The sequence below is a fragment of the Bradyrhizobium iriomotense genome, from assembly GCF_030160715.1.
Taxonomy (GTDB): domain Bacteria; phylum Pseudomonadota; class Alphaproteobacteria; order Rhizobiales; family Xanthobacteraceae; genus Bradyrhizobium; species Bradyrhizobium iriomotense.
On the sequence record NZ_BSOW01000002.1, the window covers coordinates 225,274 to 455,959 of the forward strand.

Sequence of the window (230,686 nt, forward strand, 5' to 3'; positions counted from 1 at the left end):
GAACTCGATGACCGCCTGGGCTCGGCTGATCGCCGCAGCCTGGGCCGCGTAGTTGCTGTTCTGGAGACGCACCGAGGCATCTGCCCACTCGACGACAATTCCGGCACGACGTCCGTCGGCGTGCTTCAAGGGCGTCGCCGCCAGATCGAAGATCCACCGGCCGATCCTGATCGTGGCGCGGTGCCGCGACTGGAGGCTCTCGAGCATTCGACGCTGATGGCTTGGGTTCTTGTGGAATACGTCGATGTTGGCGCCGATCAAGCCGGTGAGGTTGAATTGCGGCAGCTCCTTCCTGAGATCCGATTCGGCACTTCTCAGAAACTCGATCATCGCCTCGTTCATGTAGACGATGTTGAAACGCTCGTCCGCGACCATTACGTTTGCGCTGATCGCCTTGGCGGCCAGCAAGGCGAGTGCGTCATGGTTATGTTTCCGACCAAACATCAAAATTCCTCCGGAATAAGTCATAGATGTGTGTTGGGCGCGCACATGCGTACGCGCCTTGGTCATGAGCACTTTGAGCTTTCGGCTGACCGATCGCTAATACTGGTTAGGTGAACTGCGCGGAGTCCGCTTACTCGGACATGGACCCTTGATGCCGATCTCCGATCAACCCGGAGAGGACCTCCGACGGGTACATTTACTGACAAGCCCCAAAGATTAAATTAACAATGGGATCGAGAACGCGTAGCCAAACACCGAAGAACTACGCAGCTGATCACCGCGAAATTTCCGTCCACGTTGCTTACACTTCAGTGCGCAGCTTTCCTGCGTCCGCTCCACCACAGCGTCAGATTCCATGTCACGCAGGTTGCTAGCGCTAGCATGAGACCAACCGCCGATCCAAATTGCACGACCGCCACGTGCATCATCGCGATCGCCATGCCGAATCCGAGCAGACCCCAGGCGGAGTTGGCGAGCACGGCGGCGGTCGGCGGGCCGCCGATGCGCGGGTGCAGGATCACCATCATGCTGGTGAAGACGATCGGATAGAGCGCGATGATGCCGCTGATGCGCGGCCCGACCCAGCCTGAGGTCGACACCACGATGGCAACGAGAGTAGCGACCAGCGCCGCGCGAAACGGAATGTCATACCAGCGGCGCGTCACCAGCGGCATCTTCACATGGCGGTAGCGCGCAAGCAGCGGAATGCAGATGCCGAACGCGACCAGGTTGACGGCAAGGCCTGCGGTCAGCGACCAATCGAACTGGCGGATGATCGAAGCAAGCGCGATCCAGACCGCGACTGCCGCACCGCAACTGACGATCAGGTTGTGCCGCTGCGCCAGCACGACATAGGTGAGCCCGAGAAAGATCGTCGCGGCGTTGACGGGAAGGCTCGCCAGAGCACCCTGCGCGATGAAGGCGGCATCGTGATCGAGCGCGAGAAAGACGTAAGAGGGCCCCGCGGAAATCGGCAGCGTCGCAACCAGCGCCCCGATCACCGGACCCGAACGCTCGGTGATAATCGACGCGGTCACGACGAACGCCGCAGCGACCGCCATGCGCAGAATGAGGAAGAGGAGGAAGTGGAGTTCGGGGGGCATCCAATCCGTCGTCCCGGCGCAGGCCGGGACCCATAACCACGACTATTCGTTGGGAGCGAAAGTCGTCAGGCAGTAGTGCTTCAATCGATGGGACACGGCGTATGGGTCCCGGCTTTCGCCGGGACGACACCTACATCCGCTGCATCGACACCGAAACCTTCGGGCCGTTCTTGATGGTCTGGTAGACCACGCAATAGCGCTCCGTGAGCTTCAGCAGCAGATCGAGCTTGTCCTGCGGGGCGTCGGTGTCGACCTCGAAGCGCAGGCGGATCTCGGCGAAGCCGACTGGGGTCTCCTTGTCGACGCCGAGCGTGCCGCGGAAATCGAGATCGCCCTCGGCATAGACGTTGCCGGTCTTCAAGGGAACATCGATCGCGGTCGCGACCGATTTCAGCGTGACGCCGGCGCAGGCTACCAGCGCCTCGAGCAGCATGTCGCCGGAGCAGAGCTCGAGCCCGGAGCCGCCGGTCGCCGGATGCAGGCCCGCCACCGCGAGCGCGCGGCCGGTCTCGACCTTGCACGCGATGCCGTCGCTGTCGGTCGAACCCTTGGCCTTCAACGTGATCAGCGCAGCTTTCGGATCGGTCTTGTAGCGTTCCTTGATCGGGGCCTGCATCTGGCGGAGCTGTGCGGCGTCCATTGTGTTTTCTCCCGGGACGAAATCCGCCTGCCGATGTACCGGCTTGAGCCCCGATTGTCACCACCACATCGCCTGGCCGGGACCCTGGGTTGCGTCACGGTCAGGCACGTTGCGATCGAGCGAGCGGTCGAGCGAGGTCAGGACGTTGCGCTTGAAACTGTCGAACAGCGGCGAGTTGCGGTCACGCGGGCGTGCGAGATTGATCTCGATCTGATCGAACAGCCGGCCCGGCCGCGGCCGCATCACCAGCACGCGATCGGCCAGCACCACAGCCTCGTCGACGTCATGGGTCACCAGGATCAGCGTCGGGCGCGTATCGGCCCAGAGGTCGAGCAGATGATCCTGGAGATCCCTTCGGGTGAAGGCATCGAGCGCCGAAAACGGCTCGTCGAGCAAGAGCACTTCGGGCTGCGGCACCAGGGCACGCGCGATCGCGACGCGCTGCGCCTGCCCGCCCGAAAGCTCGCGCGGCCAGGCATCGGCCTTGTCGGCGAGTCCGACGCGCTCCAGCGCACGCGCGACCTTGCCGCGACGCTCGGCTGCGGGAAGATCCGCAAGGCCGAAGCCGATATTGTCGGCGACGCTGAGCCAGGGCAGCAGCCGAGGCTCCTGGAAGATGATGCCGATCTTGGCATGCGGCGACGATATCGCCTCATCATCGAGCGTCACCGTGCCCGAGCTGGCGCGATCGAGGCCGGCGATCGCGCGCAGCAGTGTGGACTTGCCGCAGCCGGAACCGCCGATGATGGCGACGATCTCGCCCTGCTTGATCGCGGCCGAGAAGCGCGCCAGCGCCTCGACGCCATTCGGATAGGTCTTGCTCACCCGTTCGAGCGCCAGCATCACGCCCCTCCCCGCTCGCGCCCGAAGGCATCCTGCCAGCGCAGCAGCGGCACTGTGGCGATCTCGATCAGCCAGTCGGTGAGCTTGCCCAGAATGGCGAAGATGACGATCGCGGCGACGATCTGCGCGGGCTTGCCGAGCTGCTGGCCATCGATCAGGAGATAGCCGAGGCCTTCGGAGGCGCCCATGAATTCGGCGGCAACGACGAACATCCAGCCAAGGCCAAGCCCGACACGCAGCGACACGACGTAGGCCGGGAGCACGGCGGGCAGCAAAATGCGGCGGATCATGGCCGGGCCGGACAGGCGGAAGATGCGGCCGACCTCGACGATCTTGCGATCGACCGAAAGAATCGCGCCCATCACGCCAAGATAGACCGGAAAGAACACGCCGACCGCGATCAGCGCGATCTTGGAGGTCTCGAAGATGCCGAGCCAGAGGATGAACAGCGGCACCCAGGCAATCGACGGAATCGCGCGCAAGGCCTGAATGGTCGGATCGAGCAGCCGGCGCGCCAGCGACCAGTAGCCGGCGATGGCCCCGAGCAGCGTGCCCGCGACGACGCCGAGCACGAAGCCGAGACCGACGCGATAGAGCGTTGCAGCGATGTGCCGTGTGAGTTCCCCCGATCGCGCAAGCTCCACGATGGTCGCGAAGACTCGCGAGGGCGGTGGCACCAACCGGCCGTTGGACCAGCCGAGCCAGACCGCGAGCTCCCAGCCAAGCGCGAGCGTCAGCGGCAGCGCGAGCCCGAGCAGCGGCCGCGCATAGCGGGACAAGCGCGAGGGAGCGCGCGACACAGGAGCATCCGCTTGTTCTGAGGATCGTCGCAGGACTGGCGCGTCAGAGATCATGGCCATAGCAAGCGCGTCTCGTGCGGGAATGCAAGGGCGAGAAACGTCCCCAGTCGTCATCCCGGGCTCGCTTCGCGCCCCGGGACGACGGCGGAGTTTGTTGCGCCGACGCGCCTCTTCCAATCTCAATTCGTCGGCAGCGGGACTTGATCGTCGATCAGGGCATCGAGCGTGGCCTTGACGTCGACCTTGGCGTCGACGACGCCGGCCTGCTGGAGCGCGAGGCCGGCGGCGAGGATCGACTCGCGCTGCGGGGCGCCGATGCGGCTGTGGGTCAGCTCGGTGCGCTCCTTGAGCTGCTTGTCGACCACGGCATCGGGCAGCTTCGTCACCGAAATGAAGGTCTTCTTGAGGTCGTCGTAATTCGCCAGCGAATATTTTCGCGCGTCCTCGTACACGGCGAGCACGCGGCGGACGATGTCCGGATAGTCCTTCAAGAACTGCTCGCGCACATTGAGGATGCCCCAGGTGTTGGCGTCGGCTTTGCGATAGAACAGCTTTGCGCCCTCCTCGACCTCGGCCTGCGCCATCATCGGATCGAGGCCCGCCCAGGCGTCGACGTCGCCGCGGATCAACGCGGTCTTGCCGTCGGCATGCTGGAGCAGCACCGGCGTGATGTCCTTCTCGGAGAGGCCGGCCCCGAGCAGCGCGCGCACCAGGAAGATGTGCGGATCGGTGCCGCGCGTCACCGCGACGCGCTTGCCCTTGAGATCGGCCACGTCAGCGATCTTGGAGTCCTTGGTCGTGACCAGCGCCGTCCATTCGGGTCGCGAATAGACGTAGATCGACTTGATCGGGTTGCCGTTGATCCTGGCGACCAACGCCGCCGAGCCCGCGGTCGAACCGAAATCGATCGAGCCGGCATTGAGGAATTCGAGCGCCTTGTTGGAGCCGGCCGACTGCACCCAGGTGATGCTGATGCCGTCCTTGGCGAATTCCTTCTCCAAAAGCCCCTTCTGCTTCAGGACCAGCGACACCGGATTGTAGGTCGCCCAGTCGATGCGAAGCTCCTTCAGTGGCTCGGCTGCGCGGCCCGCGCCAGGGGTCAGCGCGAGCGCCACAGCGCCCGCCAGCAGAATGCGTCGTGAAAATCTGGTCATGCCCGGCCTCCTATGAAAATTCATTGTTTTTCAATGAGTTATGCCTAGAGGTCAACGAGAAAATCCCTGTCTTGAAACCGCGCCGGCCGAGAACAAGTTTGCCGACAGCCAGCCTTTCCAAGCATGGAACGACTATTGCGAGCGAATGGCGGGTGACAGCGCCTGTCACCTCTTATATCCGGTGAAGCATGGACAGTGTCGCGACCCAGCACAAGCAGGAGATGGATGATCGCTTCGACAGCGCGCGGGTTACCGCCGCAGTCGATGCGCTTGCCACAAAGCATGAGGGGCGCGAGGACGCGTTCCGCACGGCGATGGCGCAACTGCTCAAGACCGAGCTGATCGCGGCGCGCGCGGAAGCACAGAAGATCCTGCTGAAAGACCGCCACGGCCGGCGCTGCGCCGAGCGGCTGTGCCATGTGCAGGACGAGATCATCCGCATCCTCTATTCGGCCGCGACCCGCCATCTCTACCGCTCGCCGATCCCGACCGGCGCCGAGCGCATGGCTGTCGTGGCGACCGGCGGTTATGGCCGCGGCCTGATGGCGCCGGAATCCGACATCGATCTCTTGTTCATCCTGCCCTACAAGCAGACCGCCTGGGGCGAGCAGGTTGCCGAAGCCATCCTCTATTGCCTCTGGGACATGGGCCTGAAGGTCGGTCATGCCACGCGCTCGGTTGATGAATCGATCCGGCAGGCGCGCGGCGACATGACCATCCGCACCGCGATTCTGGAGACGCGCTTCCTGACCGGCGACCAGCCGCTGTATGACGAGTTGGTTGCGCGGTTCGACAAGGAAGTGGTGCAGGGCACGGCATCCGAATTCGTCACCGCAAAGCTCGCCGAGCGCGAGGAGCGGCATCGCCGCGGCGGCCAGTCGCGTTATCTGGTCGAGCCCAACGTCAAGGACGGCAAGGGCGGCTTGCGCGACCTGCACACGCTGTTCTGGATCGCCAAATACGTCTATCGCGTGCGCGACACCGACGAGCTCGCCGAGCGCGGCGTGTTCGACGCGCAGGAGTACCGCACCTTCCGCCGCTGCGCCGACTTCCTCTGGTCGGTGCGCTGCAATCTGCATTTCTACTGCGGCCGCGCCGAGGAGCGTCTCTCCTTCGACCTCCAGCGCGAGATCGCGGTCCGCCTCGGCTATACCTCGCATCCCGGCATGCAGGACGTCGAGCGCTTCATGAAGCACTACTTCCTGGTCGCCAAGGAAGTCGGCAATCTCACCGCCATCCTGTGCGCGAAGCTGGAAGACCAGCAGGCCAAGCCCGCGCCGGTGCTGAGCCGAATGATGGCGCGCCTGCGGCCGAGCAGCGTGAAGCGGCGCGTGCCTGACAGCGACGACTTCATCGTCGACAACAACCGCATCAACCTGGCCGCACCCGACGTATTCAAGCACGACCCGGTCAATCTGATCCGCATCTTCCGCCTGGCGCAGAAGAACAACCTCGCCTTCCATCCCGACGCGATGCGCACGGTGACGCGCTCGCTCAACCTGATCAACGCGCAGCTCCGCGAGAATCCCGAAGCCAACCGGCTGTTCATGGAGATTTTGACCTCCAACGACGCCGAGACCGTGCTGCGGCGGATGAACGAGACCGGCGTGCTCGGTCATTTCATCCGCGCCTTCGGCAAGATCGTCTCGATGATGCAGTTCAACATGTATCATCACTACACCGTCGACGAGCACCTGATCCGCTGCATCGGCTTCCTCCAGGACATCGAGCGCGGCGGCATCGAGGAGTTCACGCTCGCCAGCGACCTGATGCGCAAGACGAGGCCCGAGCACCGGCCGGTGATCTATATCGCCACGCTCCTGCACGACATCGCCAAGGGCCGGCCCGAGGATCACTCCATCGCCGGCGCCAAGGTGGCGCGACGGCTCTGCCCGCGGCTCGGCTTCAGCCCGGCCGATACCGAGCTCGTGGCCTGGCTGATCGAGGAGCATCTGACCATGTCGACGGTCGCTCAGTCGCGCGACCTCTCCGACCGCAAGACGATCGAGAATTTTGCCGCCGTGGTGCAATCGGTCGAGCAGATGAAGCTGCTCACGATCCTGACCACCGCCGACATCCGCGGCGTCGGCCCCGGCGTATGGAACGGCTGGAAGGCGCAGCTCTTGCGCTCGCTCTATTACGAGACCGAGCCGGTGCTGACCGGCGGCTTCTCCGAAGTCGATCGGGGAAAGCGCCTTGCCGCAGCACAGGCCGAATTCCGCATCGCTTTCGCCGAATGGCCGAAGGAGGAGCTGGATGCCTATATCGGCCGGCACTATCCGGCCTACTGGCTCAAGGTCGAGCTGCCGCGCAAGATGCGCCACGCCCGCTTCGTGCGCGCGAGCGAGCAGGCAAACCACAAGCTCGCGATCAATGTCGGCTTCGACGAGGTGCGTGGCGTCACCGAGCTCACGATCTTCGCCGCCGACCATCCCTGGCTGCTGTCGATCATCGCGGGTGCCTGCGCCTCGGCCGGCGCCAACATCGTCGACGCCCAGATCTACACCACGACCGACGGCCGCGCGCTCGACACCATCTCGATCTCGCGCGAATACGACCGCGACGAAGACGAGGGCCGCCGCGCGACCCGCATCGGCGAGATGATCGAGGACGTGCTGGAAGGCAAGCTGCGGCTGCCCGAGGTGGTGGCGCGGCGCACCGTGCGCAGCAAGGCGCGGCCCTTCGTGATCGAGCCGGAAGTGATCATCAACAACCAGTGGTCCGACCGCTACACCGTGATCGAGGTTTCCGGCCTCGATCGCCCCGGCCTGCTCTACGAGTTGACCACCGCGATCTCAAAGCTGAACCTCAACATCGCCTCCGCGCATGTTGCGACCTTCGGCGAGCGAGCGCGCGACGTGTTCTACGTCACCGATCTCCTCGGCGCCCAGATCAACGCCCCGACGCGGCAGGCGGCGATCAAGAGCGCCTTGACGCATGTGATGGCGGGCGAGAAGACGGTTCAGCCGGCGGCGTGAGGCGCGCCGGAAGTCGCGCGCTACTTTCTCCACGCGTCATTCCGGGCTCGCCGCTGGCGCGGCGCCCCGGAATGACGAGTAGTGTAGGTCGCACGACCTTCGCTAAACCTCCACTCCCTCATGCCTGAGCAGCCAGCGCTTGCGCTCCAATCCGCCGCCGTATTTCACCAGCGAGCCGTTTGCGCCGATCAGGCGGTGACAGGGCAGCACCACGCTAATCGGATTGGAGCCGTTGGCATGGCCGACGGCGCGCACCGCCTTGGGCATGTCGAGCTTTGCCGCCAATGCGCCGTAGCTCTGCGTCGTGCCTATGGGAATCGTTGCGAGGGCCGTCCAGACCTTGCGTTGGAATGGCGTGCCGGCGACACGCCACTTGATGGTCGTGAGCCGGCCAAGATCGCCCTCGAAATAGCCAGATAGCGCCGACCGCATCTCGGCCGGCGCGCGCTGCGCGCGCAAATCGACCGCGCCATATTGCAGATGCAACAGCTCGCGCATGCGGCGCTCGTAGTCCTCCCAATCGAGCGCGCGCAGCGCACCATCGGTGTCGGTGACAAGCAAGGCGGTCCCGATCGGCGTCGTCAGGCGATCGAGGCCGAATGCTTCCGGGTTCTGCGTCGGCTTCACCATGGTTATCTCTGCCAAAAGCGGACCAGTGCACATTGTCGCGGCACCCCCGCAAACGCCACCCGAAAGCTGACCCGCCTTGCGCCCCGGCAGGGCTTCCTTCACAATTACCGACAGCGATGGCGGCCGCTCAAAACGAGCGGAAACAGACCATCGGCAGATAATTCCGTCAGGAGGAAGATTACCACATGAGCTATCGGTTATCCCATCTGGCCGCTACAGCGGCTTTCGCCCTCGCGCTCGCGGCTTCCCCCGCGCTCGCCCAGAAGAAATACGACACCGGCGCCACCGACACCGAGATCAAGATCGGCCAGACCGTGCCGTTCTCGGGCCCCTATTCCGTCTATGCCAATATCGGCAAGACCCAGGCCGCCTACTTCAAGATGATCAACGATCAGGGCGGCATCAACGGCCGCAAGATCAACCTGATCCAGTATGACGACGCCTACTCGCCGCCGAAGACGGTCGAGCAGGTGCGCAAGCTCGTCGAAGGCGACGAGGTGCTGTTCACGTTCCAGCTCATCGGCACCGCGGCAAATGCCGCCGTCCAGAAATATCTCAACGGCAAGAAAGTGCCGCAACTGCTCGCCTCTACCGGCGCCGCGCGCTTCAATGATCCGAAGAACTATCCCTGGACCATCGCCTATAATCCCAACTACGTGTCCGAGGGACGCATCTACGCAAAATACATTCTCGACAATTACCCCAACGCGAAGGTCGGAGTGCTCTTCCAAAACGACGACATGGGCCGGGACTATCTCGCCGGCCTGAAGAGCGGCCTCGGCGACAAGGCCGCCAGCATGATCGTCGGCGAGGTGTCCTACGAGGTCACCGATCCCACGGTCGATTCGCAGGTGGTCAAGCTGAAGTCGATGGGCGTTGAGGTCTTCTTTGATGCCTCGACACCGAAATTTGCGGCACAGGCGATCAAGAAGCTCGCCGACCTCGGCTGGACGCCGGTGCACATTCTCGACATCAATGCGAGCCCGATCTCGGCGACGCTGAAGCCTGCGGGCCTCGACATCTCCAAGGGCATCATCTCGACCCAATATGGCAAGGAGCCCGGCGATCCGCAGTGGAAGGACGATCCCGGCGTGAAGGCCTTCTTTGCCTTCATGGACAAGTATTTCCCGGAAGGCGACAAGCTCAACACCGTCAACACCTATGCCTATTCGGTGGCCGAGTTGCTGACGCAAGTGCTAAAGCAGTGCGGCGACGACCTGACGCGTGAGAACATCATGAAGCAGGTCGCCAACATCAAGGACTTCACCCCGAGCTTCGCGCTGCCCGGCATCAAGATCAACACCGGACCGAACGACTTCCGCGTCAACAAGCAGATGCAGATGATGAAGTTCAACGGCGAACGCTGGGAGCTGTTCGGACCGATCATGGAAGACACCGGACCGTCGGGTTAGGCTTCACAACCATTCAAGACGACAATCGGCGGCCGCAGGGCCGCCGATCTGCTTTTGGGAGCTACTCCGGCACCTCGCCAAAATTCTTCCCCACCGGCAGGACCGCGTGGCGGATCAGGCGGGAGTCTTCAACCGCCGCCTGGCGGTGCTTCACCGCTTCGCGATAGACGGGATCGCGAATCATCTCGACGAAGGCGGCGACGCTTGGATATTCGGCGATGAAGCAGTGGTCCCAGCGCTCCTCCTGCGGGCCGATCAGCATTATCTCGAACTTGCCCTGCCAGACGATGCGGCCGCCGAGGCGCGTGAACACCGGGCCGCTTTCGCGGCCATAGGCTGCGTAGGCTTGGGCGCCGGTCGCTTTCCGGCCGTCAGGATAGGCCGCCTCGTTGCGCAGGCGGACCAGGTTGAGCATGTGGATCGGGCCCGGACGGTCGTTCTCCCGGAATTGCGCGAAAACCTCCTTGGTCGGATCGATATGGCCCATGGGCGTTCCCTTTCGTTGATGTCCTAATCCTAGCTTTGCCGCTTCGCTGACGGAACCACCGGCACGCGTCCGCCGCACCTCCTAATCCCGCGTTAAGCTTTGCGTAACCGGGCCTTAAACAGCCACAGCTAGCGTGCGACGGGGCGGGCTGACGGGCGTTTTGTAGATGGCGTGGGGAAAGAAAAAGGGCGGGCGCAAGGAGCCGCTGTTTGGCTTGCCCGCAGCGCTGGCCGATTTGCGCCTGACGGCTGCCGATCGCATCCCCAATGCCTCCGATGACAAGCCGAAGAAAGCCAAGCCCAAGCGCAAAAGCGACGACGCCGACGAGGAGCCGCCGCGCGAAAGGAAAGCGCCCGTGAGCCGCAGCGGCACAAAGCGAAGGTCGAAATCGAAGATCGGCTTTGGCATCGGCCGCCTGGTCTATTGGGGCGCGGTGCTTGGCCTGTGGGGCGTGATCGCCGTGATCGGCGTCGTGATCTATGTCGGCGCCCACCTGCCGCCGATTCAATCGCTGGAAATTCCCAAGCGCCCGCCGACGATCCAGATCGTCGGCGTGGATGGCAGCGTGCTGGCGCAGCGCGGCGAGATGGCCGGCGCCAACGTGGCGCTGAGGGATCTGCCGCCGTATCTGCCGAAGGCCTTCATCGCCATCGAGGACCGCCGCTTCTATTCGCATTTCGGCATCGACCCGGTCGGCATCTTGCGCGCCGCCGTCACCAATGTTCTTCATCGCGGCGTCTCGCAGGGCGGCTCGACGCTGACGCAGCAGCTCGCCAAGAACCTGTTCCTGACGCAGGAGCGGACCATGCAGCGCAAGCTGCAGGAGGCCGAGCTTGCGATCTGGCTGGAGCGCAAGCACTCCAAGAACGAGATTCTGGAGCTCTACCTCAACCGCGTCTATTTCGGCTCCGGCGCCTACGGCGTCGAGGCCGCCGCGCAGAAATATTTCGGCAAGTCGGCCAGGAACGTGACGGTCGCGGAGGCCGCGATGCTCGCGGGTCTCGTCAAATCGCCCTCGCGCCTTGCGCCCAACCGCAATCCGGAAGGCGCCGAGCAGCGCGCGCAGGTCGTGCTCGCCGCGATGGCGGATGCCAAATTCATCACCGAGGCGCAGGCGCAGGCCTCGATCGGCCATCCCTCCTACAACGTGAAGCCGGCCGGCGCCGGCACCGTGAACTATGTCGCCGACTGGATCGGCGAAGTCCTGGACGATCTCGTCGGACAGATCGACCAGAGCATCACGGTCGAGACCACGATCGATCCAAAGCTCCAGAGCGTGGCGGAAGCCGCCATCATCGACGAGCTCGCCGCGAAAAGCGTGAAGTTCAACGTCAGCCAGGGCGCGCTGGTCGCCATGACGCCCGACGGCGCGGTGCGCGCTCTGGTCGGCGGGCGGAACTATTCCGACAGCCAGTACAACCGCGCGGTGACCGCAAGGCGTCAGCCGGGCTCCTCGTTCAAGCCGTTCGTCTACCTGACCGCGCTCGAGCAGGGGCTGACGCCCGACACCATCCGTCAGGACGCGCCGATCGAGGTCAAGGGCTGGAAGCCCGAGAACTACACCCATGAATATTTCGGGGCGGTGACGCTGACGCAGGCGCTCGCGATGTCGCTCAACACGGTCGCCATTCGCCTCGGCCTCGAGGTCGGGCCCAAGAACGTGGTGCGCACCGCGCACCGGCTCGGCATTTCCTCGAAGCTCGAGCCCAACGCCTCGATCGCGCTCGGCACCTCCGAAGTCTCGGTCGTCGAGCTGGTCGGCGCCTATGCACCGTTCGCCAATGGCGGCATCGCCGTGTCGCCGCATGTGGTGACGCGGATCAAGACGCTCGAGGGCAAGCTGCTCTACATGCGCCAGCCCGACGAGCGCAATCAGGTGATCGAGCCGCGCTATGTCGCGATGATGAACACGATGATGCGGGAGACGCTGATCTCCGGCACCGCCAAGAAGGCGGAGATCCCCGGCTGGATGGCGGCCGGCAAGACCGGCACCAGCCAGGATTACCGCGACGCCTGGTTCATCGGCTACACCGCCAACCTCGTCACCGCCGTCTGGCTCGGCAATGACGACAACTCGCCGACCAAGAAGGCGACCGGCGGCGGCCTGCCGGTGGAAGTCTGGTCGCGCTTCATGCGCACCGCGCACGACGGCGTTCCGGTCGCAAGCCTGCCGAATTCGCAAGTCGGCTGGAGCCTGTCGAACCTCGCGCAGGCGGCCTCGCAGGTCTCAGCACCGACACCGCCCGCTCCCGTCAACAGCAGCGGCACTCGCCCGCCCCCGACGCGCGCCAATGTGCGACCGGAGCCGGCCGCGGGGCTCGACGGCTGGCTGATGGACCGGCTGTTTGGCGGGAACAGGTAGCGACGGGGTCGGCTCATGTGGCCGCCCAAAACAAAAATGTCGAAAACAACCCCATGCAAAGGAGTCGGGGGCCGCCGGCGTGATGCAGGGTGGATTGTGCGAAACTATTGATAGGGCGGAGCAAATCAAGGGAATGGCGCAATCGTCGCGGCGTGCGGGGTGAATCGAGCAAAACGCGCAGACCTCGCCTCATTCTCAACCGTCATTGCCCGCAAAAGCGGGCAATCCAGTAGTCCAGAGACATCGAGATTCACAACGACTGCCGCGGCGTACTGGATCGCCCGCTTTCGCGGGCGATGACGGCGTCAAATGTAGCCGGCGGAGGCGACTAATCCTCGATCCCGTAGCGATGCAGGTCGTTGCCGTGCGTATCGAGCCACCTTTTCGCACGCTCGACCGACGGGCAGATCTTCGCGCAGACGCGCCAGAATCGCGGCGAGTGGTTCATCTCGACGAGATGGGCGACCTCGTGGGCTGCGAGATAGTCCAGCACGTAGGGCGGCGCGAGGATCAGGCGCCAGGAGAACGACAGCGAGCCGGCGGAGGTGCAGGAGCCCCAGCGGCTCGATTGATCGCGGATCGACAGTCGCTTGACGCGAACGCCGAGCTCGGCGGCATAGGCTTCCGCCGACCGCTGCAAATCGGCCCGCGCCTCGCGCTTGAGGAAGTCATGGACACGGCGATCGACATGATCGACGCCGCCGGCAACGCAGATGATGCGGTCGCCGCTATCGCGTGTCTCGGTCCAGACCGTGCCGCGCACGCCGGCGCGATGCACGATGCGATGGGGAACGCCGCGAAGCGGTATCACAGTGCCCGCCTGGAACGGCGCGGCCTTCGGCAAGCGGCCAAGACGCGCGGCAATCCATGCACCGTGACGCTGCGCGAAGTCTTTTGCCTCCGCGAGCGTGCCGCGCGGCGGCATGGTGAGGATCGCTTCGCGATCGCTCGGATGAATCCTGAGCGTATAGCGTCGCGCGCGACGGTGCCGGCGCAGCCGTATCGCGAAGAATTGCGACCCGTGGTGGATCACAAAGGTCTTGGGTTCGTGAGGCCGCCGATAAAGGAGCGCGCGAGTGGCCATGTCTGTCAGTCCGGGGAGCAGGAGTTCGCCCGGATTCTGCCATAACCGCCGCCAGGGAAAGCGCTCGGCGCAAAAACAAATCATTTGCCCAATATACAGGGGTTGGCAGCCCGGGAGCCCCTACAGACTGGGGTTGGAACCCGAATTTTTCGCCCCCGCTGGGCGCATGCTGGGGCCCCAAAATCTGAGGCCCCACTCACTCCTAGAAAGCTACCTAATTACCGCGAATCTGGCGGGAACCCGGGCCCGCCGGGAGGCCCTTGCGGGCGCGGGAAACCCGAAAAAGCGGCCTATTCGGCCGCCAACGCCAGTGAAGCCTTCGGATTCGCCGCCGAAATCATGAAATCGTGGATGCGCGGCACGATTTCCGACTTGAAGCGCGAGCCGTTGAACACACCGTAATGTCCGACGCCCTTCTGCACGTAATGCACGCGGCGATGCTCGGGGATCGAGCTGCACAAACCATGCGTCGCTTCGGTCTGACCGAGACCGGAGATGTCGTCGTTCTCGCCTTCCACCGTCATCAGCGCGACGCGCGTGATCTTGGTGGGATCGACCCGTGCGCCGCGATGGGTCATCTCGCCCTTCGGCAGCGCGTGCTTGACGAACACGGTGTCGACCGTTTGCAGGTAATACTCCGCGGTCAGGTCCATCACCGCGAGATATTCATCGTAGAAGTCGCGATGCTTGTCGGCGAGATCGCCGTCGCCCTTCACCAGATGGGCAAACAGCTGCTTGTGCGCATCCATGTGCCGGTCGAGATTCATGCTGATGAAGCCGTTGAGCTGCAAAAAGCCCGGATAGACGTCGCGCATCATGCCGGGATGCGGGAACGGCACCTTGGTAATGACGTGGTTGCGGAACCAGTCGATGCCGCGCTGTTCGGCGAGCTTGTTCACCGCGGTCGGATTGCGGCGGGTATCGATCGGCCCGCCCATCAACGTCATCGAGGTCGGCACGAACGGGTCGCGCCGCGCTTCCATGATCGAGACGGCCGCGACGACGGGCACGGAAGGCTGGCACACCGCCATCACATGGGTGTTGCCGCCGAGCACATGCAGCATCTCGATGACGTAGTCGATGTAATCGTCGAGATCGAAGCGGCCTTCGCTCAATGGGACCATGCGAGCATCGGCCCAATCGGTGATGTAGACCTCATGCGCGGGCAGCAGGGCCTCGACCGTGCCGCGCAGCAGCGTCGCATAATGGCCGGACATCGGCGCCACGATCAGCACGCGCGGCTGCGGGCTGCGCAGCGGACGGGTGAACTTGCGATCGAAATAGAGCAGCCGGCAAAACGGCTTTTCCCAGACCGGGCGAACCTCGACGGGAACGCGGATGCCGTTGACCTCGGTGTCGTCGATACCCCATTCCGGCTTGCCGTAGCGGCGCGTCGTGCGCTCGAACAATTCGCAGGCCGCGGCCAGCGACTTGCCCATGTCGGTGTGCGACCACGGATTCAGGGGATTCTGAAACAGGATCTTGGTGGCGTCGGTGACCGCGCGTGCCGGATTGAGAGAGGCGTGCGCCATCTCGTACATCCAGTACATCGGCGTCGTTAAGACCGGACTGCCTTCGGCCACCAGGGGCGGTGCGCCGCCAAACTCACCAATGGGCATTATCGTACATCCTCTCGCATCGCAGCATACTGCCGAATGCGTAATATTGCGTCAATGCGTGGTTCCGTACATGTACGGGCCCGCAGGCGCAAAAATGAGTCTAAATCCACGGGAAAGTGAAGTTATTCGCCGCTGGACAGCAGCGAGCCGTTCTTCTTGGCGCTGCGCAAAAGGGCAAGGAATGCCCAGAAAGATGCAGCCAGAAGACCCGCATTGATGACGAGCGCATCGAGCATCAGGTCGGCCCGGAAGCTGTGGTCGATCAGCAGCGCCCGCATCCCCTCGAACACGTAGGTCGGCGGCAGCGTCCAGGCCACGATCTGCAGCCAGCCGGGCAGCACGCTGACGGGATAGTAGATGCAGGCGAGCGGCATGATCGCGAACATCAAGGTCCAGACGATGCTTTCGGCCCCGAGCCCGTTCCGCAACACCAGGCCCGAGACGAAGATGCCAACCGCCCAGCTCGTGAAGATCAGATTGCAGAAGAAGGCGATCAGCGGCAGGCCGAGGCTGTAGAAATTGAAGTGAAACAGAAACAGCGCGAGCAGCGTCATCGGGATGACGCCGATCGCGAGCCGGATCAGGCTCATGACCATGAGCGCGAGCAGGAACTCGATCGGCTTGAGCGGGCTCATCATGAGGTTGCCGATGTTGCGCGCCCACATCTCCTCCAGAAACGAGATGGAGAAACCGAGCTGGCCCCGGAACAGGATGTCCCAGAGGATGACGGCGCCGATCAGCGTGCCGCCGGCCCGCGCGAAGAAATTGGCGTTTTGCGCGATATAGAGCTGAATGAAGCCCCAGGTGATGACCTGGAGCGCCGGCCAGTAGAGCAGCTCCAGAAGCCGCGGCCAGGACGACATCAGCAGGTACCAGTAGCGCAGGATCATCGCATTGATGCGATGCGCGGAGATGCCGCGGTGGAGAGAGAGCTCGGTCATAGCCGCACCGCGTAGCCCGGATGAGCGAAGCGACATCCGGGACTTTGCTTGGCGCGCTCCCGGGTATCGCTTCGCTCACCCGGGCTACAAACCCACCATAAGGGTTCGCTCATCGCACCACCTCCCGTGCCGCTCCGTTGCTGCGACCGCGCGCGACGTCCAGAAACACCTCCTCCAGCGTGGCGCGGTTGTAGCGGGCCATGATGGCGTCGGGCGTGTCGTCGTCCTCGATGCGGCCGCGCTTCATGATGATGACGCGGTCGCAGAGCCGCTCGACCTCGAGCATGTTGTGCGAGGCGAGCAGGATGGTGGCATTGTGCGCCTTGCGGTAGGCCTCCAGATGCGCCCGCACCCAGTCGGCCGTGTCGGGGTCGAGCGAGGCCGTCGGCTCGTCCAAAAGCAGCAGCTCGGGCTGGTTGATCAGCGCCTTCGCAAGTGCAACGCGGGTCTTCTGCCCGGCCGAGAGCTTGCCGTTGGCCCGGTCGAGGAATTCGTTGAGGTCGAGATCGCCGGCCAACTGCGCGATGCGAGCGGTGAGATCCTTCACCGCATAGAGCTTGCCGAAAATCGTCAGATTCTGCCGCACCGTGAGCCGCATCGGCATGTCGACATAGGGGCTTTCGAAATTCATCCGCCCGAGCACATCGGCACTCTCCTCGGGCATCCGATGCCCGAGCACCCGCACGCGGCCGGAGGTCGGCAGCACGAGGCCCATGATCATCGCGATCGTGGTGGTCTTGCCGGCGCCGTTGCCACCGAGCAGCCCGGTGATGCTGCCGCGCGCAATCGAAAAGGAGATGCCGTCCACCGCGCGGGTCTGCTTGTAGTCCTTGACGAGATGGTCAACCTCGATCGCCGCGGATGGGGTACGATCCGCGACAGTCAGCCGACTTGAAGCCTTGTCATTCTCGGTCATGTTCGGCGTTCTTCTGCTATTGCGGCGGCAAGCGCAAGACTTGTAACCAGTCGGAATGTGCGCCACCCGTGTTTGTGACTTGAGAAGGCAGTGCCCAATTGGCCGATATGAGTGAAATTGCCGCTTCCGAGTTTCGCCATTCGCAGCGCCATATCCGCCTGGACACGATCCTGCGGCTGCGCTGGCTTGCGGTGCTCGGCCAGCTCGCCGCCATCTTCATCGTGGCGCAGGGGCTGGAATTCAACGTTCCGATCATCCCCTGCATCACCATCATCGCGCTGTCGGCGGCGCTCAACCTCGCCCTGCAAATGGCGGTCAATCCGATGCAGCGGCTGGAGCCGGTCCAGGCGGCCGCGCTGCTGGCGCTCAACATCGTGGAACTGGCCGGCCTGTTGTTCTTCACCGGCGGATTGCAGAACCCGTTCTCATTCCTGTTCCTGGCCCCGGTCCTGATCTCCGCGACCGCGCTGCCGGCCCGGCTCACCTTCGGCCTCGGCCTTCTGGCCGTCGCCTGCGCCTCGATCCTGGTCTTCTTTCATCTGCCGCTGCCCTGGGACACGGACGATCCCCTGGTGCTGCCGCCGATCTATCTGGTCGGCGTCTGGCTCTCGATCGTGCTCGCGATCGGCGTCACCAGCCTCTACTCCTTCCAGGTGACGGAAGAGGCGCGCAAGCTCGCCGACGCGCTCGCCGCGACCGAGCTGGTGCTGACGCGCGAGCAGCATCTGACCCAGCTCGATGGGCTGGCGGCAGCGGCAGCGCATGAGCTCGGCACGCCGCTGGCCACCATCTTCCTGATCTCGCGCGAGCTGGAGAAGACGGTGAAGGACGTCAGCTTCGCCGCCGATCTGAAAACCCTGCGCGAGCAGACGCAGCGTTGCCGCGACATCCTGAGCAAGATCACCCAGCTCTCCTCCACCGGCGCACCGTTCGACCGCATGAAGCTGTCGGAGCTGATCGAGGAGGTGGTGGCGCCGCACCGCGATTTCGGTGTCGCCATCAAGGTGCGGATCGCGGTGGCGGCGACCATGGAACCGGTCGGCTCGCGCAATCCCGCAATCCTCTACGGTGTCGGCAATATCGTCGAAAATGCCGTCGATTTCGCTCACACCACCGTCGAGGTGAACGCCTGGTGGAATAATGACACCATCGAGATCCTGATCTCCGACGATGGTCCCGGCATTCCGCCCGATCTGTTGAACAGGATCGGCGAACCCTATCTGTCGCGGCGGCGCTCGCAGGACGACAGCGGAGGTGAGCGTCGCGGCCTGGGGCTCGGCGTGTTCATCGCGCGCACGCTGCTGGAGCGCACCGGCGCGAAGGTCTCGTTTACCAATCGGATGTTCCCGGATCACGGCGCAGTGGTGCAGATCGTCTGGCCGCGCGAGCGTTTTGAGGCTATCGAGACGGCCGAAGAAACCATAGGATAGGCCGCGACGTTGCGTCGCACTGCAGGGCCGATCGACTTTCGGCGATCTTGGCAGCGGCCGATTGCAACGCCATATGTTCCCGCGCTGGAGAGAGGACACAACCTTGAACGCCATCGCCGAACTGAATGAACAGGCCGACCGCTCGCTCTTGATCGTCGAGGACGACAAGCCGTTTCTCGAGCGGCTGTCGCGCGCCATGGAGACGCGCGGCTTCACGGTGACCTCTTGCGATACCGTCTCGGATGGATTGGCGCAGATCGGCAAGGCTGCGCCCGCTTTCGCGGTGGTCGACTTGCGGCTCGGCGACGGCAACGGCCTCGACGTGGTCTCGGCGCTGAAGAAGAAGCGCCCCGACGCGCGCGCCATCGTGCTCACCGGCTATGGCAACATCGCCACCGCCGTGACCGCGGTGAAGATGGGCGCCATCGACTATCTCTCGAAGCCGGCCGATGCCGATGACGTCGTCGCCGCATTGCTTTCGACCGGCACCGAAAAGTCCGAGCTGCCGGCAAACCCGATGTCGGCCGACCGCGTCCGCTGGGAGCACATCCAGCGCATCTACGAGATGTGCAATCGCAACGTCTCGGAAACCGCGCGCCGCCTCAACATGCACCGACGTACGCTGCAGCGAATTCTCGCCAAGCGCGCGCCGAGGTAACGGCCACGGCGCCTCAGCTCAATCATTGCATTCTGGGTCCCGGCTCTGCGCAGCAACGCTAACGCGTTGCGGCGCGTCCGGGACACGAGGCCTTCTTACTCCCAAAACTCCGCATGGCCCTGCGGATCGACCAGACGGTTGATCCGGAGCGCGGCGGCCATCGCAAAGCGCACCGTCATCTGCTTGCGGGTCGGGGCCGGCAGCTTGTGCTCGGGCGCCTCGCAGTGCAGATGCGCGCCATAGGCATCCGCGATGATCAGGCCAGTGCCTTCCGGAAAGATCTCGCAAGGCAGATCCTGCGTGAAGGCGAAGAACAGCCGGTCGCAATGGGCGCGGTATTCGTGCCATTTCTGGTCCGCGCGCAGATCCTCGACCGATGACTTGATCTCGACGATCCAGATTTCGCCGCGCTCGTTCAGCGCCACGAGATCGGCACGGCGGCCCGACGGCAGCGGCAATTCGCTGATGCAGGAGAAGCCGAGCGAGCGCAACAGCCGCGCCGTGCCGCGCGCGACCGCAAGCGCGGTCTCCGACTGACGGCCGTCGATCGGCGGCACGAGCACGATGTGGCGGGCGGTGTTGTCCATGGGATGAGTCTAACCGATTCCACTCTGCGCGCACACTGTTGGATGGAGGCGAGCCGCAGCCCATTCTCGACCGTCGTCCCCGCGAAGGCCGGGACCCATAACCACAGGGAGGAGCTTGGCGAAGACCCGTCGTTCGGTACTCCTACCGAGCGCAATCGATAGATTCCGCGGTATGGGTCCCGGCCCCCCGTGCGCAATTGCGCACTAAAGCATGATCCGGAAAAGTGTGAAGCGGTTTTCCGGAAAGATCATGCGCAAACAACAACCTAAAGCGCGATGACGATTCATTCTAATCTCATCGCGCTTTAGGCCGGGGCGACAGCGAGTGTGAGGTGGGAACCTCGCCTCTTCCCAACACTTATCAGGCAGCCGCCGGCGGAAGGAGCGAGGCTGCCCCGACATGATCGACGACCTCTGGTACAAGAACGGCGTCATCTACTGCCTCTCTGTTGCCACCTACATGGATGCCAACGGTGACGGCGTCGGCGACTTCAAGGGGTTGCTGCGGCGGCTCGATTATCTGCATGGTCTCGGCATTACCGCGATCTGGCTGATGCCGTTTCAGCCCTCGCCTCACCGCGATGACGGCTACGACATATCGGACTATTACGGCGTCGATCCACGCTATGGCACGCTCGGCGATTTCGTCGAGTTCACCCATGGCTGCAAGCAGCGCGGCATCCGTGTCATCATCGATCTCGTCGTCAACCACACCTCGGACCAGCATCCCTGGTTCAAGGACGCGCGCACCTCGAAGGAGGCGCACCATCGCGACTGGTATGTGTGGTCCGACAAAAAGCCCGCGAACGCCAGCAAGGGCGTCGTGTTTCCGGGCGTGCAGAAATCGACCTGGACGCGCGACAAGGAAGCCGGCGCCTGGTACTTCCACCGCTTCTACGATTTCCAGCCGGATCTCAACACCTCGAACCCGCGCGTTCAGGCGGAGCTCCTGAAGATCATGGGCTTCTGGATCCAGCTCGGCGTCTCCGGTTTCCGGATGGATGCCGTGCCGTTCGTGATCGGCACCAAGGGGTCGAAGGTCAAGACGCCGACGGAGCAGTACAACATGCTGCGCTCGTTCCGCGAATTCCTGCAATGGCGCGAGGGCGACGCGATCATCCTTGCGGAAGCCAATGTGCTGCCCAAGACAGACATGGAATATTTCGGCCGCGACGGCGACCGCATGCACATGATGTTCAACTTCCACGTCAACCAGCACCTGTTCTATGCGCTGGCCTCCGGCGACTCGCGCGCGCTCGCCAAGGCGCTGAAGGCGACCAAGCCGCGACCGGCCTCCGCCCAATGGGGCATGTTCCTGCGCAACCACGATGAGCTCGATCTCGGACGCCTGACGAAGGCCCAGCGCGACCTCGTCTTCAGATGCTTCGGCCCGGACAAGGACATGCAGCTCTACGACCGCGGCATCCGCCGGCGGCTCGCACCGATGCTCGGCGGCGACCGCCGAAGGCTCGAGCTCGTCTACAGCCTGATGTGCACGTTGCCGGGGACGCCGGTGATCCGCTATGGCGACGAGATCGCGATGGGCGACGACCTGTCGCTGCCCGAGCGCAATTGTGCGCGCACACCGATGCAATGGTCGACCGAGCCGCATGGCGGCTTCACCGACAGCAACAAGCCGGTCTCACCTGTCATCGACGAAGGACCGTATGGCTACGAGCACGTCAACGTCGCCAAGCAGCGGCGCGATCCGAACTCGATGCTGAACTGGACCGAGCGCATCATCCGCATGCGCAAGGAGGTCCCGGAAGTTGGCTGGGGCGACTTCGATGTCATCGCCGTGCAGGATCCCGCGGTCTTCATCATCCGCTATGACTGGCGCAACAATTCGGTGCTGTTCATCCACAATCTCGATGACAAGCCGCGCGAGATCGCGTTCTCGACGAAGCTGCCCGAAGGCCACGGAGGCCTCCTGATCAATCTCCTGGCGGAAGACCACAGCCGCGCCGACAAGCGCGGCCAGCACCGCGTCGTGCTCGAGCCCTATGGCTATCGCTGGTACCGCGTCGGCGGACTCGACTATCTCCTGAAGCGCAGCGATATCGACACCAAGGCGATGCGGAAGAATGCGGGCGGACGGTAGAAGGCTCCCCGACAACTTCTATCGCGCCGCTCCAATCACCACGCCTTCATTGCCGCGCAAATCCAGCACGCCTTCGAGTTCTTCGCCCTCGCGGTCGAGGAAGGTCGAGAGCAGGATCTCGCTGCCGAAGCGGATGGCGCTGGTGGTCACGGCGACGGGGTCGGGGCCGAGATTGAGCACCACGACCAGCGCGTCGTCGCCGGCCTGACGGCGATAGACCAGGAGGTCGCCTTGCGCGGCGATCGGATGATAGTCGCCGACGACCAGCGGCCGGTGCGCCTTCCGCAAGGCGATCAGGCGCTTGTAGAGATTGAGGATCGAGAATTTGTCGGCCTCGAGATTGACCACGTTCTCATGAACGTGGATCTCCGGCAGCGGCAGCCACGGCGCGACCTCCGAGAAGCCGGCGAAATTCGAGGAATCCCACTGCATCGGGGTGCGGCAGCCGTCGCGGCCGACGCCGATACCGGGCACATTCTTCTCGAAGGGATCTTGGACGTCCTCGGGCGCGATCAAGACCTGGTTCATTCCGATCTCGTCACCATAATAGAGCGTCGGCGTGCCGCGCAGCGTCAGCAGCAGCATCGCGGCGACGCGCGCCTGCTCCGGCCCGACGCGGCTCGCGACGCGCGGCCGGTCGTGATTGCCGAGCACCCAGTTCGGCCAGGCACCCCTCGGCAATGCCTTCTCGTAGTCCTCGATGATCTTCTCGATCGAGCGCGCGCTCCAGAAGGTCGAGAGCAGCGCGAAGTTGAACGGCATCTGCGCGCCGGTGAGATCGTTGCCGTAGTAGGCCATCAGACGATGCAGCGGCAGATAGATCTCGCCGATCAGCACGCGCGCGCGATACGCATCGGTGACGCGCCGCATCTCGGCGATGACGTCATGCACCTCCGCCTGATCGGTCGAGTATTGAGTCAGGATCTTTTCGTGCGGCGGACGCCCCTCGACGTAGTGCGGGTTCGGCGGGTTGTCGCGGAAATCCGCGTCCTTGATCAGGTGCCAGATGACGTCGACGCGAAAGCCGTCGACGCCCTTCTCCAGCCAGAACCGCATCACGTCATACATGGCCTCGCGGACTTCAGGATTGCGCCAGTTGAGATCCGGCTGCCGGTCGAGGAAGGCGTGGTAGAAATATTGACCCGTCGCCTCGTCATAGGCCCACGCACTGCCGCCGAATTCCGACAGCCAGTTGTTCGGCGGGCCGCCGTCGGGCGCGCCATCGCGCCAGATGAACCAGTCGCGCTTGGGATTGTCGCGCGAGGAGCGGCTGGCGATGAACCAGGGATGCTGGTCGGAGGTGTGGTTCGGCACGAGATCAAGGATCAGCTTCAACCCGCTCTCATGGGTGGCCTGCAACAGCGCATCGAAATCCTCCATGGTGCCGAACAGCGGATCGATGCCGGTGTAATCGGAGATGTCGTAGCCGAAATCGGCCATCGGCGAGCGGAAGACCGGCGACAGCCAGATGGCATCGACGCCGAGCGACTTCACGTAAGCCAGGCGCTTGAGGATGCCGGCGAGATCGCCGACTCCGTCGCCGTCGGTGTCCTGAAAGGAGCGCGGGTAGATCTGATAGAAGATGCCGTCGCGCCACCAGTTCTCGTCGTTCTCTGCCATGCCGGAATCGCCCCCCTGAAATCTGCCCCGCGCAAAGCAACGCGCCGGGAACATCCGGGTTCAGACCAACAGGCCATTGGGACGGCCTTGTGACGGCGGGACGACCGTTCCGCAGCGCCGGGGGCGCAATCTTTTGCTTGGCGGGCCGCCAAAAATCGGCATTGTGAGGCCATGACCGAGCAAACCGAACAATCAGAGGCGGCGAAAGCGGGCGCAATCATCGTTCCCGTGACGCTGTTCGAGCAGAATTGCACCATCATCTGGGACGAGCCCAGCAAGAGGGCCGTGGTGATCGATCCCGGCGGGGACGTTCCGAAAATCCTGGACGCGATCAAGCAGACCGGCGTCACCGTGGAGAAGATCTGGCTGACGCACGGCCACATCGATCACGTCGGCGGCGCCGCCGACCTGCGCGACGCACTGAAGGTGCCGATCGAAGGCCCGCACGTCGCCGACAAATTCCTGCTCGACAATGTGGTCGAGAGCGGCGCGCGCTTCGGCATGACCGGCGTGCGCAATTTCGCGCCGGACCGCTGGCTCGAGGAAGGCGACACCGTCTCGATCGGCGATCTCTCCTTCGACATCCTGCACTGCCCCGGCCACTCACCCGGCAGCGTCGTCTTCTTCAGCAAGGAGATGCGCTTTGCTCACGTCGGCGACGTCCTGTTCGCAGGTTCAGTCGGCCGCACCGACCTGCCCGGCGGCAGCCACGCGACGCTGATCAACTCGATCAAGACGAAGCTCCTGCCGCTCGGCGACGACGTCGGCTTCATCTGCGGCCATGGCGCGGGCTCGCGCATCGGCCATGAGCGGATGACCAATCCGTTCATCACCGGCGAGATGTAGGCACCCCTACTCGGCGGCGTCCGCAAGCGCCGCCGGCTCGCTCAAATGCCGCTCGCCCCAATCGCGGATCGCTGAAATCACGGGCACGAAACTCCTGCCCTTGCGGGTGAGGCGGTATTCGACCTTCGGCGGCACCACGCCAAAATCCCGACGGTCGATCAGGCCGCTCTCGGTGAGCGCCTTCAATTCGCGGCTGAGCACGCGCGGGGTGATCTCGGCGCTGCCGGCGGCTCCTCGCAGCAGGCCGCTCCTGATCTCGCCATAACGGCGCGGGCCGTCCTTCAGGTCCCAGACGATCCTGAGCTTGTACTTGCCGCTGATCATCTTCTGGAAGGCCGCGACCGGACAGCTCCGCAAGGCCGATTTTGCTTTCGCCATCTCGTCACCTCCCTTCGCATCGCGAGGATGAGGATAGGAGGGCCGCGAAAAAAGTCCATACTATCAATTTTGTCCATACTTGCAGGATTGCTCCCAAGGCGCACATGATGACGCACATGACGAAGGGAGCGTCTCATGAAGCACTTCATGATCAAGTATCAATTCAGGAACGGCACCACGGAGGCCTGGCACCAGGAGATCGGCCGCTTCATCAAGGCGATCAACGATGATCCGGAGCTGAAAGGGCGGATCGGCTATCGCTGCATGAAGAATCGCGACGACAACAGCTACTTCCACCTCGCCAGCGTCACCGACGATGCCGCGCAGAAGACGCTCCAATCGCGCGACTTCTTCAAGCATTATACGGAAATGACACGGAAGGTCGCCGGCGGCGAGGTCACGGTGACGCCGATCGAGCTGATCGACGCCACGGCGTAGCTCACTCGGAGTCGTCCTGGCGAAAGCCTGGACCCATTACCCCAGCGGGTGTTGTAGCGCGAGTTGGTAACAGCCAATCTTCGCCAAGCTACAGCCTGTGACTACTTCATCAGTCCCGCGGCCGTCAGCGCACGGGTGATGACGGCGCCGAGATCGAGACCGCGCTTGGCCTTCTTGCTGGGCTTGGCATTGGACTTGGCGTTGGACTTGGCCTTGAGCTTGGCATTGGGCTGCGGTTCGGCGACGGCCACCCGGATCGACCTCGCAAGATGCGGCGCAGGCGAAGGGGCTGGCGCGGCTTTCTCCGCCGGCGCGGAGCTGCGGATCCAGTCGGTCAGGCCGAAGAATTTTGCGATGTGGTACGACGAGGAGATGCCGGCCTCGATCAGGAAGGCGCCTTCCATGCCGTAGCGGTGATCGTTGTCGGCGACGCCGAGCGGCGTGCCGTGCGCCATGTCGGTGATGGCGAAAGACTCGACGAGCGTCTCGCCGTCCGCATTCCACCAGGCCTGGCGCGGATAGCCGTCGACGACGGTCTCCGCCATCGGCGTCAGCGGCAGGTCGTGCAGGTCGAGCCACTGCTTGACGATCTCGTCGGCATTGCCGGGATTGACGGTGCGATCGGCGCTGCCGTGCCAGACCGAAATCTTCGGCCAGGGGCCGCGATGGCCGGACGCCTTGCGCACGAGATCGCCGAGCTCGCGCGCGGGACGCTCGGGCGAATGAAACATGCCATCGAGCGCCTGGCGCAGGTTCGACGCCACGCCATAAGGCAGCCCCGCAATGACCGCGCCGGCTGAGAAGACCTCGGGATAGGTTGCGAGCATCACCGAGGTCATGCCGCCGCCGGCGGACAGGCCGGTGATGAAGATGCGGCGCGCATCGATGCCGTGCGTCGTGACCATGTGCGCGATCATCTCGCGGATCGAGCACGCCTCGCCGCTGTCGCGCGCGGTGTCTTCCGGACTGAACCAGTTGAAGCAGGTGTTGGCGTTGTTGACGCGCTGCTGCTCGGGCATCAACAGCGCGAAGCCGTAGTGCTTGGCAAGCGTCGACCATCCGGCGCCGAGATCGTAGGTCGCCGCGGTCTGGCCGCAGCCATGCAGCACGACGACGAGCGCGCGCGCCTGCTGCAATTGCGCCGGCACGAACGCGAACATGCGCAGGTTTCCGGGATTGGAGCCGAATCCGCTGACTTCCGCGAGCGGGCTGTGCTCGCCTGCGCCACGTGCCGTTTCGGCAAGGCGCAGAGCATTCAGCTTTGGCAGACGTCTTAAGAGATCGACATTCCTGGTTAACGACACCGACAGCTCCTGATGGGGCGACTTCCAACTTCACCCCAAAGCAAATAGTTGCTGCGGCGCAAAATAAAAAGTGTGTGTGCCGTTCAGTCACCCGGGAATCCACGGGGATTCCCCGAAATGCCTCAACTTCGAGCATGTGCGCGACGCATCCATGTCAGAAATGCGACGCAGATCGTGATTAACGTCGCAAACGAGGCGAGTGCGACGAAGAATGCTGCACGTGATGAGTGCATCGATTCGATGGCGAAATAGAGCGCGCCGATGGCGGCGACACCGGCTGCATTACCGATCTGTATGGTCGTGCCGTACATGCCGGATGCAGAGCCTGCGGCGACAGGATTGACCGTCGAGAGCACGGCGCCCGAGAGCGGCGCCATCACGAGGCCCTGGCCGTAGCCGAAGATGATCATGGTGAGCGCGAGCATCGGCGGCGTCGGCGCGTCGGTAGCGACGGCGAGAAACGCGAGCACGGCAAGGCCGGCGATCTGAAGCGCGCAGCCCTCGATCAGCACCTTGGTGCCGCGATGCCGCGCCCGCACGCCGCTGTGGCGTGACGCCACGACGAAGGCGAGCGCAAGCGGAACGAAGGCGCTGCTAGCCGCGAGCGGCGGGATCTTCAATCCGTTTTGCATGAACAGCGTCATGATCAGGTAGAAGGACAGATTGGCGAGAAAGAAAAACAACGCAGCGCCAAGTCCGCGCAGGAAAGCAGCATCCGACAACAGCGTCAGATCGATCAGCGGCATGCCGCCGCGCCGCGCCACAGCGTGCTCGAGGCGCAGGAAGGCCGCGAGTATAGCGACTCCGATGGCCATCACGCCCCACAGCCATGGTGCCCAGCCGGCATCGTGGCCGAACAGCAGCGGTCCGATCAGGCACAACAGGCCCGCGAACAGGACAAAGCTGCCGGCGACATCGAGCCGCGTGCCGGCGCGTCGCGGCACCGACGGCATGATGCGCACCGCGGCGACGATGATGACGAGGCCGAACGGCACGTTGACGAAGAACACCGAGCGCCAGCCGGCATGCGCAAGATCGATCGTCACGAGCAGTCCGCCGAGCATGAAGCCGGCCGCGCCCGCGAGCCCCAGCACGATGCCGTAGATGGCGAACGCGCGGCTGCGCGACTCGTCGGTGAACAGGACATGCAGCGTCGCCAGCACCTGCGGCACCATCAGCGCCGCGGTTGCGCCCTGCGCCAGCCGCGCGATGATCAGCTCGGGGCCGGATTGCGCGAGGGCGCACCACAGCGAGGTCAGCGTGAAGCCGGCAACACCGGCGAGGAACACGTTCTTCGTGCCATGGATGTCGCCGAGCCGGCCGCCCGCGACCACCAGCGTCGCATAGGCGATCAGGTAGATCGCAATGACGGATTCGATCTGCGCCGGTGTCGCACGCAGGTCGACCGCGATGGTGGGAATCGCGACGTTGACCACGAAGGCGTCGACGCCGAACATGAACTGCGCGGCCACCACGACCGACAGCACCCACCAGCGGCGGGTTGAATCCATCTGTTTTGTGACAATCTGATGCATCGGCACACGCGCTTTCAGAAATCTCGCAGCGCTTGATCGTTTCAGATCGGCGTCGTTCCGGACATTACCTCGGAGGTAGGATTGTCAACGCGGTGGCCTGATTGCTGAGCGGCATCTCCGTCCGCACACGGCCAATGCCGTCAATCACTCCGGCCAAGGTGCGCGAGCCGGCCAGCGATAGTGCTCGGCCAGCGCATCCAGCAGCGCGTCCACGACCGGCTCGCCGTCATTGCCGTTGGTCATGACCACCGCGCCCTGCCCCGTTCCCGGACATGCCACAAAGCCGCTGCGAAAGCCGAGATTGTTGCCCCGCTTCATCGCAATGCGACCGTTGCCCTCGCCCGCGAGCGCGACGCCAATGCCATAGCCGAGATCGTCGACGGAGGTGAGCATCGCCGTCACACCGCTTCCGCCGAACACGGTCTGCGCATCACCTCTGTGCGCGGCGATCATCGCGAGCACGATCCTGGCGAGATCGGACGGCTTCGACCAGAGGCCTGCGGCGGCATATTCCGGATAGACATGCCAGCCGCCCGCGATTTCGCGCCCTCCGTCATCATGAGCGAGAGCAAACGATGCCCGCTGCGCGTGACCCGGCGGCTGGAAGAAGCCGGAGCGATCCATTGCGAGTGGACGCAACACATACGCGCTGACGAGCTCCGCAAACGGCCGTCCCGTGGCATCCTCCATAGCGACCTGCGCGACCTGGCAGCCGCCGCCCGAATAGGCCTCGACTGTGCCGGGCGACGTTACGATCCGCACCGGCGGCGAATTCGCTGGCGGCACGCCGGCGAGAATTTGCACGGCATTGGGCAGCAGCGCATCGACCGGATAGCCAAGATAACCCGGAACGTTGCAGCCTGAGGTCATGCCGAACAGGCGCCGCAGCGTCACGGGATTCGACGTCATTGCAGGTATCTGCGGCAGTCGCCACCGCTTGAGATAGGTTCCAACATCGGCATCGAGCGCAACATGGCCGCGCGCCGAAAGCGCGATCGCCGTGATCGCCGCGACTGTCTTGGAGATCGAGGCCGCCTGGTAGCGCGTCTCCGGCCCGACCGCATCGCTGCGCGAGACGCTGCGCAGACCGCGCTGGCACAGGCTGACGCGGCCCTCCTCAATCAGTGCAACGCTGATCGAGGGCACGTTACGCCGTTCGCGTTCGCGATCGAACGCGGCTACGATGTCGGACAGCGCTCCGGACTCGGCGCCCTGGCCGCGGCTGGCAACGACGGCAATGGCGCCCGCGAGCACACCGCGGCGCGTCAACGCAAGACGCGCCGGCCGTTCCGGCGTCACTCCATCTTTCCGCATGCGCGACTCCCGATTCATGCCTGGATGCATCGATCGCGACGGCAAACGGCACAAATTCCACAGCGCGGACAGCGGTTGCATCCCGCGTCCCGCGCATTGCGGGTCTTTGGCCGGCGCACATTGAAAGCACTTTCCCGCTGGCCTAACAATGCGTCGCGACACAACGACATAAATCAAAGGAAACACCCATGGCGCGCCTGAAATTCGGAGCCTTTCTTGCCCCGCATCACCCGATCGGGGAGCATCCGATGCTCCAGTTCCGGCGCGACCTCGACCTCGTCGAGCAGCTCGATGCGCTCGGCTATGACGAGTTCTGGTGCGGCGAGCATCATTCCTCCGGCTGGGAGATGATCGCCTCGCCGGAGATGTTCCTGGCGGCGGCCGGCGAGCGCACCAAGCGCATCAAGCTCGGCACCGGCGTCGTCTCGCTGCCCTATCACCATCCCTTCAACGTCGCGCAGCGGATGGTGCAGCTCGACCACATGACCGGCGGGCGCGCGATCTTCGGCTCCGGCCCAGGCGCGCTCGCATCCGACGCGCATACGCTCGGCATCGATCCGATGACGCAGCGCGACCGCCAGGACGAGGCGATCGCCATCATCCGCCGTCTGTTCAACGGCGAGCGCGTCACCGCCAGGAGCGACTGGTTCACCATGAACGACGCCGCGCTCCAGCTCCTGCCGCTCCAGGAGGAGATGCCGTTCGTGGTGGCCTCGCAGATCTCGCCATCCGGCATGACCCTCGCCGGCAAATACGGCATCGGCATCATCTCGCTGGGCTCGATGACGACGCAGGGCCTGATGTCGCTGCGCCAGCAATGGGAATTCGCCGAGGACGCCGCGAAAAAGCACGGCACCAGGGTCAGCCGCGCCGACTGGCGCGTGCTGCTCACCTGGCACATCGCCGAGACCCGCGAGCAGGCGCGCCGCGAGGCCGGCGCCGGGCTGATGCGCTGGCACAACGAATATAATGTCGGCACGCTGCAACGGCCGGGCCTGACCGCGTTCGCCTCGCCCGACGAGGCCGTGGACAAGACCGCCTTCGTCGACGGCGCGGCCTCGACCATCGGCACGCCCGATGATCTCGTCAAGACCATCAAGAACGTGATGGAGGTCTCGGGCGGCGTCGGCGCCGTCATCGGCTTCGTGCACGACTGGGCCAATCCGGAAGCCACGCGCCGGAGCTGGGACATGGTCGCGCGCTATGTGGTGCCCGAGATCAACGGCTATATCGACGGGCTTCGCCGGTCGCAAAAATTCGTGACCGAGAACCGCGCGATCTTCGAGCGCGCGGGACAGGCGGTGATGGCCAAGATCATGGAGAACGAGAAGGCCGCCGAGGCCTTGAAGCAGACCGGCCCCGGCCGCGTCGCGATACCCGCCGTCAACGCGCCGGATTTGCAGAAGGAGGCAGCGAAGCGGCAGGCGTAAGGCCCGCATCGCGGGCATTTGCGCCGTCACACCAATTCCGTCCGCCTGTGCTATGCTACCCGAGGCGGCGTGGCGTAAGCCGGGCTGCGACGCGAGTCTGTTCGGTCAGCCAACCGGAGCAATCCTCATGTCGATGCAGAGTGTGGCCCCGCCTGCGATCAGCTGGACCCCGCCCAGGCGCAACGAGCTCAAGCATATTCCGGGCGACGAGGGCTGGCCAATCATCGGCAAGACGTTCCAGGTGCTGGCCGATCCCAAGGGCCACATCGAGGCGAGCGGCGCAAAATACGGCCCGGTCTATCGCACTCACTTTTTTGGCGAGACCAACGTGGTGCTGCTCGGGCCGGAGGCGAACGAGCTCGTGCTGTTTGACCAGCAGAAGCTGTTCTCCTCGACCCATGGCTGGAACAAGGTGCTCGGCCTGTTGTTTCCGCGCGGCCTGATGCTGCTCGATTTCGACGAGCACCGCCTGCACCGCAAGGCGCTGTCGGTCGCGTTCAAGTCCGGGCCGATGAAGTGCTATCTCGCCGATCTCGACAAGGGCATCGCGGCGCGGGTCGCGCAGTGGAAGGCGAAGCCTGGGGTCATGCAGCTTTACCCTGCGATGAAGCAGCTCACACTCGATCTCGCCGCAACCTCCTTCCTTGGCGCCGATATCGGACCGGAGGTCGACGAGATCAACCGTGCCTTCGCTGACATGGTGGCTGCCTCCGTGGCCCCGATCCGCCGTCCCCTGCCGGGCACGCAGATGGCGCGCGGCGTCAATGGGCGCAAGCGCATCGTCGCCTATTTCAGGGAGCAGATTCCGCTGCGCCGCGCGAAAGCAGGCGGCGAGGATCTGTTCTCGCAGCTCTGCCACGCCACCCATGAGGACGGCGCGCTGCTCTCCGAGCAGGACATCATCGACCACATGAGCTTCCTGATGATGGCCGCGCATGACACGCTGACCTCGTCGCTGACGTCCTTCATCGGCGAACTCGCGGCTCATCCGGACTGGCAGAGCAGGCTGCGCGACGAGGTTACGGCGCTCAAGCTGTCGGCCGACGCGCCGACGAGCTTTGACCATCTCGAAAAGATGCCGCTGTCCGAGATGGCGTTCAAGGAGGCGCTGCGGATCAGGCCGCCGGTGCCGTCGATGCCGCGCCGCGCGATGCGCGACTTCACGTTCAAGGGCTTTACGATTCCGGCCGGCACGGCGGTCGGCGTCAATCCGCTCTACACCCATCACATGAAGGATATCTGGCCGGAGCCGGATCATTTCGATCCCCTGCGCTTCACCGAGGAGGCGCAGCGCAACCGCCACCGCTTCGCCTGGATACCCTTCGGCGGCGGCGCGCATATGTGCCTCGGCCTGCACTTCGCCTACATGCAGGCGAAATGCTTTGCGCGGCACTTCGTGCAGAATCTCGAAGTGTCGCTGGAGCCCGGCTACAAGCCCAACTGGCAGATGTGGCCGATCCCGAAGCCGCGCGACGGACTGCGCGTGGTGGTGAAGGCGGTGTGAGATCGCCACATCCAGTCATTGCGAGCGAAGCGAAGCTATCCAGGCTCTTGCCGCGGAGACAGTCTGGATTGCTTCGTCGCTTCGCTCCTCGCAATGACGGAGAATGCGGAAGCCCTTATCCACCTCGCCTTCCGGTATACGCCGTCCCACGATCACAATTTTGGCGCCTTCGGCAACGAAGACTGCCCATGGGATGCTCCTGTTTTCGAATGATTTAAGGCCGATTGACCGGCACCGCGCGGCGCCGTCGTTCCAACGGCCAATATTCCCGCCCGCCAATGCCGAGGCAAGCTATGCTTGCGCAGGCGGCCTGTGCATCGCCTTCATTTGCAGCCCGCCTTCCGAGCTTGCTTTGCGGTTGAACGGCAGATGATGAAACTGGTCGACGAATTCCGGAAAGGCTGGCTTGGCATCTCGCCGCCTTCGCTGGCGCTCAGCGTCGGCTTCGCGACGATCTGTCTCATGCTCGCGACGCTGGTGCGCTGGGGCCTCGCCCAGGTGCGGCCGGACATCTTCTTCACGCCGTATTTTCCGGCCGTGTTCTTTGCCGCCGCGTTCGGCGGTTTGCGCATCGGCGTCGTCACGGCGCTGATCGGCGGCGTGCTCGGCGTCAGCCTGAATTTCGGCGACGTCCATGCCGACCGCGCGCGCTTCGTTCTGCTGGTACTGTACTGGGCCGTCAGCGCGCTCACGATCTGGGGCGTCGAGCATTATCGCTCACTGCTGATCGAGCAGCGGCGCATCTCCAAGCGCCTGATCGAGGAAGAGGAGTATCGCAAGCTCCTGGTCGACGAATTGCAGCACCGGCTCAAGAACAAGCTCTCCACCGTGCATGCGGTGCTGCATCAGGTGCTGCATGATCAGCCGCAGGTCTGGGCCCGTATCGATCCGCGGCTGCGCTCGCTGGCGGCAACCGACGACCTGATCGCGCGCGTCGACAACTCCGGCTGCGACATCCGCGACCTCCTGATCTCCGAGCTCGGCCCTTACGGCCATGTCCGCTTCACGCTGAACGGCGAGCGGCTGTTCCTGCCGGCCAAGCTCGCGGTCACGCTGTCACTGATGTTTCACGAGCTCGCCACCAATGCGAGCAAATACGGCGCCTTCTCCGCCCCGCGCGGCCTGTTGCAGGTGTCGTGGACCGTCTCCGACGACCGTCTCACCGTCACCTGGGACGAGACCGAGGGACCCAGCGTCGACAAGGTTTCGGCACCGGGCTTCGGCACCAAATTGTTGAAATCGGCGCTCATCGCCTTCGATGGCAAGACCGAGATCTCCTACCTGAAGAGCGGCGTTCATTGCATCATGCAATGCCGGATTCCCAAATCCTGACAGTCTGGCGGCAAAGCGAACGCAGTCCGCGCACATCCCTCGCAGTTTCGCACCTGCCGTTGACGCTCTGTTAATGACGATCGGCGCCGCGCGTGCCGGCGCAACAAGTTGTTGCGAACCACAACCGTATTTCTGCGTATCCCTTAACCAAAACTAAGAGGCACTTCTGCAAGATCGCTCCATTACAAAGCCGCGCCTGAACAACAAGATTCATGAATTCTATGAACCACAGCAAATACTCCGGCGCGACTGATGCCGAGCTCGGATTTCTCAAGGAAATCGTTAGAATGCTGCCTGCCAGCGTGACCGTGCAGGACGCGCACGGCGATCTCATTCTGGTTAACGATGCCGCCGCCCGCCATCTCGGCATGGATGGCAGCCGGCCGACGCCGGACCTGACCCAGCGACGGGAAGCCTGCCAGCAGGCGATGCAGGCCGGCCAGCCGGTGGTGGCCGAGGAATCCGTCCATGACGGTACCGCGCGCCAGGTGCTGCTCACCACCCATCGACCGGTCCGGCTTGAGGGGCGCGATCTCCTCATCTCCGCCTCCTCCGACATCACCGAGCAGAAGAATTTCGAGGACCAGCTGTTTCGCTCGGCCTATTTCGACGAGCTCACCGGCCTGCCCTCCCGGCGCGTGATCGAGCATTGCGTCAAGGGCATTTTGGCGCGCGATCGCAGCGACGAGCGTTTTGCACTCGCTTTTCTCGACATCGACAATTTCAAGCACATCAACGACTATTACGGCCATTCGGTCGGCGATGCGCTGCTGGTCGAGCTGTCGAAGCGGCTCGGCCGCGACCTGCGCGAGACCGACATGCTGTCGCGGATCTCGGGCGACGAATTCCTGCTGCTGCTCTCGCCGATCAAGAGCGAAGAGGAGGTCGCCGAATTCATCCAGGCGACGCTGAAGCGCCTCACCGCGCCCTTCTTCATCGACTCCTCCGAGATCTTCGCCTCGACCTCGGTCGGCGTCAGCCTCTATCCCGATCACGGCCGCTCCTTCGAGGTGCTGCGCCAGAATGCCGACATCGCGATGTACCGCAGCAAGAACAACGGCAAGGGCTCCGCTGCGTTCTTCGACTCCGGCATGGAGCGCGAGGCGCTCGCGCGCATGAAGATCGAGCAGTCGCTGCGGCTCGCCATCCTCGAGAAGCGCTTCTGCTGCGCTTTCCAGTCCAAGGTCGACATCAGGACCCAGGCCGTAAAGGGCATCGAGGCCTTGGTGCGCCTGCGCGACGATGAGGGCGTGATCCAGGCGCCGGGCTCGTTCATCAACCTCGCGGTCGAACTCGGGCTGATCGACGAGCTCACCCATCTCGTGCTGGCCGAGATCGTGCGGTCGATCGACCTCATCAACGACACCTTTGGCGCCGAAGCGAGCATCAGCATCAACGTCGCGGCCAAGCAGGCGGGAAACGCTGAATTCATGCGCTCGTTCGCGAAGGCGCTGGAAGAGACCGGCTTTCCGAACCGCTTCATGATCGAGGTGACCGAGGACGCCTTCGTCGCCACCAATCATTTCCAGTCCGAGATTCTGCCGATGTTCCGTAAGCTCGGCGTCGGCATTTCCATCGACGATTTCGGCATCGGCTTTTCCTCGCTCTCGGCACTCGCCGACATCACCGCCGACGAGATCAAGATCGACCGCTCCTTCATCACCGACATCCATAAGCGCCCGCGCAGCCAGGGCATCTTGCGCGCGATCGAATCCTTGAGCGAAGCGCTCGGCATGACGGTGATCGCCGAAGGCCTCGAATCCTATGAGGAGCTGGCGTACCTCCAGGCCGCGACCAAGATCCGCTATGCGCAGGGCTATTATTTCGCCCGGCCGATCTTCCTGGAGGAGCTGAAGCTCGCGACGCCCGCGGTCAGCGAAGCGCGCGTCAGCATCGCAAGCCGCCCGGCGCAGCAAAACCGACAGGGCTATTCACGCGCGGGCGGGTATCGGCGGTAGGGCTGGGAGGGCTGAGCAACAACCTCCATGTCGTCCTGGCGAAAGCCAGGACGACGGACTGGGGACAGGTCGAGCTACGCACCCCGTTTTCTCCCTTTGAAATTACTGGCCTTTTGCTAAGAAGCAGGCGAACGTCCGGGCTTGCCTCGCTTGGCAGCCACCGAGGTACGCCATGTCCGCTCCCTCCTCCGTCGTCAGCGATTCCGCCTATATTCGCGCCCGCGCCATGGAGACGTTGTTCGAGCGGCTGGAGCATCTGTGCGAGGGCGCCATTGCGATCGATCGCAGCGGGCGCGTGGTCTATGTCAACGAGAAATACGTCACCGCGATCGGCCTTTCGCATGAGTCCGAGGCGCTCGGCCGTCCCATCGAGGAGATCATTCCCAACAGCCTGATGCGGCGGGTCGTGGAGACCGGGGAACCGATCATCCTCGACATCATGGAGCTCGGCGGCCAGCAGCTCGTCGTCACCCGCATGCCGATCGAGGACGAGCGCGGCAATATCATCGGCGCCATCGGCTTCGTGCTCTATGACCGCCTCGAAGGCCTGAAGCCGCTGCTCACACGCGTCGCCCAGCTCGAGAGCGACCTGCGGCTGGCGCGGCGACAATTGTCGCACGCCCGTGGCGCACGCTTCACTTTTGCCGACTACGTCGGCGCGACGCCTGGCATCGCGCAGGCCAAGGAGCTGGCCGCGCGCGCCGCGCGGCAGAACGTCACCGTGCTGCTGACCGGCGAGACCGGAACGGGCAAGGAGATGCTGGCGCAGGCCATTCACAACGCCTCCTCCCGCGTCGAAAAACCGTTCGTCAGCGTCAACGTCGCGGCCATTCCCGACACGCTGATCGAGTCGGAATTCTTCGGCACGGCGCCGGGCGCCTATACCGGGGCCGACCGCAAGGGCCGTGAGGGAAAATTCCGCATCGCCGATGGCGGCACGCTGTTCCTCGACGAGATCGGCGAGATGCCGCTCCAGCTCCAGGCCAAGCTGCTCCGCGTGTTGCAGGAGCGCGAGATCGAGCCGCTCGGCTCCGACAAGGTCACCAAGATCGACGTGCGCGTGGTGGCCGCGACCAATGTCGATCTGCACAAGCGCGTCAGCGAGGGCGCTTTCCGTGCCGATCTCTATTACCGGCTCAACGTGCTTTCGATCGGCCTGCCCCCTTTGCGCGACTGTCTCGACGATCTGCCCGATATCTGCGCGCGGCTGCTCGAGGACATCAGCGCCACCGGCGACTACGTCAACGCCAGGATCACGCCGAGCGCGCTCGCCGCCCTTGCCCGCTACGACTGGCCCGGCAACGTCCGTGAGCTCCGCAATATCCTGGAGCGCGCGCTGATCCTGAGCGATTCAGGGCGGCTGACCGGCGAGGATTTTGCCCGCATTCTGCCCGTCGGCGCCGACACCAGGCCCGTAGCGCAGGTCCGGACTGGCGGCACCGTCGTTCCCTATGCCGAAGCCGAAGCCGAGTTCGAGAAGCACACGCTCGAGCAGGCGCTCGCCGCCAGCAACGGCCAGATCTCGGAAGCCGCCAAACTGCTCCAGATCTCGCGGGCGACCTTCTACAAGAAGCTCGCCAAATTCGGCCTCGCCTCGGGACCGGCCTCCGTCTGAGTTTCGAGACGGAGATTGTCCGGAGTCTCAGACTCCGGACACGACTCGCCACGCGACCTTCCTGGCGCGAATGCGCGAACTGCCGGGTTTTCAGCCACTTTGCTCATCTCCGCCGCATCTGGCGCGGAGCTTGCTTTTCGCTCTGCACAATGACGCGTGCTGCACATGCGCATTCGCAACCAGGGAGGACGCCAGATGAGTGGAGCGATCACCGTCAATCAGCTTCAAGCACGACAACCCTCGCACGTCACCGTCGCCACCGCGAGCCTGATCGGCACCGCGATCGAGTGGTACGACTTCTTCCTCTACGGCACTGCCGCCGCGCTGATCTTCAACAAGCTGTTCTTTCCGACCTTCGACCCCATGGTCGGCACGCTGCTGGCGTTTGCGACCTACGCGCTCGGCTTCATCGCGCGGCCGCTCGGCGGCGTCGTGTTCGGCCACTACGGCGACAAGATCGGCCGCAAGACCATGCTCTATCTGACGCTGCTGATCATGGGCGCCGCGACCGCGGCGATCGGCTTCCTGCCGACCTATGAGACCGCCGGCATCTGGGCCGCGATCCTGCTGGTCACCTGCCGCCTGATCCAGGGTTTTGGCCTGGGCGGCGAATGGGGCGGCGCGGTACTGATGGCAGTCGAACATGCGCCCGAGGACAAGAAAGGCTTTTACGGCAGCTGGCCGCAACTCGGGGCGCCGCTCGGCCTCGTGCTCGGCACGCTGGTGTTCTCGGTGGTGTCGTCGCTGCTGACCGACGCGCAGCTCTATGCCTGGGGCTGGCGCATCCCGTTCCTGTTCTCGATCGCGCTGGTGCTGGTCGGGCTGTGGATCCGCTTCACCATCGCGGAATCGCCGGAGTTCCAGAAGGTCAAGGACAGCAAGCAGGAAGTGCAGATGCCGATCGTCGAAGCGATCCGGATGTATCCGAAAAACATCCTGCTCGCGATGGGCGCGCGCTTTGCGGAGAACGGCTTCTTCTACATCTATGCCACCTTCGTGCTCGCCTTTGCGACGCAATCGCTCGGCATGAACAAGCAGGACATGCTGAACGGCGTGTTGATCGCGGCCGCGATCGAGACCTTCACGATCCCTGCGTTCGGCGCGCTCTCGGACCGCGTCGGGCGGCGGCCGATCTACATCTTCGGCGCGGTCTTTTCCGCGCTGATGTCGTTCCCACTGTTCATGCTGCTGTCGACCAAGAACCCGCACCTCGCCTGGATCGCGATTGCGCTGGGCCTCGCCGTCGGCCACGCCGCGATGTACGGCCCGCAGGCGAGCTTCCTGTCCGAGCTGTTCGGCACCAAGGTACGCTACAGCGGCGTGTCGCTCGGCTACAACCTCGCCTCGATCTTCGCCGGCGCGCTGTCGCCGCTGATCGCGACCGGCCTGATGACGGCCTATGCGCCGGCGACCTGGCCGATCTCGCTCTACATGATCGTGCTCGCGATCATCACCATCGTGTCGGTCTACTTCGCCACCGAAACACGCAAGATAGTTCAGGCCTGACCGGCGAGGGTCACGTCTCGCGCCGCGAGAAGCGGCCTGTTCCAGGGCCGCTCCTCGCGATAAGATCGACACCAAGCAACAACGGCATGCGGTCCAGGGATCGGGAGGAACGCCGTGAGCCAGCACCCAGCTTTGCCTTACCTGCGCAATTCCGAGAAGGGCAAGATCGTCACGGCGGCGGAGGCCGTCATGCTGATCCGCGACGGCGACACGGTCGCCACCGGCGGCTTCGTCGGCATCGGCTTTGCCGAGGAGATCGCGATTGCGCTCGAGGAGCTCTATCTCTCCAACGAGGGCGATGCGCCCTACACGCAAGGCAAGCCGCACAATCTGACGCTGGTCTATGCGGCGGGCCAGGGCGACGGTAAGCATCGCGGCCTCAACCATTTCGCGCATGAGGGCCTGGTCCGGCGCGTGATCGGCGGGCATTGGGGGCTTGCGCCCAAATTGCAGCAGCTCGCGATCGCCAACCAGATCGAGGCCTATAACCTGCCGCAGGGCGTGATCACGCATCTGTTCCGCGACATCGCGGCGCACCGGCCCGGCCACATCACCCGCGTCGGCATGGGCACCTTCGTCGATCCGCGCCATGGCGGCGGCAAGCTCAACGCGCGCACCACCGAGGACATGGTGGAGCTGATCACGATCGGCGGCGAGGAGTGCCTGCTCTACAGGACGTTTCCGATCCATGTCGGGATCATCCGCGCCACCACGGGCGATCCCGACGGCAACCTCACCATGGAGAAGGAGGCGCTGACGCTGGAAGCGCTCGCCATTGCCATGGCCGCGCATAATTCCGGCGGCATCGTCATCGCCCAGGTCGAGCGGGTCGCCGAGAGCGGCAGCCTCAATCCGCGCCAGGTCAAGATCCCCGGCATCCTCGTCGACTGCGTCGTGGTGGCGAGGCCTGAGCACCACTGGCAGACGTTTGGCACGCAATATAACCCGGCCTTCTCGAGCGAGATCCGGGTGCGTGCAGCCTCGCTCCCCACCATGGCGATGAGCGAGCGCAAGATCATCGCCCGCCGCGCCGCCTTCGAATTGAAGGCCAACAGCGTCGTCAATCTCGGCATCGGCATGCCCGAGGGCATCGCCTCGGTCGCCAATGAGGAGCGCATCATCGACCTCATCACGTTGACGGCGGAGCCCGGCGTGATCGGCGGCATCCCCGCCAGCGGCATCGACTTTGGCGCGGCGATCAACACGCAGGCGGTGATCGACCAGCCTTATCAGTTCGATTTCTACGACGGCGGCGGGCTCGATGCGGCCTTCCTCGGGCTTGCGCAGGTCGACCGCGCCGGCAACCTCAACGTCAGCAAGTTCGGGCCGAAGCTTGCGGGTGCCGGCGGCTTCATCAATATCAGCCAGAACGCCAAGGAGGTCGTGTTCGTCGGCACCTTCGGCGCGGGCAAGCAGACCATTGCGGTCAATGACGGCAAGCTGTCGATCGTCACGGACGCGAAGTCGCGCAAGTTCGTCGACCACGTCGAGCACGTCACCTTCAGCGGCGCCGTCTCGGCGGCGCGCGGGCAGCGCGTGCTCTATGTCACCGAGCGCTGCGTCTTCGTGCTGCGCCCCGACGGTCTCGAGCTCGTCGAGGTCGCGCCCGGCATCGACATCGAGCGCGACATCCTGCGCCTGATGGATTTCAAGCCGCTGATCCCGCGCGATCCCGCGCTGATGGATGCGCGCATCTTCCGCGACGATCTGATGGAGCTGCGCGAACGGCTTCTGACCATCCCGCTCGACCAGCGCTTCACGCTGGACGAGCAGCAGAACCTGTTCTTCGTCAATCTGGAACGCTATCCGCTGCGCAGCAAGGCCGATATCGACGCGATTGCGCGCATCGTCGAGGCCAGGCTCGCCCCGCACGGACAACGTGTCTATGCCATCGTCAACTACGACAACTTCTCGATCCTGCCCGAGCTGATGGACGATTATTCGGCCATGGTCCGCAGCCTCGTCGACCGCTTCTATTCCGGCGTGTCGCGCTACACGACATCAGGGTTCCTGCGCATCAAGCTCGGCGAAGCCCTGGAGAAGCGCGGCGTAGCGCCGCACATTTTCGAAAGCGCCGCCGAGGCGCAGTCGGATTGGCGGCAGGTCGAAGGGGCCGACGCGCTCGATGACGGCGCACGTCGCACGCGACAGGCTGAAAAATGATGCAGACCTTGCATGCGCGGCCTCAGGCGGAAGGTCGAATTGCAATGTTCGCTGCGCTGTGCAAATCGCTGTTGCCCAACAAAATGAATCAGGAGGGATCATCTTGCGTTTATCAGTCATCATAACAACAACCATTCTCGGCCTCGCCGCCGCCACTACCGCGCGCGCGGATGATCTCAAGATCGCGCTGATCTACGGCAAGACCGGCCCGCTGGAGGCCTATGCCAAGCAGACCGAGACCGGCCTGCAAATGGGTTTTGAATACGCCACCAAGGGCACCATGACGCTCGACGGTCGCAAGATCGTCATCATCACCAAGGACGACCAGGGCAAGCCGGATCTCGCGAAAGCCGCGCTCGCCGAAGCCTATCAGGACGACAAGGTCGATATCGCGATCGGCACGACGTCGTCGGCCGCGGCGCTCGCGATCCTGCCCGTTGCCGAAGAGAACAAGAAGATCTTGATCGTCGAGCCTGCGGTTGCGGATCAGATTACCGGCGAGAAGTGGAACCGCTACATCTTCCGCACCGCGCGCAACTCCTCGCAGGACGCGATCTCCAACGCCGTCGCGATCGGCAAGCAAGGCGTCACCGTTGCGACCCTGGCGCAGGATTACGCCTTCGGCCGCGACGGCGTCGCCGCCTTCAAGGAGGCGCTCGCCAAGACCGGCGCGACGTTAGCTGCGGAAGAATATGCTCCGACCAACACCACCGACTTCACCGCGGTCGGCCAGCGCCTGTTCGACGCGCTGAAGGACAAGCCCGGCCGCAAGGTGATCTGGGTGATCTGGGCCGGCGCCGGCAATCCGCTGGCCAAGCTCCAGGACATGGATCCGAAGCGCTACGGCATCGAGCTCTCGACCGGCGGCAACATCCTGCCGGCGCTCGCGGCCTACAAGGCGCTGCCCGGCATGGAAGGCGCGACCTATTATTACTATGACATTCCGAAGAACCCGGTGAACGACTGGCTGGTTGCCGAGCACCAGAAGCGCTTCAAGGCGCCGCCGGACTTCTTCACCGCCGGCGGTTTTGCCGCTGCGATGTCCGTCGTCGCCGCCGTCACCAAGGCGAAGTCGACCGACACCGAGAAGCTGATCACCGCGATGGAAGGCCTGGAGTTCGACACGCCGAAGGGCAAGATGGTGTTCCGGAAAGAAGACCATCAGGCGCTCCAGAGCATGTATCACTTCAAGGTCAAGGTCGATCCGAACGTCGCCTGGGCCATCCTCGAGCCGGTGCGCGAGCTGAAGATCGAGGACATGGACGTTCCGATCCGCAACAAGCGCTGACGCGGCCTGCACCTCTCCCGCTTGCGGGAGAGGCCGGGAGAGGGCTCTCACCTCTTAGGGGTTCTCGCCTGCGGAAACACCCTCTCCCCTACCCTCCCCCGCAAGCGGGGGAGGGAGCGCAGTGTAACCGCGGATACATTCTAACCTCATCAGACTCTCAATGACGCTGACCCTCGAAACCCGCGACCTCACCATCCGCTTCGGCGGCCATGTCGCGGTCAATAATGTGAGCTGCAGTTTCCGCCCGGGCGAGCTTACCGCCATCGTCGGACCGAACGGCGCCGGCAAGACCACCTATTTCAACCTGATCTCGGGCCAGCTGCGCGCCTCGAGCGGCAGCATATTGTTCGACGGCACCGACATCACCCAGCATTCCGCGCCGCTGCGCACGCGCGCGGGCCTCGGCCGCGCGTTCCAGCTCACCAACCTGTTTCCGAACCTGACGGTGGAGGAGAACGTCCGCCTCGCGGTGCAGGCGGCTGATGGCACGCATTACGACATGCTGCGGCCCTGGATGGTGCGGCGTGACCTGATCGCGCGCGCCGACAGCATCCTCGATCAGGTCGCGCTCGGCAGCCGCCGCGGCGTCACTGCCACCGCGCTGTCGCATGGCGACCAGCGCAAGCTCGAGGTCGCGCTGATGATCGCGCTGGAGCCGAAGGTCTTCATGTTCGACGAGCCGACCGCCGGCATGAGCATCGACGAGGTGCCCGTGGTGTTGAATCTCATCGCTCAGCTCAAGCAGGACAGAAGCAAGATCATCCTCCTGGTCGAGCACAAGATGGACGTGGTGCGCTCGCTCGCCGACCGCATCATCGTGCTGCATAACGGCCAGCTCGTCGCTGACGGCGCACCTGCCGACGTGATCGCCTCGCCGATCGTGCAGGAAGCCTATCTCGGCGTAGCACCGAAGAGTGCCGCATGACCGACCTTTTGAAACTGGCGGGCGTCCATACGCATATCGGGCGCTATCACATCCTCCAGGGCATCGACCTCGTGGTGCCGCAGGGGCAGACCACCATGCTGCTCGGCCGCAACGGCGCCGGCAAGACCACGACGCTGCGCACCATCATGGGCCTGTGGCAGGCCTCCAGCGGCGAGATCAGCCTCGCCGGCGAGCGGATCGAAAGCCGCGCCACGCCAGACATCGCCCGGCTCGGCGTCGGCTACGTGCCGGAGAGCATGGCAGTGTTCTCTGACCTCACGGTGAAAGAAAATCTCGTGCTGGCGGCGCGCGACGGCCCGCTCGACGACACCCAGCTCGACTGGATCTTTGGCTTCTTCCCCGCGCTGCGCCGCTTCTGGCTCTCGCGGGCCGGCAGCCTCTCGGGCGGACAAAAACAAATGTTGTCCATCACGCGCGCCATCATCGAGCCGCGCAAGCTCTTGCTGATCGACGAGCCGACCAAGGGGCTGGCGCCCGCCATCGTCATGGCGCTGATCGAGTGCCTGAAGGAGATCAAGCGCAAGGGCGCGACGATCCTCATGGTCGAGCAGAATTTCTTTGCCGCCCGCGAGCTCGGCGACAGCGTGCTGGTCATGGACAACGGCACCATCGTCCATCGCGGCGAGATGGCGGCGCTCGCCGCCGACGTGCCGCTGCAGGAGCGGCTGCTGGGGCTCAGCCTGGAGGCGCATCAGTGACCGACCTTGCCGCAACCGATCCGCTGCCGAAGCCGAAGCGCGACATCGCGCCGATCCTGCTGCCGATCGCGCTCGCACTCGCCATGATCCCCTTCGTCGGCTCGACCAGCTCCTGGCTGACGCTGACCGCCGCGAGCCTCGCCATGGGCATGATGATTTTCATCATGGCCTCAGGGCTCACGCTGGTGTTCGGCCTGATGGACGTGCTCAATTTCGGCCACGGCGCCTTCATCGCGGTCGGCGCCTATGTGGCGACGCTGATCCTGCTGCCGTTCGCGGCCGCGATGCAGGCGGATTCGCTTCTGATGAATCTTGCGGTGCTGGCGCCGGCCGCGCTGCTCTCGATGGCGGTGTCCGGTGCGCTCGGCCTCATCGTCGAGCGCGTCTTGATCCTTCCGGTCTACGGCCAGCACCTGAAGCAGATCTTGATGACGACCGGCGGCCTGATCGTCGCCGAGCAGACGCTTTATGCCGTGTGGGGCCCGCAGATCATCCCGCTGCCGCTGCCGACCTCGCTGCGCGGCTCGTTCATCATCGGCGACGTCGCGATCGCAAAGTACCGCCTGCTTGCGATGCTGGTCGGCCTCGTCGTGTTCGTCGCGATCCAGCTCGTGCTCAACCGCAGCAAGCTCGGGCTCCTGATCCGCGCCGGCGTCGAGAACCGCGAGATGGTGGAGGCGCTCGGCTATCGCATCCGTCGCCTGTTCCTCGGCGTATTCATGACGGGATCGGCGCTCGCCGGCCTCGGCGGCGTGATGTGGGCGCTCTATCGCGAGCAGGTCCACGCCTCCATGAGCGACGACCTCACCGTGCTGATCTTCATAGTCGTCATCATCGGCGGACTAGGCTCGATCGGCGGCTGCTTCATCGGCGCGCTTCTGGTCGCCATGGTCGCCAATTACGGCGGCTTCCTGGTGCCGAAGCTCGCCCTCGTCTCCAACATCCTGCTGATGGTCGCCGTTCTGATGTGGCGGCCGCGCGGCCTCTATGCGGTGACCAGCCGATGATGATCCTGTCGGGCGACCCGCCGCGGAGCCGCGTTCTCACCCTCATTCTCGTCGTCATCATCCTGGCGCTGGCGGCAACGCCCTATCTGTTTCCGGGCGCGAAAGCGATGAACGTCGCGGCCAAGATCTGCATCTTTGCCGCGCTGGTCGCCTCCTATGACCTCTTGCTCGGCTACACCGGCTCGGTGTCGTTCGCCCACACCATGTTCTACGGCATCGGCAGTTACGCGATCGCGATCGCGCTCTATTCGATGGGACCGAATTGGGGCGCGGTGGCAACCGGCATCGTCGTCGGCCTGCCGCTCGCGGCGCTGCTCGCGCTTGCGATCGGGCTGTTCTCGCTGCGGGTCGCAGCGATCTTCTTTGCCATGATCACGCTCGCAGTCGCCTCCGCCTTCCAGGTGCTGGCCTCGCAGCTCTCCTGGCTGACCGGCGGTGAGGACGGGCGGAGCTTTCAATTGCCGGAATTGCTGCGGCCCGGCACCGTGCTGATCCCGAAGAGCTTTGCGGGCTTCGAGTTCAACGGCCGCACCCTGACTTTCTACCTCGTCTTCGCGGCGTCGGCCCTGATGATCCTCGCACTGCTGCGTGTGGTGAACTCGCCGTTCGGCCGCGTGCTCCAGGCGATCCGCGAAAACCGCTTTCGCGCCGAGGCGCTCGGCTTCCGCACCGTCTTCCATCTTACCTATGCCAATTGCCTCGCGGCTCTTGTCGCCGCCAGCGCAGGCATTCTCAACGCTCTGTGGCTGCGTTACGCCGGGCCCGACACTTCGCTGAGCTTCTCGATCATGCTCGACATTCTCCTGATGGTCGTGATCGGCGGCATGGGCACGATCTACGGCGCAATCATCGGCGCGACCATCTTCATCCTTGCGCAAAACTATCTTCAGTCGCTGATGGGCGTTGCCTCGAAGGCGGCGGCGGAGGCCGGCCTGCCGCTGCTGCCGGGCCTGTTGCACCCGGATCGCTGGTTGCTGTGGCTCGGGCTGCTGTTCATTGCGAGCGCCTACTTCTTTCCGACCGGCGTGGTCGGCCGTCTGCGCAACGCCGGCACCAAGAAGGCGTGACGCCTTTCGCGTTAAGCGCGCATTAACGATGCGGCGCCCTCGCTTCATGTGCAACGCACAACCCTGAAGCGACGGAGCGTCATTCATCGCTTGCCGAAGCGGACTCCCCCTGCGGTAACGGATTAAAGCTTGGGTAACCGGCTTTCCTAAGGTTTGGGCCATTTGTGCATTGTATGCGTATTCCCCCAGGGAGGGGGAATACGCCGGATGTCGTCCACGATCACGAGGAGAATATCCGGGGCCGCGCAAGGCGGCTGGGACGCTGCCGTAAGGCGCGGTCCCGTGCTGTGGCTGACGCTGTGCGGCGCGCTGCTGGTGGCCGGCATCTTCGTCATCACCACCACGGTGATCGGCGACTTCCGCGAACGCGCGCTCGTCAACAACGAACGCGAGCTGGAAAACACCGTCCTGTTGCTGACCCGTCACTTCGATCAGCAGTTCGAGGATTCCGAGACCGTCGCAGCCGACCTGATCGCGCAGATGAACCTGCCGGAGGTCAGCTCGCCCGAGATGTTCCGCGAGCGCATGTCGAGCGATGAAGCCCATCGCATGCTCGCAAACAAGATCAGCGCCGTGAACTATCTCGGCGACATCGCGATCTATGACACCAGCGGCGACATCATCAACTGGTCGCGCAACGAACCGCTGCCGAAGCTCAACATCTCGTCGCGGGCCTATTTCCAGACCTTCAAATCCAATCCCCAGTCCGAGCCGGTGCTGCTGGAGACCGTGCGCAGCCTTCTCATCGGCAAGTGGACCACGGTGGTGGCACGCCGGCTGACGAGCCCGCAGGGCGAACTGCTCGGCATCATGGTGCGCCGGATCGATCCTGCGAGCTATCAGAAATATTTCTCCTCCGTCGCGCTCGGCAGCGGCGCGGCCATCTCGCTGTTCGACCGCAGCGGCACGATGCTGGCGCGCTACCCGCATGTCGAGGAGCTGATCGGAAAGAGCTACGCCAACGGGCCGTTGCTGCAGAAGATTGCGGCCAAGGGCGGCCGGCAGACGCTGCGGATCGAGAAGAGCCCGATCGACGGCCAGGGGCGGCTGGGTGCCGGTGCGCCGCTTGCACATTTCCCGATCATCGTCATCGCCACCAACACGGTGGAATCGGCGCTTGCCGATTGGCGCGAGCAAACCCGCTTCATGATCATCGCGGCCACGCTGGCGGCGACCATCATTGCGCTCACACTCTATCTCATCATTCGCCAGATCAGCCGCCAGAGCCGCGAGACGCAAGCGCGGATCGAGTCCGAAAGATTGCAGCTCGACACTGCCCTGAACAACATGTCGCAGGGCCTGCTCCTCTACGACGCCACGGGCCACATCGTCACTTGCAACCGGCGCTATGCCGACATGTTCGGCCTGTCCCACGACGTCATCAAACCCGGCTGTCACATCCATGAGGCGATGTATCATCGCAAGGAGCGCGGGACGTTCGACGGAGACGTCGAAGAATTCTGCACCGGCGTCATGAGGGTCGTCGCCGAAGGCAAGGTCTCGACAAGAATCCACGAGTTCTCGAACGGCCGCGCCTTCCAGGTCATCAACACTCCACTTGCGCAGGGCGGATGGGTCGCCACGATCGAGGAGATCACCGAGCGGCGCAACCTGGAGCACGAGCGCGACCGCAACTACACCTTCCTGCGCGAGATCATCGATCATATCCCCTCGCAGATCACGGTGAAGGACGCGCACACGCGGCAATATCTGCTGGTCAACCGGATCGCCGAAGAGGTGCTCGGAGAATCCGGTGGATCGATCGTCGGCAAGACCGTTTTCGACATTCTCCCGGAATCGGATGCCAAGATCGTCACGCGCGACGACGACCGTCTGCTGCGGTCACCCGACGAGCGCTTCGTGGAGGAGCAGGCCTGGAAAAAGCGCACCGACGGTCACCGCTATGTCATCTCCAAACGCATCGGCATTCGCGACAACGCCGGCGAGCCGCGCTACATCATCAACGTCATCGAGGACGTCACGGCGCGGCGGCAGGCCGACGAGAAGATCGCGCATATGGCGCATTACGACGCGCTGACCGATCTGCCGAACCGGGTGCTGTTCCGCGAGCAGATCGAGCGCGAGCTCGAGAAGATCGCGAACGGCGAGCAGTTCGCGCTGCTCTATATCGACGTCGACGAGTTCAAGGGCATCAACGATTCGCTCGGTCATCACGTCGGCGACGAGCTTTTGAAAGCGGTCGCGGCCCGCATCCGCAGCTGCCTCAAGCCGGATGACCTCATCGCGCGCCTTGGCGGCGACGAGTTCGCGGTGATCCAGACCAAGGTCGAGACCTCGGCCGACGTGCTGGCTTTCGTGACGCAGATCCACGAGGCGATCCGGCGGCCCTACCACTGTCTCGGCCATCAGCTCTCGACCGATGCCTCGATCGGCATCGCGCTGGCGCCGCAGGACGGCGCCGATCTCGACCAGCTCATCAAGAATGCCGACCTCGCGATGTACGGCGCCAAGGCCGAGGGACGCCGCACCTATCGCTTCTTCGTGCCGTCGATGGATGCGAGTGCCAAGGCGCGCCTGGCCATGGAGCAGGACCTGCGTCAGGCCATGGTCAATGGCGGCTTCGAGCTGCACTACCAGCCACTGGTCAATTTGCGAACCAGTGAGGTCTCCGGCTGCGAGGCGCTGTTGCGCTGGCGTCACCCCGAGCGCGGCATGGTATCGCCGGCCGAGTTCATTCCCGTGGCGGAAGACACCGGCCTGATCAACGAGCTCGGCGACTGGGTGTTGCGCACGGCCTGTAGCGAGGCCGCGAGCTGGCCCTCGCATGTACGGCTTGCCGTCAACGTCTCGCCGGTGCAGCTCAAATGCGAGACGCTGGCGCTGAAGATTGCCGGCGCGCTCGCCGCCTCCGGTCTCGATCCCTGCCGCCTCGAGCTCGAGATCACCGAGGCCGTGCTGATCCGCGACGACGAGGCTGCGCTTGCGATCCTGCATCAGCTCCGCTCGATCGGCGTGCGCATTGCGCTCGACGATTTCGGCACCGGCTATTCGTCGCTGAGCTATCTAAAGCGTTTCCCGTTCGACAAGATCAAGATCGACCGATGCTTCGTCGCCGACATCGCGGAGACCAGCGGCGCGCCGGTCATCGTGCAGGCAGTGGTCAACATCGCCAGCGCCAGCGACATGACGACCGTCGCCGAAGGCGTCGAGACCGAGGCGCAGCGCGAGATGCTGCGCAACCTCGGCTGCACGGAGATGCAGGGCTATCTGTTCAGCGCGCCGAAGGCCGCAAGCGAGGTGCGAAAACTGTTCGGCCCGAGCAGCCCACGCGTGGCGGCGGTGGCCTGAAGATGGCGAAGCCCGCTTCCCCCAAGCATTTCGACGTCGCGCATTCCTATGCCGTGCGACTGATGCAGCATCTTGTGGTCCCGACCTTCGTGATCGATCCCAAGCGCCGCGTCGTGATCTGGAACAGAGCCTGCGAGCGCCTCACCGGCGTTGCCGCCTCCGAAGTGATCGGCACGAGCAAGCACTGGCAGGCCTTCTACGAGAAGAAGCGCTATTGCCTGGCCGACCTCGTCGCACTCGATCTGCCCGAGCGGTTGCCGGAGCTCTATTCCGAATACGCCGCGCGCGGGCACAACGGGCTCGGCTTCGGCGCCGAGAACTGGTGCATGATGCCGAAGCTCGGCAACCAGCTTTATCTTGCGATCGACGCCGGCCCGATCCACGACGAGGCCGGCAATCTGATCGCGGTGGTCGAAACCCTGCGCGACCTGACTGACCAGAAGCGAGCCGAGATGGCGCTGAAGGAGCTCGCCAGCAAGGACGGGCTGACCGGGCTCTCCAACCGCCGTTCCTTCGACCAGATGCTGATGACCGAATGGTCGCGCGCACAGCTGACGCAGCTGCCGCTCTCGCTGCTGTTCGTCGACGTCGATCATTTCAAGCTGTTCAACGATTTGCACGGCCACCAGACCGGCGACGAATGCCTGCGCGCAGTCGCCAACGTCGTGCGCGCCCACGCCGCCCGCCCGCTGGACCTTGCGACCCGCTATGGCGGCGAGGAGTTCGCGATGATCCTGCCGGAGATGAATTGCGAGACCGCCTGCGCCCTCGCCGAGCAGATCCGCCGTGCGGTCATGGACTTGCGGATCGCCCATGGCGCGGAGGGCGCCGGCGACCACGTCACGCTCAGCGTCGGCGTCGCAAGCCACGTCCCCGGCGAGAGCGACAACCGTCCGGACCGGCTGCTTGGGGCGGCCGACCAGGCGCTCTACGCCGCCAAACGGCTCGGCCGCAACCGTGTCATCTCCGCCGAAACGATGCTGGCCGAATTCGCCCGCCTCGGGATTCGGGAGGTTCCGGCCCAGGCGGCCCGCAGGTCCGGCCGGGGCTGACAAGAATGCCGAGCGGAGGTTGCCCACCCCGCGCCAATCAGCTAAATGGAGCCTCGCTGCACCCGTAGCTCAGCTGGATAGAGCGTTGCCCTCCGAAGGCAAAGGTCACACGTTCGAATCGTGTCGGGTGCGCCAATCAGAACGTTCGCGCGACCTCGCAGGTCAGTCGCGACTTGGACCCCGTCAACGCTGGCATCCCTTGCGCGCGAGTTCGACGCGCCGATTCTTCGCCCGTCCCTCGTCGCTGTCGTTGGAAGCGACCGGCCGGCTCTTGCCATAGCCCTGCGTGCTCACCCGGGACGTTTCGGTGCCGTGCGCGACCAGCCATTGCATGACGGCCTGCGCGCGAGCGCCGGACAGCTTGAGATTGTAGTCGTCACTGCCGACATTGTCGGTGTGTCCCTGCAGCTCGACCGTCAGCTTTGGCTGGCCCTTGAGCGTGGTCAGCACGCGGTTGAGCAGCGGCTCGGACTCGTCCCGCAGGATCGCCTTGTTGAAATCGAAATGCACGCCGTAGAGCGGCACGTGGCAGTCCTTGTCGAGACGCGCGGCGAGGTCGTCCGCGCCGGCATCCGCCACGGCCACGCCGATTTCACCGGCGCCCATATGCATGGAGACCCAGATGTCCCGGCCCCCTTGCGTGTAATGCGCAAGCAGAATGCCGTCCGACTGATTGAGGCCCTGGCTTTCAAATAGAACCTGCCAGCCGGCTTTGGCGAGCGCTTCACGGTAGGCCGTAATGAATTGCAGCACCGACACGCTCGCAGGATACCCATACGTCTTGATGGCCTGTCCGGTCCCCGCCAGCACTCTTTCCTGATCCTTCTGCGGCACCGTGACATCAAGCGGCGACGGATCCTGGCTGGTCGCTTTGAGCGTCGTCCCCGGGAAGCGGGCAAGATAGGGAAAGTCGTCCTTGTCGCCGACCTTTTCCGGCGTGGCGCTGGGTGCCCGCAGGGTCAGCAAGACCTTCGCGCCGCCCACTTCGACGATATCGAGCTGCATCTCGTCGAAATCATTGGCGACATTGAACGTTACCCATACTTCCGTTCCGCCCTGGGCACGTTTCAGTGTCGCGCCATTTTCCCACTCGCGCACGATCTGCCAGCCACCCTTGAGCCAGTAGGGCTTGATCTCCTGCCACGTCTTGTTGCTGTCATCGGGCTTCGGCCGCGGAATCATGTGCAGAACGCTCTGGGTGTGCTTGCCCTGCTGCACGATCCGTTGATCGAAGCCTTCCGCATTCTTTTCGATCAGAAACTCCGCCTGGCCAAATTCTTCGACGTCGACATTACGATCCGAATTCTTGAACGTCACACTTGGCGGCAACTGAATGGACTCGGGAAGGCCTTTGAGCGCCCAAGCCGGCGTCGAAGCAACGAGAGCAAGGATGGCGACCGTCAAATGCAGCGGGAATTTCACGCGTAAGCCTTTCAAGTAGCGAATTTGAGTAGTGAATTTGGCGCCCGTCTCACGACGAGACATGCCGAAATGCAGACATGGCTAAACGACCAAGCGAGAAATCCGATGGCCGCAAGGTGCGAACGGTTCCACGCGTTCGTCCACGCGTCAAGAGGCTCGGAGATCGCCGATGTCCTGGAGTGGCGGCGACGCGACGCCCAAGCGGCCCAGGGTAAATCGGCAGCTTCGGCCGCTGGCGTTCGGGTACTGGACCGATAAAAAAGTTTGGCGCCGTTCTTTTCCGTTCACAGGCCGAAGCTTGGCAGTTCGCCGTCGCACGGGAAAATATCACCCTCCCAGGCGACGGCAATTTGCCTACCCGTTGCCCATCGAACTTCCCAAGACTTAGTCAGTGCTTGACTTAGTCAGTGCTTGCTCGGCTCGAACACTACGATCACGCCGGTCGGCTCCGGCTCGTGCGCCCGGAGGCTGGTCAGTTCGGGATCGCTCCAGTCGGCGAGACTGACGACTTCGCCGGTCCGGCTCCCCATCTCGGATGAATCGGTGGGCTCCAGCACCTTCAGCCCGCTCTCGTCGACGAAGAACGTGTGGTCTCCGAACAGGCTGTTGAGTTGAGGCACGGCCGGGTGTCCATCGGGAAGCACCTGGGCGCCCAACTGTTTCAGGGTTTCCTTGACCTGGATGGCGTTCAGCTTCATGAGCCGCTCCATTTTCTTGCTGATGCGGTGTTTCGGCTTGTCCATGGCGGTCGCCCATCGGCCTGTCCGCCCGGCTCAGACTCCCGAACAAGGCGCGCGGACAAATGTTCCTTCGCGATGCATTCGAAGAGGCACGGTTTCATACGCCGCGCTTACGGCGCGAGATTGCCGCACCATGTGCACGATTGGGACGATCCGCCGCGGGACCGCCACAGGCCGCTAGAGATCGAAATTGGTCGGCAGCATGACCACGTCGCGGATGGTCATGCCGCGTGGCCGCGTCAGCATGAACATCACCACATTAGCGACGTCGCTGGCCTCGAGCAGGCTTCCGGAGTCCCTCGCTTCCTGCAGCTTCTCCGCCGGCCAGTCCGCGAGCAGCGCGGTGATGACGGGACCGGGCGAAATCGACCCGACGCGGATGCCGTGCTTGAACACCTGGCGCCGTACCGTCTGCACGAAGCAGTTGATCGCCCATTTGGACGACGCATAGACCGGCTCCCACGGCGTCGGGAAATGCGCCGCCAGCGAGCTCGTGATGATGATGTCGCCGGCCCGGCGTTCGATCATGTGAGGGAGCACGTCGTGTACGTTCTTCATCACGACGTTGACGTTCAGGTTCAGCATCCGGTCGATTGCTCCGCTGTCGGCATCGACGAGGTCGCCGCCGACATACGTGCCCGCGTTGGCGTGGAGGATGTCGAGCTGGCCGGTCTGTTCCAGGACGCGCGGCAGCAGGGTGGCGCAATCCCTGGGGTCGAGCAGGTCGATGAGAAGAGCGATCGCTGCATCGCCATGCCTGTCGCAGATCGCCTTCAGCGCTGCGGCGTCGCGGTCGACCAGCACCACGCGCGCGCCTGCGGCCAGCATCGCCTCGGTGCTCGCCAATCCGATGCCAGACGCGGCCCCCGTCACGACGGCAACCTTGCCCTCCAGATCTCCTGCCATGGCCTTCCTCCTTCGGTTCATTGCTCCATTATTGGAACGATCATTTCTATTCTTCTCACTTCAGCGCGATCGAAGCCCGGCCCATCTAAGCGTCTCGTTTTCCATCAATCCAGCCACGATACGGGAACGACGTGGCACGAAGGAGTCTGTGATAGTGAAGCGCGACAAGAGCGTGACGTGGCGCCGCGAAGATGCCGCCAGCCTCGACCTCAGGGGAATGCAGGTCGCAGTCGTCGGCGGAACGGGCGGCATCGGCCGCGCCTTCAGCCGTTTCCTGGCGTCCCGCGGCGCAAGCGTCGTGGTGGTCGGGCAGACCTTTCGCGATTCCGCCATTCCGCAGATCAAGTTCGTCAAGGCGGACCTGAGCCTGATGAGCGAGGCCCAGCGCGTCGGCAGAGCATTGCCCGCCGAGACGCTCGATGCGGTGATCTTTACGACCGGTATCATGGCCGGACCCAAGCGCGAGGAGACTGCCGAGCATATCGAGCGCGACATGGCGATCAGCTACCTGAGCCGGCTGGTCATCCTTCGCGAGATCGCGCCGCGCCTGGGAATGGGCCGACCTGCGGCCAGGGTGAAGCCGCGCGTCTTCATCATGGGTTTCCCTGGCAACGGTCAAGCCGGCGACATCAGCGACCTGAACGCCGAAAAATCCTATGGCCGCTGGGCGGCGCATATGAACACGGTGGCGGGCAACGAGGCCCTCGTGCTCGCGGCGGCAAGGCGCTACCGGAATGCAGGCTTTTTCGGGCTCAATCCGGGCTTCATCAAGAGCGACATCCGGAGCAACCTGTTCGGTGGCAGGACGATGCTCTACCGTTTCATCGAATGCATGACGGGGCTGATGTCCGCCAGCGCGGAGGAGTATGTGGAGCGGGTCGCACCGCTGCTCGTCACGCCCGACATCGAAGGGCATAGCGGCGCCATGTTCGACCGCAAGGGTCAGGCGGTCCTGCCCTCACCGAAGCTGACGGAGAGTTCGTACGCGGACGCATTCATCGCGGCTTCGGAAGCCTTGGTGTCGAAGGCAGGCGTGCGGGTCGCCGCCTAAAGCGCGATGAGATTGGGATGAATCGTCATCGCGCTTCAGGTTATTGTTTGAGCATGATCTTTTCGGAAAACCGCTTCACACTTTTCCGGATCATGCTCTAAAGGCTTTCCCGCTGCGGTCGTCACTCCCCGCGGTTTTCCCCGGCCGACAGCGCGCAGATGCGCGAGAGGTGCGTAAAGGGCAAGCCCGTCTCCGTGGCCCAGGCGTTGAACTGCGCCTGCACCTTGGCGAGATCCCCCTTCGACTTCACCTCCTCGGCGATGTCGAGGCCGGCATCGCGCAGGCACGCGACGACGTCCTTGGAGGTGACGAAACCGTCCCAGCCGACGAAGCGCAGCAGCATCTGGCCGGTATTGCCCCCGAGCCTGCTGCCACGCTTGGTGAGGAGATCGAGCAAGCCGACCTCGTCCGAGGACGGCCATTTCGCCAGGAACTTGCCGAAGCTGCCGTGCTCCTTCGAGATCTCCTGCAGGAAGGCGGCGTTCTCGCGCACCGACAATATCTTCGCACCGTTGCGCACGATGCGGGCGTCGCGCATCAGGCCTTCCCAGTAGTCCTCAGGCTGAAAGCTCAGCTTGGCCGGCTGGAAGCGCAGAAAGGCCTGCTCAAAGCCGTCCCATTTCGAATCGATCACGCTCCAGGCAAAGCCGGCGCAAAATACCCGCTTCGTCATCTCCGCGAGGATGCGATCGTCAGGCAATTTGGCGAGCGCCTTTGCGTCGGGCTTCGCCGGCAGCAGCTTCTCCAACTGCTTCGGCCCGCCCTTGCGCTTCTCGGCCCGGGCACGAATGGTTTTGAACGAGGTCATGCGGTCACCTGCCATGAGGTTGCGTTACGACACCAGACTTCACTGGGAAGGTCCAGCCCGGAGGGACCGGACAGTTGCAGCCGGCAATGCGCCGCAACATGCTGTGACGACCTCCTGCCAATTTGCCGCGGCCGCAAACCGGCTCCGCTGGTCTGCTTCTTGCTTTCCTAAGCGGAGCAATTCCCGGCGCTTTCTCATTTTTCCATTATCTGACCTGACGGATTTTCAATGCGCTGCCTGGTCGTCGCCGACCTGCATTACTCGCTGCCGCAGCTCGACTGGCTCGTCAGCGCGGCACCGCAATTCGACCTCGTGATCTTCGCCGGCGATGCGCTGGACATCTCGTCGATGGTCGATTTCCGCGCGCAGATCGTGGTGGTGAAGAAATACCTCGCGATGCTGGTGCGCCAGACGCGCGTGATCCTGTGCTCGGGCAATCATGACCTCGATGAGCGCAGCGCCGAGGGCGAGAAGATCTCGCGCTGGATCGCCGACGTCCGCCAACTCGGCATTGCCTGCGACGGCGACAGCCTTGGGATCGGCGACACGCTGTTCACGGTCTGCCCGTGGTGGGACGGCCCGATGGTCAAGGCGCGCATCGCCGAACAGCTCCGCGAGGACGCCGCGCGGCGACCGCGGCGCTGGATCTGGGCGCATCACGCGCCGCCAGCGAATTCGCCGACGAGCTGGGGCGGCAAGCGCTTCTTCGGCGACGTCGATCTCGTGCAATGGATCACGCAATACCAGCCGGCGACGGTGATCTCGGGCCATGTGCACCAATCGCCCTTCATCACCGACGGCTCATGGTACGACCGGCTCGGCAGCACCTGGGTGTTCAATGCCGGGCTCCAGCACGGCCGGCCGCCGACCCACATCGTGCTCGATCTCGACGCGGACAAGGCGTTCTGGCTCGCGGCAGGCGAAGCGCAATGGATCGATCTCGATGCACCGCTGCAGCGACCCGCGGCGGCGATCGCCGAGCCGCCCGACTGGCTCACATTCTTGGATCGGATTGCCGATCCGAGCCTGGCGAAACCTCCTGCGGCGGCAGGTTGATCATGCTTTGCAGGACCTCGCCGACCATCGCCAGATGATTGCCCTGCCCCGCATATTGCCGCTTGAGATCGGCGAGATAGGTGTTGGCGACGTTGAGCCGCTGCGCCAGCTTGCGCGCCAGCATGAGCGTGATCGCCGGCTCCTGGATCAGGACTGATGCGGCATCCTCGAACTCGTAGATGACGGAATCGGCAGACGCACGCACCGTCGCCGTATGCGGCTGCTGCAGCAGAACCGACATCTCGCCGAACACGTCGCCGGGGTCAGTGATGGTCGCAACCACGGTGCCGCCCTTGATCACCTCGAGCTTGCCTTCCACCAGCACGTAGAGGTGCCCGGAGGCGCCGCCCTCGGTCAGGATCAGCGTACCGGCCGGTACCTGCCGCTGCGTTCCGCCACTGCAATAGTCCAGCACTGCGCGCATATCGAAAATCCCTGTCGCAGCCAGACTAGGCACCGGCGCGATCGGCGTCGAAGGGATAATAGCGGCGAAGCTGCTCAACTTTTCGGCATCGGCCACCATACCGCATCGCGTCAAAGGCTCGGCGCGGGCTCCAGCGGCAGGGATTGCAAGCCGCCGAAGCGGCGTTCGCGGCGATGGAAGGAAGCGAGCGCATCGGCAAGATCGGCGCTATCGAATTCGGGCCACATCCGCTCGGTGAAATGCAGCTCGGCATAGGCGCCTTCCCACAACAGGAAGTCGGACAGCCGCTTTTCGCCGGAGGTGCGGATGATCAGATCGACGTCGCGCAAACCGACCTCGCCGGTGACGAGCTGCGAGAAGGCCTCGCGGGTCAGGCTCGTCAGCGCGGCCGCCTTCGCGGCGGCGTTGAGGATGGCGTCGCGCGCCGAATAGTCGACGGCGATGCGCAAATGCAGCGCGTGGCCGTGGGCAGTCACGCGCTCGGCGCCGGCTATCGCCGCGGCAATGCCCTCGGGCAGGCGATCGCGGCGGCCGATCACGGAGAGCCGTACGCCGTTCTTGACGAGACTCTGCACCTCGTTGGCGAGATAGAAGCGGAGCAGCGTCATCAGCGCTGCGACCTCGGCCTTGGGCCGGCGCCAATTGTCGGTCGAGAACGCATAGAGCGTCAGCGTGCCTATCCCTTGCTTGGGTGCCGCTTCGACGATGCGCCTGATCGTCTCGACGCCGGCCTCGTGGCCGCGGACGCGCGACAGGCCGCGCCGTGTCGCCCATCTTCCGTTGCCGTCCATGATGATGCCGACGTGAAGCTTTTCGTTGGCTGGCGTGACGTCACTTTGCATTGCAAAGTCTCCGGTCAAAAAAAGGGGTGATCAGGTCGAGATGATGCCGAGGCGGCCGAGCGGTGGCGCCTCGCGGCCGGCGGCCTTGGCGGCATCGCGCACCAGGCGTTCGAGCACAGCGAGATAGTCCAGGAAGCGGCGGCGGCCAGCCTTGGTCAGCCGGCAGGTGGTGTGAGGACGGTTGCCCTCGTAGCCCTTGGTCACGTCGACGAGGCCGGCCTCCTGCAACACGGCGAGATGCCGGCTGAGATTGCCGTCGGTCAGGCCGCAAAGCTGCTTGAGATCGGCGAAGGCGAGTCCCTTCGGATGCGCCATCAGCGAGGTCAGCAGGCCCAGCCTCGCCTTCTCGTGGATGACGCGGTCGAGCCCTTCATAGGAGAAAGGCGCGCTTTCAATCTTCGACATCATGGTCTCCGGACGCAACATAGAGAATGACGGCCATCACCGACTGCCCGATCACGAAGGGCAGGCCCATGGTCCAGGGCGAGAGCGTGTGGGTCCGGCTCGCCAGCACGACGACCGCGAAGCCCGACACGAAATACCAGGCGCCCGCCAGCGCCACGCTGCGTGGCAGCGAGCGGACGGAGGCAAAAATGCCGAGCGACACCAGGATCTGCCACAGGCCCGGCAACAGCCAGAGCGTTTCGGCCGAGAACCTCCACAGCACCACCGCGAGCAGCACGCCGGCGACGCCGGCCGGCAAGAACTGCTCAACCGCCTGATAGATCATCGCATCGGCAAGACCGGAGTGATGGCGGCGCGAGCGTGCGCGCATCTCGATCCAGATCGTGACGCCTGCGAGTGCCGCCGCAACACCCCAGCCGAGGAAGAACGCGAGCGGATCAGTGGTCGGGTTATCGATGAGCAGATATTGCAGGATGGCGGTGAGCAGCGCGAGCGCGCCGGTTGCGACCATCGTCGCGGGACCATAGCCGCGAAAGGCGGTGCCGGCTGCGATCTGGCTGCGGATCGCCACGATATCCGCCAGCGCCTTGTCGAGATCGCGCATCTGCAACGTCGAACCTCGTTCCACCCTCGCATCCCATTTCGGGGCGCGTCGCTTACTTTGTGATGCAAAGTATACCGTATCGCAAAGTAAAAGCAAGGGCGCCGTCGTCCGACCGGGCGACGGCCGGCGCCGGACAACTGCCGGTTGCCTTCAACTCGATCCGACGGGTAAGATGCGCTCCGAAGCGTACCGGGGGCTTTACGATGTTGAAGTGGGCTGTCGCCTGCATCTTGCAGGTGTGTCTCGTCGGGCTTGCGCATGCCGCGGGGCCGTTCGGCACCATCAAGATCGGCAACTGGATCGGCGGCGCGTTCAGCAACGACCAGACCGGCGCCTTCTCGCATTGCGCGGCAACGGCGCCCTATGAGAATGGCGTCATCCTTGTCGTCGGTCAGAATACGAATGGCTCGTGGCTGCTGAGCTTCGCCAGTCCCGGCTACAAATTCAACAAGGGCGAGAACGCCGCGATCGACGTGATCTTCGACGGCCAGGAGCAGGCGCGCGTGTTTGCCACGGCCAATCAGCCCAACATGCTCACCTCGATCATGCCGCCGAATGTCGTGCGATCGTTTCAGAAGGCGAGCCTGATGGTGGCAACGGCCGGCCGCACCGTCTTGCAATTCCAGCTGACCTCAACGGCGCCCGTCATCGCGGCGATCAGCAATTGCATGACCAGGGTGAAAGCCGACGGGCTCGACAAGGCCGGCGATTTCGCCAAGGTCGCTGCAAAGCCGGCGGCCGCTGACAAGCCGGCGCCGCCTGCCGGCAAGCCCGGCAAGACGGCCAGCTTCAGCGGCACGGGCTTCGTGGTCAGCACCAGCGGGCACATCGTGACCAATCATCACGTGATTGACGGCTGCATCGGCGACATCAAGGGCAATCTCGCCGGCGAGGCGGCGATGGTGCTGCGCGTGGTCTCGCGCGATGCGATCAATGATCTCGCTCTGCTTCAGGCTCCGGCGACCACGACCTTCAAGGACTATGTCAGGATCCGCGACCGCTCGATCCGGTCGGGCGATTCGGTCGTTGCAATCGGATTTCCGTATCACGGCCTCCTGACCTCCGACTTCACGGTCACGACGGGCATCGTGAGCTCGCTGAGCGGTCTTCTCAACGACACAAGGCACCTCCAGATCAGTGCGGCGGTTCAACCGGGCAACAGCGGGGGCCCGCTGTTCGATACATCGGGCCAGGTGGTCGGTGTCGTCGTGGCGAAGCTCGATGCCAGAACTATGATCAAGGCGACCGGGACCATTCCCGAAAACATCAACTTCGCCATCAAGACCGGCGCGTTGCGCGATTTCCTCGACAATTCCGTGGTGCCCTACCAGACCGCCGAGCCGAAAGGCGAGCTCAAGACCACCGACATCGCCGGCAATGCCCGCGCCTATACGATGCTGATCTCTTGCACGGGGACAGAGCAGGTCGACGCGAAGCGGTAGGTGCTATGGAATGCACGTTTGCAACAAGCACGGCTGTCATTCGCCGCGAAGGCGGGGAATCCAGTACGCCGCGGCTTCTCCGTATCCGTCGCTGTCTCTGGAATACTGGATCGCCCGCCCCAGTGCGCAATTGCGCACAAGGCGGGCGATGACACCGAGAATGTGGATAGCAGCTGCCACAAGTATCAGTGCGGATCGGGCACGCCAATCACCTCAGTCGTGGCAACACCCTGCCTTCGCCGCATCGGGCTGGTACTGGTCGCGCAGGCGCACCCAGTCCATCGGATAGGGCAGGCCTTCCTCGTGACGGCCGAGCGGGGTGAGATCGAGATACTGGTAGGCCGCGTTCATCATGTCGAGACCGCGGGCAAAGCACGAATAGGTGTGGAAGACCGCCCCTGACTCGTCACGGAAGAACACGCTGATGCCGGGCAGCTCGGGGCCGTAAAACGGCGTGGTGCCGAAATTGTATTTCGGCTCGCCGTGGTCGATCTCGTCGCGCGTGAACGTCACGCCATAGTCATGGTTGAAGTCATTGCCGCCCGAGGAGACCCACTCGAACGTCCAGCCCATCCGCTTCTTGAACGCCTCGAGCTTTTCGACCGGCGCGAGCGAGATCGCGACCATGGTGGTGTCGCGCGCGGCCAGATGCGGCACCATGCGCTCGAAACCGTCGGCCCAGAACGAGCAGCTCTTGCAGGCCGCCTCCCAGTCGGGCGCGAACATCACGTGCTGCACGACGAGCTGCGGACGCCCCCTGAAGAGATCGGCGAGCGCGACCTTGCCGGCAGGTCCGTCGAACACATAGGTCTTGTCGAGCTTGACCCAGGGTAGCCGGCGGCGCTCCTCCGCAAGACGATCGCGCGCCTTGCTGAACTCCTTCTCATGCGCCAGGTGCGCCTTGCGGGCGGCGATCCACTCTTGGCGAGAAACGATCTGATGTTGCGGCATGATGAACTCCGTTGATCAGGCGACGAATTCGACCAGCTTGTCGAAGAACGAGCTCCAGCCGCGCTGGTGGTTGTCGCGCGCGGTTTCGTCGAAGAACTGGGTATGATGGAAGATCATCAGCGTGCCGCCGTTGTCGGGCTTGAACGAGATGGTGACGAGCGATTCGCGTTCCGGCGTCGAGTGCCAGGCCCAGGAGAACACCAGCCGCTCGTTCGGCACGACCTCGCGGTAGATCCCGCCGGCCTCGAAATATTCGCCGTCGTCGCGGACAAAGCTGATCCGGTAGCGGCCGCCGGTGCGGACGTCGAGGTCGGCCTGCACCGTCGCAGGCTTCATGCTCGGCGGCCCGAACCACTGTGCTAGCTGCTCGGCCTGCGTCCACGCGGCGTAGACTTTTTCCGGCCGCGCGCGGAAGCGGCGCGTGAGGGTGAGGCTTGGGCGCTCATCGGCGCGGGCGGCGGCCTGGTTGATGGCCATGGGTCGTCCTCCACAAAAGCGGCAAGGCGGTCGAGATTTTCGGACCAGAAGCGCGCGTAGCGATTGAGCCAGTTCATCGCCTGCTCCATCGGCTGCGCGGTGAGCCGGCAAGCGACCGTCCGCCCGGTCTTCTCCCGCACGATCAGGCCTGCATCCGACAGCACTTCGAGATGCTTCATGATCGCGGGCAGCGAGATCGCAAACGGCGCGGCCAGCTCGCTCACCGACAGGCTGTCCTCCTCGACGAGACGCGCCAGCAGCGCGCGCCGCGTCGGATCGGACAGCGCCGCAAAGGTTCGGTCCAACGTCTCGTCTTGATACTTAACCATATGGTTTACTATAGGCGAAAGCGCGAGGACGTCAAGCGGGACCGCGCACATGATCCTCCGCACGAGTACGTGATCGCCTAAAGCGCGATGAGATTAGGATGAATCGTCATCGCGCTTTAGGTTGTTGTTTGCGCATGATCTTTTCGGAAAACCGCTTCACACTTTTCCGGATCATGCTTTGGAAACCGGTTCTGGACCGCATATGAGAAGCCCCGCCTCGCGGCGGGGCTTCATCGGCGTCGTGCGCCAGCCGAGATCGCTAGTCGACCTTCAGGCCGGCGAACTCGACGACCTTCTTCCACTTGTCGGTCTCGGCCTTGATCATGTCGCCGAACGTGTCCGGCGTCTGCACGAGCGGCTCGCCGCCGAGTTCGACCAGACGCTTGGTCATGTCGGGCTCCTTCATGATCGTGTTGATCTCGCCGTTGAGCCTGGCGATGATCTCCTTCGGCGTGTTCTTCGGCGCGCCCATGCCGAACAGCGCGCTCGCCTCGTAATTCGGAACGGTTTCCGCGATCGCCTGCACGTCGGGCAGCTGCGAGGAGCGGTCGGCCGTGGTGACGCCGAGCGCGCGCAACGAACCGGAGCGAATGTGCTGGATGATCGAGGGCATGTTGTCGAAGATCACCTGCACCTGGCCGCCGAGCATGTCGGTGATCGCGGGCGCCGCGCCGCGATAGGGCACGTGCTGCATCTTGCAGCCGGTCATCGCCATGAACATCTCGCCGGACAGATGCACCGAGGTGCCGTTGCCCGAGGAGGCCATGTTCACCTTGCCGGGATTGGCCATCACATATTCGATGAACTCGGCGACGTTCTTCGCCGGCACGTCCTTGTTCACGGTCATCACGTTCGGCACGCGCTGGAACGAGGCGACCGGCGCGACGTCGCGCACGAAGTTGAACTTGAGATTGGCGTAGAGCGAGGCGTTGATGTAGTTGGCCGGATTGACCAGCAGCAGCGTGTAGCCGTCGGGCTCGGCATTGATCACCGACTCGGTGCCGATGTTGTTGCCGGCGCCGGGCTTGTTCTCGATCACGAATTGCTGGCCGAATTTTTCCGACAGCCGCTGGCCGATCAGCCGCGCCAGGATGTCGGTGGCGCCTCCCGGCGGATAGCCGACGACCCATTTCACCGGCCGCGCCGGATAGTCCGCTGCGAAGGCCTTTGACAGCGGCGCGGTTGCAAGCGGACTGGCGGCGAGCAAGCCCAGCGCAGTGCGGCGTGTGATCATCTGAAGTGTTCTCCCAGTTTGTTGTTCTTGAAGGCAGCGCGTTGTAACAAAGCCCGCCGGCAACGAGAAGTGCGCCAGCCGCATCGCGACGAAAGGATAAGGCATGTCCGTCAAGGTCCAGGCCCTCGACCACCTCGTCATCAACGTCGCCGACGTCGCACGCACCGCCGAGTGGTACCGCAAAATCCTCGGCATGGAAGTGAGGGTGTTCGACCCGGGCGGCGGCAAAGCGCCGCGGACCTCGCTGGTGTTCGGGCAGCAGAAGATCAACGTCCGGCCGCGCGATGCCGACAAGGTGGAGTGGTTCACCGCGGACCACCAGACTGCCGGCAGCGAGGATCTGTGCTTCCTCACCACGGCCCTGCCGGACGAGGTGGTGGCGCATCTGACGGCGCATGGCGTCGCGATCGAGGAAGGCCCGGTGGCCAAGCAGGGCGCCCGCGGCATGCTGCGCTCGGTCTATTGCCGCGATCCGGACGGCAGCCTGATCGAGATTTCGTCGTATGAGGACGGCAGCAGGTAGAATTCGTAGGGTGGGTTAGCCGACGACGTTGTGGCTGTCTCAACACGCGACGGCGGAAGGCGTAACCCACCATTCCGCGGGTGGGAGAAGCGGTGGGTTACGCTTCGCTAACCCACCCTGCGGCAGCGGAGAATGCTTCTTCAGAACGATCCCAGCGCGACCGGGCGGAAGGCCTGCACGAGCTGCTGGTCCAGCTTGCCGCCCATGCCCTCCAGCATCGAGAAGGCGCGGGAGTGCGTGAAGGGCATGCGGTAGGCGCGCTTCTCGACCAGCGCAGCGTAGATGTCGACGATCGTGGTCAGCCGAACGATGTCGCTGATCTGGTTCGACGAGAGCTTGTTCGGATAGCCGCTGCCGTCGAGAAATTCGTGGTGATGCAGCACGACATCGAGCATTTCCGGCGGGAAGCCGCCTTGCGCCGCGAGTGCCTCATAACCGCGACGCGGATGCTGGCGAACCTCGTCCATCTCTTCGTCGGTGAGCTTGCCGGGCTTGTCCAGAAGCTGTGTCGGCACGAAGGCCTTGCCGACGTCGTGCAGCAAAGCGGCGCGGGTCAGGCGGCGCTGGTCGTCCTCGCGCATGCCGAGATGCTGCGCGAAGGAAACCGCAAAGCCGGTGACGAACAGGCAGTGGCGATAGCTGCCGACATGGTGGCAGCCGACGGTGGTGAGCCACTCGCGCAGCGAGGAATGCTTGATGGCCTTGAGGATCTTGCTCTCGGCCGCGACGACGTCGTCGAAGGTCAGGGGCACGCCGAGCGGCAGCTTCTCGAACATCTTCGCCAGCACCGCATGCGCCGCCTCGACACCGCGGTTCAGCGTCTTGCCGCGATCGGAGGCGTCATAGGTGGTGGTGTCCGGAAACGCGGCGCGGATGCGCTGCAGAATCGCCTCGGGCTGCAGCGGCCGCGAGATCGTGTCGGTGGCGCCCAGCGCCCAGGCCTGCATGGTGCCGTGGTGAAGCGCATCCGCCAGCACGAACAGACGCGGCATCGAGCGATAGGCATCGCCGCGCAGCTTGTTGCGCACCCGCTGCACGCTCTCGGACGAGCGCAGGTTGATGTCGACGACGATGCCGGAGAGATCGCGCGCCGGCTGCTCGGGGATCTCCTGGGTCGAGACGGTGGAGACCTCGCCGACCGACTGGAGGATGTCGGCAAGCTCGCTGCTCTGGTCGCTGCGGTCGGAGGCCAGCAGGAGCCTGCGTTTGGCGGCGGGTTTGGCTGAGGCGGTCATGGCTTCCCCAAGAGGCACTGACAGAGCAACTGACAAGAGCACTACGCTCGATTGCACCATCCTAGCTGCAATCAGGTTCTCCGGCCCTTAATGCGCGTGCTGAACGGGAACCTGCGGGGTTGGTTAAAATTCGAGGGATTTTGCCGAGTACCGGCGGGTCGGGAAGTTTCGCCACACTTACCGCTGTCGTCACCCGCGAAAGCGGGTGATCCAGTATTCCAGAGACAGCGCGAGGATACGGAGAGGCCGCAGCGTACTGGATGCCCCGCCTTCGCGGGGCATGACAGCGAATATGTGGCCGCGGTGTACCGCCTCGCGCAACAATACGCGCAAGCAAAAAAATCCGCCGGAGGTTGCCCTCCGGCGGATCGTCTCGATCGCAATCTGCGGCCGGCCTTACGCCTTCATGTTCGCCTTCACGGCTTCCGCCGTGATGGGCAACGCGCGGACGCGGGCGCCCGAGGCGTTGAAGATGGCGTTGCCGATCGCCGGGGCGACCACCGTCACCGCGGGCTCGCCGACACCGGTCGCCTTCTCGCCATTGGCTATCACGGCGACCGCGACCTCCGGCATCTGGCTCATGCGCAGGGGCGTGTAGCTGTCGAAGTTGGTCTGCTCGATGCCACCGTCCTTCAGCGTCGCCTTCTCGTACATCGCAAGCGACAGGCCCCACAGCGCCGCACCCTCGACCTGGGCGCGGATGTTGTCGGGATGCACCTGCGTGCCGACGTCGGTCGCGACCGTGAGCTTCTTCACGGTCACCTCGCCCGAGGGCGCGACGGCGACGTGCGCGACGCACGCCGTCCAGCTTGCCGTGGCGCGCTCCTGCGACGACACGCAGGCCACGCCCATGCCTTCACCCTTCGGCAGCTTCTTGGTGCCGTAGCCGGCAAGGCCCATCGCGGCGAGCAGCGTGTTGCGCAGCCGCTGCGCGCCGCCGTCGTTCTTGCCCGCGCCGTCGAGCAGCGAGATGCGGAGCTGGGCCGGATCCTTGCCCGTCGCAGCCGCGATCTCGTCGATCATGCTTTCGACGGCCCAGAAGGTCCAACCCGGCGCCACCGAGCGGAGCTGACCGGACGGGGTGGCGTTGTGCGCCATCTCGTTCTTGATCGCCCGCACGTAGTGGTTCGGCACCGTGTAGAAGAAGTCCGACCCGTTCACCGTGAAGGAATCGAGCGGTCCCTTCTTGTCGACCGAGGGCGACAGGAAGTCCGGGATTCCCCATCGCTGGGTCGGCCACGCCGAGACCACGTCGTGGCTGATCGCGACGAGCTTGCCGTCGCCGTCCACGCCGGCTTTCACTTTCTGGTAGGTGAGCGGACGCGAGAAATCCATCGTCATGTCGTTCTCGCGCGAGTAGATCACCTTGACCGGCTTGCCCACGGCCTTGGCCGCCTGCACCGCCGGCACCATCATGTCGGCATCGAGCCTGCGGCCGAAGCCGCCGCCGAGCCACAACTGATGCATGACCACGAACTTCGGATCGATCCCGGCGGCACCGGCGGCGATCGCGCCGGAGCGCGTCGCGAACTGGTTGCCGGAATAGATGTGCAGGATGTCGCCCTTGAACTCCGCGGTGGCGTTCATCGGCTCCATCGGCGCGTGGATGTTGATGTTGGTGGTGTATTCCGCCTCCAGCACCTTGGCCGCCGAGCCGAACGCCGCATTCGGATCGCCGTCCTTGACGAAATACTGGCCGGAATCGTCAAGGCCCTGGAGACGCTTGGCTTCATCGAGCAGCGACTGGCTCGACAGCTTTGCGTTCGGACCGCCATCATAGCTGATCTTCAGCGCATCGGCGGCCTTGCGCGCATTGGCGTAGGTGTTGGCGACGGCGACGACCCAGCCCGAGGTGGTCTGCGTCTTGTCGTCGATGGTGACGGCCTTGATGAAGCCCGGCACCTTCTTGGCATCGCTGTCGTCGACCGATTTCACCGTGGCGCCGAAGCGCACCGGCGGAGTCACCACCTTGCCGTAGGCCATGCCCGGCAGCATCACGTCGATGCCATACTTGGCCGTGCCGTTGGTCTTGGAGGGGATGTCGAGCTGCGGCACCGACACGCCGATCATGGTGTACTGATCCGGCGTCTTCAGCGTGATCGCCTTGAGCTCATCGGCCGTGAACGTCTTGGTCGCCTTGCCGCTCTTGACGACGTCGGCAAAGCTCATCTGCTTCTTCGACTTCGGATGCGAGATCACGGAATCGCGCACCACGAGCTCAGACGCAGGCACGCCCATTGCGGTGGCAGCGCCTTGCGCCAACGCAATACGCCCCGCGGCGCCCGCGCGGCTCATCGCGTCGAAGTTCATCATCGTCGACCAGCTGCCGCCGGTGATCTGCGCACCCAGCACGGGGTCGTTGAACTTCGGATCGTTGGAGGCGAGCTGCACGCGCATGTCGCTCCACTTCGCGCCCAGCTCCTCGCAGACGATCTGCGCCATGGTGGAGGCGATGTGCTGGCCCATATCGGCCTTGCCGCAGGTCACAGTGACGAGACCTTCCGGCGAGATCGCGTACCAGACGCTCGGCTCCAAGTTCGAGGGCGCGGCGAGCGCCTCGCTGACGCCGGGCACGCCGGCATAGCCGAGCACGAGACCTGTGGCCGCAGTTCCAACGAGGAACGAGCGACGGCTGAGATCGGTCGTCTCTGGGGTGACGTTCTTCACGTGCTGGTTCATGTGGGCCTCCGCTCATTGCCGGAGGCGGACGCGGTACGCATCTCGGTGGCGGCACGCATGATCGCCTTCTGGATCCGCGAATAGGTCATGCAACGGCAGAGATTGCCGTCCATGTGTGCGACGACTTCTTCCTTGGTCGGATTGGGATTCTTCGCGAGCAGCGAAGCCGCCTGCATGATCTGCCCCGACTGGCAGTAACCGCATTGCGGGACCTGCTCGGCGATCCACGCCTTCTGCAAGGGGTGATCGCCCTTCGCGGAGAGGCCTTCGATGGTGGTGATCTTCTTGCCGGCGACATCGCCGACCATGGTCTGACACGAGCGCACGGCTTCGCCGTTGACGTGCACGGTGCAGGCGCCGCACAGACCGGCACCACAGCCGAATTTCGTGCCGGTCATCTGCAATTGCTCGCGGATCGCCCAAAGGAGCGGCGTATCGTTCGCCGCATCCACGGACATACTCCGCCCGTTGATGGTGAGAGTAGGCATGGCTTCTTCCCCTGCCGGTGCATGAAGCCGCTTACGGCGGCAACTTGTCTGGCGGACGCCCACCGGGCTGGCGTCAACCTTGACGCAAGAATGATCGCGTTCGTTTGCCGAGGCAAATGCAATTTGGAATCGATCGAAACAAACGTGATGCACGCATCAGCGTTGTGCGTTGCGACAAGGCCGCCGACGCAACCGGCTGACGGAATAAGCGGCAAAATCCGCGTGACGCATGCAAGCCATCACGGCATGCCTTCAATGATCTGCCAGTATCCTCGAAGTAACCCGTCACGCTAGGATGTTCGACAAACGAACACGGGCAGGCGCGCGATGCGAAGGTGATGGAGCTGCTTCCGGACATCGACGTGCCCACGCTGACCGTGGTCAGCGCCGACGACACGCCGTTCCTCGCAGCGTCCGACTACATGGCGGCAAAATCCCCGGCGCACACAAGGTCGTGATTCCCGCGGCCGGGCATGCCGTCAACTTCGATCAGCCGCAGGCTTTTGTTGACGCGGTGGTTCCCTTCCTGAAGAATCTGCCGCACGAGACGGGCCGCGAAGGGACCTGAACGATGAAGCCGACGATGGTGGCAACTGTCACGATGGCGCTGGGCATGATGACGGCCGTGGCGCAAGCCGAGCAATCGGCACCGCCGCGCCTGCCCTTCGTCGTGACATTGTCGAACACCGCGCCGCTGGCCTTCGGGATGGATGCCGCCCAAGCGGCGCAGGCGCTGGGCCAGCCGCTGCAATATGTTCGCGGACGCCCCGGCAACGAGATCTATCTCGCCTTGCGCAATCTCGGCGGCAGCCGGCTCATCCCCTACCGCCACCGCCTGTTCCTGCAATTCCGCCATGGTCGGCTCGCAGGGTGGAAAGAGGACTACGGCGAGAACTGGATGTGGGAGTAGAACGCGGCTCCCGACCCTCATGGTGAGGAGCGCCCACCGGGTCCGCGCGAAGCGCGGCCCGATGACAGGCTCCGGCGCGTCTCGAACCATGAGAGCCCGGCTCTTGCAGCGCGGGCCTTCATCCTTCGAGACGCTTGCTTCGCAAGCTCCTCAGGATGAGGGGTGAGAACAATATTCTGGACCAACAACCAGCAACGAAGGACAACCTCGTGGGACACGACATTAAACTGACGGCCTCCGACAATTTCCAGCTCGGTGCCTATCGCGCCGACCCGACTGGCGCACCGAAGGGCGCGGTGGTGGTGATCCAGGAGATCTTTGGGGTCAATCATCACATCCGCTCGGTCTGCGACCGGCTCGCCAAGGAAGGCTATGTCGCGCTCGCGCCCTCGATCTTCGATCGCACCTCGCCAAACTTCCAATCGGGCTATTCGCCCGACGAGATCGCCGAGGCGCGCAAATTCGTCGCCAACCCCGACTGGGCGGCGATGCTGCGCGATGCGCAGGCCGCGATCGATGCGGTGAAGAGCGTCGGCCCGGTCGGCATCATCGGCTTCTGTCTGGGCGGCAGCATCGCCTATGTCGCGGCGGCCCGGCTCTCCGGCCTCTCGGCTGCGATCGGCTATTATGGCGGCGCGGTCGTGCGCTTTGCCGATGAGAAGCCGAAGGTGCCGACGCAATTGCACTTCGGCGAGAAGGACACCGGCATTCCCTTGACCGATGTCGAGACCATCAAGGGCAAGCGCCCGGACGTCGAGGTCTTCATCTACGCGAACGCCCAGCACGGCTTCCATTGCGACGAGCGCGCGAGCTACGACAAGGCCAGCGCCGACATCGCATGGCCGCGCAGCATGGCGTTCTTCGCAGAGCATTTGAAGTAGTGCGCGCTTCCCTCACCGTCGTCATTCCGGGATGCCTGCGTAGCACGCAGGCCCGGAATCCATCAGGCCTCGGGGTCTGCGGCTAAATGGATTCCGGGCTCGCGACTTCGTCGCGCCCCGCAATGACGAGTGAGAGAGGATCAGAACCAGCGCTCGCCGACGTAGACGGTATCGCCCGGGCCGACGGGGGTGCCGAGCGGCACCACGGCACGCATTGCGCCGCCGGCATCGCTGCGGGTCACCGTGACCACGTCGCGCTTGGCGCGCGGCGAGAAGCCGCCGGCAATCGCGACCGCGCTCTCGACGGTCATGTTCGGCACGTAGGGATATTGGCCGGGCGCAGCAACCTCGCCCAGAATGAAGAAGGGACGATAGGCTTCGATCTCGACCGCCACCGACGGCTCGCGGATATAGCCGTTGCGCAGGCGCGCGGCGATTTCGGACGCGAGCCCCGCCGTGGTGCGGCCGCGCGCCGGCACCGCGCCGATCAGCGGCATGGTGATCGCGCCGCCGGCATCGATCGCGTAGGTGTTGGTGAGACCTTCCTGGCCGTAGATCACGACGCGCAGCTTGTCGCCGGCATCGAGATGATAGGACGCGTCGTAGCGCACCGGCATGGGCGCAGGCATCGGCGCGGCGTAGCCGACCTCTACGGGCGCGGGAGCTGCGGCAAAGGAATTGCGGAGTGCGCTGATGGCGCCGCCACCGGAATTGTCGACGACGGCGACCGGCTGCGGCGTGCCGGGCTGGCCATAGGCCATGTAATCGAGATCGCTGCGCGGCTGGGCGATCGCGACGGGACCGACAGTCTGCATGCAGCCGCCAAGGGCGAGCGCGGCGGACGCTGCCAAGATCGACAATCGAAACGCGCGCGCAACCCGCACTGGAGCCATCCCTTGAACCGAGATGGCTCCAGTCTTGCACCTGGTATGGTTAATAAAACGTTTCGGGTAGGCTTGGCGCGACAATACAACCAAGGCCGCGCGTGCGCCCCTCCCCCGCTTGCAGGAGAGGCGCTGCGAGTTCGCGGCTAGACTACGCGCTCACACCGACGCCGATCGGACAGGACACGCCGGTGCCGCCGAGGCCGCAATAGCCGGCCGGATTCTTGGCGAGATATTGCTGGTGGTAGTCCTCGGCGAAATAGAACTCGCCGGCGGGCGCGATCTCGGTGGTGATGGCGCCGAGCCCCTTGGCTGTGAGCGCCTTCTGATAGAGCGCCCTGGACTCGTCGGCCGCCTTCTTCTGCGCATCGCCATAAGCGTAGATCGCGCTTCGATATTGCGTGCCGACATCATTACCCTGGCGCATGCCTTGCGTCGGGTTGTGGTTCTCCCAGAACGCCTTCAACAGCCGCTCGTAAGAGATTGTCTTCGGATCGTACACGACCAGCACCACCTCGGTGTGGCCGGTGCGGCCCGAGCAGACCTCTTCATAGGTGGGATTGGGCGTATGGCCGCCGGCATAGCCGACCGCGGTGACGTAGACGCCCTCGCCAAGCTCCCAGAATTTGCGCTCGGCGCCCCAGAAGCAGCCCAGCCCGAACACGGCCTGCTCGAGCCCCGCTGGATAGGGCGGCTTGAGCGTCGCGCCGTTGACGAAATGGGTGGTGGCGGTCGGTAAGGGCTGCGCACGGCCCGGCAGCGCCTCGGCTGCGCTCGGGAGTGCAGTGGTCTTGCGCATGAACAGCATGATCGGATCTCCGAAACGAGCTGTCCGTCGCCCAAGCAGGGCGCTCAGGCGGCGTGCTCGCGATACTGGTTGAATATAGGCATTTACGTCTGGAGAGGCAGCCCTGTTACGCCGCCTCCTTTGCAGGAGCGGTCAGTCCCGCGAATAGCCGATCAGGGGTTTCCGCGGCCGGAACAGGATCATCAGGAGGATGCCGAGAATGCCGAGCACGGCGAAAACCGGCTGGTCCAGCACAAGGCGGACCACCGAGGTCCAGAGCCAGGGGGCCTTGGCCTCGACCCAGGTCCGGAACGCCTGCTGGCTGGCCTGATGGATATCATTCCAGAACTGGCCGAACCGGGTGAACCGCAGGGTCTGGTCCGCCACCCAGCGGGCGCCGTCATAGACCATGAAGATGAAGCCGCCAGCGAGCAGCAACAGGCCGATCAGTCGGAAAAAGCCGCGGATCATGCATCACCTTAAATAGGCCCGTCCGACCGGGACGAGGCGAAACGCCGCCAGCCAATACCGGGACGAAAGCGGAAATTCAACCTCGTCAGTACGTTACGGCAGTTCCCGGGCCGCCCAAGGTGGTTTGCCGGCCTCCCGAAGCCGTTGACGGTGCCGCAGGCCCCCTCTATAAGGGCGCCAACTGGCGGCGGGCGCAATCCTGCCGCCGCTGTTCTTTGAGCCAGTTCCTTGAGCCATGTGAGGCGATAGCCGCAAGGCTGGCGCGCGGGCTCCAAAGAACAGCCTGAGCAACCGAACACCCTAAAACCGAGCGTCGATTTCGCGGTTCAAGCAGCCGGCGCTAATCCGAGCAAGAAGCGACCGGTCACCGCAGAGGATTTTTGAGACTATGGCCAACACCACTTCCGCCAAGAAAGCGACGCGCAAGATTGCCCGTCGTACCGCCGTCAACAAATCGCGCCGCACCCAGATGCGCGGCGCAGTCCGCACCGTCGAAGAGGCGATCAAGACCGGTGATCGCGCCGCCGCGCTGAAGGCGCTGGCGAACGCCGAACCCGCCTTGATGCGTGCCGCGCAGCGCAACATCATTCACAAGAACAACGCGAGCCGCAAAGTGTCGCGGCTGACGCATCAGATCGCCAAGCTCGGCAAGTGATCTGACCGAATACCGCGTAAGCAGACCAAGCCCGGCATGCGCCGGGCTTTTTCGTTTTGTTGCTACGCATGACGGAGATCAGAGAGCCTCAAGCTTCTGCTTCAGAGCTCCGCGATCGGAGCTCTTTGATCCGCGCTTTGTGACAGGAGCTTTGATCCGAGCTCTTGGAAAAACTTTTCGGCGCGCTATTTTACCTCCCGTGGTTTTACCTGCCGGGTTTTACCTGCTGGCGATTCCGTCACACCGGAAACTTTCATTGCAGTTGCGAAAAGCCTGTGTGCGCAGCAGAACGAATTCCTAGCTCGCCCATCTTTCTGCACACCGTAGTTTCCACGGGCGCGCGTGCAACGACAGGGTTACCCTGCAAAACGAGACTCGAAAAACGATGTCTCGATAATCACTTATCCACATAGTGGCGGGAAGCATTTGGAAAATTGGCTTGCACGGCACTCGCGTGACGCTTTTGTAAATTTTTTTTGCGCGCCGTCGGAGAATTGTCACACAACGCGCATTGCCTTCGATTCTGCACGGCGATTCAAAAACTTGGTTCTCGACCCTGTGAACAACTCCCGCGCGGCGTTAACGCAGATCAGGATTTAAGCTCCTCAACTGTGAATCAATTCCGTTGCGAGTCTCGGCGCATCGTGTATTTCTTAAAGCCGTCCGCAGCGCCCACGATCTTTAGACCAGCGCGGTTTTAGAAACGGGGCGAGCGTGCTAATCGGCGGCGGTGTGCACGTGGGCGACGCTTTACCAAGCGATTGTCGGTTTGAAACCCATAGCAATATGGGAACGGTAGTGCTTTGTCTAAATGTCTCCAGGCGGGGCATTCTTGCCTCGTTCGCGTTCAGGCGCAACGGAGAGACAGCGACGAACTACCCGACAAGCGCAAAGCGGCGCCACCCGGACGAGTTAGGAAAGACGGGCGGGCCTCGCGTTGGGGATGTGGAGTTCCTACGCGAAGTTCATTGGACGACACGCAGGACCTTGCCGTGAGCAATCACGGCAGGACGGGGAGGCACCATGTCGAACGAACGTAACGCGGTATTGAATCACATCTCTTCTTCCAACGATGCCGTTTCGAGTTCGTCCTGCGACCAGCCTCCGGCGGATCCTTGCGCGCTGAGTACGCGCTGACCTCGCGAACCCTCCATTCTTGACATCACTGGTCTGCTTTGCGGCGTTCGCGCCGAACAGCTGACCCGTGCCTTCAGGATGGACTCGCTTGAGGTCGTGCCGTGGCAGGAAACCTGCAACGGCGCTCGCAACGCAACCTTATCTCCAAAGAAAAGTTTTTAGACAATGACATCGGAACAGGATCGCTGGTCACGCGTGAAGGGGCGGCTGCGCTCGAGCGTTGGCGAGGACGTCTACACGAGCTGGTTCGCACGCATGGATCTCGAAGGAATGCAGGACGAGAGCGTGCGGCTCTCGGTTCCCACGCGCTTCCTGAAGAGCTGGATTCAGGCCCATTATGCCGAGCGCGTACTCTCCTGCTGGCAGGCCGAGGCGCCGGAAGTGCATCGTATCGACCTCACCGTGCGCACTGCCGTGCGCCCGACCGTTGCGCTCAAGGAAATGCCGGCGCCGATCGAGGCCAAGCGCATGGATGGCCGACCCTCGGCCGAGCTGCGCGCGACCGCGCCGGTCTCCGCCAACCATGACGCGCTCGGCGGCTCGCCGCTCGATCCGCGCCTGACCTTTGCAAGCTTCGTCGTCGGCCGCGCCAACACGCTGGCGCATGCGGCGGCACGCCAGGTCGCGGAAGGACGCCGCGGCGATCCCGTGATGTTCAACCCGCTCTACATCCATGCCGGCGTCGGCCTCGGCAAGACGCATCTCTTGCAGGCGGTGACCTGGGCCGGCAATTCCGGCAGCGAGCGCAAGGTGCTCTATCTCACTGCGGAAAAATTCATGTACGGCTTCGTCGCCGCGCTGAAGACGCAGACGGCGCTCGCCTTCAAGGAAGCGCTGCGCGGCATCGACGTGCTGGTCATCGACGACCTCCAGTTCCTCCAGGGCAAGTCGACGCAGGCCGAGTTCTGTCACACGCTGAATGCGCTGATCGATGCCGGCCGTCAGGTCGTGATCGCGGCCGATCGTCCGCCGTCCGATCTCGAGAGCCTGGACGATCGCGTCCGCTCGCGGCTCGCCGGCGGCCTCGTTGTCGAGATGGGATCGCTCGGCGAAGATTTGCGGCTTGGCATTCTCAAGTCGCGTGTCGCCGCCGCCCGCACCCATCATGCAAGCTTCGATGTGCCCGAGGAGGTGCTGAACTATCTGGCGCGCACCATCACCCATAACGGCAGGGATCTCGAAGGCGCGATCAACCGGCTGCTTGCTCACTCGAAGCTGAACAACCAGCCGGTGACGCTGGAAATGGCCGAACGCGAGGTGCGCGACCTGGTCAGGCCGCAGGAGCCCAAGCGCATCAAGATCGAGGACATCCAGCGCGTGGTGGCGCGGCAGTATAATGTCAGCCGCTCCGATCTCTTGTCCTCGCGCCGTACCGCCAACGTGGTCCGGCCGCGGCAGGTCGCGATGTACCTCGCCAAGACGCTGACCCTGCGCTCGCTGCCGGAGATCGGCCGCCGCTTCGGCGGGCGCGACCACACCACGGTGCTGCACGCGGTGCGCAAAATCGAGGCACTGGTCAGCAAGGATGCGGCGCTGTCCGAAGAGGTCGAATCCTTGAAGCGCCAGCTTCAGGAATAAACCCCTAGGGCCATCCCGACCCGTCATTGATCGTCCCGGCTTGCCGCCGGGACGGGGACAAAATCAGGATGTAAATCGTGGGGAACAGCACCCCAATCCCTTGAATCGGATGGCTTTACGCGCCACCTTGCGCGACCCTGACGGCTTTGATCATATCGGCTGGATGATCCGGCTTTGTCGGGTTTCTTCCCTGCCGCGGCGCCGCTTTCGGCTGCCCGGCTTTTCCATCCTGGGGATCGGGCGGGTAGTGCAATGAAGGTTACGGTCGAACGCGCGCAACTCCTGAAATCGCTGGGCCACGTCCACCGCGTGGTCGAGCGCCGCAACACGATCCCGATCCTCGGCAACGTGCTGGTGCGGGCAGAAGGCGCAAAATTGTCGCTGAAGGCGACCGACCTCGACCTCGAGGTGACGGAGACGCTTGCCGCGGAAACCGCGACCGCCGGTGCCACGACCGTGCCGGCGCACATGTTCTACGACATCGTGCGCAAGCTGCCCGACGGCTCGCAGATCGTGCTGGAAGGCGACGGCGACCGCTCGGTGCTGGCGATCCGCGCCGGCCGCTCGCGCTTCACGCTGCAGACGCTGCCGGAGAATGATTTTCCCGATCTTGCGGCCGGCGACATGTCGCATTCCTTCAATCTTGCCGCCAAGGACGTGAAGCGGCTGATCGACCGCACCCAGTTCGCGATCTCGACCGAGGAGACGCGTTACTATCTCAACGGCATCTATCTGCATGCCGCAGGCTCGGCCAAAGCCGCGACCCTGCGCGGCGTCGCCACCGACGGCCACCGCCTCGCCCAGCTCGAGCTGGTGCAGCCCAAGGGCGCCGCCGGCATGCCCGGCGTGATCGTGCCGCGCAAGACCGTCGGCGAGGTGCAGCGCCTGATCGAGGACAGCGAGGCCGAAGTCACGATCGAGCTGTCGCAGGCCAAGATCCGCTTCACCATCGGCAACGTGGTGCTGACCTCAAAGCTGATCGACGGCACCTTCCCCGACTACGGCCGCGTCATCCCGCAGAACAACGACAAGGAGCTGGTGGTCGACAAGAAGGATTTCGAGGCCGCGGTGGACCGCGTCTCGACCATCTCCAGCGAGCGCGGCCGCGCGGTGAAACTGTCGCTCTCCGCCGGCAAGCTGGTGCTGTCGGTGACCAATCCGGATTCCGGCAGCGCGACCGAAGAGCTCGAGGTCGAATACGCCTCCGACGCGCTCGATATCGGCTTCAACTCCCGCTATCTGCTCGACATCGCCGCCCAGATCGAGGGCGAGGTCGCAACCCTCAAGCTCGCCGACCCGGGTTCACCGACTCTCGTCCAGGACCGCGACGACAAGAGCGCGCTCTACGTGCTGATGCCGATGCGGGTGTGAGGGCGCGTGGCTCCACATCAATGCCAAACAATCTCCCATGAACCAGGCGTGATGCGCATTGCTGCGCCCTCTCCCCTTGTGGGAGAGGGCAGCTCCGCTATCGGCCACGATCTCACTTGGGTGAGGGGTTAGTGCCGCGCGAGCCGTCCCATCGGCCTGCTCCAAAGCATCTCCGCGAATTCGCGAAGACCATGCGGCGAGAACCGACGGATGCCGAAGCGACGATGTGGCGATTGCTCAGGGACCGACGGCTTTCGGCCGTCAAGTTTCGTCGACAGGTCCCGTTCAAGCACTACATTCTCGATTTCGTCTGCTTCGAGCAGCGGCTTGTAATTGAAATCGACGGGAGGCAGCACTCCGAATCGCGAAGCGACGCGACTCGTGAAGCCGCACTCATTGCAGAAGGGTTTCGTATTGCTCGCTATTGGAACAATGATGTGTTGCAGCAGCCGGTGGCTGTACTGGAGGACATCCTTGCAAAGCTTGCTGCGCGGTAAGATACCCCTCACCCGTCGCCTCACTTCGTGAGGCGCCACCCTCCCCCACAAGGGGGGAGGGTAAGAGAACCTCCCATGACCCCCTCCCGTATTCATCGCCTGACGCTGACGCATTTTCGCAATTACCGGGCGGCGGGGCTCGAGACGGCGGCTGACATGGTGGCGCTGGTCGGGCCCAACGGGGCGGGCAAGACCAATTGCATCGAGGCGATCTCGTTTCTGTCGCCGGGACGCGGCTTGCGGCGGGCAACGCTGGAAGACGTCGCCGACAACCAGGGCGACGGCTCCTGGGCGGTCTCCGCGCAGGTCGAGGGCGCGCTGGGCCTGGCCACGCTCGGCACCGGCATCGATGCGCCGCGCACCGACAGCACGGTGAGCCGGCGCTGCCGCATCGACCGCGAGCCGGTCAATTCGGCGAGCGCCTTCGGCGACCACATCCGCATGGTGTGGCTGACGCCGGCGATGGACGGCCTGTTCATGGGCGCGGCCTCCGAGCGGCGGCGATTCTTCGACCGCCTGGTGCTGGCCATCGACAGCGAGCATTCCAGCCGCATCTCGGCGCTTGAACGGTCCTTGCGCTCGCGCAACCGGCTGCTCGAGGTGCGCAATTATGACGACCATTGGTGCGACGCGATCGAGCGCGAAACCGCGGAGCTTGCGGTCGCGGTCGCAGCGACGCGCGGCCAGACCGCGGCAAAGCTGACCGAGATGCTCAATGCCCGCGCGCAATCCTCCGCCTTCCCGTCGGCTCAAATCGCGCTCGACGGCTGGATGGAGAACGCGCTGCTCACCGAGACCGCGACTTCGGTCGAGGACCGCTACCGCCAGATCCTGCGCGACAACCGTCCGCGCGATGCGATCGCCGGCCGGACCACGGACGGCCCGCATCTGACCGATCTTCAGGTGGTGTATGCGCCAAAAAACATGCCGGCGCGCGATGCCTCGACCGGCGAGCAGAAGGCGCTGCTGATCGGGCTCGTGCTGGCGCATGCAACGTTGGTTGCGGAGATGACCGGCATCGTTCCGCTGCTGCTGCTCGACGAGGTCGTCGCGCATCTCGATCCGAACCGCCGGGCGGCGCTGTTCGAGGAGCTGCGCAAGCTCGGCGCGCAGGTCTGGCTGACCGGCGCCGATCCGGCAGCCTTCGCCGAGATCGGCGCCTCGGGTCAGGTCTTCGATGTCGAAAACGGGCGGGTCACGGCGCGGCGGTAGTCGCCTGCATTGAACCTGCCCGGTTCCTACCACGACTAGTCGTCTGAGGCCGCGCCGACGGTGTCGCAGCCGTTGCGATCGCGCGAGAACCCAGACGCGCGACATCCTTGGAGAGTGACCATGACGACGGTAAGGCGCGGGACGAAAGCCCCGGCACGATGGCGGCTGTTCGTGTGCGGCATTTTCCTCCTGGCGAGCTCGCCCATCGCGGCCAAGGCCGACGACGCGCTGCCGAAACCGCAGGTCGCCGAGTTCGATGAGACCCGGCCCTATCGCAGCTGCATGGCTCCGAGCCCACTCGCCAGGGTAATGGCTTGGATAGGCTGGCAAAAGCTCACGCCTGCTCCCGACGTCGACATGCCCGTACCGAAGCAATACAGCCTGAGGATCGTCAACCGCACGGTGATGCCCGGCATCGAGGCCCCGCTCCGGCGCACGCTCGACGCCTGCGTGCCCGCAAAGCTCAACGACGTGCTCGCCTTCTATCGCACGGAGCTCGGAAAACTCGGCTGGCAGGAACAGGGGGATGGCGCGGTGGTCGCCGCCGATCGCGTACAGCTCGCCTTCGCCTCCCCGGTGGGGCCAGCAACGCTGAAGCTCGGCCGGAAGGACGACAACACCACGGTCAGCCTGTTGCAGCGGAACCAGGGTGCCGCGACCAAGGCGAACATCATGCCCGAGCCCGGCCAGGCGAAGCTGGTGTTCAGCAATATCGGCGAGAAGGAAGCTGTGCTTGCGATCAACAAGCAGACCATCAAGCGCGCCGCCGACGCCAACGCGGTCTCGCTGGATCTGCCGCCCGGCAGGTATTCCTACGAACTGAGCGTGCCAGGCCATCCAGCCCAGGCGAACATCCTCACCGTGGCCGCCGGCGATGCCTGGGAGCTCACGGTCGGGCGCGATGGAGCGGCATGGTCGCCGCTCCATCTGTATTGACCTGCACCCGATTGATCGGGCCGGCGCGCGCACGCGGCGGTAGAACCTCACCGTTGAACCTGACGGGTTCCCTGGGCGACTAGTCATCAGAGGCCGCGCCGGCAGTGTCGCGGCCGTTGACATCGCGCGGCCCCTCGAGAGGCGCGCGATAATCCTGGAGATTTGATGATGTCGACGGCAAGGCGCGGGATGCAGGTCCCGGCACGATGGCGGCTGTTTGCGTACGGCCTGTTCCTGATCGCGAGCTTTCCGATGGCGGCGCACGCCGACGAGGGCATCGTCGACGTGCACAGCCTGCCGAAGCTGGACGGCGCGGAGGAGGACATCTCGCGCCCCGATCCCTACCGCGTGACATATAGAGTGCCGACCACAGTCGCGGTGACCACCGCCGCCGCGAAGAAGCTGTTTTTCGCCAATGGCTGGGTGCCCTATGTCCGGCCGCTCGATGAAAACAATAGTGGTCTCGTCTTCAAGAAGGGACGGCAGGGCCTCTCGCTTTCTTTTACGCAATGGCTCGGCCGGCCGGATCAATCGGGGGTCGACTACAGGCCGGACCGCATCTATTCGAATGTGCCGTTCCCCGATGGCGCGATCGATCTCGTGTTCGACGAGACGAGGCCCTATCTCGGCTGCATCGCGCCCACCGCTTTCGACGCAACAGCGGATTTCTACGCGAAAGAAATGGCCGCGATCGGCTGGCGCAAGCTTACGCCCGAGACAGCCGCACGCTGGCCGAATGCCGATCTGAGCGAAGCCGTTCCGAACGGCGCGCGCGCGTTCTACGGCCACGACGATGACGAGCGCGGCGGCTTCTATCGGCAGAAGCCGGTAATGCTGACGCTGACGCGCCGCGACGACGGCCGCACCAATGTCGAGATCAGGACCGCGCCGTTCGCGCTGCCGACCGATCTCGAGGCGGACGAGATGTCCGGCCTGCCGATACCGAGGCAGCACAAGTCGGCCGGAGGCAGAGGCGGCGATGCCAGATCGAACCGGCGCGAGCTGACGGTCGCCGCCCTGGCCGATCTGCCCGCCGTGCTCGCGTTCTACCATCGCGAACTCCCCGCACGCGGCTGGCAGGAAGATGGAAACGCGCCGCTCGCCGCGGGCGATGAGGTGGCGATCAAGATCTCGTCGGCCGAAGAAATCGGTGTGCTGCGGCTCGCCCGCAAATACGACTTCACGATGGTCTATCTGACCGCGCAGCTGAAGGAGTCCGCGATCGCCGCCCGCGCCAAGGCCAAGAAGGACGCCGACGACCAGTTCATGAAGGACGCCGATCAGATGGTCAAAGACGTCCTCGCCGCCGACCAAGTCCGACGCAAGGCGCAGGCCGCTACGCTGTCCGATTCCCCTTTGCAGGCGCTCGCAAACAGCAACATGCCGCTGCCGGTGCCCGAGAACGCGCAGGAGGTGGAATTCGACGACGGCCGGCTCGAATTCAACTCGACCTCGAGCGTGAAGGCGCTGGCCGCCTTCTACCGCGCCTCGCTAAAGCCCGCCGGCTGGAAGGAGCAGCCGTCCGTCATCAACCAGCCCAACATGGCGGTGATGGAGTTCTCCAAGGCCGGCAAGTCGATCTCGATGACCTTGATGCAGATGGGCGCCAAGGTGAATGTCAGCGCCAACGGATCCGGTCTGCGCGTGGCCGCGGCCACGCCGGCGGCCAAAGGCAAGCCGGCAAGCACCGACCAGGCTGGCGCGCAGGCCAAGGCTTCCGAGCCGCTGGAAGCGGATCCGGAGTCCGCGCTGCCCGTGCCGAAGCAGCGCACCTCGACCTCGCTTGGCACCGCAAAACTGCCGGGCATCGAGGCGCCGTCCCGCCGCGAGCTCGAAGCCAGCGTGCCTGCCGAGCTCGGCGACGTGCTCGCGTTCTATCGCACCGAACTTACAAAGCTCGGTTGGCAGGAGAAGCCGGATGGTGCGGTGATCACGGCCGATCGCGTCCAGCTCGCCTTCGCCTCCCCGCAAGGACCGGCGGTGCTGAAGCTCGGCCGCGCCAATGGCGAGACGTCGGTCAATCTTGTGCAGAAGAACCCGGATGCCGCGACCAAGGCAGACATCATGCCGAAACCCGGTCAGGCGAAGCTGCTGCTTGGCAATATGGGCGACAAGGACGCACAGCTCACGATCAACAAGCAGACCATCAAGGTTGCGGCCGGTGCGGGCGGTCCGCAGTCGCCGAAGGTTCCCATGCTCGATCTGCCACCGGGTAAGTACCAATATTCGCTGAAAATGGCAGGCCGGCCGGCCCGCAACGACACCATCGACATCGCTGCGGGCGATGCCTGGGGCCTGATGGTGGGTCCGACCGGCGAGGTGCTTCCGCTGCAGATGTATTGATCCTGCAGCCCTTGCCTGCAGCGGCCAGGTTGAACCTGGCCGATCCGTAGGGCGACTAGTGGTCCAGAGGCTGCGGCGGTGCCTATCGCAGTCGCGGCGTCGCGCTGGATCAAGACGCACGACATCCCTGGAGAGTGAGTGAGACGATGGTCAAGCGCGCATCAAATATTCCGACAGGATGGCGGCTGTTGGTGTGCGGCCTCTTGCTTCTCGCGAGCTGCCCGCTTCCGGCACACGCCGAGGGCGCGGTGCCGCACATGGCGCGGCTGTATTTGGCGCGGCTGTTGCCCGGACCGCTCAAGCTCGATCCTGACGTCGATCTGCCCGTGCCGACCCGGATCAGCCACACGCACTTCACCACCCAATATGCTGACGGCGTCAAGGCTCCGATCCGGCGTACACTGAGCGCCAGCATCCCTGCCGAGTTCAGCGACGTGCTCGCCTTCTACCGCGCCGAGCTGCCGAAGCTCGGCTGGCAAGAAGTGGCAGGTGGGGCCGTGGTCGCAGCCGAGCACGCGGAGCTCTCGTTCACATCCCCGGACGGGCCGGTCACGCTGGAGCTCGGCCGCGCAAAGGACGAGACCACGATCGAACTGGTGCAGCGGAACACGCAGGCCGCGGCCAAGGCCAATTTCCTGCCTATGCCAGGACAGGCGCGGCTGATCTTCGGCTATCTTGTGCCTGATGTGGCTTCGCTCGCGATCAACGATCAAACCATCAAGATCGCGGGCGGCGAGAATCATCCGCAAATGCTGGATCTGCCGCCCGGCACCTATTCCTACACGCTTGTCGTGTCAGGCCATCGGGTGCGCACTGATACCATCACCGTGGCCGCAGGCGAGGCCTGGGCCCTCAGGTTGAGTGACGACGAAAGCAAGTCGGACCGGGTCTACTGAACCGTAGCCTGTTCCGGGGGTGCCACAGCGCCTCGGAACAGGCCTCCGCGCCCCGCAAAAATCCACACCTTTGAGGACCAAAAACAGGGTCTCGAATCGGGCTTTTCAGGGAGCCCGGAATCGGCCTTCGAGCGCCTTGAAATCAGGCCCAAAAACCCCATCTACTCAAAGGGTTGCCGGAGGATACTTTGCGCTAGGCGCAATCGGTCTTTCATGGCACAAATAGCCTGCAAATCAGCGCCTTTTGCGCGGCTGATTCGGGCGACATCTCGAAGGCCTCTCATGACAGAACCTGCTCGGCAGACGCCTGCCGAAAACGAGCCCTCCAATCCGAGCGATTACGGGGCGGAATCGATCCGCGTGCTCAAGGGGCTCGATGCCGTCCGCAAGCGCCCCGGCATGTATATCGGCGACACCGATGACGGCTCCGGCCTGCACCACATGGTGTACGAAGTCGTCGACAACGCGATCGACGAAGCGCTGGCGGGCCACGCCACGCGCGTCGACGTCGTGCTCAATCCCGACAATTCCGTCACCGTGCGCGACGACGGCCGCGGCATTCCCGTCGACATCCACAAGGGCGAAGGCATCTCGGCGGCCGAGGTCATCATGACCCAGCTCCATGCCGGCGGAAAGTTCGACCAGAACTCCTACAAGGTCTCCGGCGGCCTGCACGGCGTCGGCGTCTCCGTCGTCAACGCGCTGTCGAGCAAGCTCGGGCTTCGCATCTGGCGCGACAACAAGGAGCACTACATCGAATTCGCGCATGGCGATGCCGTCGCACCGCTGAAGGTGGTCGGCGACGCACCGGGCAAGCGCGGCACCGAGGTGACGTTCCTCGCCTCGACCCAGACGTTCAAGAACGTCGAATATGATTTCGCAACGCTCGAGCACCGCCTGCGCGAGCTCGCCTTCCTCAACTCCGGCGTCAACATCATCCTCTCCGACATGCGCCACGCGGTCGAGAAGCGCGAGGAGATGCACTATTCCGGCGGCGTCGAGGAGTTCGTCAAATATCTCGACCGCAACAAGAAGGCACTGGTGCCGGCACCGATCATGGTGCGCTCGGAGAGCAACGGCATCGGCGTCGAGGCCGCGCTGTGGTGGAACGACAGCTACCACGAGAACGTGCTGTGCTTCACCAACAACATCCCGCAGCGTGACGGCGGCACCCATCTCGCCGGTTTCCGCGGCGCACTGACGCGTCAGGTCAACGGCTATGCCGAGGCCAATGCGAAGAAGGAAAAGATCGCGCTCACCGGCGACGATTGCCGCGAAGGCCTGACGGCCGTCTTGTCGGTCAAGGTGCCCGATCCGAAGTTTTCGTCGCAGACCAAGGACAAGCTGGTGTCCTCGGAAGTGCGCCCCGTGGTCGAGAACGTGCTCAACGAGGCGCTTGCGGCCTGGTTCGAGGAACACCCCAGCGAAGCCAAGATGATCGTCGGCAAGGTGATCCAGGCCGCCGCTGCCCGCGAAGCTGCGCGAAAAGCGCGCGAGCTGACGCGCAAGAGCCCGCTCTCGGTCTCCTCGCTCCCCGGCAAGCTCGCCGACTGCCAGGAGAAGGACCCGGCGAAGTCCGAGCTGTTCATCGTCGAGGGCGACTCGGCAGGCGGCAGCGCCAAGCAGGGCCGCAACCGCGAATTCCAGGCGGTGCTGCCGCTCCGCGGCAAGATCCTCAATGTCGAGCGCGTGCGCCCCGACAAGATGCTGTCATCCGAGCAGATCGGCACGTTAATCACCGCGCTCGGCACCGGCATCAGCGACGAATTCTCGGTCGAGAAGCTGCGCTATCACAAGATCATCGTGATGACGGACGCCGACGTCGACGGCGCCCACATCCGCACCCTGCTGCTCACCTTCTTCTACCGGCAGATGCGCGACATCATCGACGGCGGCTATCTCTATATCGCCCAGCCCCCGCTCTATAAGGTCACGCGCGGCAAGTCCGAGCAGTACCTGAAGGACGAGCGCGCGCTGGAGGACTATCTGATCGACGCCGGGCTGGATGATTGCGTCTACGTTCCTGGCACCGGCGGCGACCGGTCTGGCCGCGACCTGCGCGCGCTGGTCGACGACGCCCGCGTGGTCCGCAGCATCCTGCGCAATCTGCACAGCCGCTATAACCGCAAGGTGGTCGAGCAGGCCGCCATCACCGGCGTACTGAACAAGTCGATCTACGGCAATCCGGAGAACGCCACCGCGGCGGCGCAATACATCGCGAGCCGGCTGGACAATCAGGCCGAGGAGGTCGAACGCGGCTGGGTCGGGCAATTCGTCGAGGGCCAGGGCTTTCTGTTCGAGCGAACCGTGCGCGGCGTCAAGGAAGCGGCGATCATCGACGATGCCTTCCTGGGTTCGGCCGAAGCGCGCAAGCTCGACGAATTCACGACGAAGCTCCAGGACGTGTACGCCCGCTCTGGCAAGCTGCGGCGCAAGGACACCGAGCACGCCGTCCACGGCCCGGTCGACCTGTTCGAGGCTGTGACCGAAGCCGGCCGCAAGGGCATCACGCTGCAGCGCTACAAAGGTCTCGGCGAGATGAACCCCGAGCAGCTCTGGGAGACGACGCTGGACACCGAGGTGCGCTCGCTGCTCCAGGTGAAGGTCAAGGAGGTCGACGAGGCCGACGACATCTTCACCAAGCTGATGGGCGACGTGGTCGAGCCGCGCCGCGACTTCATCCAGGAACATTCGCTGAGCGCGACCATCGACATCTAGAAAAGCGGGAGCTGTCGGGAAACACATATCCCTGACTCTATAATGCTATTCCCTGACTCGATTTACGCACAACCTCGACTCTGAGATTCGCAACCCAACATTGTTTCGAGCGTCAACAGGCTAGCGGCGCGCCCCCCCTGAAGCCCAAAGATCGGCCAAGCTCCGCAGGCGGCTCAGGGCCAGCTTTCAACGAGTGGAGCAATGTGCGCCGCCGTACCCGGCCCATAAGGCCCCTCCAAGCGGCCACAGAGCTTTCTAGCCACTTCTCTAAAGCCGGCCGCCGACGCCAGAAGGCACCAAGAATAGCGCGTCTCTCCGCAAGAAAGGAATCTTGTCCGGAAAGAAAGCAATTGCGCGATCGGTGAAAGCGATTGGAACACGCCTCTCTCATGGTGCCGCTGCTGTTAGATCTTCCGCAAAAACGTTGTCTTTTTTAGCCAAGCCGCGACATGAGGATGATGGGCCGTTGCGCGGCACGGCCAGCCGAAACCCAGCCCCTGGATGTCGCTTAGCCGTCGCCTCCACGTCAGGCTCGCAACGTTCGGGGCGCTCCGAAAGCCTTCTGGCGCCTCGCCCAGGCGCTCCCAGCGACTGCCCGAGGGACTGCTTGGCGTCCCAGCCAGGGCGGTCGGTCACCTTCACAGCGACGACGGGCGGCTTCTCAGCCACAAATTCGGCCTGTACACCCTAGAATCCTTTGGTCGCCATAGTCGCGTTCAAGGATTCTATCGCCGGCCAAAACTCTGAAGCAGATCGGGCTCCATGATCCGGTCCGCGCGCCGCTGTTCAGGAAGGCCCACGAGACCCTTGATGATTGGGCCGGACAGGTCGTTTCTCAGGAGCCAGCGCCACCCTCTCGACCGGCGATATGAAATGGGGCGATCGGCGCTTAGCGGCTCCTCGATCACGCATTTGCGCCGGCCACGCGTCATCCAAATAGCGATGACTGGCTGTTCCCGCGGGGCTACTTACACGACAGCTGGCTGGATCATCTCTACTAGGATACGGAGCTCGATCGTATCAAGTCTATGAAGCGGTGTAGCGGGACTCATAAACGCGTCAAAAGACACATAAGTGTGTCGCGTTTCTCCCGTTCCCAAGAGCGCGCTGACTACAACCTAGGATGAGCATGCGGCGCAAATCTGCCGCAAAACAGCTAATTCGATGCTGAATCTCTCAGCTAACCAATCGAAACTACAAAATTCACGGGCCGTTTACCAAAATGCCTAGCTGCCGAGGGCCAGCTCGCGCGACCCGCCTTTCGCCGCGATCTTCCCAATCTCCCGGAGGTTGGACGCCAGCCCGTCCTGAACCTCTTCGGTAGTCATGTCCCAAATTCCGGCAAGACCTGAGACAACTAGGGGGATATCTGAAGGTGTAAAAGGGCGGCTGCCAATTTGCACAAAAGGACCGTCGCTCTCGGTAAGAACACGGTCACGCGGCAGGGCCGCCAATATGGCTCGTCCACGTTCAGAACGGGTCATAGGCAATCCGACAGAAAACCAGCACCCCTGATCTGCCGCGCGCCGCATCTGAGAGGCGGAACCGGTAAACCAATGAAGGACAGGGATCCCAGCATCGGGCTTCCGTGCAAGGCTCTCAAGAAGAGGCTCGACTGCTGCTCGGCTGTGGAGCGATAGCACTCTTCCGCCAGCCCGGGCTGACATAGAGAGCACGCTTTCAAAAACACGCTTCTGCACGGCAGAATGCATTTTGAATTCAGCACTTCCGTCTAGACCTACTTCGCCGACGTAATCCGTTTCCGGCAAAAGGGCCTCGAAAAGCGCCAACTCGCGATGCCGTTCGTGAGCGACCTGCGGATGCAGTCCGAGCGCTGTACGAATTCGGGAAGCTCCCTTAGCCAGACGCAACGTGTTTCGCCAAGCTTTTGGAGTTGTCGTGACGGATAGGACGTATGCGCCGCACAGCGAGGTCTGCCGAGTGACCGCGACTGGGTCAGGATAGAGGTCGAGGTGACAATGAAAATCGATCAAGGGAAGCCACTCGCCCGCAGAAAGTTGCCAAGCTCGCTGATACCACGCTTGAATACGTCGACGCACGCGGAACGTTCTTGCTCGTCTTCAGGCAGTGGTCCTGCTTGCATTACCCAAGGTTCTATCCGGACGGTGCGCGAACGAGAGACTGCCGTCAAGACAGAGATAAGGTCGTCACGAATCTGCGGATCGTTTGCGATCTTTAAGAGATTTGGCTCGCGATATTCCGTGTCATCAGCGATAGCGGCGGCGTGAAAGGCAGCCCGACGGATTAGGCACGGTACGCAGTGACCACACTGCTTGTTCTTCCGCTTCCATTTTCCGCACGAGACCGTGCCGGCGGCGGCCAGCTCGAAGTCAGCCGTCGCTGTTGCATGCCGTGCCATTATTTCTCCCTTCGTCTGATGCCGCAGCGGATTGCTGATGACGACGGGAAGACCGACCCCTTCCAAAATGTGCTGGATCGCATTCAGGAAGAACGGGTGGGTAGTTCTCGTACTATGCGACCCAATGCGACGTGGTGTCAGAGGGGGATTTAGTGCGATGTGTCCGTTTTCAGGAACAATGAGGTCTACACGCGAGAGTCCTCTAAATTCAGCAATGGCCGTAGCCGTCAACACTCCATAGGTCAGAAAATTGAGGCTTCTGCTACGCATACTGATCTCGGTTGCACCGGTCCAAGTCGGATGTGCGTTCGCCGCGAACCGAGGACACAAAGTCGGGAGGAAGGTTGCGACGTTGGCTTGGTATTTCCGGTCACCCCTATAGGCATGGCTAACAAGAATTGGGCGACGGCCTTCGGAGAGCAGGTCGAGAACTCCAACGTAGCTGTCGAGGCCGCCAGAAAAGAGGCAGGCGCATTCTGCTTTCGAAAGGTCGATAAAGATCCTTCGACGATCTCGAACAGCCTTGCTAGGCGGACGAGGGCCACCGCGTTTGAACCGTAGCGTCCAGTGGTCTCCGCTCAAGAAATTGAGAGCACTCTCGAGCATTGAGCGTACGGCGTTCCATGGCCTGGGATCGATCAGGGGAACCGTCAGCTCTAGGCGTCGGCACCATCTATCATCGGCATCGCTTCGGAGTACGAACGTGTCAGCGGCGGTTACCGCGAGCCCGATGGTCAGGAAGTCAAACGCGTCGTTCCTGATACCGAGTTTCAGTCGACTAATCGGATCGAGCAACATGGAGCCGATACGAGCGACCTTGGGCGGCATAGCTCCTTTCCCGTACAGGATGACGTGAACGTCTGAGGCTTTGCGAGTAGCCGGTAGACCCGCTGCGTCGGCATGGCAGATCACCTTCGTCATTCGAAAGTCTCCCATTCTCGCCAGACTTCCTGCATAGCATTGAGCTGCGCGCGCTCGACGTCCAGCTTCGACATCCTTCCGACGCCGTTTGCCAGTTTTGGACCCAATTGCCGATCCATTGCGATTTTGATCAGATCGAAGAGTTCATTCTCTGCTTCAATGGTCCGAGCTTCGGATGGAGACCTATTCCAAGCCGACCCGGCATCTTCCGTCACTTGGTGAAAGAGAATTCGTGCGAGGTAATCGACAAGGACTTCTACGATTTGATCCGCGGATAAGGTACTCGGGTCGAAGATCTCTTCGTCTACTAGAACTTCGGTCATCGCCTCATTGATCGCAACCACAACCCGGTCTGCATCAATCCCCTCCGGCGCCAGAGCCCGTGCAATTTCCTGAACTGCGATCGTTAAAGAACGTCCGACAAGGCCGGAGAGGTCCACTCCAACTGAGACGGAGCCAGTTCCCCCGCCCTGCATCTCACCGAGGAGCGCAAACAGACTACCGCCGGACGAGTAAGCTGGACCGAAGCGTCTCGGACCAACCCGAGCGCCGCCAGTTGCTGTCCTAGCGTAGCGGCCTAGTGCAGATTTTAGAAACGAGCCTTTTCCGATTCCTCTGGCATGGTGGCCAAACGCGATCCGAAAGGGCTGAAACCGATTAGTCGCTGGCGTTGGTACTGGCGCGCCAGGCGTGGCATCAGTACCGGCTGGAATGAGTGGTGACTTCCCGCCAGCTCCCGCACTAGACGAAGAGGTCCCCACGTCACGCCTCTTTCGCTTTGCCGCTCATCATCATCGTCATCCATCGTGGTGCCTTCTCCCCAAGCGAACTCACAAACGACGCGAGCATCTTGCCCGCATCCTCGTTCGCTCTCGCCAGCAGCACAGCGCCGCGGAAGTCGTCCCGGGAGCGTGACCACTCCGGATTCAACCTCATTCGCCTGATTAGCTCTTCCATAACGGCCGGCTGTTCCGTCGTGATCGACTCGATGGCAGCTTTCGCGGTCGGAGATGCTTCAGTTCGAACTTGTCGCAACACATCGACCGCCTTTATCGCGGCCTCTGACAATTTCGCTGCTGTAGCCCGGAGCGGGACAGTTTCGCGTGCCAGATAAACAGCAGGCCTCAAATCTACTTCGCTCAGCTTCGGCTCAAGCGCGGCCCAATCACGGACAAAGTCAACGTGCTTCAAGATTTCCGGAGGGCATCCTTCGATCGCCTGATCGCCATCGGTGCCCCCGGATTCAAGAGTGGCAAGAAAGTGAGGTTTTCCTGCGGAGGCGTTGATTGCGGTGTGCAAAGCGTCAACGGCCTTTGCATCGGTGCATCGCTCAAAGAGTGCCAACTTAGCGATGACGGATTCATCGAGCTCCATCTTTCGCTTCCGAGCAACAGACGCCCGCATGCGAACGACGTTCAGCATCCGTTTAATAATACGAGGATTGCCGTTGACGTTAGCGGAATACGCGAGAAGAGGAGCCATTCGGTCGGCGAGATCGAGCGTCGAGCGGAGCGTCCTCGGATCGTCCGGCTTGAGGATGGAGAGCACTTCATCGACACCAAATTTGGCATCTGGCTTCCAGGCTTGTCGCAGCTGATCAACGAGAAAAGCTCGGAGCTGCTCCAGCCTGTCCCCATTCGCTCCGGAAGCCTCAGCGAACAGCAGCAGCATGTAGGCTCTCACGTCTTGGACGCCGAGCTTCGGGACCCTGATCGGCACCTGGATCAACTTATCGAGGTAGTCCTCGACCAGACGAAGCGAGGGGTTCCTGAAATGCGTGGCAACGGCATGACGGACCATGTCCTCATCTGCCGCGATAACGAAGGCGGTGCGCGGCAAGAAAAGGAAGAGACGTATGGCCTCTAGCGTGTGAATGGTATTCGGAGGCGTGCAGCGATCGATATTGTCGATCAAGACGACTAGGGTCTTGCCGAGACCCGACAGGACCTCGCTGAATTCCTGCCTAAAGGCTACGATCTCTTCGGGTGGACTTTTCTTAGGCTCCGGAGCGAACAAGCCTTCTGACTTGGTCTTTGCGTCTTTAGCGCCTTCTTCGATAGCTTTGACGTCATCTTCGTTGGCATCACCGGACAGAATGTCTCCGAGTCCCTCGACTCCCTTCCGAATCAAACCGAAGGTCGGGACACCCCAAAAAGCGGCTGCACCTTCAGCAGCGTACCCGAGAACTCGGAGTTTGTTGGTGCGCTTGAGTAGGCTCAATGCCTTTTCACGTAAGCCCTCAGGAGCTTCATCGAGCAACGCTTTTGCGATCACTGACATGAGCGCGGCTCGAGCGTCGTCGTAGTCTTGGTGTAACCAGGCATCAAACTCTACGAAGAGGAATTTCTGCTTGTGCTGGGACAGCTCTCCCCTCATGAGGTTGAGCACAGTGGATTTTCCCGTCCCCCAAGTGCCAAAAATTCCGAGGGAGAGAGGAAGCAAGCGCTCTGTTCCCACCATCTCGGCGGCGAGTTCCGCAACCTCAGAAAAGTTCAGGTAGTCAACTTTGGCGTCTGCGTCGGCCCACATAGTCCCCTCGATGGGGACGATGTTCTTGATCGGACCCGATACATTGGTCCGCCGCCCGGTGCCCCCTTCGCGACGAAACTAGAAGCCCAAGAGGCGCCCGGCAATCATTGGTTGTACCGACTAGAACCAAAGTCTTGTTCAAAGCCGATCAGCTCACGCAAGGGGCCAAAGGACCGCAAAAAGATTAGTGCCAGCCTCTTGCAACTACTCTTTTAGAGTAATATTATATATTTATAAGTTACCTTTTTGGAGCAATAATGATTACTCCTTCCCAATGCCGGGCGGCGCGAGCCCTCCTCGGTTGGTCTCAAGAAGAACTAGAGACAGCCGCGAAAGTGTCGAAAAAGACGATTGCCGACTTTGAGCGCGATCAACGCAATCAGCAGGTGCGAACCATCGATGCGATCGAAGCAGCCTTGAACTCGGCTGGCATCATTTTCATACCGCAGAATGGCGGCGGCGAAGGTGTACGAAAGAGAGGAGCAATGCCTCGTCTTTTTCGACGCGATGACGTTGAGCATCGCGAATGGGTCGCTTTTGCATTCGACTACAAACAGCAACGCTTTACCGGCTTCGTAAGCTATCAGGCGTTGGCGGGCATTGCGCTGTCCAACATCGCACCGATCGCAGCCTTTGACCGGGACGTGGCACGAATCCTGATAACGGCAGCCGACAAAGTGGATAGATCTGACTTCGACCCCGACGGTCGCGTGCTCTTAACTCGCAACGATCTGCCGCCGATAGAGTTCGACCCAAATATCGTTGGAAAGACAATCGACAGAACGAGGCTTCATCTTATTGGACGTCGCAGGTTCACGGCGGTTACCGGCGCGGTAGTGGATCCTATCGACTATAATGGCTTTCGCATTCGATTCGGTGATGGTAGCACTAAGACATACCTTAAGCTCCGCGCCGGCGACGACGATCATGACGCTTTAGATGTTAGCGCCGAGATTGCTGCGGGCTTTTTCATTGTCAGCGAGCGCAACGACTGCCCCTTCTCAGTGGGAGACCAAGTCCGGCTAATTCCAGGTCAACAACGACCGGAGATTGGCGCTGGAGATGTCGGCATCGTGTGTGAAATCGAAGATTATCCCATTATGATGGGCCCGGCACCGCGTATCCGCGTAAAATTCACGAACCACACCACAGCCTGGGAAATCCCAACACAATTCGAATTGGCAAGCTAGCTGTTACCCGTTTGAGATGTTCAAGCGATCAATCGTCGAAAAGGCGTTGATCGAGCGTCAGCGCGCACGAGCGGCTAGTCTGTTCTCGGACGAATCGAAGTAAATGGAACGGCGGCTCCACCGCAACCGAACGGTGGCTGATACGGACCTTTTTTAATCCGCCCATTTCATAGAGAAGCTGAAGACTCAGCGATCGCCGCGAGGTATTTGCGCGATCGAAGGGAGTCAACCTGAAAGCTCGTCGATAATGCCGAAGTACGTTGAGCTGAATAGGGTGTTCGTTGACTACGATGGCTCTCACTGTGAATCGGCGCGCTATTTGACCCCTAGATCGGCGCCCAAGATTGCCCCCTTCATTTATCGCTCAAGCATCTGACCCGGCTTCATGATTCTATCGTAGTCGGGGTCGGGGTCGCGTTGGACGCCGATTGGGGGTCAAGCTTGGGAGCCGAAACACACCCGATGGAGCGCTACCGACGGATGTCCACAGCCAAATTCGCCGCGCGGCGGTTATCAAGCGCTAACCTTGGTGATCCCTCTTCTATTTCGATGAGACTTCCTTCGCCTCATGCTAGTACCCGTGCGGGGGAACAACCATGCCACAATCCGCCGCGTTCGCATTCGGCGACGCATCGACATTCGACCAGAATATCGCCAACTATTCAGCGGAGCTTGCAAATCTCGATCCGGTGGCCGGCCCTGCACTGCAGGGCTTTCTTTCGGCTTTGGCCAATGCTGATCAGGACAAGGGTGCCTTGCTCGATGCCCTCGAGCAAGCTCTTGCAACTGTTTCAATTTCATCCACAGCGCAGGCTGCGGCTACGGCTTCTTCGATTGCCAGCTCGCCGGCCGCTCCAACGACACCGCCTGCCGTCGTCCATTGGTTTCTTGAGGAATTGGAGATCGAGGGCTTTCGCGGTATTAACAACGAAGGCGCGCCGCTCGTACTTAAGTTCAAGCGGGACTGCGTCAGTTCGATCACCGCGCCAAACGGCGTTGGCAAGAGCTCCATTTATGACGCGTTGAGCTTCGCGCTCCGAGGTAAGATCGACAAACTCGACCGGCTGCTGCAGGCCGAACGAGGCCAGGATTACTATTTGAACCGTTTCCACCCGGCAGGGGTCGGCACGGTCAAAATGACTTTGTGTCCCAATGACGGAACGCCGGCCGTCAAATTGACCGTCACGAGGAACAGGCTCGGCCAGCGAACCGTGGCAGGGCATCCTCGAGCCGACGCCTTGCTTGCCGAACTCGATCGCGAATTTGTTCTGCTCGACGGACCGACTTTCGAGAGCTTCATGGACGAGACCGCGCTCAATCGAGGCCGCGCGTTCTCCGGTCTGTTGGGGCTGGCCCGCTACTCCGCACTGCGCCAGCAGCTACAGCAGCTCTGCCACACGCGATCGTTCAACGCGCATTTCGACACAAGCGCGCAGACGACGAAGAAGTCCGGCCTTGACCGGACGATTGCTGCAGCACGAGCGGCGATTGCGACCGATTACGAGGCGCTCGTGCTGGAAAGGCTGGTGCCGGGCACAAGTTCGAGCGATGCCCAGGCTCGCTGTCATGCCGCCTTGCAGGCCATCCCGACGCTGACGTCGGAATGCAATGGCAAGGCCTTCATGCAGATCAGTGGCGAAAACTGCCATGCTGCCGTGAACGCGGCCGAGGGCGGCGCGGATAAGCAGCGGCTCGCCAGCCTGATCCAGACCGAGGCACTTTGGAAGGCTGCAAATAGGGCGGCTCCGACCGCGTCCGACGCCGCGACACTCCAGACGCTGGCACGGGATCGCGAACAGGCTCTGGCCGCCACGTCCGGTGAGCCCCTGCAGCGGCTGTACAAGATCAGCGATGAGGTGATGTCAGCAGAGGGCTGGCCATCAGACAACCTATGCCCGACTTGCGGCACTGAGCATCCGAATTCTGTGCTTGATCGCGTGCGCGCACAACTTGGGCATTACAATGAGGTAGAGAGCGCGACAACCGCGCTGGCGGGTGAATGGGCGGCTAACGGCTGGTCGGACCTTGAGGAACTCGAAAGGCTGACGATCGGGGATCAGGAGGCATTGCTTCTTGGGCGGCTCAAGCGTTCCGGCGAGGAAGGAACCATCGGCAGCTCCGAGGTCGCGGCCCTAGGCGGTCATCTTGCGAATATTCGCGCCCAGGCCGATAGCGAACTCCAGCGACTTGCTGACGAAACGACAAGACTATCGAGCACTATGCCCACCTCGCTGGTGAGCGTGACGCGCGCCATCGAAGCCGCACAAAGGCTGCAAAGGAGCTGGACCGCGCTTCATGCCGCAGAAGGCGAGGCAACAAACCTCTCCGCGCAGGTGCGACGAGTAACCAGGTTGAAGGCCTTCCTCGACCAGGCGAGTGCGACCTTTGCCCAGGCCGAATCCAACATGGCGGCGGCTCGCCTAGCCCGGGTCGAGCCGCTCTGTCAGACTTTGTTCAATCGGATCATGTTCAGCCCAGTGACGCCTATTCTGCGTAAGCCGGCCGGAACTGAAGAACTTTCGATCGGCTTGGGCACCTTCTGGACCCTTCGCGATGTGTCGGCCCAAGCGCTGCTCTCGGAAAGCTATCGCAACGCATTTGCCGTTTCGGTCTATCTGGCCGCCGCATCTCTTTACGGCGGGGCGCCCCGTTTCATCGTCCTAGACGACGTAACATCGAGTTTCGATGCCGGACACCAGCACCACCTCGTCGAGGTCATCCGAACCCAATTTGCGCGCCCCTTGCAGGCAGATGGGCCGCAAGTGATCCTACTTAGCCACGATACGTTGCTGGAAAAGTTGTTTAACAAGCACGCCGGCTCGCCTGCCTGGTCGCACCAGAGACTTGAGGGCACCGCGCATACAGCAGTCCTTTTGCAGTCGGGTGCCGTCAATAAGGTGCGCGATGCCACGAACACGCTGCTGAACCAGGGACGCGTGGACGACGCAGCCCCACGGCTGCGCCAATACCTGGAATATGTCCTTCAGACCATCATCGACAAATGCCGGATTCCGGTGCCGCCCGACCTTGCCTTCGGCGACGACAAGCGGACGCCGGGCGAATACCTCAACGCTATAAAGGCCGCGGTCGAACTCGAAGACCGCGCGGGCAGTCTGATCCTGGAACCCGCCCAAAAGCAGGCACTGCAGATGCACTCGGCAACCATCATCGGGAATTTCGTTTCGCATTGGGCCACGGGTCAGACGCAAGCATTCTCCGCACCGGCCCTGCTTGGAGTCATGCAAGCCATCGACAATTACCAGGAATGCTTTCGATACGAGCCGACGCCGGGCGCGCAGAGGCGCTTCTACGCCACTTTACACAGCAGATAGGCCATGCCCGCGTACGACTTCACCCGGCTGTCGGCCTTCGATTTCGAGGAACTGGCGCTCGATCTGCTTCAGGCCGACTGGAAGACCGGCCTCGAAATTTTTACGCCCGGTCCGGACGCCGGCATCGATCTGCGGGCGTTTTCTGACACGAAGCGGGAAACGATTATTCAATGTAAGCACACGCCGCATACAAGCTTCGCCAAGCTACTCTCTCATCTCAAGAAGGAGGAACTGCCGAAAGTCCGCGCGCTCGCGCCGAACCGCTATGTTCTCTTCACGTCGCTCGGGCTCACGCCGGCAAACACAAAAGCGCTAGTTCAGCTGTTCAAGCCTTACCTCAAGCGACAGACCGACGTGTATCACCGCGATCGGATCAACGCCCTACTCCGTCGACATAAGAAAGTCGAGACCGCCAACTTCAAGCTCTGGCTGCCCAGCGTTGCCGTGCTGCAACGCGTTCTACACAACGCCGAGCATGCCCAAACCCAGTTTGAGATCGATCGGGTCTGCCGCAAGGTACCGCTCTTCGTTCAGAACGACGCTTTTCCACGTGCCCAGAAGATCCTTCACGACAGTCGCGTGGTTGTCATTTCGGGAGAGCCAGGCATCGGCAAGACCACGCTCGCCGAAATGCTACTGCTTGCACATCTCGAGCAAGGCTTCGAGCCAGTCGTCATTGAAGGTGGGGTCGAGGAAGGCAAACGCCTCTTTGACAGCCAAGCCAAGCAGATCTTCTACTTCGACGATTTCCTGGGCGAGACTTTTCTGCAGCAACGACCGGAACTGCTGGCCAAAAACCAGGACGCAGCGCTGATCCATTTCATGCAGGCCATCCGCACATCGCAGGCAAGTCGGTTCATCCTGACCACCCGAGAACACATTCTGCGCACAGCTCTGGATGCCTCCGAAAAGCTACGTCATGGCTCGCTCATCAACCACCGCTTCCTGCTGGAACTGAGTGACTACACGTTCGGGCAGAAGGCACGCATCCTCTACAACCATCTCTATTTCAGCGATCTACCAGCCGAATACAAGGCCGCCATTCTCGAGAACGAATTCTACTTCGAGGTCATCCGGCACCGGAACTTCAATCCCCGCCTGGTCGAGTGGTTATCCGGCTATGCCCGCGTGAAAACAGTCCCGGCAGAGAATTATCAGCAGCACGTCCGCGCGCTTCTCGACAATCCGCGGGAAATCTGGCTGCACGCCTTCGAGAACCAGATTTCAGAGGCAGCGCGTAGCCTCCTCTTCACACTGGCCGTGCTGCGCTGGGGAGCGGAAACCGACGTGCTCCAAGCTTCATGGCTGCCCCTGCATCAGCTCAAGTCGCGAAAGTACAATTTTCCAACGACCGCGAACGACTTCCGGAAGGCCTTGAACGAGCTCGAAAGTTCATTTCTTCGGATATCGGAACAGAAAGTCAGCTTTCTCAATCCTTCGATCCGACAATTCATACAGTTACTGCTCCGAACCAACCGCGACTATGCCTGTGACATTATCGAATCCTCAAGCCGCTTCTCGCAACTCCGCTCCCTCCGCGATATACAATCGGCCGAAAGATCCGATGAACTGGCAAGCGCATTGGTACCGAACGGTTCGGTTGTCGAGGCGCTGAGACGGGTCATAGGAGAGCCCTACCTGCGTTGGCAGCATGACAGCACGGGCAAACTGATAGGGACCTATATCGACGACTCTCCGGATACCCGTCTGCGCACGATCGTCAAATGGGCAGATGAAGCACAGTCGGACGAAATGCTGAGCATCATGATCCTGGCCTATGAACATTTGCAAAAGACGCTCAGGTACGTTCCGGGATTTCTTGACGTCCTACGGACGATCGAAGATTGCAAATGGGTCTACAAAAACGGAGGAGACAAACTTCATCGTGCATTGATGGATAGCGTGTTGGCACAGCTATCCAATGCTCGTACTTATGAATGGCAAGCGCTCTTTAACTACCGCGCCAACTCATCACCCTGGATTGCGGAAGATGAGGCGAGGTTCGTCGATTCGTATCAGATATATCGTCGAAAGGGCGTTTATGACGAACTAGAAAGCTACGACGAGCTATCCGATCTTGAGAGCATGAGGGATAGCCTGCGCGACATCCAGAAGTCCCATAATCAGGTTTTCAAGAAAGCTATCAAAAAGCTCAACGTTTCCATCGAACGGACGCGCAAATCGACGGACGATGTTTCGGAAGACGACTACCAACCGATTGCCCAAAGCAAACGTGCGACATCTGAAGACGTCGAAGAGGTCCGACGATTGTTTGGAAGTCTCGGCTAGAACGCTGACTCATTCTCAGCTGAAGCAATCAAAATGACCCGGAGCGGGCTTGAGGAAGCCGCCCTACAAAATACCGAGATTGCGTCGTATCGCTCCATGCCCCCCCAAAAAGTATCCATCCGTCGATCGCAATGAGCAGGAAAGGCGATAAGCCTCCTACAGGCAGATAGTACGTATCCCTCCGGCGTCGGCCGCCTTGTGTAGTTTGATAGGCGGCCCGAGGATTTGACCTTAAGTCTAGCTTTAAGGTCACGGGGCGAATGCAGGTCAATGTGTTGGGCGCCGAGCGTCGGCGACGATGGAGTTACGACGAGAAAGTTCGCCTTGTCGAAGAGACCTTGCAAGCCGGCGAGACGGTCTGCGGCGTCGCACGCCGGCACGGGGTGGCTCACAGCCTGCTGTTCACCTGGCGTCGACAAGCGCGCCAGGGTCGACTGGGCGGAGATTCCGTGCCAGCTCTCGTTCCCGTCGAGATCACGCCGGTGGCGGCTCCGATCTCGAGCGACGCGCCACAACCGGCGTCTTCCCCGCCTGCGCCGCGTGCAAGGGCTGGAATCATCGAGATCGAGCTTGGTGGCGGCTGTCGCGTTCGCGTTGACCGTGACGTAGACGTTGAGGCGCTGCAGCGAGTCCTTGAGCTCCTACGACGACGATGATCCCGATTCCGAGCGGCGTCAGGGTCTGGATCGCCACTGGCCACACCGACATGCGTCGCGGCATGCGAAGCCTGGCTCTTACAGTTCAGGAGAGCCTGAAGCGCGATCCGCATGCTGGCGATCTCTACATCTTCCGGGGCCGCCGCGGCGATTTGGTCAAGATCCTTTGGCATGACGGGTTGGGCATGTCGCTCTACGCCAAGCGTCTGGATCGCGGCAAGTTCATCTGGCCGTCGGCCTCGGCCGGCGCGGTGTCGATCTCCGCGGCGCAGATGGCTTATATGCTGGAAGGAATTGACTGGAGGAATCCGCAACTGAGCTGGCGACCGCAGAGCGCGGGCTGATCTAGGAAAATCTGCGGTTGCCGGCATTTTGAGGAGTCCCAACGCGTCCAACTTGTGATTCACTGCGTCGCATGGATGCTGATCGCGACGCTGTTCCGGATGACGTTGCCGCCCTGAAAGAGGCGTTGGCAGTCGAGCGCGCGAAGGGTTTGGAGGTCGCCGCTGAACTCGCGGTCGCCCGCGCGAAAGCGTCGCAAGACGAAGCGCTGATTGCCCAGCAGAAGCTGCAAATCGCCAAGCTAAAACATCAGATCTATGGGCAACGGTCAGAGCGTTCAGCGCGGCTGGTTGAGCAGTTGGCGCTGACGTTCGAAGAGCTGGAAGCCGACGCCACCGAGGACGAGCTTGCGGCGCAACGGGCCGTGGCGAAGACGACGACGGTGCGTGGATTTACGCGCCCGCGTGCCGAGCGCCAGACCTTCCCTGAGCATCTGCCACGGGAACGGGTGGTGATCGATGGGCCTACGGCTTGTGAATGCTGCGGCAGCAATCGCCTTCGCAAGCTCGGCGAGGATGTGACCCGCACGCTGGAAGTGGTGCCGCGCCAGTGGAAGGTAATCGAGACGGTTCGGGAGAAGTTCTCCTGCCGCGACTGCGAGAAGATCAGCCAGGCGCCGGCCCCGTTCCATGCCGTCGCCAGGGGATGGGCTGGCCCGAGCCTCCTGGCCATGATCATGTTCGAGAAGTTCGGCCAACATCAGCCGTTGAACCGCCAGGCCGAGCGCTACGCTCTGGAAGGCGTGCCGATCGCACTGTCGACCATGGCGGATGCCGTGGGGGCGGTCTGTGCCTCGCTAGATCCGTTGCTGCGCCGCCTTGAGGCCCATGTCATGGCGGCCGAGCGCCTTCATGCCGATGATACGACGGTGCCGGTGCTGGCTAAGGGTAAGACCGACACGGGGCGGTGCTGGATCTACGTGCGGGACGACAAGCCATTTGGTGGAGCCGGCCCGCCAGCGGCGATGTTCTACTACTCGCGCGACCGCAAGGGCGAGCATCCGCAGGGGCATCTGGCCCGATATGCCGGCATCCTGCAGGCCGACGCCTATGACGGGTACAACCAACTCTATCTGGCGGGACGCCAGCCCCGACCGATCCGGGAGGCTGCCTGCTGGTCGCATGGAAGGCGTCCGTTCTTCGCCATGGCCGACATCGAAGAGAATGCGCGGCGCAAGGCTGCCGGCAAAAAGGAGATCCCGCTCTCGCCCATCGCGGTCGAGGTCGTGCGCCGGATCGATGCGCTGTTCGAGATCGAACGCTCCATCAATGGCAGGAGTGCGGAGGAGCGTGTTCAGGTGCGGCAGACGCTGAGCCGTCCCTTGGTCGATCACCTTCAGGTCTACATGCGGGAACAGCTCGCCAAGCTGTCCCGTGGGCACGACCTGGCCAAGGCGTTCAACTATATCCTGAAGCGATGGACGAGCTTCACGCTGTTCCTGGAAGATGGACGCGTGTGTCTCTCCAACAATGCCGCCGAACGGGGCTTGCGAGGCATCGCTCTGGGGCGAAAGTCCTGGCTGTTCTGCGGATCTGATCGCGGCGGGCGGCGCGCCGCAGCCATGTACAGCCTCATCGTCACGGCCAAAATGAACGGCATCGACCCGCAGGTCTGGCTCGCCGATATCCTCACCCGCATTGCCGCCCATCCGACTCATCGGCTGGACGAACTTCTGCCCTGGAATTGGACGCCGGCATCAGCACTCTCCGCTCGAGCGGCATGACCACGCACGTCAACAAGGTCCATCACGTCACCACCATCACCCAGGTCGCGAAAGACCTCGGCGAAGACGAAGATTGGCTGTGGGACATCGCCAACGAAATGGAGATCGAGGACGGCGTCATCTGGGTCTATGGCGTCGGAGAAGACGGTATCCAGGCGTTCACCGACTTTGGAATCGAAAACCTCATCGAGCTGATCAGGTTCTACAAAGAGAACCCTGAACTGCTCAGGCGGTAACCCTGCGGCCTACGCCGAATGGATACGATAGTACGAGAGCGGGATGTCATTGAGGGAGGGTGATGCTCTTCCCGTACTACTTGATCGTCGGCGATCTGGGCGGATTTCGCGACGGCCTTCGATTTCACGGCGTCGCAGATGGCGTCAGAGAACGCGGTCGCGACCGCGTCGACGACCTTGGCATTCGGCTACGCGCTCAGGAGGCGCGTGCGCAGGCTTTCCGCCTTCTCGCCTTGGCAGACCAGGTCCTCAAGATTCTCGATCTGGTCGCTCAGTGCATAGTCGATCGTCTTTAGAACTTGCACGCGTCTTCACTGTCTGAAGCATCTCCCCCGGCCCGCCTTACTTTTTCCCCGTGTGATGCCGCTCGAGCCACTCCCTGGCGGCTTCCTCCATGACCTCGGACGCGGTCCTGTCCTGTCCGATCGCCGCCTGCTTGATCCGGCGAATGACCTCAGGATCCATGGACGTCAGGAATTGCCGTTTGTCGCCTGGAGGGGGCTTTCGCCCCTTTCTCGGAGACGGTTTCGCGTCCGCCATTGCCCTGCCTGCGCGTTGTGCAATCCCGAGAACCGTCCCATGGGTTGCAGGCGACGGCAAGGGATCGGGGCGGCCGCCCGGCGATTTTCCCCGACAATCGGCCGCGATTCTTCGATTTCAAATTCTTATCATCCCATTGAAAGCACGGCAATTTCGCCGCAAAGCAAGCTCAAATATAGATACCTATTTCAAATAGATAGATATAAGACTATTGACTCCGGTTTATGTTCCTGCTTTGTTCTTGTTCGTAGCGTTTGTGTTGAGGTCGTGTGATGTCGGGCGTCGTGCGGGATTGGCGGGTCGAACTGGTCGAGGCCTACGCGGATCTTTTCCACCCGGTTGGCGATCCGCCCGCGGCCCAGGGCTGGCCATCCGTCGGCGACGGCTGGTGCGACCTGCTGGAGCGCGCCTGCGCCCGCATCCGGGCGGCGGTCCACGCCGATGGCGGGACGTTTCACGCAACGCAGATCAAAGAAAAATACGGGACGCTACGCTTCTACTGGGAGGGCGGTCTGTCGCCCGAGGCCGACGCCAAGGTCGAGGAAGCAATCAACCTGGCCGAGGCCCGCAGTGCCTGCACCTGCGAAGTCTGCGGCGAGCCGGGCCGGCTGCACGGCTCGGGCTGGCTGGTGACGCGCTGCGCGGCTTGCGCCGAGGCGCGGCCGCTCGTCGAGACTCGCCCCGGCTTCGAGAACATCTTCGTCGTGGAGCGGATTGTCGGAGACCGGCGCAACGTCAGGTGCCGGCGCTACGACCGGGCGACTGACAGCTTCATCGACATTGATCCCGCATCAGTCGGAATCCAGGAGGAGTGAGATGGCGCCCACTCTCAGCAATTGGCAGATCGAATTCATGCAGGCGCACCCGCGGCTGTTCGACTTCATGCAGGACGAGCCGAAGGACACGTTCGGCTATCCGCTGTACCAGGAGGGCTGGCAGGACGTGCTGGGGCGGCTGTGCGGCCGCATCGAAAAGGCGCTGCTGGAAAACGAGACCTTCGAGTTTGTCCGCATCAAGCAGAAGTTCGGGATCTTGCGTATTGGCTGGGAAGGCGAGGTCTCGGAGGAGACCAGGGCCAGCATCGAAGAGGCCCTCGCGCTCGCCGAGGCACGCAGCAGCTGCACGTGCGAGCTCTGCGGCGCGGAAGGCGATAAGTATCACGCTTCCGAGAACGTGATGGTCCGCTGCGAGAGGCACGCCGAGGGCCGGCCGATCTTGGCGACGCGCGCCAATGAGCGCCTCCACCTCGTGCGTGTGGTGGCTCCGACGGAGCCGCCCGTCTGCACGGTGCGCCGCTACGACCGCGAGACCGACAGTTTCGTTGGTCCGCCAGAGGATGTCGATGCCACACTGCCGCGCGGAAGCACCAAGACAGATAAGGAGTAGCCATGGCCGTGTTTCGCTGCCGCACTTGCGGGAAGGAGGGCACCTGGGTCTACGACCCGGAGCGCTTCACGTGTCCACTTTGCGATTCCATCGACGTGCAGTTCATTATTTCGCGGGATGAAGTGCCTGAGGGCGATCCATTGCTCAACGCGACGAAGGACAACGAGAACTCAACGCCATCGAAGGAAGCGGAGGAGTAGCGGTGGCCCGGTTTCACCGCCGCACCCGCGGTAACTAAGGAACGTTCGCTTATGACGCGAAGCGTCATGGAGGCTGTGAATATGAAGGTCATAACCATCGTGGAGGACGGCGAGCGCGCGCGGTCTGTCTACGTGCGCGCCGACGGCGACGTGACGGTGTTCGACCGGGATCGCAAATTCCGATTCCGGACCGACGTCGCGGGCGCCGAGACGACGTGGCAGATCCTTGAACGGGTGGTGCCGGCCATCGTTCATGCTGAGACCGCCAGTCTCAAGATCGAAGCCCTCGCTGATCGGTGCCGCACCGGCTGGCGCCCGGGATATCCGGACGAGATCGACCGGGATATCCCCCAACGGACGCTGCGGCGCGCGCGGTTCGGCATCGATCTGATCCGCTATCCGGATGACGAAGAGTTCTACAGCCCGGCCACGATCTTGATGGGCATCGAGACGGGCACGGGACCATCGACGAGCCTGGTCGGGAAGAGCCACGGAACGGTATGCGTCACCGGAGAGATCCTCTGGATCGATGCCGCACGCGAGTGGGCGGTCTGCGAGGACGGCTTCTGGTGGACGCCAGCGGAGGAATAGAGATGGCCAGATTTCGCTGCCGCGTATGCGGCCGGGAAGGCGAGTTCACCTACGATCCGACGCGGCACGAATGCCCGCGCTGCGGCTCCCCCAACGTGCAGTTCGCGCTCGGCATCGACGAGATGCCCGAAGAACTCATCGACCGGATCGTGCAGGCGCTGAGCCAGGCCGAGCCGCTGGACGACCATCCAACCGACGAGGACTAAACTGTGTTGTTGTGGGTCCTGTCAGATCTGCATGTCGAGCTGACCCGCGGCTGGGACCTACCGTCCGGCACCGCGCGTCCGCAATTCGACGTCCTGGTCGTCGCCGGTGATCTCATTCCGCGTGCGGAGCGCGGGGTGAAGTGGCTGCGCGAACGCGTGCCGGATCGACCTGTCATCTACGTCGTCGGCAACCATGAGGCTTATGGCTGCGACATCGACCGCACGGTCGAGAAGGCCAAGGCAGCAGCAGTCGGCACGAACATCCACGTGCTGCAGCACAACTCCATCCGAATCGGTGACGTCGCCTTCGCCGGTGCGACACTATGGACGGACTTCGATCTCTTCGGTGACCAGCGTCGCGCAATGGTGGTCGCCAGCGAACGGATGAACGACTTCCGCAAGATCAGGATCAACCGCTATCTTCATCGCTTCCTGCCGGGACACGCCCTGGCTCGGCACCTCCAAGCCCGCGCCTTCCTCGAAGCCGAAATGCGCAAGCCGCGCAGCGGGCCCCCGGTAGTCGTCACGCATCATGCGCCAATCCCGAGCCGAGCGCGCCGCCTAGGCCCATACGATCCCGGTGCGCGGCTGTCCGACGAAGAGGTCCTGACCGCAGCATATCGCAGCGCCCTGGGCTCGCTGATGTGGCCGGAGCCGGTCGCAAACGGCAGGCCTGAACTGCGGCCTGCGGACCTATGGATCTACGGGCATACCCACGAGTCCGAGGACACCGTGATCGGCGCAACGCGCGTGGTGTCGAACGCCAAGGGCTATGGGCCTTGGCCGCCGCAGCAGCGTGCCTGGGACAACCCGCGGTTCGATCCAAATTTCACGATCGAAATCTGACCTCCGCTGAACAGCACGCATATTCAGACCTAGTGGAAGCTATTGCCGTGGAGCGCCACTCGAATCCTTGTGACGGTGATCGGCTTCCCCTTTTCTTGCTAGCGCTCAGTCCCAAAAAGTGCCAATCTTCCTCTTCGGAATTTCCGGTATACGCCGCCCGGACCACGCACTTAACGCTGGCAATCGAGTCCTTGAATGGCGAGAAGCGCAAGAGCTGACATCAAGAGGAGTTTAGGTCAGAGAGTCAGAGACCGGCGACTTTCGCTCAACATGTCTCAGGAAGACCTCGCCAGTGAGGCAGATATTCGTCGTGCGCTAATTAGCGAGATCGAGCGAGGCGAAGCCAATCCAACTCTTGAGTCTGTCATTAGGCTTGCGGCCGCTCTGCGCATCGATCTCTCTGAACTCTTCGATTGACAACAGTAGCTGGGCGCTCGCATCATCAGAATAGGTAAGGTTGTAGTACGCTTCATACTCTCGCCAAAATTATTCTGTACGTTATTCCGTACTGAACTTCGGTCGAACGCAGACTTGAGCTCTTAATTTTTCCGTTCGGCGTTGCAAAGTGCGCTTTCTGATCTCGTCGAATAGGAGTGCGGGATGTCCATCGACAATGACTATTGTCCGAATGCCATCGCTATGTGCAACGGCAACAGGATATCCAGTTATGCGTACGACACAGTTCATCTACCGAGCGACCGGCTCGGTCTTCTTTGATAGCCCCAAGTGCAGGGCTGCAGTTCCAGCTCGAGACCCGCTTCTCAAGTACGCGCTACAGCAGGCCAGTCTGGATTACGCAGTTCGGTCAATCAGGCACCAAGTGGGCCCGCAGCTCGATTGCCCGCGACTTTCGCTCGCAGGCGTCGTACTGGATCGAATGGATGGCCTCTTCCTGCTGAAGGTGCACAACATCAAACCAAAGCGATCCGAACGTGAGCAGGCACGGCTTGAATTTGCACTGCGATGCAATGGTCTCAGGCTTTTAGAGCGCGATGCTCGGGAGATTAGGACCGATCCGCTTTTCTCAAACGCCCGGCAAGTCTGGGAGCATGAGCGGTATGATGTCTCGCTGCTGGACAGACTTAGAATATCGGTAGCCCTCGCAGAATACGGCCCGCAGTCAATTCGAGACTTGGAAGCCCGTTCGCGACCTGAGGGAAACGTTCTTGCGGCAGCGTGTGCGTTGGCGTGCCAGAACCTATTGACGCTGAATATCCAAGATTCCCCATTGGGACCACTCACCATGGTCGCCGCAAAGTAACCAATGGTAGGGGCACAATGAACGTGGTCTCCGATCCGAACTCACATTAACCGTCAGGCCAGTCAAGCGGCCCGCAAATCTGCATCCTAGCTGGGTGATCTCAGTCCGGGGATGCTGTCGCCCGCGAGAAGAACCTCGGCTTCCGCTCTAGTAGCCGTCCCGCTCGACTTCGCTTTCAAATGTTGAAGGGAGACAGTCATGATCGACGTCCATATCGGCTCGAAGCAGAAGAATGCGCGACACGCTGTCATTTCGGCTTCGGGCTCCCGATCATGTTCAAGAGACAAACCTTCCAGGGTCGCCAGAATCTATTTGTTTCCGCCAAGACGGCAACCCCGATCCCGGCGCGACATCCTGCACTTCGAGATGCGCTCGTTCAGGCGTCCCTCAATCCGCAGGTGCGTTCGATCGCTTATCTTGCGTCGGCGAATGTTGCGTCCGAGCAGGTAGAGCTTGATGCCGTCATCGTCCAGCGCGACGAAGGGCATTTCCTGCTCGATGTCATCCCGGCGCGCAGAATCCGGGATCTCGAGCAGGAAGGGCTCGCGCTCATTGCACTATCTAGGCTGGGGCTCGCGCCGCTTACACTGACGGCCGAAGAAATCCGGCTCGAGCCGCGCTTTACGAACGCAAGGCTCGTCTGGTCTTACCGCGGCGCTCATGTCCCGATCGGGTTGCGCCTCAGCATCCTGCAGATCCTGCTGGACGAAGGGCCCATGCCGCTTGGCGAACTTCTGAAGTCGATCCGCAGCGACCGCGATCCGGCTCCTGCGGTGATGGCGCTTGCCTGCGTCGATCTCATCATCCTCGATCTAGTGTCTCACCCGTTGGGACCATGCACCATGGTTAGGAGCCGCTCATGACCAGAAGGACGGTCGGAAAAGTGCAAGGGCATCGCAGAGGGGCAAGAGCGGCTAGCGCGCCGGTTAGGAATTTTGCGTTTTCGCGGGCGCTGGGCGTCCCCGAAAGTGTAATTGCCGATGCATTTCGGTCCTGCTTTCCGAATCATGTCATTGATGACCTGGATGGCAGTACCATTCCCCCTTCATGTACGCTTTCGGCAAAGGGCGAATTTCCTTCGGCGCGACGAGCGATTGTGGCGGCCGCGTTTGGCGAGGCTATGAACGGAGCCGTTCGGCGGCAGCTCAAAGGTAGATCCGGGCTCGCAGTAATCGTGCTGGTGCCAGGGCCGAGCTGGATTCGGCCCGTGCGGGACCTCTTCCTCGAACGTTTCGGCGCGCAATGGCAGACGATAACGGCGGACTCGATCAAGACGCTACAACAGAAGTCCGACCAGAACAGAGAGGTTGCCTCCAATCTCACCCATGGACAACCGGTGGTCGGCTTCGCCGTGGAACGCGACGGGCTCCCATCTTCGCTAACGGTCGCCGCCGACCTGACGATACGCGTCCACCCGCCAAGAGGAGCTACCATTCGGCGAGCGATCCGGATGTTTACTGGATGCTGGGCGCCTGCCAGCATCGACGAGAATATCGCAGTTGGGCTCGAGTTCGACGATCTTGTCGCAGCCTTCCGAACCGACTCGTCACCCGCTGAGATCATCGTTCGCATTCGCAAAGCGTGCGCGGCCGTGAGTGGATCGCCTTCGACAGAACGGCTGCCGAGGCTTGAGGACGCGATCGAATACGGCGCCGCTCGGACATGGGGTTTGGCGCTAGCGCGGGATTTCGCCGATTACCGGGAGGGGCGCATCGAATGGCAAGATATTGATCGCGGCGCAGTATTGCATTCAGAGCCTGGCCTCGGAAAGTCATTGTTTGCGCGGATTCTGGCTAAAGCTTGCGGAGTGCCTCTGGTCGCTTTTTCCGTCGCCGACTTATTCGCGAGCTCTCCTGGATACCTGGATTCTGTGATCAAAGCCTCTCGTGCAATGTTCCAACGGGCCTCAGCCGTCGCTCCGTGCATCCTTTTTCTTGACGAGATCGATGCGCTACCAAATCGAGCCACGATGTCACCACGCGGCGCGGACTGGTGGACACCAGTGGTGACAGACTTTCTGCTCAGCCTGGACAATGCAGTCGCCGGGACGCGCGCTGGCATTGTGGTATGCGCCGCGACGAACAACATAAACGGTGTCGATGCGGCTTTGCTTCGACCCGGCAGGCTCGAGCGGGCGATAGAAATCACACGCCCAAACCATGCAGGCGCTGTCAACATTATTCGTTATCACCTGAACGGCGACCTGGCGAACGCGGACCTAACCGACGTCGGTCATCTCCTGGACGGCTGCACCGGTGCCGAGATCATGATGGCGGTGCGCGGGGCGCGTAGGATCGCCCGCCACGCAAAACGCAACCTTGAGCTTGATGATCTCGTTCGGGCTATCACGCCGGACGAGGAGATCGCGCCCGCTGCGCTCAATCGAATTTGCACGCACGAGGCCGGGCATGCGGTGGCATCGGTCGTCGTCTCTTCCGGAGATCTCAAGCGCTGCATCATAGGGCGTACTCTCACGGAGTCAGCTGGCAGGACGCTGATCGCGAACGAGATGAACGGAGACCTGATGACCCGCGACACGGTGGAACGACGAGTCGTCGTGTTATTCGCCGGACGTACCGCGGAACGCATTCTTATCGGGGACGCCAGTGTGGGGGCAGGAGGTTACGATGATTCCGACTTGGCTCAGGCTACCCAGCTCGTCGCGGCACTGCACGCCTCCGCGGGTCTAGGTGACACACTGACGTACATGGTGTCGCTGCGAGATGCGCTCACCGCCGTGCGTACTGACGCCGAATTGCGATCAAGAGTCGAACAGCACCTCCGGGTATTGCAAACCCGCGCCGAAAATCTCGTTCGACAGCACCGCGAGGAGATCTTGGCAGTCGTCGCCCGCCTTCGTACCCGCCGCCAGCTTTCAGGTGAGGAGATCCGGCAGCTGTTGAAACGCGAACTCTCGCACGAATACTCTACAAGCAGCCATAATTGATCATAGGAGAGGGCTCATTGCCGGTGAAGAAAGTGACAAGATCGCAAGATCGAATCCTTCGCACTTTCCGCCTTTGCAGTTGGCATCTGTTCACCAAGGATTCATCACGTCATCATCGGGGACGAGAGGAAAACCTTTTCGCAACCTGCGTTTGTGTAGCGTGGCGGTTGTTTCCCGCCCTTCGGCACGGACCCGTCCGCTGCCACCTTCTAACGGAAGCCATACGGAATGAGCGTACAAGCCCGCGCCAAGCACATGGGCCGGTCCGACGCGACGCGGAAGGTCGTGACCTACCGCAGCGGCCATTTCACCGGCTTTGTGCCGTCGCGCAAGAACGGGGACATGGTCCAGTACGAAAGCATTCTAGAGCGCGACTACATCCAGCTACTCGAGTCCGACCAGGGCGTACTCAAGTATTCTGAGCAGCCCAATGCACTCCGATGGTCGGATGGAGAGCGAAGCTACAAAACGACATTCGATTTCGTGGTCACCAGACGGAACAAGACGAGATACCTCGTCGAGGTCAAGCCGCTCGCGAAGGTGATCGAGCATAGGTTGGACGAACTCTATGGCTACGCCCGTGCCGCCGCGATCGCGCGTGGATACGTTGATCTCGAGCTCTGGACGGAGCGCGAGATCCGGGCGATGCCGCGGCTCGGCAACGCCGAATTGATTGTGTCCGGCGAGACCGCGTTCAGCGAACGGGCCTTCGAGCTTGCGTTGCTGACGGCCGTGAGTTCGATGCGACGCCATTTCGATCGTGCAAGCATCCGCGAGCTGCGTGTCGCTTCGAACCTCGGCCAGGCTGCCTATTGGCAGATCATTCGGATGATCGCGCGCGGACAGTTGATCCCGGTGGATGCGACCGTGCCGCTGGATGACCGCGCAATACTTAGGTTTGCGGGAGGCTAGACATGAACGCTCCTCTGATTCGGCTGAACAAGGGAGATGCTGTCGTCATCGATGGCGTCTGGTACGAAGAGAAGCTGCGCACGACGGGCTCACTGACCCTCGCTCCCATCGGCGGTGAAGTCGCCCGCACGTTCACGGCCGAGGAACTGGCGGATCTTTATTTCGATCCCGCCGGCAGGATGAAGATCGTGCGGGCATCGTCGGCCGCGCTCGAGGATGAGCTTGCTGAGACCGTGTCTCGGCCGTTCGAAAGCTTCACCCCGGATCAGCAGACCGAGATGCTTAAGCGTCTCGACTACGTCAAGGCGTGCGACCGCTTCTTCCCTAGCCGCCGCTACAGCAAACGGCCCGACGGAGGATACGCGAAGATCGCGCGGATGGTCGCTCGCTATCGCCGGCTGGTTTGGGCCAAAGCCGAAGCTTGCCATCCACACAGCCTGCGCCTTGAAAAGGTCAGTGGATCGACACTGCGCGATTGGTACGGCAGGTGGATTAGATCGGGCCGGATGCTCGGGGCTCTGGCACCACTTACTCATCTGAAGGGGAACCGAACTTCCCAATTAGACCCCGCCGTCGAGGTGATCATTGGACAATACGTTCGCGAGAAATGGCTGACATTGGAAAGGCCACCGCTAACGGTCGTCCACCAGATGATTTGCCGCCAAATCGAACTGGTAAACTCGGAGCGCAACAGCGGATCCTTGGTCGAACCGAGTGAGATGGCGGTGCGGCGCTGGATTGAGAAAAATCTCGATCGTTATGAGATCACGTTCTACCGACGTGGACGTAAGCAAGCCGATCACGAGGCTCGTTTGACGAAGCGGGCACCTGTGGCGACTCGACCTCTGCAGATCGTGGAATTCGATGATACGCCTCTCGATATCGTCATAGTGGACGATAACGGCAAACCAAGAGGGAGGGCCTATCTAACTGCAGGAATCTGCCTTGCGACCGGCATGATCACAGGTTGGTATATCGGGACAGAGGCCCCGAGCTGGTCGACCGTGATGCAGTCGCTGCGTATGGCCGTGCTCAAGAAAGACAAGAAGGAGCTGGACGAGTGCGGAGCGGAATCGCCCTACCCAGTGTACGGTCTTCCGGAGATGATCAAGGTGGACAATGGCCCAGCGTACCGTTCGCAATCTATGGTCGCCGCAGCGGGTCAGCTTCAGTTCGAACTCCGCCTGGTGCCTGTCGGCAAGCCGCAGTTGAAAGGGAAGGTGGAGCGCTTCTTTGGCGAAGTAGCGCGCGACTTCCTTAGCCTCACGCCGGGTCGCAAGTTCGCGAACATACAGGAGCGAGGCGACTACGATTCCGAAGGTTATGCCCGCTTTACCCTCCGGGACGTGCGACGCATGTTCATGCGGTGGGTGGTCGACATCTACCACAATAGGCCCAATAGCCGAACGTTCGGACAGACGCCGCTCGAGAGGTGGCGGTCGCTGTCCGGTTACGGCGTCCGACTGCCGCCAGAAGCAATCGATTTGGCGCCCCTGATCGGTCTGATCGTGAATCGGACGATGGTGGCCGAAGGTATCACCTTCATGGGGCTCCAGTATAGCGGGCCAGCACTAAAGGATCTCCGGAAACGCGGGCATCTGGGTCAGGAATGGATGGTCAAGATCGATCCGCTGGATATCAGCCGAGTGCTTGTGCTGGACGACCGCAAGAAGCGATGGGTTGCCGTGCCATGCGTCCATCCCGAGTTGATCGAAGGCTTAACGCTCCAAATGTGGATGGACGTCGTGTCGTCCGCCCGCGACCAGACCGAACAGGGCAAGCGTGTGCGCCGCTCGACTCTTCTGAAGGCTCGCGAATACCTGATGCGAAAAGCGCGCCAGGCGGGTAACAAGCCGCGCGGCAAGATAACCGAGAAAGAGTACCGCTGGATGCAGGAGCGGCTCGACGATCCGGACTTCGATATCTCAATGGAGCTGGACGGGTCCGTTGAGAAAACGGGGAAGCCGAGGACGCCGAAGGAGGCGGCCTCTGCGCGCCGTAAGAAACGACGGTCAACCCAACCGCCGGTATCCACTGATCTCGACCCATCGCTTAGCGAGCCGGCATCCTCAGCAAAGGGCCATCCGCTCGCCCAGCGCGAGTTGCCCAGCGCTGCCGTCACGGCGCGCGAACGGGAAATGGCCGAGGACATTGCGGATCTCGAGGAGAGCGAACAGCTACATGCGTTCCGCAAGGAGAGCGCTCGGAGGAACGAGGAATTCAGTACCGAAGCCGGCGCGAGTGTAGGCGTGTGCGCAACACCCGACCGCGCGCAGGAACCGGCCGAGGAACTCGCGCCCCCGCTCGCACCTGACGACGAGCCCCTAAACAGCCTCAAGACAGGGACACAAGAACCGCGAGGCTCCGAGGCCACGCCACGGCGGCGCCTCGTAAACGAAAACGACGACGACCTATTTGGCGATTGAGGAGACGTTTAGTGACCGAAAACTCCCAGAAGAAAATCATCGACGAGGTCATGCGAGACGCCGACGAGGCGCTCTATTCCGAGATCGATCCGGACCGTAAGTTCAATCGACTACGCACGACGGACCCGCAGCGTCTCGCGCGAAGAGCCAAATTGAAGGCATTCCGCGCCATCGACGTTTCGACGGCAAAGGCTGTCGCAGCGAAGCAGTATTTCGAGGGGATGCGCGACCGCGTCGACGCGGGTATCGAAGGCAACTGCCTTGTCCTTCACGGTCGATCCGGCGCAGGCAAGACGCACATCATTAAGCGGCTTGTCGCCGACCCGGATCTGCAGCCGCAGGAAACCGAGGAAGGTAAATACCGCCCGCTTCTGAAGATCGTGGCTCCCGCGCCGTGTACGCTGAAGACGCTTGGGCTCCGGATCCTCCACCGTCTCGGTTACCGGCCCAAGAAGTCATTGCGCGAAAACGAGGTCTGGGATCGGGTGGAAGCGAACATGAGGGCTCAAGGCGTCGCGATCCTAGTCATCGACGAGATGCACAACGTATTAGCTGGCCGCAATGCCGTCGAGCGACACAAGATCGCGATGACACTAAAATCACTTATGGTCTCGGAGGAGAATCCGGTCCAACTGATCCTGGCCGGACTTGATTCTCTGAAGACATTCGTCACCGGCTACAGCGAGCTTCACCGCAGGACCCATTTCGTCGAACTCGTCGCGTTGGAAGGCGTCAAAGATTCAAAGAAGATCGTCAAGTTCCTGAAAGGCCTCGAGGAGAAGCTGAGCATGCGCACATGCGGCTTCACGACGCACGACATGCCGCACCGGTTTTGGTTCGCATCTCGCGGGCTTGTGGGACGCATGGCCTACTTCGCACAGGAGGCGGCCACCATCGCCGTCTCGCTCGACGACGACATCGTCCGCGAGGAACACCTCGCGGAAGCATACAGCCGGCCGTATGGCGTCGGCGACGATGAGAACCCGTTCCTTGTCTTGAATCCGCGCACACTGAAGCTCCCGAAGAAAGAGGAGGACATCCGGGATGACGACGAGACCTTCTTGCGCGGTACCCGAAGGAAAGAGCCCGCGGATAGTGAAGAGGAGTTGTCCGAAGATTGAGATCCGGCCGCGCCGCAACTTCGGAGAAGGGGCCATCGGTTATCTTATGCGGCTGGCCCACGCTCATGGGGTTCCTGAATTGCCAGAGATGCTGCTCCAGTTCGGGATCCCCTGGTTCAAGCTTGCCCAGGGGAAGCAGGTGAACGTGCTAGCCCATGCTGCGGACGTCGACTTTGCGGCGCTTTCGTTCGACACGGGCACGGTGATGAACGGCGGGGTGCAGCTGCGGGGAGAGCGGCTTTTCCGCGGGCAATGGTCGGTGCACGCCGGCCGCCGCGCGTGTTTCGAATGTCTGGCCGAAGATCCAATGAAAGGAGGATTACCGCGCCGATGGCATCGGGCCTGGTGGGACGTTCAGCCGTTGACGGTATGCGCAGTGCACCGGGCACCGCTCATCGGCTCTTGTCCTCGATGCGGGGAGCGCCTGGACTTTACTTCCACCTCCGTCGATTGCTGTCCGAACGGTCATGCCCTCGTCCAGGCACGCGGTTGCGCGCACAGGATCACCGATTGTTCCGGAGATGCATACTTGTCGGGGCGTCTTGGAGCCGTCCCTCGAGTTACCTGCGAGGTGCTCGACAAAGGGACCCTAGGCGAAGTGATTCAAGCTCTCGACCTAGTGGGGGCGGCTTCCTTGAAGGGGCACGCGCTGCGCGAGGCGCGCGACCTCGACAGGCACCTTGTGCTTGACGCCGGCTATCGTGTGTTCGCGGCTTGGCCTCTGGCCTTAGATTCCATTTTGGACGGATTGCTCGCCCGCTCAGGCATCGGGCCAGGAAAATGGGGAGCCGCAGCTGCTTACGGCCACTTTCATACTGGCCTCAACGAACTGCGGAACGGCCCAATCGCCGCGGCACTAAAGGAACGAACAAGGCGACATGCGATCGCCAATGGAGTGGCGATTTCGCGCACCGTGTTCGGGGTCGCCCAGACTGCCAAGGACCTCTGCTCGATCAAAGACGCCGCAAGTCGTTTGGGCCTGGGCTTCGACCGCGCCCGCCGTGAACTCGCCCATCGAGGCCTGGTACCAGCACGCACGCGTCGCGGCACACCCGTTGTGATCCCACAAACGGCGGTCGATAACTTGATCTCAGAAAGGCTCGGTACAGTTAAGATCAAACAGGCGGCGCAAGATCTGCGAATCGGACGCACTCAGGCGCGTCGGCTCGTCGCAGCCGGAATTATCGAAAGGCGAGGGGCGCTTCGGCGCAGCGACATCGATGGACTTCTGCAAAAATTGTCCAGCCGAGCACCGACGCACATAGGGCGCGACGGGGTCCCGCTTCCGCGCGCATGTCGGAGCGCGCGGCTTCCAATCGAAGCCGCCGTCGCCGCTATTCTGCAAGGGCGCGCGTCCCTTGCTGGCTACCGCTCCGGACGGGGCCTTGAAGGAATTTACGCACGCATCTCGGATTTGCGCGCTCTGGGCAAAGATCACCGCGACGCAATGACGATAGAAGATGCTGCTCGGACACTGAAGCTGAAGTGGGAAACTGTTAAGAAGCTCACCCAGCTGCGTCTGATTCGCGCCGGCAACGCTGGAATCCCCCGCGCCGCAATCGAGGCCTTTCAGGCGGATTTTGTGGCTGGCGCCCATCTAGCACAGGCGGCCGGCCTGCGCCCACGCACCTTAATGAAGGTTATGTCAAAGGCTGGTATATGTCCGGTAGTAGCTCCTCCGCGTTGTCGTCAGGTTTTTTACCGCCGCGAGGAGATCCTGAATGCATCGCAGTTCCGATCGAAACATCCCTTAGTACATTCGGCGGCCCTTCGAAATAGAGCTGGATGACTGCTCGTTCAGTACATCCGGGAAACGGAGTTGCTCGTCGCATGCTCGGCCTGACGGCTGCTTGCGCTCTCGTAGACTCCGCAAGAACTAGCTTGGATTTACCTGTGCGGATCACTCTGTCCGTTTGAACAATACCCTTCGAGTTCGTTTACTGTGAGTCGCATCATTGGCTGCTTCTAATCAATTTTAGCTGCCAGCAGTAGCGATCGGAAACTCTGGCTGACTACGACATCGTCGTAGTTGCTAGAGGATCCAGGCTTGAATTCCACGACATCTGAAAGAGCAGCCGGCCGACCCAATCATCCGCCTCTGAGCGCGCGCGTAGTTCTCTTTCCTGACGAACCAGCATATGGGCTTGCCCAGCGGCTCGCGCGGCGCAATGGCGTTAATTCGTTGGCGTCGTTTTGCGCAGATATGGGTATATCTGCTGCCGATCTTATCAACGGTCGCGCGGCGGACAGAATTGCTGCATTGGCCAGAGCAGATCTCGATTCCCTTGAACGCGTCACCGTCAGGGCGGAGCAAGACCAACAGATTCGCCTAGGTGGCGAGTTCCTAAAGCAAGATCAGTGGTCTTTCCGTTCGCTGCGGGTCTGCCCGGAATGTCTTCGCGAGGACCTTAAAGGGACGGGACATCCCGACTACAGGGCTCACAAGAGATCTTGGTGGAATCTGACCTTTATCCATGCCTGTCCGTTCCATGGCACCTTTTTGGTCACTCGGTCTCCTGCCGATATTCGAAACAGCCTCGATCCTGAAGTCCTCGATGTTCGTTATGCTGGGGGCGGGAATTGCGACTTGGCGCTGGTACCAATTGACGGAAGACGTCTTACGGACATCAGGCCCGAAAAATATTTCTTGGGGCGGCTCGGCTTCATGCCGCGGAGTAATCACGAAACGCTCGACGCTCTTTCGCTTGGGCAAGCAGTTGAGCTGCTCGATCGCATCGGCACAGCGGCGGTCGGTGGAGTCCATCCCGACGAATATTGCAGCGTCTTTTTGTCACGCGACGTCCTGGTCGCGGGATATACGATCCTTGGCGGAGGACGACCTGCGCTTGCTCGGCTGTTTCTAAAACTAAAAGCAGATCTTGGTGCCGCCGAGAGCCAATGGATACCTCGAGCAAGGTACGGGCCGCTCTACGCTTGGCTCTTCCATGTTTCGACTCGCGACATCGACGCATTCGAACCCATACGGCGGATATTCCTCGAATGCATCGGTTCACCTACGCCGAGCGATTTAGTGACGCTCCAGCCCTGAACAATCGCAACGTCCTCGCCGAACCGGCAACTACAAGCAAGCCAATGAACGACACCATCCTCCATATCGCGGTTCCCTACACCGTCGAATTCATTCGATACCGACGCCGAAAAATCGAAGGCGCCATCGTTTGGGGCGCAGGACCAGTTACTATCCGCACCGCAACAGAGAAGGATGCGCCGGTCGCGTACCGAGTCCGTAATCACGCCGGTTCGTCAGGTGTTGAATATGATATTCGGTGGCTTGACGGAAAGCTGTGGTGGCCGGCGTTCGATGGACCCCGCCCAATGACCTCGGGGGATTTTGTTTCCAGTGCCAAGGCGCCCACTGGATGCCTGTTGAATATGATGAACTTGTCGCCAGCGACCTTGTTCTCGCCTCGCCACATCACTACGGAGCTTATCGATCACATCCCAGGAAGGCTCATTTCCTCTTCAAAAACCGAGCGATGGAGAACAGCCCGTCGCGCGGCCTCGTGCGTCCTATTTTGTGGAGACTCCGTGTACATTCAAGGAGGACCGCCTGCCTACTTCGGTGTTTCAAACGACAGGGGGACGCCGCTGATACTATCAATGGAGGTTGGCAGATTACATCCTATGGGGAGCCAGCCCATCGATTGGTGGCTTCCAGGGGCAATTGCAAGCCGACGGCGGCAGGCAACGCGCCGCTCGCTGGTCTTCCGCGTGGAAGAAGCAGAAGAAAGCCGTCGCGCGCTGGAGTTCGAAGACTACCGCCTACAGTTCGATAGGACCGTGATCAAATGCTTAGATGTCTCGGAGAAGCCTGATCCGGTCGAGGTATGCGCCGACGCCGTCGCACGCGCGTTGCTTGATGGCGACAGGGCCGGCACTCGACAAAATGTGCATCGAAGTGAACTTCTTTCGGTCCAAAGCTGCCGTGAATTAATTCACAATAGCCTCGCGAAGCATTCTCCAGAATCGTTCGAGAAGCAATTTGGATTGAAATTTGAGTGGGCTCAACGAGCGATCAATCGGCTCGATGAGCGGTTTCCGGAAGCTCCCCTCAGCCCCGAGCATCTGGAGTTGCTTAGTCAACTCGCTTGATAGTTAGCTTCGAGGAAAATGCGGAGAGAGCGTACCACGCGCGCGTACGTTTGGTGCCGTCAAAGCTGGGGCTTTTTATCAACCGATTGGGCTTTCGCTCGTCGCTATCAATTGGCGGAGAGAGTGGGACTCAGAGCCACCCCTGGAGCAAGACCAAATATCGCTGCAAAAACAGCATCTTCCGGTTAGCCGTGTGATTAACGTGTACCGCGAACGTGTACGTGGCGCAAGTTGGCTTTCAGTGACCATCCAAGGTCGGACACGATAACTGAATCCTTGCCTCGCCGCCGATGCAGCGGGAGGGCGCCTAGGCGCTCTCCGTTCTACAGATCCGGTCGGAAATGACACTTGAATCTCGCCCACGACTACTCAGCGGGTTGCGGATCAGGCACCAGATCCGCACTCCCGTCAGGGAGTGACGCGCGCGCATTCGAACGCATGCGAGTAAGGACCTCTCCAGATGCATCTCGTCAAAAGCAGATCGATTGTTGACCTGGAACCCGCGGCTAGCCGCAGGCCTTCGGTTTGCGCCCTGCCGCAACTCTAGTTTGCTCCCCACGAGGAGCCGGAGATCGCGGCACCAACGGTCGAGGGCCGACCGTCGAGCATGTGGCGATCTGGCTCAGCGCGCCTACGACGGCTCGCGGCTGACGTATGGATTTCCGGTAAGATGGCGGCCGGGGCGATGCGGCGACGGGTTTGCGAAATGAATTAGCAAATCCAGAGCGTGGGCGGGAGTGCTAGGCTAGTCCCGACGACCGCGGCGGCGGGCGCGCCACGGCAGGAGCTGCCGATCATGGAAGCCATACTGTCTCAACAACGTCTCGCGATTCCGCTTGGAGTGTGTGCGATCGGGATTGCCGTGTCCTGGCTGGCGGGAACTCCGTTCGGCCTGCTGGCTCCGATGGCTGCTCTCTTCCTCTTTGCACGCGGCCGCACCGTATTGCCGATTCATGCAGCTTTGGTGATCGGATTGGTCGGCACACTATTCGTCGCTCCATTTTATGGGGGAGCGGCGCACGACCTCGCCGTGACATGGGCGGCGTTCTTTGCTGTCTCGCTTTGCATCGGAGCAATCGTTGCGACCAGCGCGGCGGCATCACCCAGTGCTGAAGCCATGCTGGCGACGATCGCGAGGACGACACGTAAAGAGGCACCGCCCTATCCGGTAATCGGTCCTACCCTCCATGAAAAATCCACGCCTCGCCACTCGCCGTTCGTGGGGATCTCCGCCCAGGACGACAAGGCCACAGAAGCGCAGCTGGTCGCCGTCTCATTCTGGGGCGGTGTCCCGCTCCACATGAGGTACTGGCGACAACAACCCGACGGTAGCTATCGCTGGGTTGAGAGCCGCTCAGAGCCGCTGCACGAGCCCAGCGGCACCCGACTGTGGAACAGCGTGACCGCCGACATTGATGACCAAAGGCCGGCACAGGCGCTGCCAACGAAGATAGCATCCAACCCGTCGAGCGACGATAGTGCGGTTTGGGCGGCAAAGATGGTTGAAAATCTGCTTGGCAATGCGTGGGCTTTTGATCCTGCCGGGAGGCCGACCTACCTAACTCCACTCGCTCAGACTTTTGTCGCCGTGACTCTGGAAGAGTTCCAGGAAGCGGTGGATGAAGGCCATACTTTTTTCAAGCGCACGACCCATCCGGACGACTATGACCGCATCTCTGCAGCATGGCGTCGCAGCCTGCAGACAGGCGATCCGTTTTTTCTCGACCGCCGCATCCGGCGCGCGTCGGGTATTCATGAATGGAATCGAACCGGGTTCGTCCCGACACGCGACAGGCAGGGTCGTATCACGGGATGGTATGGCTCGACGATCGACTTGGACTCTCACAGGATCGCTGAGGCGGAATTACGCGACCGAGAGCGGGAGCTTTCACAGCTCGTGGACATGGTTCCAAGCCACATCTGGCGGCTCACTCCCGATGGCGAACCAATTTTCTTCAACAAGCGCATGGCCGATTTCCTCGGACTGGGTATCGCGGATATGGACAAGCCGGGCCTGAACCGGCTTGAGGCGATGTTAGAAACGGTCCATCCGGACGACGCAGCCGATTTCAGGGATACACTGCGCCGCTGCCTCGCCACTGGCGAGAGCTTCACCAAGCGGTATCGCTTGCGCCGCGCAGACGGCGTTTATCGCTGGATGTCAAGCAACGCTGAACCGATGCGGGATCAGGACGGGCGCATCGTTCAATGGTACGGGCTCTGTCACGACATCGAGGATCAGATGCATGCCGAAGAGGCGTTACGGGAGAGCGAGCGGCAGCTGCGAGAACTCGTCGACGTGGTCCCGGTCGCCATCGCGCGTCTGGCACCCAACGGCGATCCGACGTTCTTTAGCAAGCGCATGATCGATTTTCTCGGACTGGACGTGACGAATTTTGAAATGCCGGGCATGAGCCGGCTGGCGGCAGCCATAGCAACTGCCCTGCATCCCGATGATGCTGCCGGCTTCGCGGAAACACTCAACCGCTCTCTTGTCACCGGCGAGCCCTTCTATAGAAAATATCGCCTGCGTCGTGCGGACGGCGTGCATCGTTGGGTGGAGGGCCGCATCGAGCCGATGCGGGATGAGAACGGAGCGATTGTGCAATGGTACGGAGTATCTCTCGACATCGAAGATGAGGTGCGTGCGCGCGAGGCGTTGCACGACCGGGAGCGGGAGCTGTCGCAGCTCGTCGACATGGTGCCGATCCTCCTCTGGCGGCTGATGCCCGATGGCATCTGCACCTTCTTCAACAGGCGCTTGTTCGATTTTTTTGGCCGGGACGTAGCGGACTTTGACAAGCCGGGAAGGAGTCAGCTGGAGGTCGCGATCGATGAGGCTGTCCATCCCGACGATAAGGTAAGCTTTGGGGAGGAATTCAACCGCTGCTTCACCGCCGGCGAGAGTTTCGCCATGAGGTATCGCGCGCGCCGTTTTGACGGTGTGTATCGCTGGGTGGATGCGCGGTTTGAGCCAATGCGAGGTGAGGACGGGTGCATTCTGCAGTGGTATGGCCTCGCTCTCGACATAGACGATCAGATGCGCCTTTATCGCGAACTTGAGGAACGGGAAGCCAAGATTCGCCGCTTGGTTGATTCAGATATCATCGGGATCGTTATCTGGGACCTGGACGGACGGATTATCGACGCCAATGACGCGTTTCTCCGCATTGTCCAGTATGAGCGCGAGGATTTGCAGGCCGGGCTTCGATGGTTCGATTTGACGCCTCCGGATTGGCAAGACGTGCATGCCCGTGAGGAGCTCAAAGAGCTCGAGACGACGGGGATGATGCAAGCCCGCGAGAAAGAGTTTTTCAGAAAGGATGGCAGCCGGGTACCCGTACTGATCGGTGCTGCCTGCTTCGAGGGGCAGTCCAGGCAAGGAGTCGCCTACATTCTCGATTTGACCGAACGCAAACGTGCGGAAACCGCGTTGCGCGACCGCGAGCGTGAGCTTGCACAACTGGTGGATATGCTTCCGGTCCATATCAGGCGCTTGTCACCCGACGGCGAGGCGATTTTCTTCAACAAGCGGCTCGTAGACTTTGCCGGCATGGAATTGTCGCAATTGAGCAAGCGCGGCATGAGTGGGTTGGCAGGAACCATAGAGGCCCTTATCCATCCAGATGATACAGCGAGCCTGCAAGAAACCATCCGCAGCTCACTCGCCACCGGCGAAGGCTATGCCACACGATATCGTGCGCGTCGTGCGGACGGCGTGTACCGCTGGATGGAGGGCCGCGGGGAGCCGGTGCGGGACGAGAACGGAACGATCGCGCAATGGTACGGGGTGTCGATCGACATCGACGATGAGATGCGCGCGCGGCAGGCCGAACAGGCGCTGCGCGAAACTTCCGACAAACTCGCCAAGGCTACGCAAGCTGCGAGCCTTGCAGAGCTTTCGGCCTCGATCGCGCACGAAGTGAACCAACCACTCGCTGCGATCGTTGCAAACTCGCACGCCTGTCAACGCTGGCTTGAGAGCAATCCACCCAACCTAGAGCGCGCACGGCTCATTATGAATCGGACCATCCTGGATGCCAACTCAGCGGCGGAAGTCGTCAGCCGCGTCCGAGCCCTGTTCAGGCAAGCGGTGCAGCCGAAGAACTACACGGCTTACTCTACCGTCATTGACGAAGCGCGCAAGCTTGTGGCCGACGAGGCGGCGCGGCGACGCGTTCATATAAGGGTTGACATCGAACGCGACCTTCCGCTTATCGCGCTCGATCCGATTCAAATCCAGCAGGTCCTGATCAATCTCATCCGCAATGGCATGGATGCTATGGAATCCGCTGCCGGCGATAGAATTCTTGGGATGCGCGTTCGCCGCATGGTTGACGTGCTACAGACCGAAATAAGCGATTGTGGCCAGGGTATCGACTTTCCTGACAAGATATTTGAGCCGTTCTTTACGACAAAGGAGCACGGGATGGGCATGGGGTTGGCCATCTGCCGTTCGATCGTCGAGTCCCACGGCGGTCGTTTGTGGGCCGAGAACAACAAGCCTAACGGAGCGACGTTCATTTTCCGTTTGCCGTTTGAAGAGAATGCGGTCTTGAGGACGCGCCCCATCTCCACGTCGGCCGGCGCCGCTCGGCGACCGGAGAGTCGCTAGTGCGCACTGTGTGCAACATGCAGAGCTTGCAAAGGATCGCGCTGGATCGACTCGTTCATGGACCTGTCCTCGCCTCTGAAGGCACTTCGTTAATTGCACTGACAACGCGCGCGCCGTCGCCAATCGCTCGGCGTTTCGCCTGTCAGTCGCTTGAACGCCGCAGCGAATGCAGATTGCGAGGCATAGCCAAGCTCCACCGCTGCTGACATGATCGATTCATCGGTGTCACGCAACATCTTCATGGCCTTCTCGAGCCGATGCTGGCGCAGCCAGGCGTGAGGCGAAAGCCCCGTACTTTCCTTGAAGGCGCGGCAGAAGTGGAAGCGCGACAGGTCGGCATCCGAAGCCAGAGCCGAGAGAGAGACATCGGCGTCGCCGTTCGATCGCAAACGTTCGAGGGCGCGGCGCAGCTTTATCGGCGACAACCCCCCTGTGATCGGCTGTGAAGTGGTTGGCGCGCCGGCATGCGTGGCCAGAAGATCAGAGGGCTGTTGCCTAAACAAGGCATCCAGAGCCTCGTTACCCTCGAGGACATCCGCCGCATTCAGGAGCAGCCAGGATATGATGGTGTCCGGTGCTGTTCGATCCAGGAGATCGTCTGGTCCGGAGTGATCGGCTTCGCGTGCTACTCGCTCGAGTGTCGTGTGCGTAAGATATAGTTGGACGACGTCGATTAGTCCGGGACTATCCCGTCGGGCGAACGAGCCGGCCGGAATTATCGTCACCACGCCGGAACGCGCGGTTCCACTCGCAACTGAATTCCCGTCGCGTCGCTCCTGCCGTTGCACGCCTGAGGGGTATGAGACGACGTGATCAACCATGGGCTTGACAACGTCATGCAGGGCGCCGTGCTTCCGACGCGCGACCGCGTCCTCGGACGGGCCCGAGGCCATGCGAAGTGGCGCGATTCTAAGCACTCGCGCCATTTCGGCATCAGGGCGATGGTCGGCGATGGGCACGTCAATGGGGCGCGCGCTAGGCGCAACAGGTAGAGCCTCGAAAGAATTGTGCAGGACTGGCTTGTTCATAGCTTGTCCTCCCGTCAGGAAGGCGGTGCGATCATTCCCCGCAGGGGCCTCTCCGTGCGCCAAGGCGGCACGGTGCGCAATCATGATGGCATCCGCGGCAGGACGGTATCGTGCAGCAAGTCCAGTCTAGCTGGGTTCAGGGATAGGTTGATTTGTACCTTGGGCTAGTACGGACGGGATACGCGCTATCGCGAAGGACGTCCGCATAATCAGCTGGGGCGTCGATATAACGTTGATGGAGTTTTTCGCCCAACCGTCTCTTGCTCGACGTTTAACCGTGACAACGACGGCTACTGCGCATCGCCAAATTCACGGTCTCGAAAACCGATCTGACAACTCCGTACCGGTCCGTCCGGCCTGCTGACCCCCGAGGAGACCTGTTTCGTCAGCCGCAAATCTCGCGATTGTCCGAGTGCTGGGAGTGCGGCCGATGCGCCATCAAGACGCATCTCCCCACGGCCAACGCATCCGTTCGATCTGGAAGGGCGAGCCACGCTGTCAAACGCCATCCGGAACTGCCCCCTCTGCGTCATGAAGAACTGCCCCTACCCTCGGGTTCATGATGTCGGTTGAAGGTTGGCTCCGCCGCTGACGGGACGGAGGGAGGCGGAGCCGACCGGAGGGCCGTCAGCGGCGGGCGGCTGGATGAGGCCGCTCTTTCGCTTGGCGCGGAGCCGGTAGCTATCGCCGCGGATGGTCAGCACGTGGCTGTGGTGCAGTAGACGGTCGAGGATCGCAGTTGCGACCACCGGATCGGCGAACACGGTGCCCCATTCGGCAACGCTGCGGTTCGACGTGATCAGCATAGCGCCGGCTTCGTAGCGGCGGCTGACCAGCTGGAAGAACAGATGCGCCGCGTCGGGCTCCAGCGGCAGGTAGCCGAGTTCGTCGACGATCAGCAGCTTTGGCTTCGCCAGCGCGAGCAGTTTTTCGTCCAGGCGCCGCTCGCCATGCGCCTTGGCGAGGCCGGCGACCAGTGTCGTCGCCGTGATGAACTGCACCGTGTAACCGGCCAGGATCGCCTCTCGCCCGAGCGCGATCGACAAGTGCGTCTTCCCGACGCCCGGCGGGCCGAGCAGCAGCACGTTCTCGCCGTTGGCAATCCAGCGTGACGCGGCCAGGTCGCGGATCTGCTTCGGATCGATCGACGGCTGCGCCTCGAAGTCGAAGCCCGCAAGCTCCTTCACGGCCGGGAAGTGTGCGAGTTTCAGCGCCATCTCGATGCGGCGATGATCCTTGCGCTCGATCTCGCGCTCGCACAGCAGGATCAGCGTCTCACGCGCCGACAGGTTGGCGCGCGCCGCCTCGTCGAGCAGGTTGTCGAGCTGGTCGCGGATGCCGGAGAGCTGCAATCGCGCCAGCATGGCCTCGAGCCGATCGATTGGTGCCTCGGTAGCCTTCTTTGTGCGCGCCATCAGAAGCTCCCTCTGATCGCTGCTTCGTATTCGGCAAGAGGACGCAATAGCGAGGGCGGTGGAGACGACCCCGGCACCGTTGCTGCCGCAATCTCCGATCGGCAGACCACGCCATTGCGACCGGCAACACCGTCGAGGTGGGTGGAATCGACGATCCGCAGCCGGCGACCTTGCGATTGCTTGTGGATCGCAACCTCGCGCATGCCGTGGCGGATGCGCACCTCGCCAGCCGCGACCGTCACCGCCACGCGCTCGCCGATCAGCCGCCATGGCACCGAGTAGCTGTTCGTGTCGATCTCGACGGCACAATCGTTGCTGACGACGCGGGCCAGTTCGCGCAGCGATCCGAACGACGGCTGCCCGCCGAGCGGCTTCAACCGGTGTGCCTCGTCACGCGCAAAGCGAACCATCGGCGCCTCGCCGGTCGTGCCGTGGATCCGCACGTTCGCCACCTCACGCTCCCACGCGGCGAGGTGCGCCTCGAATGCCTCCCAGCTCGCGAAGGAATGCCCCGCGATCGCGTTCTTCTTCACGTAGCCGACGCCATTCTCCGTCTTGCCCTTCGTGCGCGCCCGATACGGCGCGCAGGCGCGAGGACGGAAGCCCCAATGCTTCGCGAACGCGATGAGCTTGTCATTAAACTGAACCGACCGGCTCACCGCGTCATGGCGCACCACGAGCGCGCGTGGATTGTCCATCAGCACTTCCTCCGGCACGCCGCCGAAGGCCGTGAACGTGCTTTCGAGCCCGGCGAACCAGTGCTCTTGCTTCTCGGCTCGGAACGCTCGCACATGCAGCCGTCGCGAATGCCCGAGCGTCGCCACGAACACGAACGCTTTGATCTTCACCCCGCCGATCTCGACCAGACGCTCGCCAAAATCGATCTGCAGCTGCCGGCCAGGGGGCGTCTCGAACCGCGTCGTCGCCAGCGACTCGGCCTTCAGCGCCTGGCGATAGGGCTGCACGGCGCGTTGCAGCGTTCGCCGGCTGACTGCCACGCCTTGCTCGGCCAACAGGTCCTGGCGCACCACATCCGCATTGCCGCGATGCCGAATGAACCTCTCGCGCAGCCAACCCTCAAGGCCATCAAGCCGTTTCGGGCGATCAGGCGACTTGAACACCCTCACTCCGCCCGCCGCCACGTACCCCTTTACCGTGTGATGGCTGCAGCCCAGCTCGCGCGCAATCCGCTTCAGACCCCACCCGCACGCCCTCAGGCGCAACATCTCCGCCACGTCATCCGGCGTCTTCATCACCTGCCCCCGTGGATCAATCCACGATGAGCCTTCCGTGATTCGTTCCTCTCTCATTCGCTCTCTCCTCGGCTATCCAAGGAGGGGGCAATTCCTCATGACGCCGAGGGGGCAGTTTTCCATGGCGCGCGACAGCCACGCGCCAGACAAGCTTATTCTCGCTCACGCTGGCAATGCCGTTTTTGTCCCGTGGCTTACGAGTGCGAGTTGAGAATGGCTTCGCGCACCCTATGGAAAGCTCTCGATCGCCCGTCAGGTGTTGGGAACCCGGTTCCCCTTGCTTCGTTCTGAAGGCTGAAGACTGCCGGCTGCCGGCATCATCATACTGGTCCAAACATAGCCTTTCGAATAGGTTGGCGTGGTTCGCCAACGTGGGATGATCAATTTCCATAGGAGTTTCAGATGTGACAGATCTGGCGAACTATATCGTCGAGACGCTTTGGGAGGATGAGCAATTTGTCCTGTCCCGGCGTGTGTCGCGCGATAAACACTCTTCGCTTCTGGTGAGCACACCTGCATCGGTTCAGCCAACGATGGAAACCGTGGCGCGACTCAATCATGCCTATGCGCTTCGGGACGAGTTGGATTCAGCTTGGGCGGCTCGACCCGTGGCACTGGAGTCTCGGGATGGAAGGCCTGCACTACTAATCGAGGACCCAGGCGGCGAAGTGCTTGCAAGACTGATTGGGACGCCTTGGGATTTGAAGCCATTTCTGTACGTTGCGATAGGCTTGGCTGTTTCACTCGGTCGTCTACACAACCGCGGCTTCATTCACAAAGACGTCAAGCCATCCAACATCTTAGTCAACATCGAGAGCCGCGACCTGTGGCTGGTCGGTTTCGGTATCGCGTCCCGCCTGCCGCGTGAGCGGCGAACACCCGAGCCGCCAGAGATCATCGCGGGAACGCTTGCCTACATGGCACCTGAGCAGACTGGTCGCATGAATCGGTCTATCGATTCGCGCAGCGATCTTTATTCGCTCGGCATCACGCTGTACGAGATACTCACCGGGACGCTTCCGTTTACAGCCTCGGATCCCATGGAGTGGATCCATTGCCACATCGCTCGGCAGCCGGCACCGCCCGACGAGCGGACGAATGGAATTCCGGCTCCAGTTGCTGCGATCGTGATGAAGCTTCTGGCCAAGACCGCCGAGGACCGCTACCAGACCGCGGCCGGCGTCGAGAGCGATCTCCGACGCTGTCTCGCCGAATCTGACCTACATGGGCGGATCCGCCAGTTTGCGCTTGGCGAAAACGACACTCCAGACCGGCTTTTGGTACCAGAGAAGCTGTACGGGAGAGCGCGCGAGGTCGATACCTTGCTCGCCTCCTTCGATCGCGTCGTCAAGAGCGGCAAGCCCGAACTCGTTCTGGTCTCCGGCTATTCCGGGATCGGCAAATCCGCTGTCGTCAATGAGCTGCACAAACCGCTGGTTCCTCCGCGGGGCCTTTTTGCATCGGGCAAATTCGACCAGTACAAGCGCGATATCCCCTACGCGACCCTGGCGCAGGCTTTTCAAAGCCTTATCCGACCGCTTCTGAGTAAGCCCGAAGAAGAGTTGAGCAAGTGGCGCAGTGCCCTTCGTGAGGCACTAGACCCGAACGGACAACTGATGGTGGATCTGGTCCCGGAACTAAAGGCCGTTGTCGGCGAGCAGCCGCCGGTTCCTGAACTTCCACAACAAGAGGCCCAGCACCGCTTCAATCTGGTATTCCGTCGATTTATCGGTGTATTCGCGCGTCCTGAACATCCCCTGGCCCTGTTTCTCGACGATTTGCAATGGCTCGACGCGGCGACGTTAGACCTGATTGAGGAGCTCCTGACACAGCCGGACGTGAAGCACTTGATGTTGATCGGCGCTTATCGGGACAATGAAGTGGGCCCGACCCATCCCTTGCCGCGCAAACTGCAAGCCATGCGCGACGCCGGAGCATTACTGAAGGACATCGTACTCGCGCCTCTAACTCGCGAAAACCTGGAGCAGTTGATTGCAGATTCTCTTCATTGTGAACCGCAGCATGCTGGACCGCTCGCAGAACTGGTTCATGACAAAACGACCGGCAATCCTTTTTTTGCGATCCAGTTTATTTCTACACTGTTTGAACAAGACTTGCTGACCTTTGATCAGGTCAAAGGACGATGGTCTTGGGATCTGAATCGCATTCACGCCAAGGGGTACACCGACAATGTGGTCGATCTCATGGTTTGGAAGCTGACCCGCCTCGCCCCTCAGACCCAGGACGCATTGAAGCAGTTAGCCTGCTTGGGTAACAGCGCGGGCTTCATGGCACTACACTTAGTCTACCAGGACTCAATGGAGAAAATGCATGCCCAACTTGCCGAAGCCGTTGGCGCAGGATTTGTCTTTCAGTCAAAAGATTCGTATCGCTTCGTTCACGACCGCGTTCAGGAAGCAGCCTATTCCCTGATTCCGGAGGCACGGCGCGCGGAGGCTCACCTCCGAATCGGCAGGCTATTGGCGTCGCACATCCCTCCTAGCGAACGGGAAGAGGGAATCTTCGAGATCGTCAATCAGCTCAACCGCGGCGCCGCCCTGATCAGCTCACGCGGGGAGAAAGAGCAGTTGGCGGAGTTTAACCTGATTGCGGGCAAGCGAGCGAAAGCCTCGACGGCCTACGTTTCGGCGCTGCGCTATTTCGTCGCTGGCACCGCACTTTTGGAAGACGACGGCTGGGAATACCGGCAGGATCTCAAATTCGCCCTGGAGATGCAGCGTGCCGAATGTGAGTTTCTGACCGGCGAATATGCCCTCGCAGAGAAACACCTCTTGGCCCTGCTCGGACGCGCAGCAACTGTGGTCGACAGGGCCGCTGTCACGCGGTTGCGTCTGGCCCTTTACCTGACCCTTGACCGGCCCGATCGCGCCATAGAGGTCGGGTTGGAATATCTTCGCCATGTCGGCATCGAATGGTCACCGCAACCATCGGAGGAGGACGTCCGTCAAGAACTCCAGCGGATGCGGCAACTACTCGACAGCCGAGCGATCGAACAACTCATTGATCTCCCGTTGATGAGCGATCTGAGTTATCGCGCAACAATGGACGTTCTCTCGAATCTGTTCGCACCCACGCTGCTCACTGACAGCAATCTGTACGACCTGGTCGTCCTTCGCATGACTACGCTCAGCCTCGAGCACGGCAACTATGATGCCTCGTGCTATGCTTATTCCCACATTAATCGGGTCTTGGGATTCCGTTTCGGCGACTACCAGACGGCTTTGCGCTTCGGCCAGCTCGCCTGCGATCTCGTCGCGAAGCGCGGCTTGGATCGTTTCGAAGCTCGGGTCTATGCATCTTTTGGGGCATTCGCCGTTCCCTGGGTGAAAGACCTGTCGGCCAGTCGCACGTTCATAAGGCGTGGCTTCGAAATGGCGAACGCGAGTGGCGATCTGACCTATGCGATCTTCGGCTTCAAGAATCTGATCACGAACCTTCTGGTCTCGGGAGAACCGCTCGAGGAGGTACATCGCGAAGCGGAACAGGGGCTCGCAATTGCTCGCAAGGCGCGGTTCGGTTTCGCCGTCGATTGGTTCACCGCACAACTCATGCTGATTCGCTCTCTTCGTGGGTCGTCGCTGGATCTCGATTCGCCCGACAACGCGGGGTACGGCGACAGTTGGTTCGAGCGGCACCTCGAGGAAGACCCGCCTCTTGCACTCTGCACGTGCACGTATTGGATGCACAAGCTGCAGGCCTGCGTGCTAGCGCAAGATTACCCAGCCGGCATCGACGCGGCAGCGCGAGCTGCCGCCCTGCTTTGGTCGACACGGTCATTCTTGGAGGCTGCAGATTATCATTTCTACGCCGCACTGTCGCGAGCGGCTGCCTGTGATTCTGCGAATGGCGAGGAGCGTACCCAGCATTTTGACGCGCTCCTTAACCACCATAGGCAACTCACGGTGTGGACAGAGAACTGTCCCTCAAATTTTGCGAACCGCGCCGGATTGGTCAGCGCCGAAATCGCGCGGCTGGAAGGGCGCGATCTTGACGCCATGCGCTTCTACGACGGAGCCATTCGATCGGCGCGAGAGCACGGATTTATTCAGAACGAGGGTATCGCCAACGAACTCGCCGCGCGGTTTTACGCGACGCGCAGCTTCGAGACGATCTCCAACGCCTACCTGCGCAACGCGCGTCACTGCTACCTCCGTTGGGGCGCCGACGCCAAGGTACGCCAGCTCGATCGGCTCTACGGGTACCTAGGCGGAGAGCCGGCGTTGCCGCATGCCACGTCGACGATCAGCACGCCGATCGAGCAGCTCGATTTCGCTACCGTTATAAAGGTCTCGCACGCAGTCTCGGGCGAGATGGTCTTGGAAAAGCTGATCGACCGTTTGATGCGCACGGCGATTGAGCACGCCGGTGCTCAACGAGGCGTGTTGATCCTCCGGCGGGCTGACGATTTGCAAATAGCGGCGGAAGCGACCACCAGCGGTGACGCCATCATCGTGAGTCCGCGAGAAGCGAGCATCACGCCCGCTGGGCTACCGGAGTCGGTCGTCCATTATGTCGTGCGCACTCAGGAGAGCGTTATTCTGAACGATGCCTCAGCCGAGAACCCGTTTTCCTCCGATGTATATGTCCGTGAGCATCACGCCCGCTCCATCCTGTGCCTACCCTTGATTAATCGGGCCAAACTCATTGGCGTGCTCTATCTGGAGAACAACCTGACGCCCCACGTATTTACCTCGGCGCGGATAGCGGTACTTGAACCTCTAGCCTCGCAAGCGGCGATCTCGCTGGAAAATGCACGTTTGTATAGAGACGCACAGCAAATGGAGGCCTACCTGAAGGCCGCGCAGACACTAAGTCACACTGGCAGTTTCGGCTGGCGCCTTGGCACTGGGGAAATAGTCTGGTCGGAGGAAACTTATCAAATCACCGGCTATGATCGCGGGACGAAGCCAACGCTTGAACTGATTTTTGCACGAATTCATCCGGAAGACGTCGCCTCCGTGCAAGACGCGCTCGATCGCACGACTCAGAACGGGACGGATCTTGATTTTGAACACCGATTTCTTCTGCCTGATGGATCCGTTAGGTACGTTCATGTTGTCGCAAATGCCATAAGAGATGAATCAGGAGACATCGAGTATGTTGGCGCGATAATGGATATTACCGAGCGCAAGCAGGCAGAAGATGCCCTACGCAAATCGCAGGGAGAACTGGCTCATGTCGCGAGGGTCATGACTATGGGAGAGCTGGTAACCTCCATCGCTCATGAAATTAATCAGCCGCTTGCCTCTGTGGTCACTAGTGCCACCGCCTGTTTACGTTGGCTTGATGCAGAGAAGCTCGGGGAAGCGAGGCGGTCTGCCACGCGGGCGATTGCAGAAGGTCATCGCGCCAGCGAAATCATCGGCCGAATACGCGCGCTGGCCAACAAAGCACCGCCGCGCAAGGATCGGATCGATGTTAACGAGACAATACTTGAAGTCATTGCGCTGGCACGCGGCGAGATGCAACGCAATGGTGTAGCGTTGGAGACCCAACTCTCGGAGCACGTACCGGTCATTCTGGCTGACCGCGTCCAGTTACAGCAAGTGATTCTCAATCTAATTGTGAATGCCATCGAAGCGATGAATGGAGTTAGCGAAGGCCTGCGAGTATTGTTGGTTCGATCCGGCGACGATGACACGAAGCACGTCGTGATCTCTGTGCAAGACTCAGGTCCGGGCCTCGATCCGAGTAGCCTCGAACATCTTTTCGATGCCTTCTATACGACCAAGCCTCACGGCCTGGGCATGGGGCTGTCGATCAGTCGATCGATTATAGACGCCCATGGCGGGCGGCTGTGGGCGACGGCAAATGTGCCACAGGGCGCCATTTTTCAATTCACGCTACCCATTGGCGGCGAGAGAGCGGCCTGACTGACCATGGTCTAGGTCGTCTCCTTCTCGCGTAGTCCCTCAGGCAGGGCTTCCCAAGCGCGGATGATTTCTCCAACCGATGCTGCCTGCATTTTTCTCATGACGTTGCCACGGTGGAGCTTCACCGTAGTCTCGGTGATGCCGAGATCAAACGCAATCTGCTTGTTCAGGCGTCCATTCGCTATCTCGCGTAGGACCTGGCGCTCGCGCGGTGTGAGGATGGCAACTCGTTCCAGATGACGCTTGACGACCCGCGCTGACTCCCTCCGTGCTATATCCGTTGCGATGCCGACACCTACTGCGTCGAGTAAGGTCTGGTCCCGCACCGGTTTGGTGAGAAAATCAACCGCCCCTGCCTTCATCGCGTGCACGCTCATGGGGATATCGCCATGTCCGGTGAGAAAGATGATGGGCTTGGCATCATCGCTCATGGCGAGGTGGTTCTGAAGATCAAGACCACTCAATCCGGGCAGGCGGACGTCAAGGATGAGGCACCCAGGCCGATCCGGAAGTTCTGAGTCCAGGAACTCGCGTGTTGATTCAAAACACGCGGAATCGATGCCTGCCGACATCATGAGTTCCTGCAGCGCCGTCCGCACCCTCTCATCGTCGTCGACGATCAGAACGAGCGGACGTTCGTCTCGTTCGACGCGACTCTTCGGCGAGATCCGTTGACGCTCCGGGCGCATTTCCTGTGGATCATTTGGCATGTCACTAGCCTCCATCTCCGCTCTGCAAGGCTTGACCTATCGCAGCAAGCAGCGCCTGGCCGTCGAAGGGCTTGCGAAAAAAATGACTTCCCTGGGCTACCGCCCGCTGTTGATCCGCTATCTCATGCCGAGCGGTGATGAAGATGACCGGCAATTCGGGACGCGCCTCCTTCACCAACTCGTTTAATTCAAAGCCATCAATGGCCGGCATGCCGATGTCGGTAATGATGCAGTCTGACTCGGATAGCGCGGTATCATCTTCCAAGAATGACATGGCAGATTTGAACGACCGAACCGAATAGCCCGCCGACTCAAGTAGATCCCGCAGGGATTCGAGAAGCCGATGGTCGTCATCGACAGCGGCAATGCTGAAGGTTCGGAGTGGCATTCAGGTGTTTCCAGCTCGTCTTGAGTGAGTAATGGGAATCTGAAGTTTCTCTGCGATCCTCACCAGATCGGCGAGCGAGGCCGCCTCCATCTTCTGCATGATCTTGCTTCGATGAATCTGGAGGGTAATCTCGCTGATGCCGAGTTCCGCCGCCGCCTGCTTATTGAGCAGCCCGCTGACCACCAGGGGAAGCACTTCGCGTTCGCGGGGCGTAAGACTGGCGAGGCGCTCTCGCAGCGTCTCGAACTCCGCGCGCTCCTGCCGAAGCGCCTGATCCCGCTCAATGGCAGATCGGATCGCATCGACCAGATCACGCTCCGTGAACGGCTTTGTCAGGAAATCGACCGCGCCGTCCTTGATTGCGCGCACGGACGAGGGAATGTCGCCATGCCCGGTAAGGAAAACGATGGGGGGGTGGTCGCCGTGCGAAATTTGCTTTTGAAAGTCCAGGCCGTTGATGTCCGGCAGCTCGACGTCCAGGATCAGGCAGGCCGGCAAATTGGGCCTTGTGTAAGACATATATTCGCTCGCCGACCCCAAGGCTACAGATCGCCAGCCCAGGGATTCCAAGAGATCGGATAGCGACTCGCGCATGCGAGCGTCGTCATCGACGATGAAGACGATGAATTTATCGGGGCTCATGCCGCCCCCCTGCTTGGATTGGCAGCGTGAAGATGAGACTTGTTCCACTCGGCTGGTTGTTGATCGACCACAACCGGCCATTGTTTGACTCGATGATTGAGACAAGCGGCCCGGTTGGATCAACCGGCCACCCCTGCCCCGACTTGCTCTCCTCTACCAGCCGAGACTCTCGCTTCAGGGGAAAGCCCAAATTTGTCACGGGGTGCTCCTAGCGGACTGCAACGTCCTGATCCGTCGAAATCATCGCGCCTCGAGTTGAAACTCAGCAGTGACAATAGCAGAGCCGATCCACACTGCATGTAATGGAAATCTATGAGGGAGGGGTCGCCGAACCAAGTTCGGCTCGGGGGCGTTCGCGGGCCGACGGCTGACCGAGTGTCTCGCGCGATTGGGCGCGCAATAGCGCATAAACCTGGAGCCATTTCTATCCCAAAGTACAGGTCGACCTGCCTGCTCAACCAGTGACACCCGACAGAGCGTACGATACCGCCGCGCGGCATTTGCGAGCATAGGTAAGGCAACGACTTTTCACCTCCCTGGCGCGCGAGGAGAGCTGCATGAGCAAGCTAATCATTCGCCATCGTTCAGAAGAGCCGCCGCCTGCGCCCGAGGCGGACCAGGACAACTCTCAGGCGAGCCGAACCAATTCCCAGATTGCCGAGCGACCTCACGCCGATGCGGAAATGACGCGCGTGCTCAAGACGGCGCCACTGCGCAGGACTTCGGATTCATCCAGCGGCGTGATCACTTTCTGGAGGCATGATCCCCTGCACGACGTGGTCAAGCCCATGGCCGATCATGTCATCATGGCTTTTCCCGCCGAGCCAGTGCGGTTCGAGCGCCGCGACGGGAAAGCGCAGGTGAACGGAATGACGCGCCCCGGAACCGTGACGCTCATTCCGGCCGGCTCAACCTCCCGATGGGACATCTACCAGCCTTTGAGCGTCCTTCAGCTCTATCTTCCCCAAACGACGCTCAATCACGTTGCCCAGGAAGCCGGCACAACCGCTCCTGGCGACCTTGTGGAACGAACTGCGCATCCCGACTCGATTACATCCCGATTGCTGCTGAGTGCGGCCGACGCCCTTGAAGGCTCCGCGGCGCTGGATGCGCTGTTCAGGCACCAACTGACGGATCTTTTGGCTACCCGCCTGCTCTCGGCGTACGCCGGTTCCCCCGCAATGTTCCGGCCGGCCATGGGCGGGCTGTCGCCCAGGGTGCTGGGGCGTGCCATTGAACGCCTGCGTTCGGACAGCGATGCGGACGTATCGCTTGCCGCGCTGGCCGCGGATGCTGGCCTGTCGCGATTTCACTTCTGCCGTGCCTTCAAGGAAAGCACCGGGTTGTCGCCGCATGCCTGGCTGCGCCAGTACCGGCTCGAGCAGGCCATGAACATGCTTCGCAACACCGATACGTCGGTCGTCTCGGTCGCAGCCGAGCTTGGCTATTCCTCGCAGACCGCCTTCGCTGCGGCATTCAGGAAGCTAACTGGCGAGAGCCCGAGCGATTGGCGACGACAGATGCGATGAGCATCTTGCCCGATGCTGGCCCGGTGAATGGTTGATGGCATCATTGGCTCGGCAGCCGCGACGGGAAAGCGCCAATGCTTCGCACCGTGGAGCGGATGGTTTCGGCAACGACACCAAAATTTCATGTGCAGCCATGAAGGGGAAACAAGAAATGAAGACATTTCTCAGCATCGGAGCGGGCCCGGGAATGGGTTTCGCGACCGCTGAACGCTTTGCCAAAGAAGGTTTCCAAGTGGTTTTGGCCGCTCGGACGATCGCCAAGACGCGAGAGCTGGCCGAACGGCTGGTATCAAAAGGATACAAGGCTGACGGTCGCAGAGTGGACGCAAGCGATCCGAAGAGCGTTGCAGAACTGGTCGCTGAAGTTCAGAAGCAGCACGGCCCAATCGACGTCTTGCACTACAACGCCGCATCGGCACGCAAGGCAACCCTCTCTGAACAGCCGCGCGACAGCTTCAACAGCGATCTCGCTGTGAACATCGGCGGAGCACTAGTCGCCGCTCAGGCTGTCGCGCCGAAGATGGAAGACCAAAAGTCCGGTACGATCCTGCTGACCGGAGGTGGCTTCGCACTCGCTCCCAGCCCGGACTATCTCTCGGTCAGCATCGGCAAGGCCGGCATTCGCGCTTTGGCTCACGGACTTTTCGAACCGTTCCGGGAAAGGGGAATTCACGTTGCGACAGTAACTGTCTTCGCCTTTGTTTCCCCGGAATCGAAGGAAGCCTCATCGGTGGCCGAACACTTCTGGCATCTGTACAGCCAGCCGAGGGACTCCTGGACCGTCGAAGCGAACTACCCGGTGAGCGCATGACGATGGAAGCAATTCAGGGCGTTGCCAACTACGCCAATGTGGGTCCCGCCGGCAAGAAGACTTGGACATGGCTGCGCTTCAAATCCGCGGAACCTGCATCGCCCTGCGCGATGGGCGTAGTCGCAAGTGTTGGCAGCAATCGCTCTACAGGTAGGGCAATCGCCCTGGCGCAGTCGCAGCTCCGATCAGCTAGATCACCATAGCGCCCACATCCAACCGGATGGAGAAAACAGCAACTTAGAAAGGAATCGAGACCGGTGACACGCCCGGCTTCGAAAGCCAGCAACAGAGATTGAGCTGAGACCTCGCGTTTCGGGCTTTCTGAACAAACAGCCTTAGGCACAGAAAGACGTTGGTCCAACAGACGTCATGCAGAGCTGGACGATAGCGCGAGGGTCATTCCGTCCAAGACCGCAGCACCAATTGACAAACGATATCGATCACGGAAATCAAGGAGACGCCATCATGTCAAAGCTTGAAATGCTGACTCCCCAGAATAGCGCCATCGCTCTGATCGATTATCAGCCTGCGATGTACCAGGGCGTGCAGTCGCACGATCGTCTGGTCGTCTTCAACAACATCCAGGTCCTGGCAAAGGCGGCAAAGCTGTTCAAGGTTCCGACGGTGCTGACCACAGTCGCGAAGGACAGCTTCTCCGGTCCCTTCATGCCCGAAGTCACGGACTTGTTTCCCAGTCACGACATCATCGACCGTACCTCGATGAACTCCTGGCTCGATGCGGGCTTCCGCAAGGCGGTTGCCGCCACCGGCCGCACGAAGTTCGTCATCGCCGGCCTCTGGACCGAGGCCTGCGTGATGTTCCCAACCCTGGACATGCTGCGCGAGGGCTACGAGATTTACATACCGGCCGATGCCTGCGGCGATCTCTCGATGGAGGCGCATAACCGCTCGATGGAGCGCGCGATTCAGGCCGGCGCTATCCCGATCACGTCCTGTCAGTATGTCTTCGAACTCCAGCAGGATTGGGCGCGCGCGGAGACCTACGAAGGCGTTATGGACATTCTGCGAGCGCACTCGCCCTACGGCATCCAGGTCCGCTTCTCGAAATGGGCGCTCGGCGAGCACGCCTCGGAGGGCGGCGCCAAGGCAGCCTGACAAGGTTTGGCGAAGCATCGATACGCGCCGGCGGAGAGAGCAGCCGACAAGGAGAGAGTCATGAAGGTCTACGTCCTGTCTCTCGGTGCCGGCATCCTCGTCGGCGTGATCTACAGCCTCCTCAATGTGCGATCGCCGGCCCCGCCGCTGGTGGCGCTGGTGGGCCTGCTCGGCATCCTCGTCGGCGAACAGGCGATCCCGGTCAGCAAGCAGATCATGGCCGGCTCAGGGCTATCAGCGGCCTGGCGGCAGGCGAAATGTGCGCCGCACATGTTCGGAATGCTACCAGGCCGGCATGCCGGCGGCGAAGCCTCAACCGTCAACACCGCGGAGAAGGCATCATGAGCACTCCAGATATCATTCTTCATCGCGGTCTTTTCACCACATTGGATCGCTCTAACCCGGCCGCGAGCGCCGTCGCCATCAAGGACGGTGTGTTCATGGCTGTAGCTCACGACAGGGAGGTGATGAAGCTGGCCGGTCCTTCGACCAGTATCATCGACCTGAAAGGAAGGCGGGTGTTGCCGGGGTTGATCGATAACCATCTCCACATCATTCGCGGCGGCCTCAACTTCAACATGGAGCTACGCTGGGACGGTGTGCGGTCGCTGGCCGATGCCATGGCGATGCTGCGAAAGCAGGCCGCAATCACCCCGCCACCACAATGGGTACGGGTTGTTGGCGGCTTCACCGAGCATCAATTCGCCGAAAGGCGGCTGCCGACCATCGACGAACTCAACGCGGCTGCGCCGGACACGCCGGTCTTCATCCTGCATCTCTATGACCGTGCCCTTCTCAACGCCGCCGCGATGCGCGCGGTCGGTTATGGAAAGAACACGCCCGAGCCGCCTGGCGGTGAGATCGTGCGCGACGCAAAGGGCAATCCGACCGGCCTCCTGCTCGCCAAGCCGAACGCCAACATCCTCTATGCGACGCTGGCGAGGGGTCCGAAGCTGCCATTCGACTATCAGGTGAGCTCGACCAGGCATTTCATGCGAGAACTGAACCGGTTCGGCGTCACGGGTGCGATCGATGCCGGCGGCGGCTTTCAGAACTATCCGGAGGACTATGCCGTCATCCAGAAGCTGTCCGACGAAGGGCATCTGACGATTCGCCTTGCCTACAATCTGTTCACGCAAAAGCCGAAGGGCGAGAAGCAGGATTTCCTGAACTGGACCAGCACGTCAAAATACAAGCAGGGTACCGATTACTTCCGCCACAATGGCGCCGGCGAGATGCTGGTGTTCTCGGCCGCCGACTTCGAGGATTTCCGCGTGACGCGGCCGGACATGCCGCCGGAAATGGAAGGCGAGCTGGAAGAGGTCGTGCGTGTCCTCGTGCAGAACAAATGGCCGTGGCGGCTGCACGCTACCTATGACGAGACGATTTCGCGCGCGCTCGATGTGTTCGAGAAGGTCGATCAGGACATGCCGCTCGATGGCCTGCACTGGTTCTTCGATCACGCCGAGACGATTTCCGACCAATCGATCGACCGTATCGCCGCGCTCGGTGGCGGCATCGCCGTACAGCATCGCATGGCCTATCAGGGCGAATATTTCGTCGAGCGCTACGGCATCGGCGCTGCGGAAGCGACACCGCCGGTGAAGAAGATGCTCGACAAGGGCGTCAAGGTGTCCGCCGGCACCGATGCCACCCGCGTAGCCTCCTATAATCCCTGGGTGTCGCTGTCCTGGCTGGTCACCGGCCGCACCGTTGCCGGACTACGTATCACGCCTCAGCGCAATTGCCTCGATCGCGAGACGGCGCTGCGGATGTGGACGGAGAACGTCACCTGGTTCTCCAACGAGGAAGGCAAGAAGGGCCACATCGAGGTGGGACAGTTCGCCGACCTGATGGTGCCGGACCGTGACTACTTCTCCTGTTCGGAGGCCGAGATTGCGGACACGACCAGTGATCTCACGATCGTCGGCGGCAAGATCGTCTACGGCGCCGGCGATTTCGCATCCTTCGACAAGGCCACGCCGCCACCGGCCATGCCGGATTGGTCGCCGGCGCGGACCTTTGGCGGCTATGGCGCCTGGGCCGAGAAAGGGCCGGCACGCGCCGCATGCATCCAGGCCGCGCAATTCTGCGGCTGCTCCAACAGTTGCGGCGTCCACGGCCACGATCATGCACGGGCGTGGTCGAGCAGGATCCCGACGTCCGACCTCAAGAGCTTCTGGGGCGCGCTCGGCTGCGCCTGCTGGGCGGTGTGAGATGGCCGCGCGAGCTGACACGCCTCATTGGGTGGGAGCGATCCTCTTCTGGCCGTCGCTATGGCCTCTGGCGCGGCTTGCGTTGGTCTCCGCCTATCTGATCGGAGGCTTCAGCAAGCTCTTCGACTTCGCTGGCGCGATCGCCGAGCAGGAGCATTTCGGACTGCACCCCGGCTGGCTCTGGGCGAGCGTGGTCATCGTCGTGGAGATCGTCGGTTCGGCGCTGGTCTTGGCCGGCCGCTGGGTCTGGCTCGGCGCAGGCGGACTCGGTGTTCTGACCGCGGTCGCAATGCTGACGGCCAACAATTTTTGGGCCATGACCGGCCATGACCGCTTCATGGCCCTCAATGGCTTCTTCGAACATCTCGGCCTGATCGCGGGACTCGTCCTCGTGTCGCAGGCTACCAGCAAACCCGCCTGACGATCAGGGAGATCGACATGACCGCACGCCGACATCTCGCAAGCCTGCTGCTCGCCGCCAGCCTCGTCATGCCGCTTGCCACGCAGGCGCGCGACGCCGGCGCCAACACCGTCTATGGCGTCGGCGCGCAATACGACACCACGCATGTCTATGTCGCCCCGGACGATGTCGACAGGTTCGTGACAAGCTTCCTCGCCACCTTCGGCGGCAAGAGTACCAAACAGGTGGTGGCGACCGTGACGCCTACGCCGAGCAGCACCACCTCGCAGTTGCTGCAGACGCCGGTAGGTACCGTCTCGCTGTTCGGCTTCAAGACGCCGATCCCCTATCCCTTTGGTGCGGAGCGCACCGGCTATCTCGTGACCGATATCGACGCCGCGGTGAAGGCGGCGCAGGCTGCCGGTGCCGATGTGCTGGTGGCGACCTTCCCCGATCCGATCGGTCGCGACGTCTTGATCCAGTGGCCAGGCGGGATCAACATGCAGCTCTATTGGCACACGACCAAGCCCAACTACGCGGCGTTTGAGACCGTCCCGGAGAACCGGGTCTATGTATCGCCCGAGCGCGCCGATGTTTTCACCAGAAGCTTCCTGCGGTTCTCGCATGGTAAGGTCGTCTCCGATGATGCGCGGGCGCCGGGAATCGAGATCGGCCGGGTGGAAGACTCATTCCGCCGGATTCGCATCGAATCAATCTTCGGCAAGATGACGGTCTTTGTCACGGACGGTCACCTAGCATACCCCTATGGGCGCGAACTGACGGGCTATGAGGTCAAGGACCTCAACGACACCATCGCCAAGGCCAGGGCCTCAGGCGCCACCGTGCTGGTCGAGCCCTTTGCCGCGGACCATCGGCAATCGGCTATGGTGCAGTTTCCGGGGGGATACATCGCCGAAATCCACGCGGCCGCGAAATAGTTGCATCCTTGCTACTGCGTCGCGCGGCGGGAACCTCTAGGCTCGATAAGAGCATGGTCAGGTCCGATGCCAATCACGAGTTCACCAGGACAATTCCTCGCAGCGCTTCTGCCGGCGCTCGCGGGGCTTTGTTTGTCAGTTTCGCCCATGTTAGCGGGCGATCCATCGTCTGTGCCGCAACGACCCGCCATCATGTTCAACAGATGGCAAGAGGATTGGTCGGTGCTCGCGGATCCGCGGGTTCCGCGTCAGCCATTCGACCAATTCAAGTACATACCGTTGTCCGACACCGATCGCGACACCTATCTCTCGTTCGGCGCAGGCACACGCGAGCGGTTCGAGTCCAACAACGCTGCTGGCTTCGGTACCGGCTCGAACGGTAGCCAGAATTATGTCATCAGCCGAAACGAATTCCACGCAGATCTCCGCATAGCCAATCAGATACAGGCGTTCGTGCAATTTCAGGCCGACTACGCGCCGTGGAAGACCATGTTAACGCCGGTAGATCGAGACAAACTCGATCTAGAGCAGGCCTTCGTCGTATTGACCGAGCCTATAGGGGGCGGAACGCTTAAGCTGAGGGCCGGCCGCCAACAATTCGCCTTCGACCTGCAACGATTCGTGTCCGTCCGCGACGGTCCCAACGTTCGACAATCCTATGACGCCGGCTGGGCGGATTATGAGAATGGGCCGTGGCGGTTCATCACTTTTTACAGCCTTCCGGTTCAGGTTCGGGACGTAACCATTTTCGATGATTACAGCAGCGTCACCAAGCAGACCTTCGGGATGGCACGGACGGAGTATAAATTTTCCGAGTCCCTGTTCATCGCCGGCTACTATGCCAATTTCACGCAGGCGAATGCGCAGTTTGCGAACGCGTCGGGCGACGAGCGGCGAGATATCTTCGATGTCCATCTGAATGGCAAAGCTAATCATTTCGATTTTGACTTCGAAGTGATGAACCAGTCAGGACGCATCGGCATCGAGCCGATCGAGGCCTGGGCTGTCGGGGCACTCGCCGGCTACACCTTCGCCGACGTGAACTGGAGCCCAAGGATGGGTATCCAGTTCGACGCGGCGTCCGGCGACGGCAATACCAAACAGAACTTCGGAACATTCAATCCGCTTTTTCCCAACGGCTATTACTTCACGCTTGCGAGCTACACTGGATACGCCAACCTCATCCACATCAAGCCATCCCTGATACTGACCCCGACTTCGTCGCTGAAGATCATGATCGCCGCAGCGGCTCAATGGCGTCAAACTACGGCCGACGCCGTCTACACCCAGCCCGATATAGCCGTGCCGAAAACCGCCGGCCGGCCCGGCGCATATACCGGTAGCTACGGTCAGGTTCGGCTCGACTGGACCATCGACCGGGCGACTTCGTTCGCCGTCGAGGCCGTCCATTTCAAGATCGGCGATGCATTGCGCAATGCTGGAGGTCACGATTCGAACTATCTCGGTGTCGAGATCAAGCGCGGATGGTAGACACGGTCCATTGTCCAACGGCTACTTTTTGGCGAGGTTTGAGGACCTTCGGCACTGAACGTTTGTAGAAGCGTTCGCTGTCGCTGCGGACCCATACCCCGCAGTTCTGAAGGAAGCCATGGAATTGAGCGCTCCCAGCCCGGGCGAGCGGAAACATTGCATGATCTTGTGGCGCATGCGTTAGCAGCAATCGTAGCAATCGCTCGACAGGTATGGCAATCGCTCTGGCGCAGCCGCCACTCCGATCCGCTAGGTCATCACGGTGCCCATATCCAACCGGGCGGAGAAAGAGGATGATCGGGAAAAACATCGTCAGATCCCGAGCGATCGCGTCGGATTTTTCGCGCTGGTCCGCAATGTCTGGTTTTGCCCGCGAGACGGCTGAGACCGCCTTCGACTTCGCAGGCATCCTTTACAACCTGGTTATGGACGTACGCGATTGCTACCGGCCCGAGTTGCACTACATGCGTGGGCCCGGTCCGAAGTGGCGCGCGAAACATCAACAGTGCAACTAACGACAACGGAGGATCAAAGCATGAAGATCGTCGTGATCGGTGGCACCGGCCTGATCGGCTCGAAGACCGTCGCCATTCTGCGCCAACGCGGCCACGAGGTCGTGCCCGCATCGCCCCAAAGCGGGATCAACACCATCACCGGCGAAGGGCTCAAGGAGGCCATGGTCGATACTCAGGTGGTGATCGACCTTTCCAATTCGCCATCATTTGAAGACAAACGGGTGCTGGAATTCTTCGAGACCTCCGGCCGCAACCTTTTAGCCGCGGAGGCCTCGGCAAACGTCCGGCACCATGTCGCGTTATCAATTGTCGCAATCGATCGGACGGATAATGGCTATTTCCGTGCCAAGGTTGCCCAAGAGAAACTGATCAAGGCCGCCGGCATCCCATACACCATCGTTCGCTCGACCCAGTTCATGGAGTTCCTCCGTGCAATCGCCGATTCAAGCGCGGCTGGAAACGGAGTGAGGATCTCGTCCGGCCTGTTCCAGCCCATTGCTGCGGATGACGTTGCTGCCAACGTTGCTGATGTGGCGCTCGCGCCGCCGCGCAACGGTATTGTCGAGATCGCCGGCCCAGAACGAGCGCCGTTCAACGAAATTGTCGCCCGCTATCTGAAGGCAGTCGGCGACCCGCGTGAGGTCGTGCGCGACCCGGAAGCCCGATACTTCGGTAGCCGGGTCGAGGAGCACTCGCTCGTGCCATTGGGCGAGGCGCGCCTCGGCCGCATTGGTCTCGACGAGTGGCTCCGCCGCTCGCAGGCAGCAGCCTGATTCCGCATCGAAGGTACGCCCAGTCCGATACGAACGAGCCCCGGGCAACAAACGAAAGAGGCGATCATGACGATCAAACTCGTTGCATTGGCTGTTCTGTGCCTCATGACCGGCACAGCCGCAGCTCAGCAGCCTAAGATCACGTCACTCATGTCTGAGGATCTTCCAGAGAGTCCCGGCAGGGAAGCTCTGATGATCACAGTCGAGCATGCTCCAGGCGAGTCGACCGCTATCCACCGACACAATGCACATGCGTTTGTCTACGTGCTGGAGGGCTCCGTCGTGATGCAGTTGAAGGGTGGGCAACAGGTGACACTGTCACCTGGGCAGACCTTCTATGAAGGCCCCAGTGATGTCCATGTCGTCGACCGGAACGCAAGCGACACCAAGCCGGCAAAATTCCTGGTGCTCTTGATCAAAGACAAGGACGCACCAGCGCTCGTGCCCGCACAGTGACTGTTGCTCCCGACTGCTGAAACGGCATTGCCGTCGCGTCCAAGCGGGGAGTCGGATGTACCGCGGGAAGGAACACGAAGTCGCGCGTGGTTAGCCGATTAAAGCTATTGGCGTGCCGCGGCATGTCGCCGCGAGACTACCGATTGGCGATCCCTAAAGGGTTGCCTCAGCCAGCTTGCAGCTCCCGCCGGATTGCCCCTCGGCGCGAGATGCAAGAGACCCGAGGCCGAGCGCCTGTCCCCCGAGACGCTCTTGCGCCGCTTTAAGGAAACGCGACGCCGGGTCACTGGGCCGGTGACGTCAGTCACCGGCCCTTTGTCGATGGACTTAATGATCGCCTGCCAGCATCGAGCGACCTCCAAGCCTACTGCGGGCTTTTTTCGAACCGCTCCGCGAAAAGAAGTTCAGGTCGCGACATTAACTGTCTCCGCCTTTGTTTCCCTGGAATCGAAATAAGCGTCGGTGGCCGAACACTTCTGGCCTCTGTCCAGACAGCCGAGGGACTCCCGGATCGTCGAAGCGAACTGCTCCCCCGCGAGCGCATAATGATCGATCGTCTCGATTTCGGCCGCGCTTGGCCATTCGGCGCAGATCGCTTTCGCTGCAGCGCTCAGAAAATGCCGGAGAGTAGAGGCGCAGACTTCGGCAGCAATCACTCTACAGGTACGGCAATCGCTCTGGCGCAGCCGCGCTTCCGTTCTGATAGGTCATCACGGTGTCCACAGCCAACCGGATGGAGAAAAAAGATGATCTGGGAGAGCATCGACAGATCCCGTGCGATCGCACCGCGTTTTTCGCTCTGGGAGCGCGACGTGGCGATGGTCGACGAGGTCGCCAAGAAGACCAAGCAGGAGGTCAACACCGTCTGGATCTATCCGCCGCGCCCCGAGCGTGCCGCAGCGCTGGCCTCGACTGATCCGGAGCGTGTCACTGATGTGACTGGCTCCTCCTAACCCTTCACGCGAAACGGGCCGCGCTTGCCTCGGCGAAGCGCGACCCGTGCACCTCTGACCACTCCGGAGAACAACCACGATGAAAGACGAGACCGTGCGCGCGACAGCGTTCGCAATGCCAATAGCGAACCCGGCCTTTCCCGCCGGCCCCTATCGCTTCGTCAACCGCGAATACTTTATCATCCAGTATCGGACCGATCCTGATGCGCTGCGTCGCATCGTGCCGGAGCCGCTGGCGATCACCGATCCCGTGGTGAACTACGAATTCATCCGCATGCCCGACTCGACCGGCTTCGGCGACTACACCGAAAGCGGTCAGGTCATCCCGGTATCATTTCAGGGCCAGGCCGGCAGTTTCGTCCACCAGATGTTCCTCAACGACCATCCACCGATCGCGGGCGGTCGCGAGTTGTGGGGCTTCCCCAAGAAGCTGGCGCAACCGAAGCTCGCCGTTGAGATCGACACGCTGGTCGGTACGTTGAACTACGGCTCGGTCCGCATCGCGACCGGCACTATGGGCTACAAGCACCGCCCCCTCGATGCTGTTGCCGAAGCAAAGAAACTCGCCGCTCCGAATTTCCTGCTCAAGATCATCCCGCATGTCGACGGCACGGCGCGCATTTGCGAGCTGGTGCGCTTCCATTGCGAGGACATCAACGTGAAGGGCGCCTGGACCGGGCCAGCTGCGCTCGACCTGTACTCGCACGCACTTGCCCCGATCGCTGAGCTGCCGGTCCTACAGGTACTCTCGGCCAAGCACGTCGTTGCCGACCTGACGCTCGGGCTTGGCACCGTGGTGCATGACTATCTGTCCGCGGGCGTGACCGCGCGACGACGCGAGTCGCCTTCCGGAATCCTCATCGAAGCGAATGCGGGCTGATCGGATCAGCCACAATGCAGGGAGCTTTGGCCATGTTGAACGTGATACGCGAGCAAACCCATCCTGTGACGCAGCGCACCAACGAGCTGCCCTATGATGTCATCGCCCTGGTGCTGCAGGGCGGCGGCGCGCTCGGCGCCTATCAGGCCGGCGTCTACGAGGGCATGCACGAAGCCGGCATCCGCCCGAACTGGCTGGCCGGCATTTCCATCGGCGCGCTCAATGCCGCCATTATCGCGGGCTCGCCCGAAGATGAGCGTGTGGCACGCCTGCGCGAATTCTGGGAGACCATCTGCGCCTTTTCGATCGAATGGCCAGCCGGCGAAGGCCTGGTCGACGCTTTGCCCTTTGCGTTCGACATCCACTCGGTGCGCAACGCGCTGGCGGCGACGAGGGCCCTGGTCCAGGGCCAGCCTGGCTTCTTCAAGCCGCGGTTCCCCCCGCCGCTCTTTTCGCCCTTCACAGGCGATGCCGCGACCAGCTTCTACGACACGGCACCGCTGCACCGGACGCTGGAGAAGCTCGTTGATTTCGACCGGCTAAACTCCGGCGAAGTGCGCGTCAGCGTCGGCGCGGTCAACGTCCGCAGCGGCAACCTCACTTATTTCGACACCGCTGAACGCCGGCTTGGGCCAAAACACTTCATGGCGTCCGGCGCGCTACCACCGGGGTTCCCCGCTGTCGAGATCGAAGCCGAGCATTACTGGGACGGCGGTGTCGTGTCGAACACGCCTCTCTCCCGCGTGTTGTCGGGCGATGCGCGTGACACGCTGACCTTTCAGATCGACCTCTGGTCCGCAAGGGGCCGCGTTCCCCACGACATGATGGAGGTGTCGAGCCGGCAGAAGGACATCCAGTACTCGAGCCGCACGCGCGCCGTCACCGACCAAGCGCTCCGGATGCAGAAGATGCGCCTGGCATTGCAGCGGACACTCGAGAAGCTGCCGGCAAACGCGAAGGAGGATCCGGAAATCCGCGCGATCGCGGACCTGGCCCGCCATCGCTCCCACAACATCATTCACCTGATCTATCAGTCTAAACTCAATGAAGGTCATTCGAAGGACTACGAGTTCGGCCTGAGCGCGATGCGCAGGCATTGGCAGAGCGGGTTGGAAGACATCCGCCGCACGCTGTCCGATCCGCGTCGCCTCGACCCGCCGTCTCCCGAGCTCGGTATCGTCACCCACGACATCCACCGACGCGATTGAGTTTCGTCGCCCCCTAAAGGTTTCGGAGAATGCCATGTCGACTGTTTCTTATGCAGCTGAACAGAAGGCCAAGACCCGTCTTTCTCCGTCGCGTCAGGCGATCCGGCGCGCAGCGCTCGCGTTCGCCGCTGCCCTCGGTGTCGCCGGAATTACCGCTTTCGGTCACTACTACGTCACGACCGGCCGCTATCTGGAAACGACCGACGATGCCTATGTGAAGGCGGACTCCACGATCATCGCGCCGAAGGTGTCCGGCTACATCGCCGAGGTTCTCGTCGCTGACAACGAGCCGGTGAAGGCCGGCCAGGTTTTGGCCCGGATCGACGACCGCGATTTCAAGACCGCGTTGAACCAGGCCAAGGCCGATGTCGCCGCCTCCCAGGCAGCCATCCGCAATCTCGACGCCCAGATCGAATTGCAGGAACCGCTGATCCAGCAACAGGCGGCGGAGGTCGACGCTGTCGAAGCCAATTTGAAATTCGCCTGGCAGGAGCGCGCCCGCTACGACGATCTGATGAAGTCGGGTGCAGGCACAGTTCAACGCGCGCAACAGACTGACGCGGCGTTGCGTTCGCAGACGGCGCAGCTGCAGCAGGGTAAGGCGGGCTTGATCGCCGCCAACAAGAAGATCGAGGTGCTCTCGACCCAACGCGCCCAGGCCGTCGCACAGCGCGATCGCGCGCGCGCGGTGGAGCAGCAGGCCGCATTGAATCTCTCCTATACCGGCATCACCGCGCCGATCGACGGCACGATCGGCGCGCGCTCGCTGCGAGTCGGCCAGTTCGTGCAGGCCGGTACGCAGTTGATGACTGTCGTTCCGCTCGATGCCGTATACGTCATCGCCAACTTCAAGGAGACGCAGCTCACCCATGTACGCAACGGTCAGCTGGTCGAGCTGACGATCGACAGCTTCCGAGACACCAAGCTGCGCGGCCACGTCGACAGCCTGTCGCCGGCCAGCGGCCTCGAGTTCGCGCTGCTGCCGCCGGACAACGCCACCGGCAACTTTACCAAGATCGTGCAGCGTGTACCGGTGAAGATTGTGCTCGACGACCACAGGCTGGCTGGCCTGCTCCGCCCGGGCATGTCGGCCGAGCCGACCGTCAACACCAAGTCGGCCGTTGTCGCAGAACGCGAAGCCAAAGAGCGCCTCGCCTCGAGCGACCCCAAGCCCCGCAGCTGAATGCCCTCGCACGCAACGAGCAGACGCTCATGACTACGCTCCAACCGACTGCCAATGCCGTTCCCGCCGGCGATGACGGGCGGCCCGTCGAGGTCCCGGCGATTTTCGTCTCCGCAAGAACGTGGCTCGCGGTGATCGGCGCTACACTCGGCGCCTTCATGGCGGTGCTCAACATCCAGATTGTCAATTGCCTCACTTGCCGACATCCAGGGCGGGATTGGCGCGGGCTTCGATGACGGCGGCTGGATCTCGACCTCCTATCTGATCGCCGAGATTGTGGTAATCCCGCTGAGCGGCTGGCTCGCCCAGGTGTTCTCGATCCGCCTCTACCTTCTGACGAACGCTTTCCTCTTTCTGGTGTTCTCGGCGGCGTGTGCGCTGGCGCAGGACCTGCCGCAGATGATTGTGCTGCGCGCCGTGCAGGGATTCACCGGTGGGGTGCTGATCCCGATGGCGTTCACGCTGATCATCACATTGTTGCCGAAGGCGAAGCAGCCGATCGGGCTCGCCTTGTTTGCGATCTCCGCGACATTCGCGCCCGCGATCGGCCCGACGATCGGCGGCTATCTCACCGAGAATTTCGGCTGGGAATATATCTTCTATGTCAATGTCGTGCCGGGCGCGATCATGATCGGCATGCTCTACGTTTCGCTGGAACCAAGCCCGATGAAGCTGTCGCTGCTGCGCGAAGGCGACTGGCCGGGCATCGTCACCATGGCGATCGGCCTAGCCGCACTGCAGACCGTGCTGGAGGAAGGCAACAAGGACGACTGGTTCGGTTCGCCCTTCATTGTCCGCCTCGCCGTGATCGCCGCAGTTGGGCTGACGCTGTTCGTCGCGATCGAATTGATCAGCAAAAAGCCGCTGCTGAACCTGCGCCTTCTGGGTCGCCGCAACTTCGGCTTCGGCGTTCTGGCGAACCTCCTGCTCGGCGTCGCCCTCTACGGATCGGTCTATATCCTGCCGGTCTATCTCTCGCGAATCCAGGGCTACAATTCGGAGCAGATTGGCGAGGTTCTGGCCTGGACTGGATTCCCGCAACTTCTCCTGATTCCGCTGGTGCCGCAGCTGATTAAGCGCATCGATCCGCGCATCGTTATCGGCGTCGGCTTTGCTTTGTTCGCCGGCTCAAACTTCATGAACATCTACATGACAAACGACTATGCGGCCGATCAGCTGTTTTGGCCGAACGTCATCCGTGCCTTTGGTCAGGCGCTTTGTTTCGCGCCTCTCTCAGCGGTCACCACGGCTGGCGTCGAGCCCGAAAATGCAGGGTCTGCATCCGCTCTGTTCAACATGACACGGAATCTGGGCGGCGCAATTGGCATCGCCGCGCTGCAGACTCTACTCACCAAGCGCGAACAGTATCACTCCAACGTGCTTATGCAGTCAGTATCGATGTTCGAACAAGCCACCCGCACCCGGCTCGAACAGCTCACGCAATATTTCATGAACCACGGCGTCATCGATCGCGTTGACGCCATGCACCGCGCCTACGTCGCAGTCGGGCGTGTCGTGCAGAAGCAGGCCTTTATCCTCGCCTTCAGCGACACCTTTTACACGCTGGGCGTGGCGCTTCTCGTCGCGCTGCTGGCAGGCCTCTTTCTCAGGAAGCCTGACCGTCTCGACGCTGGCGGCGCGCACTAATCATCCGTCCAATCACTCCACGTTGAAAGGAAATCCCATGTTGGAAGGTAAGGTAGCCATCCTCACCGGATCGACCAGCGGCATCGGGCTCGGTGTCGCCAAAGAGCTCGCCAAGCTTGGTGCCGACATCGTACTGAATGGGTTTGGCGACGCCGCCGAGATCGAGAAGATTCGCAGCGGCATCGAACGCGAATGCGGCGTGCGCGTTGCTTATGACGGCGCCAACATGTCGGAGGGCGAGGCCGTCCGCGGCTTGATCGAGACGACGATCGAGAAGTTCGGACGTCTCGACATCCTCGTCAACAATGCCGGCATCCAATACACCGCACCAGTGGATGAATTCCCGACCGCCAAGTGGCACGCCATCCTCGACATCAATCTGTCGGCGGCGTTCCACGGCATCGCTACGGCCGTGCCGCATATGAAAAAGCAGCGCTGGGGGCGGATCGTCAACATCGCCTCCGCGCACGGCCTAGTCGGTTCGACACACAAGGCCGCCTACGTCGCGGCCAAACATGGCCTGGTCGGCCTTACAAAGGTGGTCGGCCTTGAGACCGCCGGCAGCGGCGTGACGTGCAACGCGGTGTGTCCTGGCTGGGTGCGAACGCCGTTGGTCGAAAACCAGATCAGCAACATCGCCGCGCAAAAGCAAATTACTCAGAAGGAGGCGGCCAAGGAGATTTTGGCTGAGAAGCAGCCGTCTCTGGAGTTTGTATCTCCCACGCAGCTTGGGGGCACCGTGGCCTTCCTCTGTTCGTCTGCGGCAGACCAGATCACGGGCACGGCAATCTCCGTCGACGGCGGCTGGACCGCGCAGTAAGAGGCAGTTAGCGACATGGCCGCCCCCTTTTTGTTTTCTCGGCTCGACTTCGAACCGTCAGCATGCGAGGCTGCACTAGGCGTGGTTGCACTGGCAGCCACACTTCTATTCACTCACGGGCAGACGACGGAACGGACGGTGGTCACTGCTGAGCGCCTCGGGCGTGCTCTGGCCGTGCGAGCGAGGGTGCTGCCAGATTGGGACAAGCTCACCGTCGAGCTCGAAGGTACTTGCTTGTCCGAGATTGTTCCCATAAAGCCACTCGGCGTCGACATGAACAGAGTGCTGGCCATAACAAAGATTGTGGACCAGCTGTGCGACGGGAGCCTGCTCGCTGATGAAGCAAGGCCGGCATTGTTGTTAGCCGCAAACCTGCCACCCACGTCTGCCCTGTGCTTCGCGTTATCTGCAGCCGCCGGCGCGGCATCGCTCGGAGTCATCTTCGGCGCGCTCGATACTACGAACCTGATGTTAATCGCGGCGAGCGCCGCCCTCGGCGCGCTGGTCCGCCGGTGGCTGTCAGGCTTGAGCAACAACCCTCTGGTCCAACCGCTTGGTGCCGCCCTGATCGCCGGGGTCGCGGCGGCCCTCTCCCCCATCGTCTTGCATCAGCCAATCGCCACGGCTCTCGTCGCATTCTGTCCCTGCATGGTGCTGGTGCCTGGACCGCACCTCCTCAACGGCGCAATCGATCTCGCACGCATGCGAATTACGCTCGGCATCGCTCGCCTGGCCTACTCCAGCATCGTCGTACTTATGATCTGTTTCGGCCTGCTGTTGGGCTTCACTGCCGGCGGCGCGGCCCTACCGGCCGCAGGGCCGTCCGCGTCAGTGCCGCTCCTGGATGACGTGATCGCGGCAGGATTCGCCGTCGGCTCCTTCGGCAGCATCTTCTCGCTGCCGTGGCGCATGCTGCCGCTCCCCATCGCAGCTGGCATGCTCGGGCATGCGGCACGCTGGGCCCTGATCTCGGTTGCCGGCGCGAATGTCGCTACCGGAGCGCTCGTCGCCTGCATTCTGGTTAGCATCATCGTCACACCGGTCGTGGACCGCCTGCATCTGCCATTCGCCGCACTGGGCTTTTCCGCGGTCGTCCCGATGATTCCGGGCATCTTTCTATTTCAGACGGCGAGCGCCGTCGTCGAACTGGTCTCGATGGGGCCGCGTGCACCGGTCACTCTGCTGACGAACATCGCCGCCAATGGCGCCACGGCATTTCTGGTCATCCTGGCCATGGCCATTGGGCTGATCCTGCCACGCCTGGTGCTCGAGCGTGTCCATTCTCGACCTGACTAAAGCACGGCGAGCCCGGCGCGTGGCGTTGGTCATTCCGGCAGCCCTGCTTGCCGTAATCCTTCTCATACCGCGCGACGTCCTCCCAGCAAATCTTTGAGATTAAAAATTCGCAGAGTCGGGCTCAGCTCTCGCAACCGAACCACTGCCTTGAACTCGATCGCGCGGGTAAACAGATGCAATGCCTCTTCCTTCGCTTGCTGGTTCAGACATTCCGATGGCGTTGACGCGCTTTGCTCCCCTCAAAGCTCGGCAAACCCGCCGTCGACTACCACTTCCGATCCAAGCATGTAGCTGGATGAGTCGCTGGCGAGAAACAGCACCGCCGCAGCAATTTCGTCGGGCTGCCCAAGACGCCCGATTGGAATCAGTTTGCTGGCGTCGGCGAGATAGTCGCGAAATTCCGCTTCGGTTTGACCGGGGCGTTCGGATTGGCCAACGCTTCGAAGAATGGGTGTCTCGATTAGACCCGGGCTAATCGCATTGACGCGGATGCGCCGGGCGAGCAACTCCGCCGACAGAGTGCGGACAAATGACCGCACAGCCGCCTTTGAGGCCGAAAGGACCGCACGTCCCGGCACGCCGACCTGGTTCAGCCAAGCCGTAGTCGCAATTATCGAACCCCCATCTCGCATGATCGGCTCGACCGCTTGGATCGAAAAGAACACCGACTTCACGTTGGTGTCCATAAGACGATCGTACTGCGCCTCGTCCGTCGTCACCAGGGGTGTAACAAACGCGACGCCCGCATTCGCAAAGAAAACATCGAGTGCACCGAAAGCCCGCTTCACGTCGGAAGCCATCTTGTGGAGCGCGTCTCGGGAAAGTACGTCGGTTTGCAAGGTCAGGACGTCGTCGCCGATCGTCTGGCGCGCCTTTGCGAGATCGTCCGGACTACGCCCCGTAATAGCGATGCGCGCTCCGTGGCGGCGCAACAGTTTTGCTGTGGCGAGGCCAATGCCCGAAGTGCCTCCGGTGATGAGCGCTGTCTTTCCCTCAAGCATCGAGTTCTCCTGACTTAATTGCCTTGGTTGCTGTTTTTCGGCACGGCTCATTTGCTGTGACTACCGTGAATCACCTTGGCGTGCTCCGGCACGATGAACGTCACCGTCTTCACTTGATCCGGGAAGACGTTGTGGTCGGCGTCGACCAATGAGATTGTCACTTTGTGCGGACCGGGCGGCAGCCCGGCAATGTCGACCGTGTTGTTGTCGCTCGCGTCCGCCCACCACCACGGTAGATCGTCGACGGTGATGTGCAGGTGCCCGATACGCGGAGACACCTGACGCGCGCCTTCGCCGAAGACCTGTACGATGCGCAGGTTTTCGACGCGGTATTGCGCCCAGAACACACCCTGTGCCAGCGCCTCGGCAACCGGAGGATCCACGATCAGCCTGGGTGCGGGCTCGTTTTCGACCGCGATGTACGGCGAAGCGCCGCGGATTTCCTTCGCGGTCTGGGCGACGGCGCTCGCGGCGAGCATGGCCGTCGCAACTCCCGACGCAATGCAAGTTCTGGCGAGAGGCATGGCACTATCTCCAATGAGTACCGGATCGTTGTTGGTGAAATGACCGGGTTAGTCGCGGCTGACGCGCCAGGGCAGACTGCGCAGCTCTTCAGCCAGGGCGTGGATACCGGAAACCGGATAGCGACGGGCCCAATGGCCGAGCCAGTCCTCAGAGTCCAAAAAGAACTTCCAGTCGCTGATGACCGCGTGCCTCATGAGCAGGAATGGCACCGGCGGCGTAAATGGTCGAAAGCCGGGATTGTAAATCGCAGGCCCTTCATTCGTTTCGTAGAATCCACCCAACACCAATCCGTCGTTTACATAGGATGGAACGCCAAGCTCCCGCAAAACGCCGTCGAGGAACGCTTTCGCACGGTCCGTCGGCAAATCGGGGAAAGCAATGACGATCGACTTATAATTTGGTTCCTTGCCATCAAGCGGCCGAGGGTCCTGAAGCAACATCCTGTAGCCATTGAGGACATCGACGACATCCGACACGCTTCTGCCGGCGGTCTCCTCGGGCGCAAGCCAGAGTGTTCTGCGCTCGCAGGCCACCGGCACGAAGGGACACACCGGTCCAGCACGGCCGAGATCTTTGTGCGGTTTGGCAACAAACCCCCTGATCCATTCAGCAACCGCGCGAAGCGCGGTCAGCTCGCCCTTTGCGAGTGTGCTTGCCCTGCCGCCATCCTCGAGATCCTCGAACAGGAAGAGATTTGCAGCCTGCGCCAGCGAATGAGACCCATCCATGGGTGGCCCTCCTTGAAACGGATTGGTGCAAGATCGACCGGCGGAGCGATCCCTGCCGCCATGCGTTGCAATCTGCACGCTCGCCAAACCGCCCACTAGCTGGCAAAATCGGGAATAACCGCTCAGGATTTTGGACAATGTCGCCATGGACGCAGTCACGGTATTCGTGAGAGTCGTGGAAGCCGGCAGCTTCGCCGCAGCAGCGAAGCGTCTGGGCATGCCTAAGACGACCGTCAGCGCCAAGGTGGCGGGATTGGAGAAGCGCCTCGGCGTAAACCTGATCCAGCGCACGACGCGCAAGCTGCGCGTGACCGACGTCGGCGAGAAATACTTCCACCATTGTGCAATCGCGACGCGCGAAATCGAGTTGGGCGAAGCCGCACTGCAGTCGGCAAAAGTGAAGCCGTCCGGTGTCCTCAGGGTGACGGCGCCGATCGATCTCGGACACGTTCTTTTGCCGCGCATCGCGCAGGCCTACACCGCGAAATATCCGGACGTGTCACTCGACCTGATTCTGACCAATCGGGTCGTGGACCTAGTGGAGGAAGGTGTCGACCTCGCCATTCGCTGGGCTGGCGCGCTGAAGGACTCCTCGCTCATTGCGCGGCGCTTCATCGAGACGAGCTCGAACCTGTGGGCGTCGCCGAAATATCTGAAGAGGTTCGGTAAGCCAAACCATCCGCGCGATCTAGTGAATGCCACGTTCCTGGCTCATCCTGTTCTGACCACGGTCATGCTGACGAACGGCAGGTCAGATTTCGAGCTTCAGCTGAAAGGACGAACTTACGTCGATGACCTTGAAGTGGTGGCGGCGTTGATCCTGCTAGGAGAAGGTATCGCTTGGCTTCCGGACTTCCTAGTCAGGGACGCCGTGCGAACCGGCAACCTCGTACCTGCCCTGTTGCAGTGGCGGCCGAAGAAAAACCAGAATTGGACCTACCACTTTGTCTATGCTGGCCGCCGTTACACCCTGCCGAAGGTCGAAAGTTTCATTCAAACGGCTTTGGCACAGGTCTAGCCTGAGGGGTTCGTCGCTCCGGGGCAAAGGATGGAGTTGCCTCCAGCGGCCCCGGCCAACGCCCCCTTATTGGCCCCACGGCCGGGGCCGCATTTAAGCGGCCCTAGCCATTTGGCCAATTAAACAACCTTCTACCCATATTGGCCGGAAATTATTTACTGACGCTTGTCGCGGCATCCAATATCACATCCAACACTTCATTCGGTTTGGAGAGCATCGCTACGTGACTGCTCTTTAGGATCGTCGTCTTTGCATTGGCTCTTTGTGCCATTCTTTTTTCAAGCTCAGGATTGATTGCGTTGTCTTCGGAGGCGACCACGTACCACGATGGTTTAGTTCTCCATGCGGCATTGACGCCGACATCGCCGAATACACTTTTTGATGCAGGTTGCTGAACGGCGTACACCACATCCTGCTCTTTCGGAGTCAAATCTCCAGCAAACCCTTTGGCGACTCCTTCTCTTGAAAGCGTTAGGTACCCGTTTGCATTCTGAACGAAACCTCCAAGGATTGTCGGAGCAACGCTCTCGGCTAGCGAACCCGCGGTTTCGCCTTTATCGGGTGCGAACGCCGCAATATAAACCAGCGCCTTAACGCGCGGATCTGCGCCCGCTTCGGTGATGACGGATCCACCCCAAGAATGCCCGACAAGGATCACGTCGCCATCGGCGCGGTCAATCGCTCTTGTGGTTGCGGTCACATCATCTGCAAGGGAAGTGGTGGGATTCTGTACCGAAATTACTTTGTATCCCTTATCCACCAACGGATTGATAACTTTGCTCCAGGAAGAACCGTCGGCCCAAAGCCCGTGGACAAAAACCACCGTCGGTTTTGTGTTCGTAGAACCCCCAGTTTGAGAAAATGCGTTTGAACCCAAGGATAAAGCGCCCACGAATACTAAAATGCCAACTTTTTTCATTCATGCCTCCGAAGGTTGCAAGTGAAAACTGCGCAGCGAGCTGTTCAGGGCTTCTGCGATCCTAGAATTCCTTCTTGGATAGGTCGGTCAAGGCCGCATCGAACGTACGATGAGCGCCGACAACGTCTTCGAACCCCGTCTCTATCGTCGCTTCAACCGAGAGGCCGACGCGGAGGAGCCGCGCGAGCGGTTGATTCGGAGACAGCATGATCTTGACCGGCAAGCGCTGGACGATCTTCGTGAAATTTCCCGTGGCATTGTCGGGCTGAATCGTGGCGAAAGTCGCCCCGGTGGCTGCTGGCACGCCGACTACGGTGCCATCGAGATCGATGTCATAAGCATCGACGTGGATGCGGGCGTGTTGCCCCGGCTGGACGTGTTTCAACTGGACTTCGCGGTAGTTCGCCTCGACATAGACATCGGACAGCGGTACGACCGCCATCAGCCCGGCGCCCGGGCTGACGTAATTTCCGACCTGTACGGCGCGCTGCCCGACCATACCGTCCACCGGCGCCCGAATCTGAGAGTAAGAAAGGTTGAGTTGCGCCTGCGTCAACTGGGCTTCGTCGGCCTTAACCGTGGCCATGACCGCTTCTTCTTCCGCTTTGGCGATTGTGAGCTGCGTAAGCGCAGCCTCCAGCGCCGCTTTGGCGCCGTCGGCCAACGCCTGGCCTGTCAATAGGGAAGTGTCAGCCTGCTGTTGCATCTTCACGGTGCCAGCGCCCGTGGAGGCGAGCCGTTCATAGCGGCTGGCATCCTTCTCTGCGAAGCTGAGCTGCGCTCGTGCCATTTCGAGCTGCGCCTTGGCCTGGGCGATCAATGCCGTTTGACGGCTGACATTGGCGGCGGCATTCGCGGCCGCGGCGCGGTCACGCGCCAACGTGGCCCGAGCTGTATCCAAGGCGGTACGAAAATCACGATCGTCAAGTTGAACGAGGAGATCTCCGGCCTTGACCATTTGATTGTTATCGACCGCTACCGACGTGATCTGACCAGCGACGCGTGATGCGATTGTCGCATAATGCACACGTACATAAGCATTATTTGTCCAGACATCGGGCGTCGGCATGTAGATGCGCCAAAGCACAGTTGCGGCGCTTGCCGCGACGATGCTACCTGCCAGAAGCCATGGCCAGCGGGGCCGCCGCTTCTTCGCGGGAGGCTCTTCTACTTGGCTGGTGAGCTGGACCGGAGCATCCGCCGGCGCGGACTCATCAGGTCGGATGCGAAACGTCGTGTTGGAAGTGAGGACCGACATCATAGCCTCCTTATTTCTTGGCAAACAGAATGCGTGGTGGATAGGTGCGCTCTGGGAGGATCATCACCAGCGCCATGAAGGCGACGACGAGGGCAGCCATGACGAGATAGGCGTCGGCTGTCGTGAGCACGTGCGCCTGCTGAGCCACTGCCTCGGCGAAACGCTCAAGGCTTCCCGCTGCGCGTGGGGTTCCGTTCGGCAGGAGCGGTGCAGGATCTTGCGGTAGCAGCCCGTGGGCTTGGATAGTCCGGAAACGATCGAGTCCGATCTGATCGACAAGCCGCTCGGAATGCAGGGCGCCGCGCCAATGCCCGATGAGCTCGATAAGCCAGATTCCCACCGGCTCGGCCAGGGCGCGGGTCGTGTTGATCAATGCCGATGCGAGGGGTCCCTCGGCGTGGGACTGCACCGTATTCGTCGCCATCATCAATAGAGGCATGACGATCATCGGCTGGCCAACCATCTGAAGGACCTGCCAGACATAGAACTGATCGCGATGCCAGGTGGCGTCCACGGATGAGGAGCCGAGGCAGGCGATCAACATCAGCGCAAGGCCGAGAAGGGTAACTGCGCGCGCATCCACGCGCCGATGGTCGAGCAGGAACGCAATCGCCGGCAGCATCACAAACTGACCAAGCGCGACGATCAGCGTGACCAGATGAGCTTGGACCGGTCTGTAGGCTTGCACACCCGTCAGAAACGCCGCCGGGATCACTGTCGAAGAGGCGCTGACCACTACGAAAGCAAAGAGGGCAAGCGACGCATATGCGAAATTGCGCCGTAGCAACATCTGCAGCTTAAGCAGCGGCATCGGATGGAACCACTCGTTGATGAGCAGCAACGGGATCGCAATGCTGCTGACTAGCGCGAGGACACAGATGAGCGGAGATTCGAACCAGTCCAGGCGATCGCCCTGCATCAACATAGTGGTGAGGGCGCCAAAGCCCAGTATCATCAGCAGCGCGCCGCGCCAATCGAAGACCTGAAGCCGGTCGTATTCGGGTTCGCCGACCTCCATGCCGTACCAGACCAGCGCCGACGCTAGAGCGCTCAACGGGAGTGCAGCCAGGAAGACGAAGCGCCAGTCGCCGACGACATCGGTCCAGAGCGCGGCGAGCGAGGCACTGAAAGGCGCCGTGAATGTCGCTGTCAAACCGTACACGGCCAAGCCATAGAGACGGACCGGTGGCGGCAGGACCATCAGTGCCGTTGTCATGAGAAGCGGGATCGTGAGTCCGCCGGCGAAACCTTGGATCACGCGCAAAATCAGGATCGCCGGCAGGTTGGGCGCCAATGGGATCAGGAGGGTCGATACTCCAACCATAGCGATGGCGCAGAGGGTGAACCTGCGAAGCGTGAACGTCACCGCGCACCAGGGGGCTAAAGCCATCCCAATGGCAAGTCCCGTGCTGTAGAGGCTCTCGATCCAGGTGCCAGAATCATAGTCGATAGCAAGAGAGCCGCGAATATCGACGAGCGCGGCTGACGTAACCGTGTCGTTGAACTCGCTGCTCATTGCAGCGATCAGCACGCCGAATAAACCTAAGAGAGGCCTCATACTCATGGTAGGCGCCGATCGCCATCGAAGAGCTTCAATTGCGGGGCCAAGGCTGATGCTTGGCGCACCATTTCGGGCCGGGGCCACGCATATAGGCAAGGTCGCAACCTGTCTTAGGCGTCTTCCGGGCAAAACCATACATTGTGGACCGGTGCGCAGAAGCCTGTAGATCGCACGGGGGCTAACAACTCTTTTCCAGATCATCGTTTCCTCCGTCCGGCTGGACGTGGGCACCATTATGATCTAGCGGATCGGAATTGCGGCTGCGCCAGAGCGATTGCCGTACCTGTAGAGCGATTGCTGCTGACGTCTGCGCCTCCGCCAATCATTTGTAGATTTTGGCTGCCTTAGCGTCCGATGCCGGCTCTCGCGGTTCTACTTCTGCCTTGCGTTCAAGGAACGCATCATGCTTTCACCTCACAATTGGCGGCGCCAGCATCAACTCGAGCGGGCAATAAATCTGATGTGCGGCCACCGGCCTGTCGGTCGCAGCGGCGCTCAGTTATGCCTCCCAAATCGCCTCACAGCGGCCTTCACGAAGCTTACAGGCGAAGCAACGAATATTTGGCAAATCGACGCGCGTAGCAGCAATCGCTCGACTGGTACGGCAATCGCTCTGGCGCAGCGGCAGATCCGGTTCGGTAAAACGAAACTTGGTAACCGAACGACAGGACAAGTATCTGGAACCGCCACACTAGAAGCACCAAAGAGCGAGGGACCAGCTATGGGCTGGATGATCGACAGCGTCGGACATTTGATTGCTCGGCTCCAGAAGACGGCCAACCAGTGTGATCCGCTCACTCCGAACTATTTGACCGCCTTACGCAACACCCTGCAACCAGGTGATGTCTTGCTCGTCGAGGGCAAAGGTCGCATTTCCGGCATCATCAAATATCTCACTCAATCGACCTGGTCGCATGCGGCGTTGTACGTCGGGCCGATAGTGGGCGCCGTAACCCGCGGTGAGCCCCACGTCCTGATCGAAGCCAACATCGACGAAGGTGTCGTGTCGGCGCCGCTGTCGAAATATCTAAACTGCCAAACCCGTATCTGCCGACCAGTGGACCTAAGCAAAGCGGACTGCGGAAAGGTCTGCCGCTACGCCTCCGAACGCATTGGTCTCGGCTACGATTTCAAGAACGTAATCGACCTGATGCGTTATCTAATCCCGTGGCCGTTGATGCAGCGTGGGCACCGTCGAACGATCGCACTCGGCTCCGACGATGCCAGCCGCCTCATCTGTTCTTCGCTGATCGCCCAAGCGTTCGACGCCGTGCGTTACCCAATTCTTCCCAGAATCACTCACGTCGAGAGCCAGACGGTGCGGCGCGAAATCGCCGAGATGCGGCACCCGTCACTTTACGTGCCCGGCGACTTCGATATGTCACCTTACTTCATGGTGGTGAAGCCCACGCTTGCGCGTGGCTTCAATTACAAAGACATGCACTGGGGTGATTCTCCCCCAGATCACGCCGCAGGCTATTCTCCTAGCGCGAGCACAAGTCCATGAGCAGGCCGATGTTACGCGACACTTTGGAGGCTCTGCTGGTCGCGCCAAAATCGCGCCATGGCGATTTGCCAATCGCCGATCGACGTCCTGCCGATGTGGAGATGGCGCGCGTCCTCAAGACCACACCACTTCGCATGGCCTCGGACCCACCCAGTGGCGCTATCGCCTATTGGGTGCATGGAGCTCTACACGCCGTGGTCGAGCCCATGGCTGAGCACGTCGTCATGGCATACCCTGTCGGTTCTCAGCAACTGGAGCGGCGCACGGGGAAATCAGTTGCGATTGGAACGGCGCGTCCCGGGGCTGTCACTATCATTCCAGCCGGCTCAACCTCCCGGTGGGACATCCACCAGTCCATGAATGTCGTTCAACTCTATCTTCCGCGGGCAACGCTCGAGCGCATTTCAGTCGAAGCCGACAAGATCGCACCGGGCGATCTTCTCGAGCGAACGGCACATCTCGACCCCACGACATCCCGGTTGCTTCTGAGCGCAGCGGATGTCCTGGATGGCCGCGAACTCCTGGACGTCCTGTTCAGGCAGCAGGTGACGGTTCTGCTCGCCACGCGCCTCCTTACTGCACACACGGGCTCGTCAACCGCGTTCCAGCCAACCCTGGGCGGGCTAACCCCGAAGACGCTACGCCGCGCTATCGAACGCTTGCGCTCGGATAGCGATGGGGATGTCTCTCTCGCTGCCCTGGCGTCGGATGCCGGCCTGTCGCGCTACCACTTCTGCCGTGCCTTCAAGGAAAGCACGGGGCTTTCACCGCATGCCTGGCTGCGCCAGCACCGCCTAGAGCAGGCGATGAACATGCTGCGCGACACTGACGACTCGATCGTGTCGGTCGCTGCCGGACTTGGCTATTCCTCCCAAGCGGCCTTTGCTGCGGCGTTCAGGAAGCTGACTAGCGAAACTCCGAGCAATTGGCGACGGCGCGCCCGATAGCCGCAATCGCTCTATAGGTACGGCAATCGCTCTGGCGCACCGGCCGATCTGATTAGATAGACCATCACAGTGCTCGCTAACCACATCCGGCGGAGACAAGAGATGACCATGAAGAACTTCGTCTGCCTCGCTGCAATCGCACCGCGTCGGAGGTTGATTGGGACCGCACTCGTCTACGGGCTTTCATTGAGCGTCCGCTTCATCTCGGCCACGGGCGAGCAAGTGGAAGTTCCGTCGCAGGCCATTATGTCTATCATGACGAAAAATGACACCCCGATAGTCCATGACGGCGGCCCTCTGAAACCCGCTCAGCCGCTTGCGCTGCAGCTCGGCGGGCCACTGGCTTTGCAGAGCTGCCACGCCGCGTGTGAGCGTCAGATCTGCGGCGCTCGCTAAGCGCGCGACACTCCTCGCCTCAATTCTTTGTGTCGCTGCTTGCACGAACCCTTCCTGGAACGGGAGCGGCGACGGTGACGTGTGCTCATCCGAGAAGCTCGGACCAGAGGAAACATGACATGCGACTCGTTATCATAGGTGCCGGCTTCGCCGGCATGTACGCCGCCCTTTCCGCCGCGCGCCTGCGCGATATCCATGGCGTCTACCCAGAGGAACTCGAGATCGCGCTGGTTTCGCCCGAGCCGACACTTGTCGTTCGCCCGCGGCTTTACGAACCGAAGCCCGAAACCCTTACGGCCCACCTGCTAGATGTTCTCAACGCTATAGATGTCGTCTACGTGCAGGGCAGGGCCGAGACAATCGATACCAATTCCCGCGTGGTGCAGATCGAAACGGCCAAGGGCACGCGAAGGACACTCTCCTATGGTCGCCTGATCGTGGCCACAGGCAGCCGGCTCTTCCGTCCGAAGATTCCGGGCCTCGCCGAGCATGGCTTTAGCGTCGACTCGCTCGATGAGGCGGTTGCCCTCGACAAGCATCTGCAGAGCCTCCCCGAGCGGCCGGCGGTGAGCGGGCGCAACACGGTCGTCGTGACCGGTGGTGGCTTCACTGGCATCGAGGCCGCAACCGAAATGCCGGCGCGGCTGCGCAAGATCTTTGGCAAGAGTGCCAACCCCCGCGTCATCATCGTCGACCGTAACCCTGCGATCGCTCCTGATATGGGCGAAGACCCCCGCCCCGTCATCGAGGAGGCGCTGCGCAAGCTCGGTGTGGAGACCCGGCTCGGCGCCTGCGTCGCTTCGCTCGAAGAATCCGGCGTCACGCTTTCTAACGGCGATCACATCGAGGCCGAGACTGTGATCTGGGCCGCCGGCATTCGCGCAGCTCCACTGACTGCGCAGGTCCCCGCCGAGCGCGACAATTTCGGCCGGTTGCTGGTTGACCGCGATTTGCGCGTGCCGGGGGTCGCCGGCGTCTTCGCCACCGGCGACGCCGCCCGCGCTGCTTGCGACGATGTCGGCAACTACGCGTTGATGTCGTGCCAACATGCCACGCGGATGGGCGCCTTTGCCGGCAACAACGCCGTCGCCGAACTGCTCGGCGTGCCGACCAAGCCCTACCATCAGGAGCGCTACGTCACTTGCCTGGACCTTGGCGAAGCCGGTGCGCTGTTCACGACTGGCTGGGAGCGCAAGGTGACAATGGTCGGCGACGCCGCCAAGAAGACCAAGCAGGAGATCAATACCGTCTGGATCTATCCGCCACTGGCGGAGCGTGCCGCCGCGCTGGCCTCGGCCAATCCGGATCGAGTAACTGATGTGACTGGCTTCTTCTAGACCCTCGATGCGAAACGAGCTTCCCTCGTCGAAGCGCGGCCCGCTCATCTCAGATTCCTCTGGTGCTCGACGACGATGAAACACGAGACAGTACCGATGACCGCATTGGCCTGGAGGCCGCCGGCAGCGGCGTCACCTGCGACGCAGTCTAACCCTGCCGATGCGGACGCCTCTTTTATGGTTGCAGCGCTCGTGGTGGTCAGCGTCAAGATCGGGCTGCACCGATACGCGCATGTGCGCGTTCCGCAATTACTGAGACCGGGACCTGCTGGTTACGGGCACAGCAATCTCTGTCGACGGTGGCCGGATCGCACCGCGACCCGTCGCAAGCAAGCCATTCCTCACAAAAATGGAGAAGTACCATGAAGACGCCTTCGCTCTGGATGATTGCCGCCGGCTGCTTCATCGCCTTGACATCGACCGCACACGCGCGATCGGCCTATGATGGATCCTGGGACCTTGCCTTCGTGACGCAAAGAGGCGCCTGCGAACCCAGCTACAACTTCACCGTCAATATTTCCGACGGCATTGTCTCGCACCCGAACCTCCTGAAATTCAGAGGATACGTGGCGCGATCCGGCGTGGTGCGCGCGTCAGTCACAGTTCAAGACAAATACGCCTCGGGCTCAGGCAAGCTCGCCGGCACAACGGGCCACGGCAGGTGGAACGGTCGCGCCGGGAGCTCCGCATGCTCTGGCTATTGGACTGCTCAGCGCAATTAAGTGCGCCGGTGGCGATCAAGTTAAGCGGTTGGCGAGTTTCGGAAGATGGCCGGCCGAGCTGCTGCGCGGCTTCACCACCGGCCCCTTCACGCCAAGTCAGATCTTCGCCGCCTACGTCACTGGCAATGTCGCGCCGACCGCCGTCGACGCAGTTCGTTTCGCCTTGCTAACCGGCGGAGCCCCGAGTGATTGGCGGAGGCGGATGCGTTAGCAGCAATCGCTCGATAGCAAGGGCAATCGCTCTGGGGCAGTCGCAAGTCAAGTTCGATAGACCATTGCGGTGACACACGGCAGTGAGTGTGTCGCCGATCTGAACACCTCATCAGCTTCTCACACAGGAAGCGCAGACCGTTCCGGATCGAGCGCCAAGATCGAACACAGGAGTTTTCAAAGATGAATCAGTTGATCCGCAACACTCAGCAGGAGACAAACATGAGCCTGGAAAACACCAGACACCCCGCCGGGCCGGGGCTCGACGAACTGGTTCCGTCGCGCTACGCGCTGCGAGTCGGCGACATTGACGTGCTGGTGGTCAGCGATGGGATCCTATCGCTGCCGACCAAGATGTTGGCCCACGACGCCGATCCGGCCGTCCGGGCAGCCTGGCTGAAGGACATGTTCCTGCCGCCAGAAATGGTCGATTGGGCGCTGAACGTGGTCGTGGTGCGTAGCGGCGACCGGACCATACTCGTCGACGCTGGATGGGGGGCGGATCCGAACTTGCCGCGGGCCGGGCGCTTGGCTCAGCGACTGGAAGCCGCTGGCATCGATCTTGGATCCGTGACCGACGTGGTGCTGACGCACATGCACATGGACCACATTGGCGGGCTGCTCGTCGACGGGATCAAGGACCGGCTGCGTCCGGACCTGCGGATCCACGTGGCGGCCGCCGAGGTCGAGTTCTGGGCGTCGCCCGATTTTTCCCGTACCTCCATGCCGCCGGGGTTCCCGGACGCGCTTCGGACAGCCGCCAAGCGGTTCTTGAACGAGTACCGCAGCCAGTTGCGGCTGTTCGAGGAGAAGTGCGAGGTGGCACCAGGCGTAGTCGCCACTCGTACCGGCGGCCACACGCCCGGTCACAGCGTAGTCCGTCTGGCGTCCGGCGGCGACCGGCTAACGTTCGCCGGCGACGCCGTGTTCACGGTCGGGTTCGAGCACCCCGACTGGCACAATGGCTTCGAGCACTTCCCCGAGGAGTCAGCCCGCGTCCGGGTCCGTCTTTTGCGGGAACTGGCGGAGACCGGCGAGTTGCTCGTGGCCACTCACATGCCGTTCCCGTCCGTGGGCCACGTGGCGGTCGCCGGTGACGTCTTTCGGTGGATACCGGCCATCTGGGATTACTGACCGCTTATTGGGCTAGAGCCGAACCAGGCGCGTACTCATTGCGTCAATGAGTGCGCGCCCTGGTTTCCCGCGCTGCCAACGGCGAGGGTTCATTCCGATCGGCTAATGCCCGTCCCCAAAATAGGCGGCGTCTGGGCCGCCGGCAGAACCGACTGTCGATGCACTTTGGTCACCGCTGAAACAGAAGCCCGATGAGTAAGGTGAAGGCGTCCTTCGGCCGGAAAGATTTTGGGGACCAGGCGACCTGCTGTTGGGTCCTGCGACTCGACCAGCAGGTAGATCTTAACGAGCGACGGGCAATGTAGCTGCCTCACAAAAGGTCTTCTGCCTCCATGATTGTCTGTTCGTGCAACGTGTTGAGCGATCACGACGTGCGTCATGTCGTGACTTCCGCGGACAAGTCTCCGCGCAATGCCAAGCAGATATATGCCTGCCTTCGCTGCAGCGTCGAATGCGGCCGCTGCGCGCGCACACTCAAAGGCCTCATCAACGAGGCGCTGGCATCTTCCGGCTCATCACCGGCAATTCGATAGGCGGCATACACCTTGGATCTAGGCCACGCCCCCGCAGATGATGAACGTAGCCCGTTGGCACCTGCACCTGTTGCCTGTCTCCATGATTTCTCGAATGCGAGCCCACGCGCCCAACATTCGCGCAGGTATCAGACGTCGCTTTGGCTGGAACATTGCCGCGTGAGCGATAGCACTGCATATGGGCGTCTCCTTTGTTGGATTCCGCTCGTTTGAAGGCGAATCGGCGGGCGTAAAAGCGCTGCTCGTCGGCCTCTCAATGCCAGCTCGCCACAATCGCGGATATGCCTCCTGACTATTTTGACTTAATGCCCACCCGATCGCTTGTTTGAATGTGCGTTTAAAATTGTCTTGGCTGGGAATGCTCAGCGCGAGCGCACTTCCCACGCAAGGATTTTCTTTGTTGATCGGTCTAACGCGGACGGCGCCAGCGGGCCCACTCACCGCGGCACGGGTCGAATAGCGAAAGCCCCTCCCGTGTTGGGAGCGATCAGTATCGCGTTTGACGACGAGCGAATGCGCGAACAATTGGCCGTGCGCAAGTTAACAGCAGCAATCTCTCTACAAGTACGTCAATCGCTCTGGGGCAATGGGATTTCCGGTTCGTTAAAAGTCATTGTGCTCACACCAACCAAACGGACACGATAATGACCTGGAACTGCTCCGTCAGCCGAGTTGCGGACGGCCTACGGCGGAAAGAACTCTCCACCACTCTCAGGGACGCGATTTCGCTAACCGCTACGGCGACCGGTAAAGAAACCGAGGGTTTGACTTCTCCAGCTGGACGGATGGATGCCGCGACCGCGATCACCACAAAAGACGGCATCGACATCTCCTACAAGGGCCGGGGGCAGAAGTCCGCTCAACCCATTGCTTTTCATCGCGGCTGGCCGCTGAGGTCCGATAGCCGGGAGAACCAGACGCTCTTCTTCGGGGGCGCATCATGATACTCGGTATGAGCTTCGCGACGGTCACGATGGTTCATGTGATCATCAGCCTGATAGCAATCGTGGCGGGCCTGGTCGTGATGTTCGGAATGCTCGCCTCAAGGCGGATGCCGGGCCTAACTTCGATCTTCCTTGCATTCACTATCCTGACCAACGCTTCAGGGCTTCTGATTCCACCGCTGCTGTTCGAGAAACCGTTGCCGTCTCATATGATCGGCATTCTCTCGTTGGTTCTGCTGACGATCGCCTGTATTGCGCTTTACGGCATGAAGCTCGCCGGCGCTTGGCGCTGGATCTACGCATTAACCGCGCTGGTCTCGCTTTATCTCAACGTATTTGTGCTGGTGATCCAATCCTTCCTGAAAGTGCCGGCGCTGCATGTGCTTGCGCCAAGCGTCCCGCCGGCCGAACTGCCGTTCGCCATCGTCCAGGGCATCGTGCTGGTATTTTTCGTCGTCGTGATCATCGGCGTGATCCGGCGATACCGGCCGATGCTGACCGTCAATGCGATATCGAGCATCTCTCGCAGTTCGCCGGCCCGATGACAATGTTATGGAGGAAGCTCGTCGAGAGTGTCCATGCCGAGGTCGGACCGCGCACCATCGCAGAGCTCGAAGCTTAGAGAGAGAGAGAGAGAGAGAGAGAGAGACGACCTTCTGCTCGGCCTGCTCGAACTTCACACCAACCGGCCGGAGACGGTCTCCCACCACAAGGTCGTGGCCGAATAGCGGCTGGACGATCATCAAAGAGGAGTTGTTGCTATGCCCACCATCAATACAAAGGACGGCGTTGATATCTTTTATAAGGACTGGGGCCAGGGACAGCCGGCTGCGCTGGTCTCCGCGGTACCGCCATTGATGGTCAGAACGCCGGCGAACCCCGGAGGCCTTCCGAAGGAAGTGTTCGACGGTTTGCAGGTTGCGGTTGCCACCAACCGTTCGCAATTCTACCGGGACTTCGCTGCCGGTCCATTCTACGGCTTCAACCGACCGGGCGCCAGGTCGTCTGAAGCGGTGATCCAGAACTGGTGGCGGCAGGCTATGATGGGCGGCGCCAACGCGCACTATGACGGCATCGTGGCCTTCTCCCATACGGACTTCACCGAGGATCTCAAGAAAATCGGGATCCCGGTCCTGGTAATGCATGGCGACGACGACCAGATCGTCCCCTATGCCGACTCGGGTCCCTTGTCTGCCAGGCTACTGAAGAAGGGTGCGCTGAAGACCTACAAGGGTTTCCCGCACGGAATGCCAACGACTGAGGCAGCAACGGTCAATGCCGACCTTCTAGCGTTCTTTCGCAGCTAATCTGCGGCACGTGAACGATGGTCTGCTACCGGCCGACATTCACAATCTAATGTCTTTGCGCTGTGGCCAATCTCGTCGCCGTGTGCGCGGCGTGACCCACCGGACGAGCCGACGTTCGCCATCGTTCAGCGCGCTGCCATTCTTCGTCGTCCTGATCGTCCGCGTGATCGGGCGATATCGGCCGATGCCGACATACGCTGGGGCAAGATTCCTGTAGTAGAAGATGACGCAAACTCATCAATTCGCGATCCTGTTTCCGCTGCTGGTTGGTGTGGGCGCTGTCGCATGTACGATTTTCGTCCATGCGCTCGCTTTGGCTGCGGCGATAAACCTCTTTCGTTATGAGAGGAGGCTCGGGCGCGCAGGCGCAGGCGCCTTGATCGATCTTGCAATCGTCGCTCTGGTGACATCATTCGCGTTCGTGGCTCACCTGATTGAGATTGCCTTATGGGCCGTGCTGCTCGTCATCTGCGAAGACTTTCAAGGGTTCGGAAATGCGTACTACCACTCAGCGGTCAACTACACGACACTGGGTTACGGAGACCTTCTTCTGACGCCGTCGTGGCGATTGCTGGGACCGCTGGAGGCGACGAACGGGGCGCTCATGTTCGGTGTTTCCACCGCGATGGTCTTCGCTGTCATACAACGGCTAGTTCTGACTAGGTTCGAGGATCTCAGGCATTGATAATAGGCGCTCGCCAATTGCGCGCGAAACGGACACTCGGCGCCCATCGATAGGACCAGTGGCCCCAGGTCCCTATGCGACAGATCTCGAATAGTCTGAACCACAACTGAGTTCTACAACCCGCGCGACCGCACCGCTTTCGCTCCTGAAATGCCGGCAGCAGACCCGCGTGTTTCAGCGGACCCGGTCGAAGCACCCGACGCCTTGTTGATGAGACGCGACTTCGTTGCCGAGACGCCGCCGTCAGACGACAGCATCGAATTCAAGGTCGAGGAGGTTTCCGCCCCTCCTTCGGACGCAGAAACCCGGCCTCTGGCGAAAGCGATCGTCGCAAGGGCGCTGGCGCGCGGAATAAGCGTGGCCGGTCTGCCCCGCCCTTGCTCGACCGCTTCCGCGTCATCAAATTGGCCCTCCCCTCGCACGACCACATCGACGCCTTGTTGCTGGCCCCTTCAGCGGCAGCTTCCTTCAGACTACAACAGCAACTCCGCTCGTACGCTGTCCAGCACGCGCTGTATGAGTCGGAGGTCGCTTTGCGCCACAGCGGAAGTCGCATCTTCACTTGGGTAGCCCGACCGTCCGTAGCGCCTCATGGTATCTCTGACAAAAGGCCGGATCGCGATAGTTCGGGACCCTGGTCGAGATGGTGAAGCCGGGATCGAGTCTTAGGTACTCGGCAGTCGCGGCCTTGGCCTCGTCCAGCCGACCTGAATGCGCCAGCGCTACAATTCTGATGCGAAGAGCCGGAGCAAATCGAGGATTTTCGTCAATTGCTCTTTGCGCGGCAGACAGCGCCGCTTCGTCGCGACCGGCAATTAGGTTTGCGTTCGCCATGCCGCTCAACATGAGGGCAACTTCGTGATCGCGCGGGCTCAGTCGCATCGCGCGCTCAAAACTCAAAATTGCCCGATCTGGATCGACACAGGCATAGTTCATGACCCAGCCAAGGCTGCTCAGCACCTGCGAATTGTTCACGTTTAGCCGCGCGGCTCTTTCCAGCACCGCAAGCGCTCGGTCATATTCTCCCCAGAAGCCGAGTGCGTGCCCGGCGTAACAAAGCACCGCAGCATCGTTGGAATCGTCCGCAATCGCCTCACGAGCCAGCCACAAGCTCTTTTCTCGGTCACCCATTTCACCCCATCCTTGATTCCAGCGGGTGACGTGATTAAACGAGAGAAATGCCTTGGCGAGCGTGTATGTTGAATCGAGTTCGGTCGCAGCACTCAAATGGCAAACGGCCATGTCATTGTCCGGCTTCGTGAATTGGTAGTATCTCGAAATCGCGCGGAGAAAGAGGTCGTACGCACCGAGGTTATAGGTGGGTTTAGTATTCGCGCGACCAATCTCGGCGAACCTGATCGACGGCTCGATGGCCCCGGCCACACGCGAAGTGACTTCATCCTGCAGATCGAAAACGTCTGCCATGGCGCCGTCGATCTTTTCAGCCCAGATGTGAGCGCCGGTCGCGGCTTCGATCAACTGCCCTGTGATGCGAACTCGGTTGCCGGATCTGCGCACACTGCCCTCGAGCACATAGCGCACGCCAAGTTCGCGTCCGACCCGCTTGATGTCGACGGGCTTGCCCTTGTAAGTGAAGCTCGAGTTGCGTGCGATCACGAAAAGCGACTTGAATTGCGACAGCGCGGTGATGATGTCTTCGACGATACCATCTGCGAAATATTCCTGCTCGGGATCACCGCTCATATTAGTGAATGGCAGCACAGCGATCGACGGCTTGTCAGGAAGTGCCAGCGACCTGGCGGCTTGGACCTGAGGTTTGCCACCTGGTATTGACCGTGGCCGGACCGCGAACAATCGGACCGGCCGGTCGATGTTCTTTAGGGACCTCTCACCGAGGTCGTCGAAGTCAAACTCCGTTTTACCCCTGACCTGCTCGAAAGCATTGCTGGACAGGTAGACCCCACCTGGTACGCATTCGTTCTCGACCCGCGCCGCCAAGTTGACGCCATCGCCAAAAATGTCATCACTGTCAATGATGATGTCGCCGACGTTAATGCCAATTCGGAAAGCGATTTTCGGGGAATTACCGCCGTTCCGTTCCGCCATCTGGCCCTGTATCGCCATGGCGCAAGTCACTGCACCGACAGCGCTGGCAAATTCCACCAGCATTCCGTCGCCAGTCGTCTTGACGATGCGTCCGTTGTGGCCAGCAATGGCGGGATCAATAACCTCGCGGCGGTAGGCTTTCAGCGCTTCCAACGTGCCGCGTTCATCGGTACCCATAAGCTGCGAGTAGCCTGCGACATCAGCGGCCAAAACGGCCGACAATCTTCGTTCGAGATGTCCTCCCACAATAATCCTCATGGATCGCAACCTCAGACGAAGCTATTCAATCGTGAACGCGTCACTCCGCCGCGAGCACGCGAGAACGGAGCGGCAAGCCAAGACGTCTCCAGACATCGACCAGCGCTTCGGCGAGCGCGTCAACCAGTTTGTCATCGTGATAGGGCGTCGGCGTGAGGCGCAGTCGTTCGGTTCCGCGCCGGACGGTCGGATAGTTGATCGGCTGGACATAGATGCCGTGTTTGGCGAGCAGGAGATCGCTCGCCTGCTTGCACTTCTCCGGATCACTCACCATCACAGGTACTATGTGTGTTTCACTGGGCATGACTGGTAGGCCTGCCTCATTGAGCACGGCCTTGACCCGCGCGGCGCGTTCCTGATGGCGGTCGCGCTCGCACTGTGAAGCCTTGAGATGCTGGATCGCCGCGGTCGCGGCGGCGCAGACTGCCGGGGGCAGCGCGGTGGTAAAGATAAATCCGGGCGCGTAGGAGCGCACCGCGTCGATGATATCGGCATTCGCCGCGATATAGCCGCCGAGACAACCGAAGGCCTTCGCCAACGTGCCCTCGACCACGTCAATGCGGTGCAAGGCCCCTTCCCGCGCGGCAATGCCGGCACCGGCCGGGCCGTACATGCCGGCCGAATGGACCTCATCGATATAGGTCATGGCACCGTAGCGCTCTGCGAGGTCGCAGATTTTCTTCACTGGCGCGACGTCGCCATCCATCGAATAGAGGGCTTCAAAGGCGATCAGCTTCGGTCGCTCCAGGACTTCCGCCGCCAACAATTCTTCGAGATGGCCGACATCGTTGTGGCGCCATATCTTCTTTTCCACGCCGGCACGCCGCACGCCTTCGATCATCGAATTGTGGTTCCAGGCGTCCGACAGGATGACGCAATCCGGAAGCAGACCGGCGATGGTCGGGATGCCGGTTTCGTTGGATACATATCCCGACGTGAAAACCAGCGCCGCTTCCTTGCCGTGCAGCTCGGCGAGCTCGCGCTCCAACTCGACCAGTGGATGGTTCGTGCCGGAAATGTTGCGAGTGCCGCCGGCGCCAGCGCCCATGCGGGTCGCGGTTTCAATCATGGCGCTGATCACCTTCGGGTGCTGGCCCATGCCAAGGTAATCGTTCGAGCACCAGATCACGACCGGACGCGGACCGTCAGGGGAATGCCATCTGGCGTACGGAAAACGACCGGCGATGCGCTCGAGATCAGCAAACACCCGGTAGCGCCGTTCTTGGTGCAGGCGGGCAAGCGCGACGGAAAAGAAATGATCGTAGGTCATGGAGCCAAATCTCCTCCAGTTGGCGCTCAACGATCGCCGTGCCCATCCGATCCGATGCTCATCAGCCATGAAATGGGCGGCCGGTCCTCGGGAGGGAAAAGGACCGGCCGCGGGTGCCTGCACGAACAAGGGGTCAGGAACGCGCTGGGCGCCGAGCACTTGCAAAGCTACTTACTTCCATGAGGCAGATTGGTATCGGAGGAGAAGCGTCCGTGCGAGTGAAGCCGTGCAAATCTCGGCAAATCGTGGCGAATGCGAATGCATCGATCATGTCGTCAGTTTCGCTCGGCGGTCCAATAGCCCGAGCAACGTGCGCTTCCCGAATAGCCGCTCCATGTCCCGCGACCTGAATTGCCTGAGAGCCGGCCAGAGCCGGACGCGTATTTGTCCTGAACCGTCACGGAAGCGCGAACGGACCCTGAGCGCGCTACACGGCCTCCGAACCTCACCAGATTCGGATGCGTGACGAGGCCATTGTTAACGTTGACCGTGAAATTGTAGGTCGGATCGCACGCGCCTCTTTGCGTCACGAAGCGAAGGTTCCAAGACCCATCATAAGCGGAGCTGGCCTGCGCGACGGAGAAAAATGCGATCAAGCAACCCGCCGCTGCCGCATGAGTGAGAAGCTTATTCATTGTCTGCTCCCAAGGTGTGTCGTTGAATTCCTCGATCCAATGGGCCTCCGCATCCTTCCGATCCAACACGTCAGTCGTATGGAGGAGCGGCCGGTCCTCGTCCGGTATTTTACCCTAAGCTCCTCTGCCGTCGTCCTTGCCGATCACACAGCGCCATGCCGCGAGACGCTCGGCGGGATGCTGCGTCATCCAGTCGGCAAGCTGCGGCGCGCCCATCAGGCACGACTGCATCGAAACGTTGGCGAAATCCGATGTCGTCACGATCTGCTCGTGGCAATTTGCCGGAGACGACAGGCTGCAAAGCACGGCGATGATCTTGATCACGAGGCAACTCCTGCATTGATGCCGCTGCTCACTTGCCCCGGCGGCTTCTTTCCCTGCTCGCCGACAGGAGCCGACGGGACGACGCGGTCACCGGAGTCTTCACGAATCAGGCGGCTTCGTTCGCGCCCAGACTGTTGGATAAATCGAAAGAACTCTTCCATCTTCAGCTCCTTCCGTATTGCGCGCTGACTTCCACCGGACGATCGAGGTAGATGTAGAGAGGACGCGCCGTCCCCTCCACCGCTTCGCGCGAGATCACGACTTGCTCGACGCCTTCGAGGCCCGGGAGGTCGAACATGGTCTCGAGCAGAATGCTCTCGAGGATTGAACGAAGGCCGCGCGCACCGGTCTTACGCTCGATCGCCTTGCGGGCGACCGCGCCAAGCGCCTCGTCGGCGAAAGTCAGCTCGATGTTCTCCATCCCGAAGAGCCGATGATACTGCTTAACGAGCGCGTTCTTCGGATCAGTGAGGATCTTCCTCAGCGAGGTCTCGTCCAGATCCTCCAGCGTCGCGACAACTGGCAGACGGCCGACGAATTCCGGTATCAGACCGTACTTCAGAAGGTCTTCCGGCTCGACGTGACGGAAGATCTCGCCGGTGCGGCGGTCTTCCAGCGCAAGTACCTGGGCGGCGAAGCCGATCGAGGTCGAGCGCCCGCGCGCGGAGATGATCTTCTCGAGGCCGGCGAACGCGCCGCCGCAGATGAAGAGGATGTTGGTGGTGTCCACCTGCAGGAACTCCTGCTCCGGATGCTTGCGGCCGCCCTTCGGCGGAACAGAAGCAACCGTGCCTTCGATGATCTTGAGCAGGGCCTGCTGCACGCCCTCGCCCGACACGTCGCGAGTGATCGACGGATTCTCCAACTTGCGGCTGATCTTGTCGATTTCGTCGATATAGACGATGCCGCGCTGGGCACGCTCAACGTTGTAGTCGGCGGCCTGCAACAGCTTTAGGATGATGCTCTCGACGTCCTCACCGACATAGCCGGCCTCGGTCAGCGTGGTGGCATCCGCCATCGTGAATGGCACGTCGAGGATGCGGGCGAGCGTCTGCGCCAGCAGCGTCTTGCCCGCACCTGTCGGTCCGATCAGCAGGATGTTCGACTTCGCGAGCTCGACGTCGCTGTGCTTGGTCTGGTGATTGAGGCGCTTGTAGTGGTTGTGCACCGCGACCGACAGGACCTTCTTCGCATGGCTCTGGCCGATCACGTAGTCGTCAAGGACCTTGCGGATATCCCTCGGGGTCGGGACGCCGTCACGCGACTTCGCCGGCGAGGACATGTTCTCCTCTCGGATCATTTCCACGCAGATTTCGACGCATTCGTCGCAGATGAACGCCGTCGGCCCCGCGATGACCTTGCGGACTTCGTGCTGGCTCTGGTCGCAGAAGGAGCAGTACAGCGTATTTTGTGAAAGTGAATGAACTGCCATGGCGACCTCAATGCACCTTGGCGAGCACGAAAGTGAAGGGAACAACAAACAGTTCCCCGCCCTGCTCGTCGCTCACATGCAGGACCCAGTCACGCCAATCCTCGAGGCTGCGCTCGTCGATCAAGGATCGCACGATGCGGGTTGCATGATCGCACGCCTCAGCGAGGTCATCCACCAAGGCGCCGCGACGATCGACGAACACCTTCTTCGTGTTGGAGCAGTGGAAGTAGACTTGGGTCATGTTCAGCCTCTTCAAATGGGGCGGGGTAGCCCGGAGATCTCAGCGCTCCTGGTCTCCCCGACGGCGCGGCACCAAAGGCAGAAGCAGTGATGCCTTAAACATTTCGAACCACATCCAGGCGGTCATGAGTGGCAACAGGATCATCTACGCACCTCCTGGGTTGCTGTTTTTGAGACGTAGTGAGGTTCAGCCGCCGCACTTCGTCGCCAACAGGTCATTGAAAGCGTTGATCACGGAATCGAGCGCAGCCAGAGCCCGCGCGCCGTCGACGCGGCTGGCGGACACCTGCCTTCGCACCACGGACTCATAGAATGAAGCGGCGTATGCGCGGCAAATCTTCTCGTTGTCGGCGGCGTCAACTTGTTTGCTGTTGACAGTCGCCAACCGCACGCAAGAGGTGTCGATGTGATTAATCGCCGTACAATCCGCCGCAACCGCTGGAATCGCGGATGCGTTGATCGCGGCAAACGCGACGATAACGGCTATTCTCCTCATGATTGAACTCCGCAACACCAATTGTCTCGCACAAGCGTACGGTTCTGCACGTCTCTGTTCTATTGCACGCGTGTCGTTCCGAGTACGGCAGTGGTTGCCCTACTTAAACCTTGGCTTAGACGGGGCGAGTGGCGGTTTCGGATGCAGCAGGGGGCGCCCTCCCTGGCGGAAAGGCGGCGCCAAGCTCATCTGCTGGCGGATGCGAGCCTGCACATTCTTGCTAATGGCCCGCCTTTTACGGCGACGATGGGCTGGGGATGCAGCCTGGTCGTGCCGAAGCTTCGCCGACCAATCCGAAGAAGCTCGTCTCAAGTTCGGCGCGAACGTTTTGCAGGAGCGTTCGTCTATCGCCGTCGCGGATCGTGACAGTTGCAGTCAAGCCCGACACAAGCGGCACGCCGGGCGGCACATTATCGATCGCAATCCGGACTGGCACGCGCTGCGCCAAGCGTACCCATGTGTAAACGGGATCGACGTTTGGCAACCCTTGCGTGGAAGCCGCGGCATTGGACACACTGACGCCACGCGTCACCGTCGCGATGTGACCAATGATTGGCGCGGAGTAACCCATCAGCTTTGCCTCGGCGCGGTCCCCCACGCACAGCCGGGCTAGTTTGGTTTCCTCGAAATAGCCGTCGACCCAGTAGCTGTCCGTGTCGATGATCGAAACATTTGCGGCACCGAGATGCGCGTAATCTCCTTCTCGCAGCAGAAGGTTGGTCACAATTCCGTTCACCGGGCTCCGCACTTCAGTGCGCTTCAGATTGATCTCTGCCTGCCGCACCTGCTGTTGAGCCGAATCGACGGCCGCCTTTGCCTGCAACGCATTTCCCTCGTAGATTTGCTTCTCTTCGGTGCTGCTCGCCAGATCTGACAACCGTCGCCGGCGCTCGGACTGCAGTTCCTTCACGCTCAGGTCGGCCATCCTTTGCTGCAACGCCGCCTTGTTCGTGCGCAGCGCGACGTCGAAGTCGAAGGAATCGACGACGTACAAGATGTCACCCTTATGAACGAATTGATTGTCGACGATGCGCAACTCCATGATCTTGCCAGAGATTTCTGGTGCAACGCTCGCAACCTGAACCCGGACGCGCCCATCCCGTGTCCAGGGCCCGGCATTGTATTGATCCCAAGTCACGAGAGCGACAAGCACCGCAGCAACTGCGATGACGGCTGTCGCTATCTTGCGCAGCAGAGACCGCACGGTTCGCAAGGCGCGGCCTCGCCGCAGCGCCGTGGACTTTCCGGAGGACGAGACGATCGGCTTATCGCGTAGATCAGCTTCCGATACCCTTCGCGCGACGTCGTCGAGTTCTCCGGCATGGCGAGGCCATGCGTCACCGACATCCGGCGACGAGTGCGCAACGAATGCATGCACCTCCTCCTGCTGAAAGACTTCATTATCAATGGTCCCACTCATGGCCATCTCCTCTAGAATAGCAGCATTGCAAAGCCGAGAATCGCTACGTACAGACTTAGCTCTGCAATCGAGGCGTGACTGAACATCTTCGCGAAGCCGATGACGTGCAGAAGCGGTCGAAGGACAACGACGACGGCAAGAGCCGCTGCCAAATAAGTTACAAACGGCGCCAGCAGAACGCCTCCGATGACCAGCTCTGGAAAGGTGTGTGCCATCAGGTTGCCTTTGCGGATTCGACGCCACGGCCTGCATCGCGAAGCCGGACCATCGCCGATTGGTCGAAGCAAGAAAGCATTTCGGTAAGGGCACGGCTGTCCTGCGCTCCTCCGGCGGAAAGAAATTGCTCGATTCGCGAAGCGGCACGGAACATTGCCTCCTCAGGAGCTTCGTCATTCGGGGGACCCCGCCGCCGAAGCTCGCTGCGAGCCTCCGCAAGCAGCCACGTCCTGCGTTTGTCATCGGAGACGGGCGGAATCAGGATCTGTGCCGCAAGCAGGAGCGCCGCGGCTGCGCCGATGAATACGCACGTGAAGAGGAAGGCCTGCGGATTGTAGGTCTGCGGATTACTCGGCGCGAGCATGAGCATGATGTAAGGTAGACTGACGCGACCGAGCGATGACCAGAGAAGATTTTTGGAGGTCATAAGGAGTGCTGCCCCGACCGTAAAAGGCGCAAGAGCGATGGCCAGCAGCGGTAAGGCGTCGGCGCCATTGAGGATGATGAACTCGAGTACGCCGGCCAGCAAAGCAGCGATCGGCGTACCGATCAGCGCGATCGCGGTGAACGCGCGCGGCTTCGGTGTTGTGGCGCCCAGTCCGATGATCAACACGACAAAAGACAGCGAAACGCTGGCCGCGGGCCACCCAGCCCAGACGTAGATCATCGAGGCGATCGCACACCATAAAGCGGCGCGCACTCCGCTTTCGGCGGCAATCCGATAGGAACGGTACAAGGGCGCCCGCCACAATCGCGACGGCCAATTGACTGACTTCAGGGCCAACAGACCCTGTCGAACCTCCTGGTCCCGTCGAAACAAATCGCTTTGTGCCGAGACGTCAGGTTCGGCGTCGCTGCTTTGGGCGCGACCGCTGCTCAAGGTCCGGGCTGCCTGCAATTCTGCGACGAGACCAACTGCCAGGCTACGCGCGGCTGCGCTCCTGACGGGTCCGCTGCTCGATTCCAGAGCCACACTCGCCATTTCGGGACGGAGCGTTACGATGTCCCGGAGCAGGGTCAGGAAGGTCGACGAGTTGTCTGGTTCGCCGTGGAAGGCTGCGCTTGCATATTTGCGGACGCGGTGATGGATCGCTGCGAGCTGCGCGACCAACCGCGATTGACGGTCGGGAGCAAACATCAATGTATTGACAACCGCTATCGAAAGAATGCCGACCGCAATCGCGGCGCCACGCGACATGCCGGATTCGAACACGTGCTGCGGGTTATCGATCTGCTGTGTCGCTATGAATCCGACGGTGTAGCCGGACAGCACCGCTGCATAAGCCCGATAGCCGTCCAGAAGCTTTGCCGCAAAGACACAAATACCAAGCCACATCGCAAACGCCGCCAGGATCAGATCCCTCGCCTGCGAAAAGAAGCCGGTAATTGCGATTGACGCTGCGACGCCCACGACAGTGGCGAGCAATCGAAAACCCGCCTTTTCCAATGCCTGACCGCGGGTCGGCTCGGCGAGGACCGCAATGGTAAGGGCGGCCGTGGTCGGCGCTTCAAGCTGCAGCCAAAAGCTCACGAACAAGGCCAGGATCGTGGCGAGCCAAACGCGGACCGCGAAGCTCCAAGAACTGACGGGTACCTTCGCTACGGTGAACGGTTGCTCTGCCATTGTCGCGACCACGGTAGTGCCTCTGCGGATGCTTCGCCATTCGCGCTCAGTTACCGCGTTTCGGCGCCTCGACGGAGGCGACGAAGCAGTAGCCGCGTCCGGGAATGTTGACGATGAACCGATGCCCGTCCCGGCCGTCACGCAGTGCGCGACGCAGCGCGGACATATGGACCGTGAGGTTGGCAGGCTCGACGAAAATATTGGGCCAGACTCGAGCCATCAGATCCTGTTTGCTAACCAGCTCACCGCGGCGTTCCAGCAAAGCAATCAGGATCTCCAGAGCCCGGCTTCCGAGAGGCACGGGCTTATCGCCTTCCAGCAGAAGATATTGCGTCGGAACCAGGCGAAACGGTCCGAACAAAACGTCGGCTGGAGCAGCACCGGCCGATCCGGTTCGGTTCTCGAAGAGTTCTTGGGCGGTATCCGGAGTTTGAGCGGCGCCTCTCGCGTCAAGTTCCGATTCGGGATGAAATTGCGCCAAGCGTCCGAAGGCAGCAGTCGATCCTGGCATCATGACCTCGCGTGCTCTGGCAGGACTAATCCCGCAAAGATGCTCGTGAGGCGCAATGTGATGGTTTGGAGTGCGGCGGGCTATTGCACCCGGGTGGCGCGCACGACAGATTTGGCTGCGTCAACTGAACCTAAATTTACAGATCGCGGCGCCTTGCCGGGAACCCCAAGAGGCGCGCCCACCGTGCAACTTCGCGCAAGGATGCAGTTAGGAACGTTGCGACTTGTCGGGCACCAGCTTGAGCCTGTCAGCCATCCGACCGAGTTCGGGCAGTGAGCCGGCTTGCATTTTCTGCATCGCCCTGCTGCGATGCACTTTCACCGTGGCCTCGGCGATACCGATATCGTGGGCAATCTGTTTGCTCAGGCGGCCGCGAGCGACCTGAACCACGATCTCGCGCTCCCTGGGGCTCAGCGAGCTGAAACGTTCCCTCAGAGCAGACAGATCTTTGTCATTCTCCCGCCGCGCACGATCACGGGACAGACCAAGCTGAATAGCGTCGAGCAGATCCTGATCGCGGAATGGCTTGGTCAGGAACTCGATGGCGCCCCGCTTCATGGCCTGCACGGACATCGGGATGTCGCCGTGTCCCGTCACAAATATGATCGGAATATCTCTGTTTGCCGCAGCGAGCTCGCGCTGAAAATCCAGGCCGCTCTGGCCGGGCATCCTGATATCGAGCACCAGGCAGGAGGGGCAATCCGGTGGATCGGACTTCAGGAAGTCGGGAACTGAGGCAAATAGCTGAACGTCGATGCCGAGCGATCGCAAGAGCCGCCCGACCGACGCTCGGAGGTCCGGATCGTCGTCGATGACCAACACGGTGGAAGTTGCGTCAGACATCGCTGTTGCTCAAAGAGATCGCTAAATCAGCCGGTGTCCTGGTTTGCGGCCAGATCGCGGATTTCTAGTCCTAAACCCGGAACCTGAATAGCCCCATTTTTCCCGGAGCATACGCGCGGGGTTCCAAAGTTTACCCAATACTGAGGCGGTTCGCCCCGTCGACCGCGCTGGTCCGCTTTGGCGGGATGTCTGCGGCTATCTGATAGCTGCGGAGCGACGCCCCGGCAGTTCATGCACCCCACGCGCGTTCAACGTTCGCGGCCACTCGAGCCAATGCCCTGGCTGCATCATCGCGCGAAGCCTTCTCGGCACGCCGCTCGTAGTCGTCGGCGAGGGCTTTGAGCTGGGTCGCAACCACTCGATCAGTCATGGTTCTGGCGGCGCGGAGCAACGTCTCTGCTGTTTTGAGATACTGCTTGCCTCGCTGTGATATCTGAAGCGTCATGACATCCTCGCGCGGCTTTCGGGCGAATGGTCAAACGCGATTTGCAGCCAGCCCATCCAATTGCCGTCACTTTGGCGGCGAGCCTTGAGGCGATCGACGCACTTCCTTGAGCAAAGCGGGGTTCGCCACGAATAATGCCGGACGAGGCCAAACTTGCCCTCACAGATTGCGCATCGCGTGGCCTTGTGAGCCCCGTGACTTTTGAAGCGATCAGGCATTGTTCTCTCCCTTGGTCTGATGCGTCTTTCGTTCGCAGGCAGACTTAGGAGATCGTCACGAGCAGCTCAATTGAGCGCAGGTCGAGGTCGGGCATCCAAATGGGGCACGAAACCGATACGAAGGCTTACGATGCTCGGACGTGGTCCCAAGTCGCCAATTATGATCTCGGCGCGCCGTCCGTCAGCCAAAGTCCCGATCAGAAGTCATTGGCGGCCAAGCTTCGCAAGTATCGTCGGGATAAGCCAAAGTTTACGGGGCACCAGCATCGCATCGGTGGCATTCTTGACAAAAATCAAGCAGTTCCACGCGGAGCTACGGCAGAGTTAGGCCTCCAGTACGACGGTGCTAGGAATGGCCATAGGCGGCACGATGAAAAAGGTGTTGGTTTCGATCGTCGATGACGATCGGTTCTTTCGTGACTCCATGTGCAGGCTCATGAGATCGCTGGGCTATGCGGTCGACATTTTCTCCTCTGCAGCGGAATTTCTCGCTTCCCCGCGCCTCGCCGATACAGCCTGCCTGATCGCCGACATCCATATGCCTGCCATGACCGGGCTCGAACTCTATCGATATCTTATCGACACAGGCCACGCGATTCCGACAATCCTCGTGACTGCGTTTCCCAATGACGCCGATCAGGCCCGCGCTGCAAATGACGGGGCCGTGTGTTACCTGCGCAAGCCGGTGGATGACGAGCATCTCGCGCGATGTGTCCGCGAAGCTCTCAGTTTGGACGGCTCGGAATCGTGAGCTCTTCGTGAGCGCCGGGCAAGGTGAACTGGAATGCAGCGCCGCGAGGCGCGTTCGCTTCCGCCCATAGCCGACCCCCATGAGCATCGATGATGGACCGGCAGATGGACAGCCCCATGCCTGATCCACTGGGCTTAGTGGTGTAGAAGGCCTCAAAGACCCGATCGAGATGCGCCGGATCAATGCCCGGCCCGGAATCGCGCACGGCCACCAGGGCGCCTGCCTGGTCCTGCTCGGTGCTGATCAACAGCTGCCTTGCTCCCTCTTCAACCGAGCTCATTGCTTCAGCCGCGTTGAGGATCAGGTTCAACAAGACTTGTTGCAGCTGAATGCGGTCGCCCAGAACTGGAAGCAATGCCGCCGCAAGCCTGGTTTGGACGGAGACACCATTCTGGTTGGTCACGCTTCGTGCCAATATGATCACTTCGTTGATTGCCGCGTTGAGATCAAAACGTTCTTTTCGCGGCGGTGCTTTCTTGATTTGCTCTCGGATGCGATCGATGATGTCCCCGGATCGATCTGCGTCCGCAACGACGCAGGAAAGGGCCTCCCGGACCTCGCCAAGGTCTGGCGGCTGCATCCTCAGAAAATTCTGCGCCGCCCGGGCATTGTTGCGCGCGCTGGCGATCGGTTGCGCGATCTCGTGAGAGAGCGAGGCTGCCAGTTCTCCCATCACACTCACGCGGTTCATGTGCGCGAGATCCGACTGCATCTGCTGCAACCGCGCCAGCGCTTGTGTTCGATCCTCGATGTCAGTAGACGACCCGTACCATTTGACAATGTTGCCCAACTCATCGCGCAGCGGCACGCCTCGAAACAAAAACCGGCGATATTCACCATCGAAGCGGCGAAGTCGGGCTTCGAGCTCGCCGGGCATGCCGGACTCCCGTATTGCAGTCCACTTCTGCAACATGCCCTTCTTGTCTTCCGGATGAAAGGCGCGAGGCCAGCCGGTTTCGGCCTGGTCCAATTTGAGGCCGGTGTAGTCGAGGGCCGGTTGATTGAGGAAGTCGGGAATCCCATCCGGGCTGGCGCGCCAGACCAATGCTGGAATTGTGTCGACGACCAGTCGGAAGCGATCTTCTGATTTCTTGATTTCGTCGAAGGCCTTTTGCAGCGCCTCATTTGCGAGGTGCTGCTCGGTAACATCGATATGCGTACTAACCACTTCGACTACCTCGCCATCCGTTCCGAGCAAGGGATGCCCGACGGAATGTACGTACTTGATCGCTCCGTCTGGAAGTGCAATGCGAAAATCAACTTCGCGGCCTGCTTTCTCTTGAACCGCCTGCTGCGCCAATTCGATGACCCGCTCTCTGTCCTCGGGAACAATACGATCATAGAAGGGCTGGGGTGATCCTATGTCGTTCTTCGGATCGAATCCAAAAAGGCGGTATACTTCGGACGATAAATACACAAACTCTCGACGGCGCACATCCAAGGCCCAGCTGCTGGTATGACTCAAGCGTTGGGCTTCGGCCAAATAGGCTTCGCTGCGACGCAGCGCCTCCTCCGCGCGTTTGCGCTCGGTTAGATCGAGCACGAACGCCAGCCCCTCGTTGCCTCCGTCCTTGAACATCGTGGCGGCACCAACGAGCACGGGAACGCGGCTACCGTCTTTCCGGAAATATTCCTTCTCGAAGGGCTGAGCGATTCCGGTCGAGATCATTTCTGCCCAAATACGCTCGTCGGCTTCGCGCCATTCCGGCGGAGTCAGGTCGGTCAAGCTGCGACCCAAGACGAGGTCCTCACGGCTATATCCCAGCATACGTAAAAACGCGTCATTGGCTTCAAGGATCCGACGTTCGCGATCAGCAATGATTATCCCGATGATGTTGGCGTCAACCAAATGTCGGATTTTCCGTTCGCGATCTGCGAGATCATGATATAGCCGCGAGTTTTCAAGCGAGATGGCCGCTTGCGACGCAAGCACCTTCAGCAAGGCGACGCGGTCGGGCGTGAAAACGTTCGGCGTCAGATTGTTCTCGAGATAGAGAATCGCCGTGAGCTTTCCCTGATTGATCAATGGCAAGCTGAGAATAGAGCGGACATGCCCCTGAAGCAGATAGGGATCAGAAAATGCCTGCTGAGATGAAGCGTCGTCGAGAATCACCATTTCATGCGTCCGCATTCCATAGCGAACCAACGACTCCGGCAACGCGGCTGTGCTGTAGAAGCCATCGCGCAGATGCACGGTGACATTCTCGCCGCTAGCGATCGCATCCGCCTGTATCTGCAGCTCATCACCTCGCGGGACAATCAGAAGGCCTCGTTCGGCGCCCGCGTGCTTAAGGGCTGCGCGCATGAGTTTGTCGATGAGCTTTTCCAGCACCATCTCGCCAGAGAGCGCCTGCGAGACCTCGATCATCGTTGCGAGATCGAGATGTTCGACCGGTGCCTCGATCGTACCCATTGGACCCCGCGTGCGCTCGTCCTGCCTCAGCCGCGGATGGAACTCGTCGAGTTGCCGCACCTTTCCGTCGGCGCCCCATCGCAGATAGCCCCGCCGCGCGCTTCCCAGGTAGTGATGCGCGATCTCCTCGAGGCCGCGCGCTGCGTAGAAGCGGCCGGCCAGCTCGCAGGCGAGCGCCTCATTGTGGACAAAGCCGTTAGTGCGTGCCGATGCGATGGCGCGCTCGTATAGGTCCATGGCGTCGAGCGGACGCCCCTCGATCCGGGCAATCTCGGCAGCGAGCAGCGTTGCACGATCCTCGAAATTCTCTGGGCAATTCACCGCCAACGCCCGAAGCTCTCGCTCGTGCGCGCCAAGTGCTTCTCGATGCCTGGCGTAGGGGTCGGGACCCACAGGTTCGCACTGTGCGGCGCGGCACAGGCCAGCATAGAAATGGCATTCCGCCTTCTCAGCTGGGAAGAGCGCCAGCCCCGGCGAGGTCGCGTACCATTGCTCTGCCTTTTCGGCGGCCTCGATCGCCGAGACGTAGTCGCCGGCGAAGAGGCGCGCCTGGAGCTTGCGGATCCAGTAGAAGCATTCCAGAAAGACGCGAGCGGGTTGCCCCGTGCAGCGCTCTTCGAAAGAGCGCTCCGTGAATTCACCGTTGTCGAGGGAGCCAAACTTCGTGGTTTTACCGCGCAGGGTTCGGGCGAGCCCGATCGGCGCGGAAAGTCTGTCGAGGAAAAATCCGTACCTCTGTACGAACTCTAATGCGTCCTGGCCTTCCCGCTCGAATTGGTCGAGTGGATGGCCCAGGGCAAGAAGGATGCTGCTGAGACCGCGGGACGCGAATGCGGCATAGGCAGGGTCGCCGTTCTCCTTCGCCATCTGGAAGGCGCGACGTGAGGGTTCGATGCCCTCCCTGAGTGGTCGTGTCCACGGAACCACGATCGCAAAGGCCGTATAGGTCCGAGCCCCAAAGTACGTCAATCCGCGGCGTTCGAGCAGATCGCAAGCCACTCTTCCAAATCGATAGGCTTCATCATAGTGGCCAAAGCGGGGACCGGCGATCATCGCCGTTACTGCGTAGTTCAACAGTGATCCTTCACCGTTGCCGTGCTCCAGGCTGAGATTGACGGCCATGCAGGCGCTGAGTGCGAACAAGTTCGGGTCGGTGTACAGTGCCGGGAGAACCAGGCTGGTGAGCAAATCGAGCGTCGCGCGGGCCTGCGGATCCCGAATTAGCGGCAGGTCAAAAAGGTCCTCGATCGTGCGATCTCCGAGCAGGACCCAGATGCGCTCGTACTCGCGGCGCGCTTCCGCCTCGGTCGGATGCGCCGACCAATCGATGCCTACATGCCGCAAGCATTCCAGGGCAACCGCGACCACCCTCTCGGCCGCCCCAAGGATTACGTACAGATCCACGCGCCGCTGCGCCACGATGCATCGTTGAACGTTGTCGACAGTGCGCGTTGCCAACGCCGCCAGCCGCTGCTCGGCGGCTTGCAGTGCCCCGGTACAGACTTCGCAGTCGGCGGCGTGCAGCTCCGACTCAAAGGCCAGTTCCTGCCGGCGTTGCCATGCGTCCTGGGGCAACAGCGTCGCACCGGCGGTGAGATAAGCCAGCGCGGAGGCATACGCCGACGACGCCTTGGCGCGCTTGCCGGCGGCCAGGTTCAGCTCGGCGAGTTGCTCACGTTCCTCTGGTGACGTTATCAGCCGCGAGCCACGGTTGAGCTGGTTGACGATCTCGAAGATCGTCTCGTCGCGCCTTTCCGGCGGCGTCTGCGCCAAAAGCAGCCGGCCGATTGCCAAATGCCCCTCGGCGCGCGCGTTTTCCGGGATCAGGGCATAGGCGGCTTCCTGCACGCGGTCGTGAATGAATTTGTAGGAGCGATCAACGCCGTCGATCAATTGTTGACGCCGGGCCTCCCAGAGAGCCGCGTGCACCCCTTCCTCGGACGTCCCCACAATGATCGAAAGCATCGTAACGTCGGCGACATGACCAAGGCAAGCGAGATGCTGCAACGCTCCCTGCGTGCCGAGCGGCAGCCGCGTCAGCTTCGCGGCCAGGAGCTCCACGACGTTGTCGGTATATTGCTTGGCGTGGATGCCTTCGAGGTCCCAGGACCATCGCTCCCCCTCGTGATCGAATGCCAGGAGACCTTCGCCGGCGAGCGCGTGAAGAAATTGGATCACAAAGAAAGGATTCCCATCGGTCTTCGCGTGCACCAACCCCGCGAGCTGGGCGGCCAGCTCTGCGTCGCAGCGGAGCGAGTCCGCGACAAGTTCTTCCAGGTGTTCGGTTCTCAGCGAAGCAAGTTTGATATCCTGCACTCTTCCGGTTGCCCGAATCGTCTCCAGCTTACGCATGAGCGGATGTGCTGCGGTGACCTCGTTATCGCGGAAGGCGCCGACGAGGAGAAGATTGCGGAGATCGGACCGGTTCAACAGGTCTTCCACGAGGTCAAGCGTCGCCGCGTCGAGCCATTGCAAGTCATCGAGGAAGAGCGCCAGGGGATGTTCAGGTCGGGCGAAGACACCGATGAACTGTCGAAACACGAGCTGGAAGCGCCGTTGCGCGTCTTGTGGCGGAAGCTCCGGGACCGGCGGTGGCTCTCCAACGATTAGCCTGACGTCAGGAACGAGATCCACAATCAGTCCTGCGTTCGGTCCCAGCGCTTCCCGCAATGCGTCGCGCCAAGGCGCAAGGTCGGCTTCGCTCTTGCCGAGCAGCGGCCGGACCAGGCTCTGAAAGGCTTGTGCCAGCGTCGCGTAGGGAATGTCGCGTTTGTACTGGTCGAACTTGCCGGAAGCGAAAAGGCCTCGCGGCGGTACCAGCACCGGCTGCAGCTCGTTGACGACCGAGGATTTGCCCACGCCGGAATAGCCCGAAACCAGAACCAATTCCGGGGCGCCACCGTTGACGACGCGATCGAAGGAGGCGAGCAGGGTCTCAACCTCGCGCCGCCGCCCGTAGAGTTTCTCGGCGATCAGCAGCCGGTCGGGTGTATCGTGTTCGCCCAATGGAAAGTTTTGGATCCGGCCCTGCGCCTGCCATTCGACCAGGCAGCTGCGAAGATCGCTTTCGAGGCCGGCCGCCGTTTGATAGCGGTCTTCGGCCCTCTTCGCGAGCAGCTTCATGACGATCGCCGAGACGGTGCCAGGGATTTCTTTCAGCCGCTCGACCGGCGGCACGGGCTGCCTAGCGAGATGGCAATGTACCCATTCCATCGGCTCAGCAGCGGTGAACGGCAAAGCACCGGTGAGCATTTGGTAGAAAGTGACGCCGAGCGCGTACAGATCGCTCCGGGAATCGATTGACCGATTCATCCGCCCGGTCTGCTCGGGCGCCATGTAGGCAAGCGTGCCGGCGATCGTCTCGGGGGGGTGAGGCGACTGACGTTCGCGCGCGAAGCGCGAGGTGATCCCGAACCCGGTCAGCCGCACTTCGCCGGTTGCCTCGTTTAACAGGATGTTGGTTGGCTTGATATCTTTGTGAACGAGCCCGCGCTGGTGAAGCTTGCCCAGAGCCGAGGCAATCGTGCAGCCGAGGCGCAACAAGCGCCCCATATCCATGGGCACGCCGAGCAACCGCTCGAGCGGCTCGCCCGCATCATCGAGCACCAGCATGGTTCGACCGGCGTCGCGCACGAGGTCCAGCGGCCGCACAGCCCACGCCCTGTCGAGTTCGTCCTTCAGTTCGTATTCGTGCGTGAGCCGATCGAGACATGATCGCGACGGGTGGTCAGCAGCAGGAGCAACAAGCAGCACTGCGCGCCGCTTGCCCTCATCGTCCAGTCGCCAGCCGCGGTGAAAGACGCGTTCGCTGTCTCTCCACAGGACCTGAGGGTCACCGTCCGAGTACGCCAGGTTCGACGAATGCGGCACCATCATCAGCCTCCGGCATCCGTGCTCCGAGTTAAGGTCGGTCAACCAAGTTTTAGGTGCGCCATGGGCCCGGCCTCTCTCTCGGGCCCGCAGAAATCGTACCGCATTGCCTGAGAAATTCCAGCCGCCCGTTCGTTTTGTCTGATCCGAAATGCGTGGAACCCCGCCGCCTGCTTAGCAGCGATTTGGCACGATTTGCCGGGCTTTACTCGCGATGGCGGCCGATGTGGGTCAGATAGGGACGAGCGAAGGCCACGTGAGAGAAGACAACTGCGACAGCCGAAGGAAAGACCATGACGACAATCGAAGCCACCAAATCGAAGACCTCATCCGGCACCACCCGTTCCGGCCGACTGTTCGTTCTCGAACTGAGCGGAGACCGCATTCACTCGATGAATCCCGATGGTTCCGACCGCAAGATCATCGTCAAGGATGGCCGCCTCCCGGATGGCATCGTCGTGGATGTCGAGGCTGGTCACATCTATTGGACCAACATGGGCGTTCCCCCTCTCAACGACGGCTCCATCGAGCGCGCCGACCTCGACGGTGGGAACCGCAAGGTCATCGTCCCTCAGGGCGTCATCCACACGCCGAAGCAGATGCACCTCGATAAGGAGAACGGCAAGCTCTATTGGTGCGACCGCGAGGGCATGCGCGTGATGCGCGCCAATCTCGACGGCTCGCAGGTCGAGACGCTGGTCCAAACCGGCCACGGCGACAACGATGCGCGCGATCAAAACCTGTGGTGCGTCGGGATCACCATCGATCCGAAGTTCAAGAAAATCTACTGGACGCAGAAGGGCCCCGACAATGGCGAGCAGGGCCGCATCTTCCGCGCCAACATCGAGATCCCGAAGGGCGAGACCCCGACGAACCGTTCCGACATCGAGGTGCTGTTCGATCGTCTGCCGGAGCCGATCGACCTCGAACTCGATGTGGCGAACCGTGTCCTCTACTGGACCGATCGCGGCGATCCGCCGCGCGGCAACACCGTCAATCGCGCGCCCGTCGACACAAAGGCCGATCCGGAGATTGTTGTCACGCATTTGATGGAAGGCATCGGCATCGCCCTCGACGTGCCCGGCAACCGGATGTTCGTCACCGACTTCGCCGGCTCGGTCTATTCCGCCGACCTCGATGGCAAGAACGTGCGCAACTTCCTCTACGCCCAGGGCAACCTCACCGGCATCGCCTACGCCGAAGTCTGAAAAAGCCGAACAGGAGAATCAAACCATGTCGAATACCAAACCCATTCGCCGCATCGCCATCATCGGCACCGGCGTGATCGGCGCGAGCTGGGCCTCGCTGTTCCTCGCCAAAGGATTGCAGGTTATCGCAACCGACCCCGCGCCGAACGCGGAGGCCTCGCTTCGCAAGTTCGTGGACACGGCCTGGCCAGCTCTCAAGCGGCTGGGCCTGTCGGCGGGAGCATCGCAGTCGAACCTCAAGTTCACGGCAGATCTCACACAGGCGGTCGCTGGCGTCGACCTCGTTCAGGAGAACGGCCCCGAGCGGATTGATTTCAAGCAGAAGCTCTATGGGCAGCTCGACGAGCTACTGGCTCCCGAAGTGATCATTGCATCGAGCTCGTCGGGGCTCACCATGAGCGAGATCCAGAAAGGCGCCGCGGCGCACCCCGAGCGCTGCGTCATCGGTCATCCGTTCAATCCGCCGCACCTGATCCCGCTGACCGAGATCGTCGGCGGAGCCAAGACCTCGGAAGCGACAATCCAGCGCGTGGAGGAATTCTACACGTCCATCGGGCAAAAGACGGTGCGCGTCAAGAAGGAGCTGCCCGGCCACGTCGCCAACCGGCTGCAGTCCGCAGTGGCTCGCGAGGTCTACTATCTTGTCGCCGAGGGCGTGGTGAGCGCCGCCGACGTCGACACCGCCCTCTCCTGGGGCCCGGGCCTGCGCTGGGGAATCATGGGCAACTTGATGCTCAATCACCTCGGCGGCGGCCCGGGTGGCATCGAGCACTTCTTCCATCAGTTCTCGGGGCCGATGACGGCCTGGTGGAAGACGCTCGGCTCGCCGGTGCTGACGCCGGACGTGCAGCAGAAGCTGATCGACAGCGTCCACGCGGAAGTCGGATCGCGCACCATTGCGGAGCTGGAGGCGGAGCGCGACGAAGTCCTTCTCGGCCTGCTCGAACTGCGCAAGAAGGCCGCCAAGTCGACCCAGACGAAATCGATCGAGCCAGTTGCGTAAGCCCAAGCGGGTTCTGCGCATTCATCTGAGAACCGAAAAGCGCGCCGGTGCGCATTGCGCCGGCTCGCAACCTGAGAAGAGAGATCAACATGTCATCGACAACAACGACGCTCGACTCTCCGCCCGCAGCAGTGCCTGCCGATCCTTCGGCGGCGACACTGACGCTCGCAAACGTCCTGTACGAAAAGCGCGGCGCGGTCGCCTATGTGACCATCAACCGGCCCAAGGTGCTCAACGCCCTGAACACGCCGACATGGAAGGATCTGCGCACGGCCTTCGAGCATGCGCGGGACGACGACGCCGTGCGCGGCGTCATCCTCACCGGCGCAGGTGACAAGGCATTCGTCGCCGGCGCCGACATCAGCGAGCTCGCGCATGCGAGTGCGATCGATGCCGAACGGTCCAGCAGCTCCGGGCAGGAGGTGCTCGATCTCGTCGAGAATCTCGGCAAGCCGGTGATCGCGGCGATCAATGGCTTTGCACTCGGCGGCGGCTGCGAGACGGCAATGGCCTGCTCCATCCGCATCGCTGTCGAGCACGCGAAGTTCGGCCAGCCCGAGGTCAAGCTGGGATTGCTTCCCGGGGGCGGCGGCACGCAACGCCTGCCGCGCCTAGTCGGAAAGGGCCGCGCGCTCCAGCTCATTCTGTCCGGCGAGATCATCAGCGCGCAAGAGGCCTGGCGCATCGGGCTCGTCAACGAAGTCGTCCAGGCAACCGATCTCATCCCGCGTGCGGAAGCCATCCTGAAGATGATCGCTTCGAACGCTCCCATCGCTGTCAAGCTTTCGCTCGAGGCCGTGAACAAGGGATTGGACACGAGCCAGAGCGAGGGCTTCGCACTGGAAGCCTCCTACTTCGGGCTGTGCGCCGGGACGGAAGACAAGAAGGAAGGGACGTCTGCCTTCCTCGAGAAGCGCGCCCCCAAGTTCCTGGGGCGGTGAAGCCAACGCGACGATTTAGGAGAGACCCAATGGCAAGCGACAACGTTTTTTCTGGACTGAAGGTGGTTGATTTCGCGAGCTTCGTCGCGGCGCCCGGCGCCGCCGTCATCCTGTCGGATTTCGGCGCCGACGTCATCAAGGTCGAACCGCCGAGCGGTGACCCCTGGCGACATGCGCATAAGATCCCGCCGCAGCCTGCTTCAGATGATCCCTATCAGTGGCATCTCGCCAACCGCAACAAGCGCAGCATCACGCTCGACCTGAAGTCACCAAGCGCGCAGCAGGTCGTCGAGCAGCTGGTCAGGTGGGCCGACGTATTCATCGTCAATACGCCGCATCCCGCGCGCAAGAAATTGAAGCTCGAATACGCCGACGTCATGCAATGGAATCCGCGGCTAATCTACGCGGATCTCACCGGCTTTGGCGAAAAGGGGCCGGATGCCAGTCTCCCCGGCTTCGACATCACGTCATACTGGGCGCGCAGCGGCCTGCTGTCGATGACGCGCGATGCCGGCGCGCCGCCGACCTGGCCGGTGGCCGGCAGCGGCGATAACGCGACGGCCGTGGGAATCTATTCGGCGATCGTCACGGCACTGTACCGCCGCGAGCGCACCGGCAAGGGCGCGTATGTCACAACCTCGCTGCTCGCCGAGGGCGTCTGGTCGGCGAGCGTTTCGATTCAGGCTGCGCTAGCCGGCGCGAAGTTCTACGGGCTGCATGATCGCAAGCATCCGGCAAGTGCTGCGCTCAACGTGTATCGCGCCTCCGACGGCACCTGGTTCGTTCTCATCGTCATGCCCGACAAGTTGGCGGCGGTGGCGAAGGCGATCGGCCGGCCGGATCTCTTGACCGATCCGCGGTTCTCGGATCCCGCGAAGCTGATGGCGAACATGCCGCAGCTCACGGCCATCTTCGACGATCTTTTCTCCGCGCAGCCGATGGCGCACTGGGAGGAGGTTTTCAGCGGCGTGCACGTCACGTTCGGCGCCGTACGCGGACCGGAAGAGGTAATCAACGATCCGCAGCTGGTGGCAAACGACATCGTGGTTCCGCTCGAAGGAGCCGGCGGCAAGCTGACTTCGACGATTAGCAGCCCGATTCAGGTGCACGGTGTCGCCAAGGTTCCGGCCCGGCGTGCTCCCAACCTCGGCGAGCACACCGAAGAGATCCTGCGTGACCTGGGATTTGACACCGATGGCATCGAGGACCTGCGCGCCAACGGCGCGGTGCCAAAAGTCAAGGAACACGCCTGACACAGGACGGACAGAGAGAAAGGAACAAGCCCATGAGCGAGATCCTCACCGAGCATACCGACGGCATCCTGCGGGTCCAACTTAATCGCCCGGCCCAGAAAAACGCCATGACGTCCGCCATGTATACGGAGCTGGCCGACATCCTCAACCAAGCTGACAAGGACGACGCGATCCGTGTCGTGCTCTGGCACAGCACCGGAAACGTGTTCTGCGCCGGAAACGACGTCGTGGATTTCCTCAAGAATCCGCCCAGGCCGGGCGCATTTCCGCAAGGCGACCTGATGGACGCGTTCGTCAGGTTCGAAAAGCCGATCGTCGCGGCCGTGCAAGGCGCAGCGATCGGCGGCGGAACCACGATCCTGACGCACTGCGATTTCATCTACGCTGTGGAGAGCGCGAAATTCCAGCTACCGTTCATCAACCTGGCGCTGGTGCCGGAATTCGGATCGAGCTTCTCGATACCGGCGCGCGTGGGCCATCTCCGGGCGGCGGAATTGTACTTGCTGGGAGAGCCGTTCACGGCTGCGCGGGCAGCGGAGCTGGGCCTCGTGACCCGCGTGGTGCCCGATGCCGACCTGCTCACGACAGCTACCGCAACGGCGCAGAAGCTGGCGGCAAAACCGAGCAGCGCGTTGCTGGCGAGCAAGCGGCTCCTCAAGCAGCCTTCGATTGGCCAGCTCAATGCGGCGATCAAGAATGAGAACCAGGAGTTCATGGAGCGGGTAACCTCGGCAGACGCCAAGGAAGCGCTCTCGGCCTTCCTCGAGAAGCGGCCGCCCAACTTCAACAAGACGAAGGCGCCCGTCGCGGCCAAATAGCCCGCGCCCGCAGCAATCGATGGGCGTCGCGTCGAGTATGGCGCGACGCAAACCGGGATTAAGAGCGGCGCCAGGCAAAGGCGTGGACTGATATGAAACACGTCTTGAGCTTCGCCACGTTTGCCATGGTAGCGCTGTGCTTCGTAGTGTTCCTGGCCACGATGAAGCCAACTGTTCTCAGCGCCGTCGAGGCATCGAGCAAGCCCGCGCATTGCAAAATGGCCGGCTTCTGGTGCGCCAGGATGCCATAGCGGGGCCCCACGGCTGGAACGTTGAGAGCACCGTGGACTAGCGCGACGGTGACCTTCGGATTCTCTTCCATGATCCGGCCTCCGGAGCCTGGGACTATTTCTGTTCGTCGCGACGACGAGAACCGCGACGTTCAACTTGCCCCCCGAGCCTCTCTTGTTTGCAGCGTCTTATCGAGATTTGCGTAAGTTTGGCAGCATTAACTCGCGCATTTGGGTCACGCGGCGTAGCTATCGAGAAGCCGCAAGACAACGCATCACACGGAGGAGCGTCGTGCTCTCAGACAAGTCTCGACCCATCATCCAAGCGACACTGCCAGCCGTCGGCGCGCACATCGAGGAAATCGCCAAGTGCTTTTATGGGCTTCTGTTTGCAGCACATCCGGAGCTGATGGATGGGCTCTTCAACCGCAGCCACCAGGCCGACGCCACCCAGCAGCAAGCCTTGGCTGGATCGGTGGCCGCATTTGCCACCGCACTGGTGAACTCGCCTGATCGGCTGCCCGAGAATCTTCTGTCCCGCATTGCGCACAAGCACACGTCGCTGGGCATCCAGCCGGAGCAGTACCAGATCGTCCATGACCACCTGATGTCGGCCATTGCAGAGGTGTTGGGTGACGCGGTGACGCCGGACGTCGCGGCAGCGTGGGATGAGGTGTACTGGCTGATGGCCTACACCCTGACCCACGTGGAGCGCGGCCTCTACGGCGCGCGCGGCGTGAGTCCGCAGACGGTATGGCGGCAATGGGAGGTCGAGAAGAAGATCCAGGAAACCGATGATGTGGTGACGTTTGTCGTCAAGCGCATCGAGGATCACCTGGTGAAGCCGTCGCTTCCCGGCCAATATATATCGGTGCAGGTGCCGCTGCCCGACGGCACGCGACAATCGCGCCAGTACAGTCTGAGCCGGGCCGACCAGGGAGACTCCCGCCAGTTTTCGGTCAAAAGAGTGCACGGCGCAGCAGGAAAGCCCGACGGAGAGGCGTCGACGCTGTTGCACACCAACGTCAGCGTGGGCGACGTGCTGACCTTGTCCGTTCCTTTCGGTCCCCTGGTGCTGGACGACTACTCTGGGCGCTCGATGGTGTTCATCAGCGCGGGTATCGGCATTACCCCGATGGCTGGGATGCTCTCGCACCTTGCCACCACTGGGTCCGCATTGCCGATCATGCTGCTGCACGCCGACCACAACGAGAATGCCTTCGCTCTCCGCGACCAGATCCGCGATGACATCGTCGCGCTGCGTCATGCTTCTATCTATGTCTGGTACGAGCAGGGAGCCGACAGCAAATTGCCGGTGCAAGGCGTCTTCGCCGGCAAGATGGACCTGTCACACGTCCGCCTGCCCGACAATGCGGTGTACCACATGTGCGGACCGGTCCCGTTCATGCATTCGATCCGCAGCGCCCTTATCGCGCTTGGCATTCCACCCCGGGATATCCAGTACGAAATGTTCGGCCCGGACCTGTGGCAGGCAGATTACGAATAGGCCGATGGCTTGCTGAAACTAGTGACAAAGAGCACGAACGAGGTGAACCTATGAGCGTGATGTTGGCTGAGACCCGGGCTGACAAGGCGACTGCCGTTGCCGAGGCCCCCCGCCGAGAGCGCAAGCGCGTCGTCATCATTGGCGGCGGCTTTGCAGGGATCGCAGCGGCGCGTGCGCTCCGGCGCGCCGATGTCGATGTCGTCCTGATCGACCGCCGCAATCATCATATCTTTCAGCCGCTGCTCTACCAGGTGGCGACGGCGGTCCTCTCGCCTGCGGAGATCGCCGCGCCGATCCGTCAGCTCGAAGTGAAGCAGAAAAACCTCAGCGTGCTCCTGGCGGAGGTCACCGGTATCGACGTGGCTTCCCGCACGATCGAGGCGTCTTCGCCTGGCGCGGGCGCGCTCAAGATCGCCTACGACTACCTGGTGGTCGCGACCGGCATGCATCCGAGCTACTTCGGGCACGACGAGTTCGCTCAATATGCGCCGGGCCTCAAGAACCTCAGTGACGCCGAGACGATCCGAGCCAAAATCCTCGGCGCGTTTGAACTGGCCGCGACGACCGAGGACGAGGCCGAACGCGCGCGTCAGATGACGTTCGTGCTGGTCGGCGCTGGTCCCTCCGGCGTGGAGCTCGCCGCGTCTCTCGCGCAGATGGTGAAGGGGACGCTGCGCGGCAACTTCCGCCGTATCGATCCGGCACAGGCGAACATCATTCTGCTCGACGCAGGCAAGCGGGTTCTGCCGACCTTTGCCGAGTCGCTGTCCCGCAGAGCGACCCGACGCCTCGAAAAGCTCGGCGTGAAGGTCTTGACCGGAGTGAAGGTCGAGACCGTCGACGCGCAGGGCGTGGTCGCCGGCGGAAACCGGATCCCCAGCGCCACGGTGCTCTGGACCGCGGGGGTTGCGGCATCGCCGATCCCAAAGATGCTCGGCACCAAGACCGACCGCGCAGGGCGCGCGCTCGTTGATCCCTTCCTGAAGGTCGTGGAGGCGCCCGGCGTTTTCGTCGTGGGCGATGCGTCGTCGGTCATGCAAAAAAACGAACACCCGGTGCCAGGCGTTGCGCAGGCGGCGATCCAGGAAGGACACTATGTCGGGCGGCTGATCGCCAAGGAGCTGAAGGGACGGAAGGTCAAGCGCCCGTTCAGCTATTTCGACAAGGGCAATATGGCGGTCGTCGGCAAGAATTACGCGGTGCTGGAGCGCGGCTGGCTGCGCACGAGTGGCGCCCTGACGTGGCTGGTGTGGGCGTTCGTTCACATCCTCGCCCTGCCGCAGTTGCAGAACCGTTGGCGCGTGCAGCACCAGTGGCTCTGGTCGTATTTCACCGGCCAGCGCAGCTCGCGATTGATCCCGGAGCCGCCGAGCGTCGCTGCTCCCGCGCGGGACTCGCGTGAGGGCCACCGGCCGACATCGTAAGCTGCACCACGCTTGCTTCGATGATTAGGATCCCTGAGTTGATGGACAATGCAGGTGCTCGATCACATTTTGAGATTTATGACGCTTGGCACCGTCATAGTTGGCAGTATTGCCATCTACGCCGCGCTGCACACCAACAACAGGCGTGTAGGAGCTGACATTTTCCTCAAATACTCCGACCGGATCTCCGACCTGAGGCGCAACCTCCCGATAGCCGCTTTCGTTGAAAGCGACGCACCGTGCAACTTGGACATGACACCAGAAGAACGTCGAGCAGCGCATGAAATCATCTACTCAATCTACGAGCTTTATGAGCTTAAGGTGCATGGCTTCCTTCCATCGGCGATCTGGAAGATAAGAGAGCCCGATATTGAAAGAACTCTTTCTCTTCCGTCCTTTCGACAAGAATTAGCTGCTTTAGACGGTCGATTTACCAGGCACCCTCGCTTTGCGAGCTGGCTCGAACAGCTCAGGCGAGGATAGGCCGGCTTACGAGCAGGGAAGCAAATCGGCTCGTTGAGAATTCCGCAGGCGTGCACATTCTCTTTATGAGCACATCCCAAAGCGAGCAGTAACAGGCGTTGGTGGTTCGCGCGAGCTGATGAACAGCCACATAGCTTCAGCTGCTTTTGAAGAATTTGCCGGGATTTGGCACCGTTTACTCATGCATCCGAGCTGCGCGGTCTATTTTCAACGAGCCTGCATGCTTTGCAGACGGCTTTGAGAGCCCCTTCGGCTGCTCTCTTCACATGACCGAAACACGAGAGGTTCAGCGATGCACTTCGATCCAGTCCTATTGTCTCGCATCCAGTTCGCCTGGGTCATCGCCTGGCACATCCTGCTGCCTGCGTTCACCGTCGGAGCGGCGTCCTTTATCGCCGTCCTCGAGGGCTTGGCTCTCGCGACCGGACGCGAAGTCTATGTCCGCACCTCGACATTCTGGATCAAGATCTTCGCGATCGCATTCGGCATGGGCGTCGTGACCGGCATCATCATGCCGTTTCAGTTCGGCACCAACTGGAGCCGCTACGCGTCCGCAGCCGGCCAGGTCCTCTCGCCACTGTTTGCATATGAGGGCCTGACCGCTTTCTTCCTGGAAGCCGGCTTCCTCGGTGTCCTGCTGTTCGGCCGCAAGCTTGTGCCGTCTTGGGCGCACTTCTTCGCGGCACTCATGGTGGCGATCGGCACGTTGTTTTCCACGTTCTGGATCTTGTCCGCCAACAGCTGGATGCAGACGCCGGCCGGCTACGAGATCGTCAATGGCCAGTTTATTCCGACAGACTGGATCAAGGTGATTTTCAATCCGTCATTTCCTTATCGGCTGGCGCATACCGCGTTCGCATTCTTCACGACAACGGGCTTCGTCGTCCTCGGCGTGGGCGCTTACCTGCTCAGGCGCAATCGATCCGTCCAGGACGCGCGCATCATGTTTTCGATGGCGCTATGGGCGTTGACCGTGTTGGTGCCGCTGCAGATGGTGATTGGCGATATGCACGGCCTCAACACCCGCAAATATCAGCCCGCAAAACTCGCGGCCATTGAAGCCAAGTGGGATACCGGCAAGGGCGTGCCGCTGACGCTCTTTGCGATCCCGGATGACAAGGCCGAGCACAACAAGTTCGCCATCGAGATTCCTTATCTCGGAAGCCTTATCCTGACGCACGATCTCCATGGCGAGGTGAAGGGTTTGAAGGACTTCCCCGCCGATCAACGTCCGCCGGTTGCTATCCCCTTCTTTGCCTTCCGCGCGATGGTTGGATGCGCGGGATTGATGCTGGCGCTCGTGCTTCTGGGCGGGTTGCTGCGGTGGCGTGGGCAGCTCTACGACACGCGGCTGTACCTGCTGGCATGTCAGTGTGCGATTCCGCTCGGCTTTATTGCGGTCATCGCCGGATGGTTCGTGACCGAGGTCGGCCGGCAGCCGTGGACGATCTATGGGCTCTTGCACACGGCAGCCTCGGTGTCGCCGTCTCTGACAAGCCATGACGTGACGCTGTCGCTGTTTGCTTACGTGGCTGTCTATCTACTGATCTACCCCACGGGCCTCATCATGCTGCTTCGGCTCGTTCGCAAGGGCCCGGTTGAGACCAGCGAATCGGCTCCGGCAATCGAGGCTGGTCTGCCTGGGGCGCCAGTCCTGGCCCCCGCAATCAACGTCGTGAAAGGAAACGTGTGATGACCCAGGTGCTCGATTTGGTTCCGATCTGGACAGTGATCCTGGCGGCGGCCGTATTCTTCTATGTGCTGCTCGATGGCTTCGATCTCGGCGTGGGGATGCTCTTTGGCCTGGCGCCCGACAAGCGTTCCCGCAACACCATCATGAACTCGATTGCGCCGATCTGGGACGGCAACGAGACTTGGCTGGTGTTTGGTGGCCTTGGCCTTCTCGCGGCCTTCCCGACCGCCTTCGCGGTGATTATTCCGGCGGTGTATTTCCCCATCCTGGTGATGCTGCTTGCGCTGGTATTCCGCGGCGTTGCGTTCGAATTCCGGTTTCGCGACGCTGAAAACAAGACATTCTGGGACCGTGCATTCTGCTACGGATCGGCCATCGCCACGTTCGCGCAAGGCGTCGTGCTTGGCGCATTCGTCCAGGGTTTTCCGGTGCGCGACGGGCAATTCGCGGGAACGTCGTTTGCGTTTCTCACGCCATTCTCCATTCTGACCGGCGTCGCCCTGATGTTCGGATACGGCCTTCTCGGCGCGGGTTGGCTTATCCTGAAAACCGAAGGTGACATTCAGGCCGCGGCGCGTCGCCAGGGCCGCATCTGCCTCATCGGTGTCGTGACGGCGATCGCCATCGTCAGCATCTGGACACCAATCATGGTCCCCGCAGTGGCAGCGCGCTGGTTTAGCTGGCCCAACATCGCGCTGTTCGCGCCAGTGCCCGTACTGTCCGGCGTGATTGCGCTCGGAACTTGGCGATCGCTCGGCGGCAAAGCCGAGACGGCACCATTTTTCGGTGCCATCGGCCTCTTTGTCCTCTCCTACATTGGCATGGCGATCAGCCTATATCCGATGATTGTGCCCTACCAGCTGACGCTGTGGGAGGCTGCCTCGTCGCCGCGCACCCAGGCCTTCCTCCTGGTCGGAACGCTGTTCCTCGTTCCCGTCATCCTGACCTATTCGAGCTGGTCGTATTGGGTCTTCCGCGGAAAGGTGCGGGCCGAGGTGGGGTATGAGTAATCGCCTCACGCCAACCTTCTAGATCAAGCGGGAGCGCCTATCATAGGGAAAGGTGCAGCGACGTGGATCCGAGCTTTCCAACTGAAAGGCGCCCAATGCAAGATCGATCCACGTTGGCCGAATCGGTTCTCGAACAGCTCGCTGATGCTGTCATTTGCGCAGACCGCTCGGGAGCGATCATTCGGTGGAATCGAGCTTCGATGGCCCTATTTGGCTATTCGTCGGACGATGCGCTAGGCCGGAGTCTCAATCTGATTATTCCCGAGCACCTGCGAGACCGTCACTGGAGCGGCTTCGACACCGCCGTATCAACGGGCGGCACGAAGCTTCAAGGCCGCCCTACTCTGACGCGTGCGGTACACAAAAGCGGGCGCAAACTGTACGTCGAGATGAGCTTTGCGATCATCAGAGACGATGTCGATGGCAAGTTGCTGGGCGCGGCCGCGATGGCGCGGGACGTAACAGAGCGCGTTGAGCGAGAACGCTCTGAGCTCCGAGAGTGTTGAGAGAATCCGGTCGGCTCCTCTCAGGCTATCGTGGACCGGGACGAGTGATCATCGTTGGACGCGGGGCCAGGCGGTCGCTCATGCGAGGGCTTCGGCTCCGGAGAACATGTAATGATGTGGAAACAAGTGTTGCTGCCGAGTATTGTGGCGTGGCAGATTGAGGTCGCCCTCGGGGCTACACCAGCGAGTTCTGGGGTGCGGAAGGGCCTTATTTTACGGGGCTTTCTCGAAGCCGTTTTATTATGGCGGAGAGGGAGGGAATCCTTCAAGCTCTGCAAAAGTGCTCTAAAATAAGGGGTTTTCGCCAGTCGCCGGAGATCTACTGCACCGAAGCAAATCGACATGGATGCGTTCTACGCTTCCGTGGAGCAGCGCGACAACACAGAGCTTCGCGGCAAGCCTTTGCTCGCAAGGAACAATCTAGTCGATTTAAGCGAACCTTGAGTCTGGCTGGCGACGCCCACCCACCAGGTGGCTACGCAGCATAGCCGACATCCCGCACCGCGAAGCCCAATGGTGCGCGCTCGATCGCTTGTCTGAATGCCGCGGATCTTGGTCATAAGGGTGCGACCCAACCATATTTAGTGAGGTGGCTCGACCCGCTTCGAGGCCTTTGAGCATGCGTCCTGCCGGAGGATCCCGCGGGCACCGGCCGGAACACCGATCCACCTGTCTTGAACGTTTGCGCCAACTGTCACAAATGGAATGACGCATGACTGGACGACTTCAAATGCGTAACCGAGAGACCGACCGGCCACAACCGATTGAGAAGACGCGGCTGGCTGCAGTCGCCAGCCTGCTTGGCGCTCCGTCTACTTTCCGAAAGGTTCCCCAAACCCCGTTGGAGGCGCATGAGATGCTTCTGAACGGGCTGCCGTCCAGAGCACTGTTACATCTGGTTGAGAACCTGGCGTTTCTTCGCTGGGATGACTCTTTCGCCAAAGCGATTGGAATGAGCCATCGCACCTACCAACGCCATGCCTCCGCGGGAGCCAAGCCACTCAGCCCAGAGCAAAGTGGGCGAACATGGAAGTTCGCGGAAGTCCTGGCGAAAGCAACCTCCATTTTCGGCTCCATGCAGGAAGCTGAGCAATGGTTGGAGCGGCCGGCTATCGGCTTGAACCAGCATAAGCCAATCGATCTGTTGGCCACACCGGCTGGTGTTGAGTTGGTGGAAGATTTTCTCGTTCGACTTGAGCACAGTGTCTACGCGTGACGCCATTGCCTGGGGCGCTCGGCGGTACCGAGCTTGGCGATTGGCTATTGGACCAAGCGACATACGCGGCCACCTGGGACAGCGGCGAAGGAGCTTTTCTGGTCGGCGGTCGCTGGAACAGCGGAGGACTTCGGGCCGTGTACTACTCGGTAGATCCCGCTACTGCAATTCTGGAAGTTGCAGTCCACAAGGGCTTCAGGGCGCTCGGGCGCCCGTACAGAGATTGACGACACCGAAGTTGCAGCCCTGCAGCAATCCGATAACCCGCCGGAACGACTTTATCGACTTCGGCGGCCACGTCTGCGTTAGCCGGTCTTCTTCTCCGTCATGTTGCAGTATGGCATATTTCAACTCGACGAGCGGAGCCCCCTCGCATCCTTCCATTCGAATTTGCGTAGGTTCGGCTGGACTTCAGGAAGTCAGTGTGGTTGTGGTGCTGGACGCCGAGCGGATGGCGAAGGAGGTTTGATATGCCCCTTGAGACAACCAAGTTCGACGTTCAAGATTACCTGAAGACGATGGATCAGCAGGCCGTCTATCTAGAGGCCGCGCTTGAGAGCAATGACCCTTCGTTCATTGCTGTTGCTATCGAAGATCTAGCCAAGGCTCGGCAAGTTTCGAAGTTTCCCCATTCGGAGCGGAGTTGAGTCTTTTGGGCTCTACGTGCGCCGCCCCTTAGCGTCCCACGCCTCGGCGAGACCTCGGCTCACCACTGCAATCCGATCAATCGCTTTCGATCGGCGTACGGCCGCTGTAGGGCGTCACGCATGGTCTTCGGCTGCCCGACGATGATGACCTGCTGTCGAGCACGCGTGACGGCGGTATACAGCCATAATAGATCGAGCAGGCGACTGCGTGCGGGTCGATCAGCTTGGTGGCGGATCACCGCCTCTGAAGACTGAATTCACCCCTGTGTCCGAGCATTGTGGACACAATGTCCGCAATGCCGAACTCGGCAAGGCCGCTCTTGGGGCCTATGGCGGCCTCGAACGAAGCCTCGATCCGACACCATGAACCTCAGTTCGATCTGCCCATCTGACGCTGCCAATGGACGCGGCTTACAGCCCGACGGCCGAAACGGCGCCGAAAGTTTCGCCTCACTGGACGTGCCGCGGCGCGGCCTATCCGACTTCAAGATCATGGATGATCGGTTTCAGTTCGTCGGGCGTGACTTCGAGGCGCGCAAGCGTGATCGGTAGCTTAAAGCGTCGGTGCCCTGCACTTCCTGGGTTCACGTAAAGCAAGCCGTCGACGGTGTTCAACTTCGGCACGTGGGAGTGGCCGGAAACAATGACATCGATGCCCTCAGCTACGGGATCGACCTGCAGGGTGTTGAGGTCGTGCAGAACGTAGAACAGCCGTCCGGCGAGCCGCACGAACTCGGTTTCGGCAAATTCGGTGGCCCAGTCGCCCGTGTCCACGTTCCCCCTGATCGCCGTGACGGGGGCAATTCTCCGCAGCGCGGTGATGATCTCGGGATCGCCGATGTCGCCGCCGTGAATGATGTGGTCGACATGGGCCAGCACGCGCAGCGCCTCCGGCCTGAGCAGGCCGTGCGTATCCGAGATGATACCGATGGTGAAGGTCATCGAAGCGTCCGGTTGAAGCACCATATCACGCGTTGGGCCACGGCTTCCTGATGCACCGCCGGTGCCCCGGACACAACGGCCTAAGCCGACTTCCGCCGCTGGCCCGTCGCGGGCTTCTTCGCCGCTGCTTCCTTCGCCGGCTTCTTGCCTTGGATCGGCATCAACATCTCCTTCTGGCCCGCCGCCGCCTTGCGCGGCTTCTTGGTGGGCTTTGCCGCCTTCGCCGGTGCAGCCTCCCGACCGACGCTTTGGCGCAGCGCCTCCATCAGATCGACCACGTTTTCGCCCTTGGGCCGCTCCTTCGGGCGGATGGTCTTGCCTGCGCGCTTCTGGTTGATCAGGTCGACCAGCGCGGTCTCGTAGTGATCCTCGAACTTCTCGGGGTCGAACGTGCCCGTCTTCTGGTTGACGATGTGCCTTGCGAGGTCGAGCATGTCCTTGGTGACTTTGACGTCCTGGATCTCGTCGAAGTACTCCTGCTCGGAGCGGACCTCGTAGGGGTAGCGCAGCAGCGTGCCAACGAGCCCCTTATCCATAGGTTCGAGGGCGATGATGTGCTCGCGGTTTGTCAGCACGACTCGGCCGATCGCGACCTTGTCCATTTCGCGGATGGTCTCGCGGATCACTGCGAAGGCGTCGTGTCCGATCTTGCCATCCGGCGTCAGATAGTAGGGTCGGATCAAGTAGCGCGGGTCGATATCGGACCTGTCGACGAATTCGTCGATCTCGATGGTTCGCGTCGACTCCAACGCCAGCTCCTCGAGTTCCTCCTTGGTGACCTCGATGTACTGTCCCTTGTCGAGTTCGTAGCCCTTGACGATGTCCTCGTTCGCGACCTCGTCACCGGTATCGGCGTCGACCTTCAAGTATTTGATCCGGTGACCGGTTGCTCGATTGAGTTGGTTGAACGAGATCTTTTCGGATTCCGATGTCGCCGGGTAGAGAGCCACCGGACAGGTGACGAGGGACAGACGCATGAAGCCTTTCCAGTTGGCTCTCGGGGCCATGTTACGCAGAACTCCAGTTCGGGACGGCTGGGATTCAAGACGAACGGGAGGGCTAGGTTCCGACAGCAAGGACGCGCCACAAGAGGATATTTTTCACGCGGGCTCTCGACTCCAGTGTTCTTGTTATGTTCTATTGCGGCATGAGGCGCTGGCCTGTTTTAACCCATAGTGGCCTAAGTTGAATTTGGGAGTGGCCTGTTTTGTTCGCGAACTGCCACAACCTGTTCATGAGCGTTTAGGATTAACCCGTTCTGGGTGTAGCGAATAAAGACCGGGGCGCTCCGCCAGATGAACACCGCCGTCATAAATCCGTAATTCTACGGCAATGAAACCTCCCGCGACTCAAAGTCTTTCTGTAACTGGGACCGTCAGACGGGAGTGAGTGATGACGGAACGCACACAGCTAAACATGATGCCGCGTGATCGCCTGCTAGAACTGGCCAAGGAAGAGATGGCCAACTTCGAGCGGCGCGAGATTGAGTTCCGCAAAAGGGATCGGGAAGAACGCGCAGCGGCGCTGAACCTCCCTCTGGACAAGATCAATCTCCACTGATCGGCGCCAGCGGCTATTTCCGCATGCATCGCATTTGGTATTTGACCGCCTTCCTAGCCGTTACCGGTGTCGTCTTCTGGATACTGGTCGTGGCTACAAAGGTCATCGGCTGAAATGCTCATACTGCTGGCCGAGTATCCACTGAGCGATAACTTCATCTGATCGTCATACGGCGGTTTTAGCCTCCTAGTGCAACGTGGCTGGACGTTGCCCGTGAGGGCTCCCCGCTTGTCGGGGCCACCAGATCGGCGGGGAGCTTTCAGGCCGCCTCAGTTGGCGGCCTCGTCCTTGGGCTTGAGAAATACCTTCATCACGGTGAGCATCTTGATGACCTCGTCCGCCTCTTCCTGAGAGGCCCGGATTGGCTCCAGAAACTGATCTGCCGCCAGAGTACTGGCAGGCGCTTCTGGACGACCCTCGCGCAGAAAGCAGGTCGGCCCCCTCCGAAGGGACGCTGCGGTTGAGCCAGATTCCTCAACATATTCTGAGGGTGGGGTGCCGGCGCTGCGCCAGGGTCGTCGAGATTCAGAAGGTCGATGCTATCCGCCTCCGAGAGCGCGCGCGATGACGACGATTCTCGCTGGCCAGTCTGCCGAAGCCCGCGCCAAGGGCGAGGCTCTCTTCCGGCAGGCCGACAAGCTGCTCTGCGAATCCTGGAACGAAAGGATGTGGGCCGACGGCGGGCCGATCGACCCATCGCCGACCGTCGACCAGGCAATCAACGCGGCCTACGCCTGGCTTGAGATCGAATGCTCCAGATGCAAGACCCGGCGGGATGTCGATCTGACGGCGCTGCGTCATCCGCCGACCACATTCGTCCACGACTTGGCGAGCCGCCTTTCGCTGCAGCAAATGTAGCAAGGCCGACCGCCGGCCCTCAGCTACCCTTCTGCAACTGGCATCGCGCTCCCGCCAGGCCGCTTCGGAGACCTGATAGTGTGCAATCTCTACTCGATCACCACAAACCAGGCCGCCATCAGCGCGCTGTTTCGCGTCGTGAATCGATACGTTGGAAATCTGGCGCCGATGCCCGGAGTCTTTCCCGATTACAAGGCACCAATCGTGCGCAACGGGGCCGAGGGCCGCGAACTTGCGACGGCGCGGTGGGGAATGCCGTCGTCGTCAAAGGCGCTGATGGACGCCACCAAGAAGCGAGCCGAGAAGCTGCAGGCCAAGGGCAAGGCAGTGGATTTCAAGGAATTGCTCAGAATGGAGCCGGACGGCGGCACGACCAACATCCGCAATGTGAATAGCAAACACTGGGCCCGTTGGCTCGGCCCCGAGCATCGCTGCATAGTGCCGTTCAACTCGTTCAGCGAATTCAACAAGACGGAGGGCGGCGACATCTGGTTCGCGCTCGACGAGACCCGTCCGATCGCCTGCTTCGCCGGCATCTGGACCAATTGGACGTCGGTCAGGAAGGTGAAGGAAGGCGAGACGACCAACGACCTTTACGCGTTCCTCACGACAGAGCCGAATGCCGAGGTCGGCGCCGTCCACCCCAAGGCAATGCCCGTGATCCTAACGACACCGGACGAGGTCGAATCCTGGATGACCGCCCCCGCGGACGAGGCCTTGAAATTGCAAAGGCCGCTTCCGGATGGAAGCCTCCGGATCGTCGCTCGCGGCGTCAAGGAAGACCTAACAGGGCCAACGACGTGACCGACGAGACTGACTGCCAAACGGGGCCAGCACCGCATCAACGCAAGACCACGTCGATATGGACGCCTTCTACGCATCCGTGGAGCAGCGCGATTAATTAACAAGACAGCCAGGCTGCGTCCCGTGATCGTGATACGCGCGGCTTGGTTGCCGAATTCAAGACTCAAAGAAAAATCCGGACCGGCAAACGGGATCATCGCCCCCGCGCTCTTCGCTAAGCACCCAACTGGACCGCTGCGTGGAGCTTAAAGAGGTTCTATCAGGTCTTAAAAGGTCGACTTTTTCCGGCTTTGGGTCTCGCCTTCCGCAACTGACGATTGTACCAATGGCCCAGTGGGTTTCAAACCGTCGGGGGCAAATATGCAAGCGCAACAGACCCTGAGTGCAGCATTTCGTGCTTTTAGCTTCGCAGTCATAATCACGGCGTTCAGCCAATCAGCTGCCGCGCAAAATCTTTTGCTCAATGGAAATATCGTGACGCCGTCAGGCGTCTTGCAAGATGGCTGGATCTATATCAAAGACGACAAAATCGTCTCGGTGACACCGACCCAACCCAACGTGCAGGGCCAGATCGTTCGGTCGAGTGACTACATCTATCCAGGCCTTGTTGATCTGCACAATCACCCGATCTACGACACGCTGCCACGCTGGACGCCGCCGCATCTCTACAACAATCGGTATGAGTGGCGCAGGGATCCAGTTTATCAGAATGCGGTTCAGGTACCCGAAAGAAACATTGTTGCCGCCGAGTTTTGCGACATGGACGAGTTCGCCGAGATCAAGCAACTCATTGGCGGCACGACAACGCTTCTTGGTATATCTGCACCGGCTTTCGGCAAGCCAATGTACGATTGCATCAAGGGTCTTGCGCGCAATCTCGACTGGTACAGCGGATTTTACGGAACGAACATCGGACACGAGCCGGTGGCGAACCCGCTCGGTGTCACGCCACCGAACTATTCGCTTATCGCTCCGAATTGGCCCGGTGACATGAAGCCTGCCGATCTTCTAAAATATCAGAGCGGCTTAAACGACGGCTCCATTAAGGCGTTCTTCATCCATCTTGCGGAAGGCAAGCGCACCGATGCGGAAGCACAGAGTGAATTTGGCCTCCTCAAGGATGACGAATTGCTCACAGCCAGCACCGTGATCATCCACGGCGTTGGCCTCCTTGCATCCGATTTTGCGGACATGAGCAAAGCCGGCGCATCGCTTGTCTGGTCACCACGTAGCAATTTGGTTCTTTACGGCGAAACAACCGATGTCGAGACCGCGGCTCAACAGGGCGTGACAATTGCGATAGCGCCGGACTGGTCCCCGACCGGAAGTAGCAACATGCTGGCCGAGCTTAAGTTCGCCAGTGATTACTCGACTACAAAGCTTAATGGGCTATTTTCAGCAAAGCAGCTCTTTGAAATGGCAACCTCTATCCCGGCTCGCTTGGCGCATGTTGATCAGTTGATTGGTACGATCGAAGCCGGCAGATATGCCGATATCTTTATGATGAGCAGTCATTCACCCGACGCTTACTCCAACCTCGCGACGGCATCCCCATCGGATGTGAGCTTGACGATCGTGAACGGCATGCCCGTATACGGAACGCCGGATCATATGGCGCAGGCCGGCGTGACCACCACCGAAGATGTTTCGGTCTGCGGTGAAAAGCGAAGTCTCAACAGCCAAGCGTTGACAGTTAGTGGCGCATTCGCCGCTGCTACCACGCAACTCGGCAACGCACTCACGGGACAAAACACCTCGCTTGGTCCCATCGCGGAATGCAATTAACTGGCTGAACGGAGACACTAAGTTCTTTTCCATCCTGCACGACTCGCGTGCGTCGCCATCGCACCGATCGGTAGCTAATGCGCTGCGCAGGCGTCCACCGCGTTTCCGTCGAGTATGCCCTCGTCTCCTCCGTCGCAAGGCCTCGGTCCCAACGGCTATGTGTTGCGCGGCCAAGCGATGCAGTAATCATTTCGTGGCCCCTTCTCTGCCAGTCGCCTGAAATCGAACGTCCGCTTTGCGTCAAAAGCTGCTATCGCCGCGAAACGGCCATTGACCCAAGACCAGGCCATCCTGTCTATTCACCTGAGTTGCTGGCAGCGGGTGTAAGACGATGCTGACGCAAATTTACGAAGTCGCGACACCTGCGGAAGCCGAGGCGATATCGGCAATCGGCGTGGACCATGTCGGCGTGCTCGTCGGCGATGGAACCTTCCCTCGGGAGCTTCCGGTTCAGAAGGCGTTAGCCGTTATGAAGATGATGCGGGCGCCGTCCGTACTTTCCGCGCTGTTCCTTTCGGCGGATGTCGCTCTTATCGAACGGATGGCGGGAGAGCTTGATCCGCCCATCGTTCATCTTGGCGCATCAAGCGAATTGCTTACGCCTGATCTTGTCGTGGCGCTGCGAAAGTCCCTGCCGAAGACCAAATTCATGCGCAGCGTAGCTGTCACGGGACCCGAGGCAGTAGGTGCGGCGCAAGCATATGATGGGGTTGTCGATTGGATCCTGCTCGACAGTCATCGCACAGGTGATGTGCAAATCGGCGCGCAGGGCGTGACGCACGACTGGAGCATCAGTCGAATGATAGTGGAGAGTGTTCGCACCCCAGTGATACTTGCTGGTGGCCTCGGACCAGACAATGTCAAAGAAGCTATTCGGTCGGTGCGACCTGCCGGCGTTGATTCAAAAACAAGAACCGATCGGGAGGGCACTCACTCAAAAGACCTGGGGAAGGTAGAAGCCTTCTATCGCGCTGCAACGAGCGGTTAGATCGCACATCTCTTCTTGGCCCTTCTCCGACTCTCGTTTCAGGTCAGATGGCCGCTTTGCGCCAAACAGCTGCCACTTCTCGCAAGTCAGCTCATAGCCCTATCGCGACGTATTGCGCTGCCGCACTAACCTTGTCGCTTTAGGGGCATAGCGGACATTGCCTTCGCCGGATCATGCTGCTGTGTTTATGAGTACACGCCCTTAGTCTTCGAGCAGGTCCGCCAGGAAGGCCTCGGTCATCGCATCGACGTTGCCAGCCTCAAGATGCTTCTCGAACTCCTCCGGTGCCGCCGATGCTGCGATAGGGCTAGGACATTCCGCGCGATCGGTCCATTGCGCCGCCCGCGCCGATGCGATGTCGGCGCGCTCGAGATCGGCGGCCGTCACCATGGCCAGCGGACTCGCTAGCGGCGACAGGGTTTCATCGGCTCCGGTTGCGGCCTCGTCGAGTGCAGCGTCTACGGCGTCCGCCCCGGGCTCTCCCTCGAAGTCGAGCGCGGCCAGGAAATGCAGCGTCGTCTCGTTGCTCTGCTTTTTTTTGGCCATGACCGCTGGGAAAAGAAAAGAGAACGGCTGCGAACCGCGCTGCGACGTACGCGGGACTAGTGCCTTGCCGGGCATTCCGAACCAGAATCGCCGATCGAATCCAGAAGATCGGGACCTCGGTGTGGATTCGGCGTGGCTTTTGACCTCCGACCGGCGCCGAAGGTTGACCCCTCATCATCCGCAGAAAGTGCCACAATCCATTTCGGACTGCGGCAGTATGCCGGGGTCAATGTCGGAAGCCGAAAGGACACCGGGCTTTCACGATGCACGCGGCCCGTATCCAATTCTACGATCGACCCGTGGGCGCGATCCTTCTGAGCGAGCGCCATCTCGTATTGCGCGGGATCAAGCGCCGCGGTTCAAGCAGCGCGCCATCGCGCAGTCGGGCAATAATGACGACGACTAATGAGGGAATTCAGGACAAGTGAATGTTAGCCCTCGGGGGGACGAGCGTCTGACTCCTGTCTCGTGCCCGAATCTCTCGTTTTTCTATCACGCCTTCATTCGCAGCAAGGCAAACGAACCGGCTTCGGAAGACCGGTTCCTTCAGCCCCATCGAGATTAACTTTTGCTGATGTTGCTGGCGCGATCGTTTTCGGTTGCCGCCGACCGAGATAGGCTCAATACAACCTGAATTGTGGCGGTCTGGGCATTGAGTCAGGGTAATGCGATGGAGGACCTTCATAGAGTCACACAACTGCGTTATTTGAGTCAGAGAATTGTGTTACCCGGTTCAAATCGACTATTGATTCTGCTGCGGGATTTTCGGCAACTGAGTCGAGGTTTTCTGTTAGAGGACAGGAGCAAGACAGTGGCGCCCATCCAATATATCGTCGAGGGCGGTCACCGGCTCTCGGGCTCGATCGAGCCGTCCGGCAACAAGAACTCGGCGCTGCCGATCATCGCGGCCGCCCTCCTCACCGAGCATCCGGTGACGCTCCAGAACGTGCCGCGCATCCGCGACACCGAGACGCTGGTCGAGCTGATCCGCTCGGTCGGCGCGTCCGCCGAATGGCGCGAGCGCAACACGCTTGTCATTCACGCCAAGAGCATCCGCGCCGCCGATCTCGATCCCGAGCTCTGCGTCCGCATCCGTGCCTCGATCCTGCTCGCAGGCCCCCTGCTCGCCCGCTGCGGTGAGGTGATGCTGCCGCCCCCCGGCGGCGACGTCATCGGCCGGCGCAGGCTCGATACGCATGTGCTGGCGCTGGAGCAGCTCGGCGCCAAGGTCACTGCGACCGACCGGCTGGAATTCCGCGCACCGAAACTGACCGGCGCCGACGTGTTCCTGGACGAGCCGAGCGTCACCGCGACCGAGAACGCACTGGTCGCGGCCGTCGCCGCCGACGGCGTCACCTATTTGCGCAACGCGGCCTCCGAGCCGCATGTGCAGGATCTCGCCAACTTCCTGGTCGCGCTCGGTGCCAAGATCGAGGGCATCGGCACCAACACCATGATCGTGCATGGGCAGGCGACGCTGGGCTCGGCAACCTATGCGATCCAGCCCGACCATATCGAGGTCGGCTCGCTGATCGGACTTGCCGCCGTGACGCGCTCGCCACTTCGCATCGTCCGCGCCGGCGTCGAGCATTTGCGCTCGATCCGCATGGGCTTCGAGCGGCTCGGCATCGTCTGCCGCGTGGAGGGCGACGATCTGATCGTGCCGTCCAACCAGACCCTGAAGATCCAGGACGATTTTGGCGGCCACGTGCCGAAGCTGGAGGACCAGCCCTGGCCGGCCTTCCCCGCCGATTTGATGTCGATCGCGATCGTCACCGCCACGCAATGCGAAGGCGTGATCCTGATGTTCGAGAAGATGTTCGAATCCCGGATGTTCTTCGTCGACAAGCTGATCGCGATGGGCGCGCGTATCGTGCTCTGCGATCCTCATCGCGCGATCATCGCGGGGCCGAGCCGCCTGCGCGGTGCCTCGATGATTTCGCCCGACATCCGCGCCGGCATGGCGATGCTGCTCGCCGCGGTCTGCGCCGAGGGCACCTCGACGATCAACAACGCCGACCAGATCGAGCGCGGCTACGAGCGCATCGACGAGCGGCTGAACGCGCTCGGCGCCAGGATCAAGCGCGTGCCGGAACGGAAGAGCTGAGGCGGCGCTGCTGTTACTCTGAAATGGTCTCGTGCCCCCGGACGCAGCGCAGCACGTTCCGGCGATGCGAAGCATCGTCCGGTCGTGATGCGCTGCTGAGCCGGGGCCGATACGGCCGAGACGTGCGTCCGTGATTCTGGGTCCCGGCTCGCGCTTCGCGCGTCCGGGACACGAGAGCGTGTGGCCATGTTTTGGACGCGCGCCAATGCTATTGTTCCCACATGCTCGAACACGTCCAGCGCCCGCCGCAGCAATTTGCCGCGCCCAACCACCTCGCCGATGAGTTCGGCGAGACGTTGCGGCTGGCCGTGCCGATGATGCTGACGCAGCTCGGGCAAATCGCGATGATGACGACCGATCTCGCGCTGATCGGCCGGGTCGGCGAGGACGCGGTGGCGGCCGCGGCGCTGGCGCACACGGTCTATTTCATCAGTTTCACCTTCGGTCTCGGCCTCGTCGCCGCGGTGGCGCCGCTGGCGGCGCAGGCCTTTGGCGCAGGCGACGTCAGGCGGATCCGGCGCTCCCTTCGCGTCGGCCTGTGGGTCTCGCTGTTGATCTCGCTGCCGATGATGGCCTCGCCGCTCTATGGCGAAGAGATCCTGCTGGCGCTCGGACAGACGCCGCATTCGGCTGCACTTGCGCAACGCTATCTGTTCGGGCTCGCCTGGGGCATCGCGCCGGCGCTCGGCTTCATTGCGCTGCGCGGGTTCACGGGCGCGGTGAACCGGCCGCAACCGCCGCTGTGGATCACCTTTGCCGCGATCCCCGCCAATGCGGTGCTGGTCTATCTGCTCATCCACGGCCTGTTCGGCCTGCCAAAACTCGGCCTGCTCGGCGCAGGACTCGCGACCACGCTGGTCAACTTCGGCACGTTCTTCGCCGCGCTGGCCATTGCCGCATTCCGCAAGCCGTTCTCGGACTATCATCCGCTCGTCCATCTCTGGCGGGTCGACTGGCCTCTGATGCGCGAGCTGCTGATGATCGGCGCGCCGATCTCGTTTGCGCTGCTGATGGAATACGGCATGTTCTCCTCGGCCGCGCTTCTGATGGGACTGATCAGCACCACCGCGCTTGCCGCCCACCAGGTCGCGCTCCAGGTCACCGCCGTCCTGTTCATGATTCCGCTCGGCATCGGCATGGCGGCAACGGTGCGGGTCGGACATGCCTTTGGCCGCAACGAGCCGGCAGCGGTGAAGCGCGCGGGCCTCGTCGCAATGCTGCTCGGAATCGCGCTCGTCGCCGGCCTTACGCTGGCCATCGTGATCGGACGATATGCGCTGGCGCGATTGTTCTTCGGCGGTGGCGAAACAAGCTCGGAGACCATCGAGCTGACCGCGACCCTCTTGCTGGTCGGTTCGACCTTCTTCATTGCCGACGGCCTCCAGACCATCGTGGGCGGGGCGCTGCGCGGCCTCAATGACACCAGAATGACGCTGATGTTCGCCATCATCGGCTATTGGTGCGTCGGCTTCCCGACGGCCTGGCTGCTCGCCTTCAACGTCCATCTCGGCGCGGTCGGCGTCTGGATCGGGCTGTCGCTCGGGACCTTCGTCTATGCCACCCTTCTGATCTTGCGCTTCCAGCGGCTGGCGCCCAGATTGGGGGCATGACGCCCGTCCGCGAAGTCACCCCCGAGGTCGACGCCGACGCATTGCTCGCCGGCGCGCAGTTCATCGACGCCTATCGCGTCGCGATCGGCCGGAAGGCGCTCACCGCCCGCGAGGCCTGTGTCAGGATGGTGCTGCACGGACCGCGCTGGATCGATGCGCTGATACGCCTGCGCAACATCCTGGTGACGCCCTTCGGGCTCAAGACGTCGGGCGAAGGCGCGCCGGCGCCGGGCGGCCTGATCGGCCTGTTTCCGGTGGTCAGCGAAACGCCGGAGCGGCTCGTAGCCGGCTTCGACGATTATCATCTCGACTTCCGCCTCGTGGTCGATGTCGCCGGCGATCCGGCGCAGAAGCAGGTGACCTCGACCACGCTGGTGCGGACGCATAATCTGCTGGGCCGCATCTATCTCACGCTGATCATGCCCTTCCACAAGCTGGTGGTACGCGGCATGATGGGACGGATCGTGGAGGCAGTCTGATGACCCTCTCAGTCGACCTCTTCTTCTCCTTCCGCAGTCCCTACAGCTATCTGGCGCTGCCGAGAACGCTGAAACTCGTCGAGGACTATGATCTCGCGGTGAACCTGCGGCCGGTCTATCCGCTGGCCGTGCGCGTGCCCGGCTTCTTCAAGAGAACCAACCGGCAGTTCATCCCCTACATCATCCTCGACAGCAGCCGCGTGGCGCAGCACCAGAACATTCCGTTTCGCTTTCCCCGTCCCGACCCGATTGTGCAGGACCGGACGACGCTGGAGGTCGCGGCGGAGCAACCCTACATCCACCGCCTGACCCGGCTCGGCGCCATGGCGCAGCTCGAAGGCCGCGCGCTCGAATTTACCAGTGCGATCGCGCGCGTGCTGTGGGATGGCTCGGTCGAGGGATGGAACGAAGGCAACCATCTGGCGCGTGCCGCCGAAAAAGCCGGCTTCGATCTCGCCGCGATGGATGCCGCTGTCAGCGCCGATCCCGATAGCTACGAGCAGGTCATCACCGCGAACGAAAAGGATCACGCGGCCTCCGGCCATTGGGGCGTGCCGACCTTCGTGTTCGCAAACGAGCCGTTCTTCGGCCAGGACCGCATCGATCTCCTGGTCTGGCGCATGGAAAGCAAGGGTTTGAAACGGCGCTAAAGCGCGATGAGATTAGGATGAATCGTCATCGCGCTTTAGGTTGTTGTTTGCGCATGATCTTTCCGGAAAACCGCTTCACACTTTTCCGGATCATGCTTTAGTGCGTCTCACCTCTCCCCGGCGGGGAGAGGTGAACCGCGTTCCACGGCAATTATCCTGATTGATCCGCGACCCGCGCCGGCTTGTCCGCCGCCGCCTCCGACCATTCGCCGACGACGCGATCGAGGTCGCAGAGATTCTGGTGCATCTGCTCCAGCGAGAAGCCGAGCGCGAAAAAACGCTCCGCGGTATCGCCGGGCGCACCGCGGATCAGGCCGTCACGGCGGACGGCAGCGACCGCATCGGCATAGGTTTGGAGCGCGACGTGCACGGGATGGATCGGCGGCGCACCGGCGCCGGTCCGCAGCGCCGCGGCCGCCGAGCGCAGGAACTGCGCGATCACCGTGCCGACCTCCGACAAGGGCGCGGCAAGCCTGATCTGCACATCGGCCGGCAGCGGCACCACGGTAGCGCGGCCGATCATCACGACGTCGTGGCGCAGCCGCAGCACGGTTCGCAGCAGGGGACCGGTGTCGGGCCCGCTCGACAGGCGCGCCGCGCGCTCGCGCTCGGCCTCGGCGCCGGTGGCGTTGAGTCCCACCATCGCGGTGCCAATGCCATCCTGGATCCGATGCAGCGCATCGTTGTCGCGGCCGCGCGTCAGGCCTTTCAGCAATTCGGTGAAGGCATCCGCGATCAATTCGAGCAGGCGCGCCGCGCTCGCGCGGATCTGTTGCACCGCGCGCGACGGCAGCACCAGGAACGAGACCATGAGTCCCGTGATCGCCCCGACCGAAACTTCGCTGACGCGATCGATCGCCGAGGCGAGCGGATCGGCATGATGCATGGTCGGCACCAAAAGCACGATCACCGCGGTGACGGTGGCCGCATTCAGGCTCGGATTGATCGCGGCGACGAAGGCGAGCGGTGCGACCGCCAGCACTAGCAGGCCCAACAGCTCCGCCTCGCTGGAATAAGGAATCATCACCGCGATGGTGCCGCCATAGATGGCGCCGCCGACAGTGCCGAGCATGTAGTCGCGTGTCGCCTTCAGCGACCGGCCGACGCTCATCTGGGTTACGATCAGCGAGGTCAGCACCGCCCAGAGGGGCAACAGCAGATGCAGCGCGGTGGCGATCACATAGGCGGCGGTCGCCGCCACGGTGACCCGGACCGCCAACCCCAGTTGCGTCTTTCGCGACCTGATGCGGTCGAACATCTGCTTTGCGAGCGCCATCATCGCCTGTCCCGATACCCATCCTCGTCAACGGCCAAAAGCATAGCTGATACCCGTACCCACAGGGCGGCTTGAAAGGAAAAATCCGCCCGCCTACCCTGCCGGCCAAAACGAGGAAACACGATGGCCCACGAAACCGCAACGCTCGCCGCCTACGTCGCCAATCTGAAATATGATGATATTCCGGCGGAGGTCGCCGAGCGTGCAAAGGTGCTGACGCTCGATTTCCTCGGCAGCGCGATCCGCGCGCGCCGCGAGGCGGAATCGACGCCGTCGCTGCTAAAGATGCTGGAAGCGCTCGCGCTCGATACCAGGGGCGAATCCACCGTGTTCGGCGACAGCAAGACCTGGACGCCGGCGGTCGCCGCGCTCCTCAACGGCGCCCTCGGCCACTCCCTCGATTTCGACGACACGCATGCGGATTCCTCGTTGCATCCGAGCGCGCCGGTGGTGCCGGCCGCATTCGCGGTCGGCGAGATGGTCAGCGCCTCCGGGCGCGACGTGCTCACCGCGATCGTCGCGGGCTATGAGGTCTGCTGCCGGCTCGGCAACGCGCTCGACCCGACCTCGCATTATGCCCGCGGCTTCCATCCGACCGCGACCGCAGGCACCTATGGTGCGGCGGCCGCCGCCGCAAAGCTGTACGGCCTGTCCGAGACGCAGATCATCTCGGCCTTCGGCGTCTCCGGCAGCCAGGCCGCGGGCTCGCTGCAATTTTTGGTCAACGGCGCCTGGAACAAGCGCTACCAGGTCGGTGCCGCCGCGATGAACGGCGTGATCGCGGCGACGCTGGCCCGCAACGATTTCATCGGCTCGACGGAATCGGTCGAGGGCAAGCACGGCCTTCTGGTCGGCTACACCGACGACGCGCATCCCGACAAAGCCACAGCCGAGCTCGGCAAAAGCTACGAGACCATGAAGATCGGCGTCAAACCCTATCCGAGCTGCCGCTATACCCACGCCGCGATCGACGCGCTGATCGCGATGCGGCGCGAGCACAACCTGACGCCCGAGCAGGTCAAGCGTGTCGAGATCGGCCTGCATCGCAACGGCATCACGCTGACCGGCGATGCCGCGACCAAGCGGCACCCGCGCTCGATCGTCGGCGGCCAGTTCTCGATGTTCTTCACCGGCGCGCTCGCGCTCGACCAGGGCAGCTTTGGCTGGGACGACTATGGCCGGCTCGGCGATGCCGCGATCGACGCGCTAGCCGACCGGTTCGACGTCGTGCAGGATTCGCGCCTGGAAGGCCGCCCGCATCCCTTCGGCGCTCGCGTGAGCATCACCACCGACGACGGCGTGCACGAGCGCCTCTACGCCGATCCCTCCGGCGAGCCGAACTCGTTCCCGGATGCGCAGGCGATGCAGCAAAAATTCCTGACGCTGGCACGCCCGGTGCTGAACGCGCGCGCGGAGCAATTCGCGGATGCGATCCTGTCGCTGGAGCGATTCGATCGCGTGGCGAAGGCGACGCAGTTGGGAAGGCAGTGAACTCCCACCGCACGGGCGCTACACCCTCTCCCCTTGTGGGAGAGGGTGGCTTCGCGCCACCTTCTCCCACAAGGGGAGAAGGGAAGAGAGCGCGTTACTTCGCGCCTGCCATCTTGCTCTTGTCATGCGTCGTTGCGACCACGTCGCTCACGAGCTGAAACACGCCGTCCACCTCCGGCGGCCAGTTCTGCGAGCGGCCGAGGCGCACGATCACGAGACGCTCGGACGGAATCACGATCGTGTACTGCCCGATCGTGCCCTTGGCGAAGAACGCATCGCGCGGCCAGCCGTGCTTGCTTCGAAACTTTGCACCAAAGCTGTCGCCCTGATTGGTCCAGAAGCCGGCGCCGATGCCGACCCAGGCGTTCGGCGTGGCGGACGCGGAGTAACTCACCCAGCCCTCCGGTAGGATGCGCTTGCCGCCGACAACGCCGTCGTTGAGATAAAGCTGGCCGAAGCGCGCCCAGTCACGCGCGGAGGCCAGCATGTTGCTGGAGCCCTCGATTGTACCGGCACTGTCGAGCTGAAGCGTGATGTTGTTCATGCCGAGCGGCGCGAACAATTCGCGGCGCGCGAAGGCCAGCGCATCTGCGGGCTTGCCGCCCGCGGCGTTGCGGATCAGATGCGCGAGAATGAGAAAATTGCCATCGTGATAATTCCACGCTGTGCCCGGCGCGGTCGCGAGCGGCGCGCGCTCAGCGAAGCTGGTCATGTCGTCCTCGGCGAACTTCATGGCGTTGACCGGCTCCAGTGCGGAGCCGAGGGACGCCTCCAGCGAACTTCCGAGCGCAATGCCTGCGGTGTGACGCAGCAACTGATCGACCGTGATGGCATGGTGCGGATCATCGGGATTTTGCCAGGCGGCGATTGGCGCGGGCCCATCCAGCTTCAACTTGCCCTGGCGCACGAGAATGCCTGTCAGCGCCGAGATCACCGACTTCGTCATGGAGAAACCGAGCAGCTGTGTCTCAGGCCCAATGCCATCGGCATAACGCTCGGCGATGATGCGGCCGGCCTTCATGACGACGATCGCGCGGGTGCGGCGATAAGGCGGCTGCGCGGGTTCAGTGAAGGCGCGGTCGAGCGCGGCTGCCAGGCCCTCGCTTTGCGGCGGCACGATCCCTGGGCCGGCGATCTCGGGGAGCAGTGCGGGCTGCTTGTCGTCAGGCGGCAACACGACATCGGCGATCCCCTGTCCGTGCTCGAGCGTACAACCGAGCCCCTCGCGATAGACGGCATGGCTGCGGCCAATGCCGAACAGGGACACCGTGACATCCTTACGGGCGCGATCGATCTGCAAATTCATCGCCCAGGTCAGGAGGCCGGTGCCCGGCATCGCGTCGGTGGTCTCGGCGAGGTCGCGCTGCGGATCCAGGCCGGAGACGAACGTCTCCGAGCAGAGCGTGTCGGCGATGAAGCCGGTGGCAACCTTGGGCACGTCACGCGCCCGCGCCGCGCCGAGCGCGAGGCCGGCACAGGTGATGGCGGTGGTGACGAGGACGATCTTACGGCGACGGGTCACGGGCTTTCTCCGGCTGCGGGGCGAGTGCGGGAGAGCAGGCCGGATGCGGGCGATACGCGCTCGCCGGATTTGAAAAGCGACCTCGTCGAAAACTGATCGGGACTAGTCGATTTCGGAATTCTTACGTGATTTCAAAGGTCTGAAATCTAGGCTGCGTCAACCTTGAGCCGCCGGTACTCCGTCGGCGTTACCCCGGTCACCGCCTTGAAGGCGCGGTTGAACGGGCCGAGGGACTGGAAGCCGGCGTCCATCGCGATGGTGGTGACGGGGACCTCGGCCTGGGCGGGATCGGCGAGCGCGGCCTTGGCTTCCTCGATGCGGTGGTTGTTCAGGAACACATTGAAGTTGCGGTAGCCGAGCCGCTGGTTGATCAGCCGGCGCAGCCGGTATTCCGGAATTTTCAGCCGGCCCGCCAGTACGCCGATGGTGATGTTCTCCTGACGATAGATCCGCTCGTCCCCCATCAGCCGCATCAGGGCGTCGATGAGCTTTTGATCGGCGGCGTCATCGGCCGCAGGCTGACTGAAAACAATCGGCGGTGCGGGCTCCGCCGCGGCCGGAAACAGTTCCGCCCCGTCAACGCGCATCATGGCATAGACGATTGCCGCGACGGTGCAGGCGAGCACGCCGGCATTGATGGTTTCGGCGACATCGCCGACGTGGTGGCCGGCGACGGCGATCTGGAGCACCGCGTTCAGCCCGCCATAGAGCGCGGTTACGCAGACGATGAAGATGCGAACGCGGCGGCGGCGCTCGACCAGGTCGGCCGGCCAGGAGGCGATCATCTGCCCGACCGCAAGCGCGATGAAACCGAGCACGATCAGATTGACCATCGTCACCGAGAACCGCACATGGCCGCTGGGTGCAATCCAGACGCAGCCTGCGAAGCTGAAGGCCGTCACCAGCGCCCAGACCCATCCGTGCCACCAGCGGAGGCGAAACTCGTCGTCGAACAGGGAGCGTGTGAACAGCCAGAACACCACGATGTCGCCGGTCGACAACGCGATCAGCGGTGCATGCAGGAGCGGGATCGGTGACGTGACATCCACCGAATAGCTCGCCGCATGCGCGGCCGAGCCCAGCGCGAAGGCCGCGCCGAGGCGAGCTGCGAGCACTTTGCGAAAGTCCTGTAACAGCGACGCCGCCAGCATCAGCAGCAGCGCGACGCTGGCGGCGCGAAAGGCAAGCTCGAGGGCGGCAAGGGTCATCGGGCGATGCGAACGGTCTCGGATGAAATCAACCGAACATCGTTTGTTGAGCGCCTTTTTTCAAGGACCATCCGTTTACCAGGGTTAGCGGCGCCTCACTCACAACTGTCATCGCCCGGCTTCGCGGGCGATGACCGCGGAATGTGTGGCGCTATTGCGACGCGACGTTTGTCCCTTTGTCGCGACGACGATGCGAAATCCTGCTACGATCGGCCCAAGAAACTCGAGAAACTCAACTCAAGAAGGAGCCCGTCATGAGCTGGATGCCCGATAACGATCCCGTGCTCGGCGATCCCAAGACATGCGATGCGCTCGATCTGGTCATCGTGCCGCGCACCCGCGATCTCGGCGATGGATTTGAGGTCCGCCGGGCGCTGCCGCATGGCAAGCGGCAGATGGTCGGGCCGTTCATCTTCTTCGATCATTTCGGCCCGGTGCAGTTCGTCTCCGGCAAGGGCATGGACGTGCGGCCGCACCCGCATATCGGGCTTGCCACCGTCACCTATCTGTTCGACGGCGCGATCATGCATCGCGACAGCGAGGGCAACATCCAGGAGATCCAGCCCGGCGCGATGAACCTGATGACCGCAGGCCGCGGCATCGCCCATTCCGAGCGCACGCCGGATACGCAGCGCGCCTCGGGTCAAAAGATGCTGGGCCTGCAAAGCTGGATCGCGCTGCCAGCAGCGTCCGAAGAGATCGCGCCGTCGTTCCAGCATTACGCCGCGGGCGACCTGCCGATGATCTCCGAGCGCGATTTCACCGCGCGGGTGATCGCCGGCTCTGCGTTCGGCATCACCTCGCCCGTCTCGATGGTCTCGCCCTGGTTCTACACCGAGGTGACGGCCGCGGAAGGCGCACGCGTGCCGCTCGACCCCGATCACGAGGAACGCGCGATCTACGTCGTCGATGGCGAGGTCGAGATCGCCAATGAACGGTATGAAGGGCCGCGCCTGCTGATTTTCCGGCCCGGCGACCGCATCACCGTTAAGGCCGTGAGGCCGACGCGGATGATGTTTCTCGGCGGCGATGCGCTGGAGGGTCCGCGCCACATCTGGTGGAATTTCGTCTCCTCCAGCAAGGAGCGGATCGAGCAGGCCAAGCAGGACTGGAAAACCGGCCGCTTTGCGGCGGTTCCGCAGGAACACGAGTTCATTCCGCTGCCGGAATAGGCTATCCCGATCTCAGGCCGCACTACCGCGCGGCCCTGAGATCTCCTGCCTGAAGGCCTTGTCTGCGAAAGTTTTGCCGATGACCACCATGCTGATCAGCGACCTGCCGCTCCCCAAGATCGGACGCGGCAAGGTGCGCGACATCTACGCCGTCGATGACGACCGCCTGCTGCTCGTCACCACCGACCGCATCAGCGCCTTCGACGTCGTGATGGGCGAGACCATTCCGATGAAGGGCGCGGTGCTCACACAAATCAGCGCCTTCTGGTTCAGGGAGCTCGAGGGCGTGGTGCCGCATCACGTCATCAGCGCCAACACCGACGAGATCATCGCAGCCGTGCCGGCGCTGAAAGCGCACCGTGCCGACATCCTCGGCCGCGCCATGCTATGCAAGCGCACCACGGTGTTTCCGATCGAATGCGTGATCCGCGGCTACATCTCCGGCTCGGCCTGGAAGGAATATGCCGCAAGCGGCACGCTCGCCGGCGAGAAGCTGTCGGCAGGCCTCGTCGAGAGCGAAAAACTCGATCCTGCGATCTTCAGCCCGGCGACCAAGGCGGAGACCGGCCATGACGAGAACATCACGATCGCGCGGATGCGCGAGATCGTCGGCGACGAGGTCGCCCATACGCTGGAGAGCATGACGCGCGCGATCTACACGCTCGGCGAGGAGCTGGCGCGTGAGCAGGGCATCATCATCGCGGACACCAAGTTCGAGTTCGGCCGCGACAAGGACGGCCGCATCATCCTGATCGACGAGGTGATGACGCCGGATTCTTCTCGCTTTTGGGCAGTCGATGCCTACAAGCCCGGCCAGCCGCAAGCGAGCTTCGACAAGCAGCCGCTGCGCGACTATCTCGATGTCGAGCGCCGCGCCGGTCGCTGGAACGGCGACGCCCCGCCCCCGCCGCTCCCGGCGAGCGTGGTCGAGGCGACGAGCAAGAGGTATCTGGAAGCGTATCGGCGCGTGACGGGGGCCGAGCTCGCCATCTGAGTTTGACTTCCGTCTCATGAGATTGCGCCACCAAGCCTTGCAATGAGGCAGTTGGCGTGACCCATTGCGGTGCGTCGGGACGATAGCTGCCGGCACCGATTTCCAATATGATCCTGCGTGCCATTGGCTCTCCGAGCACGATACGGCGTGCCTCCGATGAAGCTTCTCCTGTCGCAATCGCGACTGCCGCCGCTTGCGCTCTGCGCAAACGGCTCCGGTTGCACGCCGCTCCAGACCAGCGCGTGGAAGACCTCCAGGGACCAATGGCCCCCGGACAGCGAAAGCGCATTTGGAAGACAGCAATGGAGAAGAAACATGACACGTACACGTGCAACAAGAATTGCAATAGCAGTCTCGACCTTCGCCTGCGCGGCGTTGTTCTCCTTCACCTGGACTGAGGAGCACGGCGTCTCGATGTCGGTCGACAGTGCACAGGCGCGGGTCGGTCGCCCGCTGACTCCCGTGAGCGTTGCTGGCGTGGCGCGTCGACAGACGCGGCGAGCCGCATATGGTGCCGCCGCAGTCGGGGCAGGCGCCGTAGCGGTTGGCACAGGCGCCGCGATTGCCGCGACCTCACCGGGATGGGGATGGGGGACGGCTCCCTATTACACAGGTGCGGGCTACACTGCGGGTGGCGGTCCTTACGCGGCTTACGGCTACTCCGCGGAGGACTGGCGGAAGCGAAACGGCATGGTCTGCGCACCTGGCACGCTGACCAAGATGGACGACGGCCGGATGTATCGCTGTCAATAATGATGCAAACGCATGAGCGGGAGGCGGCTTTCGGGCCGTCTCCTGCATCTTGCATGCTCTGCCAGAAGACGCGCGGCCCGCAACAGCGGCCAGGCCGCTCCTGCAATTCCTCTGCTGCTTTGATCCAGATCAAGCCGGGAGCAAATGACAAAAAGAATGCTGACCACTCGGCTTTGATATCCCGAGGGAGGTTGCCATGAAGCTGGTCGACACGAAGCGAATACTGCTTGTTGCAGCCGTTCTAGGCTGTGGAATTTTCGGCTCGATCAATTGGTCACACGACGACGGCATCACGCTCGTCGTTCAATCCGCTGAAGCCAGGGTCGGACGACCGGCGACCCCGGCGAGCGTCGCCGGCGTCGCACGTCGGACCACGCGGCGCGCCGTCGTAGGCGGAGCGGCCGTGGGTGCGGCAGCAGCCAGCACAGCATGCGTCCGCGTCTATGTGAACGGCGCCTACGTGTGCCGCTGATGCATTCGCGCCGGCGAATTCAAATCGCCGGCGCGCAGCATCGATTGCCGGTTAGATCCCTGCCATCATCACGTATTTGATCTCGACATATTCTTCCATGCCGTGATGCGAGCCTTCGCGGCCGAGGCCGCTTTCCTTGACGCCGCCGAAGGGCGCCACTTCCGTCGTGATCAGGCCGGTGTTGACGCCGACCATGCCCGATTCCAACGCCTCCGCAACGCGCCAGACGCGGCCGAGGTCGCGTGAATAGAAGTAGGAAGCGAGACCGAACGGCGAGTTGTTGCACATCGCGATCACCTCGGCTTCGTCCTTGAAGCGGAATACCGGCGCCAGCGGGCCGAAGGTTTCTTCATGCGCAACGAGCGCGTCCGGCTTGACGTTGGCGAGCACCGTCGGCTCGAAGAAGCTGCCGCCGAGCGCATGGCGCTTGCCGCCGGTGACGATCTTCGCACCGCCCTTCACCGCATCCGCAATATGCTTCTCGACCTTGTCGACCGCTTCCATGTTGATCAGCGGCCCCTGCACCACGCCGGCCTCGGTGCCGTCGCCGATCTTCATCGCCGCCACCTTCTTGGACAGCTTCTCGACGAACTGGTCGTAGATCTTGTCCTGCGCATAGAGGCGGTTGGCGCAGACGCAGGTCTGGCCCATATTGCGATACTTCGAGACGATCGCGCCCTCGACCGCGGCGTCGATATCCGCATCGTCGAACACCACGAAGGGCGCGTTGCCGCCAAGCTCGAGGCCGAGCTTCTTCACCCCGACGGACGCCTGCTGATAGAGGATCTTTCCGACCTCGGTCGAACCGGTGAAGCCGACGAAACGCACGGCCGGATGCTCGCACAAGACCTTGCCGATGGCCGATGAATTGCCGGTGAGGATGTTGAGCACACCCTTCGGCACGCCGGCTTTTTCAGCGAGCGCCACCAGCGCCAGCGCGGTCAGCGGCGTTTCATTGGCTGGCTTCAGCACCACGGTGCAGCCGGCCGCGAGCGCCGGCGAAACCTTGCGGGTGATCATCGAGCAGGGAAAGTTCCACGGCGTGATCGCGCCGCACACGCCGATCGGCTGCTTGATCGCAAGCAGGCGCGCATCGGGGCGCTGCGTCGGAATGGTCTCGCCATAGACGCGGCGGGCTTCCTCCGCGAAGAATTCGACATAGGCTCCGCCGATATCGACCTCCCCGAGCGCTTCGGTCAGCGGCTTGCCCTGCTCCGAGGTGAGGATGAGGGCCAGATCTTCGCGATTGGCCGCGATCAGCTCGAACCATTTGCGTAAGATATTGGAGCGCTGCTTTGCGGTCAGCTTGGCCCAGGCCGGAAAGGCGCGCTCGGCGGCTTCCACGGCCTGCGTCGTCTCGGCCGTGCTCATGACAGGGATTTTCGCGAGTTCGACACCGTTCGCCGGATTGGTCACCGGCCGTGACGGCGTACCGACCCAGGAGCCGTCGATGTAGCAGGCCTCGCGCAGGAGCGAGGCATCCTTCAGACGGTCGCGCAGGGTGGAGGCTGATTGCGAGGCACGTGCGGCGGCGGTCGGGGTCATGGCGTTGCTCCTGAGGCTCTCGGATTGGCCCGGAATATAGGAGCAACCGGCGAGCAATGCACCGGTGCGCAGCGCACAGCAGCATCAAGTTAAGCTGGGGGCAGCGCAGCCTTATGCCGCACCGCTCATATAGGTCTCGCGCCGGCCGATCATGCGCTCGGCGGCCGCCTTCGCGTCGGCCTTGGTCGAGGTCGCACAGGTCCGGTATTCGAGATCCGGCACGGCCTTCGTAGCACGCCGGCCGAACCACGACTTCGAGCCGACCGGCAACAGTGCGAGGGCCTGCGCCAGGTTGTCGACCGCTCCGAAGGAATGTAGCGCGCCGGTGCCGGCGATCCGGACTTCATAAATGCCTGGCGAAATCGGCGCCTCGAGGTTCTCCCCCCGTCCGGCACGGGGATAGCGCTTCCATTCGCTCCACGTCGAAATCATTCTAAGTCCCCTCGCGGCAACCGAAGCCGCCAATATTTGAATCAAGTCTTTGATCGGCCGCGCCGATTTGGCCGGGTTCTGAACGCCTTGGTTCACAAAATGTTTCGGAGCAGTATGCTCCGAAGCATATCGCCTGATAACCCGCGCGGTCACGGCTAGTCGCGGTCATCCACCGCAGATTGTGACGAGGTGTTGCAGTTTAGTCCCCTTCTCGTCCTTCGCGGGTGCCCACTCGTCAAGTCACGACATCGCGAACGGCGCGACGGTTGAGATGCTTGCCGCACGTGGTTCGCGGGAGGACAATCGATCACTTCCAACAATAATCAAACCGGAGGAAACGCGCATGCAAAGCAAAGCCCAGATCGATCAGGTTCTGCGCCAGAAGAGCGAATTGGAGGCAATTCCCGGCATCGTCGCCATCGCCGCAACCGGCAAGGACGTGCTCTACGAAGGCGCGTTCGGCAAGCGTGATCTGTCCAAGCCCGATGCGATGACTGTCGACAGCGTGTTCTGGATTGCCTCGATGACGAAGGCGGTGACCTCAGCGGGTGCGATGCAACTGGTCGAACAGGGCAAGCTCTCACTCGAAGCGCCGATCAGCACGGTGTTGCCGGACCTCGCCTCCCCGCAAGTGCTCGAGGGCTTTGATGCCAATGGCGAACCAAAGCTGCGGCCCGCGAAGCGACAGATCACGCTGCGTCAGCTCATGACCCATACCGCTGGCTTCTGCTACGACCTGTGGAACGGCGACATGGCGGCCTATCTGGCGAAGACCGGCCTTCCCGGGATCACCACCTGCAAGAACGATGCGCTGAAGACGCCGATCACCTCCGATCCGGGCACGCGCTGGGAATACGGCACCAATATCGACTTCGTCGGCAAGGCGGTCGAAGCCGTCAGCGGCAAGAAGCTCGATGCGTATTTGCGCGACAACCTGTTCGCTCCGCTCGGCATGAGCGATACGGCATTCAAGATCACGGACAACATGCGCAAGCGCCTGGTCGGCATGCATGCGCGCGGCGAGAACGGACAGCTTGGCGCGATCCCGTTCGAACTCGAGCAGGAGCCTGAATTCCACATGGGCGGCGGCGGCCTTTATTCCACCGCAGGCGACTACATCAAGTTCACCCAGATGATCCTGAACAAGGGCCGCGGCAATGGCAACCAGGTCCTCAGGCCTGAGACGATCTCGACCATGACCCAGAACCACATCGGCGATCTCAACGTCACCAAGATGATTTCGGCTCTACCGATCTACACCAACGACGTCGATCTCTATCCGGAGCAGGCCAAGAAGTGGGGCCTCAGCTTCCTCATCAACACCGCCAAGACCGCGGAAGGCCGCAGCCCTGGCAGCCTCGCCTGGGCGGGACTCGCCAACACCTTTTTCTGGATCGATCCGTCGCGCGACGTCACTGGCGTGATCCTGATGCAGTTATTGCCGTTCGTCGACAAGGACTGCCTGGAAGCCTTCGCCGGCTTCGAACGTGGCGTCTATGCCGGCCTCGACGCCGGAAGCGGGCAGAGGGCGGCATAGCCCCTTAAAGTCTAAGGCGCGCCGTATCGCGCGCGCTCACAACAGGATGTACCGTGCCCCGAAGGCCCACGCCCTCGGGGCACGTGGTCATCATGAACCAGGCTGGAGGACACGACCTTGGCAGACCAAGCTGACAGCTATGTTTGTGGCATTTCCGATACGCCGCTGCTCGGCGACACTATCGGACGCAGCCTCGACCTGGCCGTGCGGCGCTGGGGCGATCGCGAGGCACTGGTTTCGCCGAGCCACGGCGTGCGATGGACCTGGAAGGAGTTTGCCGAGCGGGTCGACGCGCTCGCTGCCGGCTTCCTTGCGCTCGGCCTGGAGCACGGAGCGCGGATCGGCATCTGGTCGCTGAACCGCCCGGAATGGACCTTGACCCAGTTCGCAGCCGCCAAGGCCGGACTGATCCTGGTGACGATCAACCCCGCCTATCGCCTGAGTGAGCTGGAATTTGCGCTTCAGAAGGTCGGCTGCGCGGCGATCGTCACCGCGACGGCCTTCAAGACCAGCAACTACATGGAGATGCTCAACACGCTGCTGCCCGAGCTTGCCAGCGCCAAGCCCGGGCAACTCCACGCGGCGCGGCTCCCCAATTTACGTATCGTCATCCAGATCGGCGGTCCCGCCGTATCAGGCACGATCCCGTTCGACGAGGTCGCGCGCCTGGGCGGCGCCCGTCACCGCGAGCAGTTGGCCGCGCTCGGCGCATCCTTGCAGTTCGACGATCCCGTCAACATCCAGTTCACCAGCGGCACGACCGGCTCGCCCAAGGGCGTGACGCTGACCCATCACAACATCCTCAACAACGGCTATTTCACCGGCCGCGCGATGCGCCTCACCGAGATGGATCGCATCTGCATTCCGGTGCCGCTCTATCACTGCTTTGGCATGGTGATGGGCAACCTCGCCTCCGTCACGCTCGGCGCGGCCATGATCTATCCCGGCGAGGGCTTTGATCCGCTCACGACGCTGCGCACGATCGAGCAGGAGAAGTGCACCGCAGTCTACGGCGTGCCGACCATGTTCATCGCCGAGCTCGACCATCCCGAGTTCTCGACCTTCAACCTGGCATCGCTGCGCACCGGCATCATGGCCGGCGCGCCGTGCCCGATCGAGGTAATGAAGCGCGTCAACACCGAGATGAACATGCGGGAGGTCACCATCGCCTATGGCATGACCGAGACCAGCCCGGTCAGCTTCCAGAGCGCGGTCGACGATCCGCTCGAACGCCGCGTCTCCACCGTCGGACGCATTCATCCGCATGTCGAGGTCAAGGTCGTCGATCTCGACGGCAAGATCGTCAAGCGCGGCGAACGCGGCGAGCTCTGCACCCGCGGCTACAGCGTCATGCTGGGTTATTGGGAGGAGAAGGAGAAGACCGCCGACGTGCTCGACGCCAACGGCTGGATGCACACCGGCGACCTCGCCACCATCGATGCCGAGGGCTATTGCAACATCGTCGGCCGCATCAAGGACATGGTAATCCGCGGCGGCGAGAACCTCTATCCGCGCGAGATCGAGGAATTCCTCTACCGCCACCCGAAGATCCAGGACGTGCAGATCTTTGGCGTGGCCGATACCCGCTACGGCGAGGAGCTCTGCGCCTGGATCCGCGTCAGGTCGGGCGAGAAGCTCACCGCCGAAGAGGTCCGCGCCTTCTGCGAGGGCCAGATCGCCCACAACAAGATCCCGCGCTACGTCGAATTCGTCGACGAATTCCCGATGACCGTGACGGGAAAGATTCAGAAGTTTCTGATGCGCGATGCCGTGGAGAAACGCCTCGGGCTGAAGGCGGCGAAGACAGCGTGAGAGCTAGAGACTGGCGGCCACAGCAATGCAGGTGTCATTCCCCGCGAAAGCGGGGAATCCAGTACGCCGCGGCTTCACAGTATCCTTGCGCCGTCTCTGGGATACTGGATCGCCCGCCTTCGCGGGCGATGACACCAAGTTAGTGGGACGCGCGATGCCACAAGCTCGTCATTGCGAGCGCAGCGAAGCAATCCAGATTCATTCCGCGGAGACAGTCTGGATTGCTTCGCTTCGCTCGCAATGACGATGGAGAGAGCCGAAGCCTACCCCATCACCCCGCGCTGCTGGGCGAGCTCCTTCAGTGACACGAGCGGGCGAGCGCCGATGTGCTGGATCACTTCGGCGGCTGCGAGCGCGCCGAGCTGGCCGCATTGCTTGTACGGCAAGTCGCGCGCGAGGCCGAACAGGAAGCCGGCGGCGAAGAGATCGCCGGCGCCGGTAGTATCGACGAGCTTGTCGATCGGCGAGGCCGGCACCGCGACGGCATCCTCGGACGACACCACCATGCAGCCTTTCTCGCTGCGCGTGACCACGCCGAGATTGACGTCGTTGCGGAGTTGCTTGAGCGCGGTGTCGAAGTCCGAGGTCATGTAGAGCGAGTGCAGCTCGGACTCGTTGGCGAACACGATGTCGACGGTGCCGTTCTTCATCAGCGACAGGAACTCGTCGCGATAGCGGTCGACGCAGAACGAATCCGACAGCGTCAGCGCCACCCTGCGGCGCGCATCATGCGCAATCTTCGACGCCTTGACGAAGGCGTCTTTGGCATTCTTCGGGTCCCAGAGATAACCCTCGAGATAGACGATTGCAGCGCCGGCGACCTCGGCCGGATCGATGTCGGCGGGCGACAGGTCCTGCGCCGCGCCGAGATAGGTGTTCATGGTGCGCTCGCCATCCGCGGTCACCAGGATGTAGGAGCAACCGGTAGCCGGACCATCCTTGGCGGCCGGCGTGTCGAAGGCAACGCCGGCCGCGCGGATATCATGCACATAGAGCTTGCCGATCTGGTCGTCCTTGACCTTGCCGACATAGGCCGCCCGCGCACCCAGGCTTGCGATGCCGACGATGGTGTTGGCGGCCGAGCCACCCGAGACTTCCGTCGCCGGGCCCATGTCCTTGTAGATCGCGGCGGCGCGCGCCTCGTCGATCAGGGACATGCTGCCCTTGGTCATGCCGTGCTTGGCGAGAAAAGCCTCATCCGTCCGGACCAGCACGTCGAACAGCGCGTTGCCGATCCCCAAGACGTCATATTTGGCGTCATTTTTTGCGTCAGCCATTCACCTTGATCCTGTTGCCCGATTGCAGAGCTGCGGGAAATCCGCTTCCTACGGCTTGAAAATCCGGCTCGCGGCCTATCACGACCGACCCCCGGCGAGCAAGCAACGAAGGGTTATCTTTTGACACGTTTTCTTCACGCGAACCGGGGCCACTTCGCTCGAAAACGCTATGGTATTCAGGCCTCATGATCCGCTCCTTCCTGACAGTCTCGACGGGAACATTGGCCTCGCGGCTGCTGGGGTTTGCGCGCGATTCCCTGATCGCGGCGCTGCTCGGTACGGGCGCGGTGGCCGATGCATTCCTGGCCGCGTTCCAGCTCGTCAACGTGGTGCGACGGCTGCTCAGTGAAGGCGCACTCAATGCGGCCCTGGTCCCGGCCTGGCTGCGCACGCGCGAGCGCGACGGCGAGCAGGCAGCAGCCGCCTTCGCCGGCCGTGTGCTGGGGACGATCAGCGCGGCGCTGATCGTGGCCTCGATCGTGATCGCGCTCGTGATGCCGCTGATCATCACCATCATCGCGCCTGGGTTTGCCGGGAGCGAGACGCGCGATCTCGCGGTGGCGAACGCGCGGCTGATGCTGCCCTACCTCGCTTTCGCGGGCCCGGTCACGGTGTTGATGGGGCTGCTCAATGCGCAAGGCCGCTTTGCGCTCACCGCGTTCTCGCCGCTGCTGTTCAACATCGCGCTGATCGCCGCGATCGCAGCTCTCCTGCTGGGACACGCCGATGCCGTCTTCGCCGCGTGGACGCTGGCGGCGACCGTCGGCATTGCGGGCCTCCTGCAACTGTTGATGCTGGGCTCGCAGCGCAGCGCGCGCCTCGCTACGCCCTTGCGCGCGACGTTCGACGAGGAGATGCGCGGCTTCTTCGGCAAGGCGATTCCCGGCATGATCGCAAGCTCGGGGCCGCAATGGCTGATGGTGGCCGGCGCCATCATTGCGTCCGCAACGCCGTCCGCGGTCTCCTGGCTCTATTTCGCTAACCGCCTGATCGAATTGCCGCTCGGCATCGTCGGCGTCGCCATGGGCACCGTGCTGGTGCCGGAGCTGACGCGCGCGACCGCTAGCTGTGACCGCAGCGCCGTGACGCATGCCGAATCGCGCGCGCTCGAGCTCGCCACAGGTCTGGCGCTGCCCGCGACCCTCGGCCTGATCGTGCTGGCCGAGCCGATCGTGCGATTGCTGTTCGAGCATGGCGCGTTCGGCGCAAGCGACAGTGCGGCCACCGCACGCGCGCTGATGGCACTGGCGCTCGGCCTGCCCGCCCATGTCCTGATCAAAGCGTTGTCGCCGGCCTTTTTCGCCCGGGGCGACACCATGGCGCCGCTGATCGCGACCGCAAAGGGATTCGCGGTTGCCGTGGCGCTCGCCGTCGTGCTCGGCCATGTCTTCGGCGCGACCGGGATCGCGGCCAGCATCGCCTGCGGCGCCTGGAGCAGCGCGCTCTC

At 62.0% G+C, this 230,686-nt stretch carries 197 protein-coding genes, 1 tRNA gene and 8 pseudogenes (2 of these 206 running past the window's edge); 127 read left to right on the top strand and 79 right to left on the bottom strand.

What is annotated here, in order from left to right:
- From QQL28_RS03355 to QQL28_RS03380, 6 genes are all read right to left on the bottom strand, one after another.
- A protein-coding gene (locus tag QQL28_RS03355) for a methyl-accepting chemotaxis protein (protein ID WP_284261040.1) crosses the window boundary here: on the bottom strand, positions 1 to 444 show its start. The gene continues 1,233 nt to the left of window position 1, outside the view; the window shows 444 of its 1,677 coding nt (coding positions 1–444); its start codon is at positions 442 to 444; its stop codon lies off the left edge, out of view.
- Positions 445 to 752: 308 nt separating this feature from the next.
- On the bottom strand, positions 753 to 1,547 hold the full coding sequence (locus QQL28_RS03360) for a hypothetical protein (RefSeq protein ID WP_284261042.1): 795 nt from the start codon (positions 1,545 to 1,547) through the stop codon (positions 753 to 755).
- Between the two features lie 130 nt (positions 1,548 to 1,677).
- The gene (locus QQL28_RS03365) at positions 1,678 to 2,187 is read right to left on the bottom strand and encodes an OsmC family protein (protein ID WP_284261045.1); all 510 of its coding nucleotides are present in this window, start codon (positions 2,185 to 2,187) and stop codon (positions 1,678 to 1,680) included.
- A gap of 57 nt (positions 2,188 to 2,244) precedes the next feature.
- Complete coding sequence (locus QQL28_RS03370; protein WP_284261048.1) at positions 2,245 to 3,030, bottom strand: ABC transporter ATP-binding protein; 786 nt, start codon at positions 3,028 to 3,030, stop codon at positions 2,245 to 2,247.
- The gene (locus tag QQL28_RS03375; RefSeq protein WP_284261551.1) at positions 3,030 to 3,884 is read right to left on the bottom strand and encodes an ABC transporter permease; all 855 of its coding nucleotides are present in this window, start codon (positions 3,882 to 3,884) and stop codon (positions 3,030 to 3,032) included. Before QQL28_RS03375 ends, QQL28_RS03370 begins: the two co-directional genes overlap by 1 nt.
- A 125-nt stretch (positions 3,885 to 4,009) precedes the next feature.
- A complete protein-coding gene (locus tag QQL28_RS03380; protein ID WP_284261050.1) occupies positions 4,010 to 4,984 on the bottom strand; it encodes an aliphatic sulfonate ABC transporter substrate-binding protein in 975 nt (324 codons plus the stop codon).
- A 188-nt stretch (positions 4,985 to 5,172) separates the two neighbouring features.
- Here QQL28_RS03380 and QQL28_RS03385 point away from each other — a divergent pair, with 188 nt between their 5' ends.
- Positions 5,173 to 7,962, top strand: a complete 2,790-nt coding sequence (locus tag QQL28_RS03385; RefSeq protein ID WP_284261052.1) for a [protein-PII] uridylyltransferase — start codon at positions 5,173 to 5,175, stop codon at positions 7,960 to 7,962.
- A gap of 102 nt (positions 7,963 to 8,064) precedes the next feature.
- Here QQL28_RS03385 and QQL28_RS03390 read toward each other — a convergent pair whose 3' ends face one another.
- Positions 8,065 to 8,592: a methylated-DNA--[protein]-cysteine S-methyltransferase gene (locus QQL28_RS03390; RefSeq protein ID WP_284261054.1), complete on the bottom strand. Its 528-nt coding sequence runs from the start codon at positions 8,590 to 8,592 to the stop codon at positions 8,065 to 8,067.
- A gap of 185 nt (positions 8,593 to 8,777) precedes the next feature.
- Between QQL28_RS03390 and QQL28_RS03395 the strand changes: the two genes are divergently transcribed.
- A complete protein-coding gene (locus tag QQL28_RS03395; RefSeq protein WP_284261056.1) occupies positions 8,778 to 10,004 on the top strand; it encodes an ABC transporter substrate-binding protein in 1,227 nt (408 codons plus the stop codon).
- A 61-nt stretch (positions 10,005 to 10,065) separates the two neighbouring features.
- Here QQL28_RS03395 and QQL28_RS03400 read toward each other — a convergent pair whose 3' ends face one another.
- Positions 10,066 to 10,491, bottom strand: a complete 426-nt coding sequence (locus tag QQL28_RS03400; protein WP_284261058.1) for a DUF1330 domain-containing protein — start codon at positions 10,489 to 10,491, stop codon at positions 10,066 to 10,068.
- Positions 10,492 to 10,657: 166 nt separating this feature from the next.
- Between QQL28_RS03400 and QQL28_RS03405 the strand changes: the two genes are divergently transcribed.
- On the top strand, positions 10,658 to 12,853 hold the full coding sequence (locus tag QQL28_RS03405) for a transglycosylase domain-containing protein (protein ID WP_284261060.1): 2,196 nt from the start codon (positions 10,658 to 10,660) through the stop codon (positions 12,851 to 12,853).
- A gap of 328 nt (positions 12,854 to 13,181) precedes the next feature.
- Here the strand turns inward: QQL28_RS03405 and QQL28_RS03410 are convergent, their stop codons facing one another.
- From QQL28_RS03410 to QQL28_RS03425, 4 genes are all read right to left on the bottom strand, one after another.
- On the bottom strand, positions 13,182 to 14,021 hold the full coding sequence (locus tag QQL28_RS03410; protein ID WP_284261063.1) for a M48 family metallopeptidase: 840 nt from the start codon (positions 14,019 to 14,021) through the stop codon (positions 13,182 to 13,184).
- A gap of 206 nt (positions 14,022 to 14,227) precedes the next feature.
- Entirely contained in the window at positions 14,228 to 15,556 is a 1,329-nt protein-coding gene (locus tag QQL28_RS03415; RefSeq protein WP_284261065.1) for a polyhydroxyalkanoate depolymerase, read from the bottom strand.
- 122 nt (positions 15,557 to 15,678) lie between these two features.
- On the bottom strand, positions 15,679 to 16,497 hold the full coding sequence (locus QQL28_RS03420; protein ID WP_284261067.1) for an ABC transporter permease: 819 nt from the start codon (positions 16,495 to 16,497) through the stop codon (positions 15,679 to 15,681).
- Positions 16,498 to 16,606: 109 nt separating this feature from the next.
- Positions 16,607 to 17,413, bottom strand: coding sequence for an ABC transporter ATP-binding protein (locus QQL28_RS03425; protein WP_284261069.1), 807 nt, complete (start codon positions 17,411 to 17,413; stop codon positions 16,607 to 16,609).
- A gap of 107 nt (positions 17,414 to 17,520) precedes the next feature.
- On the opposite strand from QQL28_RS03425, the gene QQL28_RS03430 reads away from it, so the two are divergent.
- The gene (locus tag QQL28_RS03430) at positions 17,521 to 18,843 is read left to right on the top strand and encodes an ActS/PrrB/RegB family redox-sensitive histidine kinase (RefSeq protein WP_284261071.1); all 1,323 of its coding nucleotides are present in this window, start codon (positions 17,521 to 17,523) and stop codon (positions 18,841 to 18,843) included.
- 103 nt (positions 18,844 to 18,946) lie between these two features.
- Positions 18,947 to 19,501, top strand: a complete 555-nt coding sequence (locus QQL28_RS03435; protein WP_284261073.1) for an ActR/PrrA/RegA family redox response regulator transcription factor — start codon at positions 18,947 to 18,949, stop codon at positions 19,499 to 19,501.
- Between the two features lie 95 nt (positions 19,502 to 19,596).
- Here QQL28_RS03435 and QQL28_RS03440 read toward each other — a convergent pair whose 3' ends face one another.
- Positions 19,597 to 20,088 (bottom strand): MmcB family DNA repair protein, encoded by a 492-nt coding sequence (locus QQL28_RS03440; RefSeq protein ID WP_284261075.1) that lies wholly within the window; start codon positions 20,086 to 20,088, stop codon positions 19,597 to 19,599.
- A gap of 400 nt (positions 20,089 to 20,488) precedes the next feature.
- Here QQL28_RS03440 and QQL28_RS03445 point away from each other — a divergent pair, with 400 nt between their 5' ends.
- A complete protein-coding gene (locus QQL28_RS03445; protein WP_284261079.1) occupies positions 20,489 to 22,189 on the top strand; it encodes an alpha-amylase family protein in 1,701 nt (566 codons plus the stop codon).
- Between the two features lie 18 nt (positions 22,190 to 22,207).
- On the opposite strand, the gene QQL28_RS03450 is transcribed toward QQL28_RS03445, so the two are convergent.
- The gene (locus QQL28_RS03450) at positions 22,208 to 23,809 is read right to left on the bottom strand and encodes an alpha-amylase family glycosyl hydrolase (protein ID WP_284261082.1); all 1,602 of its coding nucleotides are present in this window, start codon (positions 23,807 to 23,809) and stop codon (positions 22,208 to 22,210) included.
- A gap of 171 nt (positions 23,810 to 23,980) precedes the next feature.
- Here QQL28_RS03450 and QQL28_RS03455 point away from each other — a divergent pair, with 171 nt between their 5' ends.
- The gene (locus QQL28_RS03455) at positions 23,981 to 24,655 is read left to right on the top strand and encodes an MBL fold metallo-hydrolase (protein ID WP_284261085.1); all 675 of its coding nucleotides are present in this window, start codon (positions 23,981 to 23,983) and stop codon (positions 24,653 to 24,655) included.
- Between the two features lie 6 nt (positions 24,656 to 24,661).
- On the opposite strand, the gene QQL28_RS03460 is transcribed toward QQL28_RS03455, so the two are convergent.
- Positions 24,662 to 25,033, bottom strand: coding sequence for a winged helix-turn-helix transcriptional regulator (locus QQL28_RS03460; RefSeq protein WP_284261088.1), 372 nt, complete (start codon positions 25,031 to 25,033; stop codon positions 24,662 to 24,664).
- 135 nt (positions 25,034 to 25,168) lie between these two features.
- On the opposite strand from QQL28_RS03460, the gene QQL28_RS03465 reads away from it, so the two are divergent.
- Positions 25,169 to 25,471, top strand: coding sequence for a hypothetical protein (locus QQL28_RS03465; protein ID WP_284261091.1), 303 nt, complete (start codon positions 25,169 to 25,171; stop codon positions 25,469 to 25,471).
- Between the two features lie 101 nt (positions 25,472 to 25,572).
- On the opposite strand, the gene QQL28_RS03470 is transcribed toward QQL28_RS03465, so the two are convergent.
- The 3 genes from QQL28_RS03470 to QQL28_RS03480 all read right to left on the bottom strand — a co-directional run bounded on the left by QQL28_RS03470 (position 25,573) and on the right by QQL28_RS03480 (position 29,624).
- A complete protein-coding gene (locus QQL28_RS03470; RefSeq protein ID WP_284261094.1) occupies positions 25,573 to 26,775 on the bottom strand; it encodes an extracellular catalytic domain type 1 short-chain-length polyhydroxyalkanoate depolymerase in 1,203 nt (400 codons plus the stop codon).
- Between the two features lie 122 nt (positions 26,776 to 26,897).
- Positions 26,898 to 28,310, bottom strand: a complete 1,413-nt coding sequence (locus QQL28_RS03475; protein WP_284261097.1) for an MFS transporter — start codon at positions 28,308 to 28,310, stop codon at positions 26,898 to 26,900.
- Between the two features lie 144 nt (positions 28,311 to 28,454).
- Positions 28,455 to 29,624 carry a serine hydrolase domain-containing protein gene (locus QQL28_RS03480; protein ID WP_284261100.1) on the bottom strand — a complete coding sequence of 390 codons (1,170 nt, stop codon included), beginning with the start codon at positions 29,622 to 29,624 and terminating at the stop codon, positions 28,455 to 28,457.
- A 188-nt stretch (positions 29,625 to 29,812) separates the two neighbouring features.
- Here QQL28_RS03480 and QQL28_RS03485 point away from each other — a divergent pair, with 188 nt between their 5' ends.
- The 15 genes from QQL28_RS03485 (at position 29,813) to QQL28_RS03555 (ending at position 50,634) form a co-directional block, all read left to right on the top strand.
- On the top strand, positions 29,813 to 31,054 hold the full coding sequence (locus tag QQL28_RS03485; RefSeq protein WP_284261103.1) for an LLM class flavin-dependent oxidoreductase: 1,242 nt from the start codon (positions 29,813 to 29,815) through the stop codon (positions 31,052 to 31,054).
- A 127-nt stretch (positions 31,055 to 31,181) separates the two neighbouring features.
- Positions 31,182 to 32,558, top strand: coding sequence for a cytochrome P450 (locus QQL28_RS03490; RefSeq protein WP_284261106.1), 1,377 nt, complete (start codon positions 31,182 to 31,184; stop codon positions 32,556 to 32,558).
- A gap of 369 nt (positions 32,559 to 32,927) precedes the next feature.
- Positions 32,928 to 33,890 carry a sensor histidine kinase gene (locus QQL28_RS03495; RefSeq protein ID WP_284261109.1) on the top strand — a complete coding sequence of 321 codons (963 nt, stop codon included), beginning with the start codon at positions 32,928 to 32,930 and terminating at the stop codon, positions 33,888 to 33,890.
- Between the two features lie 221 nt (positions 33,891 to 34,111).
- Entirely contained in the window at positions 34,112 to 35,848 is a 1,737-nt protein-coding gene (locus QQL28_RS03500) for a putative bifunctional diguanylate cyclase/phosphodiesterase (RefSeq protein WP_284261112.1), read from the top strand.
- 172 nt (positions 35,849 to 36,020) lie between these two features.
- Entirely contained in the window at positions 36,021 to 37,463 is a 1,443-nt protein-coding gene (locus QQL28_RS03505) for a sigma-54 interaction domain-containing protein (protein ID WP_284261115.1), read from the top strand.
- A gap of 195 nt (positions 37,464 to 37,658) precedes the next feature.
- The gene (locus QQL28_RS03510) at positions 37,659 to 38,969 is read left to right on the top strand and encodes an MFS transporter (RefSeq protein WP_284261118.1); all 1,311 of its coding nucleotides are present in this window, start codon (positions 37,659 to 37,661) and stop codon (positions 38,967 to 38,969) included.
- 114 nt (positions 38,970 to 39,083) lie between these two features.
- Positions 39,084 to 41,132 (top strand): acyl CoA:acetate/3-ketoacid CoA transferase, encoded by a 2,049-nt coding sequence (locus tag QQL28_RS03515; RefSeq protein WP_284261121.1) that lies wholly within the window; start codon positions 39,084 to 39,086, stop codon positions 41,130 to 41,132.
- A 103-nt stretch (positions 41,133 to 41,235) separates the two neighbouring features.
- Positions 41,236 to 42,420 (top strand): substrate-binding domain-containing protein, encoded by a 1,185-nt coding sequence (locus QQL28_RS03520; protein WP_284261124.1) that lies wholly within the window; start codon positions 41,236 to 41,238, stop codon positions 42,418 to 42,420.
- Positions 42,421 to 42,580: 160 nt separating this feature from the next.
- Positions 42,581 to 43,345 carry an ABC transporter ATP-binding protein gene (locus QQL28_RS03525; RefSeq protein ID WP_284261127.1) on the top strand — a complete coding sequence of 255 codons (765 nt, stop codon included), beginning with the start codon at positions 42,581 to 42,583 and terminating at the stop codon, positions 43,343 to 43,345.
- Positions 43,342 to 44,064 carry a branched-chain amino acid ABC transporter ATP-binding protein gene (locus tag QQL28_RS03530; protein ID WP_284261130.1) on the top strand — a complete coding sequence of 241 codons (723 nt, stop codon included), beginning with the start codon at positions 43,342 to 43,344 and terminating at the stop codon, positions 44,062 to 44,064. Before QQL28_RS03525 ends, QQL28_RS03530 begins: the two co-directional genes overlap by 4 nt.
- Complete coding sequence (locus tag QQL28_RS03535) at positions 44,061 to 45,071, top strand: branched-chain amino acid ABC transporter permease (protein ID WP_284261133.1); 1,011 nt, start codon at positions 44,061 to 44,063, stop codon at positions 45,069 to 45,071. Before QQL28_RS03530 ends, QQL28_RS03535 begins: the two co-directional genes overlap by 4 nt.
- Positions 45,068 to 46,138: a branched-chain amino acid ABC transporter permease gene (locus QQL28_RS03540; RefSeq protein ID WP_284261136.1), complete on the top strand. Its 1,071-nt coding sequence runs from the start codon at positions 45,068 to 45,070 to the stop codon at positions 46,136 to 46,138. The genes QQL28_RS03535 and QQL28_RS03540 overlap by 4 nt, the downstream gene beginning before the upstream one ends.
- Positions 46,139 to 46,345: 207 nt before the next feature.
- Positions 46,346 to 49,447 carry a bifunctional diguanylate cyclase/phosphodiesterase gene (locus QQL28_RS03545; protein ID WP_431309568.1) on the top strand — a complete coding sequence of 1,034 codons (3,102 nt, stop codon included), beginning with the start codon at positions 46,346 to 46,348 and terminating at the stop codon, positions 49,445 to 49,447.
- A gap of 2 nt (positions 49,448 to 49,449) precedes the next feature.
- Positions 49,450 to 50,499 (top strand): sensor domain-containing diguanylate cyclase, encoded by a 1,050-nt coding sequence (locus tag QQL28_RS03550; RefSeq protein WP_284261139.1) that lies wholly within the window; start codon positions 49,450 to 49,452, stop codon positions 50,497 to 50,499.
- 58 nt (positions 50,500 to 50,557) lie between these two features.
- A tRNA-Arg gene (locus QQL28_RS03555) sits at positions 50,558 to 50,634 on the top strand.
- 48 nt (positions 50,635 to 50,682) lie between these two features.
- Here the strand turns inward: QQL28_RS03555 and QQL28_RS03560 are convergent.
- From QQL28_RS03560 to QQL28_RS03570, 3 genes are all read right to left on the bottom strand, one after another.
- Entirely contained in the window at positions 50,683 to 51,921 is a 1,239-nt protein-coding gene (locus tag QQL28_RS03560; protein ID WP_284261143.1) for an OmpA family protein, read from the bottom strand.
- 404 nt (positions 51,922 to 52,325) lie between these two features.
- Positions 52,326 to 52,619, bottom strand: a complete 294-nt coding sequence (locus tag QQL28_RS03565) for a hypothetical protein (protein WP_348522478.1) — start codon at positions 52,617 to 52,619, stop codon at positions 52,326 to 52,328.
- A gap of 219 nt (positions 52,620 to 52,838) precedes the next feature.
- Complete coding sequence (locus QQL28_RS03570; RefSeq protein WP_284261148.1) at positions 52,839 to 53,567, bottom strand: SDR family oxidoreductase; 729 nt, start codon at positions 53,565 to 53,567, stop codon at positions 52,839 to 52,841.
- 154 nt (positions 53,568 to 53,721) lie between these two features.
- Here QQL28_RS03570 and QQL28_RS03575 point away from each other — a divergent pair, with 154 nt between their 5' ends.
- On the top strand, positions 53,722 to 54,618 hold the full coding sequence (locus QQL28_RS03575; RefSeq protein ID WP_284261156.1) for an SDR family NAD(P)-dependent oxidoreductase: 897 nt from the start codon (positions 53,722 to 53,724) through the stop codon (positions 54,616 to 54,618).
- 121 nt (positions 54,619 to 54,739) lie between these two features.
- Here QQL28_RS03575 and QQL28_RS03580 read toward each other — a convergent pair whose 3' ends face one another.
- The gene (locus tag QQL28_RS03580) at positions 54,740 to 55,426 is read right to left on the bottom strand and encodes a DNA-3-methyladenine glycosylase I (RefSeq protein ID WP_284261159.1); all 687 of its coding nucleotides are present in this window, start codon (positions 55,424 to 55,426) and stop codon (positions 54,740 to 54,742) included.
- A 228-nt stretch (positions 55,427 to 55,654) separates the two neighbouring features.
- Between QQL28_RS03580 and QQL28_RS03585 the strand changes: the two genes are divergently transcribed.
- Positions 55,655 to 56,482: a metallophosphoesterase family protein gene (locus QQL28_RS03585; RefSeq protein ID WP_284261161.1), complete on the top strand. Its 828-nt coding sequence runs from the start codon at positions 55,655 to 55,657 to the stop codon at positions 56,480 to 56,482.
- On the opposite strand, the gene QQL28_RS03590 is transcribed toward QQL28_RS03585, so the two are convergent.
- From QQL28_RS03590 to QQL28_RS03605, 4 genes are all read right to left on the bottom strand, one after another.
- A complete protein-coding gene (locus tag QQL28_RS03590) occupies positions 56,421 to 56,906 on the bottom strand; it encodes a Crp/Fnr family transcriptional regulator (RefSeq protein ID WP_284261163.1) in 486 nt (161 codons plus the stop codon). The genes QQL28_RS03585 and QQL28_RS03590 overlap by 62 nt on opposite strands.
- A gap of 110 nt (positions 56,907 to 57,016) precedes the next feature.
- Complete coding sequence (locus QQL28_RS03595) at positions 57,017 to 57,748, bottom strand: di-trans,poly-cis-decaprenylcistransferase (RefSeq protein WP_284261165.1); 732 nt, start codon at positions 57,746 to 57,748, stop codon at positions 57,017 to 57,019.
- A gap of 30 nt (positions 57,749 to 57,778) precedes the next feature.
- Complete coding sequence (locus QQL28_RS03600; protein ID WP_284261167.1) at positions 57,779 to 58,153, bottom strand: transcriptional regulator; 375 nt, start codon at positions 58,151 to 58,153, stop codon at positions 57,779 to 57,781.
- Complete coding sequence (locus QQL28_RS03605) at positions 58,140 to 58,757, bottom strand: hypothetical protein (protein ID WP_284261555.1); 618 nt, start codon at positions 58,755 to 58,757, stop codon at positions 58,140 to 58,142. The genes QQL28_RS03600 and QQL28_RS03605 overlap by 14 nt, the downstream gene beginning before the upstream one ends.
- A gap of 203 nt (positions 58,758 to 58,960) precedes the next feature.
- Between QQL28_RS03605 and QQL28_RS03610 the strand changes: the two genes are divergently transcribed.
- Complete coding sequence (locus QQL28_RS03610) at positions 58,961 to 60,199, top strand: S1C family serine protease (protein WP_284261169.1); 1,239 nt, start codon at positions 58,961 to 58,963, stop codon at positions 60,197 to 60,199.
- 213 nt (positions 60,200 to 60,412) lie between these two features.
- Here the strand turns inward: QQL28_RS03610 and QQL28_RS03615 are convergent, their stop codons facing one another.
- The 4 genes from QQL28_RS03615 to QQL28_RS03630 form a co-directional block, all read right to left on the bottom strand.
- Positions 60,413 to 61,150, bottom strand: coding sequence for a DUF899 domain-containing protein (locus QQL28_RS03615; RefSeq protein ID WP_284261170.1), 738 nt, complete (start codon positions 61,148 to 61,150; stop codon positions 60,413 to 60,415).
- A 15-nt stretch (positions 61,151 to 61,165) separates the two neighbouring features.
- Positions 61,166 to 61,627: an SRPBCC family protein gene (locus QQL28_RS03620; RefSeq protein WP_284261172.1), complete on the bottom strand. Its 462-nt coding sequence runs from the start codon at positions 61,625 to 61,627 to the stop codon at positions 61,166 to 61,168.
- On the bottom strand, positions 61,510 to 61,956 hold the full coding sequence (locus QQL28_RS03625; protein WP_284261175.1) for an ArsR/SmtB family transcription factor: 447 nt from the start codon (positions 61,954 to 61,956) through the stop codon (positions 61,510 to 61,512). The genes QQL28_RS03620 and QQL28_RS03625 overlap by 118 nt, the downstream gene beginning before the upstream one ends.
- Positions 61,957 to 62,215: 259 nt before the next feature.
- Positions 62,216 to 63,190 carry a Bug family tripartite tricarboxylate transporter substrate binding protein gene (locus QQL28_RS03630; protein WP_284261177.1) on the bottom strand — a complete coding sequence of 325 codons (975 nt, stop codon included), beginning with the start codon at positions 63,188 to 63,190 and terminating at the stop codon, positions 62,216 to 62,218.
- 103 nt (positions 63,191 to 63,293) lie between these two features.
- On the opposite strand from QQL28_RS03630, the gene QQL28_RS03635 reads away from it, so the two are divergent.
- The gene (locus tag QQL28_RS03635; RefSeq protein ID WP_284261179.1) at positions 63,294 to 63,713 is read left to right on the top strand and encodes a VOC family protein; all 420 of its coding nucleotides are present in this window, start codon (positions 63,294 to 63,296) and stop codon (positions 63,711 to 63,713) included.
- 140 nt (positions 63,714 to 63,853) lie between these two features.
- On the opposite strand, the gene QQL28_RS03640 is transcribed toward QQL28_RS03635, so the two are convergent.
- The 3 genes from QQL28_RS03640 to QQL28_RS03650 form a co-directional block, all read right to left on the bottom strand.
- Positions 63,854 to 64,948 carry an HD domain-containing protein gene (locus QQL28_RS03640; RefSeq protein ID WP_284261181.1) on the bottom strand — a complete coding sequence of 365 codons (1,095 nt, stop codon included), beginning with the start codon at positions 64,946 to 64,948 and terminating at the stop codon, positions 63,854 to 63,856.
- Between the two features lie 396 nt (positions 64,949 to 65,344).
- Positions 65,345 to 67,627: a xanthine dehydrogenase family protein molybdopterin-binding subunit gene (locus QQL28_RS03645; RefSeq protein ID WP_284261183.1), complete on the bottom strand. Its 2,283-nt coding sequence runs from the start codon at positions 67,625 to 67,627 to the stop codon at positions 65,345 to 65,347.
- Positions 67,624 to 68,115: a (2Fe-2S)-binding protein gene (locus tag QQL28_RS03650; RefSeq protein WP_084808318.1), complete on the bottom strand. Its 492-nt coding sequence runs from the start codon at positions 68,113 to 68,115 to the stop codon at positions 67,624 to 67,626. The genes QQL28_RS03645 and QQL28_RS03650 overlap by 4 nt, the downstream gene beginning before the upstream one ends.
- 323 nt (positions 68,116 to 68,438) lie before the next feature.
- On the opposite strand from QQL28_RS03650, the pseudogene QQL28_RS03655 reads away from it, so the two are divergent.
- The 3 genes and pseudogenes from QQL28_RS03655 to QQL28_RS03665 form a co-directional block, all read left to right on the top strand.
- A pseudogene (locus QQL28_RS03655) lies at positions 68,439 to 68,683 on the top strand (alpha/beta fold hydrolase); the annotation flags it as partial.
- Positions 68,684 to 68,686: 3 nt separating this feature from the next.
- Complete coding sequence (locus QQL28_RS03660; RefSeq protein ID WP_284261192.1) at positions 68,687 to 69,025, top strand: hypothetical protein; 339 nt, start codon at positions 68,687 to 68,689, stop codon at positions 69,023 to 69,025.
- Positions 69,026 to 69,234: 209 nt separating this feature from the next.
- Positions 69,235 to 69,906: a dienelactone hydrolase family protein gene (locus tag QQL28_RS03665; protein WP_284261194.1), complete on the top strand. Its 672-nt coding sequence runs from the start codon at positions 69,235 to 69,237 to the stop codon at positions 69,904 to 69,906.
- 140 nt (positions 69,907 to 70,046) lie between these two features.
- Here the strand turns inward: QQL28_RS03665 and QQL28_RS03670 are convergent, their stop codons facing one another.
- From QQL28_RS03670 to QQL28_RS03680, 3 genes are all read right to left on the bottom strand, one after another.
- Positions 70,047 to 70,799, bottom strand: coding sequence for a polysaccharide biosynthesis/export family protein (locus QQL28_RS03670; RefSeq protein ID WP_284261196.1), 753 nt, complete (start codon positions 70,797 to 70,799; stop codon positions 70,047 to 70,049).
- A 142-nt stretch (positions 70,800 to 70,941) separates the two neighbouring features.
- Positions 70,942 to 71,598, bottom strand: coding sequence for a peptide-methionine (S)-S-oxide reductase MsrA (msrA, locus tag QQL28_RS03675; RefSeq protein ID WP_284261198.1), 657 nt, complete (start codon positions 71,596 to 71,598; stop codon positions 70,942 to 70,944).
- 132 nt (positions 71,599 to 71,730) lie between these two features.
- Positions 71,731 to 72,048 carry a hypothetical protein gene (locus QQL28_RS03680; RefSeq protein ID WP_284261200.1) on the bottom strand — a complete coding sequence of 106 codons (318 nt, stop codon included), beginning with the start codon at positions 72,046 to 72,048 and terminating at the stop codon, positions 71,731 to 71,733.
- Positions 72,049 to 72,436: 388 nt separating this feature from the next.
- Here QQL28_RS03680 and rpsT point away from each other — a divergent pair, with 388 nt between their 5' ends.
- The 9 genes from rpsT to gyrB all read left to right on the top strand — a co-directional run bounded on the left by rpsT (position 72,437) and on the right by gyrB (position 85,391).
- Positions 72,437 to 72,703 carry a 30S ribosomal protein S20 gene (gene rpsT / locus QQL28_RS03685; protein ID WP_284261202.1) on the top strand — a complete coding sequence of 89 codons (267 nt, stop codon included), beginning with the start codon at positions 72,437 to 72,439 and terminating at the stop codon, positions 72,701 to 72,703.
- Between the two features lie 1,302 nt (positions 72,704 to 74,005).
- Positions 74,006 to 75,418 (top strand): chromosomal replication initiator protein DnaA, encoded by a 1,413-nt coding sequence (gene dnaA, locus QQL28_RS03690; protein WP_284261204.1) that lies wholly within the window; start codon positions 74,006 to 74,008, stop codon positions 75,416 to 75,418.
- A gap of 252 nt (positions 75,419 to 75,670) precedes the next feature.
- Positions 75,671 to 76,789: a DNA polymerase III subunit beta gene (dnaN, locus tag QQL28_RS03695; RefSeq protein ID WP_284261206.1), complete on the top strand. Its 1,119-nt coding sequence runs from the start codon at positions 75,671 to 75,673 to the stop codon at positions 76,787 to 76,789.
- A gap of 131 nt (positions 76,790 to 76,920) precedes the next feature.
- Positions 76,921 to 77,286, top strand: coding sequence for an endonuclease domain-containing protein (locus QQL28_RS03700; protein ID WP_284261208.1), 366 nt, complete (start codon positions 76,921 to 76,923; stop codon positions 77,284 to 77,286).
- A 75-nt stretch (positions 77,287 to 77,361) separates the two neighbouring features.
- Positions 77,362 to 78,498 carry a DNA replication/repair protein RecF gene (gene recF, locus QQL28_RS03705; RefSeq protein WP_284261210.1) on the top strand — a complete coding sequence of 379 codons (1,137 nt, stop codon included), beginning with the start codon at positions 77,362 to 77,364 and terminating at the stop codon, positions 78,496 to 78,498.
- A 120-nt stretch (positions 78,499 to 78,618) separates the two neighbouring features.
- Entirely contained in the window at positions 78,619 to 79,434 is an 816-nt protein-coding gene (locus QQL28_RS03710) for a hypothetical protein (protein WP_284261212.1), read from the top strand.
- Between the two features lie 168 nt (positions 79,435 to 79,602).
- Positions 79,603 to 81,777, top strand: a complete 2,175-nt coding sequence (locus QQL28_RS03715; RefSeq protein WP_284261214.1) for a hypothetical protein — start codon at positions 79,603 to 79,605, stop codon at positions 81,775 to 81,777.
- Between the two features lie 146 nt (positions 81,778 to 81,923).
- Positions 81,924 to 82,673, top strand: coding sequence for a hypothetical protein (locus QQL28_RS03720; protein WP_284261216.1), 750 nt, complete (start codon positions 81,924 to 81,926; stop codon positions 82,671 to 82,673).
- 282 nt (positions 82,674 to 82,955) lie between these two features.
- A complete protein-coding gene (gyrB, locus tag QQL28_RS03725; RefSeq protein ID WP_284261218.1) occupies positions 82,956 to 85,391 on the top strand; it encodes a DNA topoisomerase (ATP-hydrolyzing) subunit B in 2,436 nt (811 codons plus the stop codon).
- A gap of 1,226 nt (positions 85,392 to 86,617) precedes the next feature.
- On the opposite strand, the gene qatD is transcribed toward gyrB, so the two are convergent.
- Genes qatD through QQL28_RS03745 form a run of 4 tightly spaced genes read right to left on the bottom strand, consistent with a single transcriptional unit; the run spans position 86,618 to position 91,221 of the window.
- Positions 86,618 to 87,385 (bottom strand): Qat anti-phage system TatD family nuclease QatD, encoded by a 768-nt coding sequence (gene qatD / locus QQL28_RS03730; protein WP_284261221.1) that lies wholly within the window; start codon positions 87,383 to 87,385, stop codon positions 86,618 to 86,620.
- The gene (gene qatC, locus QQL28_RS03735; RefSeq protein ID WP_284261222.1) at positions 87,382 to 88,692 is read right to left on the bottom strand and encodes a Qat anti-phage system QueC-like protein QatC; all 1,311 of its coding nucleotides are present in this window, start codon (positions 88,690 to 88,692) and stop codon (positions 87,382 to 87,384) included. The genes qatD and qatC overlap by 4 nt, the downstream gene beginning before the upstream one ends.
- Positions 88,689 to 89,453, bottom strand: a complete 765-nt coding sequence (locus tag QQL28_RS46445; protein WP_488798566.1) for a hypothetical protein — start codon at positions 89,451 to 89,453, stop codon at positions 88,689 to 88,691. The genes qatC and QQL28_RS46445 overlap by 4 nt, the downstream gene beginning before the upstream one ends.
- Position 89,454: 1 nt before the next feature.
- Positions 89,455 to 91,221, bottom strand: coding sequence for a KAP family P-loop NTPase fold protein (locus QQL28_RS03745; protein WP_284261227.1), 1,767 nt, complete (start codon positions 91,219 to 91,221; stop codon positions 89,455 to 89,457).
- 257 nt (positions 91,222 to 91,478) lie between these two features.
- Between QQL28_RS03745 and QQL28_RS03750 the strand changes: the two genes are divergently transcribed.
- From QQL28_RS03750 to QQL28_RS03785, 8 genes are all read left to right on the top strand, one after another.
- Positions 91,479 to 92,411, top strand: a complete 933-nt coding sequence (locus QQL28_RS03750) for a helix-turn-helix domain-containing protein (RefSeq protein ID WP_284261230.1) — start codon at positions 91,479 to 91,481, stop codon at positions 92,409 to 92,411.
- A 596-nt stretch (positions 92,412 to 93,007) separates the two neighbouring features.
- On the top strand, positions 93,008 to 95,743 hold the full coding sequence (locus tag QQL28_RS03755; protein WP_284261232.1) for an ATP-binding protein: 2,736 nt from the start codon (positions 93,008 to 93,010) through the stop codon (positions 95,741 to 95,743).
- Positions 95,744 to 95,746: 3 nt separating this feature from the next.
- Entirely contained in the window at positions 95,747 to 98,032 is a 2,286-nt protein-coding gene (locus QQL28_RS03760; protein ID WP_284261234.1) for an nSTAND3 domain-containing NTPase, read from the top strand.
- A 260-nt stretch (positions 98,033 to 98,292) separates the two neighbouring features.
- A complete protein-coding gene (tnpA, locus tag QQL28_RS46080) occupies positions 98,293 to 98,688 on the top strand; it encodes an IS66-like element accessory protein TnpA (RefSeq protein WP_431309569.1) in 396 nt (131 codons plus the stop codon).
- Entirely contained in the window at positions 98,685 to 99,032 is a 348-nt protein-coding gene (tnpB, locus tag QQL28_RS03770) for an IS66 family insertion sequence element accessory protein TnpB (RefSeq protein ID WP_271566441.1), read from the top strand. Before tnpA ends, tnpB begins: the two co-directional genes overlap by 4 nt.
- A gap of 71 nt (positions 99,033 to 99,103) precedes the next feature.
- Positions 99,104 to 100,753: an IS66 family transposase gene (gene tnpC / locus QQL28_RS03775; protein ID WP_284261240.1), complete on the top strand. Its 1,650-nt coding sequence runs from the start codon at positions 99,104 to 99,106 to the stop codon at positions 100,751 to 100,753.
- Positions 100,750 to 100,989 (top strand): hypothetical protein, encoded by a 240-nt coding sequence (locus QQL28_RS03780; protein ID WP_284261242.1) that lies wholly within the window; start codon positions 100,750 to 100,752, stop codon positions 100,987 to 100,989. The genes tnpC and QQL28_RS03780 overlap by 4 nt, the downstream gene beginning before the upstream one ends.
- 62 nt (positions 100,990 to 101,051) lie before the next feature.
- Positions 101,052 to 101,285 (top strand): hypothetical protein, encoded by a 234-nt coding sequence (locus tag QQL28_RS03785; RefSeq protein WP_284261245.1) that lies wholly within the window; start codon positions 101,052 to 101,054, stop codon positions 101,283 to 101,285.
- Positions 101,286 to 101,331: 46 nt separating this feature from the next.
- Here QQL28_RS03785 and QQL28_RS45885 read toward each other — a convergent pair whose 3' ends face one another.
- Entirely contained in the window at positions 101,332 to 101,529 is a 198-nt protein-coding gene (locus QQL28_RS45885; protein WP_348522476.1) for a ribbon-helix-helix protein, CopG family, read from the bottom strand.
- Positions 101,530 to 101,801: 272 nt separating this feature from the next.
- On the opposite strand from QQL28_RS45885, the gene QQL28_RS03795 reads away from it, so the two are divergent.
- The 16 genes from QQL28_RS03795 (at position 101,802) to QQL28_RS03870 (ending at position 122,153) form a co-directional block, all read left to right on the top strand.
- Positions 101,802 to 102,344, top strand: coding sequence for a hypothetical protein (locus QQL28_RS03795; protein WP_284261250.1), 543 nt, complete (start codon positions 101,802 to 101,804; stop codon positions 102,342 to 102,344).
- A gap of 1 nt (position 102,345) precedes the next feature.
- Positions 102,346 to 102,915, top strand: a complete 570-nt coding sequence (locus QQL28_RS03800; RefSeq protein ID WP_284261251.1) for a hypothetical protein — start codon at positions 102,346 to 102,348, stop codon at positions 102,913 to 102,915.
- Between the two features lie 2 nt (positions 102,916 to 102,917).
- A complete protein-coding gene (locus QQL28_RS03805) occupies positions 102,918 to 103,115 on the top strand; it encodes a hypothetical protein (protein ID WP_284261253.1) in 198 nt (65 codons plus the stop codon).
- Between the two features lie 81 nt (positions 103,116 to 103,196).
- The gene (locus tag QQL28_RS03810) at positions 103,197 to 103,706 is read left to right on the top strand and encodes a hypothetical protein (RefSeq protein WP_284261255.1); all 510 of its coding nucleotides are present in this window, start codon (positions 103,197 to 103,199) and stop codon (positions 103,704 to 103,706) included.
- Between the two features lie 2 nt (positions 103,707 to 103,708).
- The gene (locus QQL28_RS03815) at positions 103,709 to 103,912 is read left to right on the top strand and encodes a hypothetical protein (RefSeq protein ID WP_284261257.1); all 204 of its coding nucleotides are present in this window, start codon (positions 103,709 to 103,711) and stop codon (positions 103,910 to 103,912) included.
- Between the two features lie 3 nt (positions 103,913 to 103,915).
- Complete coding sequence (locus tag QQL28_RS03820; RefSeq protein WP_284261259.1) at positions 103,916 to 104,758, top strand: metallophosphoesterase; 843 nt, start codon at positions 103,916 to 103,918, stop codon at positions 104,756 to 104,758.
- A 195-nt stretch (positions 104,759 to 104,953) separates the two neighbouring features.
- Positions 104,954 to 105,175, top strand: a complete 222-nt coding sequence (locus QQL28_RS03825) for a helix-turn-helix transcriptional regulator (RefSeq protein ID WP_083514143.1) — start codon at positions 104,954 to 104,956, stop codon at positions 105,173 to 105,175.
- 1,023 nt (positions 105,176 to 106,198) lie between these two features.
- A complete protein-coding gene (locus QQL28_RS03830) occupies positions 106,199 to 106,882 on the top strand; it encodes a hypothetical protein (RefSeq protein WP_284261262.1) in 684 nt (227 codons plus the stop codon).
- A gap of 344 nt (positions 106,883 to 107,226) precedes the next feature.
- Positions 107,227 to 108,966: an AAA family ATPase gene (locus tag QQL28_RS03835; RefSeq protein ID WP_284261264.1), complete on the top strand. Its 1,740-nt coding sequence runs from the start codon at positions 107,227 to 107,229 to the stop codon at positions 108,964 to 108,966.
- Positions 108,967 to 109,194: 228 nt separating this feature from the next.
- Positions 109,195 to 109,878 (top strand): hypothetical protein, encoded by a 684-nt coding sequence (locus tag QQL28_RS03840; RefSeq protein ID WP_284261266.1) that lies wholly within the window; start codon positions 109,195 to 109,197, stop codon positions 109,876 to 109,878.
- 2 nt (positions 109,879 to 109,880) lie between these two features.
- Entirely contained in the window at positions 109,881 to 112,304 is a 2,424-nt protein-coding gene (locus QQL28_RS03845; protein ID WP_284261268.1) for a Mu transposase C-terminal domain-containing protein, read from the top strand.
- Between the two features lie 11 nt (positions 112,305 to 112,315).
- On the top strand, positions 112,316 to 113,425 hold the full coding sequence (locus QQL28_RS03850; protein ID WP_284261270.1) for an ATP-binding protein: 1,110 nt from the start codon (positions 112,316 to 112,318) through the stop codon (positions 113,423 to 113,425).
- Positions 113,400 to 115,214, top strand: a complete 1,815-nt coding sequence (locus QQL28_RS03855) for a TniQ family protein (RefSeq protein ID WP_284261273.1) — start codon at positions 113,400 to 113,402, stop codon at positions 115,212 to 115,214. The genes QQL28_RS03850 and QQL28_RS03855 overlap by 26 nt, the downstream gene beginning before the upstream one ends.
- 258 nt (positions 115,215 to 115,472) lie before the next feature.
- Positions 115,473 to 116,474: a TniQ family protein gene (locus QQL28_RS03860; protein WP_284261275.1), complete on the top strand. Its 1,002-nt coding sequence runs from the start codon at positions 115,473 to 115,475 to the stop codon at positions 116,472 to 116,474.
- Complete coding sequence (locus tag QQL28_RS03865; RefSeq protein WP_284261277.1) at positions 116,426 to 117,538, top strand: hypothetical protein; 1,113 nt, start codon at positions 116,426 to 116,428, stop codon at positions 117,536 to 117,538. Before QQL28_RS03860 ends, QQL28_RS03865 begins: the two co-directional genes overlap by 49 nt.
- Positions 117,539 to 118,334: 796 nt before the next feature.
- Positions 118,335 to 122,153: a PAS domain-containing protein gene (locus QQL28_RS03870; protein ID WP_284261279.1), complete on the top strand. Its 3,819-nt coding sequence runs from the start codon at positions 118,335 to 118,337 to the stop codon at positions 122,151 to 122,153.
- Between the two features lie 89 nt (positions 122,154 to 122,242).
- On the opposite strand, the gene QQL28_RS03875 is transcribed toward QQL28_RS03870, so the two are convergent.
- The 3 genes from QQL28_RS03875 to istA all read right to left on the bottom strand — a co-directional run bounded on the left by QQL28_RS03875 (position 122,243) and on the right by istA (position 125,906).
- Positions 122,243 to 123,181 carry a helix-turn-helix domain-containing protein gene (locus tag QQL28_RS03875; RefSeq protein WP_284261281.1) on the bottom strand — a complete coding sequence of 313 codons (939 nt, stop codon included), beginning with the start codon at positions 123,179 to 123,181 and terminating at the stop codon, positions 122,243 to 122,245.
- A 557-nt stretch (positions 123,182 to 123,738) separates the two neighbouring features.
- Entirely contained in the window at positions 123,739 to 124,596 is an 858-nt protein-coding gene (gene istB / locus QQL28_RS03880) for an IS21-like element helper ATPase IstB (RefSeq protein WP_284261286.1), read from the bottom strand.
- Entirely contained in the window at positions 124,596 to 125,906 is a 1,311-nt protein-coding gene (istA, locus tag QQL28_RS03885; protein WP_431309570.1) for an IS21 family transposase, read from the bottom strand. The genes istB and istA overlap by 1 nt, the downstream gene beginning before the upstream one ends.
- A gap of 347 nt (positions 125,907 to 126,253) precedes the next feature.
- On the opposite strand from istA, the gene QQL28_RS03890 reads away from it, so the two are divergent.
- Complete coding sequence (locus QQL28_RS03890) at positions 126,254 to 131,743, top strand: trifunctional serine/threonine-protein kinase/ATP-binding protein/sensor histidine kinase (protein ID WP_284261290.1); 5,490 nt, start codon at positions 126,254 to 126,256, stop codon at positions 131,741 to 131,743.
- 11 nt (positions 131,744 to 131,754) lie between these two features.
- Here QQL28_RS03890 and QQL28_RS03895 read toward each other — a convergent pair whose 3' ends face one another.
- From QQL28_RS03895 to QQL28_RS03905, 3 genes are read right to left on the bottom strand one after another with little or no spacing between them, the layout of a single operon-like run.
- Positions 131,755 to 132,432 carry a response regulator transcription factor gene (locus tag QQL28_RS03895; RefSeq protein WP_284261557.1) on the bottom strand — a complete coding sequence of 226 codons (678 nt, stop codon included), beginning with the start codon at positions 132,430 to 132,432 and terminating at the stop codon, positions 131,755 to 131,757.
- Between the two features lie 25 nt (positions 132,433 to 132,457).
- Entirely contained in the window at positions 132,458 to 132,841 is a 384-nt protein-coding gene (locus QQL28_RS03900; protein WP_284261292.1) for a response regulator transcription factor, read from the bottom strand.
- A complete protein-coding gene (locus tag QQL28_RS03905) occupies positions 132,842 to 133,483 on the bottom strand; it encodes a response regulator transcription factor (protein WP_284261295.1) in 642 nt (213 codons plus the stop codon).
- Between the two features lie 557 nt (positions 133,484 to 134,040).
- On the opposite strand from QQL28_RS03905, the gene QQL28_RS03910 reads away from it, so the two are divergent.
- The 11 genes from QQL28_RS03910 (at position 134,041) to QQL28_RS03960 (ending at position 143,728) form a co-directional block, all read left to right on the top strand.
- Positions 134,041 to 135,012 (top strand): helix-turn-helix transcriptional regulator, encoded by a 972-nt coding sequence (locus QQL28_RS03910; RefSeq protein ID WP_284261299.1) that lies wholly within the window; start codon positions 134,041 to 134,043, stop codon positions 135,010 to 135,012.
- A gap of 151 nt (positions 135,013 to 135,163) precedes the next feature.
- The gene (locus tag QQL28_RS03915; RefSeq protein WP_284261303.1) at positions 135,164 to 135,823 is read left to right on the top strand and encodes an SDR family NAD(P)-dependent oxidoreductase; all 660 of its coding nucleotides are present in this window, start codon (positions 135,164 to 135,166) and stop codon (positions 135,821 to 135,823) included.
- A gap of 465 nt (positions 135,824 to 136,288) precedes the next feature.
- Complete coding sequence (locus tag QQL28_RS03920; RefSeq protein WP_284261305.1) at positions 136,289 to 136,939, top strand: hydrolase; 651 nt, start codon at positions 136,289 to 136,291, stop codon at positions 136,937 to 136,939.
- Between the two features lie 60 nt (positions 136,940 to 136,999).
- Positions 137,000 to 137,284 carry a XapX domain-containing protein gene (locus QQL28_RS03925; protein WP_284261308.1) on the top strand — a complete coding sequence of 95 codons (285 nt, stop codon included), beginning with the start codon at positions 137,000 to 137,002 and terminating at the stop codon, positions 137,282 to 137,284.
- Positions 137,281 to 139,155, top strand: a complete 1,875-nt coding sequence (locus tag QQL28_RS03930) for an amidohydrolase (RefSeq protein ID WP_431309571.1) — start codon at positions 137,281 to 137,283, stop codon at positions 139,153 to 139,155. Before QQL28_RS03925 ends, QQL28_RS03930 begins: the two co-directional genes overlap by 4 nt.
- Position 139,156: 1 nt before the next feature.
- Positions 139,157 to 139,576: a DoxX family protein gene (locus tag QQL28_RS03935; protein WP_284261311.1), complete on the top strand. Its 420-nt coding sequence runs from the start codon at positions 139,157 to 139,159 to the stop codon at positions 139,574 to 139,576.
- Between the two features lie 17 nt (positions 139,577 to 139,593).
- Positions 139,594 to 140,493 (top strand): glyoxalase, encoded by a 900-nt coding sequence (locus QQL28_RS03940; RefSeq protein WP_284261315.1) that lies wholly within the window; start codon positions 139,594 to 139,596, stop codon positions 140,491 to 140,493.
- Between the two features lie 192 nt (positions 140,494 to 140,685).
- Positions 140,686 to 141,984, top strand: coding sequence for an alginate export family protein (locus QQL28_RS03945; RefSeq protein WP_284261317.1), 1,299 nt, complete (start codon positions 140,686 to 140,688; stop codon positions 141,982 to 141,984).
- Between the two features lie 293 nt (positions 141,985 to 142,277).
- On the top strand, positions 142,278 to 142,499 hold the full coding sequence (locus QQL28_RS03950; protein WP_284261319.1) for a hypothetical protein: 222 nt from the start codon (positions 142,278 to 142,280) through the stop codon (positions 142,497 to 142,499).
- A gap of 20 nt (positions 142,500 to 142,519) precedes the next feature.
- Positions 142,520 to 143,272: an SDR family oxidoreductase gene (locus QQL28_RS03955; protein ID WP_284261321.1), complete on the top strand. Its 753-nt coding sequence runs from the start codon at positions 142,520 to 142,522 to the stop codon at positions 143,270 to 143,272.
- A 66-nt stretch (positions 143,273 to 143,338) separates the two neighbouring features.
- Positions 143,339 to 143,728 carry a cupin domain-containing protein gene (locus tag QQL28_RS03960; protein ID WP_284261323.1) on the top strand — a complete coding sequence of 130 codons (390 nt, stop codon included), beginning with the start codon at positions 143,339 to 143,341 and terminating at the stop codon, positions 143,726 to 143,728.
- Between the two features lie 404 nt (positions 143,729 to 144,132).
- Here QQL28_RS03960 and QQL28_RS03965 read toward each other — a convergent pair whose 3' ends face one another.
- Positions 144,133 to 144,384 (bottom strand): hypothetical protein, encoded by a 252-nt coding sequence (locus QQL28_RS03965; protein WP_284261325.1) that lies wholly within the window; start codon positions 144,382 to 144,384, stop codon positions 144,133 to 144,135.
- Positions 144,385 to 144,528: 144 nt separating this feature from the next.
- Here QQL28_RS03965 and QQL28_RS03970 point away from each other — a divergent pair.
- The 7 genes and pseudogenes from QQL28_RS03970 to QQL28_RS04000 all read left to right on the top strand — a co-directional run.
- Positions 144,529 to 144,681 (top strand): annotated as a pseudogene (locus QQL28_RS03970) (NAD(P)/FAD-dependent oxidoreductase); the annotation flags it as partial.
- A 79-nt stretch (positions 144,682 to 144,760) separates the two neighbouring features.
- Positions 144,761 to 145,561: an acetoacetate decarboxylase gene (locus tag QQL28_RS03975; RefSeq protein WP_284261327.1), complete on the top strand. Its 801-nt coding sequence runs from the start codon at positions 144,761 to 144,763 to the stop codon at positions 145,559 to 145,561.
- A gap of 32 nt (positions 145,562 to 145,593) precedes the next feature.
- Positions 145,594 to 146,769 (top strand): patatin-like phospholipase family protein, encoded by a 1,176-nt coding sequence (locus QQL28_RS03980; protein WP_284261329.1) that lies wholly within the window; start codon positions 145,594 to 145,596, stop codon positions 146,767 to 146,769.
- Between the two features lie 34 nt (positions 146,770 to 146,803).
- Positions 146,804 to 147,952, top strand: a complete 1,149-nt coding sequence (locus QQL28_RS03985; protein ID WP_284261331.1) for an HlyD family secretion protein — start codon at positions 146,804 to 146,806, stop codon at positions 147,950 to 147,952.
- A gap of 29 nt (positions 147,953 to 147,981) precedes the next feature.
- A pseudogene (locus QQL28_RS03990) lies at positions 147,982 to 149,599 on the top strand (MDR family MFS transporter).
- A gap of 37 nt (positions 149,600 to 149,636) precedes the next feature.
- On the top strand, positions 149,637 to 150,419 hold the full coding sequence (locus tag QQL28_RS03995) for a 3-hydroxybutyrate dehydrogenase (RefSeq protein WP_284261333.1): 783 nt from the start codon (positions 149,637 to 149,639) through the stop codon (positions 150,417 to 150,419).
- A gap of 15 nt (positions 150,420 to 150,434) precedes the next feature.
- On the top strand, positions 150,435 to 151,715 hold the full coding sequence (locus QQL28_RS04000) for a threonine/serine exporter family protein (protein ID WP_284261335.1): 1,281 nt from the start codon (positions 150,435 to 150,437) through the stop codon (positions 151,713 to 151,715).
- 239 nt (positions 151,716 to 151,954) lie between these two features.
- On the opposite strand, the gene QQL28_RS04005 is transcribed toward QQL28_RS04000, so the two are convergent.
- From QQL28_RS04005 to QQL28_RS04015, 3 genes are read right to left on the bottom strand one after another with little or no spacing between them, the layout of a single operon-like run.
- On the bottom strand, positions 151,955 to 152,716 hold the full coding sequence (locus tag QQL28_RS04005; protein WP_284261337.1) for an SDR family oxidoreductase: 762 nt from the start codon (positions 152,714 to 152,716) through the stop codon (positions 151,955 to 151,957).
- Between the two features lie 47 nt (positions 152,717 to 152,763).
- Positions 152,764 to 153,240: a DUF6130 family protein gene (locus QQL28_RS04010; protein WP_348522477.1), complete on the bottom strand. Its 477-nt coding sequence runs from the start codon at positions 153,238 to 153,240 to the stop codon at positions 152,764 to 152,766.
- Positions 153,241 to 153,288: 48 nt separating this feature from the next.
- The gene (locus tag QQL28_RS04015; RefSeq protein ID WP_284261342.1) at positions 153,289 to 153,969 is read right to left on the bottom strand and encodes a DUF6875 domain-containing protein; all 681 of its coding nucleotides are present in this window, start codon (positions 153,967 to 153,969) and stop codon (positions 153,289 to 153,291) included.
- Positions 153,970 to 154,114: 145 nt separating this feature from the next.
- On the opposite strand from QQL28_RS04015, the gene QQL28_RS04020 reads away from it, so the two are divergent.
- Complete coding sequence (locus QQL28_RS04020; RefSeq protein ID WP_284261344.1) at positions 154,115 to 154,987, top strand: LysR family transcriptional regulator; 873 nt, start codon at positions 154,115 to 154,117, stop codon at positions 154,985 to 154,987.
- Positions 154,988 to 155,138: 151 nt separating this feature from the next.
- On the opposite strand, the gene QQL28_RS04025 is transcribed toward QQL28_RS04020, so the two are convergent.
- From QQL28_RS04025 to QQL28_RS04035, 3 genes are all read right to left on the bottom strand, one after another.
- Positions 155,139 to 155,906 (bottom strand): alpha/beta fold hydrolase, encoded by a 768-nt coding sequence (locus tag QQL28_RS04025; RefSeq protein WP_284261346.1) that lies wholly within the window; start codon positions 155,904 to 155,906, stop codon positions 155,139 to 155,141.
- Between the two features lie 61 nt (positions 155,907 to 155,967).
- Entirely contained in the window at positions 155,968 to 157,164 is a 1,197-nt protein-coding gene (locus tag QQL28_RS04030) for an HlyD family secretion protein (RefSeq protein ID WP_284261348.1), read from the bottom strand.
- Positions 157,165 to 157,174: 10 nt separating this feature from the next.
- Positions 157,175 to 158,695, bottom strand: coding sequence for an MFS transporter (locus QQL28_RS04035; protein WP_284261351.1), 1,521 nt, complete (start codon positions 158,693 to 158,695; stop codon positions 157,175 to 157,177).
- Positions 158,696 to 159,446: 751 nt separating this feature from the next.
- On the opposite strand from QQL28_RS04035, the pseudogene QQL28_RS04040 reads away from it, so the two are divergent.
- The 11 genes and pseudogenes from QQL28_RS04040 to QQL28_RS04090 form a co-directional block, all read left to right on the top strand.
- Positions 159,447 to 160,202, top strand: a pseudogene (locus tag QQL28_RS04040) (YiiX/YebB-like N1pC/P60 family cysteine hydrolase); the annotation flags it as partial.
- Positions 160,203 to 160,228: 26 nt separating this feature from the next.
- On the top strand, positions 160,229 to 161,179 hold the full coding sequence (locus tag QQL28_RS04045; RefSeq protein WP_284261353.1) for a helix-turn-helix transcriptional regulator: 951 nt from the start codon (positions 160,229 to 160,231) through the stop codon (positions 161,177 to 161,179).
- 102 nt (positions 161,180 to 161,281) lie between these two features.
- A complete protein-coding gene (locus tag QQL28_RS04050) occupies positions 161,282 to 161,575 on the top strand; it encodes a hypothetical protein (protein WP_284261355.1) in 294 nt (97 codons plus the stop codon).
- A 119-nt stretch (positions 161,576 to 161,694) separates the two neighbouring features.
- Positions 161,695 to 162,912 carry an NAD(P)/FAD-dependent oxidoreductase gene (locus QQL28_RS04055; RefSeq protein WP_284261357.1) on the top strand — a complete coding sequence of 406 codons (1,218 nt, stop codon included), beginning with the start codon at positions 161,695 to 161,697 and terminating at the stop codon, positions 162,910 to 162,912.
- A gap of 362 nt (positions 162,913 to 163,274) precedes the next feature.
- Complete coding sequence (locus QQL28_RS04060) at positions 163,275 to 163,634, top strand: hypothetical protein (protein WP_284261358.1); 360 nt, start codon at positions 163,275 to 163,277, stop codon at positions 163,632 to 163,634.
- Positions 163,635 to 164,027: 393 nt separating this feature from the next.
- Positions 164,028 to 164,978 carry an MBL fold metallo-hydrolase gene (locus QQL28_RS04065; RefSeq protein ID WP_284261360.1) on the top strand — a complete coding sequence of 317 codons (951 nt, stop codon included), beginning with the start codon at positions 164,028 to 164,030 and terminating at the stop codon, positions 164,976 to 164,978.
- Positions 164,979 to 165,310: 332 nt separating this feature from the next.
- Positions 165,311 to 165,478, top strand: a pseudogene (locus tag QQL28_RS04070) ((2Fe-2S)-binding protein); the annotation flags it as partial.
- Positions 165,479 to 166,155: 677 nt separating this feature from the next.
- A complete protein-coding gene (locus QQL28_RS46085) occupies positions 166,156 to 166,455 on the top strand; it encodes a hypothetical protein (RefSeq protein ID WP_431309572.1) in 300 nt (99 codons plus the stop codon).
- Positions 166,452 to 167,000: a hypothetical protein gene (locus tag QQL28_RS04080; RefSeq protein WP_284261367.1), complete on the top strand. Its 549-nt coding sequence runs from the start codon at positions 166,452 to 166,454 to the stop codon at positions 166,998 to 167,000. Before QQL28_RS46085 ends, QQL28_RS04080 begins: the two co-directional genes overlap by 4 nt.
- A gap of 216 nt (positions 167,001 to 167,216) precedes the next feature.
- Complete coding sequence (locus tag QQL28_RS04085; RefSeq protein ID WP_284261369.1) at positions 167,217 to 167,762, top strand: alpha/beta fold hydrolase; 546 nt, start codon at positions 167,217 to 167,219, stop codon at positions 167,760 to 167,762.
- A 223-nt stretch (positions 167,763 to 167,985) separates the two neighbouring features.
- On the top strand, positions 167,986 to 168,447 hold the full coding sequence (locus QQL28_RS04090; RefSeq protein ID WP_284261371.1) for an ion channel: 462 nt from the start codon (positions 167,986 to 167,988) through the stop codon (positions 168,445 to 168,447).
- Between the two features lie 558 nt (positions 168,448 to 169,005).
- On the opposite strand, the gene QQL28_RS04095 is transcribed toward QQL28_RS04090, so the two are convergent.
- The 13 genes from QQL28_RS04095 to QQL28_RS04155 all read right to left on the bottom strand — a co-directional run bounded on the left by QQL28_RS04095 (position 169,006) and on the right by QQL28_RS04155 (position 180,228).
- A complete protein-coding gene (locus QQL28_RS04095) occupies positions 169,006 to 170,772 on the bottom strand; it encodes an adenylate/guanylate cyclase domain-containing protein (protein ID WP_284261373.1) in 1,767 nt (588 codons plus the stop codon).
- Between the two features lie 40 nt (positions 170,773 to 170,812).
- Positions 170,813 to 172,042, bottom strand: a complete 1,230-nt coding sequence (gene hemA / locus QQL28_RS04100) for a 5-aminolevulinate synthase (RefSeq protein WP_284261375.1) — start codon at positions 172,040 to 172,042, stop codon at positions 170,813 to 170,815.
- 749 nt (positions 172,043 to 172,791) lie between these two features.
- Positions 172,792 to 173,001: a hypothetical protein gene (locus QQL28_RS04105; protein WP_284261377.1), complete on the bottom strand. Its 210-nt coding sequence runs from the start codon at positions 172,999 to 173,001 to the stop codon at positions 172,792 to 172,794.
- Entirely contained in the window at positions 172,998 to 173,162 is a 165-nt protein-coding gene (locus QQL28_RS04110; RefSeq protein WP_284261379.1) for a hypothetical protein, read from the bottom strand. Before QQL28_RS04110 ends, QQL28_RS04105 begins: the two co-directional genes overlap by 4 nt.
- 2 nt (positions 173,163 to 173,164) lie before the next feature.
- Positions 173,165 to 174,433, bottom strand: a complete 1,269-nt coding sequence (clpX, locus tag QQL28_RS04115; RefSeq protein WP_284261381.1) for an ATP-dependent Clp protease ATP-binding subunit ClpX — start codon at positions 174,431 to 174,433, stop codon at positions 173,165 to 173,167.
- A gap of 7 nt (positions 174,434 to 174,440) precedes the next feature.
- Entirely contained in the window at positions 174,441 to 174,674 is a 234-nt protein-coding gene (locus tag QQL28_RS04120) for a DUF6894 family protein (RefSeq protein ID WP_284261383.1), read from the bottom strand.
- Positions 174,675 to 174,860: 186 nt separating this feature from the next.
- On the bottom strand, positions 174,861 to 175,169 hold the full coding sequence (locus QQL28_RS04125) for a hypothetical protein (RefSeq protein ID WP_284261385.1): 309 nt from the start codon (positions 175,167 to 175,169) through the stop codon (positions 174,861 to 174,863).
- A gap of 235 nt (positions 175,170 to 175,404) precedes the next feature.
- The gene (locus tag QQL28_RS04130; RefSeq protein ID WP_284261389.1) at positions 175,405 to 176,589 is read right to left on the bottom strand and encodes an HlyD family secretion protein; all 1,185 of its coding nucleotides are present in this window, start codon (positions 176,587 to 176,589) and stop codon (positions 175,405 to 175,407) included.
- Between the two features lie 11 nt (positions 176,590 to 176,600).
- The gene (locus tag QQL28_RS04135) at positions 176,601 to 176,804 is read right to left on the bottom strand and encodes a DUF1656 domain-containing protein (RefSeq protein ID WP_284261393.1); all 204 of its coding nucleotides are present in this window, start codon (positions 176,802 to 176,804) and stop codon (positions 176,601 to 176,603) included.
- Positions 176,804 to 178,429 carry an FUSC family protein gene (locus tag QQL28_RS04140; RefSeq protein ID WP_284261395.1) on the bottom strand — a complete coding sequence of 542 codons (1,626 nt, stop codon included), beginning with the start codon at positions 178,427 to 178,429 and terminating at the stop codon, positions 176,804 to 176,806. The genes QQL28_RS04135 and QQL28_RS04140 overlap by 1 nt, the downstream gene beginning before the upstream one ends.
- A 46-nt stretch (positions 178,430 to 178,475) precedes the next feature.
- Positions 178,476 to 178,943: a winged helix-turn-helix domain-containing protein gene (locus QQL28_RS04145; RefSeq protein WP_284261396.1), complete on the bottom strand. Its 468-nt coding sequence runs from the start codon at positions 178,941 to 178,943 to the stop codon at positions 178,476 to 178,478.
- A gap of 204 nt (positions 178,944 to 179,147) precedes the next feature.
- A complete protein-coding gene (locus tag QQL28_RS04150) occupies positions 179,148 to 179,783 on the bottom strand; it encodes a response regulator transcription factor (protein WP_284261398.1) in 636 nt (211 codons plus the stop codon).
- A 229-nt stretch (positions 179,784 to 180,012) separates the two neighbouring features.
- Positions 180,013 to 180,228 (bottom strand): hypothetical protein, encoded by a 216-nt coding sequence (locus QQL28_RS04155; RefSeq protein ID WP_284261400.1) that lies wholly within the window; start codon positions 180,226 to 180,228, stop codon positions 180,013 to 180,015.
- 570 nt (positions 180,229 to 180,798) lie between these two features.
- On the opposite strand from QQL28_RS04155, the gene QQL28_RS04160 reads away from it, so the two are divergent.
- Positions 180,799 to 181,197 (top strand): response regulator transcription factor, encoded by a 399-nt coding sequence (locus QQL28_RS04160; RefSeq protein ID WP_284261402.1) that lies wholly within the window; start codon positions 180,799 to 180,801, stop codon positions 181,195 to 181,197.
- Here the strand turns inward: QQL28_RS04160 and QQL28_RS04165 are convergent.
- On the bottom strand, positions 181,172 to 187,483 hold the full coding sequence (locus QQL28_RS04165) for an AAA family ATPase (RefSeq protein WP_284261560.1): 6,312 nt from the start codon (positions 187,481 to 187,483) through the stop codon (positions 181,172 to 181,174). The genes QQL28_RS04160 and QQL28_RS04165 overlap by 26 nt on opposite strands.
- A gap of 290 nt (positions 187,484 to 187,773) precedes the next feature.
- Between QQL28_RS04165 and QQL28_RS04170 the strand changes: the two genes are divergently transcribed.
- The 5 genes from QQL28_RS04170 (at position 187,774) to QQL28_RS04190 (ending at position 192,703) form a co-directional block, all read left to right on the top strand.
- Positions 187,774 to 188,688, top strand: a complete 915-nt coding sequence (locus QQL28_RS04170; RefSeq protein WP_284261404.1) for a 3-hydroxyacyl-CoA dehydrogenase — start codon at positions 187,774 to 187,776, stop codon at positions 188,686 to 188,688.
- A 25-nt stretch (positions 188,689 to 188,713) separates the two neighbouring features.
- Complete coding sequence (locus QQL28_RS04175) at positions 188,714 to 189,691, top strand: 3-hydroxyacyl-CoA dehydrogenase NAD-binding domain-containing protein (RefSeq protein WP_284261406.1); 978 nt, start codon at positions 188,714 to 188,716, stop codon at positions 189,689 to 189,691.
- Positions 189,692 to 189,780: 89 nt separating this feature from the next.
- Positions 189,781 to 190,632: an enoyl-CoA hydratase-related protein gene (locus tag QQL28_RS04180; RefSeq protein WP_284261408.1), complete on the top strand. Its 852-nt coding sequence runs from the start codon at positions 189,781 to 189,783 to the stop codon at positions 190,630 to 190,632.
- Positions 190,633 to 190,661: 29 nt separating this feature from the next.
- Positions 190,662 to 191,885 carry a CaiB/BaiF CoA transferase family protein gene (locus QQL28_RS04185; protein WP_284261410.1) on the top strand — a complete coding sequence of 408 codons (1,224 nt, stop codon included), beginning with the start codon at positions 190,662 to 190,664 and terminating at the stop codon, positions 191,883 to 191,885.
- Between the two features lie 32 nt (positions 191,886 to 191,917).
- Positions 191,918 to 192,703 carry an enoyl-CoA hydratase gene (locus QQL28_RS04190; protein ID WP_284261412.1) on the top strand — a complete coding sequence of 262 codons (786 nt, stop codon included), beginning with the start codon at positions 191,918 to 191,920 and terminating at the stop codon, positions 192,701 to 192,703.
- A 58-nt stretch (positions 192,704 to 192,761) separates the two neighbouring features.
- Here the strand turns inward: QQL28_RS04190 and QQL28_RS04195 are convergent, their stop codons facing one another.
- Positions 192,762 to 193,025, bottom strand: a complete 264-nt coding sequence (locus QQL28_RS04195; protein ID WP_284261414.1) for a hypothetical protein — start codon at positions 193,023 to 193,025, stop codon at positions 192,762 to 192,764.
- 200 nt (positions 193,026 to 193,225) lie between these two features.
- On the opposite strand from QQL28_RS04195, the gene QQL28_RS04200 reads away from it, so the two are divergent.
- The 10 genes and pseudogenes from QQL28_RS04200 (at position 193,226) to QQL28_RS04245 (ending at position 201,419) form a co-directional block, all read left to right on the top strand.
- Positions 193,226 to 194,440 (top strand): globin domain-containing protein, encoded by a 1,215-nt coding sequence (locus tag QQL28_RS04200; protein ID WP_284261421.1) that lies wholly within the window; start codon positions 193,226 to 193,228, stop codon positions 194,438 to 194,440.
- Positions 194,441 to 194,490: 50 nt separating this feature from the next.
- Positions 194,491 to 195,864 (top strand): NAD(P)/FAD-dependent oxidoreductase, encoded by a 1,374-nt coding sequence (locus tag QQL28_RS04205; RefSeq protein ID WP_284261423.1) that lies wholly within the window; start codon positions 194,491 to 194,493, stop codon positions 195,862 to 195,864.
- A 48-nt stretch (positions 195,865 to 195,912) separates the two neighbouring features.
- Positions 195,913 to 196,347 (top strand): hypothetical protein, encoded by a 435-nt coding sequence (locus QQL28_RS04210; RefSeq protein ID WP_284261425.1) that lies wholly within the window; start codon positions 195,913 to 195,915, stop codon positions 196,345 to 196,347.
- 292 nt (positions 196,348 to 196,639) lie between these two features.
- Entirely contained in the window at positions 196,640 to 198,040 is a 1,401-nt protein-coding gene (locus QQL28_RS04215; RefSeq protein WP_284261427.1) for a cytochrome ubiquinol oxidase subunit I, read from the top strand.
- Complete coding sequence (cydB, locus tag QQL28_RS04220; protein WP_284261429.1) at positions 198,040 to 199,050, top strand: cytochrome d ubiquinol oxidase subunit II; 1,011 nt, start codon at positions 198,040 to 198,042, stop codon at positions 199,048 to 199,050. The genes QQL28_RS04215 and cydB overlap by 1 nt, the downstream gene beginning before the upstream one ends.
- 113 nt (positions 199,051 to 199,163) lie before the next feature.
- On the top strand, positions 199,164 to 199,556 hold the full coding sequence (locus tag QQL28_RS04225) for a PAS domain S-box protein (protein WP_284261431.1): 393 nt from the start codon (positions 199,164 to 199,166) through the stop codon (positions 199,554 to 199,556).
- Positions 199,557 to 199,898: 342 nt separating this feature from the next.
- Positions 199,899 to 199,961 (top strand): annotated as a pseudogene (locus QQL28_RS04230) (Y-family DNA polymerase); the annotation flags it as partial.
- A 325-nt stretch (positions 199,962 to 200,286) separates the two neighbouring features.
- On the top strand, positions 200,287 to 200,772 hold the full coding sequence (locus QQL28_RS04235) for an Xre family toxin-antitoxin system antitoxin (protein ID WP_431309575.1): 486 nt from the start codon (positions 200,287 to 200,289) through the stop codon (positions 200,770 to 200,772).
- Positions 200,769 to 200,978: pseudogene (locus tag QQL28_RS04240) on the top strand (RES family NAD+ phosphorylase); the annotation flags it as partial. The gene QQL28_RS04235 and the pseudogene QQL28_RS04240, both read left to right, overlap by 4 nt.
- A gap of 264 nt (positions 200,979 to 201,242) precedes the next feature.
- Positions 201,243 to 201,419: a helix-turn-helix domain-containing transcriptional regulator gene (locus QQL28_RS04245; RefSeq protein WP_284261435.1), complete on the top strand. Its 177-nt coding sequence runs from the start codon at positions 201,243 to 201,245 to the stop codon at positions 201,417 to 201,419.
- A gap of 59 nt (positions 201,420 to 201,478) precedes the next feature.
- Here the strand turns inward: QQL28_RS04245 and QQL28_RS04250 are convergent, their stop codons facing one another.
- From QQL28_RS04250 to ku, 3 genes are all read right to left on the bottom strand, one after another.
- Complete coding sequence (locus QQL28_RS04250) at positions 201,479 to 201,658, bottom strand: hypothetical protein (RefSeq protein WP_284261437.1); 180 nt, start codon at positions 201,656 to 201,658, stop codon at positions 201,479 to 201,481.
- Between the two features lie 235 nt (positions 201,659 to 201,893).
- The gene (locus QQL28_RS04255) at positions 201,894 to 202,361 is read right to left on the bottom strand and encodes a metallophosphoesterase family protein (protein ID WP_284261439.1); all 468 of its coding nucleotides are present in this window, start codon (positions 202,359 to 202,361) and stop codon (positions 201,894 to 201,896) included.
- Between the two features lie 80 nt (positions 202,362 to 202,441).
- Positions 202,442 to 203,368, bottom strand: coding sequence for a non-homologous end joining protein Ku (gene ku, locus QQL28_RS04260; protein WP_284261441.1), 927 nt, complete (start codon positions 203,366 to 203,368; stop codon positions 202,442 to 202,444).
- Positions 203,369 to 203,753: 385 nt separating this feature from the next.
- Here ku and QQL28_RS04265 point away from each other — a divergent pair, with 385 nt between their 5' ends.
- The 5 genes and pseudogenes from QQL28_RS04265 (at position 203,754) to QQL28_RS04290 (ending at position 208,356) form a co-directional block, all read left to right on the top strand.
- A complete protein-coding gene (locus QQL28_RS04265) occupies positions 203,754 to 203,921 on the top strand; it encodes a hypothetical protein (RefSeq protein ID WP_284261443.1) in 168 nt (55 codons plus the stop codon).
- 552 nt (positions 203,922 to 204,473) lie between these two features.
- Positions 204,474 to 204,855: pseudogene (locus QQL28_RS04275) on the top strand (hypothetical protein); the annotation flags it as partial.
- Positions 204,856 to 204,857: 2 nt separating this feature from the next.
- Positions 204,858 to 205,583, top strand: coding sequence for an SOS response-associated peptidase (locus QQL28_RS04280; RefSeq protein ID WP_284261445.1), 726 nt, complete (start codon positions 204,858 to 204,860; stop codon positions 205,581 to 205,583).
- 360 nt (positions 205,584 to 205,943) lie between these two features.
- Positions 205,944 to 207,368, top strand: coding sequence for an amidohydrolase family protein (locus tag QQL28_RS04285; protein ID WP_284261447.1), 1,425 nt, complete (start codon positions 205,944 to 205,946; stop codon positions 207,366 to 207,368).
- A 331-nt stretch (positions 207,369 to 207,699) separates the two neighbouring features.
- On the top strand, positions 207,700 to 208,356 hold the full coding sequence (locus QQL28_RS04290; RefSeq protein WP_284261449.1) for a phosphoribosylanthranilate isomerase: 657 nt from the start codon (positions 207,700 to 207,702) through the stop codon (positions 208,354 to 208,356).
- A 201-nt stretch (positions 208,357 to 208,557) separates the two neighbouring features.
- On the opposite strand, the gene QQL28_RS04295 is transcribed toward QQL28_RS04290, so the two are convergent.
- On the bottom strand, positions 208,558 to 208,977 hold the full coding sequence (locus tag QQL28_RS04295) for a hypothetical protein (RefSeq protein ID WP_284261451.1): 420 nt from the start codon (positions 208,975 to 208,977) through the stop codon (positions 208,558 to 208,560).
- Between the two features lie 736 nt (positions 208,978 to 209,713).
- Here QQL28_RS04295 and murA point away from each other — a divergent pair.
- From murA to QQL28_RS04315, 4 genes are all read left to right on the top strand, one after another.
- On the top strand, positions 209,714 to 211,009 hold the full coding sequence (murA, locus tag QQL28_RS04300; RefSeq protein ID WP_284261453.1) for a UDP-N-acetylglucosamine 1-carboxyvinyltransferase: 1,296 nt from the start codon (positions 209,714 to 209,716) through the stop codon (positions 211,007 to 211,009).
- A 221-nt stretch (positions 211,010 to 211,230) separates the two neighbouring features.
- Positions 211,231 to 212,619, top strand: coding sequence for an MATE family efflux transporter (locus tag QQL28_RS04305; RefSeq protein ID WP_284261454.1), 1,389 nt, complete (start codon positions 211,231 to 211,233; stop codon positions 212,617 to 212,619).
- Entirely contained in the window at positions 212,616 to 213,098 is a 483-nt protein-coding gene (locus tag QQL28_RS04310; protein WP_284261457.1) for a DUF2867 domain-containing protein, read from the top strand. The genes QQL28_RS04305 and QQL28_RS04310 overlap by 4 nt, the downstream gene beginning before the upstream one ends.
- The gene (locus QQL28_RS04315; protein WP_284261458.1) at positions 213,098 to 213,748 is read left to right on the top strand and encodes a 2-hydroxychromene-2-carboxylate isomerase; all 651 of its coding nucleotides are present in this window, start codon (positions 213,098 to 213,100) and stop codon (positions 213,746 to 213,748) included. The genes QQL28_RS04310 and QQL28_RS04315 overlap by 1 nt, the downstream gene beginning before the upstream one ends.
- A gap of 151 nt (positions 213,749 to 213,899) precedes the next feature.
- Here QQL28_RS04315 and QQL28_RS04320 read toward each other — a convergent pair whose 3' ends face one another.
- The gene (locus QQL28_RS04320) at positions 213,900 to 215,024 is read right to left on the bottom strand and encodes an FUSC family protein (RefSeq protein ID WP_284261562.1); all 1,125 of its coding nucleotides are present in this window, start codon (positions 215,022 to 215,024) and stop codon (positions 213,900 to 213,902) included.
- Between the two features lie 123 nt (positions 215,025 to 215,147).
- Between QQL28_RS04320 and QQL28_RS04325 the strand changes: the two genes are divergently transcribed.
- Positions 215,148 to 216,515 carry an MmgE/PrpD family protein gene (locus QQL28_RS04325; protein ID WP_284261460.1) on the top strand — a complete coding sequence of 456 codons (1,368 nt, stop codon included), beginning with the start codon at positions 215,148 to 215,150 and terminating at the stop codon, positions 216,513 to 216,515.
- Positions 216,516 to 216,609: 94 nt separating this feature from the next.
- Here the strand turns inward: QQL28_RS04325 and QQL28_RS04330 are convergent, their stop codons facing one another.
- Together QQL28_RS04330 and QQL28_RS04335 are read right to left on the bottom strand one after the other, a co-directional pair.
- Positions 216,610 to 218,037, bottom strand: a complete 1,428-nt coding sequence (locus QQL28_RS04330) for a serine hydrolase domain-containing protein (RefSeq protein WP_284261462.1) — start codon at positions 218,035 to 218,037, stop codon at positions 216,610 to 216,612.
- 146 nt (positions 218,038 to 218,183) lie between these two features.
- Positions 218,184 to 219,245, bottom strand: a complete 1,062-nt coding sequence (locus tag QQL28_RS04335; protein WP_284261464.1) for an AraC family transcriptional regulator — start codon at positions 219,243 to 219,245, stop codon at positions 218,184 to 218,186.
- Positions 219,246 to 219,499: 254 nt separating this feature from the next.
- On the opposite strand from QQL28_RS04335, the gene QQL28_RS04340 reads away from it, so the two are divergent.
- The 4 genes from QQL28_RS04340 to QQL28_RS04355 all read left to right on the top strand — a co-directional run bounded on the left by QQL28_RS04340 (position 219,500) and on the right by QQL28_RS04355 (position 222,636).
- Positions 219,500 to 220,417, top strand: a complete 918-nt coding sequence (locus QQL28_RS04340; RefSeq protein ID WP_284261466.1) for a pirin family protein — start codon at positions 219,500 to 219,502, stop codon at positions 220,415 to 220,417.
- 79 nt (positions 220,418 to 220,496) lie between these two features.
- Positions 220,497 to 221,411: a phosphoribosylaminoimidazolesuccinocarboxamide synthase gene (locus QQL28_RS04345; protein ID WP_284261469.1), complete on the top strand. Its 915-nt coding sequence runs from the start codon at positions 220,497 to 220,499 to the stop codon at positions 221,409 to 221,411.
- 315 nt (positions 221,412 to 221,726) lie between these two features.
- Positions 221,727 to 222,164, top strand: a complete 438-nt coding sequence (locus QQL28_RS04350; RefSeq protein WP_284261471.1) for a hypothetical protein — start codon at positions 221,727 to 221,729, stop codon at positions 222,162 to 222,164.
- 196 nt (positions 222,165 to 222,360) lie between these two features.
- Positions 222,361 to 222,636 carry a hypothetical protein gene (locus QQL28_RS04355; RefSeq protein ID WP_284261473.1) on the top strand — a complete coding sequence of 92 codons (276 nt, stop codon included), beginning with the start codon at positions 222,361 to 222,363 and terminating at the stop codon, positions 222,634 to 222,636.
- Between the two features lie 51 nt (positions 222,637 to 222,687).
- Here QQL28_RS04355 and QQL28_RS04360 read toward each other — a convergent pair whose 3' ends face one another.
- Positions 222,688 to 224,181: an NAD-dependent succinate-semialdehyde dehydrogenase gene (locus QQL28_RS04360; RefSeq protein WP_284261475.1), complete on the bottom strand. Its 1,494-nt coding sequence runs from the start codon at positions 224,179 to 224,181 to the stop codon at positions 222,688 to 222,690.
- Positions 224,182 to 224,292: 111 nt separating this feature from the next.
- Positions 224,293 to 224,613, bottom strand: a complete 321-nt coding sequence (locus QQL28_RS04365) for a hypothetical protein (protein ID WP_284261477.1) — start codon at positions 224,611 to 224,613, stop codon at positions 224,293 to 224,295.
- 343 nt (positions 224,614 to 224,956) lie between these two features.
- Between QQL28_RS04365 and QQL28_RS04370 the strand changes: the two genes are divergently transcribed.
- Complete coding sequence (locus QQL28_RS04370) at positions 224,957 to 226,150, top strand: serine hydrolase domain-containing protein (RefSeq protein ID WP_284261478.1); 1,194 nt, start codon at positions 224,957 to 224,959, stop codon at positions 226,148 to 226,150.
- 117 nt (positions 226,151 to 226,267) lie between these two features.
- Positions 226,268 to 227,962, top strand: a complete 1,695-nt coding sequence (locus tag QQL28_RS04375; RefSeq protein WP_284261479.1) for an AMP-binding protein — start codon at positions 226,268 to 226,270, stop codon at positions 227,960 to 227,962.
- A 263-nt stretch (positions 227,963 to 228,225) separates the two neighbouring features.
- Here the strand turns inward: QQL28_RS04375 and QQL28_RS04380 are convergent, their stop codons facing one another.
- Positions 228,226 to 229,239, bottom strand: a complete 1,014-nt coding sequence (locus tag QQL28_RS04380; protein ID WP_284261481.1) for an adenosine kinase — start codon at positions 229,237 to 229,239, stop codon at positions 228,226 to 228,228.
- Between the two features lie 185 nt (positions 229,240 to 229,424).
- On the opposite strand from QQL28_RS04380, the gene murJ reads away from it, so the two are divergent.
- A protein-coding gene (gene murJ / locus QQL28_RS04385; RefSeq protein WP_284261483.1) for a murein biosynthesis integral membrane protein MurJ crosses the window boundary here: on the top strand, positions 229,425 to 230,686 show its 5' portion. Its footprint extends 280 nt past the window's final position; 1,262 of the gene's 1,542 nt are visible here — the first part of the coding sequence; it begins with the start codon at positions 229,425 to 229,427; its stop codon lies off the right edge, out of view.

What these genes read in the sequence shown, in the direction of transcription:
- QQL28_RS03360 (WP_284261042.1), bottom strand. Translation starts at nt 1,547, where the DNA reads ATGCCCCCCGAACTCCACTTCCTCCTCTTCCTCATTCTGCGCATGGCG.
- QQL28_RS03365 (WP_284261045.1), bottom strand. Translation starts at nt 2,187, where the DNA reads ATGGACGCCGCACAGCTCCGCCAGATGCAGGCCCCGATCAAGGAACGC.
- QQL28_RS03370 (WP_284261048.1), bottom strand. Translation starts at nt 3,030, where the DNA reads ATGCTGGCGCTCGAACGGGTGAGCAAGACCTATCCGAATGGCGTCGAG.
- QQL28_RS03375 (WP_284261551.1), bottom strand. Translation starts at nt 3,884, where the DNA reads ATGATCTCTGACGCGCCAGTCCTGCGACGATCCTCAGAACAAGCGGAT.
- QQL28_RS03380 (WP_284261050.1), bottom strand. Translation starts at nt 4,984, where the DNA reads ATGACCAGATTTTCACGACGCATTCTGCTGGCGGGCGCTGTGGCGCTC.
- QQL28_RS03385 (WP_284261052.1), top strand. Translation starts at nt 5,173, where the DNA reads ATGGACAGTGTCGCGACCCAGCACAAGCAGGAGATGGATGATCGCTTC.
- QQL28_RS03390 (WP_284261054.1), bottom strand. Translation starts at nt 8,592, where the DNA reads ATGGTGAAGCCGACGCAGAACCCGGAAGCATTCGGCCTCGATCGCCTG.
- QQL28_RS03395 (WP_284261056.1), top strand. Translation starts at nt 8,778, where the DNA reads ATGAGCTATCGGTTATCCCATCTGGCCGCTACAGCGGCTTTCGCCCTC.
- QQL28_RS03400 (WP_284261058.1), bottom strand. Translation starts at nt 10,491, where the DNA reads ATGGGCCATATCGATCCGACCAAGGAGGTTTTCGCGCAATTCCGGGAG.
- QQL28_RS03405 (WP_284261060.1), top strand. Translation starts at nt 10,658, where the DNA reads ATGGCGTGGGGAAAGAAAAAGGGCGGGCGCAAGGAGCCGCTGTTTGGC.
- QQL28_RS03410 (WP_284261063.1), bottom strand. Translation starts at nt 14,021, where the DNA reads ATGATTTGTTTTTGCGCCGAGCGCTTTCCCTGGCGGCGGTTATGGCAG.
- QQL28_RS03415 (WP_284261065.1), bottom strand. Translation starts at nt 15,556, where the DNA reads ATGCCCATTGGTGAGTTTGGCGGCGCACCGCCCCTGGTGGCCGAAGGC.
- QQL28_RS03420 (WP_284261067.1), bottom strand. Translation starts at nt 16,497, where the DNA reads ATGACCGAGCTCTCTCTCCACCGCGGCATCTCCGCGCATCGCATCAAT.
- QQL28_RS03425 (WP_284261069.1), bottom strand. Translation starts at nt 17,413, where the DNA reads ATGACCGAGAATGACAAGGCTTCAAGTCGGCTGACTGTCGCGGATCGT.
- QQL28_RS03430 (WP_284261071.1), top strand. Translation starts at nt 17,521, where the DNA reads ATGAGTGAAATTGCCGCTTCCGAGTTTCGCCATTCGCAGCGCCATATC.
- QQL28_RS03440 (WP_284261075.1), bottom strand. Translation starts at nt 20,088, where the DNA reads ATGGACAACACCGCCCGCCACATCGTGCTCGTGCCGCCGATCGACGGC.
- QQL28_RS03445 (WP_284261079.1), top strand. Translation starts at nt 20,489, where the DNA reads ATGATCGACGACCTCTGGTACAAGAACGGCGTCATCTACTGCCTCTCT.
- QQL28_RS03450 (WP_284261082.1), bottom strand. Translation starts at nt 23,809, where the DNA reads ATGGCAGAGAACGACGAGAACTGGTGGCGCGACGGCATCTTCTATCAG.
- QQL28_RS03455 (WP_284261085.1), top strand. Translation starts at nt 23,981, where the DNA reads ATGACCGAGCAAACCGAACAATCAGAGGCGGCGAAAGCGGGCGCAATC.
- QQL28_RS03460 (WP_284261088.1), bottom strand. Translation starts at nt 25,033, where the DNA reads ATGGCGAAAGCAAAATCGGCCTTGCGGAGCTGTCCGGTCGCGGCCTTC.
- QQL28_RS03465 (WP_284261091.1), top strand. Translation starts at nt 25,169, where the DNA reads ATGAAGCACTTCATGATCAAGTATCAATTCAGGAACGGCACCACGGAG.
- QQL28_RS03475 (WP_284261097.1), bottom strand. Translation starts at nt 28,310, where the DNA reads ATGCATCAGATTGTCACAAAACAGATGGATTCAACCCGCCGCTGGTGG.
- QQL28_RS03480 (WP_284261100.1), bottom strand. Translation starts at nt 29,624, where the DNA reads ATGCGGAAAGATGGAGTGACGCCGGAACGGCCGGCGCGTCTTGCGTTG.
- QQL28_RS03485 (WP_284261103.1), top strand. Translation starts at nt 29,813, where the DNA reads ATGGCGCGCCTGAAATTCGGAGCCTTTCTTGCCCCGCATCACCCGATC.
- QQL28_RS03490 (WP_284261106.1), top strand. Translation starts at nt 31,182, where the DNA reads ATGTCGATGCAGAGTGTGGCCCCGCCTGCGATCAGCTGGACCCCGCCC.
- QQL28_RS03495 (WP_284261109.1), top strand. Translation starts at nt 32,928, where the DNA reads ATGATGAAACTGGTCGACGAATTCCGGAAAGGCTGGCTTGGCATCTCG.
- QQL28_RS03500 (WP_284261112.1), top strand. Translation starts at nt 34,112, where the DNA reads ATGAACCACAGCAAATACTCCGGCGCGACTGATGCCGAGCTCGGATTT.
- QQL28_RS03505 (WP_284261115.1), top strand. Translation starts at nt 36,021, where the DNA reads ATGTCCGCTCCCTCCTCCGTCGTCAGCGATTCCGCCTATATTCGCGCC.
- QQL28_RS03510 (WP_284261118.1), top strand. Translation starts at nt 37,659, where the DNA reads ATGAGTGGAGCGATCACCGTCAATCAGCTTCAAGCACGACAACCCTCG.
- QQL28_RS03525 (WP_284261127.1), top strand. Translation starts at nt 42,581, where the DNA reads ATGACGCTGACCCTCGAAACCCGCGACCTCACCATCCGCTTCGGCGGC.
- QQL28_RS03530 (WP_284261130.1), top strand. Translation starts at nt 43,342, where the DNA reads ATGACCGACCTTTTGAAACTGGCGGGCGTCCATACGCATATCGGGCGC.
- QQL28_RS03540 (WP_284261136.1), top strand. Translation starts at nt 45,068, where the DNA reads ATGATGATCCTGTCGGGCGACCCGCCGCGGAGCCGCGTTCTCACCCTC.
- QQL28_RS03545 (WP_431309568.1), top strand. Translation starts at nt 46,346, where the DNA reads ATGTCGTCCACGATCACGAGGAGAATATCCGGGGCCGCGCAAGGCGGC.
- QQL28_RS03550 (WP_284261139.1), top strand. Translation starts at nt 49,450, where the DNA reads ATGGCGAAGCCCGCTTCCCCCAAGCATTTCGACGTCGCGCATTCCTAT.
- QQL28_RS03565 (WP_348522478.1), bottom strand. Translation starts at nt 52,619, where the DNA reads ATGAAGCTGAACGCCATCCAGGTCAAGGAAACCCTGAAACAGTTGGGC.
- QQL28_RS03570 (WP_284261148.1), bottom strand. Translation starts at nt 53,567, where the DNA reads ATGGCAGGAGATCTGGAGGGCAAGGTTGCCGTCGTGACGGGGGCCGCG.
- QQL28_RS03580 (WP_284261159.1), bottom strand. Translation starts at nt 55,426, where the DNA reads ATGACCTCGTTCAAAACCATTCGTGCCCGGGCCGAGAAGCGCAAGGGC.
- QQL28_RS03585 (WP_284261161.1), top strand. Translation starts at nt 55,655, where the DNA reads ATGCGCTGCCTGGTCGTCGCCGACCTGCATTACTCGCTGCCGCAGCTC.
- QQL28_RS03590 (WP_284261163.1), bottom strand. Translation starts at nt 56,906, where the DNA reads ATGCGCGCAGTGCTGGACTATTGCAGTGGCGGAACGCAGCGGCAGGTA.
- QQL28_RS03595 (WP_284261165.1), bottom strand. Translation starts at nt 57,748, where the DNA reads ATGCAAAGTGACGTCACGCCAGCCAACGAAAAGCTTCACGTCGGCATC.
- QQL28_RS03600 (WP_284261167.1), bottom strand. Translation starts at nt 58,153, where the DNA reads ATGTCGAAGATTGAAAGCGCGCCTTTCTCCTATGAAGGGCTCGACCGC.
- QQL28_RS03605 (WP_284261555.1), bottom strand. Translation starts at nt 58,757, where the DNA reads ATGCGCGATCTCGACAAGGCGCTGGCGGATATCGTGGCGATCCGCAGC.
- QQL28_RS03610 (WP_284261169.1), top strand. Translation starts at nt 58,961, where the DNA reads ATGTTGAAGTGGGCTGTCGCCTGCATCTTGCAGGTGTGTCTCGTCGGG.
- QQL28_RS03615 (WP_284261170.1), bottom strand. Translation starts at nt 61,150, where the DNA reads ATGCCGCAACATCAGATCGTTTCTCGCCAAGAGTGGATCGCCGCCCGC.
- QQL28_RS03620 (WP_284261172.1), bottom strand. Translation starts at nt 61,627, where the DNA reads ATGGCCATCAACCAGGCCGCCGCCCGCGCCGATGAGCGCCCAAGCCTC.
- QQL28_RS03625 (WP_284261175.1), bottom strand. Translation starts at nt 61,956, where the DNA reads ATGGTTAAGTATCAAGACGAGACGTTGGACCGAACCTTTGCGGCGCTG.
- QQL28_RS03630 (WP_284261177.1), bottom strand. Translation starts at nt 63,190, where the DNA reads ATGATCACACGCCGCACTGCGCTGGGCTTGCTCGCCGCCAGTCCGCTT.
- QQL28_RS03635 (WP_284261179.1), top strand. Translation starts at nt 63,294, where the DNA reads ATGTCCGTCAAGGTCCAGGCCCTCGACCACCTCGTCATCAACGTCGCC.
- QQL28_RS03640 (WP_284261181.1), bottom strand. Translation starts at nt 64,948, where the DNA reads ATGACCGCCTCAGCCAAACCCGCCGCCAAACGCAGGCTCCTGCTGGCC.
- QQL28_RS03645 (WP_284261183.1), bottom strand. Translation starts at nt 67,627, where the DNA reads ATGAACCAGCACGTGAAGAACGTCACCCCAGAGACGACCGATCTCAGC.
- QQL28_RS03650 (WP_084808318.1), bottom strand. Translation starts at nt 68,115, where the DNA reads ATGCCTACTCTCACCATCAACGGGCGGAGTATGTCCGTGGATGCGGCG.
- QQL28_RS03660 (WP_284261192.1), top strand. Translation starts at nt 68,687, where the DNA reads ATGAAGCCGACGATGGTGGCAACTGTCACGATGGCGCTGGGCATGATG.
- QQL28_RS03670 (WP_284261196.1), bottom strand. Translation starts at nt 70,799, where the DNA reads ATGGCTCCAGTGCGGGTTGCGCGCGCGTTTCGATTGTCGATCTTGGCA.
- msrA (WP_284261198.1), bottom strand. Translation starts at nt 71,598, where the DNA reads ATGCTGTTCATGCGCAAGACCACTGCACTCCCGAGCGCAGCCGAGGCG.
- QQL28_RS03680 (WP_284261200.1), bottom strand. Translation starts at nt 72,048, where the DNA reads ATGATCCGCGGCTTTTTCCGACTGATCGGCCTGTTGCTGCTCGCTGGC.
- rpsT (WP_284261202.1), top strand. Translation starts at nt 72,437, where the DNA reads ATGGCCAACACCACTTCCGCCAAGAAAGCGACGCGCAAGATTGCCCGT.
- dnaA (WP_284261204.1), top strand. Translation starts at nt 74,006, where the DNA reads ATGACATCGGAACAGGATCGCTGGTCACGCGTGAAGGGGCGGCTGCGC.
- dnaN (WP_284261206.1), top strand. Translation starts at nt 75,671, where the DNA reads ATGAAGGTTACGGTCGAACGCGCGCAACTCCTGAAATCGCTGGGCCAC.
- recF (WP_284261210.1), top strand. Translation starts at nt 77,362, where the DNA reads ATGACCCCCTCCCGTATTCATCGCCTGACGCTGACGCATTTTCGCAAT.
- QQL28_RS03710 (WP_284261212.1), top strand. Translation starts at nt 78,619, where the DNA reads ATGACGACGGTAAGGCGCGGGACGAAAGCCCCGGCACGATGGCGGCTG.
- QQL28_RS03715 (WP_284261214.1), top strand. Translation starts at nt 79,603, where the DNA reads ATGTCGACGGCAAGGCGCGGGATGCAGGTCCCGGCACGATGGCGGCTG.
- QQL28_RS03720 (WP_284261216.1), top strand. Translation starts at nt 81,924, where the DNA reads ATGGTCAAGCGCGCATCAAATATTCCGACAGGATGGCGGCTGTTGGTG.
- gyrB (WP_284261218.1), top strand. Translation starts at nt 82,956, where the DNA reads ATGACAGAACCTGCTCGGCAGACGCCTGCCGAAAACGAGCCCTCCAAT.
- qatC (WP_284261222.1), bottom strand. Translation starts at nt 88,692, where the DNA reads ATGACGAAGGTGATCTGCCATGCCGACGCAGCGGGTCTACCGGCTACT.
- QQL28_RS03745 (WP_284261227.1), bottom strand. Translation starts at nt 91,221, where the DNA reads ATGTGGGCCGACGCAGACGCCAAAGTTGACTACCTGAACTTTTCTGAG.
- QQL28_RS03750 (WP_284261230.1), top strand. Translation starts at nt 91,479, where the DNA reads ATGATTACTCCTTCCCAATGCCGGGCGGCGCGAGCCCTCCTCGGTTGG.
- QQL28_RS03755 (WP_284261232.1), top strand. Translation starts at nt 93,008, where the DNA reads ATGCCACAATCCGCCGCGTTCGCATTCGGCGACGCATCGACATTCGAC.
- QQL28_RS03760 (WP_284261234.1), top strand. Translation starts at nt 95,747, where the DNA reads ATGCCCGCGTACGACTTCACCCGGCTGTCGGCCTTCGATTTCGAGGAA.
- tnpA (WP_431309569.1), top strand. Translation starts at nt 98,293, where the DNA reads ATGCAGGTCAATGTGTTGGGCGCCGAGCGTCGGCGACGATGGAGTTAC.
- tnpB (WP_271566441.1), top strand. Translation starts at nt 98,685, where the DNA reads ATGATCCCGATTCCGAGCGGCGTCAGGGTCTGGATCGCCACTGGCCAC.
- tnpC (WP_284261240.1), top strand. Translation starts at nt 99,104, where the DNA reads ATGGATGCTGATCGCGACGCTGTTCCGGATGACGTTGCCGCCCTGAAA.
- QQL28_RS03780 (WP_284261242.1), top strand. Translation starts at nt 100,750, where the DNA reads ATGACCACGCACGTCAACAAGGTCCATCACGTCACCACCATCACCCAG.
- QQL28_RS03785 (WP_284261245.1), top strand. Translation starts at nt 101,052, where the DNA reads ATGCTCTTCCCGTACTACTTGATCGTCGGCGATCTGGGCGGATTTCGC.
- QQL28_RS45885 (WP_348522476.1), bottom strand. Translation starts at nt 101,529, where the DNA reads ATGGCGGACGCGAAACCGTCTCCGAGAAAGGGGCGAAAGCCCCCTCCA.
- QQL28_RS03795 (WP_284261250.1), top strand. Translation starts at nt 101,802, where the DNA reads ATGTCGGGCGTCGTGCGGGATTGGCGGGTCGAACTGGTCGAGGCCTAC.
- QQL28_RS03800 (WP_284261251.1), top strand. Translation starts at nt 102,346, where the DNA reads ATGGCGCCCACTCTCAGCAATTGGCAGATCGAATTCATGCAGGCGCAC.
- QQL28_RS03805 (WP_284261253.1), top strand. Translation starts at nt 102,918, where the DNA reads ATGGCCGTGTTTCGCTGCCGCACTTGCGGGAAGGAGGGCACCTGGGTC.
- QQL28_RS03810 (WP_284261255.1), top strand. Translation starts at nt 103,197, where the DNA reads ATGAAGGTCATAACCATCGTGGAGGACGGCGAGCGCGCGCGGTCTGTC.
- QQL28_RS03815 (WP_284261257.1), top strand. Translation starts at nt 103,709, where the DNA reads ATGGCCAGATTTCGCTGCCGCGTATGCGGCCGGGAAGGCGAGTTCACC.
- QQL28_RS03825 (WP_083514143.1), top strand. Translation starts at nt 104,954, where the DNA reads ATGGCGAGAAGCGCAAGAGCTGACATCAAGAGGAGTTTAGGTCAGAGA.
- QQL28_RS03830 (WP_284261262.1), top strand. Translation starts at nt 106,199, where the DNA reads ATGTTGAAGGGAGACAGTCATGATCGACGTCCATATCGGCTCGAAGCA.
- QQL28_RS03840 (WP_284261266.1), top strand. Translation starts at nt 109,195, where the DNA reads ATGAGCGTACAAGCCCGCGCCAAGCACATGGGCCGGTCCGACGCGACG.
- QQL28_RS03845 (WP_284261268.1), top strand. Translation starts at nt 109,881, where the DNA reads ATGAACGCTCCTCTGATTCGGCTGAACAAGGGAGATGCTGTCGTCATC.
- QQL28_RS03865 (WP_284261277.1), top strand. Translation starts at nt 116,426, where the DNA reads ATGCATCGGTTCACCTACGCCGAGCGATTTAGTGACGCTCCAGCCCTG.
- QQL28_RS03870 (WP_284261279.1), top strand. Translation starts at nt 118,335, where the DNA reads ATGGAAGCCATACTGTCTCAACAACGTCTCGCGATTCCGCTTGGAGTG.
- QQL28_RS03875 (WP_284261281.1), bottom strand. Translation starts at nt 123,181, where the DNA reads ATGAACAAGCCAGTCCTGCACAATTCTTTCGAGGCTCTACCTGTTGCG.
- istB (WP_284261286.1), bottom strand. Translation starts at nt 124,596, where the DNA reads ATGGCGCGCACAAAGAAGGCTACCGAGGCACCAATCGATCGGCTCGAG.
- istA (WP_431309570.1), bottom strand. Translation starts at nt 125,906, where the DNA reads ATGAGAGAGGAACGAATCACGGAAGGCTCATCGTGGATTGATCCACGG.
- QQL28_RS03895 (WP_284261557.1), bottom strand. Translation starts at nt 132,432, where the DNA reads ATGCGCCCGGAGCGTCAACGGATCTCGCCGAAGAGTCGCGTCGAACGA.
- QQL28_RS03900 (WP_284261292.1), bottom strand. Translation starts at nt 132,841, where the DNA reads ATGCCACTCCGAACCTTCAGCATTGCCGCTGTCGATGACGACCATCGG.
- QQL28_RS03905 (WP_284261295.1), bottom strand. Translation starts at nt 133,483, where the DNA reads ATGAGCCCCGATAAATTCATCGTCTTCATCGTCGATGACGACGCTCGC.
- QQL28_RS03910 (WP_284261299.1), top strand. Translation starts at nt 134,041, where the DNA reads ATGAGCAAGCTAATCATTCGCCATCGTTCAGAAGAGCCGCCGCCTGCG.
- QQL28_RS03915 (WP_284261303.1), top strand. Translation starts at nt 135,164, where the DNA reads ATGAAGACATTTCTCAGCATCGGAGCGGGCCCGGGAATGGGTTTCGCG.
- QQL28_RS03920 (WP_284261305.1), top strand. Translation starts at nt 136,289, where the DNA reads ATGTCAAAGCTTGAAATGCTGACTCCCCAGAATAGCGCCATCGCTCTG.
- QQL28_RS03925 (WP_284261308.1), top strand. Translation starts at nt 137,000, where the DNA reads ATGAAGGTCTACGTCCTGTCTCTCGGTGCCGGCATCCTCGTCGGCGTG.
- QQL28_RS03930 (WP_431309571.1), top strand. Translation starts at nt 137,281, where the DNA reads ATGAGCACTCCAGATATCATTCTTCATCGCGGTCTTTTCACCACATTG.
- QQL28_RS03935 (WP_284261311.1), top strand. Translation starts at nt 139,157, where the DNA reads ATGGCCGCGCGAGCTGACACGCCTCATTGGGTGGGAGCGATCCTCTTC.
- QQL28_RS03940 (WP_284261315.1), top strand. Translation starts at nt 139,594, where the DNA reads ATGACCGCACGCCGACATCTCGCAAGCCTGCTGCTCGCCGCCAGCCTC.
- QQL28_RS03945 (WP_284261317.1), top strand. Translation starts at nt 140,686, where the DNA reads ATGTTCAACAGATGGCAAGAGGATTGGTCGGTGCTCGCGGATCCGCGG.
- QQL28_RS03950 (WP_284261319.1), top strand. Translation starts at nt 142,278, where the DNA reads ATGATCGGGAAAAACATCGTCAGATCCCGAGCGATCGCGTCGGATTTT.
- QQL28_RS03955 (WP_284261321.1), top strand. Translation starts at nt 142,520, where the DNA reads ATGAAGATCGTCGTGATCGGTGGCACCGGCCTGATCGGCTCGAAGACC.
- QQL28_RS03960 (WP_284261323.1), top strand. Translation starts at nt 143,339, where the DNA reads ATGACGATCAAACTCGTTGCATTGGCTGTTCTGTGCCTCATGACCGGC.
- QQL28_RS03975 (WP_284261327.1), top strand. Translation starts at nt 144,761, where the DNA reads ATGAAAGACGAGACCGTGCGCGCGACAGCGTTCGCAATGCCAATAGCG.
- QQL28_RS03980 (WP_284261329.1), top strand. Translation starts at nt 145,594, where the DNA reads ATGTTGAACGTGATACGCGAGCAAACCCATCCTGTGACGCAGCGCACC.
- QQL28_RS03985 (WP_284261331.1), top strand. Translation starts at nt 146,804, where the DNA reads ATGTCGACTGTTTCTTATGCAGCTGAACAGAAGGCCAAGACCCGTCTT.
- QQL28_RS03995 (WP_284261333.1), top strand. Translation starts at nt 149,637, where the DNA reads ATGTTGGAAGGTAAGGTAGCCATCCTCACCGGATCGACCAGCGGCATC.
- QQL28_RS04000 (WP_284261335.1), top strand. Translation starts at nt 150,435, where the DNA reads ATGGCCGCCCCCTTTTTGTTTTCTCGGCTCGACTTCGAACCGTCAGCA.
- QQL28_RS04005 (WP_284261337.1), bottom strand. Translation starts at nt 152,716, where the DNA reads ATGCTTGAGGGAAAGACAGCGCTCATCACCGGAGGCACTTCGGGCATT.
- QQL28_RS04010 (WP_348522477.1), bottom strand. Translation starts at nt 153,240, where the DNA reads ATGCCTCTCGCCAGAACTTGCATTGCGTCGGGAGTTGCGACGGCCATG.
- QQL28_RS04015 (WP_284261342.1), bottom strand. Translation starts at nt 153,969, where the DNA reads ATGGATGGGTCTCATTCGCTGGCGCAGGCTGCAAATCTCTTCCTGTTC.
- QQL28_RS04020 (WP_284261344.1), top strand. Translation starts at nt 154,115, where the DNA reads ATGGACGCAGTCACGGTATTCGTGAGAGTCGTGGAAGCCGGCAGCTTC.
- QQL28_RS04025 (WP_284261346.1), bottom strand. Translation starts at nt 155,906, where the DNA reads ATGAAAAAAGTTGGCATTTTAGTATTCGTGGGCGCTTTATCCTTGGGT.
- QQL28_RS04030 (WP_284261348.1), bottom strand. Translation starts at nt 157,164, where the DNA reads ATGTCGGTCCTCACTTCCAACACGACGTTTCGCATCCGACCTGATGAG.
- QQL28_RS04045 (WP_284261353.1), top strand. Translation starts at nt 160,229, where the DNA reads ATGAGCAGGCCGATGTTACGCGACACTTTGGAGGCTCTGCTGGTCGCG.
- QQL28_RS04050 (WP_284261355.1), top strand. Translation starts at nt 161,282, where the DNA reads ATGACCATGAAGAACTTCGTCTGCCTCGCTGCAATCGCACCGCGTCGG.
- QQL28_RS04055 (WP_284261357.1), top strand. Translation starts at nt 161,695, where the DNA reads ATGCGACTCGTTATCATAGGTGCCGGCTTCGCCGGCATGTACGCCGCC.
- QQL28_RS04060 (WP_284261358.1), top strand. Translation starts at nt 163,275, where the DNA reads ATGAAGACGCCTTCGCTCTGGATGATTGCCGCCGGCTGCTTCATCGCC.
- QQL28_RS04065 (WP_284261360.1), top strand. Translation starts at nt 164,028, where the DNA reads ATGAATCAGTTGATCCGCAACACTCAGCAGGAGACAAACATGAGCCTG.
- QQL28_RS46085 (WP_431309572.1), top strand. Translation starts at nt 166,156, where the DNA reads ATGACCTGGAACTGCTCCGTCAGCCGAGTTGCGGACGGCCTACGGCGG.
- QQL28_RS04080 (WP_284261367.1), top strand. Translation starts at nt 166,452, where the DNA reads ATGATACTCGGTATGAGCTTCGCGACGGTCACGATGGTTCATGTGATC.
- QQL28_RS04085 (WP_284261369.1), top strand. Translation starts at nt 167,217, where the DNA reads ATGCCCACCATCAATACAAAGGACGGCGTTGATATCTTTTATAAGGAC.
- QQL28_RS04090 (WP_284261371.1), top strand. Translation starts at nt 167,986, where the DNA reads ATGACGCAAACTCATCAATTCGCGATCCTGTTTCCGCTGCTGGTTGGT.
- QQL28_RS04095 (WP_284261373.1), bottom strand. Translation starts at nt 170,772, where the DNA reads ATGAGGATTATTGTGGGAGGACATCTCGAACGAAGATTGTCGGCCGTT.
- hemA (WP_284261375.1), bottom strand. Translation starts at nt 172,042, where the DNA reads ATGACCTACGATCATTTCTTTTCCGTCGCGCTTGCCCGCCTGCACCAA.
- QQL28_RS04110 (WP_284261379.1), bottom strand. Translation starts at nt 173,162, where the DNA reads ATGGAAGAGTTCTTTCGATTTATCCAACAGTCTGGGCGCGAACGAAGC.
- clpX (WP_284261381.1), bottom strand. Translation starts at nt 174,433, where the DNA reads ATGGCAGTTCATTCACTTTCACAAAATACGCTGTACTGCTCCTTCTGC.
- QQL28_RS04120 (WP_284261383.1), bottom strand. Translation starts at nt 174,674, where the DNA reads ATGACCCAAGTCTACTTCCACTGCTCCAACACGAAGAAGGTGTTCGTC.
- QQL28_RS04125 (WP_284261385.1), bottom strand. Translation starts at nt 175,169, where the DNA reads ATGAGGAGAATAGCCGTTATCGTCGCGTTTGCCGCGATCAACGCATCC.
- QQL28_RS04130 (WP_284261389.1), bottom strand. Translation starts at nt 176,589, where the DNA reads ATGAGTGGGACCATTGATAATGAAGTCTTTCAGCAGGAGGAGGTGCAT.
- QQL28_RS04135 (WP_284261393.1), bottom strand. Translation starts at nt 176,804, where the DNA reads ATGGCACACACCTTTCCAGAGCTGGTCATCGGAGGCGTTCTGCTGGCG.
- QQL28_RS04140 (WP_284261395.1), bottom strand. Translation starts at nt 178,429, where the DNA reads ATGGCAGAGCAACCGTTCACCGTAGCGAAGGTACCCGTCAGTTCTTGG.
- QQL28_RS04145 (WP_284261396.1), bottom strand. Translation starts at nt 178,943, where the DNA reads ATGATGCCAGGATCGACTGCTGCCTTCGGACGCTTGGCGCAATTTCAT.
- QQL28_RS04150 (WP_284261398.1), bottom strand. Translation starts at nt 179,783, where the DNA reads ATGTCTGACGCAACTTCCACCGTGTTGGTCATCGACGACGATCCGGAC.
- QQL28_RS04155 (WP_284261400.1), bottom strand. Translation starts at nt 180,228, where the DNA reads ATGACGCTTCAGATATCACAGCGAGGCAAGCAGTATCTCAAAACAGCA.
- QQL28_RS04160 (WP_284261402.1), top strand. Translation starts at nt 180,799, where the DNA reads ATGGCCATAGGCGGCACGATGAAAAAGGTGTTGGTTTCGATCGTCGAT.
- QQL28_RS04165 (WP_284261560.1), bottom strand. Translation starts at nt 187,483, where the DNA reads ATGGTGCCGCATTCGTCGAACCTGGCGTACTCGGACGGTGACCCTCAG.
- QQL28_RS04170 (WP_284261404.1), top strand. Translation starts at nt 187,774, where the DNA reads ATGACGACAATCGAAGCCACCAAATCGAAGACCTCATCCGGCACCACC.
- QQL28_RS04175 (WP_284261406.1), top strand. Translation starts at nt 188,714, where the DNA reads ATGTCGAATACCAAACCCATTCGCCGCATCGCCATCATCGGCACCGGC.
- QQL28_RS04180 (WP_284261408.1), top strand. Translation starts at nt 189,781, where the DNA reads ATGTCATCGACAACAACGACGCTCGACTCTCCGCCCGCAGCAGTGCCT.
- QQL28_RS04185 (WP_284261410.1), top strand. Translation starts at nt 190,662, where the DNA reads ATGGCAAGCGACAACGTTTTTTCTGGACTGAAGGTGGTTGATTTCGCG.
- QQL28_RS04190 (WP_284261412.1), top strand. Translation starts at nt 191,918, where the DNA reads ATGAGCGAGATCCTCACCGAGCATACCGACGGCATCCTGCGGGTCCAA.
- QQL28_RS04195 (WP_284261414.1), bottom strand. Translation starts at nt 193,025, where the DNA reads ATGGAAGAGAATCCGAAGGTCACCGTCGCGCTAGTCCACGGTGCTCTC.
- QQL28_RS04205 (WP_284261423.1), top strand. Translation starts at nt 194,491, where the DNA reads ATGAGCGTGATGTTGGCTGAGACCCGGGCTGACAAGGCGACTGCCGTT.
- QQL28_RS04210 (WP_284261425.1), top strand. Translation starts at nt 195,913, where the DNA reads ATGCAGGTGCTCGATCACATTTTGAGATTTATGACGCTTGGCACCGTC.
- QQL28_RS04215 (WP_284261427.1), top strand. Translation starts at nt 196,640, where the DNA reads ATGCACTTCGATCCAGTCCTATTGTCTCGCATCCAGTTCGCCTGGGTC.
- cydB (WP_284261429.1), top strand. Translation starts at nt 198,040, where the DNA reads ATGACCCAGGTGCTCGATTTGGTTCCGATCTGGACAGTGATCCTGGCG.
- QQL28_RS04235 (WP_431309575.1), top strand. Translation starts at nt 200,287, where the DNA reads ATGCGTAACCGAGAGACCGACCGGCCACAACCGATTGAGAAGACGCGG.
- QQL28_RS04245 (WP_284261435.1), top strand. Translation starts at nt 201,243, where the DNA reads ATGCCCCTTGAGACAACCAAGTTCGACGTTCAAGATTACCTGAAGACG.
- QQL28_RS04255 (WP_284261439.1), bottom strand. Translation starts at nt 202,361, where the DNA reads ATGACCTTCACCATCGGTATCATCTCGGATACGCACGGCCTGCTCAGG.
- ku (WP_284261441.1), bottom strand. Translation starts at nt 203,368, where the DNA reads ATGGCCCCGAGAGCCAACTGGAAAGGCTTCATGCGTCTGTCCCTCGTC.
- QQL28_RS04265 (WP_284261443.1), top strand. Translation starts at nt 203,754, where the DNA reads ATGACGGAACGCACACAGCTAAACATGATGCCGCGTGATCGCCTGCTA.
- QQL28_RS04285 (WP_284261447.1), top strand. Translation starts at nt 205,944, where the DNA reads ATGCAAGCGCAACAGACCCTGAGTGCAGCATTTCGTGCTTTTAGCTTC.
- QQL28_RS04290 (WP_284261449.1), top strand. Translation starts at nt 207,700, where the DNA reads ATGCTGACGCAAATTTACGAAGTCGCGACACCTGCGGAAGCCGAGGCG.
- QQL28_RS04295 (WP_284261451.1), bottom strand. Translation starts at nt 208,977, where the DNA reads ATGCCCGGCAAGGCACTAGTCCCGCGTACGTCGCAGCGCGGTTCGCAG.
- QQL28_RS04305 (WP_284261454.1), top strand. Translation starts at nt 211,231, where the DNA reads ATGCTCGAACACGTCCAGCGCCCGCCGCAGCAATTTGCCGCGCCCAAC.
- QQL28_RS04310 (WP_284261457.1), top strand. Translation starts at nt 212,616, where the DNA reads ATGACGCCCGTCCGCGAAGTCACCCCCGAGGTCGACGCCGACGCATTG.
- QQL28_RS04315 (WP_284261458.1), top strand. Translation starts at nt 213,098, where the DNA reads ATGACCCTCTCAGTCGACCTCTTCTTCTCCTTCCGCAGTCCCTACAGC.
- QQL28_RS04320 (WP_284261562.1), bottom strand. Translation starts at nt 215,024, where the DNA reads ATGGCGCTCGCAAAGCAGATGTTCGACCGCATCAGGTCGCGAAAGACG.
- QQL28_RS04325 (WP_284261460.1), top strand. Translation starts at nt 215,148, where the DNA reads ATGGCCCACGAAACCGCAACGCTCGCCGCCTACGTCGCCAATCTGAAA.
- QQL28_RS04335 (WP_284261464.1), bottom strand. Translation starts at nt 219,245, where the DNA reads ATGACCCTTGCCGCCCTCGAGCTTGCCTTTCGCGCCGCCAGCGTCGCG.
- QQL28_RS04340 (WP_284261466.1), top strand. Translation starts at nt 219,500, where the DNA reads ATGAGCTGGATGCCCGATAACGATCCCGTGCTCGGCGATCCCAAGACA.
- QQL28_RS04345 (WP_284261469.1), top strand. Translation starts at nt 220,497, where the DNA reads ATGACCACCATGCTGATCAGCGACCTGCCGCTCCCCAAGATCGGACGC.
- QQL28_RS04350 (WP_284261471.1), top strand. Translation starts at nt 221,727, where the DNA reads ATGACACGTACACGTGCAACAAGAATTGCAATAGCAGTCTCGACCTTC.
- QQL28_RS04355 (WP_284261473.1), top strand. Translation starts at nt 222,361, where the DNA reads ATGAAGCTGGTCGACACGAAGCGAATACTGCTTGTTGCAGCCGTTCTA.
- QQL28_RS04360 (WP_284261475.1), bottom strand. Translation starts at nt 224,181, where the DNA reads ATGACCCCGACCGCCGCCGCACGTGCCTCGCAATCAGCCTCCACCCTG.
- QQL28_RS04365 (WP_284261477.1), bottom strand. Translation starts at nt 224,613, where the DNA reads ATGATTTCGACGTGGAGCGAATGGAAGCGCTATCCCCGTGCCGGACGG.
- QQL28_RS04370 (WP_284261478.1), top strand. Translation starts at nt 224,957, where the DNA reads ATGCAAAGCAAAGCCCAGATCGATCAGGTTCTGCGCCAGAAGAGCGAA.
- QQL28_RS04380 (WP_284261481.1), bottom strand. Translation starts at nt 229,239, where the DNA reads ATGGCTGACGCAAAAAATGACGCCAAATATGACGTCTTGGGGATCGGC.